Annotated in this window: 189 protein-coding genes, 3 tRNA genes and 2 pseudogenes (1 of these 194 cut by a window edge); 107 read left to right on the top strand and 87 right to left on the bottom strand. The window is 66.6% G+C overall.

Going from position 1 to position 197,581, the window contains the following annotated elements; translation table 11 throughout:
- Nucleotides 1–355: 355 nt before the first annotated feature.
- From IFT55_RS05060 to IFT55_RS05040, 5 genes are all read right to left on the bottom strand, one after another.
- A complete protein-coding gene (locus IFT55_RS05060; protein WP_192089566.1) occupies nt 356–1,783 on the bottom strand; it encodes a hypothetical protein in 1,428 nt (475 codons plus the stop codon).
- Nucleotides 1,784–2,162: 379 nt separating this feature from the next.
- Nucleotides 2,163–3,464 (bottom strand): ATP-dependent protease ATPase subunit HslU, encoded by a 1,302-nt coding sequence (hslU, locus tag IFT55_RS05055; protein ID WP_192089565.1) that lies wholly within the window; start codon nt 3,462–3,464, stop codon nt 2,163–2,165.
- Nucleotides 3,465–3,522: 58 nt separating this feature from the next.
- Nucleotides 3,523–4,074, bottom strand: a complete 552-nt coding sequence (gene hslV, locus IFT55_RS05050; RefSeq protein ID WP_192089563.1) for an ATP-dependent protease subunit HslV — start codon at nt 4,072–4,074, stop codon at nt 3,523–3,525.
- A 90-nt stretch (nt 4,075–4,164) separates the two neighbouring features.
- Nucleotides 4,165–4,578, bottom strand: coding sequence for a holin family protein (locus IFT55_RS05045; protein WP_192089562.1), 414 nt, complete (start codon nt 4,576–4,578; stop codon nt 4,165–4,167).
- Nucleotides 4,579–4,714: 136 nt separating this feature from the next.
- A complete protein-coding gene (locus IFT55_RS05040) occupies nt 4,715–5,254 on the bottom strand; it encodes a glycoside hydrolase family 108 protein (RefSeq protein WP_192089561.1) in 540 nt (179 codons plus the stop codon).
- Between the two features lie 172 nt (nt 5,255–5,426).
- Between IFT55_RS05040 and IFT55_RS05035 the strand changes: the two genes are divergently transcribed.
- The gene (locus tag IFT55_RS05035) at nt 5,427–5,909 is read left to right on the top strand and encodes a hypothetical protein (RefSeq protein ID WP_192089559.1); all 483 of its coding nucleotides are present in this window, start codon (nt 5,427–5,429) and stop codon (nt 5,907–5,909) included.
- Nucleotides 5,910–6,147: 238 nt separating this feature from the next.
- Here the strand turns inward: IFT55_RS05035 and IFT55_RS05030 are convergent, their stop codons facing one another.
- The 3 genes from IFT55_RS05030 to rpoB all read right to left on the bottom strand — a co-directional run bounded on the left by IFT55_RS05030 (nt 6,148) and on the right by rpoB (nt 16,450).
- A complete protein-coding gene (locus IFT55_RS05030; RefSeq protein ID WP_192089750.1) occupies nt 6,148–7,734 on the bottom strand; it encodes an alpha-N-arabinofuranosidase in 1,587 nt (528 codons plus the stop codon).
- 212 nt (nt 7,735–7,946) lie between these two features.
- The gene (gene rpoC, locus IFT55_RS05025) at nt 7,947–12,227 is read right to left on the bottom strand and encodes a DNA-directed RNA polymerase subunit beta' (protein ID WP_192089558.1); all 4,281 of its coding nucleotides are present in this window, start codon (nt 12,225–12,227) and stop codon (nt 7,947–7,949) included.
- Nucleotides 12,228–12,304: 77 nt separating this feature from the next.
- Nucleotides 12,305–16,450, bottom strand: coding sequence for a DNA-directed RNA polymerase subunit beta (rpoB, locus tag IFT55_RS05020; RefSeq protein WP_192089556.1), 4,146 nt, complete (start codon nt 16,448–16,450; stop codon nt 12,305–12,307).
- Between the two features lie 336 nt (nt 16,451–16,786).
- On the opposite strand from rpoB, the gene IFT55_RS05015 reads away from it, so the two are divergent.
- The 5 genes from IFT55_RS05015 to IFT55_RS04995 all read left to right on the top strand — a co-directional run bounded on the left by IFT55_RS05015 (nt 16,787) and on the right by IFT55_RS04995 (nt 21,774).
- The gene (locus tag IFT55_RS05015; RefSeq protein ID WP_192089554.1) at nt 16,787–17,971 is read left to right on the top strand and encodes a hypothetical protein; all 1,185 of its coding nucleotides are present in this window, start codon (nt 16,787–16,789) and stop codon (nt 17,969–17,971) included.
- 189 nt (nt 17,972–18,160) lie between these two features.
- Nucleotides 18,161–18,682 carry a DUF2975 domain-containing protein gene (locus tag IFT55_RS05010; protein ID WP_192089553.1) on the top strand — a complete coding sequence of 174 codons (522 nt, stop codon included), beginning with the start codon at nt 18,161–18,163 and terminating at the stop codon, nt 18,680–18,682.
- Nucleotides 18,682–18,912 (top strand): helix-turn-helix domain-containing protein, encoded by a 231-nt coding sequence (locus IFT55_RS05005; protein ID WP_192089552.1) that lies wholly within the window; start codon nt 18,682–18,684, stop codon nt 18,910–18,912. The genes IFT55_RS05010 and IFT55_RS05005 overlap by 1 nt, the downstream gene beginning before the upstream one ends.
- Nucleotides 18,909–20,303, top strand: coding sequence for a M16 family metallopeptidase (locus IFT55_RS05000; protein ID WP_192089550.1), 1,395 nt, complete (start codon nt 18,909–18,911; stop codon nt 20,301–20,303). The genes IFT55_RS05005 and IFT55_RS05000 overlap by 4 nt, the downstream gene beginning before the upstream one ends.
- 1 nt (nt 20,304) lies before the next feature.
- On the top strand, nt 20,305–21,774 hold the full coding sequence (locus IFT55_RS04995; protein WP_192089549.1) for a M16 family metallopeptidase: 1,470 nt from the start codon (nt 20,305–20,307) through the stop codon (nt 21,772–21,774).
- Nucleotides 21,775–21,796: 22 nt separating this feature from the next.
- Here IFT55_RS04995 and IFT55_RS04990 read toward each other — a convergent pair whose 3' ends face one another.
- From IFT55_RS04990 to IFT55_RS04975, 4 genes are all read right to left on the bottom strand, one after another.
- Nucleotides 21,797–22,426: a response regulator transcription factor gene (locus IFT55_RS04990; RefSeq protein ID WP_192089548.1), complete on the bottom strand. Its 630-nt coding sequence runs from the start codon at nt 22,424–22,426 to the stop codon at nt 21,797–21,799.
- The gene (acs, locus tag IFT55_RS04985) at nt 22,423–24,360 is read right to left on the bottom strand and encodes an acetate--CoA ligase (RefSeq protein WP_192089547.1); all 1,938 of its coding nucleotides are present in this window, start codon (nt 24,358–24,360) and stop codon (nt 22,423–22,425) included. Before acs ends, IFT55_RS04990 begins: the two co-directional genes overlap by 4 nt.
- Before the next feature lie 623 nt (nt 24,361–24,983).
- Nucleotides 24,984–25,172, bottom strand: a complete 189-nt coding sequence (locus IFT55_RS04980) for a YbdD/YjiX family protein (protein WP_192089545.1) — start codon at nt 25,170–25,172, stop codon at nt 24,984–24,986.
- Entirely contained in the window at nt 25,156–27,237 is a 2,082-nt protein-coding gene (locus IFT55_RS04975; RefSeq protein WP_192089543.1) for a carbon starvation CstA family protein, read from the bottom strand. The genes IFT55_RS04980 and IFT55_RS04975 overlap by 17 nt, the downstream gene beginning before the upstream one ends.
- A 92-nt stretch (nt 27,238–27,329) precedes the next feature.
- On the opposite strand from IFT55_RS04975, the gene IFT55_RS04970 reads away from it, so the two are divergent.
- Nucleotides 27,330–27,791 carry a low molecular weight protein-tyrosine-phosphatase gene (locus IFT55_RS04970; RefSeq protein WP_192089541.1) on the top strand — a complete coding sequence of 154 codons (462 nt, stop codon included), beginning with the start codon at nt 27,330–27,332 and terminating at the stop codon, nt 27,789–27,791.
- Between the two features lie 253 nt (nt 27,792–28,044).
- Here the strand turns inward: IFT55_RS04970 and IFT55_RS04965 are convergent, their stop codons facing one another.
- From IFT55_RS04965 to IFT55_RS04950, 4 genes are read right to left on the bottom strand one after another with little or no spacing between them, the layout of a single operon-like run.
- Complete coding sequence (locus tag IFT55_RS04965; protein ID WP_192089539.1) at nt 28,045–28,674, bottom strand: DUF1190 domain-containing protein; 630 nt, start codon at nt 28,672–28,674, stop codon at nt 28,045–28,047.
- A 13-nt stretch (nt 28,675–28,687) separates the two neighbouring features.
- On the bottom strand, nt 28,688–29,104 hold the full coding sequence (locus IFT55_RS04960; protein WP_192089537.1) for a DUF350 domain-containing protein: 417 nt from the start codon (nt 29,102–29,104) through the stop codon (nt 28,688–28,690).
- 22 nt (nt 29,105–29,126) lie between these two features.
- Nucleotides 29,127–29,768 carry a DUF2491 family protein gene (locus IFT55_RS04955; RefSeq protein ID WP_192089535.1) on the bottom strand — a complete coding sequence of 214 codons (642 nt, stop codon included), beginning with the start codon at nt 29,766–29,768 and terminating at the stop codon, nt 29,127–29,129.
- Nucleotides 29,765–30,769, bottom strand: a complete 1,005-nt coding sequence (locus IFT55_RS04950; RefSeq protein WP_192089533.1) for a potassium channel protein — start codon at nt 30,767–30,769, stop codon at nt 29,765–29,767. The genes IFT55_RS04955 and IFT55_RS04950 overlap by 4 nt, the downstream gene beginning before the upstream one ends.
- A gap of 96 nt (nt 30,770–30,865) precedes the next feature.
- On the opposite strand from IFT55_RS04950, the gene IFT55_RS04945 reads away from it, so the two are divergent.
- From IFT55_RS04945 to IFT55_RS04935, 3 genes are read left to right on the top strand one after another with little or no spacing between them, the layout of a single operon-like run.
- Entirely contained in the window at nt 30,866–31,297 is a 432-nt protein-coding gene (locus IFT55_RS04945) for a YjfI family protein (RefSeq protein ID WP_192089531.1), read from the top strand.
- Between the two features lie 13 nt (nt 31,298–31,310).
- A complete protein-coding gene (locus tag IFT55_RS04940; protein WP_192089529.1) occupies nt 31,311–32,054 on the top strand; it encodes a PspA/IM30 family protein in 744 nt (247 codons plus the stop codon).
- Nucleotides 32,054–33,220 carry a glutathionylspermidine synthase family protein gene (locus tag IFT55_RS04935; RefSeq protein WP_192089527.1) on the top strand — a complete coding sequence of 389 codons (1,167 nt, stop codon included), beginning with the start codon at nt 32,054–32,056 and terminating at the stop codon, nt 33,218–33,220. The genes IFT55_RS04940 and IFT55_RS04935 overlap by 1 nt, the downstream gene beginning before the upstream one ends.
- A gap of 360 nt (nt 33,221–33,580) precedes the next feature.
- Here the strand turns inward: IFT55_RS04935 and IFT55_RS04930 are convergent, their stop codons facing one another.
- Nucleotides 33,581–33,889 (bottom strand): DUF167 domain-containing protein, encoded by a 309-nt coding sequence (locus IFT55_RS04930; RefSeq protein WP_192089525.1) that lies wholly within the window; start codon nt 33,887–33,889, stop codon nt 33,581–33,583.
- Nucleotides 33,890–34,051: 162 nt separating this feature from the next.
- Here IFT55_RS04930 and IFT55_RS04925 point away from each other — a divergent pair, with 162 nt between their 5' ends.
- Together IFT55_RS04925 and IFT55_RS04920 are read left to right on the top strand one after the other, a co-directional pair.
- Nucleotides 34,052–35,635 carry an MFS transporter gene (locus IFT55_RS04925; RefSeq protein ID WP_342029233.1) on the top strand — a complete coding sequence of 528 codons (1,584 nt, stop codon included), beginning with the start codon at nt 34,052–34,054 and terminating at the stop codon, nt 35,633–35,635.
- Between the two features lie 104 nt (nt 35,636–35,739).
- Nucleotides 35,740–39,183 (top strand): acyl-[ACP]--phospholipid O-acyltransferase, encoded by a 3,444-nt coding sequence (locus IFT55_RS04920; RefSeq protein ID WP_192089521.1) that lies wholly within the window; start codon nt 35,740–35,742, stop codon nt 39,181–39,183.
- A gap of 43 nt (nt 39,184–39,226) precedes the next feature.
- On the opposite strand, the gene IFT55_RS04915 is transcribed toward IFT55_RS04920, so the two are convergent.
- The 3 genes from IFT55_RS04915 to IFT55_RS04905 form a co-directional block, all read right to left on the bottom strand.
- Complete coding sequence (locus tag IFT55_RS04915) at nt 39,227–40,288, bottom strand: DUF3616 domain-containing protein (protein WP_192089519.1); 1,062 nt, start codon at nt 40,286–40,288, stop codon at nt 39,227–39,229.
- A gap of 1,065 nt (nt 40,289–41,353) precedes the next feature.
- The gene (locus IFT55_RS04910; RefSeq protein WP_192089517.1) at nt 41,354–43,144 is read right to left on the bottom strand and encodes an IlvD/Edd family dehydratase; all 1,791 of its coding nucleotides are present in this window, start codon (nt 43,142–43,144) and stop codon (nt 41,354–41,356) included.
- Nucleotides 43,145–43,158: 14 nt separating this feature from the next.
- Nucleotides 43,159–44,295, bottom strand: coding sequence for an aldose epimerase family protein (locus tag IFT55_RS04905; protein WP_249403559.1), 1,137 nt, complete (start codon nt 44,293–44,295; stop codon nt 43,159–43,161).
- A gap of 116 nt (nt 44,296–44,411) precedes the next feature.
- Between IFT55_RS04905 and IFT55_RS04900 the strand changes: the two genes are divergently transcribed.
- Both IFT55_RS04900 and araD1 read left to right on the top strand, forming a co-directional pair.
- Nucleotides 44,412–45,731: a sugar MFS transporter gene (locus IFT55_RS04900; RefSeq protein WP_192089515.1), complete on the top strand. Its 1,320-nt coding sequence runs from the start codon at nt 44,412–44,414 to the stop codon at nt 45,729–45,731.
- Between the two features lie 10 nt (nt 45,732–45,741).
- A complete protein-coding gene (gene araD1, locus IFT55_RS04895) occupies nt 45,742–46,728 on the top strand; it encodes an AraD1 family protein (RefSeq protein WP_192089513.1) in 987 nt (328 codons plus the stop codon).
- Between the two features lie 37 nt (nt 46,729–46,765).
- Here the strand turns inward: araD1 and IFT55_RS04890 are convergent, their stop codons facing one another.
- Nucleotides 46,766–47,221, bottom strand: coding sequence for an NUDIX domain-containing protein (locus tag IFT55_RS04890; RefSeq protein ID WP_192089511.1), 456 nt, complete (start codon nt 47,219–47,221; stop codon nt 46,766–46,768).
- Between the two features lie 140 nt (nt 47,222–47,361).
- On the opposite strand from IFT55_RS04890, the gene IFT55_RS04885 reads away from it, so the two are divergent.
- Nucleotides 47,362–47,760, top strand: a complete 399-nt coding sequence (locus IFT55_RS04885) for an HIRAN domain-containing protein (RefSeq protein ID WP_192089510.1) — start codon at nt 47,362–47,364, stop codon at nt 47,758–47,760.
- Nucleotides 47,761–48,142: 382 nt separating this feature from the next.
- Here the strand turns inward: IFT55_RS04885 and galA are convergent, their stop codons facing one another.
- A complete protein-coding gene (gene galA / locus IFT55_RS04880; protein ID WP_192089508.1) occupies nt 48,143–51,043 on the bottom strand; it encodes a beta-galactosidase GalA in 2,901 nt (966 codons plus the stop codon).
- Nucleotides 51,040–51,792, bottom strand: coding sequence for a copper homeostasis protein CutC (locus tag IFT55_RS04875; protein ID WP_192089506.1), 753 nt, complete (start codon nt 51,790–51,792; stop codon nt 51,040–51,042). Before IFT55_RS04875 ends, galA begins: the two co-directional genes overlap by 4 nt.
- 380 nt (nt 51,793–52,172) lie before the next feature.
- Here IFT55_RS04875 and rplJ point away from each other — a divergent pair, with 380 nt between their 5' ends.
- Both rplJ and rplL read left to right on the top strand, forming a co-directional pair.
- Nucleotides 52,173–52,688, top strand: coding sequence for a 50S ribosomal protein L10 (rplJ, locus tag IFT55_RS04870; protein ID WP_192089746.1), 516 nt, complete (start codon nt 52,173–52,175; stop codon nt 52,686–52,688).
- A 51-nt stretch (nt 52,689–52,739) separates the two neighbouring features.
- On the top strand, nt 52,740–53,117 hold the full coding sequence (gene rplL / locus IFT55_RS04865) for a 50S ribosomal protein L7/L12 (protein WP_192089505.1): 378 nt from the start codon (nt 52,740–52,742) through the stop codon (nt 53,115–53,117).
- Between the two features lie 439 nt (nt 53,118–53,556).
- On the opposite strand, the gene pepN is transcribed toward rplL, so the two are convergent.
- Nucleotides 53,557–56,145: an aminopeptidase N gene (gene pepN / locus IFT55_RS04860; RefSeq protein WP_192089504.1), complete on the bottom strand. Its 2,589-nt coding sequence runs from the start codon at nt 56,143–56,145 to the stop codon at nt 53,557–53,559.
- Nucleotides 56,146–56,241: 96 nt separating this feature from the next.
- On the opposite strand from pepN, the gene IFT55_RS04855 reads away from it, so the two are divergent.
- The 3 genes from IFT55_RS04855 to IFT55_RS04845 are packed head-to-tail and all read left to right on the top strand — an operon-like array spanning nt 56,242 to nt 60,334.
- On the top strand, nt 56,242–57,897 hold the full coding sequence (locus IFT55_RS04855) for a M20/M25/M40 family metallo-hydrolase (protein WP_192089503.1): 1,656 nt from the start codon (nt 56,242–56,244) through the stop codon (nt 57,895–57,897).
- Nucleotides 57,894–59,507: a M20/M25/M40 family metallo-hydrolase gene (locus tag IFT55_RS04850; protein ID WP_192089502.1), complete on the top strand. Its 1,614-nt coding sequence runs from the start codon at nt 57,894–57,896 to the stop codon at nt 59,505–59,507. Before IFT55_RS04855 ends, IFT55_RS04850 begins: the two co-directional genes overlap by 4 nt.
- Entirely contained in the window at nt 59,507–60,334 is an 828-nt protein-coding gene (locus tag IFT55_RS04845) for an NAD(P)-dependent oxidoreductase (RefSeq protein ID WP_192089501.1), read from the top strand. The genes IFT55_RS04850 and IFT55_RS04845 overlap by 1 nt, the downstream gene beginning before the upstream one ends.
- On the opposite strand, the gene IFT55_RS04840 is transcribed toward IFT55_RS04845, so the two are convergent.
- The 3 genes from IFT55_RS04840 to IFT55_RS04830 form a co-directional block, all read right to left on the bottom strand.
- Nucleotides 60,244–61,161, bottom strand: a complete 918-nt coding sequence (locus IFT55_RS04840) for a DMT family transporter (RefSeq protein ID WP_342029232.1) — start codon at nt 61,159–61,161, stop codon at nt 60,244–60,246. The genes IFT55_RS04845 and IFT55_RS04840 overlap by 91 nt on opposite strands.
- A complete protein-coding gene (locus IFT55_RS04835) occupies nt 61,158–62,159 on the bottom strand; it encodes a threonine aldolase family protein (protein WP_192089499.1) in 1,002 nt (333 codons plus the stop codon). The genes IFT55_RS04840 and IFT55_RS04835 overlap by 4 nt, the downstream gene beginning before the upstream one ends.
- An 80-nt stretch (nt 62,160–62,239) precedes the next feature.
- Complete coding sequence (locus IFT55_RS04830) at nt 62,240–64,390, bottom strand: transglycosylase domain-containing protein (RefSeq protein WP_192089498.1); 2,151 nt, start codon at nt 64,388–64,390, stop codon at nt 62,240–62,242.
- 119 nt (nt 64,391–64,509) lie between these two features.
- Between IFT55_RS04830 and IFT55_RS04825 the strand changes: the two genes are divergently transcribed.
- The gene (locus tag IFT55_RS04825) at nt 64,510–64,875 is read left to right on the top strand and encodes a DUF4440 domain-containing protein (RefSeq protein WP_249403607.1); all 366 of its coding nucleotides are present in this window, start codon (nt 64,510–64,512) and stop codon (nt 64,873–64,875) included.
- On the top strand, nt 64,872–65,234 hold the full coding sequence (locus IFT55_RS04820) for a hypothetical protein (RefSeq protein WP_192089496.1): 363 nt from the start codon (nt 64,872–64,874) through the stop codon (nt 65,232–65,234). The genes IFT55_RS04825 and IFT55_RS04820 overlap by 4 nt, the downstream gene beginning before the upstream one ends.
- Nucleotides 65,235–65,245: 11 nt before the next feature.
- Here the strand turns inward: IFT55_RS04820 and IFT55_RS04815 are convergent, their stop codons facing one another.
- Nucleotides 65,246–65,812 (bottom strand): HNH endonuclease, encoded by a 567-nt coding sequence (locus IFT55_RS04815; protein WP_192089495.1) that lies wholly within the window; start codon nt 65,810–65,812, stop codon nt 65,246–65,248.
- Nucleotides 65,813–65,868: 56 nt separating this feature from the next.
- Here IFT55_RS04815 and gluQRS point away from each other — a divergent pair, with 56 nt between their 5' ends.
- The 6 genes from gluQRS to IFT55_RS04785 are packed head-to-tail and all read left to right on the top strand — an operon-like array spanning nt 65,869 to nt 70,643.
- Entirely contained in the window at nt 65,869–66,771 is a 903-nt protein-coding gene (gene gluQRS / locus IFT55_RS04810; RefSeq protein WP_192089744.1) for a tRNA glutamyl-Q(34) synthetase GluQRS, read from the top strand.
- A 9-nt stretch (nt 66,772–66,780) separates the two neighbouring features.
- Nucleotides 66,781–67,008, top strand: coding sequence for a twin transmembrane helix small protein (locus IFT55_RS04805; protein ID WP_192089494.1), 228 nt, complete (start codon nt 66,781–66,783; stop codon nt 67,006–67,008).
- Nucleotides 67,009–67,012: 4 nt separating this feature from the next.
- Complete coding sequence (locus IFT55_RS04800; RefSeq protein WP_192089493.1) at nt 67,013–67,579, top strand: cob(I)yrinic acid a,c-diamide adenosyltransferase; 567 nt, start codon at nt 67,013–67,015, stop codon at nt 67,577–67,579.
- Nucleotides 67,580–67,591: 12 nt separating this feature from the next.
- The gene (gene egtB, locus IFT55_RS04795; protein ID WP_192089491.1) at nt 67,592–68,848 is read left to right on the top strand and encodes an ergothioneine biosynthesis protein EgtB; all 1,257 of its coding nucleotides are present in this window, start codon (nt 67,592–67,594) and stop codon (nt 68,846–68,848) included.
- Complete coding sequence (gene egtD, locus IFT55_RS04790) at nt 68,848–69,825, top strand: L-histidine N(alpha)-methyltransferase (RefSeq protein WP_192089490.1); 978 nt, start codon at nt 68,848–68,850, stop codon at nt 69,823–69,825. The genes egtB and egtD overlap by 1 nt, the downstream gene beginning before the upstream one ends.
- Nucleotides 69,822–70,643 carry an endonuclease/exonuclease/phosphatase family protein gene (locus tag IFT55_RS04785; RefSeq protein ID WP_342029231.1) on the top strand — a complete coding sequence of 274 codons (822 nt, stop codon included), beginning with the start codon at nt 69,822–69,824 and terminating at the stop codon, nt 70,641–70,643. Before egtD ends, IFT55_RS04785 begins: the two co-directional genes overlap by 4 nt.
- Before the next feature lie 11 nt (nt 70,644–70,654).
- Here the strand turns inward: IFT55_RS04785 and IFT55_RS04780 are convergent, their stop codons facing one another.
- The gene (locus tag IFT55_RS04780; RefSeq protein WP_192089489.1) at nt 70,655–71,740 is read right to left on the bottom strand and encodes a DUF1176 domain-containing protein; all 1,086 of its coding nucleotides are present in this window, start codon (nt 71,738–71,740) and stop codon (nt 70,655–70,657) included.
- A gap of 94 nt (nt 71,741–71,834) precedes the next feature.
- Here IFT55_RS04780 and IFT55_RS04775 point away from each other — a divergent pair, with 94 nt between their 5' ends.
- The 4 genes from IFT55_RS04775 (at nt 71,835) to IFT55_RS04760 (ending at nt 74,267) form a co-directional block, all read left to right on the top strand.
- Nucleotides 71,835–72,704, top strand: a complete 870-nt coding sequence (locus IFT55_RS04775; protein ID WP_192089487.1) for a 3-hydroxyacyl-CoA dehydrogenase NAD-binding domain-containing protein — start codon at nt 71,835–71,837, stop codon at nt 72,702–72,704.
- A gap of 65 nt (nt 72,705–72,769) precedes the next feature.
- Nucleotides 72,770–73,180 carry a hypothetical protein gene (locus tag IFT55_RS04770; protein ID WP_192089486.1) on the top strand — a complete coding sequence of 137 codons (411 nt, stop codon included), beginning with the start codon at nt 72,770–72,772 and terminating at the stop codon, nt 73,178–73,180.
- A complete protein-coding gene (locus tag IFT55_RS04765; protein ID WP_192089484.1) occupies nt 73,177–73,386 on the top strand; it encodes a helix-turn-helix transcriptional regulator in 210 nt (69 codons plus the stop codon). The genes IFT55_RS04770 and IFT55_RS04765 overlap by 4 nt, the downstream gene beginning before the upstream one ends.
- On the top strand, nt 73,383–74,267 hold the full coding sequence (locus IFT55_RS04760) for an alpha/beta fold hydrolase (RefSeq protein WP_249403558.1): 885 nt from the start codon (nt 73,383–73,385) through the stop codon (nt 74,265–74,267). The genes IFT55_RS04765 and IFT55_RS04760 overlap by 4 nt, the downstream gene beginning before the upstream one ends.
- Here IFT55_RS04760 and IFT55_RS04755 read toward each other — a convergent pair.
- The 3 genes from IFT55_RS04755 to IFT55_RS04745 all read right to left on the bottom strand — a co-directional run bounded on the left by IFT55_RS04755 (nt 74,260) and on the right by IFT55_RS04745 (nt 76,376).
- Nucleotides 74,260–74,562, bottom strand: coding sequence for a YggT family protein (locus IFT55_RS04755; protein WP_192089483.1), 303 nt, complete (start codon nt 74,560–74,562; stop codon nt 74,260–74,262). The two genes, IFT55_RS04760 and IFT55_RS04755, sit on opposite strands and share 8 nt — an antisense overlap.
- Nucleotides 74,563–74,624: 62 nt before the next feature.
- Nucleotides 74,625–75,521 carry an acetylglutamate kinase gene (gene argB / locus IFT55_RS04750; protein WP_192089481.1) on the bottom strand — a complete coding sequence of 299 codons (897 nt, stop codon included), beginning with the start codon at nt 75,519–75,521 and terminating at the stop codon, nt 74,625–74,627.
- 198 nt (nt 75,522–75,719) lie between these two features.
- Nucleotides 75,720–76,376 carry a queuosine precursor transporter gene (locus tag IFT55_RS04745; protein ID WP_192089479.1) on the bottom strand — a complete coding sequence of 219 codons (657 nt, stop codon included), beginning with the start codon at nt 76,374–76,376 and terminating at the stop codon, nt 75,720–75,722.
- 129 nt (nt 76,377–76,505) lie between these two features.
- Here IFT55_RS04745 and IFT55_RS04740 point away from each other — a divergent pair, with 129 nt between their 5' ends.
- Both IFT55_RS04740 and IFT55_RS04735 read left to right on the top strand, forming a co-directional pair.
- Entirely contained in the window at nt 76,506–77,768 is a 1,263-nt protein-coding gene (locus IFT55_RS04740) for a NupC/NupG family nucleoside CNT transporter (protein WP_192089477.1), read from the top strand.
- Between the two features lie 92 nt (nt 77,769–77,860).
- A complete protein-coding gene (locus IFT55_RS04735; RefSeq protein ID WP_192089475.1) occupies nt 77,861–78,271 on the top strand; it encodes an Hpt domain-containing protein in 411 nt (136 codons plus the stop codon).
- 65 nt (nt 78,272–78,336) lie between these two features.
- Here IFT55_RS04735 and bfr read toward each other — a convergent pair whose 3' ends face one another.
- The 10 genes from bfr to aroQ all read right to left on the bottom strand — a co-directional run bounded on the left by bfr (nt 78,337) and on the right by aroQ (nt 87,994).
- Nucleotides 78,337–78,828: a bacterioferritin gene (bfr, locus tag IFT55_RS04730; protein WP_192089472.1), complete on the bottom strand. Its 492-nt coding sequence runs from the start codon at nt 78,826–78,828 to the stop codon at nt 78,337–78,339.
- A 104-nt stretch (nt 78,829–78,932) separates the two neighbouring features.
- On the bottom strand, nt 78,933–79,103 hold the full coding sequence (locus IFT55_RS17350) for a (2Fe-2S)-binding protein (RefSeq protein WP_249403557.1): 171 nt from the start codon (nt 79,101–79,103) through the stop codon (nt 78,933–78,935).
- 82 nt (nt 79,104–79,185) lie between these two features.
- On the bottom strand, nt 79,186–80,439 hold the full coding sequence (locus IFT55_RS04725; RefSeq protein ID WP_192089470.1) for a DUF418 domain-containing protein: 1,254 nt from the start codon (nt 80,437–80,439) through the stop codon (nt 79,186–79,188).
- 57 nt (nt 80,440–80,496) lie between these two features.
- Nucleotides 80,497–82,719: a phosphoribosylformylglycinamidine synthase subunit PurL gene (purL, locus tag IFT55_RS04720; RefSeq protein ID WP_192089468.1), complete on the bottom strand. Its 2,223-nt coding sequence runs from the start codon at nt 82,717–82,719 to the stop codon at nt 80,497–80,499.
- Nucleotides 82,720–82,775: 56 nt separating this feature from the next.
- The gene (locus IFT55_RS04715; RefSeq protein WP_192089466.1) at nt 82,776–83,039 is read right to left on the bottom strand and encodes a hypothetical protein; all 264 of its coding nucleotides are present in this window, start codon (nt 83,037–83,039) and stop codon (nt 82,776–82,778) included.
- Between the two features lie 29 nt (nt 83,040–83,068).
- Nucleotides 83,069–84,652: a phospholipase D-like domain-containing protein gene (locus tag IFT55_RS04710; protein ID WP_192089464.1), complete on the bottom strand. Its 1,584-nt coding sequence runs from the start codon at nt 84,650–84,652 to the stop codon at nt 83,069–83,071.
- 425 nt (nt 84,653–85,077) lie between these two features.
- Nucleotides 85,078–85,413: an arsenate reductase (glutaredoxin) gene (arsC, locus tag IFT55_RS04705; protein WP_192089462.1), complete on the bottom strand. Its 336-nt coding sequence runs from the start codon at nt 85,411–85,413 to the stop codon at nt 85,078–85,080.
- Nucleotides 85,414–85,638: 225 nt separating this feature from the next.
- Nucleotides 85,639–86,988: an acetyl-CoA carboxylase biotin carboxylase subunit gene (gene accC / locus IFT55_RS04700; RefSeq protein WP_192089460.1), complete on the bottom strand. Its 1,350-nt coding sequence runs from the start codon at nt 86,986–86,988 to the stop codon at nt 85,639–85,641.
- A 1-nt stretch (nt 86,989) separates the two neighbouring features.
- The gene (gene accB, locus IFT55_RS04695) at nt 86,990–87,496 is read right to left on the bottom strand and encodes an acetyl-CoA carboxylase biotin carboxyl carrier protein (protein ID WP_192089458.1); all 507 of its coding nucleotides are present in this window, start codon (nt 87,494–87,496) and stop codon (nt 86,990–86,992) included.
- A gap of 63 nt (nt 87,497–87,559) precedes the next feature.
- Nucleotides 87,560–87,994: a type II 3-dehydroquinate dehydratase gene (aroQ, locus tag IFT55_RS04690; RefSeq protein WP_192089739.1), complete on the bottom strand. Its 435-nt coding sequence runs from the start codon at nt 87,992–87,994 to the stop codon at nt 87,560–87,562.
- Between the two features lie 108 nt (nt 87,995–88,102).
- On the opposite strand from aroQ, the gene thiS reads away from it, so the two are divergent.
- Nucleotides 88,103–89,107, top strand: a complete 1,005-nt coding sequence (gene thiS, locus IFT55_RS04685; protein WP_192089456.1) for a sulfur carrier protein ThiS — start codon at nt 88,103–88,105, stop codon at nt 89,105–89,107.
- 90 nt (nt 89,108–89,197) lie between these two features.
- Nucleotides 89,198–89,380 (top strand): CsbD family protein, encoded by a 183-nt coding sequence (locus tag IFT55_RS04680; RefSeq protein ID WP_192089454.1) that lies wholly within the window; start codon nt 89,198–89,200, stop codon nt 89,378–89,380.
- Between the two features lie 83 nt (nt 89,381–89,463).
- Here IFT55_RS04680 and IFT55_RS04675 read toward each other — a convergent pair whose 3' ends face one another.
- Complete coding sequence (locus tag IFT55_RS04675; RefSeq protein ID WP_192089452.1) at nt 89,464–91,116, bottom strand: thiamine pyrophosphate-binding protein; 1,653 nt, start codon at nt 91,114–91,116, stop codon at nt 89,464–89,466.
- A 106-nt stretch (nt 91,117–91,222) separates the two neighbouring features.
- On the opposite strand from IFT55_RS04675, the gene IFT55_RS04670 reads away from it, so the two are divergent.
- From IFT55_RS04670 to grxD, 10 genes are all read left to right on the top strand, one after another.
- Nucleotides 91,223–91,930, top strand: a complete 708-nt coding sequence (locus IFT55_RS04670) for a CoA transferase subunit A (RefSeq protein ID WP_192089450.1) — start codon at nt 91,223–91,225, stop codon at nt 91,928–91,930.
- 8 nt (nt 91,931–91,938) lie between these two features.
- Nucleotides 91,939–92,844 carry a 5'-nucleotidase, lipoprotein e(P4) family gene (locus IFT55_RS04665; protein ID WP_192089448.1) on the top strand — a complete coding sequence of 302 codons (906 nt, stop codon included), beginning with the start codon at nt 91,939–91,941 and terminating at the stop codon, nt 92,842–92,844.
- A 5-nt stretch (nt 92,845–92,849) separates the two neighbouring features.
- Nucleotides 92,850–93,491: a 3-oxoacid CoA-transferase subunit B gene (locus IFT55_RS04660; protein WP_192089446.1), complete on the top strand. Its 642-nt coding sequence runs from the start codon at nt 92,850–92,852 to the stop codon at nt 93,489–93,491.
- 119 nt (nt 93,492–93,610) lie between these two features.
- Nucleotides 93,611–94,840, top strand: coding sequence for a glycoside hydrolase family 5 protein (locus IFT55_RS04655; RefSeq protein ID WP_197976280.1), 1,230 nt, complete (start codon nt 93,611–93,613; stop codon nt 94,838–94,840).
- 74 nt (nt 94,841–94,914) lie between these two features.
- The gene (gene leuC, locus IFT55_RS04650) at nt 94,915–96,360 is read left to right on the top strand and encodes a 3-isopropylmalate dehydratase large subunit (protein WP_192089444.1); all 1,446 of its coding nucleotides are present in this window, start codon (nt 94,915–94,917) and stop codon (nt 96,358–96,360) included.
- Nucleotides 96,361–96,472: 112 nt separating this feature from the next.
- A complete protein-coding gene (locus tag IFT55_RS04645) occupies nt 96,473–97,315 on the top strand; it encodes an N-acyl homoserine lactonase family protein (protein WP_446740704.1) in 843 nt (280 codons plus the stop codon).
- Nucleotides 97,315–97,908, top strand: a complete 594-nt coding sequence (leuD, locus tag IFT55_RS04640; RefSeq protein WP_192089442.1) for a 3-isopropylmalate dehydratase small subunit — start codon at nt 97,315–97,317, stop codon at nt 97,906–97,908. Before IFT55_RS04645 ends, leuD begins: the two co-directional genes overlap by 1 nt.
- A gap of 64 nt (nt 97,909–97,972) precedes the next feature.
- Nucleotides 97,973–98,296 (top strand): DUF1476 domain-containing protein, encoded by a 324-nt coding sequence (locus tag IFT55_RS04635; RefSeq protein ID WP_192089441.1) that lies wholly within the window; start codon nt 97,973–97,975, stop codon nt 98,294–98,296.
- A 3-nt stretch (nt 98,297–98,299) separates the two neighbouring features.
- Entirely contained in the window at nt 98,300–98,545 is a 246-nt protein-coding gene (locus IFT55_RS04630) for a BolA/IbaG family iron-sulfur metabolism protein (RefSeq protein WP_192089440.1), read from the top strand.
- A 29-nt stretch (nt 98,546–98,574) separates the two neighbouring features.
- On the top strand, nt 98,575–98,898 hold the full coding sequence (gene grxD, locus IFT55_RS04625) for a Grx4 family monothiol glutaredoxin (RefSeq protein ID WP_192089439.1): 324 nt from the start codon (nt 98,575–98,577) through the stop codon (nt 98,896–98,898).
- 487 nt (nt 98,899–99,385) lie between these two features.
- On the opposite strand, the gene IFT55_RS04620 is transcribed toward grxD, so the two are convergent.
- From IFT55_RS04620 to IFT55_RS04590, 7 genes are read right to left on the bottom strand one after another with little or no spacing between them, the layout of a single operon-like run.
- Entirely contained in the window at nt 99,386–100,063 is a 678-nt protein-coding gene (locus IFT55_RS04620) for an ATP12 family chaperone protein (protein ID WP_192089437.1), read from the bottom strand.
- Nucleotides 100,060–100,269, bottom strand: coding sequence for a hypothetical protein (locus IFT55_RS04615; protein ID WP_192089435.1), 210 nt, complete (start codon nt 100,267–100,269; stop codon nt 100,060–100,062). The genes IFT55_RS04620 and IFT55_RS04615 overlap by 4 nt, the downstream gene beginning before the upstream one ends.
- Entirely contained in the window at nt 100,266–100,925 is a 660-nt protein-coding gene (locus IFT55_RS04610; RefSeq protein WP_192089433.1) for an HAD-IA family hydrolase, read from the bottom strand. The genes IFT55_RS04615 and IFT55_RS04610 overlap by 4 nt, the downstream gene beginning before the upstream one ends.
- Nucleotides 100,922–101,536 carry an FMN-binding negative transcriptional regulator gene (locus tag IFT55_RS04605; protein WP_192089431.1) on the bottom strand — a complete coding sequence of 205 codons (615 nt, stop codon included), beginning with the start codon at nt 101,534–101,536 and terminating at the stop codon, nt 100,922–100,924. Before IFT55_RS04605 ends, IFT55_RS04610 begins: the two co-directional genes overlap by 4 nt.
- A complete protein-coding gene (locus IFT55_RS04600) occupies nt 101,536–102,630 on the bottom strand; it encodes an RluA family pseudouridine synthase (RefSeq protein ID WP_192089430.1) in 1,095 nt (364 codons plus the stop codon). The genes IFT55_RS04605 and IFT55_RS04600 overlap by 1 nt, the downstream gene beginning before the upstream one ends.
- Nucleotides 102,627–103,001, bottom strand: a complete 375-nt coding sequence (crcB, locus tag IFT55_RS04595) for a fluoride efflux transporter CrcB (RefSeq protein WP_192089429.1) — start codon at nt 102,999–103,001, stop codon at nt 102,627–102,629. The genes IFT55_RS04600 and crcB overlap by 4 nt, the downstream gene beginning before the upstream one ends.
- 13 nt (nt 103,002–103,014) lie before the next feature.
- The gene (locus IFT55_RS04590) at nt 103,015–103,827 is read right to left on the bottom strand and encodes a LytTR family DNA-binding domain-containing protein (RefSeq protein ID WP_249403556.1); all 813 of its coding nucleotides are present in this window, start codon (nt 103,825–103,827) and stop codon (nt 103,015–103,017) included.
- Between the two features lie 170 nt (nt 103,828–103,997).
- Between IFT55_RS04590 and IFT55_RS04585 the strand changes: the two genes are divergently transcribed.
- The 6 genes from IFT55_RS04585 (at nt 103,998) to IFT55_RS04560 (ending at nt 107,965) form a co-directional block, all read left to right on the top strand.
- Complete coding sequence (locus IFT55_RS04585; RefSeq protein ID WP_192089427.1) at nt 103,998–104,522, top strand: DUF2306 domain-containing protein; 525 nt, start codon at nt 103,998–104,000, stop codon at nt 104,520–104,522.
- A gap of 57 nt (nt 104,523–104,579) precedes the next feature.
- Nucleotides 104,580–104,933: a hypothetical protein gene (locus IFT55_RS04580; protein WP_249403555.1), complete on the top strand. Its 354-nt coding sequence runs from the start codon at nt 104,580–104,582 to the stop codon at nt 104,931–104,933.
- A gap of 262 nt (nt 104,934–105,195) precedes the next feature.
- Nucleotides 105,196–105,924: a 4-hydroxy-tetrahydrodipicolinate reductase gene (dapB, locus tag IFT55_RS04575; RefSeq protein WP_192089426.1), complete on the top strand. Its 729-nt coding sequence runs from the start codon at nt 105,196–105,198 to the stop codon at nt 105,922–105,924.
- Nucleotides 105,921–106,583, top strand: a complete 663-nt coding sequence (nth, locus tag IFT55_RS04570) for an endonuclease III (RefSeq protein WP_192089425.1) — start codon at nt 105,921–105,923, stop codon at nt 106,581–106,583. Before dapB ends, nth begins: the two co-directional genes overlap by 4 nt.
- A 55-nt stretch (nt 106,584–106,638) precedes the next feature.
- Nucleotides 106,639–106,715: transfer RNA gene (locus IFT55_RS04565), tRNA-Arg, on the top strand.
- 476 nt (nt 106,716–107,191) lie between these two features.
- Nucleotides 107,192–107,965 carry a phosphatase PAP2 family protein gene (locus tag IFT55_RS04560; protein ID WP_192089424.1) on the top strand — a complete coding sequence of 258 codons (774 nt, stop codon included), beginning with the start codon at nt 107,192–107,194 and terminating at the stop codon, nt 107,963–107,965.
- 288 nt (nt 107,966–108,253) lie between these two features.
- On the opposite strand, the gene rnc is transcribed toward IFT55_RS04560, so the two are convergent.
- From rnc to IFT55_RS04545, 3 genes and pseudogenes are all read right to left on the bottom strand, one after another.
- A complete protein-coding gene (gene rnc / locus IFT55_RS04555; RefSeq protein ID WP_249403554.1) occupies nt 108,254–108,982 on the bottom strand; it encodes a ribonuclease III in 729 nt (242 codons plus the stop codon).
- Nucleotides 108,919–109,752, bottom strand: coding sequence for a signal peptidase I (gene lepB / locus IFT55_RS04550; RefSeq protein ID WP_192089423.1), 834 nt, complete (start codon nt 109,750–109,752; stop codon nt 108,919–108,921). Before lepB ends, rnc begins: the two co-directional genes overlap by 64 nt.
- A gap of 100 nt (nt 109,753–109,852) precedes the next feature.
- Nucleotides 109,853–110,203: pseudogene (locus IFT55_RS04545) on the bottom strand (GIY-YIG nuclease family protein).
- 181 nt (nt 110,204–110,384) lie between these two features.
- On the opposite strand from IFT55_RS04545, the gene pgi reads away from it, so the two are divergent.
- Entirely contained in the window at nt 110,385–111,875 is a 1,491-nt protein-coding gene (gene pgi / locus IFT55_RS04540) for a glucose-6-phosphate isomerase (protein WP_192089736.1), read from the top strand.
- A complete protein-coding gene (gene gorA, locus IFT55_RS04535; protein WP_192089421.1) occupies nt 111,872–113,221 on the top strand; it encodes a glutathione-disulfide reductase in 1,350 nt (449 codons plus the stop codon). Before pgi ends, gorA begins: the two co-directional genes overlap by 4 nt.
- 281 nt (nt 113,222–113,502) lie before the next feature.
- Here gorA and IFT55_RS04530 read toward each other — a convergent pair whose 3' ends face one another.
- Nucleotides 113,503–114,768 carry a dicarboxylate/amino acid:cation symporter gene (locus IFT55_RS04530; RefSeq protein WP_192089420.1) on the bottom strand — a complete coding sequence of 422 codons (1,266 nt, stop codon included), beginning with the start codon at nt 114,766–114,768 and terminating at the stop codon, nt 113,503–113,505.
- 71 nt (nt 114,769–114,839) lie between these two features.
- Between IFT55_RS04530 and glmM the strand changes: the two genes are divergently transcribed.
- The 6 genes from glmM to folP all read left to right on the top strand — a co-directional run bounded on the left by glmM (nt 114,840) and on the right by folP (nt 120,548).
- On the top strand, nt 114,840–116,180 hold the full coding sequence (glmM, locus tag IFT55_RS04525) for a phosphoglucosamine mutase (RefSeq protein ID WP_192089418.1): 1,341 nt from the start codon (nt 114,840–114,842) through the stop codon (nt 116,178–116,180).
- Complete coding sequence (locus tag IFT55_RS04520; RefSeq protein ID WP_192089417.1) at nt 116,180–116,353, top strand: DUF1272 domain-containing protein; 174 nt, start codon at nt 116,180–116,182, stop codon at nt 116,351–116,353. The genes glmM and IFT55_RS04520 overlap by 1 nt, the downstream gene beginning before the upstream one ends.
- A 44-nt stretch (nt 116,354–116,397) precedes the next feature.
- A complete protein-coding gene (gene thiD / locus IFT55_RS04515) occupies nt 116,398–117,552 on the top strand; it encodes a bifunctional hydroxymethylpyrimidine kinase/phosphomethylpyrimidine kinase (RefSeq protein WP_192089416.1) in 1,155 nt (384 codons plus the stop codon).
- Nucleotides 117,545–118,141, top strand: coding sequence for a ribonuclease HII (locus IFT55_RS04510; protein WP_192089414.1), 597 nt, complete (start codon nt 117,545–117,547; stop codon nt 118,139–118,141). The genes thiD and IFT55_RS04510 overlap by 8 nt, the downstream gene beginning before the upstream one ends.
- 212 nt (nt 118,142–118,353) lie before the next feature.
- Nucleotides 118,354–119,469, top strand: a complete 1,116-nt coding sequence (locus tag IFT55_RS04505) for a site-specific DNA-methyltransferase (protein WP_249403553.1) — start codon at nt 118,354–118,356, stop codon at nt 119,467–119,469.
- Nucleotides 119,466–120,548 (top strand): dihydropteroate synthase, encoded by a 1,083-nt coding sequence (gene folP / locus IFT55_RS04500; protein WP_192089413.1) that lies wholly within the window; start codon nt 119,466–119,468, stop codon nt 120,546–120,548. The genes IFT55_RS04505 and folP overlap by 4 nt, the downstream gene beginning before the upstream one ends.
- Before the next feature lie 79 nt (nt 120,549–120,627).
- On the opposite strand, the gene IFT55_RS04495 is transcribed toward folP, so the two are convergent.
- Nucleotides 120,628–120,704 (bottom strand) — tRNA-Pro (locus tag IFT55_RS04495).
- Nucleotides 120,705–120,876: 172 nt separating this feature from the next.
- Between IFT55_RS04495 and yajC the strand changes: the two genes are divergently transcribed.
- Genes yajC through IFT55_RS04475 form a run of 4 tightly spaced genes read left to right on the top strand, consistent with a single transcriptional unit; the run spans nt 120,877 to nt 124,157 of the window.
- Nucleotides 120,877–121,221, top strand: coding sequence for a preprotein translocase subunit YajC (gene yajC / locus IFT55_RS04490; RefSeq protein WP_192089411.1), 345 nt, complete (start codon nt 120,877–120,879; stop codon nt 121,219–121,221).
- Nucleotides 121,221–122,810 (top strand): protein translocase subunit SecD, encoded by a 1,590-nt coding sequence (secD, locus tag IFT55_RS04485; RefSeq protein ID WP_192089410.1) that lies wholly within the window; start codon nt 121,221–121,223, stop codon nt 122,808–122,810. Before yajC ends, secD begins: the two co-directional genes overlap by 1 nt.
- Before the next feature lie 10 nt (nt 122,811–122,820).
- Nucleotides 122,821–123,789 carry a protein translocase subunit SecF gene (gene secF / locus IFT55_RS04480; RefSeq protein ID WP_192089409.1) on the top strand — a complete coding sequence of 323 codons (969 nt, stop codon included), beginning with the start codon at nt 122,821–122,823 and terminating at the stop codon, nt 123,787–123,789.
- The gene (locus IFT55_RS04475) at nt 123,786–124,157 is read left to right on the top strand and encodes an MTH938/NDUFAF3 family protein (protein WP_192089407.1); all 372 of its coding nucleotides are present in this window, start codon (nt 123,786–123,788) and stop codon (nt 124,155–124,157) included. Before secF ends, IFT55_RS04475 begins: the two co-directional genes overlap by 4 nt.
- A gap of 41 nt (nt 124,158–124,198) precedes the next feature.
- Here the strand turns inward: IFT55_RS04475 and IFT55_RS04470 are convergent, their stop codons facing one another.
- From IFT55_RS04470 to thpR, 5 genes are all read right to left on the bottom strand, one after another.
- Complete coding sequence (locus tag IFT55_RS04470; RefSeq protein ID WP_192089405.1) at nt 124,199–124,369, bottom strand: hypothetical protein; 171 nt, start codon at nt 124,367–124,369, stop codon at nt 124,199–124,201.
- Nucleotides 124,370–124,515: 146 nt separating this feature from the next.
- Entirely contained in the window at nt 124,516–125,688 is a 1,173-nt protein-coding gene (locus IFT55_RS04465) for a glycosyltransferase (RefSeq protein ID WP_192089734.1), read from the bottom strand.
- A gap of 397 nt (nt 125,689–126,085) precedes the next feature.
- Nucleotides 126,086–126,511: an OsmC family protein gene (locus IFT55_RS04460; protein WP_192089403.1), complete on the bottom strand. Its 426-nt coding sequence runs from the start codon at nt 126,509–126,511 to the stop codon at nt 126,086–126,088.
- A gap of 76 nt (nt 126,512–126,587) precedes the next feature.
- The gene (locus tag IFT55_RS04455; protein ID WP_192089401.1) at nt 126,588–126,914 is read right to left on the bottom strand and encodes a glycine zipper 2TM domain-containing protein; all 327 of its coding nucleotides are present in this window, start codon (nt 126,912–126,914) and stop codon (nt 126,588–126,590) included.
- A 104-nt stretch (nt 126,915–127,018) separates the two neighbouring features.
- Nucleotides 127,019–127,552 carry an RNA 2',3'-cyclic phosphodiesterase gene (gene thpR / locus IFT55_RS04450; RefSeq protein ID WP_192089399.1) on the bottom strand — a complete coding sequence of 178 codons (534 nt, stop codon included), beginning with the start codon at nt 127,550–127,552 and terminating at the stop codon, nt 127,019–127,021.
- 118 nt (nt 127,553–127,670) lie between these two features.
- On the opposite strand from thpR, the gene IFT55_RS04445 reads away from it, so the two are divergent.
- From IFT55_RS04445 to IFT55_RS04435, 3 genes are all read left to right on the top strand, one after another.
- On the top strand, nt 127,671–128,411 hold the full coding sequence (locus IFT55_RS04445; RefSeq protein ID WP_192089397.1) for a Bax inhibitor-1/YccA family protein: 741 nt from the start codon (nt 127,671–127,673) through the stop codon (nt 128,409–128,411).
- 113 nt (nt 128,412–128,524) lie between these two features.
- A complete protein-coding gene (locus IFT55_RS04440) occupies nt 128,525–128,818 on the top strand; it encodes a hypothetical protein (protein WP_192089395.1) in 294 nt (97 codons plus the stop codon).
- Nucleotides 128,819–128,900: 82 nt separating this feature from the next.
- Nucleotides 128,901–129,524: a hypothetical protein gene (locus IFT55_RS04435; protein WP_192089393.1), complete on the top strand. Its 624-nt coding sequence runs from the start codon at nt 128,901–128,903 to the stop codon at nt 129,522–129,524.
- On the opposite strand, the gene IFT55_RS04430 is transcribed toward IFT55_RS04435, so the two are convergent.
- Complete coding sequence (locus tag IFT55_RS04430; RefSeq protein WP_192089392.1) at nt 129,478–130,785, bottom strand: amidohydrolase; 1,308 nt, start codon at nt 130,783–130,785, stop codon at nt 129,478–129,480. The two genes, IFT55_RS04435 and IFT55_RS04430, sit on opposite strands and share 47 nt — an antisense overlap.
- 153 nt (nt 130,786–130,938) lie before the next feature.
- Here IFT55_RS04430 and IFT55_RS04425 point away from each other — a divergent pair, with 153 nt between their 5' ends.
- Together IFT55_RS04425 and IFT55_RS04420 are read left to right on the top strand one after the other, a co-directional pair.
- The gene (locus tag IFT55_RS04425) at nt 130,939–131,790 is read left to right on the top strand and encodes a fatty acid desaturase (RefSeq protein WP_192089390.1); all 852 of its coding nucleotides are present in this window, start codon (nt 130,939–130,941) and stop codon (nt 131,788–131,790) included.
- A complete protein-coding gene (locus tag IFT55_RS04420; RefSeq protein ID WP_192089388.1) occupies nt 131,783–132,562 on the top strand; it encodes a phosphate/phosphite/phosphonate ABC transporter substrate-binding protein in 780 nt (259 codons plus the stop codon). The genes IFT55_RS04425 and IFT55_RS04420 overlap by 8 nt, the downstream gene beginning before the upstream one ends.
- A 133-nt stretch (nt 132,563–132,695) precedes the next feature.
- Here the strand turns inward: IFT55_RS04420 and epsC are convergent, their stop codons facing one another.
- The 5 genes from epsC to IFT55_RS04395 form a co-directional block, all read right to left on the bottom strand.
- Nucleotides 132,696–133,616 carry a serine O-acetyltransferase EpsC gene (gene epsC / locus IFT55_RS04415; RefSeq protein ID WP_192089386.1) on the bottom strand — a complete coding sequence of 307 codons (921 nt, stop codon included), beginning with the start codon at nt 133,614–133,616 and terminating at the stop codon, nt 132,696–132,698.
- A gap of 118 nt (nt 133,617–133,734) precedes the next feature.
- Nucleotides 133,735–133,989 (bottom strand): circumsporozoite protein, encoded by a 255-nt coding sequence (locus IFT55_RS04410; protein ID WP_192089384.1) that lies wholly within the window; start codon nt 133,987–133,989, stop codon nt 133,735–133,737.
- A 150-nt stretch (nt 133,990–134,139) separates the two neighbouring features.
- A complete protein-coding gene (locus IFT55_RS04405; protein WP_192089383.1) occupies nt 134,140–135,486 on the bottom strand; it encodes an FAD/NAD(P)-binding protein in 1,347 nt (448 codons plus the stop codon).
- A 160-nt stretch (nt 135,487–135,646) separates the two neighbouring features.
- Nucleotides 135,647–137,701: a putative bifunctional diguanylate cyclase/phosphodiesterase gene (locus IFT55_RS04400; protein ID WP_192089381.1), complete on the bottom strand. Its 2,055-nt coding sequence runs from the start codon at nt 137,699–137,701 to the stop codon at nt 135,647–135,649.
- The gene (locus IFT55_RS04395) at nt 137,698–138,204 is read right to left on the bottom strand and encodes a GAF domain-containing protein (protein WP_192089380.1); all 507 of its coding nucleotides are present in this window, start codon (nt 138,202–138,204) and stop codon (nt 137,698–137,700) included. The genes IFT55_RS04400 and IFT55_RS04395 overlap by 4 nt, the downstream gene beginning before the upstream one ends.
- A gap of 259 nt (nt 138,205–138,463) precedes the next feature.
- Between IFT55_RS04395 and IFT55_RS04390 the strand changes: the two genes are divergently transcribed.
- Complete coding sequence (locus IFT55_RS04390) at nt 138,464–139,426, top strand: GGDEF domain-containing protein (protein ID WP_192089379.1); 963 nt, start codon at nt 138,464–138,466, stop codon at nt 139,424–139,426.
- A gap of 61 nt (nt 139,427–139,487) precedes the next feature.
- On the opposite strand, the gene IFT55_RS04385 is transcribed toward IFT55_RS04390, so the two are convergent.
- The gene (locus IFT55_RS04385) at nt 139,488–140,885 is read right to left on the bottom strand and encodes an NAD-dependent succinate-semialdehyde dehydrogenase (protein ID WP_192089377.1); all 1,398 of its coding nucleotides are present in this window, start codon (nt 140,883–140,885) and stop codon (nt 139,488–139,490) included.
- Nucleotides 140,886–141,224: 339 nt separating this feature from the next.
- On the opposite strand from IFT55_RS04385, the gene IFT55_RS04380 reads away from it, so the two are divergent.
- The 12 genes and pseudogenes from IFT55_RS04380 to IFT55_RS04330 all read left to right on the top strand — a co-directional run bounded on the left by IFT55_RS04380 (nt 141,225) and on the right by IFT55_RS04330 (nt 153,523).
- Nucleotides 141,225–141,539, top strand: a complete 315-nt coding sequence (locus IFT55_RS04380; protein WP_192089376.1) for an STAS domain-containing protein — start codon at nt 141,225–141,227, stop codon at nt 141,537–141,539.
- On the top strand, nt 141,536–141,904 hold the full coding sequence (locus IFT55_RS04375; protein ID WP_192089374.1) for a response regulator: 369 nt from the start codon (nt 141,536–141,538) through the stop codon (nt 141,902–141,904). Before IFT55_RS04380 ends, IFT55_RS04375 begins: the two co-directional genes overlap by 4 nt.
- Nucleotides 141,901–143,856, top strand: coding sequence for a chemotaxis protein CheA (locus tag IFT55_RS04370; RefSeq protein ID WP_192089373.1), 1,956 nt, complete (start codon nt 141,901–141,903; stop codon nt 143,854–143,856). The genes IFT55_RS04375 and IFT55_RS04370 overlap by 4 nt, the downstream gene beginning before the upstream one ends.
- Entirely contained in the window at nt 143,843–144,358 is a 516-nt protein-coding gene (locus tag IFT55_RS04365; protein WP_342029230.1) for a chemotaxis protein CheW, read from the top strand. The genes IFT55_RS04370 and IFT55_RS04365 overlap by 14 nt, the downstream gene beginning before the upstream one ends.
- Before the next feature lie 25 nt (nt 144,359–144,383).
- The gene (locus tag IFT55_RS04360) at nt 144,384–146,204 is read left to right on the top strand and encodes a methyl-accepting chemotaxis protein (protein WP_192089371.1); all 1,821 of its coding nucleotides are present in this window, start codon (nt 144,384–144,386) and stop codon (nt 146,202–146,204) included.
- Nucleotides 146,201–146,686: a chemotaxis protein CheW gene (locus tag IFT55_RS04355; protein WP_192089369.1), complete on the top strand. Its 486-nt coding sequence runs from the start codon at nt 146,201–146,203 to the stop codon at nt 146,684–146,686. The genes IFT55_RS04360 and IFT55_RS04355 overlap by 4 nt, the downstream gene beginning before the upstream one ends.
- Before the next feature lie 122 nt (nt 146,687–146,808).
- On the top strand, nt 146,809–148,629 hold the full coding sequence (locus IFT55_RS04350) for a methyl-accepting chemotaxis protein (protein WP_192089367.1): 1,821 nt from the start codon (nt 146,809–146,811) through the stop codon (nt 148,627–148,629).
- Between the two features lie 62 nt (nt 148,630–148,691).
- On the top strand, nt 148,692–149,867 hold the full coding sequence (locus IFT55_RS04345) for a carbohydrate porin (protein WP_192089365.1): 1,176 nt from the start codon (nt 148,692–148,694) through the stop codon (nt 149,865–149,867).
- A complete protein-coding gene (locus IFT55_RS17675) occupies nt 149,864–150,220 on the top strand; it encodes a hypothetical protein (protein ID WP_342029229.1) in 357 nt (118 codons plus the stop codon). The genes IFT55_RS04345 and IFT55_RS17675 overlap by 4 nt, the downstream gene beginning before the upstream one ends.
- Before the next feature lie 12 nt (nt 150,221–150,232).
- A pseudogene (locus tag IFT55_RS17670) lies at nt 150,233–150,718 on the top strand (CheR family methyltransferase); the annotation flags it as partial.
- 5 nt (nt 150,719–150,723) lie between these two features.
- Nucleotides 150,724–151,794, top strand: coding sequence for a protein-glutamate methylesterase/protein-glutamine glutaminase (locus IFT55_RS04335; protein WP_192089363.1), 1,071 nt, complete (start codon nt 150,724–150,726; stop codon nt 151,792–151,794).
- Between the two features lie 22 nt (nt 151,795–151,816).
- The gene (locus IFT55_RS04330) at nt 151,817–153,523 is read left to right on the top strand and encodes a hypothetical protein (protein ID WP_192089361.1); all 1,707 of its coding nucleotides are present in this window, start codon (nt 151,817–151,819) and stop codon (nt 153,521–153,523) included.
- 139 nt (nt 153,524–153,662) lie between these two features.
- Here IFT55_RS04330 and IFT55_RS04325 read toward each other — a convergent pair.
- Nucleotides 153,663–153,738 (bottom strand) — tRNA-Ala (locus tag IFT55_RS04325).
- A 239-nt stretch (nt 153,739–153,977) separates the two neighbouring features.
- Between IFT55_RS04325 and IFT55_RS04320 the strand changes: the two genes are divergently transcribed.
- Nucleotides 153,978–155,129 (top strand): DUF2171 domain-containing protein, encoded by a 1,152-nt coding sequence (locus IFT55_RS04320; protein ID WP_192089359.1) that lies wholly within the window; start codon nt 153,978–153,980, stop codon nt 155,127–155,129.
- A gap of 112 nt (nt 155,130–155,241) precedes the next feature.
- Here the strand turns inward: IFT55_RS04320 and IFT55_RS04315 are convergent, their stop codons facing one another.
- Genes IFT55_RS04315 through ypfJ form a run of 4 tightly spaced genes read right to left on the bottom strand, consistent with a single transcriptional unit; the run spans nt 155,242 to nt 157,220 of the window.
- Complete coding sequence (locus tag IFT55_RS04315) at nt 155,242–155,421, bottom strand: hypothetical protein (RefSeq protein WP_192089357.1); 180 nt, start codon at nt 155,419–155,421, stop codon at nt 155,242–155,244.
- Between the two features lie 10 nt (nt 155,422–155,431).
- Nucleotides 155,432–155,884 (bottom strand): YaiI/YqxD family protein, encoded by a 453-nt coding sequence (locus IFT55_RS04310; RefSeq protein WP_192089355.1) that lies wholly within the window; start codon nt 155,882–155,884, stop codon nt 155,432–155,434.
- Nucleotides 155,881–156,345 carry a GreA/GreB family elongation factor gene (locus tag IFT55_RS04305; RefSeq protein ID WP_192089353.1) on the bottom strand — a complete coding sequence of 155 codons (465 nt, stop codon included), beginning with the start codon at nt 156,343–156,345 and terminating at the stop codon, nt 155,881–155,883. Before IFT55_RS04305 ends, IFT55_RS04310 begins: the two co-directional genes overlap by 4 nt.
- On the bottom strand, nt 156,345–157,220 hold the full coding sequence (gene ypfJ / locus IFT55_RS04300; RefSeq protein ID WP_192089351.1) for a KPN_02809 family neutral zinc metallopeptidase: 876 nt from the start codon (nt 157,218–157,220) through the stop codon (nt 156,345–156,347). The genes IFT55_RS04305 and ypfJ overlap by 1 nt, the downstream gene beginning before the upstream one ends.
- A gap of 128 nt (nt 157,221–157,348) precedes the next feature.
- Between ypfJ and IFT55_RS04295 the strand changes: the two genes are divergently transcribed.
- From IFT55_RS04295 to IFT55_RS04285, 3 genes are read left to right on the top strand one after another with little or no spacing between them, the layout of a single operon-like run.
- Nucleotides 157,349–158,509: a patatin-like phospholipase family protein gene (locus tag IFT55_RS04295; RefSeq protein ID WP_192089349.1), complete on the top strand. Its 1,161-nt coding sequence runs from the start codon at nt 157,349–157,351 to the stop codon at nt 158,507–158,509.
- Nucleotides 158,510–158,512: 3 nt separating this feature from the next.
- Nucleotides 158,513–159,298: a 3-hydroxybutyrate dehydrogenase gene (locus IFT55_RS04290; RefSeq protein ID WP_192089347.1), complete on the top strand. Its 786-nt coding sequence runs from the start codon at nt 158,513–158,515 to the stop codon at nt 159,296–159,298.
- Nucleotides 159,299–159,332: 34 nt separating this feature from the next.
- Nucleotides 159,333–159,953: a DUF4893 domain-containing protein gene (locus IFT55_RS04285; protein ID WP_249403552.1), complete on the top strand. Its 621-nt coding sequence runs from the start codon at nt 159,333–159,335 to the stop codon at nt 159,951–159,953.
- Nucleotides 159,954–159,996: 43 nt separating this feature from the next.
- On the opposite strand, the gene IFT55_RS04280 is transcribed toward IFT55_RS04285, so the two are convergent.
- Nucleotides 159,997–160,527, bottom strand: coding sequence for a hypothetical protein (locus IFT55_RS04280; RefSeq protein WP_192089345.1), 531 nt, complete (start codon nt 160,525–160,527; stop codon nt 159,997–159,999).
- A gap of 111 nt (nt 160,528–160,638) precedes the next feature.
- On the opposite strand from IFT55_RS04280, the gene IFT55_RS04275 reads away from it, so the two are divergent.
- Together IFT55_RS04275 and IFT55_RS04270 are read left to right on the top strand one after the other, a co-directional pair.
- Nucleotides 160,639–161,298: a response regulator gene (locus IFT55_RS04275; protein WP_192089343.1), complete on the top strand. Its 660-nt coding sequence runs from the start codon at nt 160,639–160,641 to the stop codon at nt 161,296–161,298.
- Nucleotides 161,299–161,300: 2 nt separating this feature from the next.
- Nucleotides 161,301–162,653 (top strand): sensor histidine kinase, encoded by a 1,353-nt coding sequence (locus IFT55_RS04270; RefSeq protein WP_192089341.1) that lies wholly within the window; start codon nt 161,301–161,303, stop codon nt 162,651–162,653.
- Here IFT55_RS04270 and IFT55_RS04265 read toward each other — a convergent pair.
- Nucleotides 162,645–164,591 carry an energy transducer TonB gene (locus IFT55_RS04265; protein WP_192089339.1) on the bottom strand — a complete coding sequence of 649 codons (1,947 nt, stop codon included), beginning with the start codon at nt 164,589–164,591 and terminating at the stop codon, nt 162,645–162,647. The genes IFT55_RS04270 and IFT55_RS04265 overlap by 9 nt on opposite strands.
- A gap of 17 nt (nt 164,592–164,608) precedes the next feature.
- Between IFT55_RS04265 and IFT55_RS04260 the strand changes: the two genes are divergently transcribed.
- The gene (locus IFT55_RS04260) at nt 164,609–165,076 is read left to right on the top strand and encodes a hypothetical protein (protein ID WP_192089337.1); all 468 of its coding nucleotides are present in this window, start codon (nt 164,609–164,611) and stop codon (nt 165,074–165,076) included.
- 42 nt (nt 165,077–165,118) lie between these two features.
- Here the strand turns inward: IFT55_RS04260 and IFT55_RS04255 are convergent, their stop codons facing one another.
- Nucleotides 165,119–165,589 carry a DUF6702 family protein gene (locus tag IFT55_RS04255; protein ID WP_192089335.1) on the bottom strand — a complete coding sequence of 157 codons (471 nt, stop codon included), beginning with the start codon at nt 165,587–165,589 and terminating at the stop codon, nt 165,119–165,121.
- An 8-nt stretch (nt 165,590–165,597) separates the two neighbouring features.
- Nucleotides 165,598–167,985, bottom strand: coding sequence for a M1 family metallopeptidase (locus tag IFT55_RS04250; protein WP_249403551.1), 2,388 nt, complete (start codon nt 167,983–167,985; stop codon nt 165,598–165,600).
- 127 nt (nt 167,986–168,112) lie between these two features.
- Between IFT55_RS04250 and IFT55_RS04245 the strand changes: the two genes are divergently transcribed.
- Nucleotides 168,113–169,093 carry a glycoside hydrolase family 43 protein gene (locus tag IFT55_RS04245; protein ID WP_192089332.1) on the top strand — a complete coding sequence of 327 codons (981 nt, stop codon included), beginning with the start codon at nt 168,113–168,115 and terminating at the stop codon, nt 169,091–169,093.
- Between the two features lie 9 nt (nt 169,094–169,102).
- Here the strand turns inward: IFT55_RS04245 and IFT55_RS04240 are convergent, their stop codons facing one another.
- From IFT55_RS04240 to IFT55_RS04215, 6 genes are all read right to left on the bottom strand, one after another.
- Nucleotides 169,103–170,233, bottom strand: a complete 1,131-nt coding sequence (locus IFT55_RS04240) for a Gfo/Idh/MocA family protein (RefSeq protein ID WP_192089330.1) — start codon at nt 170,231–170,233, stop codon at nt 169,103–169,105.
- 253 nt (nt 170,234–170,486) lie between these two features.
- A complete protein-coding gene (locus IFT55_RS04235; protein ID WP_192089329.1) occupies nt 170,487–171,122 on the bottom strand; it encodes a carbonic anhydrase in 636 nt (211 codons plus the stop codon).
- On the bottom strand, nt 171,119–172,696 hold the full coding sequence (locus tag IFT55_RS04230) for a SulP family inorganic anion transporter (protein ID WP_192089327.1): 1,578 nt from the start codon (nt 172,694–172,696) through the stop codon (nt 171,119–171,121). The genes IFT55_RS04235 and IFT55_RS04230 overlap by 4 nt, the downstream gene beginning before the upstream one ends.
- 139 nt (nt 172,697–172,835) lie before the next feature.
- Nucleotides 172,836–173,537 carry a carbonic anhydrase gene (locus IFT55_RS04225; RefSeq protein WP_192089326.1) on the bottom strand — a complete coding sequence of 234 codons (702 nt, stop codon included), beginning with the start codon at nt 173,535–173,537 and terminating at the stop codon, nt 172,836–172,838.
- A gap of 97 nt (nt 173,538–173,634) precedes the next feature.
- Complete coding sequence (locus IFT55_RS04220; protein ID WP_342029227.1) at nt 173,635–174,972, bottom strand: ATP-binding protein; 1,338 nt, start codon at nt 174,970–174,972, stop codon at nt 173,635–173,637.
- A complete protein-coding gene (locus IFT55_RS04215) occupies nt 174,969–175,679 on the bottom strand; it encodes a response regulator (protein ID WP_192089324.1) in 711 nt (236 codons plus the stop codon). Before IFT55_RS04215 ends, IFT55_RS04220 begins: the two co-directional genes overlap by 4 nt.
- A 288-nt stretch (nt 175,680–175,967) precedes the next feature.
- On the opposite strand from IFT55_RS04215, the gene IFT55_RS04210 reads away from it, so the two are divergent.
- Genes IFT55_RS04210 through IFT55_RS04195 form a run of 4 tightly spaced genes read left to right on the top strand, consistent with a single transcriptional unit; the run spans nt 175,968 to nt 180,614 of the window.
- A complete protein-coding gene (locus IFT55_RS04210; RefSeq protein ID WP_249403550.1) occupies nt 175,968–177,524 on the top strand; it encodes an MFS transporter in 1,557 nt (518 codons plus the stop codon).
- Entirely contained in the window at nt 177,521–178,660 is a 1,140-nt protein-coding gene (locus IFT55_RS04205; RefSeq protein ID WP_192089323.1) for an HlyD family secretion protein, read from the top strand. Before IFT55_RS04210 ends, IFT55_RS04205 begins: the two co-directional genes overlap by 4 nt.
- The gene (locus tag IFT55_RS04200; RefSeq protein WP_192089321.1) at nt 178,657–180,072 is read left to right on the top strand and encodes an efflux transporter outer membrane subunit; all 1,416 of its coding nucleotides are present in this window, start codon (nt 178,657–178,659) and stop codon (nt 180,070–180,072) included. Before IFT55_RS04205 ends, IFT55_RS04200 begins: the two co-directional genes overlap by 4 nt.
- Nucleotides 180,057–180,614 (top strand): GNAT family N-acetyltransferase, encoded by a 558-nt coding sequence (locus tag IFT55_RS04195; RefSeq protein ID WP_192089320.1) that lies wholly within the window; start codon nt 180,057–180,059, stop codon nt 180,612–180,614. The genes IFT55_RS04200 and IFT55_RS04195 overlap by 16 nt, the downstream gene beginning before the upstream one ends.
- Nucleotides 180,615–180,691: 77 nt before the next feature.
- On the opposite strand, the gene IFT55_RS04190 is transcribed toward IFT55_RS04195, so the two are convergent.
- Complete coding sequence (locus IFT55_RS04190) at nt 180,692–181,318, bottom strand: TetR family transcriptional regulator (protein WP_192089318.1); 627 nt, start codon at nt 181,316–181,318, stop codon at nt 180,692–180,694.
- A 108-nt stretch (nt 181,319–181,426) separates the two neighbouring features.
- On the opposite strand from IFT55_RS04190, the gene IFT55_RS04185 reads away from it, so the two are divergent.
- The 6 genes from IFT55_RS04185 to IFT55_RS04160 all read left to right on the top strand — a co-directional run bounded on the left by IFT55_RS04185 (nt 181,427) and on the right by IFT55_RS04160 (nt 188,561).
- Nucleotides 181,427–182,611 carry an efflux RND transporter periplasmic adaptor subunit gene (locus IFT55_RS04185; protein ID WP_192089317.1) on the top strand — a complete coding sequence of 395 codons (1,185 nt, stop codon included), beginning with the start codon at nt 181,427–181,429 and terminating at the stop codon, nt 182,609–182,611.
- A 6-nt stretch (nt 182,612–182,617) separates the two neighbouring features.
- Nucleotides 182,618–185,818, top strand: coding sequence for an efflux RND transporter permease subunit (locus IFT55_RS04180; protein ID WP_192089316.1), 3,201 nt, complete (start codon nt 182,618–182,620; stop codon nt 185,816–185,818).
- A gap of 17 nt (nt 185,819–185,835) precedes the next feature.
- The gene (locus IFT55_RS04175) at nt 185,836–187,341 is read left to right on the top strand and encodes an efflux transporter outer membrane subunit (protein WP_249403549.1); all 1,506 of its coding nucleotides are present in this window, start codon (nt 185,836–185,838) and stop codon (nt 187,339–187,341) included.
- A 68-nt stretch (nt 187,342–187,409) separates the two neighbouring features.
- On the top strand, nt 187,410–187,676 hold the full coding sequence (locus IFT55_RS04170; RefSeq protein ID WP_249403548.1) for a hypothetical protein: 267 nt from the start codon (nt 187,410–187,412) through the stop codon (nt 187,674–187,676).
- A gap of 167 nt (nt 187,677–187,843) precedes the next feature.
- Nucleotides 187,844–188,056 (top strand): hypothetical protein, encoded by a 213-nt coding sequence (locus IFT55_RS04165; protein ID WP_192089313.1) that lies wholly within the window; start codon nt 187,844–187,846, stop codon nt 188,054–188,056.
- 94 nt (nt 188,057–188,150) lie between these two features.
- Complete coding sequence (locus tag IFT55_RS04160) at nt 188,151–188,561, top strand: DUF2147 domain-containing protein (protein ID WP_192089312.1); 411 nt, start codon at nt 188,151–188,153, stop codon at nt 188,559–188,561.
- Nucleotides 188,562–188,648: 87 nt separating this feature from the next.
- Here IFT55_RS04160 and IFT55_RS04155 read toward each other — a convergent pair whose 3' ends face one another.
- From IFT55_RS04155 to IFT55_RS04145, 3 genes are all read right to left on the bottom strand, one after another.
- Nucleotides 188,649–189,245, bottom strand: coding sequence for a hypothetical protein (locus IFT55_RS04155; protein ID WP_192089310.1), 597 nt, complete (start codon nt 189,243–189,245; stop codon nt 188,649–188,651).
- Nucleotides 189,246–189,334: 89 nt separating this feature from the next.
- Nucleotides 189,335–190,153: a ferredoxin--NADP reductase gene (locus IFT55_RS04150; RefSeq protein ID WP_192089309.1), complete on the bottom strand. Its 819-nt coding sequence runs from the start codon at nt 190,151–190,153 to the stop codon at nt 189,335–189,337.
- A gap of 9 nt (nt 190,154–190,162) precedes the next feature.
- A complete protein-coding gene (locus tag IFT55_RS04145) occupies nt 190,163–190,591 on the bottom strand; it encodes a hypothetical protein (RefSeq protein WP_192089307.1) in 429 nt (142 codons plus the stop codon).
- A gap of 480 nt (nt 190,592–191,071) precedes the next feature.
- Here IFT55_RS04145 and IFT55_RS04140 point away from each other — a divergent pair, with 480 nt between their 5' ends.
- From IFT55_RS04140 to IFT55_RS04110, 7 genes are all read left to right on the top strand, one after another.
- Nucleotides 191,072–191,416 carry an ArsC family reductase gene (locus tag IFT55_RS04140; protein WP_192089306.1) on the top strand — a complete coding sequence of 115 codons (345 nt, stop codon included), beginning with the start codon at nt 191,072–191,074 and terminating at the stop codon, nt 191,414–191,416.
- Nucleotides 191,417–191,493: 77 nt separating this feature from the next.
- On the top strand, nt 191,494–191,940 hold the full coding sequence (locus IFT55_RS04135; RefSeq protein ID WP_192089304.1) for a hypothetical protein: 447 nt from the start codon (nt 191,494–191,496) through the stop codon (nt 191,938–191,940).
- A 45-nt stretch (nt 191,941–191,985) separates the two neighbouring features.
- Nucleotides 191,986–192,846, top strand: a complete 861-nt coding sequence (panB, locus tag IFT55_RS04130; RefSeq protein ID WP_192089302.1) for a 3-methyl-2-oxobutanoate hydroxymethyltransferase — start codon at nt 191,986–191,988, stop codon at nt 192,844–192,846.
- Nucleotides 192,847–192,925: 79 nt separating this feature from the next.
- Nucleotides 192,926–193,636: a tetratricopeptide repeat protein gene (locus IFT55_RS04125; RefSeq protein ID WP_192089301.1), complete on the top strand. Its 711-nt coding sequence runs from the start codon at nt 192,926–192,928 to the stop codon at nt 193,634–193,636.
- A 26-nt stretch (nt 193,637–193,662) separates the two neighbouring features.
- On the top strand, nt 193,663–194,994 hold the full coding sequence (locus IFT55_RS04120; protein WP_192089299.1) for an outer membrane protein assembly factor BamB family protein: 1,332 nt from the start codon (nt 193,663–193,665) through the stop codon (nt 194,992–194,994).
- A 521-nt stretch (nt 194,995–195,515) separates the two neighbouring features.
- The gene (gene der / locus IFT55_RS04115) at nt 195,516–196,883 is read left to right on the top strand and encodes a ribosome biogenesis GTPase Der (protein ID WP_192089297.1); all 1,368 of its coding nucleotides are present in this window, start codon (nt 195,516–195,518) and stop codon (nt 196,881–196,883) included.
- Nucleotides 196,880–197,077 carry a sulfurtransferase TusA family protein gene (locus tag IFT55_RS04110; RefSeq protein WP_342029226.1) on the top strand — a complete coding sequence of 66 codons (198 nt, stop codon included), beginning with the start codon at nt 196,880–196,882 and terminating at the stop codon, nt 197,075–197,077. The genes der and IFT55_RS04110 overlap by 4 nt, the downstream gene beginning before the upstream one ends.
- Nucleotides 197,078–197,081: 4 nt before the next feature.
- On the opposite strand, the gene IFT55_RS04105 is transcribed toward IFT55_RS04110, so the two are convergent.
- Nucleotides 197,082–197,581: the 3' portion of a glycosyltransferase family 2 protein gene (locus IFT55_RS04105; protein ID WP_192089295.1), read on the bottom strand. The gene runs 271 nt beyond the window's last position; only the last 500 of its 771 coding nucleotides appear in the window; its start codon lies beyond the right edge, outside the window — the gene reads right to left on this strand; its stop codon occupies nt 197,082–197,084.

Below are 197,581 nucleotides of genomic sequence, written 5' to 3'. Positions count from 1 at the left end.
CGTGAATCAGAAAACCGTCACCGTGTGAATCCCTGATGATTCAGCTCGGCTGAAAAACGCTCTAGCCGGCCCTGGCCGACCGGGCGTGATACGCCCGCGCTTTATGCTGTGACGCTATGCGATGGCTCCGTACCGCATTCCCCCGATCCCGATCCCGATCCCGATCCCGATCCCGATCCCGATCCCGATCCCGATCCCGATCCCGACCGAGGCGGCCGGCCGGCCGGGCGTTCGATGGGGAAGAACATGGTCCCGGCATGTTGTACGGCATCGATCACAAGGGTGGGACGATGCCGGAAGCGCATGTTCGTACGCCGTGGCTTCGACGGACCGCCAACCCCATACCCGATGATCCTCAACGGGCCGGGGCGTGCCGGGTCCACAGCGTAATGGACTCGACCTTGGCGGTCGGGCGATAGACGGCCATCGCCGCCGCGAGTGCGGGATGCGCCCTGATGAAGGCGAGGCCGGGATGCTCGTCGACCAGCACGATGTCCGGTGCGCGGGCCACGATGTCGGCGGCGAGCAGCCCGGCGTCGTCCGCCTCCACTTGCCGCAAGGCTGCTTGCCGTTCGGGCGAGAGCGAACGTTCCTCAAGCTGCTGACGCGCGCCGCCGGTTGCCCACAGGCTTCCGCGACGGCCTATCCATCGGCCATCGACCCAGCGCGTCAACGGATGGCCGAGCGCGATGTCGAACGACACGCCGATCAACCGTGGATGCGGCGGCCCGGCACGGACGACTGCGTCCCGCAGCGCATGAGGTTCGGGCACGCGCGCGTAGCCATAGGCCGACGTCAGCGCGATCATCCAGGCGCACAACCACCCCAATGCGCGCGCCTTGCCCGGTCGCGCCAGTTCCAGCGCGACCGCGAGCAGCGCCATCGCTACCCCCGGATAGCCGTGATTGAGATAGCCCTTACCCTGCACCAGCGCGGCCAGCACGAACCCGCCGGTCGCGAGTAGTGCGACCGTTGTCGGCTTCGACGGGGTTCCGCGCGAAAGCCAGAGCGTGAGGACTGCGACCGCCGCAGGAACGACGACGACCGGTCCTGTCATCAGGTTCTCCCATGCGTCGCGCGCCGGCAGATAGACGAGCCGCAGCAGTGGCAGCATATGCTGGAGATAGTGCGGAAAGGCCACGATCACGACCGCCGCGTACCCGACACCTGTCAGCACGACCGCAGCCCATTCGACGTCCAGCGCGTTTCTGAACGAACGTCGCCGAACAACCAGCCAGGCTGCAACCCCCAGCAGGGCGAGCGCGAGGTGCGGTTTGATGACGATCATCAGGCCCGCGCCGCAACCCGCCGTGCAGGCGTCGGCACAGGTGACGGATCGCCCTTCCGCCCGCGCGACCATCAGCGCCAACATCGGCAGGCCCGCGACCAGCGCGAGATGCTCGCGCTGCGCGAACAGGTCGGCCGGGAGAATGAGAAGCACAAACGCCGCAGCGGCGACAAGTCCGCTGCTGATTCTCACCGAACGGTCGAGCAGCCGCCCGACCTGGATCAGCGATAGCGCCGCGAGGACGATGCACAGCCCGACGGTAACCGGTTCGACCCGCATCCCTGCTGCACGCGCCACCGCGACGAACGGCATGTAGAGCAGGACAGAGGCAGGCGGGTTCACTTCTTCGACGTCGCGATAGAGCAGCGCGCCATCGATCACGCGCTCGGCGACACTGATCAGCCACGACACATCGCAATCCAGCGACGACATGGACTGCAACAGGATCGCAAGCGCCGCGACCGGTACGATCCACCCGGCCCGATATACCCGCAAGGACAACGCGACGTTTGCGGATGCGGCGACCATGTCGGCGAGGTTAGCGGGGATCGGTTGCGATGCGCTTAATGCGCCATGGCGTCCGGCGCACTGCGCGCCATAGCCATTCCGGCCACGTCGCCAAGGCTGACGGCATCGGTCTGCCCACGTTGCGGCAGAGTTATCAGGCGACGGCGGATCACGCTGGTGCCCTCTGGATCAGCCGGGGTGCCGGCGACACGCAACGGGTCCGGCCTGACCGCCCGTACCCGCTCCTCAGTGCCACATGGACGGCGTTGAACCAGCGTCCAGTCCGGTCGGGAATCGCGAACGTCGCTTCTCGTAGCCCGTCGAGAACGCATCCGCCGCGGATCGCGTTCTCGACACGTGCGCTACGTCACAGCACGTAGCGACTGAGGTCGGTGTTGCGCGCGATGCTGGCCAGTTGCTTGTCCACATAGGCTGCATCGATCGTCACCGCCGTGCCGCGACGGTCCTCCGCGTCGAAGCTGACTTCCTCCAACAGCTTTTCCATCACCGTCTGCAACCGGCGTGCGCCGATGTTTTCGATCTCCGCATTCACCTCTGCCGCGATGCGCGCGATCGCCGCGATGCCGTCGTCGGTGAAGTCGATGCCGACGCCTTCGGTGGCCAGCAGTGCGCGATACTGCGCGGGCAACGATGCCTTGGTATCCGACAGGATCGCGACGAAATCCGCTTCGGTCAGCCCCTTCAGCTCGACCCGGATCGGTAACCGACCCTGTAGCTCGGGGAGCAGGTCGCTGGGCTTGGCGACGTGGAACGCGCCGCTGGCGATGAACAGCACATGGTCGGTCTTCATCGGTCCGTATTTGGTGGCGACAGTCGTCCCCTCGATCAGCGGCAACAGGTCGCGCTGCACGCCTTCGCGGCTGATCGATCCGCCGCCGCGCCCGTCGCTGACCGCGATCTTGTCGATCTCGTCGAGGAAGACGATGCCGTTCGCCTCCGCATCGGCCAGCGCGACCCGGCTGACCTCGTCCTGATCGAGCCGCTTGTCGGCCTCCTCCTCGACCAGCTTGTCCCATGCCGCGCGGACGGTCAGCTTGCGGCGCTTCTGCTGTCCGCCGCCGCCGAACGCCTTGCCCATCATTTCGGACAGGTTGATCATCTGTGGCGCGCCGCCGGGAATCTCGAACGGCATCTGCGGCTGCGCTTCCAGCTCGATCTCGATTTCCTTGTCGTCGAGATGGCCGTCGGCGAAGCGCTGGCGGAACGCTTCGCGCGTTGCTTCGCTGGCGCCCTTGCCGGTCAGCGCGTCGAGCAGGCGCGTCATCGCCGCGCCCTCCGCCTTGTCCTTCACCGCCACGCGGCGGCGTTCGCGTTCCAGCCGGATCGCTTCCTCGACAAGGTCGCGCGCGATCTGTTCGACGTCGCGACCGACATAGCCGACTTCGGTGAATTTGGTCGCCTCGACCTTCACGAACGGCGCGTCGGCCAGCTTCGCCAGACGGCGGCTGATCTCGGTCTTGCCGCAGCCGGTGGGCCCGATCATCAGGATGTTCTTCGGGCTGACCTCGTCGCGCAGGTCGGGGGCAAGCTGTTGCCGGCGCCAGCGGTTGCGTAGCGCCACCGATACCGCGCGCTTCGCGTCGGCCTGTCCGATGATGTGCGCGTCGAGCGCGGCGACGATCGCCTTGGGCGTCAGAGTTTCGGTCATGATGTTCCTGTGGGAACGTCGCCCGGCGTCTGCGCCGGGACGACGGAATGGAGAAGCGTCAGGCAGCGCTGTCGAGTGCTTCCAGCGTCACGCGGTCGTTGGTGAAGACGCAGAGTTCGGCGGCGATCCCCAGCGCCTTGCGCGCCACCTTTTCGGCGTCCGATTCATATTCGGTCAGCGCGCGGGCGGCGGCGAGGGCGAAGTTGCCGCCGGACCCGATCGCGGCGACGCCGGCTTCTGGTTCGAGCACGTCGCCGTTACCGGTGACGACCAAGGTCACGTCCTTGTCGGCGACGATCAGCATCGCTTCGAGATTGCGCAGGAACTTGTCGGTCCGCCAGTCCTTCGCCAGCTCGACCGCCGCGCGGAGCAATTGCCCCTGATGGCGTTCCAGCTTGGCCTCCAGCCGTTCGAACAGCGTGAAGGCATCGGCGGTCGCACCTGCGAACCCCGCGATGACCTTGCCGTCGCCCAGCGGGCGGACTTTCCGGGCATTGGGCTTCATCACCGTATTGCCGGCGGAAACCTGTCCATCGCCGGCAATGACCACGCGACCGTTGCGGCGCACGGAGACAATCGTGGTGCCGTGCCACACCGTATCTTTGCTCATGAGCGCGATATGGGGGCAGGGGGGCGCAACCTTCAAGATACGGCCTTGGGGAGGGGCGTCGGTTGAAGGCCCCCCCCGCCGTGGACCGTCCTAGCGTTCGTTCCCCTTCGCCTTGCCCCACGCCCGTGCCGCGGTGTAGCCGAGATAGCCGGTGCCGAAGAGCGCGTAGAGTTCCTCCGGGATACCGCGCAGATAGGCGGTCATGCCCTTTGCGATCGCTTCCGCCATGCCGGGCTGGACCGCCGAGATCAGGCCCATCGGGATCGCCCATAGCAGCAGCGCGTACATCACGTAGAGGAACCCCGGCCGCGCGCGCGACGTCCATGGGTCGGGCGACTGCGCCTCCGCCACAATCGCCGCCATCTGCGCGCGCACCTGATCGAGGTCGCGCGTGGCATCGAGTTTGAGCAGTTCCAGCTTGGCCGCGTCGCGGGCGCGGGGGTCGGGGATCAGCTTGTCGAGCAGTCCCGCGATCGGGGCGATCAGTCCGTCGAGAATCGGCATGGTCGAAGTCCTTTCATCGGAGCGAAATCGGTATGCAAACGGCGTTGCGCCCGGGTCGGCGGGCTACGGACCCGGAGGGTGGCCAGGACGCGGCGGGGCCAAAGGTCACGAAAGTCACACTCGCACGCGTTTTGTGTCACCCGATGCGATGCGCCAGCCAGCCATAGAGAAACGCCTCGTTCGCCGGGCGGCTTTCGGCCAGTGCGAGGTAGCGTTCGCCCTGCAACGCCTCGACCGCCTTCACCAGCACCGCCTCGCCATGCGTGCCGCGTGTCGCCAGCATCGCGTCGAGCGCGGCGAGCGTGGCGGGACCGACGCGGCCGTCGCACGCGATGTCCGGCCAGTCGCGCGCGTTGCGATTCAATGCGTTGAGCGTGCGCTGGAGAAAGCCGCCGGCGACCACCGGTCCCATATTGACGGCGGTGTCGAACAGTTCGGCCGCCAGCACCGGTGCGCGCGTCGCAACGCGATCGAAGCCGGGCTGCCGCCAGTAGCGGTCGCGATAGAGGCGGACGGCATGGGCGCGGGGGAAGTCGCGCATTTCTCCGCGATAGCCATCGGCGCGCGCGACGGCTTCGGTGACGCCGAACCGGGTCGGGCCGCCACGGTCGGCGGGGTGATCGACATAGCCGCCTTCGCGCTCGATCAGGTCGTCGATAAGTCGGTCGATGTCCATATGGTCCTCCTGTTGGAGGTGGAACATAACCGGAACGGTTCGTTGTAGGAAAGCGTCGGTCGCGGGGACGACGAATATGCCGGCCGGGCCGGACGATTGAGCGCCGGTAGGCGTGTGCGCCATCCAAGCCAAAGGGCGTGGCGGGCGGCCATTGCATTCGGTATCGTACCGTATGCTGTTACGGGTCCTTATCTGCATCGGTGTCGTTGCGGCTTTCGCAGCGCCTGCTCACGCCCTCTGCATCTACCATGGCGTCGACAACGCAAAGACGAGTATCGAACAGGAGTTCAGGGACGCGCAGTGGGTCGTTCGCGCCCATGTAGTTTCCGCGGAATACCACTGGTCGGATGAGGACGGGTCCTGGACCCTCTACCGACTGAAAATCGTCCAGAGCTTCAAGGGTAATCTGCCGCAAAGGTTCACGTTCTTCACCGAGCGGAACAGCGGCGGATTCTACATGGATGGCGAAGGGGGAGCGCCCGATCTGGACGGCGACTACCTCCTCTTTCTAACGCCCCGTCCTTCGCCACGCACCGACCCACCGGCAGCCAAGGGAGCGTTGTGGATTAACTACAACTGCGGTCAGTCTAAAGCATGGTCGAACGTGACGCAGACACAAGCCGCCCGGCTTCGAGCGCTTGCGGTTCGCCGCTAAGCCTTGCCGCCGCGCAGTCACGCCGACGTCGGTACGATCGCGGGATATCTCCGGGCAGTCGCAAAAATTCGCCGCTCGATGACGGGGCGGCGGAAGGTATTTTCCGGTCTGTTCCAAAACGCGGGAAGATCATTTTTTGCCGTTTCGGCCCGCTACCCACCATCCAGCGATGGCTGTGATCGGCAGCGGACCGGTTCCGTCCGAAGGTCCGCCGTACCGCGGACCTTCGGACGAACGGTCACTTCAGGTCGAGCATCACCACCGATTTGGCCGGCAGCGTGACGTTCAGCGTCCCGCCTTGCAACTGCGCGCCAGTGAAGGCGGTCGGGACCACCTCGTTCGGCGCGTCGAAGCGGTTATGCGCGTTCATCGTCGGTGCGGTCAGGATGCGGCCGGTCAGCGTGGTTCCCGCCACGCCGGTCAACTGTACCGCCACCGTCTGCGCGCGGTTCGGATCGGCGTTCGACAGCGCGACATGCACCGCGCCGTCCTTGCCGCGTACCGCCGATGCGGAGACGGCGGGCAGCGTCCACTGATCCTTGTTGTACCATGGGGACTTCACGTCGATCGGCAGCACGGTGCCGTCCATGTACGGCTTGTACATCTCGAACACGTGATAGGTCGGGGTCAGCACCATCTTCGGACCGTCGGTCAGGATCATCGCCTGGAGCACGTTCACCATCTGCGCGATCGCGGTCATCTTCACCCGATCGGCGTGTTTGGCGAAGATGTTCAGGTTGATCGCGGCGACCAGCGCGTCGCGCATCGTATTCTGCTGACGCAGGAACCCCGGATGCGTGCCGGGGTCCTGCCCGTACCACGTCCCCCATTCGTCGACCGCCAGCCACACGCGCTTCTTGGGATCGTACTTGTCCATGATCGCGGAGTGCTTCGCGATCAGTTCCTCCATCTTCCACGTCCCCGCCAGCGTTTCCGCCCAGCCGGCCTCGTCGAAATCGACCGGCGACGCCTTGGGCGCCCACCCGCCGGGAACGGTGTAGTAATGCAGCGACACCGCGTCTATCTGGCCGATCGCCTCGCGCAACATCACTTCCGTCCAGTTGTAATCGTCCGAATTCGCGCCCGACGCGATTTTCAGGACGCGGCTGCCCTGTGGCGATTTGATGAAGGTCGAATAACGGCGGGTGACGTCCGCCGCATATTCCGGGCGCATGTTGCCGCCGCAGCCCCATAATTCGTTGCCGATGCCGAAATACGGCACCTTCCACGGTTCCTTGCGGCCGTTGCGGGCGCGTTCGTCGGCCAGCGTGCCGGCCTGCTGGGTCATGTATTCGACCCATTCCGCCATTTCCTGCGGGCTGCCATTGCCGACATTGCCCGAGATATAGGCTTCGGCCCCGACCTGTTCGGTCAGGTCCATGAATTCATGCGTACCGACCGCATTGTCCTCGGTCACGCCGCCCCAATGGGTGTTGATCTTGACCGGGCGCTTGTTCTTCGGCCCGATCCCTTCCCGCCAGTGATATTCGTCGGCGAAGCAGCCGCCGGGCCAGCGGATCGCGGGTACGCCCAGCCGCTTGAGCGCGGCGACGACGTCGTTGCGGAAACCGCGCGTGTTGGGGATGGTGCGGCTGTTGCCGACCCACAGCCCGCCATAGATGCCGGTGCCAAGATGCTCGGCGAACTGGGTGAAGATGCGCCGGTCATAGGTCGGGCCGGGCTGATCGCCACGCACCGCGATGCGGGCGGGTTCGGGCGGCGGGGCGGATGCGGTCTGCGCGGTCGCGGTGACGGCGCAGAACAGCGCGGCGGTGCCGGTGAACAATGTGCGGGCGTGGTGCCCCCACGGGCGGCGGCGAGTCATGGTTCGCACGATTATCCCTTCCTGTACTTGTCTGATTATTGGGTATCGGAACCCACGCAGGAAGGCAATCGGCGGCGGCGGTTATTGTGGCGCGGGCAGGGTGCGCATGCCGCCACCCGGCGTCGGCGGACGCGGCGTCCACGTACGAACGAAAACCGCCGCCCGGTTGCCCGGACGGCGGTTTCCTTACTTCACGATGCGAACCCGAACGATCAGTCGTTCAGATACTCACCGGCATCGGCGTCAGTGCCATGCCCCGAGGGGACGACATCGGCCAGCGGATCCGACGCGCCCTGTCCGTCGCGCGGGCTGCGCGCGAGTTCGGCGGCATGCTCTTCTTCCGCCGAAGTCGGGGCGATGAAGCCCTGCAACGCCTTTTGCTGGGCGCGCAGTGCCGCGTCGCGCGACGTGGCCGCCACACGCAGGCGGTTCACGCCCGCACCGGTCCCCGCCGGGATCAGGCGACCGACGATGACGTTCTCCTTCAGGCCGTTCAGGCTGTCGATCTTGCCCTGCACCGACGCTTCGGTGAGGACGCGGGTCGTTTCCTGGAACGACGCGGCGGAGATGAACGACCGGGTCTGGAGCGAAGCCTTGGTGATCCCGAGCAGGATCGGCTTGCCCTGTGCCGGCGACTGGCCGGGGGCCAGACGCGCATTGGCCTCGTCCATTTCGTCACGGTCGAGCTGTTCGCCCGCCAGCAACGTGGTTTCGCCGCCGTCGGTGATCTCGACCTTCTGCAGCATCTGACGAACGATCGTTTCGATGTGCTTGTCGTTGATCTTCACGCCCTGGAGCCGGTAGACGCCCTGGATTTCGCTGACGAGATATTCGGCCAGCGGCTCGATCCCCATCGTTTCCAGAATGTCGTGCGGGTTGGGCGATCCGCCGATCAGGTTGTCGCCACGCTTGACGTAGTCGCCTTCCTGAACGTCGATCACCTTCGACTTGGGCACCAGATACTCGACGACCTCGCCGCCATCCTCGGGCTGGATGCCGATCTTGCGCTTCGCCTTGTAATCCTTGCCGAACACGACCCGACCGGAAACCTTGGCGATGATCGCCGCTTCCTTGGGGATACGTGCCTCGAACAATTCGGCGACGCGCGGCAGACCGCCGGTGATGTCGCGGGTCTTGGCCGATTCACGGGCGACGCGGGCAAGAACGTCACCCGCCTGTACCTGTGCACCGTCCTCGACCGACAACACCGCGCCCGGCGCCAGCATATAGCGTGCCGCCTCGCCCGAATTGTCGTCGAGCAGGGTCATGCGCGGACGCAGATCCTCCTTCGACTTGGTCGTCACGCGATATTCGATGATCTCGCGCTGGGCGATACCGGTCGCTTCGTCGACACGCTCGGTAACGGTCTTGTTCTCGATCAGATCGATGAACTTCACCGTACCGCCGGTTTCGGTAATGACCGGTGCGGTGAACGGGTCCCATTCGGCCATCCGGTCGCCCTGTGAAACGATGTGGCCATCGTCGAACAGGACATACGCGCCGTACGGAATACGGTGCACCGACAGGTCGCGACCGTCCATGTCGACGATCGCGATCTCGCCCGACCGGCTGAGCACCACGCGGCGGCCGCGCTGGTCCTCGATCAGGCGCAGGTCGCGGAACTCGACGGTGCCGTCGACCGGCGCCTCGAGGTTCGACTGCTCGTTCAGCTGCGCCGCGCCGCCGATGTGGAAGGTCCGCATCGTCAGCTGGGTGCCCGGCTCACCGATCGACTGTGCTGCGATGACGCCGACGGCCTCACCGATGTTCACCGGCGTACCACGGGCCAGATCGCGTCCGTAGCAGGTGCCGCACACGCCGACCTTGGCTTCGCAGACCAGCGGCGAACGGATCTTCATCGCCTGAAGCCCGATGCCCTCGATCCGCGTGATCATCGCCTCGTCCAGCAACGTGCCGGTCGGGAAGACGACCTCACCGGTCTTCGGATCGACCACGTCCTCGGCCGTGGTGCGGCCGAGAATACGTTCGCCGAGCGACGCGATCGTTGCGCCACCTTCGATGATCGACCGCATTTCCAGCGCGCGCTGGGTACCGCAATCTTCCATGATGATGACGCAGTCCTGCGACACGTCGACCAGACGGCGGGTCAGATAGCCCGAGTTCGCCGTCTTGAGCGCCGTATCCGCCAGACCCTTGCGCGCGCCGTGGGTCGAGTTGAAGTATTCAAGGACGGTCAGACCTTCCTTGAAGTTCGAGATGATCGGCGTTTCGATGATCTCACCCGACGGCTTGGCCATCAGGCCGCGCATGCCGGCGAGTTGCTTGATCTGTGCCTGCGAACCGCGGGCACCCGAGTGTGCCATCATGTAGATGGAGTTGATCGGCTTTTCGCGGCCGGCCATCGGGCCGTCCTCGTACCGCCGGACCGCCTTGATCTCGTCCATCATCGACGTCGCCACCTGATCACCGCAACGGCTCCAGGCGTCGATCACCTTGTTGTACTTCTCCTGCTGCGTGATCAGGCCGTCCTGATACTGCTGCTCGAAGTCCTTCACCTGGTCGCGGGTCTCGTCGACCAGCTTGTCCTTGTCCGGCGCGATCAGCATGTCGTCCTTGCCGAACGAAATGCCGGCCTTGAACGCGTGGCGGAAGCCCAGCGCCATGATCGCATCGGCGAACAGCACGGTCTCCTTCTGACCGGTGTGACGATACACCTCGTCGATGACGTCGCCGACGTCTTTCTTGGTCAGCAGGCGGTTGACCGTTTCGAACGGCACCTTGTGGCTGTGCGGCAGCGTTTCGCCCAGCAGCATACGGCCCGGCGTCGTTTCGTACCGCTTCAGATACTGGTTGCCGGCCTCGTCGGTCTGCGGAACGCGGCTGACGATCTTGGTATGCAGCGTGACGGCACCGGCATGCAGTGCCTGATGCACCTCCGCCATGTCGCCCAGCAGCATGCCTTCGCCCGGCTCGTTCGTCTTTTCCATCGACAGGTAATACAGGCCCAGCACCATGTCCTGCGACGGCACGATGATCGGCTTGCCGTTCGCGGGCGACAGGATGTTGTTGGTCGACATCATCAGGACGCGCGCTTCCAGCTGCGCTTCAAGCGACAGCGGCACGTGCACGGCCATCTGATCGCCGTCGAAGTCGGCGTTGAACGCGGAACAGACCAGCGGGTGAAGCTGGATCGCCTTGCCCTCGATCAACACCGGCTCGAACGCCTGGATGCCCAGACGGTGCAGCGTCGGTGCGCGGTTCAGCATCACCGGATGCTCGCGGATCACCTCGTCAAGGATGTCCCAGACTTCCTTGCGCTCCTTCTCGACCCACTTCTTCGCCTGCTTGAGCGTCATGCTCAAACCCTTGGCGTCGAGGCGTGCGTAGATGAACGGCTTGAACAGCTCGAGCGCCATCTTCTTCGGCAGGCCGCACTGATGCAGCTTGAGTTCCGGACCGGTCACGATGACCGAACGACCCGAATAGTCGACGCGCTTGCCCAGAAGGTTCTGGCGGAAGCGGCCCTGCTTGCCCTTGAGCATGTCGGACAGCGACTTGAGCGGACGCTTGTTGGCACCGGTAATCGTACGGCCGCGACGGCCGTTGTCGAACAGCGCGTCGACCGCTTCCTGCAACATGCGCTTTTCGTTGCGGACGATGATGTCCGGCGCGCGCAGTTCCATCAGACGCTTCAACCGGTTGTTGCGGTTGATGACGCGGCGGTACAGGTCGTTCAGATCCGACGTGGCGAAGCGGCCACCGTCCAGCGGCACCAGCGGACGCAGTTCGGGCGGAATAACCGGCACGACGTCGAGGATCATCCATTCGGGACGGTTGCCCGAATCGATGAAGCTCTCGACGACCTTCAGCCGCTTGATGATCTTCTTGGGCTTCAGTTCCGACTTGGTGACGGCCAGCTCGTCGAGCAGCTCCTTGCGCTCGCCCTCGAGGTCGAGGTCGATCAGCATCTGCTTGACCGCTTCGGCACCGATTCCGGCCGAGAACGCGTCCTCGCCATACTGGTCCTGCGCGTCGAGCAGTTCATCCTCGGTGAGAAGCTGATACTTCTCCAGCGCGGTCAGGCCCGGCTCGATCACGATGTACGATTCGAAATACAGCACGCGCTCTAGCTGCTTGAGCTGCATGTCGAGCAACAGGCCGATGCGCGACGGCAGCGACTTGAGGAACCAGATGTGCGCGACGGGGGCAGCGAGTTCGATATGGCCCATCCGCTCACGACGGACCTTCGACACCGTGACCTCGACGCCGCACTTTTCGCAGACGATGCCCTTGTACTTCATGCGCTTGTACTTGCCGCACAGGCACTCGTAATCCTTGATCGGACCGAAGATGCGCGCGCAGAACAGGCCGTCACGCTCGGGCTTGAACGTGCGATAGTTGATCGTCTCGGGCTTCTTGATCTCGCCGAACGACCACGAGCGGATACGCTCGGGCGAAGCGATCCCGATCTGGATCTGGTCGAAGGTCTCCGGCTTGGCCACCGGGTTCGCGAAATTGGTCAGTTCGTTCATTTTGCTTTCCTCACAGGGAGGGAAAATTCGTCAGGCGAGGGGGAAGGGCGTCGCATTCGTCATGCGACGCCCCATCCTCATTCCGCCGCGTCGGCGAGGTCGCCGGTCTTCTCGGCATTGCCCAGCTCGATGTTCAGGCCGAGCGAGCGCATTTCCTTGACCAGCACGTTGAAGCTTTCGGGAATGCCGGCCTCGAACGTGTCGTCACCCTTGACGATCGCCTCATAGACCTTGGTGCGGCCGACCACGTCGTCGGACTTCACCGTCAGCATTTCCTGCAACGTGTAGGCGGCGCCGTACGCCTGAAGCGCCCAGACCTCCATCTCGCCGAAGCGCTGTCCGCCGAACTGCGCCTTGCCGCCCAGCGGCTGCTGGGTAACCAGGCTGTACGGCCCGATCGAGCGGGCGTGGATCTTGTCGTCCACGAGATGGTGCAGCTTGAGCATGTAGATGATGCCCACGGTGACCATCCGGTCGAACTGGTCGCCGGTACGTCCGTCGAACAGGATCGACTGGCCCGACGTGTCGAGACCCGCCAGCTCCAGCATCGCCGTCACGTCGCTTTCGCGTGCGCCGTCGAACACCGGGGTGCCCATCGGAATGCCGGTGCTGATGTTCTGGACCAGTTCCGACACCTGCTCGTTGGTCCGGCCCTCGATATCGTCGGCATAGTGACCGCCGTAGATCTCCTTGAGCCGGTCCTTGACCGCCGACGGCATGCCGCCGGCGACCGCGTTCGGGTTGGCTTCGCGCCAGTCGCGCAGCGACCGGGCGACTTCCATGCCGAGGTTGCGGGCAGCCCAGCCGAGATGCGTCTCGAAGATCTGACCGACGTTCATGCGGGACGGCACGCCCAGCGGGTTGAGCACCAGATCGACCGGCGTCCCGTCGGCGAGGAACGGCATGTCCTCCGCCGGCAGGATGCGGCTGATGACGCCCTTGTTGCCGTGACGGCCGGCCATCTTGTCGCCCGGTTGCAGCTTGCGCTTCACCGCGACGAACACCTTGACCATCTTCAGCACGCCCGGCGGCAGCTCGTCGCCCCGCTCCAGCTTCTCACGGCGATCGTGGAACTTGTCGGTGATACGCTTCACCGCTTCGTCATACTGCGCCTTGACCGCTTCAAGATTGCCTTGCGCCGTATCGTCAGCGACGGCGAACCGCCACCATTCGTGCTTGTCGACGCTGTCGAGCAGATCCTGATCGATGACCGATCCCTTGCGGATGCCCTTGGGCGCAGCCGTTGCGGTCTGCCCCTCGAGCATTTCGCGCAGGCGGCTCCACGTCGCACGGTTGAGGATGCCGCGCTCGTCGTCCGAGTCCTTCTTGAGGCGCTCGATCTCCTCGCGCTCGATCGCCATCGCGCGCTCGTCCTTGTCGATGCCGTGACGGTTGAAGACGCGGACGTCGACGACCGTACCCGACACGCCCGGCGGCAGGCGAAGCGAGGTGTCACGCACGTCGCTGGCCTTTTCACCGAAGATCGCGCGCAGGAGCTTTTCCTCCGGCGTCATCGGCGATTCGCCCTTCGGCGTGATCTTGCCGGCGAGGATGTCGCCCGGTTCGACCTCTGCCCCGACATAGACGATGCCCGCCTCGTCGAGGTTGCGCAGCGCTTCCTCACCCACGTTCGGAATGTCGCGGGTGATATCTTCCGGCCCCAGCTTGGTGTCGCGGGCCATCACTTCGAACTCGTCGATGTGGATCGACGTGAACACGTCGTCCTTCACGATCCGTTCGCTGATGAGGATCGAATCCTCGTAGTTGTACCCGTTCCACGGCATGAACGCGACGAGCGCGTTGCGGCCCAGCGCCAACTCGCCGAACTCGGTCGACGGGCCGTCGGCGATCACTTCGCCGGCTTCGATCACGTCGCCCACCTTCACCAGCGGACGCTGGTTGATGCAGGTCGACTGGTTCGAACGCTGGAACTTCATCAGCGTATAGATGTCGACGCCGCTTTCGGCCGCGTCGACTTCGCCGGTCGCGCGGATCACGATGCGCGCGGCATCGACCTGATCCACCACGCCCGCACGCTTGGCCGAAATCGCCGCGCCCGAATCGCGCGCCACGGTTTCTTCCATGCCGGTGCCGACGAACGGTGCCTCGGCCTTGACCAGCGGCACTGCCTGCCGCTGCATGTTCGATCCCATCAGCGCGCGGTTGGCGTCATCGTTTTCGAGGAACGGAATGAGCGATGCGGCGACCGACACCAGCTGCTTGGGCGAAACGTCCATCAGCGTGACGTTTTCGGGCAGCGCCATCAGGAACTCGCCCGCCTGCCGTGCCGACACGAGGTCCTCGGCGAAGCTGCTGTCCTCGTTCAGCGTGGCCGACGCCTGGGCGACGGTGTGCTTCTGCTCTTCCATCGCCGACAGATAGACGACGTCGTTCGTGACCTTGCCGTCGACGATGCGACGATAGGGGGTCTCGATGAAGCCGTACTTGTTGACGCGGCTGAACGTCGCAAGGCTGTTGATGAGACCGATGTTCGGGCCTTCCGGCGTTTCGATCGGGCAGATACGGCCATAATGCGTCGGATGGACGTCGCGGACTTCGAAGCCCGCGCGCTCACGCGTCAGACCGCCCGGCCCGAGCGCCGAAACGCGACGCTTGTGCGTCACTTCGGACAGCGGGTTGGTCTGATCCATGAACTGCGACAGCTGCGACGAGCCGAAGAATTCACGCACCGCGGCGACCGCCGGCTTGGCGTTGATCAGGTCGTTCGGCATGACGGTCGACACGTCGACCGACGACATGCGCTCCTTGACCGCACGCTCCATCCGCAACAGCCCGACGCGATACTGGTTTTCCAGCAGCTCGCCGACCGACCGCACGCGACGGTTGCCGAGGTTGTCGATATCGTCGACTTCGCCCTTGCCGTCCTTCAGGTCGACCAGCGTCTTGACCACCGCGAGGATATCCTCGCTGCGCAGCGTCGTCACCGTATCCTCGGCATCGAGGTCGAGGCGCATGTTCAGCTTCACGCGGCCCACGGCCGACAGGTCGTAGCGCTCGGGATCGAAGAACAGGCCGGCGAACAGCGATTCCGCCGTTTCCAGCGTCGGTGGCTCGCCGGGGCGCATGACGCGGTAGATGTCGGACAGCGCCTGTTCGCGCTCTTCCGCCTTGTCCACCTTCAACGTGTTGCGGATCCACGGACCGGTCGACACATGATCGATGTCGAGCAGTTCGATCCGCTCGATTCCTGCCTGATCCAGCAGTTCGAGATTCTCGGCCGACACTTCGTCGCCCGCCTCGATATAGATCTGGCCGGTGGTTTCGTTGATGAGGTCATAGGCCGAATAGCGGCCATAGATTTCCTCGGTCGGGATCAACAGTTCGGCAAGACCGTCCTTACCCGCCTTGTTGGCGAGGCGCGGGCTGATCTTGGTGCCGGCCGGGAACACGACCTCGCCGGTGTTCGCGTCGACGATGTCGAACGACGGCTTCTGGCCGCGCCAGTTCTCTGCCGCATACGGGATGCGCCAGCCGCCTTCGCCGCGTACGAAGGTCACGCGGTTGTAGAAATGGTTGAGGATGTCCTCGCCCGTCATGCCCAGTGCATAGAGCAGCGACGTGACCGGCAGCTTGCGCTTACGATCGATGCGGACGTTGACGATGTCCTTGGCGTCGAATTCGAAATCCAGCCACGAACCGCGATACGGGATGACCCGCGCGGCGAACAGATACTTGCCCGACGCGTGGGTCTTGCCGCGATCGTGATCGAACAGCACGCCCGGCGAACGGTGCATCTGCGACACGATGACGCGTTCGGTGCCGTTGATGAAGAACGTGCCGTTGCCGGTCATGAGCGGCATGTCGCCCATGTACACGTCCTGCTCCTTGATATCGAGCACCGAGCGGGCTTCGGTATCCTGGTCCACCTCGAACACGATCAGGCGCAGCGTGACGCGCATCGGCGCGGCATAGGTGATGCCGCGCTGACGGCATTCCTCGACGTCGAACTTGGGATCTTCCAGCTCGTAGGTGACGAAGTCCAGCTCGGCGGTGCCGGCGAAGTCGCGGATCGGGAAGACGCTGCGCAGCGTCTTTTCCAGACCGGACACATAGCCGATCGACGGATCGGAACGCAGGAACTGTTCATAGCTCTCGCGTTGCACCTCGATCAGGTTCGGCATCTGCACCACTTCGTGGATGTCGCCGAATACCTTGCGGATGCGGCGCTTGTTCGTGCCGCTCGTGCTTGCCTTGGTCGCCATGGAGTCGTTGGCCTCGTGCTGTATCGAATTCTGCACCCGGTGCCGGCCGGGCTGGCGTGCGATCAGGACGACGAAAGCCGCGCACCCCGCATGGGGTCGCAGCTGTTCGAGCGTCCTGCAATGGCATCAGGCCCATACATGCAATGCGTTGCGCGACGACGCATTCTTTCCCGGTCCTGAAGCAAGTCTGCGATATAGAAGCAGGGCAGGGATGTGTCAACGCGGGTCACGCGTCGAACGTGGACCCGATCGGTTGGCCGCGACATGGGGGCGGTTCGTCGCAACTGGCGGCCAGGGTGGCTGACGCGAGGCGTAAAAGCCCGGTTGAGAACGGCAATGCAGTCCCTTCTCCCGCTCGCGGTCACCGCCGCCATCGCCGTCCCATCCGCACCGGCCGCTGCGCAGGTCACGCAGACCGACGGTACGGTGCCGATCTACGACATCACGCCGCAACCGGTGCCGACGCCGGTGCCCGTACCGACGTCCACACCGACCGCTACGCCAACGCCGCGTCCGCTGGTCGTGCCGACCGTCCGAGCTACCGCGACGCCGGTGCCGACGCCGCGTGCCACGCCCGTGCCGCGTCCAACGCCCGCGCCGACGTCGCGTGCGAATCCTGTTCCCAACGTAGCTGCACCGGTGGCGACGGCGGAGTCTGCGCCGGTTCCCGATCCGGTGGAGCAGGTCGGTACGGTCGAGGATACGCCGGCGTCAGCCACCGTCGATACGCCATCGGCAGGTGCGGAGCAGGCGGCCCCGGCCGACCCGGCATCGGGCATTCCGGGATGGTTGTGGTTCGTTGCGGGGCTGGCCGTTGCCGGTCTGATCGCGCTGGTCCTTGGCAAGCGTCGGCGCGGTGATGTGGCCTTCGAGGTCGCCCAACCGGTCGACGTACCCGTCCCGGCCACCGCTCCGCCTGCGCCGGTCGCCGTGCCGACCCCGCCCGTGCCTGCGACACCGCCAACGCCCCAGACCCCGCCGACATCAAGCACACCGCCAGTTCCGCCAGTGCCGGCTCCTCTGCCGCCGCGCGCGCTGGAGTTCCAACTCGCGCCGTTGCGCGTCGGCTTGCAGGGCGAACAGGCGCTGCTCGATTTCGACCTAAGCGTCGGCAACGCGACCGACATTCCGGTCGAGGAAGTGCGGATCGCGACGTTGCTGCTGACCGCCAATGCCCGGCAGGACGAACAGATCGCGGCGTTCCTTGCGGACGATGCCGCAGCGGCGCTCGATCCGTTCCCGGTCGCGCCGGGGGAGCGCCGCCGGCTGGAGGCGACGATGTCGTTGCCGAAGGGTGCGCTGACTATCGTCACTGCGAACGAACGGCCGTTCTTCGTGCCGGTGATGGCGATCGACGCCCGGTATCGCTGGGCCGACGGACGTGAATCGAGGACCAGCGCGGCGTTCGTCGTCGGCCCCGTGCTGCCCAACGGCAAGCTGTCCCCGGTGTTCGTCGATCGCGGCGACCGGATGGTCGACCGGCTGGAAGCCCGGCTGCATGGCGAAGTGCGGCGATCCTGACCGGACGGAACGGCACGACGTTCCGCTTTCCCCCTTTCCACCGCCGCCCGGACCCGTCCGGGGGCGGCCCGCGCACGCGCATGCGCTTCCCGATGATACCGGACACACCCCTTGACCCTTTCCCCACCGCGACCCTTGCCGATATTCGATATCGGGGTTAGCCTTCGATCGACGCAGCAGGGGGCGGCGATGATGCGACGCGACAGGGTACTGCGATTCACCGTGCTGCTGCTGCGGATATTGCTGGTGCTCAACATCGTCTTGGCGATCGGCTTCGTGGCGGGCGCGATCGCCAGCGTGCCGTTGCACGACTGGATCGCTACGCGGATCGCGGCCGCGCATCCGGCGGCAGACGCCGCGCGCGTCGCGGGCGGCATCCGGTTGCTGCTGTTGCTGGGGGCCGTCGCGGCCGTCCCGGCGCACTGGATCTTCTCGCGTCTTGCCGCCGTGATCGGGACGGTGCGCGCCGGGGAGACGTTCGTCGCCCCGAATGCCGCGCGGGTGCGCCAGATCGGCTGGGCCCTGCTGGCGATCCAGCTGCTCGATTTCCCGCTGCTGCTGATCGTGCGACGCTTCGAAGGGTTGGGCATCGGACCCGACGGGTCGATGATCTCGATCGGCGGATGGTTGTCGGTGCTGGTCGCGTTCGTGCTGGCGCGGGTGTTCGCCGAAGGTGCGGTGCTGCGCGAAGATCTTGAGGGCACGGTCTGATGGGCGTGCACGTCCGTCTCGACGAAGTGCTGCTGGCGCGGCGCATGACGCTGACCGAACTGGCGCAGTCGGTCGATATCACGCTGGCCAACCTGTCGATCCTGAAGACCGGCAAGGCGCGCGCGATCCGCTTCACCACGCTCGATGCGATCTGTCGCGTGCTGGAATGCCAGCCGGGCGATATCCTGACGCACACCACCGACGACGACCGACAGGGGGAAACGATATGATGCGACGGACGACCATCGGGTTGCTGGCGACGGCATTGGCCGCGCTGCCCATTGCGGGGGCTGCCGCACAGACGTCCGCCGCCGCGACCACGACCGCGCCCGCGCGGCTGGCGATCGACATGCGCTACGTCACCTTGCCCAACGGGCTGAAAGTGGTGCTGTCGCGCGACACGCTGGCCCCGACCGTTACGGTCGGCGTCTATTACGGCATCGGTTTCCGGGTCGAGCCGCGCGCGCGCACCGGATTTGCGCATCTGTTCGAACATCTGATGTTCCAGGGATCGCAGAACGCGCCGAAGGGCGTGTTCATCAACACCGTCACCAGCGCGGGCGGCATCATGAACGGGTCGACCCGGTTCGATTTCACGAATTATTTCGAAATCGTGCCGTCGAACGCGCTGGAACGCATCCTGTGGCTGGAAGCGGACCGGATGGCGCGTCCGGTCATCGACGACGCGGTGCTGAAGAACCAGCAGGGCGTGGTCGGCAACGAGGTGAAGGTCAACGTCCTCAACCAGCCCTATGGCACATGGCCGTGGATCGACCTGCCGATGCTGGCCAACACCAACTGGCACAACAGCCATAATTTCTACGGCGAATTGAAGGAGATCGAGGCGGCGACCGTCGACGATGCCAAACAGTTCTTCGACGCCTTCTATCGCCCGAACAACGCCGTGCTCGTGGTCGCGGGCGACATCGATTATGCGCAGGCGGAGGCGATGGTCCGCAAATATTTCGGGTCGCTGCAAAAGGGGCAGCCGGTGGTGCTGCCCGACCTGACCGAACCGCGCCAGACCGCCGAAAAGACGCGCAGCCGCATCGACGCACTGGCCCCGAAACCCGGCTGGGCGGCGGGATATCACATGCCGCCGCGCGGCACGCCCGAATGGTATGCGATGGGCCTGATCGACCAGTTGCTGTTGCAGGGCGACGACAGCCGCCTGCAACGCGCGCTGGTCCGGGAAAAGGAGATTACGGGCGACCTGTCGGGCGGAATCAACGCCGATCTGGGCAACATGTACAATTACAACGGCCCCATGCTGTGGCGGTTCAATTTCACCCATGACGCGCAACTGACCGATGCGCAGATCCGCGCGGCGGTCGACCCGGTCATCGCCGGTCTTTCGACCACCCCGGTCCCGCAGGCGGAACTCGACCGCGCCCGCACCAAGTTGCGATCCGATCTTTATTCGTCGGTGGATGGCGGCACGCGCGTCGGTTTGATCGACCTGCTCTCGGTCTATGCGTTGTTCGACAATGATCCGCAGGCGGTGAACCGGATCGAGGCGGGGTTCGCCAGCGTGACGCCCGCGCTGATCCAGAAGACGGCGCGCGAATATCTGCGCCCGACCAACCGGTCGGTTTATACCATCGTCGCGGGAGCCAAGTGAGATGAAGCGTTCGTTCCTGTTCGCCGGCATCGCGCTGATCTCCGGCCCCGTAATGGCCCAGACCGCGCCTGCCCAGACCGCGCCTGCTCAGACCGCGCCGGCCCAGACCGCGCCTGCCCAGACCCCGCCTGCCTTGCCTGCCCCGCCGATCGGCTCGCCCAAGGCGTTCACCGTCCCGGCCAGCGAAACCTATACCCTGCCCAACGGGATGCAGGTCACGCTGGTCCCCTATGGCAACGCGCCCAAGGTGGTCGTGGCGTTGCAGGTCTATGCCGGCAATCTTGAGGAAGGCCGCGACGTGTGGCTGGCCGACCTGACCGGTGACATGCTCAAGGAAGGTGCCGGCACCCGCGATGCCAGCGCGCTGGCAACGGCGGCGGCGGGGATCGGCGGCAACCTGAACGTCGGCGTTTCGCCGATCGGCACGTCGATCACGCTCGGGGCACTCAGCGAGTTCACCCCCGCTGCCGTGGCGCTGGTCGGCGACGTCGCGCGTCGCCCGGCCTTCGCCGCCGATGCGTTCGATCGGGTGAAGGCCAATCGCGCGCGGTCGCTGACGCAGGCGCTGGCCCAACCCGGCACGCTGGCCGATTATGCGCTGGCCCGTGCGACCTATGGCGATCACCCCTATGGCCGGCAATTGCCGACCCCGGCGCAACTGGGCGGATACACGCTGGCGCAAGCCAAGGCGTTCCACGCCGCCAATTTCGGCGCGCGCCGGTCGCGGCTGTACATCGCCGGACGGTTCGATGCGGCGGCGGTGAAGGCGGCGGTGGCGCGGGCGTTCGGCGACTGGGCGGCGGGGCCGGAACGGCTGTCGCAGGTGCCGACGATCGCCGCCGGACCGCGCGTGCTGCTGATCGACCGGCCCGGCGCGCCGCAATCGACGCTGCGCCTCGCATGGCCGTCGCCGCTGGCGGGCAGCGCGGGGGACATTCCACTGCGCGTCGCCAACGCCCTGCTCGGCGGAAGTTTTTCGTCGCGGATCACGCGCAACATCCGTGAAGACAAGGGCTATACCTATTCGCCCGGTTCGGGGATCGGGCAACTGCCCGGCACCGCGCAATGGGCGTTCGAGGCCGATGTGACGACGACGGTGACCGGTGCGTCGCTGAAAGAAGTGTTCGGGGAGATCCGCCGGTTGCAGACGACGCCGCCGACGCCCGAGGAAGCGGCGGGGATGCGCAGCTACAATGCCGGACTGTTCGTGCTGCGCAATTCGGACAGCGGTTCGCTCATCAACCAGCTTGCCACGCGCGACGCGCTGGGCCTGCCCAAGGACTGGCTCGACCGCTATGTCCCGGCCACGCTGGCCGTCAGCGACGCGCAGTTCAGCAGCGCGGTGACGCAGGCGCTACCGCTCGACCGGTTCACGCTGGTGGTGGTCGGTGATCTGGCGACGGTCCGGCCGCAGCTCGACGCACTGCCCGAGTTGAAGGGCGTGCCGATACAGGTCGTGACGGTGCCCTGACGGGCGGGGCGGGGCGGGGAACCTACCCCGCCACTTCCAACCCCAGCGCACGTGCCGCCAGTGCCGCCTGAGTCCGGTTGCCGACGTCCAGCTTGCGCAGCACGGCGGTCATGTGCGCCTTCACCGTGGCTTCGGCGATGCCCAGATCGTGCGCGATCTGTTTGTTGAGCCGTCCGGCCAGCACGCCCAGCAGGACACGCAACTGCATCGGCGTCAGCGCGGCGACGCGCGCGGCCATGTCGCTTTCGTCATCCCCGGCGGCTGGGGCACCCGCCATCCGGTCGCCCGCCAGCGCCGCAGCGATCGCCGCCTCGATGTCGTGCAGCGTCGAATCCTTACTGACGAAGCCCACTGCGCCGAACCGCGCGACCTGATCGAACGCCGCCGCCCGATCCGCGCCCGACACGACGAGGATCGGGACGTCCGGCACCTCGGCATGGAGCAGCGCGACCCCGCTATAGCCGACTGCGCCCGGCATGTTCAGGTCGAGCAGCACCAGCGCCAGCCCATCGGTTGCTGCCGCCGCCGCGACGGCGCGTTCCAGCGTTCCGGCCTCCACGATCCGCGCGTCGGGCAACACCTGCGTCACCGCCAGCATCAGCGCCTGCCGGAACAGCGGATGATCGTCGGCAACGAGGACGGCGCGGCTCATCCCTCCGGCCGGATACGCTCGGCGACCAGCGTGTCGACGACGCCCGGATCGGCAAGCGTCGAAATATCGCCCAGATTGGACGTGTCGTTCTCCGCGATCTTGCGCAGGATGCGGCGCATGATCTTGCCCGATCGCGTCTTGGGCAGACCCGGCGCGAATTGCAGCGCGTCGGGCGTTGCGACCGGTCCGATCTCCTTGCGGACCCATTGCCGCAATTCGGCGCGCAGCGCGTCGCTCGGTTCGTCATGCGCGTTCAGCGTCACATAGGCATAGATGCCCTGACCCTTGATATCGTGCGGCATCCCCACGACCGCCGCCTCGGCGACCTTGGGATGTGCGACCAGCGCGCTTTCGACCTCGGCGGTGCCCATGCGGTGGCCGCTGACGTTGATGACGTCGTCGACCCGGCCGGTGATCCAGTAATAGCCGTCGGCATCGCGGCGGCATCCGTCCCCGGTGAAGTACTTGCCGGGATAGGTCGAGAAATACGTCTGGAAGAAGCGGTCGTGATCGCCCCACACCGTCCGCATCTGTCCCGGCCAGCTATCGGCGATGCACAGATTGCCCTCGGTCGCACCGTTCAGCACCTTGCCTTCCGCATCGACCAGTTGCGGCTGCACGCCGGGCAACGGCATCGTCGCGCTACCGGGTTTCAGGTCGGTGGCATAGGGCAGGGGGCTGATGAGGATGCCGCCGGTTTCGGTCTGCCACCACGTATCGACGATCGGGCAGCGGCGATCGCCGACGACCCGGTGATACCAGTCCCACGCCTCCGGGTTGATCGGTTCCCCGACCGAGCCGAGGATGCGCAGTGATTTGCGGCTGGCCTTCGTCACCCAGCCATCGCCTTCGCGCATCAACGCACGGATCGCCGTGGGGGCGGTGTAGAAGATGTTGACGCCCAGCCGGTCGATCGTTTCCCAGAAGCGACCGTGATCGGGATAGTTCGGCACGCCGTCGAACATCACCGTGGTCGCGCCGTTGCTCAACGGGCCATAGACGACATAGCTGTGCCCGGTGACCCACCCGATATCGGCGGTGCACCAGAATATTTCGCCGTCGCGGTAATCGAACACATCGCGGAAGGTGGTGTGCGCCCAGACCAGATAGCCGCCGGTGCTGTGCAACACGCCCTTGGGCTTACCGGTCGATCCGCTGGTGTACAGGATGAACAGCGGGTCTTCGGCATCCATCGGTTCGGGCGCGCAGTCGTCGGACACCCCGTCCAGCAGGTCGTGGAGCCAGTGATCGCGTCCTTCGGTCATCGCCACGTCGCCGCCGCTGCGTTTGATGACCACGACATTCGCGACCGCCGGTGCGTTCGCCAGCGCGGCATCGACATTGGCCTTCAGCGGAATGCGCTTGCCCCCGCGACACCCTTCGTCGGCGGTGATGACCAGCTTGCTGTCGCAATCATGGATGCGGTTGGCGAGGCTGTCGGGCGAAAAGCCGCCGAACACGATCGAATGGATTGCCCCGATCCGGGTGCAGGCCAGCATCGCCGCCGCCGCCTCCGGGATCATCGGCAGGTACAAAGTGACCCGGTCGCCCTTGTGAACGTCCAGCGATTTCAGGACATTGGCGAACCGGCAGACCTGCGCGTGCAGTTCGCGATAGGTGACGCGGCGCGTTTCGCCGGGTTCGTCCCCTTCCCAGATGATCGCGACCTGATCGCCACGATCGGCCAGATGCCGGTCGAGGCAATTGGCCGACACGTTGGTCTGGCCATCGGCGAACCAGCGGATGCGGAAATCGGCTTCGTCGAACGACGTGTCCTTGACCTGTTCGTACGGTCGCGACCAATCGATGCAGCGTCCGGCCTCGCGCCAATAGGCTGCGGGATCGTCGATCGATGCGGCATATTGCGTGGCATAGCTGTCGCGATCGACACGCGCGGCGGGGTCTGTCGGTGCCGGATGGACGGTCTGGGTCATTAATCTCTCCTGTCCCCCTGATCTGCGCACGCGGGGGCGTGCGTCAAGTCGGGGGCGTTACGACGATGGTCGTACTGGCCCGGTCGCGTCGCGACGATGACAGTGGGTGTCGACAGGCGTGGCGGGAATGTCGTGCGCGATGGGGAGAGGATGCCGCCGTCCGCAGTGGCGACGTCGCCAGCGGGTGCGCGCCGCGTACGGAACGCGACGCGGGGCGCGGATGCAATGGTTGGCGGTTGCGGTTGTGCTGGAGGTGGCGCGATCCCCTTCCCCCATCGTCATCCCAGCGCATGCTGGGATCGCCCCGTTGCTGGCGGAACGCTCCACTAAAGAGCGACCCCGGCCTTCGCCGGGGTGACGTATGCGGAGCGGATCGCATGATTGAACGTCGCCATCACCATGGAGCGGAGGGGTCGCCGGGCCGCGCGCCTTTGCGCAGTCGCCTGTTTATTGCCCGGCACTGCAGCCGGGTCAGTGAGCCGATCCGGCGGGGCACGCCAAGCGGGCGGACGGTGCCGTCGCCGCACGACGATCGGCCGTTCTTCGGTGTCAGCGGACCGAACCCGCTGTCGGAGTGACGGGGCCGTTCATCCCGCGCCCGCTGACCCGCCAAGCCGCGCGCGTCAGCAGCAGCGCGGCGGCTGGCCCTTGCCGACGCCATAGCGCCGCTCGATCCGGTTGCGGTGGAACGCGTCCAGCGTCATCACCGGCTCGCCCGGGTGGACCCGCGCCCGGTGCGCGACATAGCGGTCGTAATCGGGCACGCCGACCATCAGCCGCGCGCCCTCCGCCAGCCTATGCCACCACGGCATCGCCGACCTCCTGCACCGTCGGCACCGGCGATGCCTTTGCCCGGCGGATCGAGCTTATCCCGTAGAACAGGATCGCCAGCACCACCGCGATGAACAGCACGCACAGCGCGGCGTCGATCCGGTCGTTCAGGATGATGCGGTGCATCTCGCCGACCGTCTTGGCGGGGGCGAGCAGTTCGCCACGCGCCAGCGCATCGGAAAACACCTGTGCATGCGATAGGAAACCGATCTTCGGATTGGCGTCGAACAGTTTCTGCCACCCGGCGGTCAACGTGCAGATCAACAGCCAGATCGTCGGCACGATCGTCACCCACGCATAGCGTTCGCGCTTCATCTTGAAGAGCAGCACCGTCGACAGCGTCAGCGCGATCGCCGCCAGCATCTGGTTGGAGATACCGAACAGCGGCCACAGCGTGTTGATCCCGCCCAGCGGATCGGTGACGCCGCTGTACAGGAAATACCCCCACGCCGCGACCGCCAGCGCAGTGCCGATCAGGTTCGGCCCCAGCTTCTGCGTTTCCTTCATCGCCGGGATGAAGCTGCCCAGCAGATCCTGAATCATGAACCGGGCCACACGGGTGCCGGCATCGACCGTGGTCAGGATGAACAGCGCTTCGAACAGGATCGCGAAGTGATACCAGAACGCCATCATCGCCTGTCCGCCGATCACCTGGCTCAGGATATGCGCCATCCCCACCGCCAGCGTCGGTGCGCCACCCGCCCGCGACAGGATGGTGCTTTCGCCGACGTCGCGCGCCAACTGGTCCAGCATGTCGGGGGTGATGACGAAGCCCCATTGCGCGATCGCCTGCGCCGCTTCGATGCTGGTCGTGCCGATCAGCGCGGCGGGTGCGTTCATCGCGAAATAGACGGCCGGGTCGAGCACGCACGCGGCGATCAGCGCCATGATCGCGACGAAGCTTTCGGTCAGCATCGCGCCGTATCCGATGAATTGCAGGTCGGCCTCGCTCGCGATCATCTTGGGCGTGGTGCCGCTGGCGATCAGCGCGTGGAAGCCCGACACCGCGCCGCACGCGATGGTGATGAACAGGAACGGGAACAGCTTGCCCGAAAAGGCGGGGCCGGTGCCGTCGATGAAGTGCGTCACCGCCGGCATCTGAAGGTCGGGGCGGACATAGAGGATGCCGATGGCGAGGCCCGCGATCACCCCGATCTTGAGGAACGTCGACAGATAGTCGCGCGGGGCGAGCAGCAGCCATACCGGCACGACCGACGCGATGAAGCCATACGCCATCAGGATGACGGCCAGCGCCGGACCGCCATAGGTGAACAGCGGGGCCAGCGTTTCCGACCGCGCGACCGGTTCGCCGCCGACGATCGCCGCCATCAACAGGACGAAGCCGATCACCGACATCTCGGCGATCTTTCCCGGTCGGACGAAGCGGCCGTACAGCCCCATCAGCAGCGCGATCGGGATCGTCGCGAACACCGTGAACGTACCCCACGGGCTGCCGGTCAGCGCCTTGACCACCACCAGCGCGAGCACCGCCAGCAGGATGACCATGATCATCAGCACGCCGACCAGTGCGATCGTGCCGGGCACCACGCCCATTTCGGTACGGATCATGTCGCCCAGCGACCGCGCATCGCGCCGGGTCGAGAAATACAGGATCAGGAAATCCTGCACCGCGCCCGCGAACACGACACCCGCCAGTAGCCACAGCGTGCCGGGCAGATAGCCCATCTGCGCCGCCAGCACCGGCCCGACCAGCGGCCCAGCGCCCGCGATCGCGGCGAAGTGATGGCCGAACAGCACGCCCTTGTGCGTGGGAACGTAGTCCAGTCCGTCGTCACGCCGTACCGCCGGGGTCGGCCGCGCCGGATCGACGCGCAGCACGCGCCGCGCGATGAACCGCCCGTAAAAGCGATAGGCGATCGCATAGACGCACAGCGCCGCGACCACGATCCACAACGCGTTGACCGGTTCGCCGCGCATCAGCGCGATCCAGCCCAGCGCCACCGCGCCGCCGATCGCCACTATCGCCCATCCGGCCCAGCCACCGATCGTCGTCGGCGCGATCCGGGCCGCTGCTGCATTCGCCATTGTCCGCTCCCCTTTTGCCGGGATTGTGGACCAGTGCGCGCGGCGCGGCCAGCCCTTCCGTGGGGGCGGCGGCGATGTTAGCGGTGTCACCGATGACCGTTCCCCGTATCCTGCTCGTCTGCCTCGGCAATATTTGTCGCTCTCCACTGGCGGAGGCGGCGTTGCGCGCGGCGGCGGCGCGGGAAGGGGTCGAGATCGAGGTCGACTCGGCGGGCACCGGGGCATGGCATGTCGGCAAGGCTCCCGATCCGCGCGCGCAGGCGACGGCGCGAGCGCACGGCATCGATATCGCACACTATCGCGGGCGACAGGTGACGGCGGCGGACTTCCGGTGCTTCACCCACATACTGGCATTGGATGACGACAATCTTCGCGACCTGCGCCGGATCGCACCGGCAGACGCGACGGCGCGCCTTTGGTTGCTGATGGATCATGCCCCGGGCCGCGAAGGGCAGGCTGTGGCCGATCCCTATTACGGCAATGCCGCCGGGTTCGAGACGACATGGGCGGACGTATCGGCTGCGGCGGCGGGGCTGGTGAACTCGCTGCGATAGGTGCGCGATCGTCGTTGCGGCTCCGCTATCGTTCACGGTTGAGCTGTCGGGAATGCCGGAGAAAAGAAGGGGGTCCACGCGAAGGCGCGAAGACGCGAAGAGGTTGTGTCCGTCGCAACCGTACCCGCGTCAGCGGCCTGATCCAGCGCCTCTGCCATGGATGAGGTCTGCCGTCTGCGCCCGCTTCACCTATCCTCGAACGTCTTCGCGCCCTCGCGTGGACCCACCTCTGCTCCGCTGGGGAAAGTTCGTCCTACCCCCCGAACGACCGTCCGCCGCCCCATCCGCCGCTGGATCGCGCACTGACCCGGCCGCCAAAGCCACCGCGCGAAACGACCGAGCTACGTGTCTGGATACGCTGGGTCGTGACCGGCGTGGTGATCGCGCGGCTGCCGACCTGATAGCGATAGTTGCGTCCGCCGTTGCCACCTGACAGATACGCGCCCGACGGCGTGTACCAGCCATTGTCTCGACCGCTGCGATACAGCCCGCCATAGGAATAGCGCGATCCGCCGCCGCCGTTGAGCAGCTGGCCGATCAGGAACCCGGTGAGCAGCGGGGTGAAAAAGCTTTGTCCGCCCTCCGATCGCTGGAAGCATTGCGCGGCACCGAACTGTTCCTCACACAATTTCTGGCTGTCGTAACGCGGCGCGGCCTTCTGGTCCTCGTTGAACGCCTTCTGCTGTGCGGCAGTGCAGGTGTCGCGGTCGTATTCGCCGCTGTCGACGCATTGCTGCACCGTCTGGAACGCGGCGACTTCGGTCGGCGGGCCGAACTTCGCGGTCTGGTCGTCCGCGCCGTCGCAGCCCGACAGCATCGCAACCGCACCGGCGGCGGTCAGACCGGCCGCGACCGACCGCTTGCGGCGAAGGGGAGTGGTCATGACGGTCGCTCCCTCAATAGGTCATCGAGGCGGCGTTGAGCAGCCCGATGCCGATCGACGTGGCGGCAAGGTAGATCGCGCTGGCGATATTGCCGCTTTCGATCCGTTCGACCAGATCGCGCACCACGAAACGACGTACGACCAGCGAGGCGACGATCTGGATCACGCCGGCCAGCACGCCCCATGCGACGAATTCGACCGGATCGGCGGTCACGCTGAGCGCCGACGCCAATGGCAGCGCGAAACCGATGATCGCGCCGCCCAGAGCGATCGCTGCGGCCGGGTTGCCCGCCGCAATCAGCGCGCGTTCGTTATACGGCGTCGATATCTGGTACAGCCGCTTGAACGCCGCCAACAGGATGCACGCCAGCCCGAACGCCACGACGAAATGCACCGCACCGTCTAGAAAATAGCCGAAATCCAACGTCATCCGTACGTCCCCCTGATATCGTTTATGCGCTGAATTCGGCCGGCAGCAATGGCAGGCCGACCATGATCTCGTGCGTCAGGTCGCCACCCTCCGGCTCCATCGCCAGCGCGAGCAACAGTTCCTGCCCCTCGGGCATCAGGTCGCGTGCGTACAGCATGCAGGCCTGTTTGATCCGGCGCACTGGACGTCCGGTGCGTTCGTGATAGACCGCTTCCCACAGTTCGACGGGCGGCTGGACGCGATCATCGTCAGCATACCAGAAGCGCCGGAATTGCGGCAGGCCGGGTTCGTCCCACACCGGCTGCGACAGCCGGTTGCGGAACGCGCCGGTATCGGTCCAGTCGACCGGATAGGTCGACGACCATGGCTTGAACAGCGTGAAGTCGTCGGCATCCGATCCGTCGGCCGACTGGCTGACCGCCTGCAACATCAGTTCGTCGTCGGTATAGAATCGGTGGACGTGGCTGCCGTCGTCCAGCCGGATCACCCCCTGCGCCGTGATCTCCAGCGTGTCGCGGTCGAGCGAGAAGCCCGATCCGGTCAGCCGCCGCCATGCCAGCGCGTCGAGCCGCACCATCCGCCCGATCGTGATGTCGCGCACCACCGCGACGGCCGGCGTCGCGTCGCGGGCCGAACCGCCGCCGAACAGGCCGCCGAAAATCATGCCGCGATCCTTCTGCGCGCGATGTAGAATAGCCGGTCGCCCGGCGCGACCGTGGCGTCGGGGTCGAATACCGGGCTGTTGCCGCCCTTGCCACAGGTGGCGACGAGGATGCCGCCATGTTCGCGCACGGCGCGCGCGGCGTCGTCGAAGCTGCCGCCGATCCGCGCGGTGGTGGCGTACAGCGTGCCGCCGTCATCGGTATGGCTGGCCAGTTGCGCGATCAGCCGGCTCGATCCCGGATCGCTCAGCGCCTTGACCACCAGTTCGACCGTCGGGGTCAGCACGACCTCGACCTGCGGGCAATGCGCGTTGAGCAGCCGGGCGGTGTCGGGATCGCGCAGGAAACACACCACATGACCGCGATCGTTCAATGCGGTCGCCGCCAGCGTCGCCGCGAGCGTTTCCGCGTCCGACGGGCCATAGACGACGATCCGTTCGGCCTGCGCCACGCCGGCGCGCGCCAGATCGGCGGGGGCGGTCAGCGATGCGGCGCGCACGAAGCGGTGCGTGGTCCAGTCACCCGCCAGATCCTCCGTCGCGACCAGCACCAGTTCGTGGCCCTGTCCGTCCGCCACGATCTCCGCGATCATGCGCGGCGTGCGTTCGGGGTCGTGACCGATCAGGACGATATGACCGCGCATCCCCCTATAATCTCCCAACCCCATGCGCCGTCGCCGCCACCGCGCCGATACGCCGGCAAAGGCGCGCGCGACCGACACGGTGAACAGCGCGATCGCGCCGGGCATCACGAACAGTGCGACCGCGATCCGCCCCGCATCCGATTTGGGCGACAGGTCGCCATAGCCGACCGTCGATGCGGTGGTGGCGTACCAGTAGAGGAAGGACGGTACGGACAGCAGGTCGGACTCGCCCGCCCAGGTCAGCAGCGTGTAGCTCAGCACCATGTGCAGCACGAGCAGCGTCAGCAGCACGCCGCGATGCAGTTCGCTGGCCGCGAGGTAGAGTCGCCGCAGATACCTGCCGATCGAGAATGACGTCATCCTTCGCAATGCCCCCGCACCTTGCTTTTTGGTCGCGCCTTATGCTTGGGGTGTCAAGCACGGCCAACACACCGGGCCGGTTTTTCGGAGGGACGGATGGACGAAGCACCCCGCGGCTGGACGACTGGAACCCTTGCCGACGCGCTGTCGGACGCGACGCTGGCGGACGAGTTGAGCGTCGAGCGGATCGAACAGGCCGAACCCGTCCTGAAACTCACCATGCATGATTTCGGCGACCTTGCCGTGTTCGCATCGGTCGGCGGCGACCAGATCGTCGTGTCGACGCTGTTGTGGCCGGTCGACGAGCAGGAGGACCAGACCGCGTTCAACCGGTTCCTGTTGAAAACACAGAAGCTCGTACCCCTTTCGAATTTTGCGATCGCCGAAGTCGACGGCCGCGAATATTATGAATTGATCGGGGAATTGTCGGTCGAATCGAGGCTGTCGACGATCCTGATCGAATTGCGTGTGCTTGCGCAGAACGCGATCGACGCCGCGTCCGACCTGCGTACCGAATTCGCCGCGTAACGGAGACCATGTGATGTCGATGTGGAAGAACCTGGTCGCGCTGATGCGCGGCACCGCCCATGAAACCGGCCAGTCGATCGTCGACGCCAAGGCGCTGACGATCCTCGACCAGCAGATCCGCGATGCGGGCGCGGCGCAGGCGAAGGCGCGCGACGACCTCGCCACGCTGACCGCCAAGCGGCGGATGATCGAGAAGGAACTGGAGGCGCTGACGTCGCAGCGCGGCAAGTACGAGGCGTCGGCCCGCGCTGCGATGCAGCGCGGCGACATGGACCTGGCGCGGGAGGTCGCGCAGCGGCTGGCGACGATCGAAAGCGAACAGGCGGCCAAGACGCCGCAGATCGCCGACATGCGCGCCGCCGAGGATCGCATCCGCGGCATCATCAAGACCGGCGACGGCAAGATCGACGCGCTGCGTCGCGACGTCGACGTGGTCCGCGCGAACGAGAGCGTGCAGAAGGCGCAGGCAGCGGTCGCCAGCAGCTATGGCGGCACCGTGTCGTCGCTGGGGTCGGCGGCGGACAGCCTCGCGCGGCTAAAGGAACGGCAGGCGGTGCGCGACGAAAAGTTCCGCGCCTCCGCCGAACTGGAGGACATGCGCACCGGTGCCGATCTCGACGCGAAACTGGCGGCGGCGGGCCTGTTGCCCGGTGCGTCGAGCGCGGACGACATCCTTGCACGGCTGTCCGCACCGCAGGGCGAACCGGCACGGCTGGGCGACGCGACGCGCGACGGCGGCACGATCCGGCGCGACTGATGCAGCGTATCGCGGTCGCCGAACGTCCCGACTGGCTGGCGACGGCCGACCGGATGGGGTTCACGTTCCACCATCAAGACGGACAGAAATACTGGGAAGAGCAGGCGTGGTATCGCTTCTCGCTCGACGAGGTCGAACGCGGGATCGAGGAACCGAGCGCCGAACTGCACGCGATGTGCCGCGATCTGGTGGATGCGGTGGTGCGCAGCGACACGTTGATGCACCGCCTGGCCATCCCCGACGACATGCGCGACGTGGTGGCGGCGTCGTGGGCCGCGCATGCGCCGTCGCTCTATGGCCGGTTCGATTTCGCGTTCGACGGGACGGGGCCGGCGAAACTGCTGGAATATAACGCCGACACACCGACCAGCATCTTCGAGACCGCGCTGTTCCAGTGGCAGTGGCTGGAAGACCGCATCGCCGACGGCACGCTGCCGGCGGATGCCGACCAGTATAACCGGCTGCACGATGCGCTCAAACGGCGCTTCGCCACGATCTTTGCGCCCGGCAGCACGGTGCATTTCGCGTCGGTCGACGATTCGGTCGAGGATCGCCAGACTGTCCGGTATCTGGAGGATGTCGCGCGGCAGGCCGGGCTGGACCCGGCGTTCGTCGCGATCGACCGGATCGGGGTCGATGGCGACGGCGCGTTCGTCGATGGCGAGGACGTTCTGATCGCAGCGCTGTTCAAGCTGTATCCGTGGGAAGACATGCTGCGCGAACCCTATGCGCGCGAACTGGCGGCGACGAAGACGCTGTTCCTCGAACCCGCGTGGAAGGCGGTGCTGTCGAACAAGGGCATCCTGCCGTTGCTGTGGCAACGTCATCGCGGTCACCCCAACCTGTTGCCCGCCGCATTCGCCGACGACCCCGCCGCGCTGGCGGAGATCGGTGCGGCGCATGTCCGCAAGCCGTTGTTCTCCCGCGAGGGATGGGACATCGAACTGGTCGACGGCACCACGACCGCAAAGGGGCCGGAAGGCGGATATGGCGAGGAAGGCCATATCGTGCAGGCGTTGGCGCCGTTGCCGGTGTTCGACGGCGCGCATGCCGTGATCGGATCGTGGATCGTCGGGGACGAGGCCGTTGCGCTGTCGGTGCGCGAGGATGACGGGCCGATCACGCGCGATCTGGCGCGGTTCGTGCCGCATGCGATTCTGGACTGACAGGCGGGCGGATCGGAGCCGGCATCAGCGTAAAGAAGCAAGTTTTGTTCACGCGAAGGCGCGAAGGCGCGGAGAGAAGAAGTAGAGAGGATGTCTGCTGCGGTCAGCGGCTTCCGTGGTGGGATGGCACCAGATAGAGCTTTAATCCTGACTGCCGCAGTGCTTCGATACGCGCCTTCGACTTCGCTCAGTCGCTACTCAGCATGAGCGGACGGAGGTGGTTTCATCATACTCCGGCCGCCCTGCCGACAGCACCAAGGTCTGCCGAACGCAACCGGCCGCCATGCTCGCACCCCTTTGCGCCTCCGCGCCTTCGCGTGAACCAATCCTTCTTTTGTTCTCCCAGAATAACCCAGCGCGTCACGGCGTCCCGATCAACGCCAGCAACGTCGCCTCCGTCACCCCCGACACCCGCACCCGCTTCACCCGCGACGTCTGCGCGGCCACCAGCGTCAGCGCCGTCCGTCCGACGCCCAGCCGCTTCGCCAGAAATCGAAGCAACTCGTCGTTCGCCGCGCCATCGACCGGCGGGGCGGCGATGCGGACGGACAGCGCGGTGGCATTGCCCTCGATCGGGACCGTCCCACGTGCCTCGGTCCGCGACGCCTTCGGCGTCACGCGGATCGTCAGCGTCGCGCCATCGGCATCGATCGTGAAGGGGCGGGGCATCGAACGGTCCTGCGACCGTCGCGTGGTCGACGCAAGCCATGGCACAAACCGGCCGGGTGCGGCATTCAACCGGTCATGCCTTCTTCTCCCGCGACGCCCGGCCCCCCGACACCCGGTTCTCCCCTGTCGATCCCGATCTTCCGCGCGATCTGGATCGCGTCGATGACGTCGAATTTCGGCGGGCTGATCCAGTCGGTCGGCGCGTCGTGGATGATGACGTCGCTGGCATCGTCGCCGCAGATGATCGCGCTGGTACAGGCGTCGACGACGCTGCCGATCATGCTGTTGTCGCTATGGGCCGGCGCCGTCGCCGACAATCTCGACCGGCGGCGAGTGATGCTGGCCGCGCAGGGATTCATGCTGGCGGTGTCGATCGCGCTGGCGGTGTGTGCGTGGCGCGGGCTGTTGTCGCCATGGCTGTTGCTCAGCTTCACCTTCCTGATCGGGTGCGGCACCGCGATCAACGGGCCGGCATGGCAGGCGTCGGTCGGCGACATGGTGCCGCGCACCGTGCTGCCCAGCGCGGTCGCGCTCAATTCGATGGGGTTCAACATCGCGCGCAGCATGGGGCCGGCGATCGGCGGCGCGATCGTCGCGGCGGCGGGTGCGGCGGCGGCGTTCCTGACCAACGCGCTCAGCTATGTCGGGCTGATCGCGGTGCTGGCGCGGTGGCGACCCGAACGGCCGCCGCGCCTGTTGCCGCGCGAAACGCTGGGCCTCGCGATGGCGGCGGGGCTGCGCTATGTCCGCATGTCGCCCAGCATCCGCACCGTGCTGATCCGCGCCGCGCTGTTCGGCGTGGCGGCAAGTGCGGTGCCGGCGATGATGCCGCTGATCGCGCGCGACCTGGTGACCGGCGGGCCGCTGACCTATGGCGCGTTGCTGGGCGCGTTCGGCATGGGAGCGGTCGCGGGCGCGGTGGGCAGCGTGCGGTTGCGGCGGCGCTGGCCGACCGAGCGCGTGGTGCGCGTGGCGGCGGCCGCGCTGGCGACCGGTGCGGCGGTGGCGGCGATCAGCCCGTTCCTGCCGCTGACGCTGATCGCGCTGTTGCTCGCGGGGGCGGGCTGGGTGCTGGCGCTCAGCACGTTCAACGTCACGGTCCAGATGGCCGCGCCGCGCTGGGTCGTGGCGCGGGCGCTGGCGCTGTACCAGATGGCGGCGTTCGGCGGCATGACGATCGGAAGCTGGCTGTTCGGATCGATCGCCGACGATCACGGCGTCGCCACCGCGCTGTTCGTGGCGGCGGGGGTCCAGTTGTCGAGCATCGTCGCCGGGTTCCGGCTGCCACTGCCCGACATCGAAACCGCCAATCTCGATCCGCGGGGATGGGAGACGCCCGATACCAGCGTGCCGGTGGAGCCGCGATCGGGACCGGTGGTGGTGACGATCGACTATCGCATCGCGCCCGCCGATATCGTCGCGTTCCTGAACGTCATGGCGGAGCGTCGGCGCATCCGGCGGCGCGACGGCGCGCATCACTGGGCGTTGCTGCGCGACCTGAACGATCCCGATCTGTGGATCGAACGCTATCACGTGTCGACATGGCTGGATTACATCCGCCACAATCAACGGCGGACGCTGGCCGATCATGCGAACAGCGAGGCGTTGCTGGCGCTGCACCGGGGCGATGGACCGCCGCGCGTCCATCGCATGATCGAACGGCAGACCGGATCGTTGCCGGTTACCCGCCTGCCCAGCTCGCGCGAGATGGCCGATCCGATGACCGATCCGACACGGTCGAGCTGACGATATCGACCGTATGATAATGGGTCGATGGCACGCCCGGCGGCCCGTCGGGATGGTTCCGTAACGCTTGCCGTGCCAAGGTTCCCGTTCCGAAGGGGGAAACCATGTCCGCACCAGACCTGTCGCTGCTGGCGAAACGCCGATACGGGCCGTTGTTCGTCGTCCAGTTCCTTGGCGCGATGAACGACAATCTGCTGAAGTTCGCGCTGTTGTTCCTCGCGAATTTCACGCTGTATCGCGCCGATCCGGGGCGGGCGGAGCAGTTGGCGACGATTTCGACCGGGCTGTTCATTCTGCCCTATTTCCTGTTGTCCGGCCTTGCGGGGCAGATGGCGGATGCGTGGGACAAGGCGTGGCTGGTCCGCGCGGTCAAGGGTGCGGAAGTCGGCATCATGGCGCTGGCGCTGGTCGGGTTCTGGTTCGAATCGGTGCCGGTGCTGCTCGCCTGCCTGTTCCTGATGGGCGTCCATTCGACGATCTTCGGGCCGGTCAAATATTCGATCCTGCCGCAGCATCTGCGCCCGCACGAATTGATGGGCGGCACCGGGCTGGTCGAAGCGGGAACGTTCATCGCCATCCTGCTGGGGCAGTTGCTGGGGGGGATCATTCCCCCGTGGGAAGCGGCGATCGTCGCGCTGTGCGTCGCGGGACTTGGCTTCGTTGCCAGCCTTGCGGTGCCGTCCGCACCGTCGATGGCGCGCGCGATGCGGATCGACCTGAACCCGGTTCGCAGCACATGGGCGATCCTGAACGCGGCGCATGGCGGGCGCGGCGTATGGCTGGCGATCCTCGGCATCAGCTGGTTCTTTTCGGTCGGCGCGGTGGTGCTGTCCGAATTCGCGCCGCTGGTGGCCAACCGGCTGAATGCCGGGCCATCGGTCGTCACGCTGTTCCTCGCGGTGTTCAGCGTGTCGGTCGCCGCCGGGTCGCTGCTGGTCAACCGGTTGCTGGCGGGCGAGGTATCGGCAAAGTTCGTCCCCGCCGCCGCGATCGGGCTGGCCGTGTTCCTGATCTATCTGTGGCAGGCGTCGGACCGGTTCGTGGCGGTGACGCCGGCGGCGGATGTCGCGCAGTTCGTCGCGACGCCGGGCAGCTGGCATTTGCTGGTCGCGCTGGCCGGCATCGCGTTGTCGGGCGGCGTGTTCGTCGTGCCGCTGTACGCGATCCTCCAGACGTGGAGCGCCCCCGAAAAACGGTCGCAGATCATCGCCGCCAACAACATCGTCAACGCGGTCGTCACGGTGGCGATGGTCGCGGTGGTCAGCGTGATGCTGGCCAACGGCACCGGCGTGCCGGGCGTGTTCGGCGCGCTGGGCTTCGCAACGCTGACCATCGCGCTGATTTCGTGCTGGTTGCTGCCCGAAACGCTGTTCAAGGCGCTGGTGCGCGGCGCGTTGCGGCTCGCGTACCGCGTGCGGGTGCAGGGCGTGCAGCATATGCCGCAGGCGGGCGAGCGGGCGGTGGTCGTCGTCAACCACGTGTCGTTCCTCGACGGCCTGCTGCTTGCCGCGTTCCTGCCGGGCAAGCCGACCTTCGCGATCCACACGCGGATCGCGCGATCATGGTGGCTGCGCCCGTTCCTTGGCATGTTCGATGCGTTCCCGGTCGATCCGACCAATCCGCTGTCGGCCAAGTCGATGGTGAAGGCGGTGCGCGAGGGGCGGACGCTGGTGATCTTCCCCGAAGGACGCATCACCGTGACCGGCGCGCTGATGAAAATCTTCGACGGTCCCGGCATGGTCGCGGACAAGGCGGAGGCGCCGATCGTGCCGGTACGGATCGACGGCGCGCAGTTCACGCGCTTTTCCCGGTTGAAGGGCAAGGCGCGGCTACGCTGGTTCCCGCAGATCACGCTGACCGTGCTGCCGCCGCGCCGCTTCGCGATCGACGGCGCGGACAGTGCGCGGGAGCGTCGCGCGATGGCGGGCCGCCAGTTGTACGACGTGATGAGCGACATGATCCTCGCGACGTCCGACGTCGACGGCACGCTGTATCAGGCGCTGGTCGACGCCCGGCACATCCATGGTGCGGACATGCCGGTGGTCGAGGACGTGCAGCGCGCACCGCTGACCTATGACCGGCTGATCGTCGCGACGCAGGCGCTTGCCGGTCCACTGGCGCAAAATACCCGCATGGGGGAGGCGGTGGGCGTGCTGTTGCCCAACGTCAACGGGGTCGTCGTCGCGTTCTTCGCGTTGCAGGCGAGCGGCCGGGTGCCGGCGATGCTGAACTATACCGCCGGGCTGGCGGGCCTGCGCGCGGCGTGCGTCGCGGCGCAGGTGCGGACGATCGTCACCGCGCGTGCCTTCGTCGAACAGGCGAAGCTGGGTGATACCGTCGCGGCGCTGGCGGCGGACGGGACCGTCGTGCGGTATCTGGAGGATATTCGCGCCGGGATCGGCGGCTTCGCCCGGCTGCGCGCGCTGTTCGCGTCGCGGATGGCGGGGCGGCTGCACCGGCGGCACCGCGTGTCGCCCGACGCGGCGGCAGTCATCCTGTTCACCAGCGGGTCGGAAGGGTTGCCGAAGGGCGTGGTGCTGACGCACCGCAACCTGTTGAGCAATTGCCGGCAATTGTCGGCGCGGATCGATTTCAACCGTGCCGACGTGGTGCTGAACGCGCTGCCGGTCTTCCACAGCTTCGGACTGACCGGCGGCACGCTGCTGCCGATCCTGTCGGGCGTGCGGACGTTGCTGTACCCCAGCCCGCTGCATTACCGGATCGTGCCCGCGCTGGCGTACGACGCCAATGCGACGATCCTGTTCGGCACCGACACGTTCCTGTCGGGCTATGCGCGGATGGCGCATGGCTACGACTTCTATTCGCTGCGCTATATCTTCGCGGGCGCGGAGCGGGTTCGGCCGGAAACACGGGCGACCTATGCCGATAAATTCGGGCTGCGCATCCTCGAAGGCTATGGCGCGACCGAAGCGGGACCGGTGATCGCGGTCAACACGCCGATGCATTATCGCGCGGGCAGCGTCGGCCGGCTGCTGCCGGGCGTCGAGGCGCAGCTGGACCCCGTGCCGGGGATCGTCGACGGCGCGCGGCTGTCGATCCGCGGACCGAACGTCATGGCGGGGTATCTGAAAGTCGATGCACCGGGCGTGCTGCAACCGCCCGAAGGCGGCTGGCACGACACCGGCGATATCGTGGCGATCGACGCGGCGGGCTTCGTCACGATCCGGGGCCGCGCGAAGCGGTTCGCCAAGATCGGTGGAGAGATGGTGTCGTTGCCGGCGGTCGAGGGCTATGCCGCGACCTTGTGGCCCGCCGCCGACCATGCCGTCGTCACCCGGCCCGATGCGCGCAAGGGCGAGCAACTGGTGCTGTTCACGACGCAGACGGACGCGACTGGGAGCGCCCTGTCGGCATGGGGGCGGGCGAACGGCGTGGTCGAACTGGCGCTGCCGCGCGACGTGCGCGTGGTCGCGGCGCTGCCGGTGCTGGGGACCGGCAAGCTGGATTACGTCACGATGACGGCGTTGGCGGGAGCGGGGGCGGGAGTGGAGGCGCAAGCCGGGTCCGGCATCGGCGAGGACGCCTGACCCCGACTTTGCCGGCCCTTTCCGGTTGAGGGAGGCGGGCGCATCAGGCGATTCGGAAGCGGTCGCACTTCAGCGTGCGGCCATCGACGCGCCAAGCCGCCGGGCCGTCGGGAATGACGACCACGTCATGGCCCCCCGCATCGTTGTCGATCAGCAGCAGTCCTTCGGGGTGATCGTCACCCCGTCCGAACGGCAGGTCGACGATCCGTTCGGGCCGGTGGAGCCGGACGATCAGGTCGTCCTGCGGCGTGTCGTCGCGCCAGCCCGCCCAGCGATAGATCGCGCATGGTCCGTCAAGGGCGGTGGTCGGGCCGGCGAGGATCAGCAGGTCATCACCGGCCAGTTTCAGGTCGCGGATTCCGAGGCCGTCGAGCGCGAGCAGGCGCTTGTACAACGGTCCCTTCAGCTTTAGCCCGCCGCGTTTGGTCGTGGCGATGGTCGTTTCCAGCAGCACGGCATGCCCCTGGATCACCGGACCGCGCATGCCGATCGCAATACGATCGCCCAGCACGGCCAGTCCCTCCAGATCGATGCCGCCTTCTTTCGACGCGATGCGCGCGAACGGACCGATCAACGGATCGGCGGTCATCGCGCGGGCCAGCGCATTGCCCTTCGCCGTCTGTTTCAGCATCGCCGCCGTCCGGTCGCCGATCGCCGCGACGGGAGCCATGCGGTCGCTGTCGGGATCGCGCGCCAGCGGCAGGCGGGCGAGCAGGCAGCGCGGACGCGTATCCTTGAGCGCCGCGAACGCCGACAGGTCGATCCGGTCCTTGCCGTCCTTCGCAACCTTTGGCCGGGTGCGTGCGTGGCTGCCGATCATCCACAGCCAGTCGCCATCGACGGCCAGTCCCTCGATATCGGCTTCCTCCGCGTCGTCGATCGGCAGCAGCCCGGCCAGCGCGATCCGGTCGTGCCGGCCCCAATGCTCGCCCGTCCACACCAGCCGTTCGATGCTGGCCCCTTCGTCGCTGCCAAGGAACAGCGTCGTGTCCGCCCGTGCGGCGGCGGACAGATCGGACAACGGATCGTCCCGCCCGCCATCGGCGTCGAGAACCAGCGTTTCGTGCGCGTCGGGCGGTGTCGTCGCGGGCCAGGGTGAGGGCATGGCGGCTCCTGTGTGGGAAGGATGAGCGTAGCATGGTGACGACGGATCGTCCGGCACGCAACCGTAACGAATCGGAACGAGGGTATTCGTGTCGGGTGTCGGGGGAGGCGGTCCCGTCGGCACCGAACCACGCGACGTTCGTAAGGCAGGGTCGCTCGCCCGGTGTATTGCGTCAGCGTGTCGCGAAGGCTCCGCCGTCGTGGACGCTACGGACCGGTACGCGGCGTCGCGAACCCTGTGCGCCGATCGTGGGGGCCGCGAGAGGTCCGCGCGGTGGTGCGGGATGGCAGCAATCGGTTCGGGCGTGCGTGTCGATCGGGTGCACGACGATGGCGGCACGCGATGGCATGATGCGTGCAGGCCCAGCCGGTCATAATCGAGGCATCCGGGTCAGTCCTACGGTCCGCCATTTCGACAAGCGCGATGGCAGTTGGGATATGCGGCCACACCTTACATGATCGCGCTTGAACGATGGGACTGTCGATACTGACGGTGGCGGAGCGACGCTGGTCGATCCGGTCGAAACGCTTCCGGCCGGGCATCGCATCTCGGGTCATGCGGCGCGCTCTGCCGCCGGAGGCCCCAGCCTGCGCTGGGGCGACGTGTCGTGGGAGGCTCGCCAGCTACTGCCGCTGCGTAGGTCTTTGATTGTTGGCGCGGTCGGCGTGCCGGGCGATCGGTCGCGCGTCGATCGACCCGCCGTCGGTATCGGTGCTTCGCTGGCGGCGAAGCGAGGCTGGCCGATGCGGGTCGAAACGTTTCCTGACCGGGCATGGCATCCCGGGTCACGCGGTGCGCTTTGCCGTTGGCGGCCCCAGCCTGCGCTGGGGCGACGTGTCGTTGGAGGCTCGCCAGCGACTGGCGTTGCGTATGTCTTTGATTGTTGGCGCGGGCAGCGTGCAGAGGGACCGGTCGCGGGTCGATCGTACTTGCCGTCGGTATCGGTGCCCGGTGCCTCGACCCGCTCGGCCGAGCATGTCGTGCGATCCCGGCGGATGGCGGAACGGTGCTTTGCGACGGCACGATGGCGGAGGACGTCCCCCGCCACCGTGCCGGACCGGATCGTCAGTGGTTGTCGCGTGGCAGTCCCTGTGTCTGGGCGATCCGCTGGAACTGTTCCGCGCCTTCGAGGATCGCGCCTGTCGCCATCTGTCCGACGACCGCGCGTTGCAGCACCTGCCACGGCGTCTGCGATGCCGGATACTGATACCCGCCGGCCGCTTCGAGCGCGCGGCGGCGTTCGGCTAGATCCTCATCGGACAACAGCACGTCGGCCGTGCCCTTGCCCAGATCGATCCGCACCCGGTCGCCGGTCCTGAGCAGCGCCAGACCGCCGCCTGCCGCCGCTTCGGGCGACGCGTTGAGGATCGAGGGCGATCCGCTGGTTCCCGACTGACGGCCATCGCCGATGCACGGCAGCGCGTGGACGCCTTCGGTGATGAGATAGGCCGGCGGGCGCATGTTCACGACCTCCGCCGCGCCGGGATAGCCGATCGGCCCCGCGCCGCGCATGAACATCAGCGTTTCGGGGGTGATGCCCAGCGACGGATCGTCGATCCGGTGATGGTAATCCTCCGGCCCGTCGAACACGACCGCCGGCCCTTCGAACGCTTCGGGATCGGCGGGGTTGGACAGATAGCGTTCGCGGAATTCGGGGCCGATGACGCTGGTCTTCATCACCGCCGCGTCGAACAGGTTGCCCTTGAGCACGATGAAGCCGGCGTCGGTCTTGAGCGGCTGGTCGAACGGGCGGATGACCTTTTCATCCTCGATCACCGTCGTCCGGCAATTCTCGCCGATCGTCCTGCCGTTCACGGTCAGCGCGTCCTCGGCGATCATGCCCTGTGCCATCAACTGGTTCACCACCGCCGGGACACCGCCCGCGCGATAGAAATCCTCGCCCAGATATTCGCCCGCCGGTTGCAGGTTCACCAGCAACGGCACCTTGTGACCCTGTTCCTGCCAATCCTCGATCGGCAGGTCGACGCCGATATGGCGCGCGATCGCGGCCAGATGGATCGGCGCGTTGGTCGATCCGCCGATCGCCGAATTGACCTTGATCGCGTTGTGGAACGCGTCCCTAGTGAGGATGTCCGAAGGTTTCAGATCCTCGCGCACCATGTCGACGATGCGCTTGCCGGTGCGCCATGCGATCTCCTGCCGATCGCGATATGGCGCGGGGATCGCGGCCGATCCGGGCAACTGCATGCCCAGCGCCTCGGCCAGCGAGTTCATCGTGGTCGCGGTGCCCATGGTGTTGCAATAGCCGGTCGACGGCGCGGAGGACGAAACGAGGCGGATGAACTCCTTCTCGTCGATCTCGCCCGCCGCCAGCAACTGGCGCGCCTTCCACACGATCGTGCCCGATCCGGTGCGCTCGCCCTTGTGCCAGCCGTTGAGCATCGGTCCGACCGACAGCGCGATGGCGGGCAGATTGACCGTCGCGGCGGCCATCAGGCACGCCGGCGTCGTCTTGTCGCAGCCGATCGTCAGCACCACCCCGTCGAGCGGATAGCCGTACAGCACCTCGACCAGCCCCAGATAGGCAAGGTTGCGGTCGAGGCCGGCCGTCGGACGCTTGCCGGTTTCCTGAATCGGATGGACCGGGAATTCCAGCACGATGCCGCCCGCTTCGCGAATCCCTTCGCGCAGCCGTTCGGCAAGGACCAGATGATGGCGGTTGCACGGCGACAGGTCGCTGCCGGTCTGGGCGATGCCGATGATCGGCTTGCCGGACTGCAATTCTTCCTGCGACAGACCGAAGTTCAGATAACGCTCGATATACAGCGCGGTCATGTCGATATTGTCGGGGTTGTCGAACCATGCGCGGCTGCGCAGCGGGGGAAAATCGGTCATCACAGGCTTTCGGATCAGCGGGTCGTGGACAGGCGATAGATCATGACGTGCCGGTACGGCTTGCCCGGATCGACACGCGCGGTGGCGAAGGACGGCTGGTTGGGCGCGTCGGGAAACTTCTGTGGCTCCAGTGCGATACCATCACCCATCCGGTACAGATGTCCCTGCTTGCCGACATAGGTGCCGTCGAGGAAGTTGCCGGTATAGAACTGGATACCCGGTTCGGTCGAGAGGACTTCCAGCACGCGGCCGGTCGCCCCGTCCTCCAGCCGGGCGGCCAGTTGCGGCGTCGCGGTCAGCCCCTTGTCGAGCGCGAAATTATGGTCGTACCCCTGACCGAAGCGAATCTGCTGGTCGCGCCCGTCGCGGATGCCGGCATCGATCAGCCGCGCGCGGCGGAAGTCGAAGACCGTGCCGTCGACCGGGCGAAGCTCGCCGGTCGGGATCAGCTTGTCGTTCACCGGCGTGTAGGCGCGGGCGGGGACGGTCAGCCGGTGCTGCGCGGTGCCGCCCGGCGCGCCTTCGCCGGCAAGGTTGAAGATCGCATGGTTGGTCATGTTGACGATCGTCGGCTTGTCGGTCGCCGCGTCGAACGCGATCGTCAGGCTGCCGGCGTCGTCCAGCGAATAGGTCACGCTGGTCTGGAGCGTGCCGGGATAGCCCTGATCGCCATCGGGGCTGGTCAGCGCCAGTTTCACGCTCGCGCTACGGCCCGATCCGACCGACACGACCCGCCACACGCGCTTGTCGAAGCCGGCGGTGCCGCCGTGCAGCGAATTGGTCTTGTCGTTCTGCGTCAGCTGATAGGATTTGCCGTCGAGCGTGAATCGTCCGCCCGCGACGCGGTTGGCATAGCGGCCGACGGTGACGCCGAAATAGTTCGGCACCGATTCATACTGCGCGACGTCGTCATAGCCCAGCACGACGTCCGCCCGTTTGCCGGCGCGATCGGGAGCGACCAATGATTGCAGCGTCGCGCCATAGGTCAGGATGCGCGCCGACACGCCCTTCGCATTCGACAGGGTGATCGCCTCGATCGCGGTGCCGTCCTTCAGCCGGCCCGCCGCCTCGCGCTTCGCATCGGCGGCCTGCGCCGCGCTCGCCGTCATCGCGACGATCGTCATCGCCATGCCCAATCGTATCATCGTCATCCTCCGCCGCTGGCACCGTTGACGCACCGTGCAGCGCCATATAGTCAGACAAAAACGGATAGGGCAAGCGATGCGACGGGGCAACCGTCGCGCCGGCCCGCACAGGAGGACGAGGGATGCCGGCACCGATCACTTCCACCACGCGGGCACATGCCGCGTCGCCGCCGGGGGCCAGCTATGGTGCGGCGCTGACGCTGCTGAGCAGCCTGTTCTTCATGTGGGGGTTCATCACCGTCATCAACGGCACGCTGCTGCCGCATCTGCGCAGCGTGTTCGAGCTGAGCTACTTCCAGACGACGCTGATCGAAAGCGTGTGGTTCATCGCCTATTTCTTCGCGTCGATCCCGTCCGCCAAGCTGATCGAGCGCGTCGGATATCAGCGCGCGATGGTGATCGGGCTGGCGATGATGGCCGGCGGCGCGCTGCTGATGGTGCCCGCCGCGAAGATCCCGTCGTACGGCGTCACGCTGTTCGCACTGTTCGTCATCGCCAGCGGCATCACCTTGTTACAGGTCGCGGCCAACCCCTATGTCGCGGTCGTTGGCAGCCCCGAAACGGCATCGTCGCGACTGAACCTCGTACAGGCGTTCAATTCGGCGGGCGCGACGCTGGCACCGTTGTTCGGCGGCTATCTGATCCTTGGTCGCACCACGTCGGGGACGGCGGCGGCGGGGGTCACGCTGACCCCGGCCGAACGGCTGGCCGATGCCCAGTCGGTGGTGCTGCCCTATCTGATCGTCGCGGCGGTGCTGGCGGTGCTGGCGATCGTCATCGCCCGCTTCCCGCTGCCCGCCATGGGCGCCGCGACGCAGCGTTCGGCCAAGGCGGACCGCAAGGGCCATTCGCTGTGGGCGCATCGCAACCTCGTCCTCGGCATCCCGGCCATCTTCATCTATCTGATTGCCGAGATCGGCGTCGGTAACCTGTTCATCAACTTCGTGTCGCAGCCTGACATCGGCAACCTGACGCATCAGCAGGCGTCGAACTATCTGTTCCTGCTGTGGGGCGGGATGATGGTCGGCCGGCTGGTCGGTGCGTTCGCGATGCAGAAGATGGACGCCGGCCACGCACTGGCGATCGCCAGCGTCGGCGCGTTCGTCGTGATGATCGTCGCGACCTTCGCCACCGGGCAAGCGGCGATGTGGGCGCTGATCGCCGTCGGGCTGTTCCATTCGATCATGTTCCCGACGATCTTCACACTGGGGATCAAGGGGCTTGGCCCGTTGACCGAGGAAGGGTCGGGGCTGCTAATCATGGCGATCGCGGGCGGCGCGCTGGTCGCGGTGCAGGGCGTGCTGGCCGACGCCTATGGCCTGCAATGGTCGTTCCTGCTGACCGCCGTCTGCGAACTGTACATCCTGTTCTACGCGCTGTGGGGTTCGAAGGTGACGAACCCGATCGCCGACGTTCCCACCGACACCGACGTCTTCAAGTAAAGGAAATCCGATGACCCTGCGCCTGTTGCAGCGCGTCGCCCCGTCGCGCGCGGTTATCGCCGCGACCGATGCGGCCGCCCATATCGTCCCCGGCAGCGATACCGTGCGTGCGCTGGCGCTTGCCGCGATCGAAGCGGGCCGTTCGCTCGCCGACGAGGTCGCGGCGCGCGGGCAGGGCGAGGCGGTCGATATCGCCGCGCTGTTCGATGCGGGCGTGATCGGATCGCCGATCGATCATGAAGACCCGGCGCATGTCGTGATGACCGGCACCGGGCTGACGCATCTCGGTTCCGCCGAGGGGCGCGACAAGATGCACCGCGCGGCGGCCGAGGCGGCGACGCAGACCGATTCGATGCGGATGTTCCTTGAGGGGGTCGAGGGCGGCAAGCCCGCTGCGGGCGAGGTCGGGCAGCAGCCCGAATGGTTCTACAAAGGCGATGGCGGTCAGCTCGTCGCGCCCGGCGGCGACTTTGCCATGCCGGCCTTTGCGCAGGACGGCGGCGAGGAACCGGAACTGGCGGGCATCTACCTGATTGGTCCCGACGGCACGCCGCACCGTATCGGGCTGTGCCTGGCCAACGAGTTTTCGGACCATGTCACCGAACGCCATAATTACCTATGGCTTGCGCATTCCAAGCTGCGGCAGGCGTCGATCGGCCCCGAACTGCTGGTCGGTCCGCCGCCGTCGCATATCGAAGGGACCAGCCGCATCGTCCGCGACGGCGCGACGTTGTGGGAAAAGCCGTTCCTGTCAGGTGAGGCGAACATGTCGCACAGCCTGTCCAACCTCGAACACCATCATTTCAAATACGCGCTGTTCCGCCGGCCGGGCGATATCCACATCCATTTCTTTGGCACGGCGACGCTGTCGTTCTCCGACGGCGTTCGGACCGAGATCGGCGACACGTTCGAGATCGAGGCGGCACCGTTCACGCTGCCGCTGCGCAACGGGCTGACCCGCGCCGCCGCCGAGGACGTCACCGTCCGGGCGCTGTGACGCGACCGCTCCCCGGTGCGAACCGGGGAGCGAGACGTCATTCCAACAGCGGTTCGATCCGATCGAGCAGCGGCAACTGGCTTTTCAGCATCATCGCGCGCGCTTCTGCGACCGGCATCCAGCGGGCGGCATCGACTTCGGGATAGTTGCGCACGCGTCCGCTGCGCGGCGGCCATTCGAGTTCGAAGGTCATGCTGGTGATCGCGGCGGTGTCGACATCCTGTTCGGCGGCGAAGGCGGACACCGCCTTGCCGCCCGACTGTCGCACCGTGCCCAGCGGGACCAGCGGCGCGGACACGGTGACGCCCAGCTCTTCCGCCACCTCGCGCAGTGCGGCGGCCTCTACCGCTTCGTCCTGTTCGACATGGCCCTTGGGGATCTGCCACGCGCCTTCCTGTCGCTTGGCCCAGAACGGTCCCCCCGGATGGACCAGCAGCACGGCAGGCGACGGCGTTCGGCGATAGAGCAGGATTCCCGCGCTGTGTTGCGGCATGGTGGCGACCCCTTGTCGGGCGCTCGTCGTCGCCCCTGTTGATGGGGAGACGCTGCCGACCCATGTTGCGTTCCACCGATGCCGCAACTCGCCCCTTTCGTCGCCCGTACCGGACCGACCACGATGCCGGGAGCCACGCAATGCGCGAGATGAGCCTGCACGTCGTCGGGGCGGATCATCCCAATCGCGACGGCGGCAATCGTCGGTTCGAGATATTGTTGTGCCGTCCGGGCGAGCTGGTGACGCTGTCGCCCGAGCCACGCAACCCGGTCGATCCCAATGCGGTGCGTGTATTCAGCGTGCGCGGCGTGCAGATCGGGTATCTGACGGCCGACCGCGCAGCATGGATCGCGGCGATGCTGCGCGGCGGACGCGAGGTGACGGCGATCTTTCAACAGGCGACGCCAGCGGGCGCGGCGGTGCGGATCGCGCTGGACGGCACGGTGCCGCGACTGCCCGCATTGCCGGAGACCACGGGTGCTGCGGACGCGGATGCAGACGCGGGTTTCTGGCCGGATGAGGTGCCGCCCGACGATTGAGGCGGCTGGTGATCCGTCCGCCACGCATACGGCGCAAACGTAGGTGGGGACAGCACCGGGTCGGATCGACATTGGTTGAACAATCGGCCGCATGCCGTCACCCCGGACCTGTGCCGGGGTCCACCTGACCGCGAGCGATGCGGAAAGAGACTCGACCGCCTACGATTGCCGCACGGTGGACCCCGGAACAGGTCCGGGGTGACAGTCTTCAAGGCAGCCGAGGCACCGCATCACACCGGATGTCGGCACGACGCTTCCAATCCGCATTCCGCCCTTCCGCCAGCCGTGCCGCCCGTTCAGCCTGTGCGGTTCGACGCCCGGTCACGCCGGATCGGCCTTGGAGCCTGCACCTGATACCGCCCGCAGGCAGGCGGAGCAGGCGCTATTCCCGCGCGGCTACCCGTACGGTGCCGGTGATGCCCGATCGCTGGCCTGCCGCCGCCTCGACCAGTACCGCAACCGCCTTCGCACCCGCCGGGATCGGCGCGGTCAGCGTTCCCGCCGCCTCGCCGTTCTTCGTCGCGACGGGTTTGCCGTCGATATAGACCGTCGCGCGTCCCTCGATACTGGCAAACGCGATCGTACCGCCTTCGGCGACGATGCGGCGGCGGACCGGCAATGGCGCGCGATACAGGCGGAACGAGCGTGCCGGTTCGGGTGGGGTGGCGACGCCGCTGCGGCTGAACGCCCAGCTGTTGTTGTCGCCGTCCGACGGCGCGAGCGTGGGATCGGGTGCGGCCGGGAAGGCGGGGGAGCGTCGCCAGCCGGTGACGAACGAGCCGCCCGGCGTCGCCGCTACCCGTGGGCGTGGAGCCGCGGCGGTGCGATCGATCGTCAGCCGTGCGGGCCGCAGCCCGTCCGCCGTCGCGGTTACGCTGACGCGCCCACGGCCTTCCCCGGCCTGCAACAGCATCTGCGCAAGGCCGTTGAACAGCGACCGTTGCGGGGCCTTTTCGCTTTCGTGGCTGTTGGGATCGCCGTTGCCGACGCCGATCAGCGTCGCACCGTCGACCGTGAAGCGCGCCATGCGGTTTTCGGTCGGGACGTGCCGCCCCTTCGCATCGACGGCGTCGATCGTCACCGGCACCACATCCTCGCCATCGCCCAGCATCGCGGTGCGTGCGGGGGTCAGGCGCAGCGCGACCGGCGGTCCCGCCGTTTCGTGCGTTGCGCGCGCCACTTCCCGCCCGCCGCGCAGCGCCACCGCTTCGAGGCGGCCGGGCGCGTAGGGCAGGGTGAAGGCGTTGCCCATGATCCGGTCGACCGCCTGTTCGCCGATCATCCGCCCGTTCAGCACGATGCGGACGCGTTCGGCATTGCTGGTCACCAGCAGCTCGATCGGTTGTCCCTCACGGCCCGGCCATGTCCAGTGCGGCGCGATGCCGACCACCGCCCGGTCGTCGATCCAGTGGGCGCGATGGATGTCGTACGCGGTCTTGGGAAAGCCGCACAGGTCGAGAATGCCGAAGAAGCTGGCGATGCTGGGCCATGTGAAGGGCGTGGGTTCGCCATGATAGTCGAAGCCGGTCCACACGAACCCGCCCGCCACGAACGGGCGTTTGGCGATTTCGGCCCACGCGTTGCGGTGGGTCGCGCCCCATGGCGCGGCTTCGGTATCCATCGACGACATGACGTTGCGTGCCCGGTCGGTCGCATAGGCGCCGCGCGTCATATAGGCGCTGGTATCTTCCGACGAACTGCTGGGCTTGGTCGGGTTCAGCGCATGGAACTTGTCATAGTCGCCCTGATAATAGTTGAACCCCATGACGTCGACGACGCTGGAGACGTTCTGCGGATCGTAGAACGATCCGTTCATCGCGGCGGTCACCGGGCGGCTGTCGTCCAGCGCATGGACGGCGGCAGACATGCGGCGGACCATTTCGACCCCCGCCTCGGTGCCCTGCATCGGTTCTTCGTTGAACACCGACCACACGATGATGCTGGGATGGTTGCGGTGGCTGCGCACAAGCCATTCTAGCTGCGCCATGTTTTCGGGCGCGGGGTTGAATATACGGTTCTCGTCCATGACGACAAACCCCATCCGATCACAAAGCTGATAGAATTCAGCGGCCTGCGCGTTGTGCGAACACCGGATCGCGTTGACGCCGGTGTCCTTCATCCGTTGCAGCCGCCACGCGAGCAACGCATCGGGCACCGCCACGCCGACCCCGGCATGATCCTGATGCAGGCACACGCCCTTCAGCTTCACCGCCGTTTCGTTCAGGAAGAAGCCGCGATCGGCGTCGAACCGGATCGTGCGGAAGCCGATGGCGATGCTGCGTTCATCGTCGCCGCCCGGCGCGGTGCTGACGACGCGGACGGTGTAGAGCGTCGGCGTTTCGATCGACCACAGGGCGGGACCGGCGATGTCGAGCGACAGTCGCGCGGTCGCTTCGCCCAGCGGGGCGAGCGTGGACTGGACCGATCCGGTCGCCACGATGCGCCCGGCGGGATCGAGCAGTTCCGCGCGCGTGGTGGCCGTCGCCGGTTCGCGCGCAATGCTTTCCAGCGACACCGTCACCAGTACGCGCCAGCGACCATCGTCGCCTCGGCGCGGATCGCAATGCACGCCGTCGGTCGCGATCGAGACCGGCGCGCGCTTCGCGAGCCAGACATGGCGGTACAGGCCGGCGCCCTCGTACCACCATCCCTCCATCTGCGTCGCATCGACGCGGACGACGATGACGTTCAGTTCGTCGCCGAACCGCGCGAACGGCGTCAGGTCGACCGATACGGCATTGTAGCCGGAGAAGTTGCGCGCCGCGACGCTGCCGTTGATCCAGATCGTCGCAGCGGTGGCGATGGCACCGAAATGCAGTTCCAGCCGCTTGCCGCGATCGGCGGGGTCGAGGCGCAGCGTCCGGCGATACCAGCCGATGCCACGTGGACGATAGCCCTGCGATACGTTGGCCGTTTCGACGAAGGGCTGTGCCGATGCCCAGTCGTGCGGCAGCGTGACCGATGCCCAGTCGCTGTCGTCATATTCCATCGCCGCCGCGCCGCGCGCATTGCCGGCCTTGGCATTCAGATAGGTCGCTTCGTGCGTCAGCGGCGGCGGCGTTTCGATATCGCCGTCGTGGAACAGCCAGCCGTGCGACAGCAACAGCCGCGAAGGGTCTTCGACCGGCAGCCGATCGGGCAGGCCACCACGCGGGGCAAGGCCATCGGGGAGGCCCGCCGGCGCGGCGCCACGCGGGGCACTCCATGCCGGGGCGGGCAGGGCGGCCACCGCCAACGTTCCTGCGGTTCCGCTCAACAAACCGCGCCGGCCGATCGTCGTCATGCCGCTTCTCCCGTGTCGTAAAGGTCGATGGCGGTGCGCAACGCGCGCACGGTCGCCGGATCGGTGCGGGCAAGCCCGGCACCGGCAAAGCCAAGGTCGCGCACCCGCGCGTCGCGTTCCGCGATCGGGGCGCCGGCCGATGCATGGATCTCACCCGCCCCGGTCGCGGTCAGGATCGCGGCGGCATTGGTGGGGCGCACGCCCGATCCGGGCAGGATCGCGATCCGCCCCGCCGCATGCCGGACCATCGCGCGGATCACATCCGCCCCATCCGCCGCCTTCACCGCGCCGCCCGACGTCAGGATGCGTGCGAAACCCAGCGCCACCGCCGGATCGATCGCCGCGGCCGGATCGGGCAACAGATCGACCGCGCGGTGCAGCGTCCGGTCGACGGAAGTGGGCAGCGTGGCGGTCCATGCCGACAGCACATCGAGGTCGAGCGCGCCATCCCGCACCGCGCCGAAGACGAGGCCATCGACCCCGGCGGCGATCAGCGCGCGGGCATCGGCGATCGCGGTATCGAGTTCGCCCGCGTCATAGGCAAAGTCGCCGGCGCGGGGCCGCACCATCGCATGGACCTTCAGCCCCGCCGCCTGGGCACGTGGCACGACCAGCGCGACCAGCCCCGGCGACGGCGTAAGGCCACCGACCGACAGCGCGCCGCACAGTTCGATCCGGTCCGCGCCACCCGCGATCGCAGCGTCGCATCCGGCAATAGTGTCGATGCAGATTTCGAGTGTCGTCCGCATCTTGCCCGTCCCTTGGTTTATCGGACTAATGAAGCGCGGGCGCGACAGGTCAACCCTCTTCGCGCGATTGACTCTCGCGGCAATTCCCCCTAAGCGCGCGGCCAAGCGTCGTGCCCGGTTCGCCGGCATGCGACGTCCGTCCGAGACAGCAGGTGCGGGTTTCCCGCTTAATGTCCTGCCGAGACGGGGAATGCGTTCATCGCCCGATCGTGCCGAGGCACGTCCGGGTCAGCCAACGACCGCGATACCGCCCGGCGGATCGCGCCGCCGTAGCGACCATGCCCCATCACGGACCTTCGCCCCGCCCCCGCGACAGCGGCGGGCGGATTTCATGCGGGCGCGTGCCGGGTTCGGCGTGCGCCCTGGTTAAGGAGAACGGCATGGATCGCACTCAGAAGAGTGAAGCCGTCGCCGAGCTGAACCGCACCTTCAACGAGGTCGGCGTGGTGGTAGTCACCCGCAACCTCGGCATGTCCGTCGCGCAATCGACGAACCTGCGCAACAAGATGCGCGAAGCCGGCGCGAGCTACAAGGTCTCGAAGAACCGTCTTGCCCGGATCGCAGCCGAAGGAACGCCGTACGCGGTCGTTTCCGACCTGCTGACCGGCCCGACGGCGCTGGCCACGTCGACCGATCCCGTCGCTGCGGCACGGGTCATCAACGACTTCGCCAAGACGAACGACAAGATCGAGATCGTCGGCGGCGCAATGGGCGGGCAGCTGCTCGACGCGGAAGGCATCAAGGCACTCGCCTCGCTGCCGTCGCTCGACGAACTGCGCGCGAAGATCGTCGGCCTCATCGTTGCCCCGGCAACGAAGCTGGCGACCATCACCCAAGCTCCCGCGGCGCAGATCGCCCGCGTGCTGTCGGCATATGCGGAGAAGGAAGCAGCCTGATCGCTGCCCTTCTTTCACGAACACAACCCATTCTGATTTACGGAGAATATCATGGCTGACCTCAACGCGCTCGTCGACCAGCTGAGCGAACTGACCGTCCTCGAAGCAGCCGAGCTGTCGAAGCTGCTCGAAGAGAAGTGGGGCGTTTCGGCTGCCGCTGCCGTTGCAGCAGCACCTGCCGCCGGCGGTGGCGCCGCTGCTCCGGCTGCTGAAGAGCAGACCGAATTCGACGTCATCCTGACCGGCGACGGCGGCAAGAAGATCAACGTCATTAAGGAAGTCCGTGCGATCACCGCGCTCGGCCTGACCGAAGCCAAGGCGCTGGTCGAAGGCGCTCCGAAGGCGGTCAAGGAAGGCGTGTCGAAGGACGAAGCCGCCAAGATCAAGGCACAGCTGGAAGCAGCCGGCGCGACCGTCGAAGTCAAGTAAGCCGCAGGTGGAGGTAGCGGACCAATGGTCCGCTACCTCCACCAAGGCCGGCCGGCGGGCGCATGGCCCGACTGACGTCGTGGGATTCATTCCCGTGACGGCACGCCAAGCGGAGGGGGCGGTCCAGCGATGGGCCGCCCCTTTTGCGTGTGCCGCAGGTGGGGCAGCGGACCGATGGTCCGCTACCTCCACCAAGGCCGGCCGGCGGGCCGCATGGCCCGACCGACGTCGTGGGATTCACTCCCATGACGGCACGCCAAGAAAGGGGAGCGGTCCAGCGATGGCCGCCCCTTTGCCTGGCGTGCGCGGCGTCTAAGCGTGATGATTGAAGATGTGACCGCGTATTACGCGTGCCGATCAACTTCGCTCAGTCGCACCCGGCACGAACGGCTGTACCTGCACTCACGCTATAGTCCCGCCATCCGGCAAGCCGTCTCACTCACGCCAGCGACTTGCCGACCTGTTCAAGCATATCCTTCGACAGGCCCGGCACAGACAGGATGCGTTCCAGCTCGGCACGCATCCGTTCGGCACGCGCCGCGTCGAACCGGCGCCAGCGGCCCAGTGGCGGAAGCATCTTGGCGGCGGTCTGTGGATTGATGCGATCGAGTGCGATCAACTGGTCGGCGAGGAAGCGATAGCCGGCACCGTCGACGCGGTGGAACGCACGCTGGTTCATGCTGAACGCGCCGACCAGCGCGCGGGCGCGATTGGGGTTGGCCAGCGTGAAATCGCGGTGACCGGACAGGTCGACGACCATGTCGAACGTGTCGTCCCGTGTCGATAAAGCCTGTGTTGTGAACCACTTATCAAGCACAAGCGGGTTGTGGTGGTAGCGGTTGTAGAAGATGTCCAGTGCGGCGATACGCTCATCGGCGTCCGAATTCACCAATGCCATCAACGCGCCCTGCCGATCGGTCATATTGTCGGCAGCGTCAAATTGCGCCCATGCGAGCGCGGCGGCGTCCACCGTGCCCGATGCGGCGATATAGCCGAGTGCGACGGTGCGGATGCGGCGCTTGCCCTTTGCATCGGGGGTGTAGTCGAACCGATCGGCGTACGCATCGGCATAGGCCCGTCGCCAGTCGCCCGCCAGCGCGTGGCCGATATCGGCGCGCAACGCTTCGCGCGCGGCGAAGATCGCCTGCGGATCGACCACCGCCATCTGGTCGCCGACGAAGCTGTCGGACGGGAGCAGCACCGCTTCGGCGACGAAGGCGCGGTCGAGCCGGTCGTCGCGCAGCGTGCCCGCCACCGCATCGACCACCGCGCGATGATCGCCGCGCCCGCTGGCGACCGAGGCGACCAGCGTGTCGAGCATCAGTTGCTGCATCGCTTCGTACCGGGCGAACGGATCGTCGTCATGCGCGCTGAGGAACGCCAGATCTGCCGAACTGCGGTCGGTTTCCACGATCACCGGCGCGGAAAAGCCGCGATTGATCGACAACACCGGTCGTTCGGTGACGGCTTCGAACGTGATCGACGCGCTGTCGTCGGACAGGAGCACGAGTTGTTCGTCGCTGACCGGCTGACCGGTTTCCGAACCGAACAGCTTGATCCGCAGCGGCAGGACCATCGGTTCCTTGTCGGGCTGGCCCGGCGTCGGCGGCATGGTCTGATGCAGCGACAGCGTGGCGCGACCGCCCCCGGCCTCGTGCGACAGGGTGGCGGACACGCGCGGCGTACCCGCCTGCGCATACCAGCGGCGAAAGGCGGTCAGGTCGATACCCGACGCATCCTCCATGCTCGCCACGAAATCCTCGCAGGTGGCGGCAGTGCCGTCGAACCGGTCGAAATACAGGTCGGTGCCGGCACGGAACGCCTGTGGTCCAAGGATCGTCGACAGCATGCGGACGACTTCCGCACCCTTGTTATAGATGGTCGCGGTGTAGAAGTTGCTGATTTCCTGATAGGCGTCGGGCCGGATCGAATGCGCCAGCGGGCCGGCATCCTCCGGGAATTGCGACGCGCGCAGCGAACGGACGTCCTCGATCCGCTTGACCGCCGGCGAACCCTGATCGGCCGAGAAGCCCTGATCGCGAAAGACGGTGAAGCCTTCCTTCAGCGACAGCTGGAACCAGTCGCGGCAGGTGATGCGGTTGCCCGACCAGTTGTGGAAATATTCGTGGGCGACGACCGCCGCGACCGCGTCGTAATCATAATCGGTGGCGGTATCGGGATCGGCGAGAATGTAGCGGCTGTTGAAGATGTTCAGCCCCTTGTTCTCCATCGCGCCAAAGTTGAAATCGTCGACGGCGACGATGTTGAACACGTCGAGATCATATTCGCGACCATAGACACGCTCGTCCCATGCCATCGCGGTCTTGAGCGCGTGCATCGCATGGTCGGTCTTGGCGAGGTCGGCGGGGCGGACCCAGATGCCCAGTTGCACTTCACGGCCCGATGCGGTGACGAAATGCGAGCGGTTGGCGACCAGATCGCCCGCGACCAGCGCGAACAGATAGGACGGCTTGGGAAACGGATCGTGCCATTCGGCCCAGTGCCGCCCGTCGTCCAGATCGCCCGATGCCATGGGATCGCCGTTCGACAGCAGGACCGGGAACCGCGCTTTGTCCGCCGTCATCCGCACGCGGTAGCGCGCCAGCACGTCGGGACGATCGGGGAAGAAGGTGATCCGGCGAAACCCTTCCGCCTCGCACTGGGTGCACAGATTGCCGCCCGAGGCATACAGTCCCATCAACTGGGTATTGGCCTGCGGTTCGATCACCACTTCGGTCGACACGTCATGGGCATCGCCGGGTAGGTCGATCAGCAGCGCGCCGTCCTCCAGCCGCCAGTCGTCGGTCATCCGTCCGTCGATCGCGACCGATGCCGGCGTCAGGCCGTCGCCGTCGAGGCGCAGCGGACCGTCGGCGGACCGAGTCACCGACAGGGTCGCGCACACCACGGTGCGGCGCGGATCGAGGTCGAAATCGAGCGCGACGTCGGTGACGGCCCACGAAGGTGCGCGATAGTCCGCACGCCGGATGACGGGGGGAACCGAGGGGGAACGCATCGCGTCAACCATATGCGTAACATCTTCCATTTGGCCGCTCGCCACGCGTTGCGCATGGTCGCGGCAGGCACTACGCCTTCCTCTATGGTCGCTTTTCGAAGGATTCCAATGTTCCGTCCAGTTTTGTCGGTCGCTCTCCTGTTCGGCACCAGCGCGATGGCGCAGCAGGTGCCGCCCGCGCCATCGGAAACGGCCCGCAATACCGAGGTCAACGCGCCGCTTCCCCCCGCACAGGCGGCGATGAAGGCGCATGTCATGTTCCTTGCCAGCGACGCGATGCGCGGGCGCGATGCGGGGTCGGCAGAGTTCGCCATCGCCGCGAATTACGTGGCGTCGCAATTCTATGCGGCGGGGCTGCGTCCGGCGGGCGACGAGGGCGGCTATCTGCAGAAAGTGCCGCTGATCGAAGTGCGGGCGGCGGACAAGGGTGCGGTGACGCTGGGCGGACAGGCGCTGACGTTCGGTGAAGAATATCTGCCCGGCATCAACCCGGCGGCGGCGGAAACGACGCTTCGCGGCAAGGTCGTCTATGTCGGCTATGGCGTGGTGTCGCCGACCGCGAAGCGCGACGATTATGCCGGGGTCGACGTGCGCGGCAAGATCGTCGCGGTCGTGCGCGGCGCGCCGTCCGGGCTGGACAGCGAGGAAGCGGCCCATTTCGGCGGGCTTGCGACCAAGGCGGCGATCGCGAAGGCGCGCGGTGCGATCGGCGTGATCGCGCTGCAGACTCCGGAAGGCGCGGCGCGGTTGCCGCTGTCGCAAATGGCCAGGAACTATGACAGCGCCAGCGTGAGCTGGGCCGAACCGGACGGAACCGGGCATGTGATGGGCGGCGGCGTGCCGGTAGTGGCGACGATCGGCGCGGCGGGCGCGGAGAAACTGTTCGCCGGATCGAGCACAAGCTGGGCCAAGGCGGCGACCGCGTTGTCAGGCAAGGGGCGGTTCCGCGCGGTCGCGTTGAAGCCCGACATGTCGGTGACCCTGAAGACCGCGATCAAGCCGCTGCCGAGCTTCAACGTCGCCGGCATCCTGCCGGGCAGCGACCCGACCGTCGCGGCGGAAACCGTCGTCCTGTCGGCGCATCTCGACCATGTCGGCGTCGGCAGCCCGAATGCGAAGGGCGACACGATCTATAACGGCGCGATGGACAATGCGGTCGGCATCGCATCGCTGATCGAGGAAGCGAAGAAGTTCAAGGCGTCGGGCAAGGCACCGCGCCGTTCGATCCTGTTCCTGGCGGTGACGGCGGAGGAAAAGGGGCTGGTCGGGTCCGATTACTTCGCGAACCATCCGACGATCGAAAAGGCGAACATGGTCGCCGACGTCAATCTCGACATGCCGATTATCACGTACAAGTTCACCGACGTGATCGCGTTCGGCGCGGCGCGGTCGACGCTGGGCGATATCGTCAAGCGCGCGGCGGGGGAGGCGGGTGCCAGCTTCTCGCCCGATCCGATGCCCGACATGGCGCTGTTCGTGCGATCGGATCATTACCGGTTCGTCCAGCAGGGCGTGCCGTCGGTGTTCCTGTGGCCGGGCACGGCGGGGCCGGGCAAGGCGGCGGTCGATGCGTTCTTCGCCAACAACTATCACAAGCCATCGGACGAGGTGGTGCAGGGACCGCCGATCGATTGGGAATCGGGCGAACGCTTCATCGACGTCAACTACCGTATCGCGCGGGAAATCGCCGACGCGGCGCAGCGGCCGGCATGGAACAAGGGCGATTTCTTCGGCACGCTGTACAAGGGATATGGCGCACGGTGAGCGCCTTTCGCCGGGCATGGCTGCCGCTGCCGATGCTGCTGACGATCGCGGTCCCGTCGGCCGCGCAATCGGTTGACGGGGCGGCCGAACGGCTGAAGGCAGATGTCGTCTTCCTCGCGTCCGACGCGATGAAGGGGCGTCAACTCGGTTCCGAGCAATATGCCGCCGCCGCGACGCATGTCGAACGCGCAATGGCGGCGGCGGGGCTGCGCCCGGCGGGCGAGGGCGGCGGCTGGACCCAGCCGGTCGGCGTCGTGCTGACGCAATCGACGGCGGGGCAGACGATGCGACTGACCCGTGGCGCGCGCACGTCGTCGCTGGCCTTCGGTCGGGACTGGACGCACAGTGCGCAGACACGCCCGGACGCGACGACCGTGTCGGCACCGGTCGTCTTTGCCGGGTTCGGGATCGTCGATCCCGTCAGCGGGCGAGACGATTTCGCCGGACTGGACGTGCGCGGCGCGATCGTCGCCGTGTTGGCCGGTGGGCCGGCGGCGCTGGACCCATCGCGCGCCGATTTCCTGCGCGACCGCGATTACCGTGCGCGCATGGCAGAGGCGCGGGGCGCGGTCGGCCTGATCGTCGTCGAAGGTGCGGCCGGCGAAGGGCGACCGTCGTTCGCGCGGGCGGCAAAACGTGCCGACGGGCTGGCAATCGGCTGGCGTACGCCCGACCGATCGGTTTGGTCGATCGAAGGTGCGCCGTATCTGGGATTTCTCAGCCGGCGCGGCGCGGCGCGGCTGTTCGCCGGATCGCCGGTCCAATGGAACAAGGTGCTGGCAGCCGATCGGGCGGGCGGCGCGATTCCCGGCGGGGCGCTGGGCGCAACGCTGGCGGTCGGCCTGCGCAACAAGGCGATCGAACTGCCGACGGTGAACGTCGTCGGTCGGCTGGACGGCAGCGACCCGACGTTGAAGGCCGAGCATGTCGTGCTGACCGCGCATCTGGACCACATCGCGGACGGCGGCGCGGTGAAGGGCGATGCGATCTATAACGGCGCGATGGACAATGCCGTGGGTGTCGCCGCGATGATGGAGGTCGCACGGCGGCTGAACGCCGGGCCGCGTCCCAAACGGTCGATCCTGTTCGTCGTCGTCGGCGCGGAAGAGGTCGGGCTGATCGGATCGGACTATTTCGCGCGCAACCCCACGGTGCCGCGCGGATCGATCGTGGCCGACGTCAATCTCGACATGCCGATCCTGACCTATCGGTTCGAGGACGTCGTTGCGATCGGCGCGGAGCGATCGAGCGTCGGCCCGGTCGTGGCGCGGGTGGCGAAGGCGCATGGCGTGGCGATGGTGCCCGACCCGATGCCCGAGGAGCATAATTTCGTCCGGTCGGACAATTACAGCTTCGTCCGACAGGGGATACCGGCGGTATCGCTGGAACTGGGGCCGGGCGGACCGGGGCTGGCGGCAACGAAGGCGTTTCTGAAGGATCATTATCACCAGCCATCGGACCAGCCCGAACTGATCGACTGGACGTCGGCGGTGCGCTTCGTGGCGATCAATACCGATATCGTGCGCGAACTGGCGGATGCGGCGGAGCGGCCACGGTGGAATTCGGGCGATTTTTTCGGGCTGGCCTATGGCGGGGCGGCCACGCGCTGATGCGGTTGCTGGTGTTCGGCATGGGCTATGCTGCGCGCGCGATCGAGCGGCGGCTGGTGCCGCATGGCTGGCGCGTAATGGGTACGACGCGCGACGGGCGCGACGATACGCTGTGCTTCGACGATGCCGATCGCGTGCGGTTCGAAGCGCGGCAGGCGACGGCGATCGTGTCGAGCGTGCCGCCCGGCGCGGACGGCGATCCGGTGCTCACGACCTATCGCGACGTGCTGGACCGTGCGACGCTAGGCTATCTGTCGTCCACGGGCGTGTATGGCGATGCCGGCGGTGGATGGGTCGACGAATCCGCGCCGCTGCTGGGACGACGTGAAACGCGCAACGCGGCGGATCTGGAATGGCTGGCGCTCGGTGCGCGGGTGTTCCGGTTGCCGGGCATCTACGGCCCGGGGCGGTCGGCGCTGGACAAGGTGGCGGCGGGTGACGCGCATCAGGTGGATCGGCCGGGACAGGTGTTCAGTCGGGTGCATGTCGACGACATCGCCGATGGGGTCGCACGCGGGTTGAACGCACCGGGCGGCGCGTACAACCTGTCCGACGATCTGCCCGCGCCGCAGAACGACGTCGTCGCCTATGCCGCCGAACTGCTGGGGATGCCGCCGCCGCCGTTCGTCGCGCTGGAAACGCTCAGCCCGATGGCACGGGCATTCTGGGCCGAGAACCGTCGCGTGGCGAACGGGCGGGCGAAGCGGGTGCTGGGGTGGCGACCCGCCTATCCCGATTACCGGTTGGGCCTGCGCGCCCTCAATGCCACCGCCAGTCCGGCCAGCGCCAGTGCGGCGCCGGCCCCGGCCAGCAACGACCAGCGATAGCCTTCGAACAGGGTCGACAGCAGCATCGCGATCACCGGCACCAGCACGCCGTTATACGCCGCCTTGGCCGGGCCGATCGTGCGGATCAGGCCGAAATACAGGGTGAACGCCACCGCCGACGCGACGATGCCCAGATAGAGCAGCCCGGCGACATAGCCGATGCGCCAGTCGAACACCGGCGCGCCGGTCGTCGCCAGCGCATAGCCCGCGTCGATCGCCGCGCCGATCAGCATCGCGGTGCCGAGCACCGGCACCATCGGATAGCGTTTGGCGATAGGGGTCGCCTGCATCACGTTGGCGACCGATGCGGACAGTACGCCCGCCAGCGCGAGGGCGAGGCCGATTAGCACCGCCGGTCCGGCTTCGGGATGGACGCGCGCCTCGTGCACGAACAGGAGCGCGACGCCCGCCAGCGCGATGGCCGATCCGACCAGCAGTTGCCGGCCCATCCGCTGGCCAAGGAAGACGCGCGCAAGGACGGCGTTGGGCACGACCAGCAACGCATACATCAACGCGACCAGCCCAGAGGTGACATGTTCCTCGGCCCGGTACACGAAGTTGAAGTTGAGGCAGAATTGCGCGAACCCCAGCGCAGCGGCGAAGGCCATCCCGCGTGCGTCCAGCCAAAGTCGGTCGCCGCGCCACGCCCCCCATGCAAGCATCGCGACGCCGCCGATCAGGAAGCGATAGGTCACCGACCATGACGGCGGGACGATGCCGAGTTGATCGCGGATCACGATCCACGTCGATCCCCAGATCAGCGTGACGATCCCGAACGGAATCAATACCGCCAGCGTGGCGGAACGTGGCGGCGGCAGGTCGCTCACAGTGCGGCGATCGCCTGCGCCAGCGGCTGCACGACGTCGGCATGTTGATCCCATGCGACCACCAGCCGCGCCTGTCCGGCCCCCCAGTCGTAGAAGTCGAACCCCTGCGCCCGTAGCGTCGCGGCCTCGGTCGCGGTGACGCGGAGGAACACCTCGTTCGCCTCGACCGGATGGACCAGCCGCGCGCCTGCCGCCTGCGCCAGCAGTTGCGCCCCGGCATTGGCGGTACGGGCGTTGGCCAGCCATACATCGTCGTCCAGCATCGCCAGCAGTTGCGCGGCAAGAAACCTCCCCTTCGACGCGAGCAGCCCGGCGCGCTTGCGGCGATACCGCGCGACCTTCGCCAGATCGGGGCGAAAGAACACCAGTGCCTCCGCCGACATGCCGCCATTCTTGATGAAGCCGAAGCTGAGCGCATCGACCCCGGCACGCCACGTCACCTCCGCCGGGGTGCAGCCCAAATGCGCGACGGCGTTGGCGAACCGCGCCCCGTCCATGTGCAGGCCAAGGCTGCGTGTCCTAGCGACAGCACCGATCGCGGCGACCTGATCCGGGGTATAGACGCGTCCGGCTTCGGTCGCCTGCGTGATAGATATCGCGTGCGGCTGCACCTGATGCACGTCGTCGCGAAGGGTTCCGAGGAACGCATCGATCGTGTCGGGCGACAGTTTCGCGCCTTCGCCGTCGATCAGCATCAGCTTGGCACCATGGGTATAGAATTCGGGCGCGCCGCCTTCGTCGTTCTGGATGTGCGCATCGCGGTGGCACACGATCCCGCCATGCGGCGGGCACATCGCGGCGAGCGCGATACAGTTGGCGGCGGTGCCAGACGGCATCCACAGCACCGCGACCTCGCAGCCGAACAATTCACCGAAGCGCGCGTCGAGCCGGGCGCTCAGCCGGTCGCCGCCATAGGCGGTATCCTGCGCATTGGCGGCGACGATCGCGTCGAGCACGGCGGGGCAGGCGGGGGCGGCGTTGTCGGAAAAGAAGCGCATGGCGGTGCATTGGGCGCACGCGCGAAGGCGGTCAACCGGGCGCGCGAGCGACAACTTCCCCGCCGCGTTCGGACCGGAGGCTATTGCTCCTCTTCGGGCGGGCGGCGGTCTTCGGGCGGCGGGGGTTCATCCTCGCGCCGGCGACCTTCGCGCGGGGCGAGGCGCACTTCGCCGTTGCGGTCGAGCGAGACGTCGAAGCCCGGACCCTCAACCGTCAGCGGTCCTTCGTCGGGGATGCCCAGCACCTCCTGTACCGCATCGATCGCATTGTCGATCGGTTCGGGCGGGGCGGCGACCGGTTCAGGTGCGCGCAGGTCGAGCGCGTTGCGCATGAAATCGCGCCAGATCCGCGCGGGCAGGCCACCGCCCGCCAGCCCCGGATTGGGCGTGTTGTCGTCATTGCCCAGCCACACGCCGGTCACGATCCCGCCGGCATAGCCGATGAACAATGCGTCGCGATTGTCCTGCGTCGTGCCGGTCTTGCCGAACGCATCGACCGGCAGATTGGCGGCGATGCCCGTTCCCTGCCGGATCGATGCCGCCAGCAGCGTACGCATCCCTTCCAGATCATGGCGCGACAGCGGATGACGGTTGGACCGCAGCCGGTCGAGCCAGCTGGGTTCGTCCTGTTCGGCCAGCCCGCGCGGCACGACCGGCGTTTCCCCGGCGGCGATCGCGGCATAGGCGCTGGTCAGTTCGAGCAACGATACGGTGGAGGTGCCGAGCGCGATCGATGCCTCGTTCGCGATCGGGGTCGAAATGCCCAGATCGCGTGCGGCACGGATGACGTTCTTGACGCCGACTTCCTTGGTCAGACGCGCGGCGGCGACGTTGCTCGATTTCTGGAAGGCGCGGGTCAGGCTGATCGCGCCGGCATAGCGGCCGTCGCTGTTCTTCGGGCTCCATTCGCCGATCGTCACCGGTTCGTCGAGCACCTGGCTATCGGGGTCGAGACCGGAGCGCAGCGCGGCCAGATAGACGAACAGTTTGAACGTCGAACCGGGCTGGCGCCGCGCCTGTACCGCGCGGTTGAACGGGCTGGTGCGATAATCCTTGCCGCCGACCATCGCGATCACCCGGCCGTCGGGACGCATCGCGACGATCGCGACCTGGGTTTGACGCAGTCCAGCGCCGCGTACGGCCCGTTCGGCGGCGCGCTGCATGCGCACTTCCAGTGTCGTCGTGACCTTGCGGTCCGCGCCGATGCCGCCCGCGCGGTCGCGCGCCTGCGGCAGGACCCAATCGGCGAAATAGGTGCCCGAGGGTAGCGTGCCATTGTCCTTCACGCGCAGCACGGCGGGCTTGACGCGATCGGCTTCCCGCGACGTCAGATACCCTGCCGCCTCCATCGCGCCGACGACGACCTGCTGCCGCGCGCGCGCACCCTTCAGGTTGCCGGTGGGCGCGAGGCGTGAGGGTGCCTTGACCAGTCCGGCCAGCATCGCCGCCTGCCCGACCGTCAGATCCTTTGGCGCACGGCTGAAATAATGATGCGCCGCTGCGTCCAGTCCATAGGCGTTGTCGCCGAAATAGGCGTTGGACAGATAGCGCGACAGGATCTCGTCCTTGGTCAGCCACGCTTCGAGCCAGAACGCGATCATCATCTCGCGCAGCTTGCGCGTCGCGGTCCGATCCGAATCGAGGAACGCGTTCTTGGCGAGCTGCTGCGTGATCGTGCTGGCCCCCTGCCGCACGCCGCCCGCCGCCGTGTTGGTCCACATCGCGCGGGCTATGCCGCGCGGATCGATGCCCCAATGGGTGCGGAACCGCCGGTCCTCGATCGCCATGAACGCTTCGGCGACATGCGCGGGCAATTTGGTCGCGTCGACCGGCTTGCCGATATTCGCGCCGCGTTCGGCGATCGGCTTGCCTTCCGCCGACAACAGGGTGATCGATGGCGGCGCGGGCGGTTCGAGCGATTTCGACAGCGGCGCGGTGAACGCCAGCCATGCGATGGCGATCACCAGCAGCACGATCAGCGCTGCCAGCCCGCGCAACGCCCAGCGCAGCCACCACCGGAACGGCTTTCGCCGGCGGGGCGTGGGGGGCGGGCCGTCGCCACTGTCGCCGGAACCGCCGGGCACCGAGCGGTCGTACTCCGCCAGTGCCTCGTCGAACTGCGCAAGGCGGCGGCGGCGTTCCAGCGCCTCTCCGCTCAGCGGCGTGGACAGCCGTCCGATCCGGCTGGGGTCGACGGGTCCGGCGGACGGGAACGGGGAGTCGTTGGCCATGATATCCGCCGTGTATTACCGGCGTAGAACAGCAGGTGCAAGCGCCTCACGGGAATACGCAGCGGACGGGAACCCACATCGCCCCCCGAACGCTGGGGCGCGACATGATTGGGAGAATGATGGTGGACGACGATCGTATCTGGAGCTTCGAGGAAAGCCTGTGGACCGCCGATGCCGCGCATTACGAAGAATCGGTCGACGACGAATGCCTGATGGTCCTGCCGACGCCGCCATTCGTGTTTACGGGGCAGCAGGCGATCGAAGCGGTCAAGGACACGCCGCGCTGGGATCGGGTCACGCTGTCCGACCGGCAGGTCGCCCGCCCGCAGGAAGGGCTGATCGTCGTAGCGTACAAGGCGGAAGCGCATAAGGGCGGCGAAGCATATCTGGCCTATTGCACGTCGACCTATCGCTGGATCGAACATGGCGTGTGGACGGTGGTCCAGCATCAGCAGACGCCGCCGCTGACGTCGAAGGGCGAATGATCAGGGTGCGGATCGGCGCGGCGGCCATGATGGCATGCCCGGTGCTGCTGTCCGCACCTGCTCTTGCGAATGACCTCGGTTCCGCTCCGCCCGCGATCGACTCGCGGGTGGAGCGGGTGGCGGTCGCGCCGCGGCGGTTGCCCGACCTTCGAGTGCAGCGACTGTTGCCGCAGATGCGGCGGAACCGGTCCCATCGGCTGTCCGGTGCGGCGACGGTAGTACCCGATGTGGATCGGCCGCTGCGTGCGCGGCTGCGCGGCGTGCCGCTATGGGAAAAGACCGGCGACGATGCTGCGTTCGCGCTGGGCGTGTCGCCGGTCGGCGGGCGGTTGATGGGCGCGCTGCGAATCGTCCGCTGACCGGCGTCGTGTTACGCTTCGAGTTCGACGTCCCAGTATAGCCAGTCGTGCCATGTTTCGTGCAGGTGCCCCGGCGGAAACCGGCGGCCCTGTTCCTGCAATTGCCAGCTGGTCGGCCGGATCGGGATCAGGTGCAGCGGCATCGCGGCCTGTTGCGGGGTACGCCCACCCTTGCGCAGATTGCATGGTGCGCACGCGGTGGCGACGTTTTCCCACGTCGTCCGCCCGCCCTGCGCACGCGGAACGACGTGATCGAAGGTCAGGTCGTGGGTCGCGCCGCAATATTGGCAACTGAACCGGTCGCGCAGGAACAGGTTGAATCGGGTAAAGGCCGGAAAGGCGGAAGGACGGACATATTGCTTCAGCGCGATCACCGACGGCAGCTTGATTCGCGCCGACGCGCTGCGCACTTCGCGGTCATATTGGGCGACGATGTCGACCCGGTCCAGAAACACGGCCTTTACCGCCGTCTGCCACGGCCATACGCTGAGCGGGTAATAGCTCAACGGCGTATAGTCCGCGTTGAGCACCAGCGCGGGGCAGCCATCGGGATGGCGGAGGCGATCGGGATGGTACATGAAGTCCCCCTCGCGTAAACGACGTCGCCGATATGATCGGCATGCGTGACGCGCACATGACAGCACGACGGACTATCGGGGGTCAAGCCGGGCGGGACGTCGTCACGCGCTTCGCGCCCAGCCCGACCGGGCGGCTGCACCCCGGCCATGCGTTTTCCGCGATCCAGGCGCACGATCGCGCGCTGGCGGCGGACGGGCGTTTCCTGCTGCGGATCGAAGATATCGATACCGGGCGCAGCCGGCCCGAGCATGTCGCGGGAATCATGGACGATCTGCGCTGGCTGGGGCTGACATGGGACGGCGAGGTGGTGTTCCAGTCGCAGCGGATGGCGCGTTATGCCGCCGCGCTCGAATCGCTGAAGTCGCGCGGGCTGGTCTATCCGTGTTTCTGCACCCGCGCAGATATCGCGCGCGAACTGGCGGCCAGCGCGTCTGCCCCGCATGGCAGCGACGGGCCGCTCTATCCGGGCACCTGCCGCGCGATCCCGGCGGATCGCGCGGCGGGAAGGCTGGGCGAACCGCATGCCTGGCGGATGGATGCGGCACGCGCCGCCGCGCTTGCCGGGCCGCTGGACTGGATCGACGAGATCACCGGCACGGTCGTGGCCGATCCTTTGACGCATGGCGACGTGGTACTGGCGCGCAAGGATGCCGGAACCAGCTATCACCTCGCGGTGACGGTCGACGACGCGGCGCAGGGGGTCAGCCATGTGGTACGCGGCGTCGATCTGTTCGCGGCAACGCATGTTCACCGGTTGCTGCAGGCGCTGCTCGACCTGCCGGTGCCGACATGGCGGCACCACGCGCTGCTGACCGGGCCGGATGGTACGCGGCTGGCCAAGCGGCATGGTGCGCCGACGCTGGCGGCGTTGCGCGACGAGGGAGTCGACGGGCGCGCGTTCGCCTACGATCTGCGCAGCGGGCGGCTACCGCTTGGATTCGGGGTAGCGAGCGCCTAGCTTCGGGATATGAACACTTTTCTGGTCCTGTTGCTGATCGCGGCGATGATCGCGGTCGTCGTCGCGCTGGTGCGCGGCATCGTGTCGTTCCTTGCGCAGGGAACCGCCGACGTGCGCGGCGAGGGGCCGAGCGAGCATGCGGTCCGGTCGAACAAGATGATGCAGGCGCGCGTGCTGTTCCAGGCGATCGCGATCCTCATCGTCGTCGTGCTGCTGTTCGTCGCGGGACGCACCTGACGCCATGGTCAAGCTGACGAAAATCTACACCCGCACCGGCGATGCGGGAACGACCGGGCTTGTCGACGGATCGCGCGTGGCAAAGGATGCCGCGATCGTGCAGGCGATGGGCGACGTCGACGAGGCGAATTCAGCGCTGGGCGTCGCGATCGTGGCACTGGGCGACGGGGCCGATGCCGCGACGTTGCGGACGATCCAGAACGACTTGTTCGACGTCGGGGCGGACCTCGCCACGCCTGAATCGATCGACGGCGCGTTGCGGATCGTTCCCGAACAGGTTGCGCGGATCGAGGCGGCGATCGATCGGGTCAATGATGGCCTGTCGCCGCTGACCAGTTTCGTACTGCCGGGCGGCAGCGGCGCGGCGGCGGCGCTGCATCTGGCGCGTGCGATCGTGCGTCGCGCGGAGCGTTCCAGCGTCGCTGCGTCGCACGCAGCGGGGCTTAACCCACATTTACTGTCCTATTTGAACCGATTGTCCGATTTTCTGTTCGTCCTTGCCCGCGCGATGAACCAAAATGGGCGTGATGACGTTCTGTGGGTTCCGGGAGGCGAACGCCCGATACCGTAAAGGAACGGGTTTATGCGGGTGAATACGGCCACTTCATCCGCCGATCGGCTGGATGCGCGGTTCCGCTCGGTTCGGGCGCTGACCGACTCCCTGACCGCGCCATTGTCCGATGCCGACGCGACCGTACAGTCGATCGACGATGCGTCGCCCGCCAAGTGGCATCTGGCGCACACGACATGGTTTTTCGAAACCTTCGTGCTGCGCGACCATGTCGCGGACTACACGCTGCACGACGCGCGGTTCCCGTTCCTGTTCAACAGTTACTACGAAGCCGAAGGCAGGCGGCACGCGCGGGGACGGCGTGGCATGGTGACGCGTCCCAGCCTTGACGAAGTACGCGCGTATCGCGCGGCGGTGGATGATGCGCTGCTCGCTGCCCTGCCGGAGCTGGGCGACGATGCGCGGACGCTGGTGGCGCTGGGCTGCAATCACGAAGAGCAGCATCAGGAATTACTGCTGACTGACATTCTGCATCATTTCAGCGAAAATCCGATCGAACCGGCGATGTTCGCGCCTGCCGCCAAGGTGCCGGTGGCAATGCCCGCCCCGATCGGCTGGATCGAACATCCGGGCGGAATCGTACGGATCGGACATGGCGGTGCCGAATTCGCGTTCGATTGCGAAGGACCGCGCCACGACGCGCTGCTGCACCCGCACGCCATCGCGGATCGGACCGTCACCAATGGCGAGTGGGCGGCGTTCATCGATGATGGCGGGTATCGCCAGTCCCGGCTGTGGCTGGCCGATGGGTGGACGTGGGTTCAGGCGAACGCGATCGACGCGCCACTCTATTGGGAGCGCCGCGACGGCGTCTGGACGCGGTTCGGCCTCGACGGGCGGCGCGCGATCGATCCTGCCGCGCCGGTAACCCATGTCAGCCTGTTCGAGGCGGACGCCTATGCCGCATGGGCCGGTGCACGGCTGCCGACCGAGTTCGAATGGGAGGCGGCGGCCGCCGCGTATGATCCGGCCGGTGGCAATCAGCTCGATCGCGCCGGTCCGGTCGAACCGCGCCCGTCGAACGACGGTCCCGCCTTCTTCGGCGACGTATGGCAATGGACCGGCAGCGCGTACCGCCCCTATCCCGGTTTTCGCGCGATCGAAGGCGCGGTCGGCGAATATAACGGCAAGTTCATGAGCGGTCAGTTCGTGCTGCGCGGCGGTTCCTGCGCGACACCACGCGGGCATTCGCGCGCGACGTACCGCAATTTTTTCTACCCTCATCAACGCTGGCAGTTCACGGGCGTCCGGCTGGCCAAGGATCTCTGATGCTGCGTACCGACGACGACTTGCCGGCAGCGGCGACGCACACCGATCCCGCGTTTCGCGCCGATGTAATGGCGGGCCTGTCGCTGCGGCACAAGGCGATCCCGGCGCGGTGGTTCTATGACCGGCGCGGATCGGAACTGTTCGAAGCGATCACGGCGCTGCCCGAATATTATCCGACCCGCGCGGAAACCGCGATCCTGCGCACGATCTGTCCCGAATTGGCGGGCATGACGGGGGAAGGGGTGGCGTTGGTCGAGTTCGGATCGGGCTCGTCGATCAAGACGCCGATCGTGCTCAACTGTATCGAGCCCGCCGCCTATGTCCCGATCGACATCTCGGGCGATTTCCTGCGCAGTTCGGCGGCAACGCTGGCCGCGCGGTTTCCCGGATTGCCGGTGCTGCCGGTTGAGGCGGATTTCATGTACCCGGTGCCGTTGCCGGCGCAGGTCGCCGACATGCCCAAACTGGGATTTTTCCCCGGATCGACGATCGGCAACATGGAGCCGTTGGCGGCGGGCACGTTGTTGCGGGCGATGCGCGACTGGCTGGGCGACGGTGCGATGCTACTGATCGGGATCGACCGGATCAAGGACCGGGAGACACTGGTCGCCGCTTATGACGATGCGGCGGGGGTGACGGCGGCGTTCAATCTGAACCTGCTGACGCGGATCAATCGCGAGCTGGCGGGCACGATCCCGATCGACGCGTTCGCGCACGAAGCACGGTGGAACGACGACGCCGCACGGATCGAGATGCATCTGCGCGCGACGCGGGATATCGCGTTCGCGGTGGAGGATCGCGATTTCACGATGCGCGCGGACGAGACGATCCATACCGAGAACAGCCATAAATATGGCGAGCGCGACGCACGGCTGCTACTGCGCGGAGGGGGCTGGACTCCCGTCCACGAATGGAGCGGCAACGGTGATTTCTGCGTAATTCTGGCCGAAGCGAGGCCGTTGCCAATCGCGCCGTGATCCGCTGGCTGCTGGCGCTGATCCTGCTGGCGGGCGCAGGGCCGCTGGCGGCGCGCGACCTGCGCGTGATGAGCTTCAACATTCGCCTGCCGATCGACGGCGATGGCGCGAACCGCTGGGAAGCGCGAGCCGATCTGGCGGCGGCGGTAATCCGCAGCGCTGCGCCCGACGTGATCGGAACGCAGGAACTGTTCCGGCGACAGGGCGACGATCTGGTCGCGCGACTGCCACGCTATCGCTGGATCGGGATCGACCGGCGCGGCGGCAGCGGCGACGAGCATATGGGCGTGTTCTATCGCACCGACCGGTTGCGCGTCGAACGCCATGGCAATTTCTGGCTGTCGGACACGCCCGAGGTGCCGGGCAGCATCAGTTGGGGACACCCATATCCCCGCATGGTGACATGGGCGATCTTTCGCGAACGGGACGGTCGCCGGTTCGCGCTGTTCAACACGCACCTGCCGTATCGGGCGGAGGACGAAGCAGCGCGCGAACGCGGCGCGAGGCTGTTGTCGGAACGGATACCGGGCATCGCAGGTGACCTGCCGGTCGTCGTGACCGGCGATTTCAACACCGTGCCCGACAGCCCGACCCATCGCCGGATGGCCGACGGGCTGCGCGACATGTGGCTGGCCGCGAACACCCGTCATGGGCCAGCGGCGACGTTCCACGGGTTCACCGGCACGCCCGACCGCCGGATCGACTGGATTTTCGCGCGCGGGTTCGCGGCCACCCTGGCGGAGACGATCACGACGCATCGGGGAAAGGTCTATCCGTCCGATCACTTTCCCGTCGTCGCGCGGTTGCGCCGCGAGTAGCCGACGCCGGTCTATCGCACCGTTCGTGCGGTCCAGGTGCGGATGTAATCAATGCTGCCACGGCACTCCGTCATCTCGTCCTGTCGGACCAGCCGGAACCGGGTGCCGTCCCACGCGAAACGCTGATGAATGCCGCAGTCGCCCAGCCCGCGCCCCTTGGCGTCGGCGACCAGCATGCCGTCCGCGACCTCCGCGTTGACGACCTGCGCGATGCCCGGCACCTCGCTCTCCATGCCGGTCGAAGCATCGAACGCGGCGGGCGTCGCGTTGCCGCCGTCGATCACGAACGCCGCCGACACCAGATTATAGGCGCCCATCAGACAGGGGACGAGCGCCAGCGTGCGTCCGCCGCCCAGCGACCGCCCGATCGTATCGGGCAGTTCGCCGTCCGCTTCGCAACCCGCCGTCCGGCGCATCGTCGCCGTCAATGCGGGGTCGACCGTCGTCGCGGCACCGATCGCAACCGATCGTACGGCCGGCAACGCGGGGGCAGGGCGGGTATCGGGACCGTTGCCGCGGGCGACGATCGCACCGGTCGTGCCGGCCCGTCCTTGCTGCACGTCCATCCAGCGCAACGCCGCCGACGCGCCGGTCAGCGAGATCGTGCCCACCGGCTGCCCCGCCGCGCCGTCGATCCGCAACGTCCGGCCATCGACCAGCGCCGCGACCAGTGTGGCCGCCGCCGCTCCGGTCAGTCCGATGCTGTCCCCGGTCCGGCCGCTGACCCGTACGACCGGGCGGTCATCAATGCCGACAGTCAGTGGCAGCGCGACGGGGGGATCGCTGTCGATCTGGAACCGGACCGTCATTGCGCCCGCCGGGCCGGCGGCACGTTGGATTGCCATCAGGACTGGTGGAGCGTCCGCATCCTCGTCCAGCAACGCGCCGGCCTGACACGATGCGGCGTTGTCGCAGCCCGCAGTCCAGTTGCCGAACGTCTTCAGGCTCGCAGGGGCAGGTTTCGTGTTCGTATCCGCTGCCGGTTCGGGGGTCGACGCCGCCGGGGTAGCGACGGCGGTGTCGTTCGACGGCACTTCGTCCGACGAACCGCACGCGGCGAGGGCAAGGGCGGGGGCAAGCAGCAGGATACGGGTCATTGAGCGCGATTACCGCGCTGCACCGATTGCCGAAACCCGCTATCGACAGCGCGGAAATGTTTCGCCGGACGGCGGCCGACCAGAGGAGTAGAGCATGAACGTCATCGGAGTGATCGGCGCGGGCCAGATGGGCGCAGGCATCGCGCAGGTATCGGCAAAGGCGGGGTATCGTGTGCTGTTGTCCGACATGTCGGTCGAACGCGCGCAGTCCGGCAAGGACGGTATCGCACGACAGCTTGCCCGCGCGGTCGAGAAGGAAAAGATCACCGCCGATGCCGCGAAGGCCGCGCTCGACGCGATCGAACCCGTCGGCGACCTTGCCGCAATGACGCCGTGCGATCTGGTGATCGAAGCGGCGACCGAGCGCGAAAGCGTGAAGCGCCAGATCTTCGAGACGGTTGCCAAGGGACTGTCGGACAGCGCGATCCTTGCCAGCAACACCTCGTCGATCCCGATCACGCGGCTGGCGCAGGCGGCGCATGATCCCGCACGGTTCATGGGGGTGCATTTCTTCAACCCGGTGCCGGTGATGGGGCTGATCGAACTGATCCGCGGGCTGGCGACCAGCGACGCGACGGTCGCGGCGGTCGAGGCGTTCGGGCAGAGCCTGAACAAGCGGATCGTCCATGCCAACGATGCGCCGGGCTTCATCGTCAACCGCGTGCTGATGCCGATGCTCAACGAAGCCTGTTTCGCGCTGGGCGAAGGCGTGGCGACGATCGCGGATATCGATGCGGCGTGCCAGTTGGGGCTGAACCATCCGATGGGACCGTTCACGCTGGCGGATTTCATCGGGCTGGACACCTGCCTCGAAATCACTCGCGTGCTGTTCGAAGGGACGGGCGATCCCAAATTCCGTCCCGCGCCGCTGCTGGTCAAATATGTCGAGGCGGGCTGGTACGGTCGGAAGGTCAAGCGCGGCTTCTATGACTATTCGGGCGCGGAGCCGGTGCCGACCCGGTAAAGGACGCTTGACGTAAAGCGACCTTGTCATGTAAAGCGTCCTTCACAATCGTGGAGGACGCCACCATGCCCATACCGCCAGAGATGAAACGCTACACGATACGCCTGTTCAGTACGATGACGGTGTACGCGATCACGCTGGTCGGCGTGAACCTGTGGTTCCGTCATGCACCGCCATCGGGTGCGCTGGCCTATGTCGCCGCGATATTGCCGGCATTGCCGATCGCGTTCGTGTTCGTCGTGATCGGGCGGCTGCTGGTCGAAATGCGCGACGAATATCTGCGCGCCCAGATGGTCCATGATCTGCTGGTCGCCACCGGAGCGACGCTGTCGATTACGACCGCCTGGGGCTTCCTCGAAGGATTCGGGCTGACGCAGGGGATGAAGGGCTATCACGTCGCCATGCTGTGGTTCGGGGCACAGGGGGTGGCCGCCATGGTTCGCGCCGCGCTGCGCATGCGCGAAAGATTCGCATGAACAATCATCTGCGTGCCCTGCGTGCCGAGCGTGGCTGGTCGCAACAGCATCTGGCCGAACGGCTCGACGTATCGCGCCAGAGCGTGAACGCCATCGAGACCGGCCGCTACGACCCTTCGCTTCCGCTCGCCTTCCGTATCGCCGAACTGTTCGATCTAGCGATCGAACAGGTGTTCGTCAGCCCTTCGCAGGAGAAAGCGTTATGATCCGCACGTTCCTTGCCATATCCACCCTGATCGCCGCCGCGCCCGCTGCCATGGCCCAGACCGCGCCGACACCGGTTGTCGCCGCGCCGATGGTTCAGCTTCCGCATGTGTCGGTCACCGCGATCGGGGCGGGGCCGCCCGTGATCCTGATCCCCGGCCTCGCCACGCCGCGTGCGGTGTGGGACGGGATTGCCCCGGCGCTGGCGAAAACGCATCGCGTGTATCTGGTGCAGGTCAACGGCTTCGGCGGTGACGATCCGCGCGCGAACCTGTCCGACGGCGTGCTCGACGGGATCGTCGGCGACCTGAACGACTTTATCGTTACGCAGAAGCTGGAACGGCCAGCGGTGATCGGCCACTCGCTGGGTGGGCTGGCGGGGATGCTGCTCGCCGCACGCCATCCCGACGCCGTCGGGCGACTGATGGTGGTCGATGCGCTGCCCTTCATCGGTGCGATCATCGCGCCGGGCCGGACGGCAGCGGAGATCGGCCCGCAGGCGGCGACGATGCGCGACGCGATCGCGGCGACGCACGGCACCCCGCGTCCGCCGGTGACCACCGATCCCGGCGGCATCTGGTCGAACCACCCGGCGGGACGGATACGGGTCGCCAACTGGAGCAACGCCGCCGATCAGCGCGTCGTGGCGCGCGCGATGTACGACGACATGACGACCGATGCGACGCCCGATCTGACCAGCATCCGCGCAAGGCCGTTTACGGTGCTCTATGCGACGGGGGCGGGGCCGATCGCTACCACGATCTGGGGCAAGGCGTATGCGGGCAGCCCGGCGACGCTGGAACCCGTCGCCGACAGCTATCACTTCATCATGCTGGACCAGCCCGCCGCCTTTGCGGCGGCGGTCGACCGGTTCCTCAAATGAACGTTGCGGTGGTGTTGCGTTCGATGGCGGGAATGATGATCCGTTCGAGGATCTGGATGCCGATCAGCACCACGAACGGCGCGAAGTCGAGCGCGCCGAAGTCGGGCAGGACGCGGCGCACCGGCCGATAGATCGGTTCGGTCACGGTCAACAGCCCGCTGTAGAGCTGACGGACCAGATCATTCTGGGTGTTGATGACGTTGAACGAAATGAGGATCGACAGGATCGCCTGAATGATGATGATCCACCATAGAACGTTCAGCAGCACCTGGATGATATCGAGCAGGACGTTCAAGGCATGGGCCTCCGTTACGGACAGGATATGATTATAGGAACCGGAAGCGTCCGGTGAAAGGCTCAGGCGCGAACGAGCGTGCCCGCACCTTGTTCGGTGAAGATTTCCAGCAGCATGCCATGTGGCACCCGGCCGTCGAGGATCACCGCCGCATCGACCCCCTGCGCCACCGCATTGACGCAGGTCTCGACCTTTGGAATCATGCCGCCCTTGATCGTGCCGTCGGCCTTCAGTTCGGCGATGCGCGCCGGATCGAGATCGGTCAGCAGTTCGCCGGTTTTGTCCAGCACGCCAGCGACGTCGGTCAGCAGGAAGAAGCGCGACGCGCCCATCGCCCCGGCGATCGCGCCGGCCATGGTGTCGGCATTGATGTTGTAGGTGTGGCCATCGGCGCCCAGCGCGACCGGCGCGACCACCGGGATGAACCCGTCGCGGGCAAGGCTGTGCAGGATCGTCGGATCGACTGCCACCGGTTCGCCGACGAAGCCCAGATCGACGTGACGCTCGATCCCCTGCGTCCGGTCGGGTTCGCTGCGGCTGACCTTTTCGGCGATGACGAGCCGCGCGTCCTTGCCGGAGATGCCGACCGCCTTGCCGCCCGCCTGCGCGATCCACGCGACGATTTCCTTGTTGATCTTGCCCGCCAGCACCATTTCCGCGACTTCCGCCGTCTGTGCGTCGGTCACGCGCAGCCCATCGACGAAGCGCGATTCGACGCCCAGCCGCTTGAGCATCGCGCCAATCTGCGGTCCGCCGCCATGGACGACGACGGGGTTGATCCCGACCGCCTTGAGCAGCACCACGTCCTCGGCAAAGTCGCGCGCGAGTTCGGGGTCGCCCATCGCATGGCCGCCATATTTCACGACGAAGGTGCGCCCGGCATAGCGTTGCAGATACGGCAGCGCCTCGGTCAGCGTTTCCGCCTTGGCGAGCATCCGGGGATCGGGAGCATGGGTCATGCGCGGGCCTTTAGCCGGGTAGGGGGCAAGAGGAAAGAATTGGGTTCACGCGAAGGCGCGAAGGCGCGGAGGCGTCGCGTTCCTTGCGGGCCGTTCTTACGGCGGGTACGAATGGCGATACAGCCGCTGACGCGGCAAGCCTGTGCCGCAGACGCAACCCCTTCGCGCCTCCGCGCCTTCGCGTGAACCAGCCTTCTTCTACATCGCCCCCCGATCCAGCCGCCGTCCCAGTCCGACGAACGCATAGATCAGCGGCGGAACCAGCACGATCGACAGGATCACCTTGGTCAGCATCTGCCCCACGACCAACTGGCCGATCGGGAACACGCCGTAGAACGCGACCGAGATGAAGATCAGCGTGTCGACCACCTGCGACAACACGCTCGCAATGGCCGCGCGCAGCCACAACAGCTTGCCTTCGCCGCGTTTCAGCCAGCCGAAGATCGTTACGTTCAGCGTTTGCGACACGCCATATGCGATGATCCCTGCCATCCAGATGCGCAGGTTGGACCGCATGATCAGGTCGAATGCCGTCAGCCGTTCCGCCTCCATGCTGTCGGCGGCGGGCAGTTCCAGCACGATCGCGACCAGCGCGATCGATGCGAGCAGTGGCAGGAAACCGAACCACACCAGTTGTTTGGCCAGACGCGGACCATAAAGTTCGGCGACCGCGCTGGACACCACCACCAATAGCAGGAAGGCGAAGATCCCCGCCTCCACCGCCAGCGGGCCGAGCGCGACCTGCTTGTTGCCCAGCACGCCCGCGATGCAGACCATGCCGCCATAGAAGATCGACAGCACGAACAGCGCGCGGGGGATCGGCGGCGCGGCCGAAGGGGGAGCGAGGTTGGTCATCGCCCCTAGCTAACGTCCAATACACGTGGTGGCAAAAGCGTTTGTGCCGCTGGCGTCGCACCGATCCGCGTGGCATGTCGCAGGGGTTTGGGCCGTCCGGGGCGGGCGGCGGGTTGGGCGAATGCGTTTATGACTCAGTTTCTCATCGGCATTGCCGGGATCGTCGTGATCCTTGCAATCGCAGTGGCATTGTCGACCAACCGCCGGGCGATCCGCCTGCGCGTGGTCGCGGCGGCATTCGCGTTGCAGGCGGGCATCGCCGTGCTGGTGCTGTACACGCCATGGGGCAAGGGCGTGTTGGGGTTCCTGTCGGGCGGGGTCGCCAACCTGCTGGGCTATGCCAATGCGGGCACGTCGTTCCTGTTCGGGCCGCTCGCCCGGCCCGAGATCGGCGGCAACAGCTTCGCCATCGCCGCGCTGCCGGTCATCATCTTTTTCGCGTCGCTGGTGTCGATCCTCTATTACCTTGGCATCATGCAACTGGTGGTCCGCTGGATCGGCGGCGGCATCGAACGGGTGATCGGCGTCAGCAAGGTCGAATCCCTGTGCGCCGCCGCCAACATCTTCGTCGGACAAAGCGAATCACCGCTGGTCATCCGCCCCTATCTGGCCGGCCTTACCCCCGCGCAGTTGTTCACGGTGATGACCAGCGGGATGGCGGGTGTGGCGGGAACGATCCTCGCGGCCTATGCATCGATGGGCATTCGCATCGATTTCCTATTAGCGGCCAGCTTCATGGCGGCGCCGGGCGGCATCCTGATGGCGAAGATCATCATGCCCGACACACCCGAACCGGCTGCCGGTGAACTACCGCTGGGCGACGATCGCGAGGCCGAAGCGATCGCGCTGGCCGAGGCGACGCACGACGAGGAACGCCCGGCGAACCTGATCATGGCGGCGGCGCAGGGTGCGCAGACCGGCGTGAAGCTGGCCGTGGCGGTTGGTGCGATGGTGCTGGCGTTCGTTGCGCTGGTCGCATTGGCGAACGGCCTTTTGGGCGGTGTGGGCAACTGGTTCGGGATCGCGGATCTCAGCTTCCAGCGGTTGCTGGGATATGTGTTCGCCCCGGTGATGGTGCTGCTGAACGTGCCGTGGAACGAGGCGGGGATCGCCGGCGGACTGTTCGGGCAGAAAGTCGTGCTGAACGAATTCGTCGCCTATATCTCGCTGGGCGAAGCGGGGACGGCGCTGTCGGCGCGGACGATCGCGGTCATCACCTTCGCCCTGTGCGGCTTCGCCAATTTTTCGTCGATCGCGATCCAGATGGCGGTGACCGGCAGCCTTGCTCCCAACCAGCGCCCGATGATCGCGAAGCTGGGCATCCGTGCGCTGGTGGCGGGCAGCCTCGCCAATCTGATGTCGGCGGCGCTGGCAGGATTGCTGATCGCCTGACGCGGGTTTCGCGTGTCGCCGAAACGTCTCGTTTACCCCATTCGCGCTATCGGTGCGGTACGGACCCTCGCGCGGGGGCCGGGGAGGCGAACATGGCGACCGACGACCAACTGATTGATCCGCTGGCGCTTTCGCGTGCGCGCGCCGAACTGGGTGCGAATTTCGTCCGCATCCTCGGCTATTTCCGCGAAGACGGCATCAAGTCGGTAGCCGGGATCGAACGGGCGATGCGCGACCAGAATGCGGCGGCGATGGTACTGCCCGCGCATACGCTGAAAGGCGAAGCGCGCCAGTTCGGTGCGGAGCCGCTGTCCGATATCGCGGAGGGGATCGAAGCGATCGCGCGCGACTGTATCGAACGCCACGACGTCCCGACCGAGGCGATCGAGCATGTCGCCCGGCTGCGCCCGGTATTCGACGCGACGCTGGCGATCCTCGATCGCGAGGCCAACCCGCTGGTGACGCGGCGGCCGGCCGGGTTCGGGCGGCGCGCGCTGGGCTGACGATCGGGTGAGTAGATGCTGCTACGTCCGCTACCCCCAATTAGGGGCAGCGGACGCGGCGGTCTTCATCCCTCCACGATGTCGTATTGCGACTTCGAGTTGAGCTGGATGTAGTTGTGGATGCCCATCCGTTCGATCATCTCGAACTGGGTTTCCAGCGTGTCGACATGCTCTTCCTCGTTCATGAGGATTTCAGCGAACAGGTCGCGGCTGACGAAGTCGCGTACGGTTTCGCAATAGGCGACCGCTTCACGCAGCTGCGCCACCGCTTCGATCTCGATCGCCAGATCGGACTTCAGCACTTCCTCGACCGTCTCACCGACTCGCAGTCTACCCAGCTTCTGGAAATTGGGCAGCCCGTCGAGGAACAGGATACGCTCGGCCAGACGGTCGGCGTGCTTCATCTCGTCGATCGATTCGTGCCGTTCGAACTGCGCCAGCTTGTAGACGCCCCAATGGTCGAGCAGGCGGTAATGCAGCCAGTATTGATTGACCGCAGTCAGCTCGTTTTCGAGCGCCTGGTTCAGATATTCGATGACTTTGGCGTCGCCCTTCACGTGTCCGTTCCCTGTATAGTCGATGACCGCGCTTGTACGCGGATCATCGGCGTTGGGACAGCCCGAAAATGGCGGAAAACTGCGGTTTGTTGCAGTTGCGAACGCTACGCAGCCGCGCGCTCGTCCTCGATAATGGCTCGCGCGAACGCTACGCACTGGCCGCATTTCGCCTGGCATCCAAGCTGGCGATAGGCCTGGCAGGTGGTGTTCGCCCCGCACCGTGCGGCCTGTCGCACGTCCCGTTCCCGTATGGCATTGCAAACACAAACGACCATGTTCGACCCTTCGTTTCGACATGGCTCGTGTAGCGCTAGTGCAAATCGTTCGCAATGCGTATTGCGTGTCACTCGCAATATTTCATCGTGTCGTAGCGGTCGGCTCGACGCGCATCGGCTGCCATTCCCATCGCGCGAGCGACCGCCACGCCCATTCGAACGGGCCGAAGCGGAATCGTTCGAGCCACGGGCGCGACCAAAACAGGATCAACGCCCACATCGCCGCGACCACGAAATATAGGCCGGCGCGCGACAGGTGCCCGAACATTCCCAGCCCATAGCCGTTGAAGAACGTCGAACACAGGATGCTGGTCATCAGATAGTTGGTGAATGCCATCCGCCCCGCCGCGGCGATCCGGCCGGTCAGCCATCCGCCGGGCCGCATCGTGAGGTTGAGCAGGCATGCCCATCCGACGACCATGAATGGTCGAAGCGGCGTGGTCAGCATCAGCCAGTCGCGTACCATCGTCTGCAATGCGAAACCGTGGCGCACCATGTCGATCGCCAGCAGCGTATAGCCGGTCAGCCCGATCGTGAGGCTGATCGCGAGCCATCGGACATAGCGCACGCGCAGCCAGTCGCCGGTCAGCAGCCCCGAACGGAAGGCCGCCATGCCGAACAGCATATATCCCAATGTTTCCAGCCCGACCTGTAACAGGCTCCACATCGGGGTGGACCAGGATGTAGCGAACCGGCCCGCGACGACGTCCGCATAGCCCCCTCGGTACAGCGCCAGTTCGGCGGCGGGCGAAGGGGTGCCGAAGCCATGCGCCATTTCGGCGAGGAATTGCGCGCCCGACGCAGCCGCCTTCGGATCGTTGCCTGCCACATCGTGCGTCGCGCTGGCGATCACGAGCACCAGCGAGCCGATGTTCAGCGTCTGGAGCACGATCAGCGCGATGCCCCATCCTACCAGCCGGGCGACCGACGCCCGGCGGAACAGGACCGCGATCATGCCGACGATGGCATAATGATGCAGGATGTCGCCGCGCCAGATCAGCAACAGATGGGCGATGCCGACGCAGAACAGGACCAGCATCCGCCGCGTATGGATCGCCACCGGGTCGAGACCCGCCGCCGCTGCACGATCGAGCACCAGCAGCATCGACGCGCCGAACAGGAATGAGAACAGCCCGCGCATCTTGCCGTCGAACAGCACGAAATTCGTCAGATAGACCGCGAGATCGATCCCGTCCGCCCCGCCATAGGCCAGCGGATTGACATAGGCCGCGATCGGCATGCCGAACGAAACGATGTTAAGCAGCAGGATGCCCATCACGGCAACCCCCCGCACGAAATCGAGCGTGCCGATCCGGCCGGTCGAAGCTGTCGCCATCGTCGTTTCCCCCAACCGGCCTGTCGATACCCGATCGCCGGACGGTAGGAAAGCAACTCAGGCCAGCGCGGCGTCCGCACCCATCAGTGCCGGGAAGAACCCTTCATGCGCCCGCCGCAGGTCGTCGAGCGACACCGCGAAGTCGCCGTCGGTCAGCTCGAAGATGATCCGGCTGCCAATGGTGCGGCCGATCGGTTCGGCATCGACCCCGGCCTTCTCCGCGCCTTGCAGGAACGCCAGCAGCGCATGGTCGTGGACCGTGACGATGTACACGCCCTGATCCTCGGCGAACAGCGAGCGGGCGATGTCGTCGAACGGCAGCTTGCGGTCGAGGATCGCGCCGACCTTGCCCGCCAGCGCCATCTCCGCCACCGTCACCGCGACGCCGCCGTCGGACACGTCGTGGCAGGCGGTGACCTGTCCCGACAGGATCGCGCGGCGGACATAGCCGCCGGTGCGCCGTTCGCCGTCCAGATCGACCGGCGGCGGCGGGCCTTCCTCGCGTCCATGCAGTTCGCGCAGCCAAAGCGACTGGCCGAGCGGCCCGGTGCGGTCGCCGACGCGCAGGATGATGTCGCCGGTCTGCTTGAACGCGATCGTCGCGGACTTTTCCCAGTCGGCCAGCAGTCCGACGCCACCGATCGCCGGGGTCGGCAGGATCGCGGAGCCACCGCCGGTCGCCTTGGATTCATTGTACAGCGACACGTTGCCCGACACGATCGGGAAGTCGAGCGCGCGACACGCTTCGCTCATCCCGTCCAGGCAACCGACGATCTGGCCCATGATTTCCGGGCGTTGCGGGTTGGCAAAGTTCAGGCAGTTGGTCACTGCCAGCGGCGTGGCCCCCACTGCGGTCAGGTTGCGGTACGCTTCGGCAATCGCCTGTTTCCCGCCTTCGACCGGGTCGGCGAAGCAATAGCGCGGGGTGCAATCGGTGGTCATGGCCAGCGCCTTGCGCGTACCGTGGACCCGCACCACCGCCGCGTCGCCGCCGGGGCGCTGCACCGTGTCCGCGCCGACCATGTGGTCATATTGTTCCCAGATCCACCGGCGCGAGGCGATGTCGGGCGATCCCATCAGCGCCAGCAGATCGGCGGCGGGATCGGTGCAGACCGGCACGTCGGTCAGCTCGGCCGGCTTCGGCGTGGGGACGTGCGGCCGATCATACAGCGGGGCGTCGTCGGCGAGCGGTCCCAGCGGGATGTCGGCGACCGTCTCCCCCTGCCATTTCAGCACCATCCGGCCGGTGTCGGTAACATGACCGATCACGGCGAAGTCCAGTTCCCACTTCTCAAAGATCGCGCGAGCGAAGTCTTCGCGGCCGGGCTTGAGCACCATGAGCATCCGCTCCTGGCTTTCCGACAGCATCATTTCGTACGGGGTCATGCCCGTTTCGCGCTGTGGCACGTCGTCCATGACCAGTTCGATGCCGACGCCGCCCTTCGACGCCATTTCGACGCTGGACGAAGTCAGGCCGGCGGCACCCATGTCCTGGATCGCGACGATCGCGTCCGACGCCATCAGTTCGAGGCACGCTTCGATCAGCAGCTTTTCGGTGAATGGATCGCCGACCTGCACCGTCGGGCGCTTTGCATCGGCATCGTCGCCGAAATCGGCCGACGCCATGGTCGCGCCGTGGATGCCGTCGCGGCCCGTCTTCGACCCGACATAGACGATCGGGTTGCCGATGCCGGACGCGGCGGAATAGAAGATCTTGTCGGTATCGGCGATGCCGACGGTCATCGCGTTGACGAGGATGTTGCCGTCATAGGCGGGGTGGAAATTGACCTCGCCGCCCACGGTCGGCACGCCGACGCAGTTGCCGTAGCCGCCGATGCCATGGATCACGCCCGCGATCAGATGGCGCATCTTCGGATGATCGGGCCGGCCGAAGCGCAGCGCGTTCAGGTTGGCGATCGGCCGCGCACCCATCGTGAACACGTCGCGCAGGATGCCGCCGACGCCGGTCGCCGCCCCCTGATAAGGTTCGATGTACGACGGATGGTTGTGGCTCTCCATCTTGAAGATCGCCGCCTGTCCGTCGCCTATATCGATCACGCCGGCATTCTCGCCCGGACCGCAGATCACCTGCCGACCGGTCGTCGGCAGTTTCTTGAGGTGGAGGCGGCTGGACTTGTAGCTGCAATGTTCCGACCACATGACCGAGAAGATGCCGAGTTCGGTGAGGTTCGGTTCGCGACCCATCGCGTGCAGGACGCGCTCATATTCCTCGGGGGACAGGCCGTGTTCGGCTACGATCTCGGGCGTGATCTGGGTCATGGGGCCGCCTTTAGCGGGCGCGCGCGACGGGTGCCAGCCGGATTGTGGCACAGATGTCAGGTCGCGGTGACGTCGCGCGCCGGCCAAGTCGCCCAGGCAATGACGACGCTTTGAACGAACATGCCGCCCATCCATACATACCATGCGACGCTGCCGGTGACGAACGGGTCGCCGTCGAACAGCAACGCGATGACCGCCACCAACGCGAAGACACCGAAGACACGGCGCAGGTGTGGACCCACCCGGCGTTGTACGACAGGCAGGGAAAGCGGTACGCTCAACCACGCGATCGCCGCCATGATCCATAATATCGTCGTCATCGTTCCCCCCGAGAGAGAGGCAACCTACTTCATTGCCCCCGCTGCTTCCACGCCCGCCACAGCATCATGCCGACCAGCGTGCCGCCTGCCACCGCGCCGCCCACCGCGACCGCCGTCACCACCGGCGACAGCGTATTGTCGGCGCGGTGGAGGTGGGGGCGGTGCTTCGCCAGTCGTTTGAGCAGCGGGGTGCGGGCGGCGAAGCCTTCGAACATCTCGCCCGGACCTTCGGGGTCGAGCACCTTGTTGTCGGCCAGCCATTCGGTGACGCCGTTCAGATCGGGGATCTCATACGGGCGCAGCGAGCGGCCGGGGCCGCGCAGTTCCTCGACCGTCGCGATCAGCGATCCGGTGCGGGTCAGCGTCGCCTGAACTACTTCGCACGAAACATCGAGATGCTCGGCGAGCAGCGAATCGCGGATGCCCGCGATGGTGCGGCGTTCGTCGGCATTGGCGTGGCGGGTGGCGTCGATCGTCACGTCGCATTCGGTGTCGAGCCGCAGCGAACGGTTGTTGAAGTTGGACGATCCCACGCGCAGGATCTGGTCGTCGATCACCGTGACCTTGGCATGGACATAGATCGCCGTGCCGCCGGTGGTGAAGGGATGGTAGAGCCGCAGCCGGTCGTGGCGGTCGCGTTCCTTCAGCGCCTGGAACAGTCGCGCACGGGCCGAATCCATCGCGATCGGTTCCAGCCAGCCCTCCGCCGTGGTCGGGTTGACGATTACGATCTCCGGGCCGTCAGGTTCGTCGAGCCGCTTCGCGATCGCTTCCGCCACCTTGCGCGACGCGAAATACTGGCTTTCCGCATAGATGAACCGTTCGGCGCGGGCGACGAGGTCGAGATACAGCGTCTCAATCTCGTGCGTCGGTTCCTGATCGGCCATTTCGGGAATAGTGCGCGCGATGGCGACGTTGATGTCGTTGAAATCGGCGTCCAGCCCGTCGGGCCAGCAGTCCGCGCCATCGGTCGGCGCGGGCAGGGCATCGCCGCCGGACACCTGCCAGCGGTGACGGCACATGTCACCGAGCGCGGCGGCGACCGGTCCCTCCAGCGCGGTGGTGACGTCGTGCCACGGCTGGTACGGGGTGCCGTCGGGTTCGATCCGGCGGGGATCGGCATCCAGATGCTCGCGCGTGTCCCAGCGATCGACGGTCATGTCGATCCCGCCGCAGAACGCCACGGCGTCGTCGATCACCACGACCTTCTGGTGATGCGACCCCGCGATCGGATGATGGCCGTCGAGCCGCAGATGGACCTGCGGGTCCTTGATCCATTTGGCGAGGCGCAGCAGCGTGCGACCGTGGAACAGCGTCTTGATCGCGCCGGTATCCCAGCGCAGGATATGCACCTGCAACCCCGGCGTGCGGCGCACCAGCCACGTGATGAATTCGCCCACCTTTTCCGGCCCTTCGGACGCGGGATCGGTCTTGAAGCGGATGCGCGCGTCGAAGTCCCAGCCGATCAGCATGATCTGTTTGCGCGCTTTCAGCATCGCGGAACGCGCGGCGGTGAAATAATTATCGGCATCGACCAGCACGGTGGCGCGCGTGGCACGCTCCATCCGCCAGCAATTGCGACCGGGTTCGAGCGGGGGAGTGTGCTTTGCCATTACATCCGCCAATGGCAGGCAATCGTTACGGTTCCAAGCCGGACGTTATCCGCCCGGTTCGACACGTGATTTCAGCGGGTAGCGGCCAAAGGTCACGAAAGTCACACTCGCGGCGGTTTCCGGCGCATGGTCGAACGGGGGTCGCGATGGAGTCGCGTTCAGCGTCGGGAAGCGTCGAGCCCGGGCGGGATCGGCATTCGCAGCGAGCGTGCCCCGGCGGCCAGCACGTCCGTGGGTCCGCCGCGTGACAATCGTTGGCCGTCGGGCCTGTTTTCGAATCACTCGCGGTCTGGTGGACCTTGGAACAGGTCCGGGGTGACGACAGGTCGCCGATTTTTGCAGAGTGCCGATGCGGCCTGAGAAAGAGCGGCGGCGACCATGATCGATCCGGCGCGTGTAGGACAGCGGTTCGCTCGATCGACGCGTCAGAGAATGTCGGCGACCCGTTCGGGCGGGCGCGCCAGCACGACGCCGCGTGCGGTCGCGACCAGCGGACGTTCCATCAGGATGGGGTCGGCAAGCATCGCATCGAGGATCGCGGCATCGTCGGCCCCGGTCAGCGCCGCCGCGCCGGGTTCGGTGCGGCGCAGGACGTCGCGGGGGCCGAGGCCGCCCCGTGCGAGCAGCGCTGCGAGCGTTGTACGGTCGGGCGGGGTCTTGAGATATTCGACGATGGTGACGTCGGCGTCTGCCGCCCGGAGCAGGGCGAGCGCGGCGCGGGACTTGGAGCAGCGCGGGTTGTGGTAGATCGTGGCCTGCATGGTGTGTCTTCAAGTGTCTTTCGGAGCCCGATGCCCGGATACATGCCGTTCATCCGGGACACCCCGTGGCGTTGCCGGAACGACGGATCGGAGGCCGGTTGGCGATGCTTCGATACGCGCCTTCGGCTCCGCTCGGTCGCTACTCCGCATGGACGGATAGAGAGTTGGTCCGGCAGGAGCGGCGGAAAAGACGACCCGCCTTTCCACCGCCCCGCCGGTTGCCGGTCAGTCGTTGCTGGCCAGCCACTCCTCCAGCCATTTGATCGTATAGTCGCCCGCCTGGAACTCGGGATCGTCGAGCAGCGCCTGATGCAGCGGGATGGTGGTCTTCATCCCCTCGATCACGAATTCCTCCAACGCGCGGCGCAGGCGCATCAGGCAGCGTTCGCGGGTCGAGCCATAGACGATCAGCTTGGCGATCATGCTGTCGTAATAGGGCGGCACGCGGTATCCGGCGTACAGGCCGCTGTCGACGCGGACGTGCATTCCGCCGGGGGCGTGGAACTGCTTCACCGTGCCGGGCGACGGCGCGAAGGTGCGCGGGTCTTCGGCATTGATCCGACATTCGATCGCGTGGCCCTGAAAACGGATCTGGTCCTGCGGACAGCTGAGGCCGTGACCCTCCGCGACGCGGATCTGTTCGCGGACGAGGTCGATGCCGGTGATCATCTCGGTCACCGGATGTTCGACCTGAAGCCGCGTGTTCATTTCGATGAAATAGAACTCGCCGTCTTCCCACAGGAACTCGATCGTCCCCGCGCCGCGATAGCCCATATCGGCCATCGCCTTCGCACAGATGCTGCCCATCCGTTCGCGATCCGCCGCGCCCAGCACGGGGGAGGGCGCTTCCTCCAACACCTTTTGATGGCGACGTTGCAGCGAACAGTCGCGTTCGCCCAGATGGATGGCATTCCCGTTGCCGTCGCCGAACACCTGAAATTCGATGTGGCGCGGGTTGCCGAGATATTTTTCCATGTAGACGGTGGCGTCGCCGAACGCGGCCTTCGCCTCGCTGCCCGCCTGTTGCATCAGCGTTTCGAGGCTGTCTTCGCCGGTGCAGACCTTCATCCCGCGCCCGCCGCCACCCGACGCCGCCTTGATGATGACCGGATAGCCGATCGACGCCGCGATCGCCTTCGCCTCGTCCACGTCGGCGATCGGGCCGTCGGAACCGGGCACCAGCGGCAGGCCGAGCCGGCCGGCAGTGCGCTTGGCCTCCACCTTGTCGCCCATGGTGCGGATATGTTCGGGTTTCGGCCCGACGAAGATCAGATTGTGCAGCTCGACGATCTCGGCGAACTTGGCGTTTTCCGACAGGAAGCCATAGCCCGGATGGATCGCGTCCGCGCCGCTGATCTCGGCAGCGGAAATGATGTTCGGGATGTTGAGATAGCTGTCGGTCGCGGCCGGCGGCCCGATGCAGATCGCCTCGTCCGCCAGCCGCACATGCATCGCATCGGCATCGGCAGTGGAATGCACCGCGACGGTCCGAATCCCCATTTCGTGGCACGCGCGATGGATGCGCAACGCGATCTCGCCGCGATTGGCGATCAGCAGCTTCTTGATGTCGGGCATGTTATTCCACGACCACCAGCGGCTGGTCGAATTCGACCGGCTGGCCGTTCGATACCAGGATCGACGTGACGGTGCCGGCGGCGGGCGCGACGATCGGGTTCATGACCTTCATCGCCTCCACGATCACCAGCGTATCGCCGGCCGCGACCTTGTGTCCCACCGTGATGAACGGTTTGGCTTCGGGATTGGCGGCGAGATAGACGGTGCCGACCATCGGCGACGTCACCGGGGGGACGCCGGCGGCCGGGGCCATCGCACCGGCTTCGGCGACGGGCGCGGCAAGCTGCGGCGCGAGCGCTGTCGGGGCATAGGCGGGCGCGGGGGCATAGGTGGCGGCGGCGGGCGGTGCCTTGCGCGCCACGCGGACCTTGCGCGCGCCGTCCTCGACCTCGACCTCGGTCAGCTGGGTCTCGTCGAGCACCTGTGCCAGCGCGCGGACGAGGTCGATGTCGACCCGCATCGCGTGGCTGGTGAACGGTGTCCCTTCGCCCTGGTTGTCGTCTGCCATGCTACCCCTTAGACTTGTTGGACCGGATCGAACCGGACTCGATCGAAAAAAACCGCGCCTCTGTCAGATGCGCGCGGCCGCTTCAAGCGCGACCAGATACGAGACCGCGCCGAAGCCGGCAACGGTGCCGCGCGCGGCGCGTGCCACGAAGCTGGTGTGGCGAAATTCCTCCCGCGCATGCGGGTTCGACAGATGGACTTCGATGACCGGGGTCTTCACCGCCTTGATCGCGTCGTGGATCGCGATCGAGGTGTGGGTGAACCCGCCGGCGTTGAGCAGCACGGCCCTTGCCCCCACCGCCTGCGCTTCGTGCAGCCAGTCGACCAAATGCCCTTCGTGATTCGACTGCCGCATGTCGATCGACAAGTTCAGGTCGCGTGCGCGATCCTCCAGCATGCCCGCGATATCGTCGAGCGTGGCCGAGCCATAGATTTCGGGTTCGCGCAGGCCGAGCAGGTTGAGGTTCGGGCCGTTCAGGACGAAGACTGTATCGGTCAGCGGACGGGCTTTCAGTTGCGGCGGCACGGCACGGCCCCCTATATGCGGTGCACCATACCCGGACCGGGCACGCCAAGTCGAGACGCTGGCGCGCCGACAGGAGATTGCATGCACACCGACGGCACCATCAGCATCGTGGTCAACGGCGAACACAAGCGGATCCGCGACGGAATCACGCTGGCTGAACTGGCCGCGCAGATCGGGCTGGTGCCCGAAAAGGTCGCGGTCGAACGCAATCTGGAAGTCGTGCCGCGCTCCACGCTGGCCGACGTGAAGGTGGAGGATGGCGACGAGCTGGAAATCGTCCATTTCGTCGGCGGGGGCGATCATGTCGGGGCGGTGGCGGGCGACCAGTGGACCGTCGCGGGGCATACGTTCACGTCGCGGCTGATCGTCGGAACCGGCAAGTACAAGGATTTCGCGCAGAATGCCGCCGCCGTCGCCGCATCGGGCGCGGAGATCGTGACCGTGGCGGTGCGACGGGTGAACGTCAGCGATCCGAACGCGCCGATGCTGACCGACTATATCGATCCGAAGAAGGTCACGTACCTGCCCAACACCGCCGGGTGTTTCGACGCCGAAAGCGCGATCCGCACGTTGCGGCTGGCGCGCGAGGCGGGCGGCTGGGATCTGGTGAAGCTGGAAGTGCTGGGCGAGGCGCGGACGCTGTACCCCGACATGGTCGAGACGCTGCGCGCGACCGAGGTGCTGGCGAACGAGGGCTTCAAGCCGATGGTGTACTGCGTCGACGATCCGATCGCGGCCAAGCGGCTGGAAAATGCCGGTGCGGTCGCGATCATGCCGCTGGGCGCGCCGATCGGGTCCGGGCTGGGCATCCAGAATCAGGTGACGATCCGGCTGATCGTCGAGGGTGCGAACGTGCCGGTGCTGGTCGATGCCGGCGTCGGACAGGCGTCGGACGCCGCCGTCGCGATGGAGTTGGGCTGCGACGGCGTGCTGATGAACACCGCCATCGCCGAGGCGAAGGACCCCGTTTTGATGGCCGCCGCGATGAAGGCGGCGGTCGAGGCGGGGCGGATGGGATATCTGGCCGGGCGGATGGGCCGGCGGCGCTATGCCGATCCGTCCAGCCCGCTGGCAGGTTTGATCTGAGTTTATTTTTTTGGAACCGGGTGGGCTGCAAACGGTTCTATCCCTGCAATCCAGCGGGTGGCAACGCCCGCATAACGCAGGAGATTTGGCATGGGTGAGTTCACCGACAAGCTGGCCGCAGCCGGCAACAAGATCGCCGGCAACGTCAAGGAAGCGATCGGCGATGCGACGGATAACGAGCGTCTGGCAGCCGAGGGCGAGGCCCAGCAGGCCAAGGGTACCGGTCAGGACGTCAAGGGCAGCGTCAAGGGCGCGCTCGGCGACAAGATCTGATCTGACCGCCGCGACCCGCCGGTGTAGGGCGGGTGGCTGACAAGGGCCGCTTCGGGAAACCGGAGCGGCCCTTTTGCGTGGAGTCAGCGCGCCCGGATCGCGCCGATGGTCGTGCTGTTGGTAATGATTTCGATATCCGTCCGCAGATGCAGCAGGCGGACCCCGTCGCGGCCCAGCGCACGGCCGAGTGCGGGCGCGAAGTCCGCCGTCGTCTCGACGGTTTCGGCCCATGCGCCATAGGCGCGACCGAGGGCGGCGAAATCGGGATTGGTCAGCGCCGTACCGCTGATCCGCGCGGGATATTCGCGTTCCTGATGCATACGGATCGTGCCGTATCCGCCATTGTCCACGACGATCACCAGCAGGTTCGCGCCATGCTGGACGGCGGTCGCCAGTTCCTGTCCGTTCATCAGGAAATCGCCATCGCCGGCCAGCGCGACCGCCAGCCGGTCGGAGCAACGCAGCGCGGCGGCAACGGCGGCGGGCGGGCCATAGCCCATCGCGCCACAGGTCGGGGCAAGCTGCGTACCCGACCAGCCGTAATGCCAGTAGCGATGCCACCAACCCGAAAAATTTCCCGCGCCGTTGCAGATGATCGCGTCGTGCCCCGACAGCCGGTCGCGCATCGCCGCGACGCAGGGGCCGAGATCGAGCGCCACGTCGCGCGGTGTCGGGGTCGACCAGCGCAGCCAGTCGGCATGCGCCTCTGCCGCGTCGGCGCGCGGTTCGGCGGGCGGTTCGGCCCGCGCCAGCATCGCCGCGAAGGCAAGGGGCGGTGCCGCGATCGCCAAATCGGCGCGGTGGACGCGATCGAGTTCGGTCGGGTCGGGATGGACGTGGATCAGCGTCTGGCCGGGATGATCGGGCGTCACCAGCGTATAGCCGTCGGTGGTCGCTTCGCCCAGTCGGGGACCGACGACCAGCAGCACGTCCGCCGCCTTGATCCGCGCGACGAGTGCGGGCGAGGGACCATAGCCGAGATTGCCGGCCCATGCGGGCGTATCGTTGGCGATCGCGTCCTGTCGGCGGAACGCGCCCGCCACCGGGATGCCCCATGCCGTGACAAAGGCGGAGAAGGCTGCGCCCGCCGCCTTGTCCCAGCCGGCACCGCCGACGATCGCGACCGGACGCTCGGCGGTGCGCAGCCGGTCGAGCACGTCCGCGAAGTCCGCCGGGTGCAGCACCGGTTCGACCGGGGCCAGCGGCGGACGATCGATCGCAACGGCGGTTTCGACCAGCATGTCTTCGGGCAATGCGATCACCACCGGGCCTGGGCGACCAGACGTGGCCGTGCGCCACGCGCGCGCGACATATTCGGGGATGCGCGCCGGATCGTCGATGCGCAGCGCCAGCTTGGCCAGCGGGGTGAACATCGCGACGAAATCGACTTCCTGAAAGCCTTCGCGGTCGCGCATGCCGCGATCGACGTCGCCGATGAACAGCAGCATCGGGATCGAATCCTGCATCGCGACATGGACGCCGATCGACGCGTTGGTCGCCCCCGGACCACGCGTCACGAACGCCACGCCGGGGCGGCCGGTCAGCACGCCGTCGGCACACGCCATGAAACCGACGCCGCCTTCCTGCCGGCAGGTGACCAGATCGATCGCGGGCGTATCGTGCAGCGCATCCAGCACGGCAAGGAAACTTTCGCCCGGGACGTGGAAGATACGGTCGCAGCCATGGGTGCGAAGGGCGTCGACGAGGATGCGCCCGCCGGTACGTGGTTCTGTCATGGCGTCCACGCTATCCGGCAACGCCGGACGACACCAGAGGCGCGAACCGCCGATTGACCACGGGTCGCCGACCCGCGTAATCGCCGTGCGAGCAGGGAGAGATGCGATGAAGAAGCTGTACCCGGATGCCGCCGCCGCGCTGGAGGGGCTGCTGCACGACGATATGACGATCTGTGCCGGCGGGTTCGGACTGTGCGGCATTCCCGAACGGCTGATCGACGCGATCGAGGCGTCGGGCGTGCGCGGGCTGACCATCGCGTCGAACAATGCCGGGATCGACGGGCAGGGGCTGGGCAAGCTGCTGCGGTCGCGTCAGGTGAAGAAGATGATCTCAAGCTATGTCGGCGAGAACAAGGAGTTCGAGCGCCAATATCTGTCGGGCGAGCTTGAGGTCGAATTCTGTCCGCAGGGTACGCTGGCCGAACGCTGCCGCGCAGGCGGCGCGGGCATCCCCGGCTTCTATACCAAGACCGGCGTCGGCACGCTGGTGGCCGATGGCAAGGAAGTGAAGTCGTTCGACGGCGAGGACTATATCCTCGAACGCGGCATCCGCGCCGACGTGTCGATCATCAAGGGGTGGAAGGCGGACGAGGCGGGAAACCTGATCTTTCGCAAGACCGCGCGCAACTTCAACCAGCCGATGGCGACGGCGGGCCGCATCTGCGTCGCCGAGGTCGAGGAAGTGGTGCCGGTGGGCAGCATCGACCCCGATCACGTCCATCTGCCCGGCATTTATGTGAAACGGATGATCGTCGGCAGCCCGTACGACAAGAAGATCGAGTTCCGCACGGTCCGCGAACGGGCGTCAGCATGAATTGGGGCATGAACCGGGGTCTGATCCGCGTCGCGCTGGCAGGCGGCGCGGCCTTCGCCCTGTCGGGTTGCGTGGTGGCGGTCGGCAATACGCAGGCGCCGACGGCGGCTCCGGCGACCGTCGGCGGCGTGCCGACGGGGATGCAGTATCTGTACGGGTCGGGCGAGGCGGCGGCGGCGAGCCGGCAGGCCTATGCCGGGCTGGTCCGCTATACGAAACAATATCTGCGCGACCGTACGACGTTGCGGCGGATGCCGTTGCAGGCGGTGCTGACGCCCGGCGCGACGCTGGCGTCGCCGGGGCAGTTGCCCTGCACGGGACAGCCGGCGGTGGTGCTGGACGTGGACGAAACCGCGCTGCTGAACACCGGATATGAATATTCCGACGCGCGCGGCAACCTGACCTATGACAGCGCGCGCTGGGAACGGTGGGAACAGTCGGACGGACGCGCCACCCGGGCGGTGCCCGGCGCCCGCGAGGCGCTGAACGAACTGCGCGCGGCGGGCGTGAAGATCGTGTTCAACAGCAACCGGTCGTCCACCAACGCGCTGTATACCCAGCGGACGCTGGAAGCGGCGGGGTTGGGGCCGGCGGTGCATGGCGACACGCTGTTCCTAAAAGGCGATGCGCCGGGCGGATCGGCGAAGGATGCGCGCCGTGCGATCATCGCATCGCGCCATTGCGTCGTCGCGCTGGTCGGCGATCAGCTGGGCGACTTTACCGACCTGTTCAATGCTGGCCTGACCCCCGCCCAACGCCGCGCCGCCGCCGATTCGGATGCGTTCGCGACGATGTGGGGCAATGGCTGGTTCGTATTGCCGAACCCCGTTTACGGCACCGCGCTGGCCGGTGGCTTCGACGAGGTGTTTCCCAACGACCTGCGCTGGAGCGATCCCGGCGCGCGCAAGGAGTAATCGCGATGGCATGGACCCGCGACGAGATGGCGGCACGCGCCGCGCGCGAATTGAAGGACGGTTTCTACGTCAATCTGGGCATCGGCATACCCACGCTGGTGGCGAACCATATTCCGGCGGGCGTCGAGGTGACGTTGCAGTCGGAAAACGGGATGCTGGGCATCGGGCCGTTCCCCTATGACGATCAGGTCGATCCCGACCTGATCAACGCCGGCAAGCAGACGATCAGCGAGCTGCCGCAATCGGCCTATTTCTCGTCCGCCGACAGTTTCGCGATGATCCGCGGCGGGCATATCGACCTGACCGTATTGGGGGCGATGGAGGTCGCGGAGAACGGCGACATCGCCAACTGGATGATCCCCGGCAAGATGATCAAGGGGATGGGCGGGGCGATGGATCTGGTCGCGGGGGTGAAGAAGATCATCGTCGTGATGGAGCATGTGTCCAAGAACGGCGACGCGAAGTTCATTCCCGAATGCACGCTGCCGATCACCGGCAAGAACGTGGTCGACATGATCGTCACCGATCTGGCGGTGTTCGCACGTCCCGACCACGACAGTGCATTCCGGCTGATCGAATGTGCACCCGGCGTCGACGCGGCGGAAGTCGCGGCGAAGACGACGGCGCGGTACGAAACGGCGGGCTGACCCGGCGCTGGCGGTGCGGTGTCCGGCGACGGGCATTGCGCCGTACCGCGTCCTCCTGCATCGAGCGGCGCGAGACAGACGGATGCGGGCATCGACCCGGCATCCCGTGGGAGAGTGACATGCGGAAGATGACAGCGGTGTCGGGTTCGTGGCGCGCGGTGATGGCGGTCGCACTGACCGGGTGCGGGGCGGGCGGCAGCGGGGCGGTCGCCGGTCCGGCACCGACGCCGGTTCCGACACCCACGCCGACGCCGACCGCCACCGCATCGCCCGCCGCCGATACCGCCATGACCTTTGCCGTGACGATAGCGCCGGGATGGAATCTGGGCAATTCGCTGGAAGCGATCGGCAGCGCCGCCAAACCGACCGCGACGTCGCAGGAGACGGCATGGGGCAATGCGCGGGTGACGCAGGCGATGCTGACCGCGGTGGCCGCCGCCGGATTCAGGAGCGTGCGGATTCCGATCGCATGGAATCAATATGCCGCCGCCGACGACACGATCGGTGCGGCATGGATGGCGCGGGTCGTCGAAGTCGTCGGCTATGCCCGCAATGCCGGGCTGAAAGTCGTCATCAACGTGCATTGGGACGGCGGCTGGCAACAGCCGACCTATGCCGCGCAGGCGATGGCCAATGCGCGGCTGGCCAAATTCTGGACGCAGATCGCGACGACGTTCCGCGATCAGGACGACACGCTGCTGTTCGCGGGCACCAACGAAGTGATGGTGACCGACGTCTATAGCGCGCCGACACCGGAAAACTGCGCGGTCCAGAACGGGTTCAACCAGAAATTCGTCGATACCGTCCGTGCGACCGGGGGCCGCAACGCCACCCGGTTCCTCGTGGTGCAGGCGTACAACACGAATATCGACCATGCCGTGTCGTGCAACGCGACCATGCCGCGCGATCCGGCGACGGGCCGGATGATGATGGAGGTCCATTATTACGACCCCTACGACTTCGCGCTGAATGAAAAGAGCGACATCTGGCAATGGGGCGCTACCGCGACCGATCCGGCGCGGACACAGGCATGGGCCAACGAAGCCTATACCGACGCGCAGTTCCAGAAGATGAAGGTCGCGTTCGTCGACAAGGGCGTGCCGGTGCTGCTGGGCGAATATTCGGCGATCGCGAAGACCGAATACGACCCGGCCGGGACGTATCGCACGCGATGGGACCGCTATATTACGGCATCGGCAGTGAAACATGGCATGGTCCCGATGTATTGGGACAACGGCGTCACCGCCAATCACGGGTCGGGGCTGTTCGATCGCGCGACCGCGACCCGCGCCCATTCCGGCGTGATCGACGCGATCGTCGCGGGCGCAAAAGAGGGCGCGCAACGCTGATCGGCTGCCCGTCCGCCGCGACCGATCGTGTCTCGGCGGCTTGTCTTCGCGCAAGAAAGGGCTAGATCGCGACGATGACCACCCGCCCGCAAACGTTATACGAGAAAATCTGGGCCGACCATGTCGTCGAACGTCGCGACGACGGCACCTGCCTGATCTATATCGACCGCCATCTGGTTCACGAAGTCACCAGTCCGCAGGCTTTCGCCGGGCTGCGTGCCGCCGGGCGCGGGGTGCGTCGCCCCGATCTGACGCTGGCGGTGCCTGACCATAATCTGCCCACCACGGCGCGGCGCGACGCGGCGGGCAACCGGTTGCCGATCGCCGATCCGGCCAGCGCGCAACAGCTGGCCGCGCTGGAAAAGAACGCACCGGACTTCGGCATCCGCTATATCGATGCGACGGCGGCGCAGCAGGGCATCGTCCATGTCGTGGGGCCGGAGCAGGGCTTTACGCTGCCGGGGACGACGCTGGTGTGCGGCGACAGCCATACCAGCGCCCATGGTGCCCTGGGCGCGCTGGCGTTCGGAATCGGCACCAGCGAGGTCGAGCATGTGCTGGCGACGCAGACGCTGCTGCTGCAACAGTCGAAGACGATGGAGATCCGCGTCGACGGAACGCTTGGCTATGGCGTGTCGGCCAAGGACGTGGTGCTGGCGATCATCGGTCGCATCGGCGCGGCGGGCGGCACCGGATATGTCGTCGAATATACCGGCGAGGTGATTCGCGGCCTGTCGGTCGAAGGACGCCTGACGGTCAGCAACATGTCGATCGAGGGCGGCGCACGCGCCGGGCTGATCGCGCCCGACGACACGACCTTCGCCTATCTGAAAGGGCGGCCGATGGCGCCGTCGGGCGACGACTGGGCGCGGGCGGTCGACTATTGGCGGACGCTGCCGACCGATGCGCAGGCGACGTACGACCGGGTGGTGAAGCTGGACGCGACCGATATCGCGCCGTCGCTGACATGGGGCACCAGCCCGGAAGACGTGGTGTCGATCACCGGCGTGGTGCCGTCGCCCGACAGCTTCGCCGATCCGTCGAAGCGGGTCGCGGCACAGAAGTCGCTCGATTACATGGGGTTGACCCCCGGCACGCGGATGCAGGACGTGCCCGTGAGCTATATCTTCATCGGCAGCTGCACCAACAGCCGGATCGAGGATCTGCGCGCCGCCGCCGCCGTGGTGAAGGGCCGCCGGATCGCGGGCGGGGTCAAGCAGGCGCTGGTCGTGCCCGGATCGGGGCTGGTCAAATTGCAGGCCGAGTCCGAAGGGCTGGACCGCATCTTCACCGAAGCCGGGTTCGAATGGCGCGAACCGGGCTGTTCGATGTGCCTCGCCATGAACCCGGACAAGGTGCCGCCGGGCGAACGCTGTGCTTCCACCAGCAACCGCAATTTCGTAGGGCGGCAGGGACCGGGTGCGCGTACCCACCTGCTGTCGCCTGCCATGGCGGCGGCGGCGGCGGTGACGGGGCGGCTGGCCGATGTGCGCGAACTGGTGACGGAGCAGGACCGATGAAACGGGTATTGATGATGCTGATCGCCGGTGCGGTGCTGAGCGGCGTGGCGGCGGCCTATGCGTCGAGCGTCAAGCCGTTGAAGCCACGCGCGACGATGGACCGGGCCGCATGATGTCGTTGCGGATTGCCGCCATCGCCGCGCTGGCGCTGGCGGCGCCCGTCGCGGCGCAGACCGCCCCGGCCCCCGGCCCGGCGGATGTCGAGCTGTGGCGGCTGGATTGCGGCGGGGTGCAGGTCAACGATCTCAACGCCTTTTCCGACACGCTGGCCTATACCGGGCGGACGAAGCGGCTGGTCGCGAGCTGCTATCTGATCCGGCACGGCGGCGATTACATGCTGTGGGATGCCGGACTGCCCGAAGCGACGATTGGCGCGCCGGTCAGCAAGACCGATGCGATGTCGCCGGTGCTGACCACGACGATCAAGCGGCAGTTGGCGCAGATCGGCGTTGCCCCCGAAAAGATCGGGCGCATCGGCATCAGCCATTATCATTTCGACCACACCGGACAGGCAACAGGCTTTCCGGGCGCTACGCTGCTGATCGGCAAGGGGGATTTCGACGCGCTGAAGGCCGGTAAACCGGGCACCAGCACCGAACCGTTGCGGCCATGGTTCGGCGGCGCGGGGAAGAGCGAGCCGGTCGAAGGCGACAAGGACGTGTTCGGCGACGGCAGCGTGACGATGCTGACCATGCCCGGCCATACGCCGGGACACCATGCGTTGCTGGTGCGGCTGAAAGGTCGTGGGCCGGTGCTGCTGTCGGGTGACACCGCGCATTTCCGCGAGAATTACGACAGCAACGGCGTGCCCCCGTTCAACGTCGATCGTGCGCAGTCGCTGGCGTCGCTCGCGCGGTTCAAGGCGTTGGCGGGCAATGCGAAGGCGACCGTGATCCTGCAACACGAGGCCGCCGACGTCGCGAAGCTGCCGGCATTCCCGGCATCGGCGCGCTGATGGAACCCGTCGTCCATGTCGAAGGACGCGCCTATCCTTGGGGCGCCAAGAATATCGATACCGATATCATCATCCCGGCGCACTGGCTGAAGACCACGACGCGCGAAGGGCTGGGCAAGGGCGCGTTCGAAAGCGTGCGCGCGGAACCCGGCAATATCTTCGACGATCCGCGCTATGCCGGCAGCCCGGTGCTGATCGCAGGCGAGAATTTCGGATGCGGGTCGAGCCGCGAACATGCCGCATGGGCGCTGGGCGACATGGGCGTGAAGGCGGTGATCGCGCCGAGTTTCTCCGACATCTTTTCGGGCAACGCGATCAAGAACGGCATCGTCACCGTCGTGCTGCCGCAGGCGGCGGTCGACCGGCTGGTCGAGGTGGCGCGCGATCATCCGGTGACGATCGATCTGGAAACGATGACGGTCACCACGCCGTTTCAGGACCGGTTCGCGTTCGAACTGGACCCGTTCCGCCGCCGGTGCCTGATGGAAGGGCTGGACGAAATCGGCATGACGCTGGCGCAGGACGCCGCGATCGGGACGTATGAATCGGGCGTGGCGGCGGCACGGCCGTGGCTGAACGCGGCGCGCGGCTGACGCGGCACCGTTGCAGGGGCAGGCGGGGGTGCCTATCTCTGCCGATGAGCAGGAAGGGGACTCTATGACGACGTTCGACGACCGGGAGCGAGCATTCGAGGCGAAATTCGCGCTCGATGGGGAAATGGCGTTCCGCATCGTGGCGCGCCGCAACAAGTTGCTGGGCCACTGGGCGGCGGAGCGCATGCGCCTGACCCCGGCGGAAACCGACTCCTATGCCACCGCCGTCGTGCAGGCCGAGTTCGAGGAGCATGGCGACGAGGACGTGATCCGCAAGCTGGTGTCCGACCTGACGGCCGCCAACGTGACGTTCGACGAAGCGGAGGTTCGCGTCGCGATGAAGGATGCCGGGGTCGAGGCACGTCGTCAGTTGCTGGAAAGCATGTAACCCATGCCGATGGCCGCAACCGAAATCGAAGCGTTGATCGTCGCCGCCATTCCCGATGCGACGGTCGAGATCACCGACCTGGCCGGGGACGGGGACCATTATGCGGCACGGGTCGTGTCGGAAAGTTTTCGGGGCAAGCCGCGCATCGCGCAGCAACGCGCGGTCTATGCCGCGTTGGGCGACCGGATGGGTGGCGTGCTCCACGCACTGCAACTGACCACCGGAGTGCCGGTGGCGGGAAACGGATGACCGGCATGGCCGGGCAAGAGGACGATATGATGACCGACGATAGCAATGCCCGCATCGACGCGGTGGTGAAGAACAATGCGGTGGTGCTGTTCATGAAGGGCAGCCCGCTGTTCCCGCAGTGCGGCTTTTCCAGCCGGGCGGTGGCGATCCTGAACCACCTGAACACCGAATTCGAAAGCGTCGACGTGTTGCAGGATCAAGGCATCCGACAGGGCATCAAGGCCTATTCGGACTGGCCGACCATTCCGCAGCTCTATGTCGGCGGCGAGTTCGTCGGCGGATCGGACATCATGATGGAAATGTACGAGAGCGGCGAGTTGGCCGAGTTGCTGGGCAAGCCCGCAGCCGCCTGATCGTTCACTATTCTGACGAACCGGAAGCCCGGCGGTGCGACAGCGCCGTCGGGCTTTTGCATGGTGGCGGCGGTGGAAACGCCGGGTGGGCGGACCGATCGAAACCGGTCCGCCCGTTGAAGCGCGAACGCATCGGAGTACGTGGTAACAGGATGCAGGGCATGTGCCAATGTGCCGGATCGGCGGTTTCGCTGCCGGACGATGGTTAACGGTATCGGCGCCGTCCGCGCAGTGTAAGTTTTTCCGACAGGTTGATGGCATGATGCGTTCAGGAATCGCCGTTTGCGCTGGGCAGCGACTGAGCGAAGCAGAAGGATGATCGAGTCGCGTCGTCCCGCGTACGATCCTGACCCATACGGCGCATGAGTCATCCGGTGAGTATCGAAGCGTCGTGGCGGTCCTTCGATACGCCATTTCGACAAGCTCGATGGCACTCAGGATAAGCGGTCAAGCCTTACAGCATCACGCTTGTCTTAGGCTAACGGTTCTATCGAAGGGTCAGGAAGCGGATGGCGGCGCGATAGTCTGCCTCGCGTGCCTGGCGCGTCTCGATCGCCAGTTCGTCCTCGCCCCATTGTTCGATCTGCCAGTCCTCGTCGACATGCGCCGCCGTCCACGCCGTGTCGGCATCGATCGCGCGTTCGACCAGTGCCAGACCGAGGATCAGTGATCCGGTAATACCGACGATCGGCGACAATGGGGCGAAATCCCAAGGCGATAGCGCCATCACTGCCTCGCGCAGCCGGGCGAGCGTACGCGGCGGCTGTTCGACCGGCATGACCCCGGAGGTCAGGACGAAGTCGGTATCGTAGCGCGTGCGTGCCCAGTCGAGAACGGGGTCCCAGCGGGTCGCCTGCAACGCTGCCAGCGGGTCGCTGTCGGCGCGGTAGCAGAGCAGATCGCTGCCGCCATAGACCGCCAGTCCGGCGGCGAAAGCGGCGGGATCGGCGGCGACCCGTTCGATCGCGGCATTGGCGAGGCCGGTGAGCGGCATCGTCCGCGGGTCGATCGTATCGCCGACCGCGCGCCATTCGTCGGCGATCGCGTCGGCCAGCGGCGCGAACGGAACGACCAGCGGCAGGCGTCCTGGCGTCCGCACCGGGCGACCGTCCAGCGCGATGCCGCCGTCCGCCGTCACCGCGACATCGGTCCAAAAACGCTTCATCGACTGCGCCAGCGATGCGCCAGCGATCGTGGCACGACCGCCATGACATAGAGAGCGGACAGGATGATCGCCGCGCCCAGAACGCGCATCGGCGTCGCGGTGGCGCGTGCCATCAGCACCAGACCGAACACCGCGCCGAACGCGGTGACGATGCGGATCGCGACGAGCGCGAACCAGCGCAGGCGGACGGTGTCGTCAGGGGTCATGGCAGGTCCAGCAGGGCGGGAAGGTCGGCGGCATCGTCGCACAGCGCATCGGCCCCGGCGGCGGCTAGTTCGGCGGGCGGATGATAGCCCCATGCCACCCCGATCGCGCGCACCCCGGCGGCGGTCGCCATCACCATGTCGAAACTGGTGTCGCCGATCATCACCGTCGCCTGCGCCTCCGCGCCGGCCTCCGCCATCGCCGCATGCAGCATCGCCGGGTGCGGTTTGGACGGGTGGCGGTCGGCGGTCTGGAGCGTGACGAAATGACGGGCGATGTCGTGATGCGCCAGCAGCAGCGCGAGGCCGCGATCGGACTTGCCGGTGGCGACGCCGAGCCGCCAGCCGCGATCCAGCAATGCCGTCAACGTGTCGGCGATACCGGGAAACAGCGGTTCGTCGACCAGCCCGCCATTGGTGCGCATCGCGCGGAAGTGACGTTTGTAACCATCCGCGACCGCATCGTGCAGCGCGAGGTCGCTGTCCGGCACCAGCCGCGCCACCGCCTGCGGCAGGCTCAGCCCGACGATCCGGCGCACCGCGCGCGGATCGGGCGCGGGCAGGGCGGCGTCGGCGAATGCCAGCGCCATCGCCTGACAGATATTCGCCTGCCCATCGGCCAGCGTCCCGTCGCAATCGAACACGGCAAGCCGGATCATGCCGGCGGCCGCGACGGTTGCGCCGGGGCGGGGGGCGTGGCGCCGATGCCGGATCGTAGGAGCGGATGATCGCCCAACGCCGCCGCGACACGCTCGCGGATCGCCGGCGACTTGTTCTGGCCCAGTTTCGCGGTGCCGCGCCACGCGGTGGGCACCAGTTCGAAGCCGACGATGGCGTCGAACATCGCTTCCGCCTTGATGGGGTCCATCGCGTCGACCGACCATTGCGGTTCGGGTTCATAGGCCAGTGCCAGCGAGTCGATCTGTTCGCGCAAGGCGGCGCGATCGATCGGGTGGACGATACCTTCCACCTCGACCGCGACGTAATTCCACGTCGGCACCTGATCCGGCCCGTCGGCATACCATTGCGGGCTGATATAGGCGTGCGGCCCTTGCACGACGAACAGCGCGGTCGCACCCACCAGATGCGCGGTCAGCGCATTTGCGCGCGCGATGTGAAAGCGCAGACCCCCGTACGCGCTGGCCACTACCGGGACATGCGCGACGCGCGGGCCGTCGGGCGTGGTGGCGAACAGCGCGCCGAACCCCTCGGCCGCCACGAATGCCCGCGCCTGCGCCTCGTCCCAGCGAAAGGCCGGGTCGGGATGCATCAGTCGCGGCTCCCGCGCGACCGCCGTTCGCCACGGCGTTCCTTGCGCACCGACTTGGCATGCGCCTTCGCCTTGGCCTTCAGGTCGGCACGGGTGACCGGCGGCGGGCCGTCCTCGATCATCGCATTGCCCAGCGACAGGTCAAAGCCCATCAGCTTGATGCTTTCGGCGAAATGCGGCGGCAGGTCGGCGGTGACGTCGATCTTGCCGCCGTCGGGATGATCGATCTGGATACGGCGGGCGTGCAGGTGCATCTTGCGGCTAACCCCGCCGGTCAGGAACGCGGCCTGTCCGCCATATTTGCCGTCGCCGACGATCGGATGGCCGATCGCCGCCATGTGCACGCGCAACTGGTGCGTGCGGCCGGTAAAGGGTTGCAGTTCGACCCACGCCGCGCGGTTGCCGGCGCGTTCGATCACGCGGTAGCGCGAGCGGGCGGGCTGACCCTCTTCCTCGTCCACATGCATCTTTTCGCCGCCGGTGCCCGGTTGCTTGGCCAGCGGCAGGTCGACCATGCCGTCGGTGATGTCGGGCACGCCGACGACCAGCGCCCAGTACACTTTCTTCGCGGTACGCCCCGAAAAGGACTTCGCGAAGAATGCCGCCGCACGCGACGTGCGCGCGATCAGCAGCGCGCCCGACGTGTCCTTGTCGAGCCGGTGGACCAGCTTGGGCCGGCTTTCGCCGTCGAATTGCAGCGCGTCGAGCAGCCCGTCGACATGGTCGTGCGTCTTGGTCCCGCCCTGCGTCGCAAGGCCGGGCGGCTTGTTCAGCACGATCGCCTGCGCATCGCGGTGGATCACCATTTCCTGCGCCAGTTCGATCTGGTCTGGGGACAGCGGCACGCGTTCGGCCTTTGGCTTGGGGGCCGCGACCACCGCCGATTCGGGCGGCGGCACACGCAGCGTCTGACCGGCGGCCAGGCGGTCGCCGGGCTGGACCCGCGCGCCATCGACCCGCAACTGGCCGGTGCGCGCCCAGCGCGACACGACGTTGAAGCTGGCGTCGGGCAGATGGCGTTTGAACCAGCGGTCGAGGCGGATGCCGTCGTCGTCGGGGCCGACGGTGAACTGGCGGACGTCGTTGTCGCTCATGCCGTGCCCCGTGTCAGTTGAAGGCCGATCGCCAGCGCGGCGAACGCGCCGGCGATCGACACTGCGACATAGCCGAGCGCCGCGACCATCTGGCCGCGTTCGATCAGCGTCACCGTATCGAGCGAGAATGCCGAGAAGGTGGTAAAGCCGCCCAGTACCCCGACGCCGAGCAGCAGGCGCGTCGCCTCACCCCCGCCACCGCGCGCGAGGACACCGGCCAGCAGTCCCATCGCCAGCCCCCCGATCAGGTTGACGCCCAGCGTCCCCCATGGAAATCCGGGGCCGAACACGGTCAGTGCCGCACGGCCGAACAGGTGGCGCAGGCCGGAGCCGATAGCGCCGCCGGCCATTACTAGAAAAAGATGCTTCATGATCGCCCCGCCGTTACCCGATCGCGGCGCGTTTAGGAACCGTCGCGTTGCGTTGCAGCCATCCGGCGTCGTGCAGCGGTTCCGCCTGTCCCCGCGCGACCGGTGCCGTGATGCCGTTGGACAGGGAAAGGCGCAGGTTGCGACCGTCGCGCAGCACCCCCGTCACATGATCCCGCGCGACCCACCAGCTGCGATGCACCAGCCGTCCGTCGATCCCCTCCAGCTCCGCCACGGCGTCGCGCATCCGCATCAGGATCAGCGTCGATCCGGCGGCGGTATGCGCGCGTACATAGTGATCCTCCATCGCCAGCGCGACCAGATCGCGGCCCAGATGCAGCGGCAGCCGGTCGAGGAACGGCGCGGGGGCGACGGGTGCGGTGTCGGTGGACGGAGTGTCTGCGGGAATATCGTCGTCGGGCGAACCGCGGACGGGGCCACCACGTCGGAACCAGAAGACGGTGGTGACCGCCGACCCGAGGACGAGGATATTGCCATAGGCAGCCAGCGCATCCGCCATGTCGGGCAATGCGATCGGCCGGAACACGGCCTCCGCCGCCCAGACGATCACGGTCAGCGGCACGGTCGCGACCAGGCAGGCACCGGCCCATAGCGCGATACGCGGCAGGTTGAGCCGATCGGCCAGTCGCGACGCGGCGACCGTCGCGGGCATGTAGCAGGCATAGCCCGCGACCACGACGCCGACCCAGAACACCATTCGTCGCGCGAACGGTGCGGCGAAGCTGCCGAACGGGCCGAGCACCGCCAACAGCATGCCGATCCCGCACAGGATCGCCACGTCGATCAACAGGCAGCGGGCATTCGGCATCGGTGGCATCGTCTCCATCGCGGGGCGCGCAACCCGAATAGCGTGCCCGTTGACGCTTCGTGAAGGGGCGTTCGCGCCAAATCGCGCACGCTGCGGCACGATCCGCGCAGCGATGCTTGCCGGGTCGTGGCGGTGCGGCAAGCACAAGGCGACCGACCACCGGGGAGCCGATGATGACTGCGCCAGCCAATGCCACCGCCACTGCCAACGATCTCACCCCGCCGCTGCGCATCGCGATGATCGGCAGCGCCGTCGTACTGGGCCTGTTGAGCCTGCTCGCCTTGTCGCGGGCGGCGATCGGGGTGGCCCCTACCGCGCCGGGCGTGGGCGAAATCGCCGTGACGCTGCATCTGGTGAGCGTCCTGCCCGCGATCCCGTTGGGCATCTATGTCCTGCTGACCCGCAAGGGCGGGGGCCGGCACCGGATATTGGGGCGGATCTGGATGGCGCTGATGGGGTCGACCGCGATCACCGCGCTGTTCATCCGGCAGATCAACCATGGCGGCTTTTCGTGGATCCATATCTTCGTGCCCGCGACGCTGATCATGGCGTGGAAGGCGATCGAATCGGCACGGGCAGGGCGGATCGCGCAGCATCGTCGCCGATTGGCCAGCATGTTCTTGGGCGCAATGGTCATTCCCGGGCTGTTCGCCTTCGCACCGGGGCGGGTGATGGCGATATGGGCTTTTGGATGAACGCCTACCCCTTGCCGGAAAAACTGCCATTCGCTATATTATGTTGCGATGCACAATATGACCGCCCCCGCCCAAGATGGTGCTGCCGCCGCCGCTGAAGAAGCGCGGGCGACGATCAGCGACATCATCCGTTTCGCGTTGATGCAGCGGATCTGCCTGTCGGTACGCTACAACAACATGGACATGGTGCTGGCACCGCACATGTTGTGGACCCGGCACGGCGACCTGCACGTCGATGCGGTGACGGTCGAACGCGCGGGCAGCGCGCCGAAGGTTTTCAAGATCGGCACGTTCAAGCTGGCGGGTCTGGGCAATGTCGCACTGACGTCACGTACCTTCGTGCCGCAGCCCGACTTCAACCCTTCCGACCCGAAATATGCCGAAGCGCCGATCGGATCGGTCGCGCGATAGCACAGGCGGGGGTGGCGAACCGCCCCGGCCCGGTGCTTTTCCCATTTCCGCCGGTCGCCGATCGTGACCGCCGCTGCGTCCGGGACCGTCCGTGCGGCGCGTGGCGTTCGGGCGTCGGCCGGAGCGACCGGGGCGTGCCGGACGACGGAGTGCGTACCGCCGCGCCGACCCCGCCGCAATCGCTTGCACCTTGCCCGGCTTGCGGCCATGGAACCGCGACGCCCGGGTCGACGGACGGTCCGGGCATAGCGGGCGAGAAGCAGTGACCAGCATCGGCATCTTCGGACGGCAGGGGCGCATGGGCCGCGCGATCGAACAGGAAATCGACCGGATCGGCGGTGCCTGCGCGGGCGGCACCGATCAGGGCGGGGACGCGCTGGCGCTGGCCGAACGCGCCGACGTTCTGGTCGACTTTTCGTCGCCGCTGGCGCTGGAAGGCAACGTCGCCGCCGCGCGGGCGGCGCGTACGCCGATCGTGATCGGCACCACCGGTCTGGACGAAACGCATCAGGGGATCATCGACGCGGCGGCGGCGGAGATTGCGGTGTTGCAGACGGGCAATACCTCGCTCGGCATCGCGCTGCTCGGCCGGCTGGTGCGCGACGCGGCGGCGCGGCTGGGCGCGGACTGGGATATCGAGATCGTCGAGACGCATCACCGGCTGAAGGTCGATGCCCCGTCGGGCACCGCGTTGATGCTGGGCGATGCGGCGGCGCGTGGGCTTGGCACCACGCTCGAGGAAAGCGGCGTGATCGGCCGCGCCGGGCTGGTCGGCGCGCGGGCGGGGGGCACGATCGGCTTCGCCTCGCTGCGCGGCGGCAGCGTGATCGGCGATCATCAGGTCGTGTTCGCGGGCGAGGGCGAGCGGATCGAACTGGGCCACCGCGCCGACGATCGCGCGCTGTTCGCGCGCGGTGCGGTACGCGCGGCGCTGTGGCTGGCGATGGCGGCACCGGGCCGGTATACGATGGATGCGGTGCTCGACGCTTGAAGCGGGCCGACGTCTTCGATTTCTTTCGACGGCTGGCGGAGGATAATCCGCATCCCGAAACCGAACTCGAATCGGTCAACGATTATACGCTGCTGGTCGCGGTGGTGCTGTCGGCACAGGCGACCGATGCCGGCGTGAACAAGGCGACGCGCTCGCTGTTCGCGCAGGTCGATACGCCCGAAAAGATGGTCGCGCTGGGGCTGGACGCGCTCAAACAGCATATCCGCACGATCGGGCTGTTCAACACCAAGGCGAAGAACGTGATCGCGCTCAGCGAGGCGCTGGTCGCGAATCACGGCGGCGCGGTGCCGCCGGACCGTGCCGCGCTCGAAGCGTTGCCGGGGGTCGGGCGCAAGACCGCCAACGTCGTGATGAACGTCGCGTTCGGCGCGGAGACCTTTGCGGTCGACACGCATATCTTCCGCGTCGGCAACCGCACCGGCCTTGCGCGCGGCAAGACCCCGAATGCGGTGGAGGCGGTGCTGGAACGCGTGGTGCCCGCACCGTTCCGGCTGCACGCGCATCACTGGTTGATCCTGCACGGCCGCTATGTCTGCAAGGCGCGGCGACCCGAATGCTGGCGCTGTCCCGTCGCCGATCTGTGCGCATTCCGCCCGAAAACCCCGGCTCCGCCCGCGAAGATCGCAACGGACGCGTGAATCGGCTGGCGTCGCGCAAAAACCTTTGCTAGGCGCACGGCCTGAACGGCAACAGGCACCCGTAGCTCAGCTGGATAGAGCGCTGCCCTCCGAAGGCAGAGGCCACTGGTTCGAATCCAGTCGGGTGCACCAGTTCACAATGATTTCGCTACATTTTGCAGGTTTCTTCGGGTTCGGGTCCTGTCCGGGCAACGTTGCGATTGCCGTGGTCCGTCCATGCCGCATGCCTGGTTTCGTTGTACGACCGGGCAATCTCATTGCGACCGTCCTGACGACCGTCCAGCAGGCGAGGCGCGTAGCGCGGTGTGCGGACCGGATGCCAGACGGTCGACGCCCGCCTGTGCCAGCTATGGCGGTATGTCCGCGACGGGACCAGCGACCGTCCGGCGCGCGCCGATGCCAGCCGACGCTGTCATTGGGTGCATCATCGATATCCCTTACGCGTTGTAGGCGATCAGGGATCAGGCTGCCGTCCGGCGCCCGCGCGTCGCGACGGTAGCGTTCGAATTTTGCGTGCTGGTCCGTTAGGGCGTTTGTTGACGTTGTCCGCGCATCGATCGGTTCTGACGACGGAAACCGGCCGCAGCGCATTTGGCGGGTGGGAAACGATGACGATGGACGATGCTGCTCCCCTGATCGAATCCCGTGCTGCGCGGCGTTTTCCGTGGAGCGTCGCATGGATCGCCATGGCGTTGGCGGCGGTCATGGTGCTGCTGTTTCTTGCGTCGCGAGTGGTGGGCGGCGATGCGTTCGCGTTCGATGCACGTATCCTGTTGATGCTGCGTCAGGCCGACGATGTCGCGGTGCCCGTCGGGTCGGCGCGGCTGGCGTCCGCCGTGCGCGACGTGACGGCGTTGGGCAGCACGACGGTGCTGACGCTGATCGTCGTGATCGCCGCGCTGTTGCTGACGGCAAGCGGCCGGTGGCGCACAGGGGCGCTGGTCGCTGCGGCGACCGCGCTGGGCGGATGGACCAACACCGTCATCAAGGACGTCGTGTCGCGCGCGCGCCCCGATCTGGTGCCGCATCTGATGGACGAAACGTCGCGCAGCTTTCCCAGCGGGCATGCCGCCAATTCGGCCATCGTGTATCTGACACTGGCGACGCTGGTGCTGCCGATGGTGCGGGGGCGGGCGGTTCGCGGTACGATCGTCGGCGCGGCGACGCTGCTGGTCGCGGCGATCGGGGCGAGCCGGGTGTATATGGGCGTCCACTGGCCGAGCGACGTGCTGGCGGGGTGGCTGTTCGGGACGCTGTGGGCGCTGGGGAGCTGGCAGGTCGAGTTGCGGATGCTGCGACCGCGATCGGCTTTTGCGTCTCGATCGAAGGGGCGGTCGGGGCGGGATGATCCGGCGGACGCGTCAGGTCGTACCGTTCAGTGATGTCCCGAATCCGTTCTGCGGCTATCTGAACGGTTCTGGACCACGGCATTTGGTGGTTCCAGTGGCGCGCCCATCAGCCCGCCCGGTGCAACCTTGCCCGGCCCATGGGACCGACAGCCCGCATGACGGGACGGCAAGATACGCCGGAGCGGTTTGCGACCCGCCTGCACCAGCTTCATCAAACGTCCTGCGACCGCACACACGGCAGGGTGTTTTCGGCGCGGCGCAGCGTGGGTTCCGCCGCCTAGCAGCGGATTGAAAATCCGCGCCGCACCGATCTCGCAGGCGCTAGCCGCCGAGTTGCGCCAGCAGCGCCAATGCCGCCGCCGTTTCGGCTTCCTGCTTCGACGTGCCGGTCGCTTCCGCGCTGGCGAGCCGGCCGATCGTCGCGCGCACCGTGAAGCGGGGGGCGTGGCCGGGACCGGATTTGTCGACGATGCTGTATTCGGGCGGGCGGCGGTTGTTGGCGGCGGCCCATTCCTGCAACGCGGATTTGGGGTGGCGCGGCACCCGCACCTGCGCGTCGATCCGCGTACCCCACAGCCGGCGGACAAGGTCGCGCGCGGCGTCGTGGCCGTGATCGAGATAGAAGGCACCGATCAGCGCCTCCATCACGTCGCCCAGCACATTGTCGCTGTCGCCCGCGCCGTCGTCGCGCGCCTGTTTGCCGAGCCTGAGATGCGGTACCACGCCGATCGCGCGCGCGACGTCGGCGCATACCGCGCCGGTCACCAGCGCGTTGAACCGTTTCGACAGCGCGCCTTCGCTTTCGGCCGGGAAGCGCTCGTACAGCCATTCGGCCATCGCCAGCCCGAGCACCCGGTCCCCGAGAAATTCGAGCCGTTCGTAGGTCGCGTGCGCCGTGCTGCCATGCGTCAGCGCGCGGGCATAATCGTCGGGGCGGATCGGCGCGCGGCCCAGCGCGTCCGCGACCCAGCGGGCGATCGCGTCGTTCAGAAGCCTTCCCCAATCCGGCTCCACCGCGCGGCGCTGAACCATGTCCACGGCAGCAGCCATTGCGCCGATCCGTCGGTCGACCAGAAGGTGACGACCGCCTTGCCCTCGATATTCTCCAAGGGCACGATGCCGATCCCGCCGCCTTCGCGCGCGGGGAAACGGCTGTCGGCGCTGTCGTCGCGATTGTCGCCCATCAGGAACGCATGGCCTGCCGGCACGGTGAACACCCCGGTATCGTCGGCCTCGGTCGGGCCTAGGTCGAGGACGTTGTACGATTTACCGTTCGGCAGCGTCTCGCGGAACTGCGGATAGCGGCAGACGACGGCTCCCGCGACCGTATCCTGAAATTCGTACGCACAGCCGCTGTTGGGTGACACCGGTACGATCAGGTCGGGCACGCGCTGCTTCGCGATCGCGGTGCCGTTCAGGAACAATTGTCCGGCGCGCATCTGGATATTGTCGCCGGGGATGCCGATTACGCGCTTGATATAATCCTGTCGCGCGGCCGGCGGCGCTTTGAACACCACCACATCGCCGCGCGCCGGGGTGCGGGGCAGGATGCGGCCGGGGATCAGCGGCATGCTCCACGGCAGCGAGTGCCGGGAATAGCCGTAATTCCATTTGGTGATGAACAGATAGTCGCCGATCAGCAGCCGCGGCTGCATCGACCCCGACGGGATCGAGAAGGGCGAGAACAGGAACGACCGGATCACGAACACCGCGATCGCCAGCTTCAGCAGGAAGACCAGCAGATCCGCCGCCTCCGACCGTTTCGGCTTGGCGGGCGTTGCGGCGGGCGCGGCAGTCGCGGGGACGGGATCGGGAACCATGGTTTTGCATTGCTTGGCGCAGGCCGGGGCGTCAAGCGGGATGGGGGAAGTAGCGCCCGGACGCCCGCCCTTCGATCCTGACCGACCGCCCGCCGTGCCGTCACCCCGGACCTGTTCCGGGGTCCACCGCGCCACGTAGCATTGGCGGAAGTGGCGGAAGGCCGAAGCCGACCGCAAGGTCGTTCCACGCGGGGTTCGTCCGTTCGATCAGGTTGCGCTTCCAGTCCCTGCGCTACCGTTTCAGCTGCTTTTCGCGCAGGATGGCGGCTTCCATCGTTTCGAACAATTCCCAGTAGACGAGCCGCTTTATCTGTTGTCGTGCGGTGAATCCGCCCAATGTTTCGGCGCGGTGCTGTGCCACGCGGCGGAGCAGATCGGCGGTCACACCGACATAGAGTGTGCCGTTATAGGCGGTCGACAGAATATAGACGCAGGGCTGGCGGTCGATCATCGACGACGGTATCTGCCCGAACCGTGGACCCCGGAACAGGTCCGGGGTGACGAACGACGGGGCTGCTGCACCCGTCGGTCCGACACTGCGTTCGTCCACCCCGCATCGCCACTGGACCTGCCCCCGTCATCCGCCCTAGGGCAGACCCGAGATTCCAGACGAAACGAGGCACGATATGGCGATGCAGGACTGGTCCGCGATCGAGGGGCTGGAGCGTACGACGCTCACCGAATTGTTCGCGAACGATCCCGACCGGCTGGGCAAGCTGACGCTCGACGTGGGCGGCATTCATTTCGACTGGGCCAAGACGCATCTGGACGATGCCGCGATCACGGCGTTCACCGGGCTGTGCACGACGATGGAACTGGCCGCGAAGCGCGAGGCGCTGTTCGACGGCGCGGCAATCAACACGACCGAGGGCCGCGCCGCGACGCATACCGCCGAGCGCGGCGTCGGCAATGAGGACGATGTCGCCCGCGCGCGCGGGTTCCAGGCGCGGATGCGCGCGGTGATCGACGCGATCGAGGCGGATGCGTTCGGCCCGGTGCGGCACATCCTGCACGTCGGCATCGGCGGGTCCGCGCTCGGCCCCGACCTGATCTTCGACGCGCTGGGCCGTGACGAGGACCGGTACGACGTCGCGATCGTGTCGAACGTCGACGGCGTAGCGATGGAGGAAGCAGTGAAGCGCTTCGATCCGCAGGCGACGCTGCTGGTCGTCGCATCGAAGACCTTCACGACGACCGAAACGATGCTGAACGCCGCGTCGGCGATGGCGTGGATGGCGGAGGGCGGGGTCGAAGATCCCTATGGCCGCGTGATCGCGCTGACCGCCGCGCCCGACAAGGCGGTGGAATGGGGCGTGGACGAAACGCGCGTGCTGCCGTTCAGCGATTCGGTCGGTGGGCGCTATTCGCTATGGTCGTCGATCGGATTTCCCTTCGCGCTGGCGCTGGGCTTCGATGCCTATGCCGAACTGCTCGAAGGCGCGGCGATCATGGACCGCCATTTCCGCGACGCGGAGCCGGCCGCCAATGCGCCGGTGCTGGCCGCGTTCGCCGACCTGTATTATTCGCAGGTCGTCGGGTGCGAGACACGCGCGACCTTCGCCTATGACGAACGGCTGCGGCTGCTGCCGTCGTACCTGCAACAGCTTGAGATGGAATCGAACGGCAAGTCGGTGACGGCGGCGGGCGAACCGCTGTCGCGCAACTCGGCCCCGATCACCTGGGGCGGTGTCGGCACCGACGCGCAGCACGCGGTGTTCCAGCTGCTGCATCAGGGCACGCGCATCGTGCCGCTGGAATTCGTCGCCGTGATCGAAGCGGGCGATACGCTCGACCCCGGTCATCATCGTCAGCTGCTGCTGAACGCCTTCGCACAGGGCGCTGCCTTGATGGCGGGCAAGGCGAATGCCGATCCGGCGCGTGCCTATGCCGGCGACCGGCCGTCGTCGACGCTGTTGCTGAACGATCTGGACGCCCGGACGCTGGGCGCGCTGATCGCGTTCTACGAACAGCGGACGTTCGTGAACGCGGTGCTGATCGGCATCAACCCGTTCGACCAGTTCGGCGTCGAGCTGGGCAAGGAAATGGCGAAGGCAGCCGATGCGGGCGGTCAGACGTTCGATGCGTCGACCAACGATCTTCTGACACGGGCAGGGCTTGCATGAGCGATTACGACTACGACCTTTTCGTCATCGGTGCCGGATCGGGCGGCACGCGCGCGGCGCGGGTATCGGCCGCCTATGGCGCCAAAGTCGCGGTGGCGGAGGAATATCGCGTCGGCGGCACCTGCGTCATCCGCGGCTGCGTGCCCAAGAAGCTGTTGGTCTATGGCGCGCATTTCGCCGAGGATCTGCGCGATGCGGCGGCGTTCGGATGGGACGTGCCGCCGCAATGCGATTTCAGCTGGGTCCGGCTACGCGACAATGTGCTGGCGGAGGTCGACCGGATCAACGCGGCGTATACCAGCACGCTGACCAACCACGGCGTCGAGATCATCGGCGAACGCGCGGTCGTGACCGGCCCGCATTCGGTGCGGCTGGCATCGGGACGCGAGGTGACCGCCGAACGCATCCTGATCGCGGTCGGGGCGACGCCGGCGGTGCCGTCCTGCTCGGGTGCGGAGCATGGCATCACGTCGAACGAGGTGTTCCACATCGACGCGATCCCGAAGCGCGTGCTGATCGCAGGCGCGGGCTATATCGCCAACGAATTCGCCGGGGTGTTCCACCAGTTCGGCGCGCACGTCACGCTCATCAATCGCACCGACGTGATCCTGCGCGGCTATGACGAATCGATCCGCGACCGGCTGCTCCAGATTTCGATGACCAAGGGGATCGAGTTCCGCTTCCATGCAGAGTTCGAGGGGATCGAGAAGGGCGACGACGGCTGCCTGACCGTCAAGATGTCGAACCACGAACCGCTGACGGTCGACATGGTGCTGTTCGCCACCGGCCGCGTGCCCAACACCGCCGGACTGGGCCTCGACAGCGCAGGCGTCACGCTCGACGCCAAGGGCGCGGTACAGGTCAACGATCAGGCGCAGTCGTCCTGTCCGTCGATCTATGCCGTCGGCGACGTCACCAACCGCGTGCAGCTTACCCCGGTCGCGATCCGCGAGGGACAGGCGTTCGCCGACCGGACCTATGGCGGGAAGGACGTGATGCTGGATTACGAGAATATTCCGGCGGCGGTGTTCAGCCATCCGCCGATGGCGGGCGTCGGCATGACCGAGGGCGAGGCCAAGGGCAAGCTGGGGTCGGTCAAGGTGTATTTGTCCGACTTCCGCCCGATGAAGAACGTGCTGGCCGGGCGCAACGAACGCGCGCTGTACAAGATGATCTGCGACGACGTGACGGGGCGGATCGTCGGGCTGCACATGATCGGGCCGGACGCGCCGGAGATCTTGCAGGCGGCGGCGATCGCGGTGAAGGCCGGGCTGACCAAGGACCAGTTCGACCAGACCGTCGCGCTGCACCCGACGATGGCCGAGGAACTGGTGCTGATGAAGTAGGGGCCGACCCGACGATCACTACGTCATCCCGGCGAAGGCCGGGATCTCCCGGTAACAGGGCGGCACGTCAGCCGCGGGAGACCCCGGCCTTCGCCGGGGTGACGCGTGGGGCTTGATGAATTTGAGTACACCCGTTCGTGCAGAGTAGCGACTGAGCGAAGTCGAAGGCGCGTATCGAAGCACCGGTAGCTGTCCTTCGATGCACCTTCCCGGCGAGCGCAACAGCACTCACGATGAAGGGTCATCGCTTGAACCGTCACCGTCTGCGCCGGCGGCGAAGATCACTGCTCCGCCAGAATAGCGTCCGCCTCGCCCATCGCATCCCCGCCGACCCGTTCGCCGACGGTCGCGGTCACCGCGACGTTCATCGTGACGTTGCCCAGCGTACGGACGATGTCGGGCAGCGTCTCGACCGCGACCAGCAGCGCCAGCGGTTCGATCGGCACGCCCATCGCCACCGCGATCGGCGCGATCGAGGATACGAAACTGATCTGGCCGGGCAGGCTGGCCGCGCCCATGGTGGTGATCGCGCCCGCCGCGATCCCCGCCGCGATCTGCCCCGCGCCAAGCTGCATGCCGAAGACATGCGCGACATACAGCGCCACGCCGATGTTCATCGCTGGGCCGGTCGCGCGGAACAGCGCCACCGCCATCGGCAGCGCGACGCCCGACGTGGCGACCGGCACGCCCAGATCGGCCGACCCCTTCAGCATCGCGGGCAGCGACGCCAGCGACGACTGGGTCGAGATCGCGACCGCCTGTGCCGGGGCGGTGGCCTTCAGGAACCGCCCGATCGGCACGCGCCCGCCGAAGCGTGCCAGTGGATAGGCGAGCAGCCAGATCACCAGCCCGACCGCCATCAGCACCAGCACGTAATGGATCAGCGCGCCCAGCGCCGCCGTGCCCGCGCGCGCGCCGACGACATAGCCCAGCGCGAACACGCCGATCGGCCCCAGCCACAATACCCATCCGATGACGATCAGCATCGTGTCCGCGATCGCCTGGAACAGGCGGACGAGGAAGGATCGCGGATCGGCGGGCAGGCGGGTGAGGGCGAAGGCAAAGACCAGCGTGAACAGGATCAGCGGCAGGAACTGGTCGTTGGCCGCCGCCGATACCGGGTTGGTCGGGACGATCGCGACGAGGAAGTCGGTGAACGGCGGCACCTTGTCGACCGGCGCGGCGGTGCCGAACGTGGCGCGCAGCGCCTGTGCGGCGGTGTCGCCGAGCGGGAACAGGTCGAGCAGCGACAGCGTGACCAGCGCGCCAATCGCCGACGACGTCCACAGGATGACGATGAACAGCAACAGCGACCGTGTGGCGATGCGCCCGGCGCGGGCCGCCTCCGCCGTCTGCGCCACGCCGGTGACCAGCAGCGCCACGACCAGCGGCACGATCGTCATCCGCAGCCCGTTGAGCCATGCGGTGCCGACCGGTTCGGCGACGGCGATCCCCGAAACCGCCGCGTCCGGTGCCTGCGCCGCCAACGCGATTCCCAGCGCCAGCCCCGCGCCCAGCCCGATCAAAATCCGTGTCGCCTGCGACATGCTCGCCCTTTTAACAAAGTGGCGGTATCAGCGTCGCCACGCAAAGACTTACCCTGAAGGCAGCGGTCACGATGGCAAGAAAATATTTCGGTACGGACGGCATTCGCGGGCTGACCAACACCAGCCCGATGACCGCGGCGATGGCGATGCGGATCGGCATGGCGGCGGGCGCGCACTTCCGGCGCGGCGACCATCGCCACCGGGTGGTGATCGGCAAGGATACGCGGCTGTCGGGCTACATGCTTGAGAACGCGCTGGTCGCGGGCTTCACCTCGGTCGGCATGGACGTCGTGCTGGTGGGACCGATGCCGACGCCGGCGGTGGCGATGCTGACGCAGTCGATGCGCGCCGACATGGGCGTGATGATCTCCGCCAGCCACAATCCCTATTACGACAACGGCATCAAGCTGTTCGGGCCCGACGGGTTCAAACTGTCCGACGCCGCCGAACTGGCGATCGAGGCGCTGATCGAGCAGGAGATCGAACTGTCGTCCCCCGCCGATATCGGCCGGGCCAAGCGGATCGAGGATGCGCGCGGGCGCTACATCCACTTCGCCAAGTCGACCTTTCCCGAAGAATTGCGCCTCGACGGGATGAAGCTGGTGATCGATTGCGCAAACGGCGCGGCCTATAACGTCGCGCCGTCCGCGCTGTGGGAACTGGGCGCGGAGGTGATCGCGATCGGCGTCAGCCCCGACGGCAAGAATATCAACGACCGCGTCGGATCGACCGCGCCGCAGACCCTTTCCGAAACCGTGGTGGCATCGGGCGCGCATATCGGCATCGCGCTGGACGGCGACGCCGACCGGCTGATCGTGGTGGACGAAACGGGCAAGGTCATCGACGGCGACCAGTTGATGGCGGTGATCGCCGCCAGTTGGGCGCGCGCCGGGCGGCTGAAGGGCGGCGGGCTGGTCGCGACGGTCATGTCGAACCTCGGCCTCGAACGGCATCTGTCGGCGCAGGGGCTGGGGCTGGTCCGCACGGCGGTGGGCGACCGGCACGTACTCGAAAAGATGCGGTCGTCCGGCTACAATGTCGGCGGCGAACAGTCGGGGCACATCATCCTGTCCGACTATGCGACGACCGGCGACGGTCTGGTCGCGGCGTTGCAGGTGCTGGCCGAGGTGAAGCGGGCGGGCGCGCCGGCCAGCGAAGTGCTGCACCGGTTCGATCCGTTGCCGCAGTTGCTGAAAAACGTGCGCTTCGCCGGTGGAAAGCCGCTGGACGATCTGCGCGTGCAGGACGTGATCGCGGCGGCGGAGGCCGAACTGGCCGGACGCGGACGGCTGGTCATCCGGCCGTCGGGCACCGAACCGGTGATCCGGGTAATGGCCGAGGGCGACGACCGGGGACAGGTCGAGGCGGTGGTCGACCGGATCTGCGACGCCGTGCGGCAGGCGGCGGGCTGATGCTGGCGATGAAGCCCGCGTGCGAGCGTTGCGCCGCCGACCTGCCCGCCGCCGCGCACGGCGCGTTCATCTGTTCGCGCGAGGATACGTTCTGCGCCGACTGCGCGGACGAACTGGACGAGGTCTGCCCGACCTGTCGCGGTGAACTGGTCGACCGTCCGACCCGCCGGTAAGGGCGGAACTGGCACCGCCATCTACTCCCTGCTAGGTCGCCCGCATGACCATACCCCGCATCCTTATCGTCGCCGGTTCCGATTCAGGTGGCGGGGCCGGTATCCAGGCGGATATCAAGACCGCGACGATGCTCGGCTGTCACGCGATGACCGCGATCACCGCGATCACCGCACAGAACACGCTGGGCGTGGATGCGGTCCACCCCGTGCCGGTCGACATGGTGCTGGCGCAGATCGATGCGGTCGTGCGCGATATCGGCGTCGATGCGATCAAGATCGGGATGATCGGATCGCCGCGCACCGCGATGGCGCTGGCCGACCGGTTGCGTGACCTGCCCGGCGTTCCGGTCGTGTTCGATCCGGTCATGATTTCGACCAGCGGATCGCGGCTGGCGGACGATGCGACCGTCGCCGCGTTCGACCGGCTGATGGCGGTGGCGACCGTCACCACCCCCAACCTGCCCGAAACGGAAGCGCTGGGCGGCGTCGAGGCGATGCTGAAACATGGTGGCGCGGTGCTCGAAAAGGGCGGGCATGGTGAGGGTGAGGTGGTGATCGACCGGCTGCACCAGCGTGACGCGGGCCTGCCGCCGATGGTCGAATGGTCCGATCCGCGCATCGACGGCATGGCGACGCACGGCACCGGTTGTACGCTGTCGACCGCGATCGCGTGCGAACTGGCCAAGGAATGGACGCTGGGCGAAGCCTGCGCGCGCGCCCGCACCTTCGTCCGCATCGCGATGGCGGGGGCGGGCGAACTGGGTCGCGGCGCCGGACCGATGGCGCAACAAGGTGTGCGGCTGGACCTGAACCAGTCGCGCTGGTCGCCGATGCTGAACCAGGTGACGGTGCCCGCGACCGACATCGCCGCAAGCGAGCATTTTTATCGCCTGCTCGGACTGAAACAGATCGTGCGGTCCAGCCGCCGCTATGCCCGGTTCGAGAGCGAGGGCGGCGCGACCTTCTCGATCGAGATGACCGGCGATCGTCAGCGTCCGGCGGTGTATTTCGAGGTCGGCGACCTCGATATCGTCGTCCCGTATCTGAAGGGGCAGGGGGTGGCGTTCGCGCAGGAACCGGTCGACCGGGCATGGGGTTGGCGCGAGGCACGGCTGCTTGACCCGGCGGGGAACGAGGTCTGTCTGTATCAGGCGGGCGAGATGCGGCGGTTTCCGCCATGGCGCATCGCCGATGCCTGATTACGCGCACGAGGCACGCCATGTCGGGCCGGTGGCGGGGGTGGACGAGGCCGGTCGCGGGCCGCTGGCGGGGCCGGTGGTCGCCGCCGCCGTCGTGCTCGACCGCGATTGCATTCCCGACGGGCTGAACGATTCGAAACAGTTGAGCGCGGCCAGACGCGCGGTGCTCCACGCGCGGCTGATCGAATGCGCGACGGTCGGCGTCGGCATCGCGACGGTCGAGGAGATCGACCGGCTCAACATCCTGTGGGCGACGATGCTGGCGATGCACCGCGCGGTCGATGCGCTGGGCGTGGCGTGCGGCATGGTGCTGGTCGACGGCAATCGCTGTCCCGACTGGACCCATCCCAGCGTCGCGATCGTCGGCGGCGACGCGGCATCGCTGTCGATCGCGGCGGCGTCGATCGTGGCGAAACAGACACGCGACGCGATGATGATCGAGGCCGACGCACTGCACCCCGGCTATGGCTGGGCATCGAACAAGGGATATGGCGCGAAGGTGCACCTGGAGGCGCTGCGGACGCTAGGGCCGACGCCAATGCATCGCCGGAGCTTCGCCCCGGTGCGACAGGCGTGTCTTTCGCTGTAATCCCATGTCGCCATCGCGCGGACGGCAGCTTTGCGACGAGTTGAGTCGCTACCATCGGTAGTAGGTCCGTCGCCGTACCGGACTCCATATCTGGTTCGCCCAGACTCGATTCGTCGTGATCGGGAATCGAGATGTCGCCGGGAGTCAATCCCCGCCCCTTGACCAGGACTCGTGGATTCGCCGAAATGGCGGGCGCAAGGGGAAGAAATACGATGGTCGCGACGAAAATCCGGGCGGCGGCGCCCATGACGGTCAGCCTGCCGCTCGATCGCATTCTGATGGACGATTGCGTCGCGGCGATGCAGTCGCTGCCGACCGCGTCGATCGACTGTATCTTCGCCGATCCGCCCTACAACCTTCAGCTCGGCGGCGACCTGTTGCGGCCCGATGGCAGCCAGGTCGACGCGGTCGACGACGATTGGGACAAATTCGACAGCTTCGCGACCTATGACCGGTTCACCCGCGCATGGCTGACCGAAGCGCGCCGCATCCTGAAGCCCGAAGGATCGCTGTGGGTGATCGGCAGCTATCACAACATCTTCCGCGTCGGTGCGGCGGTGCAGGATCTGGGCTTCTGGATTCTCAACGACATCGTGTGGCGCAAATCGAACCCGATGCCCAATTTCAAGGGCACGCGATTCACCAACGCGCATGAAACGATGATTTGGGCATCGACCGGTGAAAAGGCGCGCTACACCTTCAATTATCGTCAGATGAAGACGTTGAACGACGAACTCCAGATGCGGTCGGACTGGGAATTTCCGATCTGCGGCGGCCCCGAACGGCTGCGTCGCGACGGGGTGAAGGTGCATCCGACGCAGAAGCCCGAAGCATTGCTGTACCGCGTGCTGCTGGCATCGACCAAACCCGGCGACGTCGTGCTGGACCCGTTCTTCGGCACCGGCACCACCGGCGCGGTCGCCCGGCGGCTGGGGCGGCGGTTCATCGGGATCGAGCGCGACGCATCCTATGTCGAGGCGGCGACCGCGCGGATCGAGGCGGCGTTGCCGCTGGACGAATCCGCGATCCGGGCGATGCGCGCACCGGTCAAGCCGCCGCGCGTGGCGTTCGGCGTGCTGGTCGAAAACGGGCTGCTCCCGCCGGGCAGCGTCGTGACCGACGCGAAGCGACGCTTCCGTGCGACGGTGATGGCCGATGGTTCGCTGTTGTCCGCGTGTGGCGCGGCGGGATCGATCCACAAGCTGGGGTCGATCGTACAGGGTGCGCCGACCTGCAATGGCTGGACGTTTTGGCATGTCGAGACGCCGGACGGGTTGCGACCAGTCGATAGCCTTCGCCAGCAATGGCTGCTCGCCACCCAGCCATGACGCTGTACCTGCGGCCGGTCCGTTTCGTCGATACGCCGGTCGGTCTGCCGGATGGATCGGTGGCGCGGCTGGCGGGCGGAATGCTGTGGTTCCCCGCCTATGAGGCGCGGCGCAGGGATGGCCCGCGCGAGGTCGTGGACGTGGTACGGTTCGACGCATGGGTCGCGATGCTGTCCCCTGCCGATGCGGAGCGTGCATGGACGCTGCACCGGCGGATCACTGCACCGCGCGCGCCGCTGACGCTGGGCGAACGGGTGCTGCGGTTCGATCAGCCGCAGGTGATGGGCATTTTGAACGTCACCCCCGACAGTTTTTCCGACGGCGCGGCGTATCTGGACGATCCGGCGGGCGCGGCGGCGGCGGGGATCGACATGGCGGCCGCCGGGGCTGCGCTGATCGATCTGGGCGGCGAATCGACCCGGCCCGGTGCGGCGACGGTGTGGGAAGGCGACGAGATTGCGCGCGTCGTGCCGGTGGTGGCGCGGCTGGCGGCGGCAGGTGCTGCGATATCGATCGACACGCGCAAGGCGGCGGTGATGGAGGCCGCGCTGGCGGCGGGCGCACACATCGTCAACGACGTTGCAGCACTGGCGTTCGACCCACGCGCGCTGTCGGTCGTAGCCGCCGCCGGGTGCCCGGTCGTGCTGATGCATTCGCCCGCGCCTGCGCAGGGACCGCATGGCGGCGACGGCTATGCCGACCCGCTGCTGGACGTCTTCGACTGGCTGGAGCGGCGGATCGAAGCGGTGGTCGCGGGCGGCGTCGACCGCACGCGGATACTAGTCGATCCGGGGATCGGGTTCGGCAAGTCGCTGGGCGACAATCTGGCGCTGATCAACGGACTGGCGCTGTTCCATGGACTGGGGTGCGCGGTGCTGCTGGGGGCAAGCCGCAAACGGATCATCGGCGCGCTGTCGAACGAAGCGGCGGCGGACCGCCGGCTGGGCGGATCGGTCGCGCTGGCGCTGGCCGGCGTCGATCGCGGCGCGCAGATCGTCCGGGTGCATGACGTCGCGGAAACGGTGCAGGCGATCCGGGTATGGCGCGGACTGCGCGATGCGGCGCTGACCGGTCGCTGAACCGGCGACCCCGTACCGGCCCGATCCGACCCGCGGCAGGCGCAGCGATCGATTCGGCCATTGGTTGGGGAAAATTCTCTGGTCGGGGCGACAGGATTCGAACCTGCGACCCCCACACCCCCAGTGTGATGCGCTACCAGGCTGCGCTACGCCCCGATCAGAGAGCGCGTGCCTTTAGGCCCGGTTGGCGCGGCATGCAAGCACGAACCGATCCGGCGTCGTCGACGGGGCATATGGTTGCGCCGGGCGCGGGCAGGTGATAGCTGCCCGCACCTGACAGGGTGCCGGTTCCGCGCGCCCGCTTTCATACCGGAATTTCAGGCTCGCGATGCTCGTATCCTCTGCCTTTGCCCAATCCGCCACCACCGCCGCCGGATCGGGCGGTATCACGGGAACCATCATCGGCGTCGCACCGCTGCTGCTGATCTTCGTGGCGTTCTATTTCCTGCTGATCCGTCCGCAATCGAAGCGGATGAAGACGTTGCAGGCCACGATCGCTGCGGTGAAGCGCGGTGACAGCGTCGTTACCGCTGGCGGGATCATCGGTCGCGTGACCAAGGTCGAGGACGCGTTCGTCGAGGTCGAGATCGCCGCCAACACCCGCGTGCGCGTGGTCAAGGCGACGATCGCCGAAGTGACGTCGCCCACCGGCACCAAGCCCGCGAACGACTGATGCTGGACTTTCCGCGCTGGAAGCAGATCGCGATCTGGGGCTTCGTCGCCCTGATGGCGTTGTTCGCCATTCCCAGCATGATGCCCGAAGCCACCCGGGCGAAGCTGCCGGCATGGCTGCCGACGCCCGCGATCAATCTGGGTCTCGATCTGGCCGGTGGCAGTTATATCCTGCTAGAAGCGAAGACCGAAGACGTCGCCGCGACCCGGATCGAAGCGATGCGCGAGATGATCGCTACCGAAATGCGTCGGACGCCACGCGTGGCGATCGGCGATATCTCGACGCGCGGACAACAGATCAGCTTCATGGTGCGCGACGCGACGCAGGTCGATGCCGCACGTGAAAAGCTGTTGGGTCTTACCGGCGGTGGCGCCGGCATGACCGGGCAACGCGAATGGGACGTCGAGGTGCGGGATACCACGCGCTTCGTCCTGACGCCGACCAGCGCCGGGCTGAACCTCGCCGTCGAGAACGCGATGAACGACGCGACCGAGGTCGTCCGCCGCCGCATCGACGAACTCGGCACGCGCGAACCGACGATCATCCGTCAGGGCAGCAACCGCATCGTCGTGCAGGTGCCCGGTCTTTCCGATCCGAAGGCGCTGAAGAACCTGCTCGGCCGTACCGCGAAGCTCGAATTCAAACTGGTCGACACCACCGCCGATCCGGCTGCGGTAGCGCAGGGGCGTGCCCCGGCGGGAAGCCAGATCCTTCCCTATCCGGGGCAGGGACCGATCGCGGTGAAGCGCGCGACCATCATTTCCGGCGATCAGTTGACCGACGCGCGTCAGAGCTATGACGAGAATCAGGCACCAGCGGTGTCGTTCAGTTTTAATTCCGAGGGCGGACGACGCTTTGCGCGCGTGACCCAGGAAAATATCGGCAAGCCGTTCGCGATCATCGTCGACAACCAGGTTATTTCCGCACCCAATATTCAGACGGCAATTCTTGGCGGTTCTGGCGTCATCAACGGCGGCTTCACCGTGGACAGCGCGAACCAGCTCGCGATTGCGTTGCGGTCTGGCAAATTGCCGGTTGATCTGGCGGTGGTCCAGGAAAGCACCGTCAGCCCCGAACTCGGTGCCGATTCGATCAAGGCAGGCGTGACGGCGGCGATCATCGCGGCGGTCGCGGTGATCCTGTTCATGATTATGACCTATGGCCGGTTCGGGATCTATTCGACGCTGGCAGTCATCATCAACGTCCTCGTCATCCTCGCGGTGATGGCGATGCTGAACGCGACGCTGACCTTGCCCGGGATCGCCGGCTTCGTGCTGACGATCGGTACGGCGGTCGACGCCAACGTGCTCATCAACGAACGCATCCGCGAGGAACGGCGACGCGGGCGCAGCGTGCTGCAATCGCTCGAATTGGGTTATAAGGAAGCGAGCCGGACGATCTTCGAAGCGAACGTGACGCATGCGATCGCGGGCGGGATCATGCTGATCCTCGGGTCGGGGCCGATCCGTGGTTTCGCGGTCGTGCTGCTGATCGGCATCGCCAGCTCGGTCTTCACCGCCGTTACCTTCACCCGCATGCTGGTCGCCGGATGGATGCGTCGCAACCGTCCGACCGACATTCATATCTAGGCCGATCGACATGCGTCTCATCAAACTTGTCCCGGACAATACCAACATCCGGTTCGTCGCGGTCCGCAAGGTCGCGTTCGCGATCACGATCGTGCTCAGCCTGTTGTCGGTCGCGTTGGTCGCCGCACGGGGTCTGAACTTCGGCGTTGATTTCATGGGCGGAGTCGCGATCGAAGAGAAATTCGCATCGCCCCCGGAGATTGACCGGGTGAGGGCCACTATCGAGCGGCTGGGCGTCGGCGAACCGGCGATCCAGCAATTCGGTGATCCGAGACTAGTGTCGATCCGGCTGCCCGCCCCCGAAAGTAGCGACGACGGTGCGACCGACCGTCTTGTCGAACGGGTGAAGACGTCGCTCGCGACTGAGTTTCCCGGCGCTACTTTCTCCAACTATTCTACCGTGTCAGGCAAGGTGTCGGACGAACTGGTGACGAACGGCATCCTTGCTGTTGTCTTGGCGATCGTCGGAATTGCCGTGTTTTCGTGGTTCCGCTACGAATGGCAGTTCGGTGTGTCTACAGCGGTCGCGATCATTCACGACGTGCTGATGACTTTAGGATTTTTTGCGCTGACCGGCATGGCGTTTGATTTGACGATCGTGGCGGCGGTGCTGACCATCATCGGATATTCCATCAACGACAAGATGGTGATCGATGATCGAATCCGCGAAAACATGCGCAAATTCCGTAAGATGGAGATGCGCGAGCTGATCGATCTGTCGGTCAACGAGACGCTGCCTCGCACCGTCATGACGTCGTTGACGATCCTGTTGGCGCTGACCGCGCTGATCGTGTTCGGCGGACATGTGCTGCGTGGTTTCACGGCGGCGATGATTCTGGGCGTAATCGTCGGCACCTATTCGTCGATCTATGTTTCGTCGTCGCTGCTCATCACGCTGGGACTGAAGCCCGGTGCGCCGGTGGGTGAGGGGACCGTCAAGGACCTGCCGCCCGCCGCACGCACCGGCAAGGGACGATGAAACTCGACCGGACGCGCAAGGGTGACGGGCCGATCGTATCGGGTCTGAGCGCCAGCGGGTTCCGGGTCGACGACGGCATCTACCCCGCGCTGCTGCTGACGCCGAAGCGTGCCGATGGCTGGTCGCCGCCCGCGTTCGAAACGCTCGACGTGGCGGCACTGACCGACATTCTGGATATCGAGCCGGGGCCGGAGTTCCTGCTGCTGGGCACGGGCGCATCGCTGCGTCAGCCGGCGCGGGCGCTGGTCCGGGCGCTCGACGCACGCGGGCTGGGGATCGAGGCGATGGACAGCCGCGCCGCAGCACGAGCGTGGGGCGTGTTGCGCGACGAAGGCCGCTGGATCGTCGGCGCCTTCTACCCGCTGTAATCCGCGACCAAACTGGCGAGATGCGCGCGCAGTTTACGTGCCTAGCGACCCCCGCTGAACGGTTCCACCGCCGCCACGGTTGCTACTGGTTCGGGAGGACCCGACAGGATCGTGACGATCGCCTGCATCAAGGCGGGCGGATCGCGCGCGGCAATGTGGCGTTCGGCGGGCGATCGATCAGCTCCCGCCATGCAATGCGGCAGCATCGGCACGATCGATCACGTTCGGCGCACCACCGGCATCAGGAGTTGGGACGGAGGTGCTCTCGCCGACGCTCCGACCCACGCATTGGCGACGCCTTCGGCTGTAGACGCTAACGTCACCCCGTGGACGAAGGCCGCTGGATCGTCGGCGCTTTCTACCCTTTGTAATCCGCGACCAGCCCGGCGAGATGCGCCCGCAATTCGCGCGCGTTGCGATCCCAGCTGAACGGTTCTGCTGCCGCCATGGTCGCAGCCGGATCGGGAGGGCGCGATAGGATCGTGGCGATCGCCTGCGCAAATGCGGTGGGGTCGCGTGCGGCGATGCGGCCGGCGGCGCGGCGATCGACCACTTCCCGCGCGGCACCGGCATCGGTGGTGACGACCGGCGTGCCGCTGGCGAGCGCCTCGACCCATGCATTGGCGAGACCTTCGGACGCTGACGCGAGCGCCATCACGTCGGCGGCGGCGAGCAGCGTCGGCAATTCGCGATGCGGCATCGCGCCGGTCAGGCGGACGCGATCGGCGATGCCCAGTTCAGTGACGCGCGCATTCAGTGCGTCTCGATCGGGACCGGAACCCACGATCCATAAAGCGACGCCGGGCAATGCCGCGACGGCATCGAGAACGATCCGGTGGCCCTTGCGTGGGATCAGCGTGCCAAGCGACACGACCAGCGGCCCGTTCACACCCAGTGCGGCGCGCGCCGATGCGCGGTCGATCGCGCCGAACCGGTCGCGGTCGATGCCGGTGCGATGGACCCGGACCGGGCGAGCGATGCCGGCGGCGGCGATATCGTCGGCCATCGATTGCGATACCGCCAGTACACCGTCCGCCGCGTCACCCGCCGCGCGAACCTGCGCGGCGGTGGCGGGGGCGTGCCCCCAATGGTGGATATCCGCGCCGCGCGCCTTGATCGACACCGGCACGCCGAAATGCCGTCCGAGATCGATGGCGGCCGGTCCGTCGGGAAAGAAGAATTCGGCATCGATCACGTCGAACGGAAAGTCGACCCGCAGTTCGGCCAGCAGGGGCCGCAGGCGACGTGCTAGCAGCGAAGCGTGCCATCGCCCCTGCGTCGCGGGCAGGTTGAGAAAGCGGGGGCGGTGAACGTCGCACCCTTGCCAGTGTTCGAAACGCGGCACGGCGGCAAAGCGGCGGTAGCGCGACAACAGCGATAGCGGAGCGGGGGGCAGGCCGATCGGCGCCACCACCTGCACCAGCGTATCAGGCAGCGCGGCCAGCCCCCGCGTCTGACGCGCGACGAACCCGCCGAAATCGGGTCGCGTACCGTCTGGAAACAGCGTGGACAGGGTCAGGACGCGGAGCATGCCGCTGCGATACTGGCGAAAGGTGAAGGCTTCGTCGCGCGCTTTTCGGTTCGGAAGCGTCGAGCGCGGGAACCGGCGCATCGTTGGGTCGGATCGACATGCACTCGATGGTATTCCTGCGGACTGACCGACCGTAATCACGGACTGGTTCCAGCGTCCGTCGTTCGGCCATCGTTGGCGGCCGAGCCTCATTCCGCATCGGCTATGGTCAGTCGACTCTGGCACAAGTCCGGGTGACGCCGTGCCGCCAGCGTTAGCCTGATGTTCATCCGGTCGGGACGAACCGGAGCGTCATCGGCGTCGCAACGACGCCGCACCCGGGCGACGACCGTCCACCCCGCGCCGTACCGGATCTGGTCCGGGGCGGCGCGGTCGCAGACGATCGTCGTCGGAGTTGTCAGCCGTTGAGCGTGTGGTCGAGCGTGATGTCGGCGTTCAGCAGCTTCGAGATGGGGCAACCCGCCTTCGCGCCCGCTGCGATCTCGGCGAACTTCGCCTCGTCGATGCCCGGTACGGTCGCGGTCAGCGTCAGCGCCGACTTGCTGACCTTGAACCCGTCGCCGTCCTTGTCGAGCGTGACCTTCGCGGTGGTTTCCAGCGTGCCGTCGGAATAGCCGGCACCGGCCAGCGCAAAGCTCAACGCCATGGTAAAACAGCTGGCATGGGCCGCCGCGATCAACTCTTCGGGATTGGTGCCCTTGCCGTCCTCGAACCGGGTGTTGAACCCGTATTGCTGGTCGGACAGTACGCCCGACTGCGTCGAAACATGGCCCTTGCCGTCCTTGCCCAGACCTTCATAGCGTGCCGATGCGCTGCGGATCATACGAATATCCTTGATACGAGATTAGGCCGGCCCGTTGCCGGACCCGCCCATTGAAATGCTTTGCAACGTCAATCGTTCAACGGCAGCTCTTGCCGCTACGCTCGACTTCGCGACCGGCAACGGCACCCGCCGCCGCGCCCAGCAGCGTACCGACCGTGCGGTCGCCGCGCGTATCGATCGTCCGCCCGACCAGTGCGCCCGCCACGCCGCCGACGACCAGACCGGTCGTGCCATTGGGCTTGCGGCAATACCGACGGCCATCCTTGCCGCGCCATTCGCGGTATTTGTGGCGACGCTGTGCCTCTGCCGTCGTTTTGCCGACCGACCATCCGTCCTTGGTCACGACCGCGCCCATCGGGGCCATCAACGATGCGGCGGCAAGCGCCAGCATGATATTGCGCATGGAAAGTTCCTTCGTGTTCGATCAATTCTAACCTGATAAACGCAGCCTTCGCCTGACGGTTTCATGAACGAAACGACAGGACCGGGCCGGCGTCCCATCATGGCTCAGTCGAGCGCGTAGCGCGCCACCGCTTCGTACCAGGCGCCATCTTGGCCCAGATGGCTTTCGTACAACAGGAACCCGTCGATCCGCGTGGGTGGCGATGTCAGCCCGCCATGCGCGGCAAGGAAGCCGCCGACCGGTCCCGCCGCGGCATTCAGCCGCGCGAGCGTGATATGCGGTCGATACGCGCGCCCTTCGGCGGGCAGGCCGATCCGCACGAGCGCATGGTCGATCTTGCGGTGCAGTGCCGTCAGTGGTTCGACCGGCGCGACCCCGGCCCACAGCGCGGTCGGTCGGCCGCGCCGGTCGAACATGCCGATCCCGGCCAGCGACAGGTCGAGTGCGGGGGCATGGACCGATCGCAGGATCGTCGCGATATCTTCGGCGACGGGACGCTCGACTTCGCCGACATAGCGCAGTGTCACGTGCAGCTGATCGTCGTCCTGCCAACGCGCGGCCTCTACTCCGTCCATGATCGCAAGCAGTTGGCGGCGCATCGCGACCGGCGGACGCAGCCCTATGAACAGACGATGCATCGCGCTATTCTCCCTACCACCGTAACAAAGTGTTGCTGCCCGCGTTTGGCTTGAAATTGCCATGGTCGCGGACGATATTTCCATCATCCGGCGTACCTGCCGGCGAGAGGAGTTTCCAATGGCGAACTGGTCCGACCCCCGGACGACGGCCGCACCGATTACCCGGACGCCCACCCGTGACATGGCGCGTGATGCGGGGCTGCGGTCCTACATGCTGTCTGTCTACAACTACATGGCATCGGGCGTGATGCTGACGGGCATCGTCGCGCTGCTGTTCTCGTGGGGCGGCGACAGCTCGCCTGCCGCCACGGTATTCTACCAGCCCGGATTGCTTAAATTCGCAATCATGTTCTCGCCGCTGATCTTCGTGATGGTGATGAGCTTCGGAATCAACCGGCTGTCGACCGCGGCGGCGCAGGGCCTGTTCTGGGCGTTCGCGGCAGTGATGGGTCTGTCGATGTCGACGATTTTCCTGACCTATACCGGTCCGTCGATCGCGCTGACGTTCTTTGCGACCACGGCGGCGTTCCTGTCGCTCAGCCTGTATGGCTACACGACCAAGAAGGATCTGACCGGGTTCGGTACGTTCCTGATCATGGGTCTGGTCGGGCTGATCGTGGCGTCGGTGCTGAACCTGTTCTTCCAGTCGAGCGTGATGAGCATGGTCATCAGCGCGATCGGCGTGCTGCTGTTCGCGGGCCTCACCGCCTATGATACGCAGCGCATCAAGGGCATGTACTATCAGGTCGCGGGCACCGATTTCGTCGGCAAGGCCGTGATCCTCGGCGCGCTGTCGCTGTACCTCGATTTCGTGAACATGTTCCAGTTCCTGCTGTCGTTCCTCGGCAACCGCGACTGATCGATCGTTCAATCGATGACGGCGAAGGCCCGGCGGGAAACCGTCGGGCCTTTTCCGTTGGGGGGAACGCGGGCGTGGCACCTTTCGTTGAGGCCAGCGAAGGAGTTACGCACATGACCAACGACACGAACGGTATCGACGACACCGCGCTGGATTCGCTTTCGGTCGCACCCGACGGCAAGGAAAGCGACGGTCATCCCGGACGCGGTGATGCCGGCCGCGATGGCGGGATCACCGATCGGCTCGGCGATGCGGACGACGTGGATGCACGGCTCGATCGCGGGCTCGACGAATCGATGGACGCATCCGATCCGCCCTCGGTGACGCAGCCGGACCGCAGCACCGATCCTGCGCCGTCGTCGGGCTTCGATGCCGATGCCGAAGCGCGGCGTACGCAGGGCGAGTGACGATCGTACGACGCGCCGGCTGGTTCCGGCGCGTCGTTTCCGTTAAATCGGGCGGATGACGACCGATCGATGGATGCGAACGATGGGGCGGGGGCTAGCGGCCCTGTTGCTTGCCATCGGCAGTATCGTGCCGGCGCACGCCGCCGTCACGATCACCTTTTGGTCACAGGAACTAGGCCAAAGCTTTCCCCACGCTTTCTTCACGCTGGCGGGCACGCCCGATGCCGGCGGACCGGCGGTGTCGGCCAGCTATGGCTTTACTGCAAAGGCCGTGACCCCAGCGTTGCTGGCCGGTTCGGTGCCCGGAATGATCGACCGGCCCAAACCCGGCTATATCGCGCGCAGCAACGCGCATTTTTCGGTCGTGCTGACCGATGCGCAATATGCTCATGTGCTGGCCCTGGTCGGCGAATGGGGGCCGGTGGGCGATTCCCACTATAATCTCAATCGGCGCAACTGCGTTCATTTCGTCGCCGAGGCCGGGCGGCGATCGGGGCTGACGGTGACCGAACCGAAGCGCCTGATGAAGAAGCCCCGGTCGTTTACCCGATCGATGGCGCAGGCGAATGTCGGGCGGGTAACGGTGATCGAGCTGCCGGCCAAGGCGTATCTGGCGACGATGACGCAACCGCCACCGCCGCCGGTCGAGGCCGCACCTGCTACCGTTTCAGGATATCCAGCGCCGCTGCCGTCAGCGCCTCGGTAGCGGTCGCGATCGTCGGGCCGGGGTCGGGTGCCCATGTCGGGCTGTGCAACGACGGCAGCGGCGCGCCACCCGACTGGCCGACGTCCCATTTCGCCTGCCGGACGCCGCCGACCCAGAAGATCGCGCTCTGAATCGATCGGTCGGCGAGGTAGTAGCGTCCGAAATCCTCGCCACCCATCGTGGCGGGCAGGTCGCGTACCCGGTCCTTGCCGAACCGTTCGGTGAACAGCGTGCCCAGCCGGCCGGTCAGCGGCGCGGTGTTGAACGTGGCGGGCGTATATTCGTCCTTCACCGTCACGGTCGGCATCCGCGTTTCGGGTACGCCCGCCGCGATCGCCTCGCCCCGTGCGATCCGGGCGATCCCGTCGAGCAGCAGCTTGCGACTGGCATCGGTATAGCTGCGGACGGTCAGCAGCAGGACGGCCTCGTCGGGGACGATATTGTGCTTGGTCCCAGCGCGGAAGCTGCCGACCGTGACCACGCCCGGCGTCTGCGGATCGAGTTCGCGCGACACCAGCGTCTGAAGCGCCCCGACGATGCGCGACGCCAGCACGATCGGGTCCTTCACGCTGGCGGGATAGGCGCCGTGCCCGCCGACGCCCTTCACCACGATATCGACCGAATCGACATTGGCGAAGGTGAACCCGTCATGCGTCGCGATCGTGCCGGCGGGCAGCGCCGCGCTGTCGTGGAACGCGATGGCGTGGGTCGGTTTGGGAAAGCGCGTGTAGAGGCCGTCGGCCAGCATCGCTTTCGCGCCCTTGCCGACCTCCTCGGCCGGTTGCGCGATCATCACCAGCGTACCCGACCAGTCGCGCTTCATCGCCGACAGGTTGCGCAAGGTGCCGACCCAGCTGGCCATGTGCAGGTCGTGGCCGCACGCGTGCATCACGCCGCTTTCGATCCCTTCCGCCGTCGTGGCGCGGACGGTGGAGGCATAGGGCAGGCCGGTCGCCTCAGTCACCGGCAGCCCGTCCATGTCGGTACGGATCAGCAGCACCGGCCCCGCGCCGTTCTTCAGCACCGCGACTACGCCAGTCCCGCCGACGCGTTCGGTAACGGTGAAGCCCGCCGCCCGCGCCGCGCCGGCAAGGGTCGCGGCGGTCTTCGTCTCCTGAAGGCTCAGTTCCGGGCGGGCATGCAGGTCGCGGTACAGCGTCAGCAGCGTCGGCAACGCGGCGGTCGTAGCGTCGCGCACCGGTTCGGCGGCGGCGGGAAGGGCGAGCGCGGTCGAGAGCGCGAGCAGCAGGGTGAAACGCATCGTCGTCTCCCGAAGGTGAAGTTGCGGGCATGGTGCGGTGCCCGACCCGTCCGCGCAAGTCCGGTGGCAGGAAGCAGGAGCGCCAGCACCGACAAGCCCCGCTTGGTTGACCTTATTCATACTGGATGAGTAGGAATAGCGCCGGAGGTTCGAATGAAACGTGCGATCGAAGCGCCGACGACGATATTGGCGGTCGCCATCCATGGCGGCTGGCTGATGCTGACCGCATGGCATGCGCTGGTGCCGACGCCGTTGCTGGTGCTGCTGGGCGGATGGTTCGTCGCGTGGCACGGATCGTTGCAGCATGAGACGATCCACGGTCATCCGACGCGGTGGCCATGGGTCAATGCGCTGGTCGGATCGGTGCCGCTGTCGCTGTGGCTGCCGTATCGCAGCTATCGCCGGACCCATATCGCGCATCATCGATCGCATGCGCCGACGCATCCGGCGCATGATCCCGAATCGCGCTATGTCGCCGCCGCGCACGGACTGCGCGGCATGATCGCCCGCGCGCGGCAGACGCTCGCCGGACAGATACTGATCGGCCCGCCGGTCGCGATCGTCGCGTTCCTGTATGCCGAGGCTCGGCGCTGGGTGCGCGATCCCCGGGCGGCGGCGCAGGAATGGTGGCCGCATCTGATCGGCATCGTGCTGGTCGTCGCATGGCTGCGCGCGGTCGACCTGTCGCTGCTGCGCTATGCGCTGTGCTTCGTGCTGCCGGGACAGGCATTGTCGCTGGTGCGCAGCTTCGCCGAACATCGGGCCGATGCCGCCGGGCCGTCGCGCGCGGCGACGGTGGTGTCGCGCGGGCCGCTGGCGCTGCTGTTCCTGAACAACAACCTTCACGCCGCGCACCATGCCGCGCCGGGGGCGGCGTGGTACACCCTGCCCGAGGTCGAACGGCAACGCGGGGCGGGGGGCGAGCCGCGCTATGCCGGATATCGCGACGTGGCCGCCCGCTTCGCGTTTCGCGCGCACGACCGGCCGGACCATCCGCATGGCTGAGCGGACCGCATGGCTGGGTATGTACGACCATCCGGGGCAGCGCGCGGCGAACGACCGCTGGTGGCTGGCGATCGCCGAAGGGCTACGCGCGCACGGCATTCGCGCACCGACGCTTTTGGCACGGCATCTGACGCCCGATCAGGCATGGTCGCATCCGGGGCTGCTGTTCGCCCAGATCTGCACCCGGCCGCTGGCGCTGCACCATGCCGGGTTGCGCGTGCTGGCGCACCCCGCCTATCGCGGAGCGACCGCGCCGGGGCTTCACCGTAGCCGGATCGTGGTGCGTGCCGATGATCCGGCGGCAACGCTGGCCGATCTGCGCGGACGGCGTGCGGCGATCAACGATGCCGGTTCGAACACCGGCATGGCGCTGTTGCGGGATGCCGTCGGCGGAACCGGATTCTTCGGCGAGGTGATCGCGACCGGATCGCACCGCGACAGTGCGCGCGCGGTCGCGGCGGGGCAGGCTGACGTGGCCGCGCTGGACGAGGTGAGCGCGGCGGCGTTCGAGCGGTTCGAGCCGGGATCGCTGGCGACGCTGCGCACGATCGCGTGGAGCACACCCGTCGCGACCCCCGCGTTCGTCGCCGGGCAAGGCGTTCCGATCGCGGAGGTCGCGGCGCTGCGCATCGCGCTGGAGGCGGCGATGGCGGATCCGGGGCTGACGGCCGTGCGCGACGTGCTGGGCATCGAGGCGCTGGTGCCACCGTCGCCGGGACTAATCGAGCGGATCGTGGCGGCGGAGCGGGCGACGACGGTGCGGCTGGTCTGATCGGGCAACGCGCTGGTTGGACGGAGCCGGGCTGCCATCCGCCGTCGTACCGTCGAGGTCTTCGCACCGGTTCGACAACGACGTTCCGACCGACCGCTGCCGTCTGACGCTAGCACCGGTGGCGGTGCCACCGTCAGTCGGCGGCGAGCACCGCTTCGGGTTGCAGGACGATGCTGCGCGCTGGCACGTCCTTCAGTAACCACACGTTGCCGCCGATCACGCTGCGGTCGCCGATCGTTACCCGGCCGAGGATCGTCGCCCCGGCATAGACGACCACATCGTCGCCGAGGATCGGATGGCGGGCCACCCGTTCTGCGAAGGGGCCGGCGTCGCCGCGCGGTTGCGAGCGACGCGGGGTGCGTGCGCCGAGCGTGACATGCTGGTACAGCCGCACGCGGGCACCGATCACGGCGGTCTCGCCGATCACCACGCCGGTGCCATGATCGATGAAGAATCCCGGCCCGATCGTCGCGCCGGGATGGATGTCGATCCCCGTGCGCTCATTGGCGATCTCCGACAGGATGCGCGCCACGATCGGCGCACCCAGCGCGTCGAGTTCGTGCGCCAGTCGGTGGTGCAGGATCGCTGTCGCGCCGGGATAGCAGATCAGGATCTCGTCCACGCTGCGGGCCGCCGGATCGCCGCGAAAGATCGCGGCCACGTCGGTATCGACCAGCGACCGGACGCGCGACAGCGTGCCGGCGAACAGGCGCACGATTTCCGCGACGCGACCGGCGGGAAACCCGATCGCCGATACGTCCTGCCAATAGGCGAATTCGTCGGCAATCGCGCCCTCCAGCAGCGCCAGCGCAGCCGAAAGGCGTTCGGACACGAACGCATCCTCTGCCGCTGCATCGCCGCGGAACGATCCGATCCGGCCGGGGAACAGCGCCTGCGCCAGCAAGGTGACGGCCTGCGCCAGATCGTCGCGCGACGGAAAGGCGACGGGCGGGCGGCGATTCGGCTGCGCCTGCCGCCAAGCCAGTCGTGCGGTCGCCAGCGCACGCGTGGCATGGTCGATCGCGCGGCGGCGATCCTCGTCGGGCACGGACATCGTACGGCTCCACCGGAACAAAAGGGCCGGACGACACGGATGCCGCCCGGCCGAGGCTACGCTTAGGGAGCTACCAAAGCGTCACGGATGCCACGGGCGCGTCGCCCGCAGCGAAAACTCAAAGCGCCGAGGCGTTGTCGCTGGCGTTCAGCGCCGGATCGGCGGCGTTCAGACCGGCGTCGTTCAGACCGGCGTCATTCAGCAGCGCGGCATCGTTGGCGAGCAGCGCGTCGTTCGCCAGATAGCTGTCGTCGATCGCGGTCAGGTTCGATTCGGCGGCAAGGCTGTCGTTCGCGGTGACATTCTCGGTCGGCGTGGTGCCCGAGCATGCGGCGAGACCCAGCGTCGCGACGGCCACCAGCGGTAATAGCATGATCTTCTTCAAACCCGGTCTCCCCAAAAAAACGATGCGGGAGCTACAGGCCCGCCCGATCCGCCCCGATTGGCGGGTGAGGTCGATCCTACGCAGAGCGACGGGCGGCAGTATATTCCCATTACTTTAGTGGGGTATCGTTCTGCTTTACTACAGCCCTTCGCCGCCGACCCAGTGCGCGTTGGTGAGGGCGCGGGCGAGGCGCCATGCCTGTACGCGCAGGTCGGGGACCGCGACGACTTCCCACCATGCGCCACGCGTCATCGGACCGATCGCGTGGATGCGCGGCTGCGCGGTTCCGTCACGCCCGATCAATTGCGTCGCGGCATCGACGTCCAGTCCGAGGCGCAGAGGATCGGGCCGGGCGAGGCCGCGCGCCACCAGATCGCGCAGCAGCGGTTCGTTGCTGCGCAACAGGTCGCCCTGCGGTCCGGTGCAGTTGACGATGCGCGAGGCAGGGGGGCGATCGATCCGGTCGATGCCGCGTGCGCGCCACGCGACCGTGCCTTCGGGATCGATAGCGACCAGCTTGCCCGCCGCGAAGCGCAATTGCCCGCGATCCACCATCGTCGCGATACGTCCGGCGACCTGCGGCGACAGCCGGTGGCGGTGCACGTCCCACCATGGGCGCAGATGGCGCAGAAAGCGTGCGCGGGTCGCGGCATCCGCACCCGACCACAGCAATTGCGTGACCGGCCGCAATCCGTCGACCGCACCGCGCCACCCGCCGTCCGCCGCCGTGTTGCGTACCGCGCGCACCATCGCCGACAAAGCGCGTGCCGGTTTTTCGTCGCGCGGATGGGCAGGGGGCTGTCCATCGGCATGCGCGCGGGGCGACAGGCCGCGTCGCGACAACGCGACGATCGGCCCGCGATGCCCGGTCTGGTCCAGCGTCAGCGCAACGTCGATCGCGGTCAGTCCGGTGCCGAGCAGCACGACCGGCGCGTCGGCGGCAAGGCCCGTGGTCCAATCGCCCGACCACGGATCGGCAACATATTGCTCCTGCGACAGGGCGGCGGCATCGATCCCGGGTGGCGCATGCGGGGGCAGGTTACCAAGCGCCAGCACCACGCGATCGGCATCGATCGACCCACCGGCGAGTTTGATCGTAACGGCACTGGGACCAGGCCGGACGGCGACCACGTCGCCCGTACGGATCGCCAGCCGCGCCCCCGCCGTCTCGCGCGCGTCGTCCAGCAGGTCGCCGAGGTAGCGGCCATAGACCGCCCGTGCGACGAAACTGCCACCATCGCCCAGATCGCGCGCCGTCAGCCACCGGACGAAATGCTGCGGATCGTCCGGCAGCGCGCTCATATTGGCGGCGCGGACGTTCAGCAGGTGGCATTGACCGGCCGCCGAATAGGCAACGCCCCGTGCCAGCCGTTCGGGGACCCGCTCGATCAGCGTCACGCGCACGGCATCGTGGCGGACGAGGTTGATCGCCAGCAGGCTTCCCGAAAAGCCCCCGCCGACGATCACGACATGTTCCAAACGCATTGCCAGCCCCTTCGCGCGATAGACGCGATCGACCTAGCCGGTTGCGGACCGGCTGGGCAGGGCTTTGCGGTGGAGCGGATGCCGGCGATGCCGGTTCGTCGCGGGCGCATCGCCGCCGCCGGACACGGCTTCGCTGCGCCGGACGCGGCGGGAACGCCGGTCAGGCGGCCGAGGTGATTGCCGGGACCGAACGTGGCTTCGGCATCATGGTCCGCCGTACGCGTTCCGGGTCCATCAGCGTGCGCGAGGGGCGCCCGATCAGATATCCCTGGATGGCGGCGCATCCTTCGCGTGCGGCGATCGCCAGCTGTCCCGGTTCCTCGACCCCCTCCGCCAGCACGCGCATGTTCAGCGTGCGCCCCAGCGCGGCCACCGACCGCAGGATGGAAACCGCCTGTTCGTCATGTTCGATCTCCGCGACGAACGACGCATCCAGCTTGATGCAGTCGAACGGCACGGATCGCAGGACGTCGAGCGAGGAATAGCCGACACCGAAATCGTCGAGGGCGATGCCGATGCCCATTGCCTTCAGCGCCTGCAGTTGTTCCAGCGCGAAGCGGCGATCGTGGATGATCGCGCTTTCGGTCAGTTCCAGCGTCAGGCGTTCGGGGGACAGCCCGCTATTCTCCAGCGCCGTCCGGACGGTATCGACCAGTCCGGGGTCACCCAGATGTTTCGGCGACAGGTTGACCGAGATAACGTGCCGGTTCGGCCACAGTGCGGCTTCGAAACACGCCTGTTGCAGGATCCAGCGGCTGAGCGGGACGATCTCGCCGCTTTCTTCCGCCAGCGGGATGAAGGCGGTGGGCGGGATCATTCCCTTGGTCGGGTGTTTCCAGCGGACCAGCGCTTCGTAGCCGGTGATCTCGCCGGTCGCGACTGCCGCCTGTACCTGAAAATGAAGTTCGAACGCCTCGGTCTCGATCGCATCGCGCAGTTCGGCGACGAGCTCGCGGCGGTCGCGGGCGGCATCGTCCATCTGCGCATCGTAGAAGCACGGCTCGGGCGAATGCACCGATTTCGCCCGGTACATCGCAAGGTCGGCCTTGGCGAGCAGGGCGTCGGCATCGAACCCGTCATGCACCGCCAGCGCGACGCCCGTGTTGGCGCCGATCGCGGCGGTGAAGCGGTCGAACACGAACGGGGTGGCGAACACCGCGCGCAGCCGGTCAAGGAAGTCGGTAAGTTCCTCTGGCCGGTCGTAGGAGACTACTGCGGCGAATTCGTCGCCGCCCAGCCGCGCCACGCACTCCGCCGGTTTCACGATTGCCGCCAGCCGGGTGGCGAGCGCGATCAGCAACTGGTCGCCGGCATGATGGCCATAGGTGTCGTTGACGACCTTGAACCTCGACAGGTCCATCATGACGACCGCCATGCAGGCGCGACCGTCCTTCATCAGGAAACGCCGTTCCAGTTCTTCGTGGAAGCTCATCCGGTTCGGCAGGTCGGTCAACCCGTCGTGCAGCGCCATACGGCGCAAGCGGCGATAGGATTCGCCCTGCGTATGGCCGTCGATCAGCGCGCTGATCGCGGCACAGCCGACGATGATGAGCGACGCCATGGCGGTCGCGATGGCAAGTCCCGCCATCGTGAGGTCCGACAGTCCGTCGCCCAGCTTGACCACGGCGATATCCATGGCGGTCATGCCGGTGAAATGCAGCGCGGCGACGGCGAGGCTGAGTACCGACACCGCCTGCGTCCTGCGCCACGCGCGGGGGGTGGTCAGCAGATAGAAGGCGACGCCGCCGAGCGTGACCGAAAGCAATACGGACGCCGCGACATATCCCCATGCCCAGGTGACGATGCCGTCGACCCGATAGGCGGACATGCCGAAATAATGCATCAGCGCGATCGCCACGCCGACGATGGCACCACCCGCAAGGCCGCAACCGGTCCGCCGGTGCGCCGCGATGGCGAGACCGGGTGCCGCCAGCGCGATGGCGATCATCAGCGACAACAGCGTCATCAGCGGATCGAGCACGACCGGCGCCTGGGTACGGAACGCCATCATCGCCACGAAATGCGTCGCCCACACCGTCGTGCCGGTCGCGACCGCCGCCAGCATGATCCAGCCGAGGCGGATCTGGCCGCTGGCGGAGCGGATGCGCCCGAACAGCTGGATCGTCGCCGACGATCCGATGAGGCACACCAGCAGCGCCAGCGCGACGAGGCGCAGGTCGTGTTCCTGCGTGATGCACATCGCCACGCGCATCATGCGGCGTGTCCCCACAGATCGAGACGGTGTTCCAGTGCCATCGCCGCCTGACGGGCAAGGCCCAGCAGATACGCCTTCTGGTCGTGCGAGGCAGGCTGTCGCAGGACCGTATCGGCCACGCAGAGCGCGCCGACGTCGATCCCGTTCGACAGGCGCAGCGGCGCACCGATGTAATAGCGGATGTGCGGTTCTCCGACGACGCCGGGCAGCGCGGCGAAGCGCGGATCGTTCTGCGGATCGCAGCATTCGAGAACGCCGGGACGATCGAGCGCGAACCGGCAGAAGCCCTCGTCGCGGGGAAGACAGCCGGTGGGAAGCCCGTGACCGGCCTTCACCGTCTGTTCGCGCGCATGAATCAGCGACGCTGCCGCCATCGGCGCGACGAACGCGGCGGCGGCGGTATCGACGAAGCGTTCGAGGAACGGTGCGACCGACGGGCCGGGGGACGTCATCTGACGGATCGCCAGCGTGCGGCGACGTTCCCTGAACAGATTTCCGAACATCGGCTTCCCGTATCGTTCCAGCAAGGCTCCCGTCATGCACGCCGTATGCTAACGACTGCCTAACGCCTTGCGATCGTACGTCTTCGCCCAAAGTCTGCGTCCGCTGTGCGATGCGTCGTCCCTGACGGACGCCGCCCGACGACGGTACGGGTTTGCAGACCGGACGGTGCCGCGCGCGCATGAATGCGCAGGGTATCGTGGTAGCCGGCTGTTAAGGGGTGGATGCTAGACCTTGCCCGAACATGGGTGAGTACGGCCAATGACCAACGAAGATAGTATCGGCGTTCGGGCCATCCGGTTCCTCGACGCGCAAAAGCTGGACCATAGTCCCGAACATTATGCGTTCGCCCATCAATATCTTTCGGGCAGCGACCGGGCATTTTCGGATGCGGTCGATCGCGAGATCGAAGGTGGCGTACGACTGCGTCAGGCGGTGGTGCAGGCGTTGATGCCGCAGACCACATCGCCGGTCGTCGATGGCACGTTCGACCGGTTGACGACGCAGTTGCTCGACCTGCTGACGAAAGTCACACTGGCGACAGGCGGGTTGAACAAGGATCTGACGCGAACCGCCGCCGCGCTGGTATCGGGAGAGCCGCAAGAGGTGCGCAAGCTGGTCCTGTTCATGATCCGGCGCACCGCCGAGGCCGAAACGTCGCTGTCGGCGGCACTGCAACAGGCGCAGACGTTTCGCGATACGCTGAACGGCGTGCGGGAAGAAATCGGCCGCGATCCGCTGACGGGTCTGCCGGGAACCGAGTCGATGGCGCAGCGACTGGAGGCGAGCTTCAGGGCGGTCGGCAACTGCTCGATCGCGATCATCGAACTCGATCAGCTCGACGGGTTCGTCGCTATGCACGGACGGGCGATCGGCGACCGTGTGCTGAAGGCGGCGGCGCTGACGCTCAAGGACGCGTGCTCCCCCTATCAGGTCGGGCGGTGGGGCGAGGCTTCGTTCATGACGCTGATCGACGAACCCGATTTTGCGACGGGAGTCGCCAAACTCGAACTGGCCCGCGCCGACATGGCGGCACGGCAGCTCAGGCTGCGCGAAAACGACCTGCCGCTCGGGCGGATCACGCTGTCGGTCGGCGTGGCGACCACGCGCGGGCGATCGGCGAAGGATGTGACGAAGGCCGCCGCGCGGCTGTCGCGCAAGGCACAGCGGCAGGGCGGCAACCAGGTGCTGGCGGAAGCGCAACTGATCGGCATTCCGTCATAGTCATCCGCATCGCGGGTGGGCGGGCGGGCGCGGTCGACTTCGCGATCGCGGCGTGGCGACGCTACTCCACCGGTTCGCTCCCTGCGTTCGCCGTTTCCTTCCGCAGGACCGTCTTCAGGTTCATGAATTCGTGAAGGCCGAACGGTCCCAGTTCGCGCCCATGGCCGGAGCGTTTGATGCCGCCGAACGGCGCTTCGGGCGATGATGCGAGCATCTGGTTGATCGCGGTCATGCCGGCGGCGATGTCGCGGATGAAACGGCGCTGTTCCTGCGCATCATCGGTCCACACCGACGACCCCAGCCCGAACGGGATGTCGTTGGCGATGCGTATCGCGTCGTCGATGTCGGCGGCCCGGAACAGCATCGCGATCGGTCCGAAAATCTCCTCGTGCATCAACGGGCTGTCGAGTGGCACATCGGTCAGGATGCCGGCGGTAAGATACGCGCCGGGCAGGTCGGGCTTCTCCCCGCCGAACAGCAACGTCGCGCCCTGATGCCGTGCTTGATCGATCTGGTCGAGCACGGTGTCGCGCTGCGCGAAGCTGGACAACGGTCCCATGTCGGTGTCCGGGTCCATCGGGTCGCCTGCCTTCACCGCCTTCATCGCTGCCGAGAATTTCGTCAGGAAGGCGTCGTGGATGTCGGCATGGACGATCATCCGCTTCGCACAGATGCACGATTGCCCGCTATTCTGGATACGCGCCTGAACGGCGGCCTTCACCGCGGCGTCCAGATCGGCCGACGGCATCACGATGAACGGGTCGGAGCCGCCGAGTTCCAGCACGACCTTCTTCAGGTGGCGACCGGCCTGTTCCGCGACCGCGATGCCGGCACCTTCGCTGCCCGTCAGCGTGACCGCGACGACGCGGTCGTCGGCGATGATGTCCGCCACCGCGTCCGATTTGATCGCAAGGTTCTGGAACAGGCCCGCCGGTCCGCCCGCTTCCAGCACCATGTCCTCCATCAGGCCGGCCACGCCCTGCACGATGCTGGCATGTTTCAGCAGCGCGACGTTGCCGGCAAGGATCGCCGGGGCGAGGAACCGCACCGCCTGCCAATAGGGGAAGTTCCACGGCATGATCGCCAGCACCGGGCCCAGCGGCAACCAGTGCACCTCCGCCGTGCCCCCGCCGCCAAGCGTCTGCGACTGCGGTTCCAGCATCGCCGGTCCGTGTTCGGCATAGTGACGGAACGCAGCGATGCATTTGTCGACCTCCGCAATCGAGGAAGCATAGGTCTTGCCCATTTCCTCGGTCGCGACGCGGGCCAGCCGATCGCGGTTCGCGGCATAGCGATCGGCGATCCGGTCCAGCAATGCGGTACGATCCGCGATGTCCGTCGTGCGCCAATGGCCGAACGCGCCGACCGCCGCGTCCAGTCGCGCGTCGACCTGTGCCTTCGTCAGTTCGGGATAGGTCGCGATTTGTTGTCCCGTTGCCGGGTTGACGCTTTTGAACATGGCGGTCCTCGATATGGTGATCCGGGGTTCTGCAACGAAGCGGTGCCGGGTCGTCCTGCGTAGAACGCAACCGGTTCACTCGGGTTGCGGTTCACGCGGCCTGTCGATCGGCGCGCGTCGGGAAGGGGGCGCGCCGCAGTGGGATTCACCTTGGCCAACGATCGCGCCTGTCAGTGCCATCGCAAGTCAAGCTGTTGGTTCCGAGTTAGATTCGATCGGCACGACTGCGAAGAGTACGGAAAGACGTCGGGTTTCCAAAACGTATACGTCGGGTTGACCGGGTTATTAGGATGTTTCGTTTAGGAAACGAGCCACCGGAAACACAAGGTGTGCGTCTCCATGATGACCGACCCTATAGTACGCATCGACGATGGTGTCGACGAAGGACCGCTCGAACGGCTGTCCCGGTTCCGCGATGCGCTGAACACTTCGTTGTCACAATACCCATCCGTCGCGATTGATCTTTCAGAAGTACGCGATCCGGACATCCGCTTCGTGCAGATCATCGAAGCCGCGCGCATCCATGCGGCCGCGACCGGTGCCGACATCGCACTGGCCGGCCCGATCGATGCGGGCTTCGCACGGCTTCTCGAACGCGCCGGATTCATGACCGGCGCGCATCCATTCTGGTCGCAGGGAGCCACCATCCAATGACCGCATCCATTCTTACCGTCGACGACAGTGCCAGTCTGCGCATGGCGATCCGCATCGCGCTGACCGGCGCGGGCTATGCCGTGACCGAGGCCGGCGACGGCGTCGAAGGGCTGGCCAAGGCGGCCGCGACCCGGTTCGACATGATCGTCACCGATCTCAACATGCCCAACATGGACGGGCTGACGATGATCCGCGAACTGCGCAGCCAGCCCGCGCAGGCGGGTATCCCGATCATCTTCCTGACCACCGAATCCGACGCCGACATGAAGGCGCAGGCCAAGGCGGCGGGCGCGACCGGATGGCTGGTCAAGCCGTTCGTGCCCGACCAGCTGGTCAAGGTCGCACGCAAGGTGCTGGGCCGATGACCGCGAACGATCCGATCGCAGCCTTCCGCGTCGAAGCGGACGAACTGCTCGACCAGGTGGAGCAGGGGCTGCTCGATCTGGGGCATCGGCTGGACGACATGGACGTCGTCAACGCGGTGTTCCGGGGGCTGCACACGCTGAAAGGCTCGGGCGCGATGTTCGGCTTCGACGCGCTGGCCGGCTTCACCCATCATTGCGAAAGCGCCTTCGACCAGGTCCGCAAGGGCACCGTCCCCGCGACCGAGGAAATGGTGGCCGTCATCCTGTCGGCGGGCGATCACATGCGCGCGCTGGTCGCGGGCGATGCCCCCGCAGCGGTCGGCGACGAGATCCTCGTGCGGCTGGCACGGGCAGTCGATGCGGCCCGTGGCGGGCCGGTCGGACAAGCCGCCCCAACGGGCAGCGCGCGAGGATGGCAGCTGTCGTTCCGCCTGCCCGCCGACGCGATGGTCAACGGCACCAACCCGTTGATGCTGCTCGACGAACTGCGTGAGTTGGGCGATTGCACGATCGTCGCGCGGACCGACACGGTGCCGCCGCTCGACGACCTTGCCGTCGCCGAAATCCACCTTGGCTGGGATGTGACGCTGATCGGCGACATTTCGCGCGGGGATATCGAGGACGTCTTCATCTTCGTCATGGACGATATGACGCTGTCGATCGAGCCGATCGATGCGGCCGGCGCCGACGCGGTCGCCGACGCGCCTGCTCCCGTAGCGGAGGCGCCCGCCGCGGCGGTCGACGATCCGGTCGTTGCCCGCGGTGCGACGAAGCCGGCGGGCGAAAGCGTCCGCGTGCCCGCCGAGCGGCTCGATGCGCTGATGGACCGGGTCGGCGAACTGGTCATCGCGCAGAGTCGCCTGTCGCAATTGGCGCAGCAGGATGGCGGCGTGGCGATGCGCTCCATTTCCGAAGAGATCGAACGGCTTGCGGGCGAACTGCGCGATACGATGATGGTGCTGCGCATGGTGCCCGTATCCCAGTTGTTCGGTCGGTTCCGCCGGCTGATCCACGATCTGTCGCGCGACACTGGCAAGGCGATCGAACTGGTCACCGAAGGCGAGCATACCGAACTGGACAAGACCGTGATCGAACGGCTGTTCGATCCGCTGGTCCACCTGATCCGCAACAGTTGCGATCATGGTCTGGAGCCGGGCGAGCAACGGCTGGCCGGCGGCAAGCCCGAGGCCGGCACGGTGCTCCTGTCCGCGCATCAGGCCGGGGGCGAAGTGGTCATCACCATCCGCGACGACGGCCGGGGCATCGATCGGGCGCGGGTGGGCGCCAAGGCGGAGGCCAGCGGACTGATCGAGCCGGGGCAGCCGCTTGCCGATGGCGAACTGCTCCAGTTGATCTTCGCGCCGGGTTTCTCGACCGCTTCGGCGGTGACCAACCTGTCCGGGCGCGGCGTCGGCATGGACGTGGTCAAGCGTACGATCGAAAGCCTGCGCGGCACGATCGACATCGCCAGCGTCGAAGGCGCGGGATCGACGATCACGCTGCGTATTCCGCTGACGCTGGCGATCATCGAGGGGCTGCTGGTCCGGGTCGGCGAGGAAAGCTACGTCCTGCCGCTGACGGCGGTCGAGGAATGTCTCGAACTGACGACCGAGGACGACCAGCGATCGCGCGGGCAGAACCTCATCACGCTGCGCGACCGGCTGATTCCGTTCGTGCGGTTGCGTGAGATGTTCGCGACCGGCACCCCGCCCGATCCGTACCAGAAGATCGTCGTCATCTCGGTCGGGCAGGAACGGGTCGGCCTCGTCGTCGACCAGATCATCGGCAATCACCAGACGGTCATCAAGTCGCTGACCGCCCTGCACCGGAGCGTCACGTCCTTTGCGGGCGCGACCATTCTCGGCGACGGCAGCGTCGCCCTGATCCTCGACATCGGCCAGCTCGTCGCGGCGGCCCAACCCCGGGAGGAGCGGCCCCGTGCCGCTGCATGATATGACCGATCCCAACCCGTCACTCCCCCCGGCCGATACCGCGCTGGAAGTCCTGACCTTCGGCATGGGCGGCGAAACCTTCGCGCTCGATGCCGTGCTGGTCCGCGAGATCCTCGACATGGTGCCGCGCACCCCGGTTCCCGGCGCCGACGCGCTGGTCGGCCATGTCATCAACTTTCGCGGACGCGTCATCCCGCTGGCCGATCTGCGCCCGGCGTTCGGGATGGAGCGACAGGACGCGACGCCGGACAGCCGTATCATCGTGGTCGAACTGACGATCGACGACGAGCCGACGCTGATCGGCCTGACCACCGACAGCGTCGAGGAAGTCGCGACGTTCGACACCGCCACCTGCGAAGCGCCGCCGGCGATCGGAATGCGCTGGCCACGCGAACATGTCCGCGGCCTTTTCAAGCGGGACAACGGCATCGTCGTGCTGCCCGACCTGCATGCCTTGTTCCAAATGCTGGCCGCACGGGCCGGCGTTTCCACCATTCACTGATTTCCGAAGCCAGGGGGGCTTTTCAATGCGTGCAACGATCAAGATGAAACTGGGCGCGACGTTCGCGATCCTCGTATTGATGCTGGTCGCCGTCGTCGGCCTTAGCGTCAGCCGGATGGGCAGCCTGAACGCGGCGCTGACCGGCGTCGTCGAGGGTCCGGCTAGGCGGCTTAACATCGCCCAGACACTCGATGGCGATGCGGGCCGTGTGGTTCGCAACGAAAAGAACATCCTGATGACAGACGATCCCGTCCAGAATGCCGAGTTCAAGGCGCGGATGAGCAAGCAGCGCGCCAACGTGGATGCCAAGCTGGCCGAAGGTGCGAAGCTGGCCGTATCTCCCGAAGACAAGCAGTTGTGGGTCGACGCTCAGGCGAACTGGAACGCGTACAAGGTTCTGAACGAACGGGTCGTAGCGCTCGGCGAGCAGAACAAGAATGCGGAGGGCGTCGCGCTGTCGACCGGCGAGGCCCGGGACAAGGTGATGATGCTCAGCGCCACGATCGAAAAGCTCATTACCTTCTCTCAGGAGCAGATGGCGATCGCTTCGGCCGAGGCAACTGAGACGTACGATATGGCCCGGACGCTGCTGCTGGTCGTCGCTGGCATCGCAATGCTACTTGCCGTTGCCGGTGCGACGTGGGTTTCGCGGGTCGTCTCGGGCGGTCTTCGGCGGGTCGGTGCCGCGATCGACGCGGTGTCGATCGGCGATCTCGACAATCAGGTGATGGTCACCAGCAACGACGAGATCAAGGATCTGGTCGACACGGTCAACCGCATGACGGTGAACCTGCGCAAGTCGGCAGCGCTGGCGGAGACGATCGCGCGGGGTGACCTGAGCGTCGATTACCAGCCGTTGTCGGACAAGGACTCATTGGGCCACGCGCTGGTCAGCATGACCAATCGCCTGCGCAGCGTGATCGGCGACGCCACCCAGGCCGCACAGAATGTCGCGTCGGGCACGCAGCAACTGTCGTCGACGGCGGACCAGATGTCGCAGGGCGCGACCGAACAGGCCGCCGCCGCCGAGGAAGCGTCGGCGTCGATGGAACAGATGACCGCCAACATCAAACAGAATGCCGACAATGCGGCACAGACCGAAAAGATCGCGCGCCAGTCGTCGAAGGACGCCGAGGCCAGCGGCATCGCGGTCGACCGGGCCGTGGGCGCGATGCGCACCATCGCGCAGAAGATCGGCATCGTGCAGGAAATCGCCCGCCAGACCGATCTGCTCGCGCTGAACGCGGCGGTCGAGGCGGCACGGGCCGGCGAGCATGGCAAGGGCTTTGCGGTGGTCGCATCCGAAGTGCGCAAGCTGGCCGAACGCAGCCAGACGGCAGCCGCCGAGATCAGCGCGGTGTCGTCGGATACGGTGACCGCCGCGACCGAGGCGGGCGAGATGCTGTCCAAGCTGGTGCCCGACATTCGCCGCACGGCGGAACTGGTCAGCGAGATCAGCTCTGCGTGCCGCGAGCAGGACATCGGGTCGAGCCAGATCAACGAGGCGATCCAGCAGCTCGACAAGGTGACGCAGCAGAACGCATCGGCCTCCGAACAGATTTCCTCGACGTCCGAGGAACTGGCGGGGCAGGCGGAGGAACTGCAGGAAAACATCGCCTTCTTCCAGATCGAGGCGACCGACACCCGTGCCAAACCCGCCGCACGTCCGGCCGCACCGGTCGCGCGCAAGCCGGCACCGGCGAAGAAGGCGGTGACCAAGGCAGCCAAGCCGAAGGCGAAGGCCGGTTCGGTCGCCGACCAGCAGTCGCGGGCGCGTGGTTTCGCCATGGACCTGACGCAGGGCGGCCCGGACGCCGAAGACGCCGAATTCGGGCGCGCGGCATGACCCCGGCGGCCAATATCGAAGCGGTCGTGTTCAACCTGGGGGGCGAGACCTTCGCCCTCCCGGTGGGCACGGTCCGGGAAATCCTCGACTATCGCGAAGCTTTCCAGATGCCGCAGGGGCCGCGCTGGCTCGCCGGTCTGATCGACGTGCGTGGCGATGCCATTCCGATGATCGACCTGCGCGTCCGCCTCGGTCTGCCTGCCGCGACCGTCGGTCCCATGACCCGTATTCTGGTGGTGAGCGTCCAGTGCGACGAGCGCCTGCTGACGCTGGGCGTGATCGTCGACCGCGTGCTGGATGTCGCGACCTTCACAGCCGATGCGATCGAGACGACACCCGACATCGGGGTGCGCTGGCGATCGGATTACATCGACGGGATCGTGCGCAGCGGCGGCGGCTTCGTCGTCCTGCTCTCCCCCGCCCGCATCTTCGAAGCCGAAGACGGGGCGATCGATTTCTCCGCGCTCACGGCCGCCGCCTGACGGGCGGCGTGCCCGCGATATCAGCGCGCGCCCGACGTTGCGATCAACCTGTCCGCGCCACGCGCATGGGCACCGTCGTCACCTTATCTGCTGATTTTCTAAGTCTAGAGAGCCTTTATCCGATGCGTGCAACGATCAAAATGAAACTCGGGGCGACGTTTGCAGTCGTCCTGCTCCTTCTCGCAGTCGTCGTCGGCATAGGCGTGACTCGCCTTGCAACGTTGAACGGTGCGATGAGCGACCTGATCGATGGTCCCGTTACCGATATTGCCCGAGCGACCACGTTCAATGATGCGGTGACCTCGGCGATCGTCGGCGAGAAGAATCTCGCGATCACGAACGACCGACAGCAGATGGACCAGATACTCGCGGAGATGAAAAGCCAGCGCGCGCGCGGAGACGCGACGATCGACGAGGCGATCAAGAACACGACGGACCCCGAGGATCGGACGTCGTACGAGACGGCAAAGCAATATTGGGAAGACTATAAGGTCGTCAGCGATCGTGCCGTGGCGTTGGGGTTGCAGAACAAGACCGAAGAGGCCGGCGTCATCTCGCTGGGCGCAGCACGGCAGGCCAACCAGAAGGTAGGCGACCTGCTCGACAAGATCATCACCAAGCAGCAGGGCGAACTGAAGAAGGGCGATCAGGCCGGCGACGCGCTGTACGCCGAAGCGCGCATGACGCTTCTCGTCACGGCCGGTCTGGCGCTGCTGATCGCCGTGGGCGGTGCGATCTGGGTTTCGCGGATCGTCTCGCTCGGCCTGCGCCGGGTCGGCACCGCGATCGATGCCGTCGCGATCGGCGATCTCGACAACGAGATCACGGTCACCAGCAACGACGAGATCAAGGATCTGGTCGATACCGTCAACCGGATGACCGTCAACCTGCGCAAATCGGCGGCGCTGGCCGACACGATCGCGCAGGGCGACCTGACCGTCGACTACAAGCCGCTGTCGGACAGGGACAAGCTGGGCCACTCGTTCGTCTCGATGGTCAGCCGCCTGCGCGGCGTGCTGGGCGATGCCGGTGTCGCGGCACAGAATGTCGCGGCGGGCACACAGCAGCTGTCGTCGACCGCCGACCAGATGGCACAGGGCGCAACCGAGCAGGCCGCAGCCGCCGAGGAAGCATCGGCGTCGATGGAACAGATGACCGCCAACATCAAACAGAATGCCGACAACGCGGCGCAGACCGAAAAGATCGCGCGCCAGTCGTCGAAGGACGCCGAGGCCAGCGGCATCGCGGTCGACCGGGCCGTGGGCGCGATGCGCACCATCGCGCAGAAGATCGGCATCGTGCAGGAAATCGCCCGCCAGACCGATCTGCTCGCGCTGAACGCGGCGGTCGAGGCGGCACGGGCCGGCGAGCATGGCAAGGGCTTTGCGGTGGTCGCATCCGAAGTGCGCAAGCTGGCCGAACGCAGCCAGACGGCAGCCGCCGAGATCAGCGCGGTGTCGTCCGACACCGTGACGGCCGCGACCGAGGCGGGCGAGATGCTGTCCAAGCTGGTGCCCGACATTCGCCGCACGGCGGAACTGGTCAGCGAGATCAGCGCCGCGTGCCGCGAGCAGGATATCGGGTCGAGCCAGATCAATGAGGCGATCCAGCAGCTCGACAAGGTGACGCAGCAGAACGCATCGGCCTCCGAACAGATCTCCTCGACGTCCGAGGAACTGGCGGGGCAGGCGGAGGAACTGCAGGAAAACATCGCCTTCTTTCAGATCGAGGCGAGCGAAGCGCGGGTGAAACCGGCCGCACGTCCGGCAGCACCGGTCGCGCGCAAGCCGGCACCGGCGAAGAAGGCGGTGGCCAAGGCACCCAGACCGAAGGCGAAGGCCGGTTCGGTTGCCGACCAGCAGTCGCGGGCGCGTGGCTTCGCCATGGACCTGACGCAGGGCGGGCCGGATGCCGAAGACGCCGAATTCGGGCGCGCGGCATAGATCATGCCGTCCCGGGGAGGGCGAGACGCTCGCCCTCCCACCCATTTCCGAAGGGCGTTCCCATGAAATTGCAACAGGCGATCACGCTTGCGGCCTGCACCACCGCGATGGGTTCGGCGACTGCTGCCGTTGCGCAATCGACGGACGAAGTCCGGTCGCGACCGTTCGAAGTCGGCATCGTCTATAAAGGCGATGTCATGGGCGTCGATGCGGGGCGGGGCGGCCGCGATGTCACCTATCTCGACAATGTCGACCTGACTGTCGCGGCGGATATGGAACAAGCCATCGGCTGGGGCGGGGCGACGGCGTTTGTCGATCTGCTGAACAATTTCGGCGGTCGCCCCAATGATACGGCCGGGACGTTGCAGGGCGTGAACAATATCGAGGTCGGGGCACCGAACCTCTATCTGTATCAGGCATGGGTCCAGCAAGGCTTTGCCGATGGACGACTGACGGTGCTGGCCGGACGCTACGATATCAACAGCGAATTCTATTCCAACCCGGCCGCCGGGCAACTGATCGGTCCGGCGTTCGGCATGGGTTCGGAGCTTGCGTCGACCGGTCCGAACGGGCCGTCGATCTTTCCCCGTACCGAGCTTGCGGTGCGGGTGCGCTATGCCGGGACCCGCAACTATGGCCAATTCGCCGTCGTACGCGCGCCGCGCGGAACGGTCGACCAAGGCGGCAGGCGTACCGCGCTGTTCATCGCCGAAGCGGGGCGCCGGGGGCCGACCACCGTGTCGATCGGCGCATGGGCCTATTCACGCCACCAGCCTGAAATCGTTCCGCCAGGCGTTTCTGCCGGAACCGGCGAGGCCGTGTCGCGCGGTGCCTATGTGCTGATGGAACGGGATCTGTCCGGCGCACCCGATCGCCCAGGTTACTGGCGGGCGTTCGTGCGGGCCGGGGTGTCGGACGGTGCGACCACCCCGTTCGGGAACGGCGTGCAGCTGGGAATCTCTGGTCGGGGCATCATCCCGTCGCGTCCCGACAGCGGGATATCGATCGGCTACGCGATGGCGGGCCTCAGTCGCCGGTATCGCCGCGCGAACCCGGTGGGCGCGCCTGTGTTGGCTGCGTCGGAAAACGTCCTGGAATTGACCTATAATGACCGGGTGCTCCCGTTCCTGACCCTGCAACCGGATATCCAGTACGTCGCCCGACCGTCGGGGCTGCGGGATGCGAAGGGTGTCGTCGTCATGGGGTTGCGCGCTATTATCAACTGGGAAATGCCATGATCGCCCCCGTATCGCGCCTGTCCGAAGAACCGGACCGACTGGGCAAGGGTGATTTCGTCCGCCTTGCCGCGTTCATCTACGACATCGCCGGCATCAAGATGCCCGACGGCAAGCGCACGATGCTGGAGGGCCGGTTGCGCCGTCGTGTCCGCGCGACGGGTACGGGGACGATCGCGGAGTATTGCGAATGGTTTTTCGAAGACGGTCATCGGGACGGTGAACTGGTCCACCTGTTGAACGCGGTAACCACGAACAAGACCGATTTCTTTCGCGAACCGCGCCATTTCGACTATCTGCGGGACGCTGTCCTGCCGACCGTGCGCGACGGGGGACGACGCAAGATCCGCGCATAGAGCGCGGCGTGTTCGACCGGTGCCGAACCCTATACGATGGCGATGGTCATCGACGGCTTCGCCGCGCAACATGGCGGGCCGGACTATACGATCCTTGCCACCGATCTGGACACCGAAGTGCTGGAGGTGGCGCAGCGTGGCATCTATCCCGCCGAAATGGTCGCACCCGTACCGCCCGTGATACGCCAGCGTTATGTGCTGGCGGCGAAGGCGGCGAAACGCAACGACGTTCGCATCGTACCGGCGTTGCAGGCGGCGGTCAGCTTTGCCCGGCATAACCTGATCGACGACCGCTATGACATCGGGGAACCGATGGACCTGATCTTCTGCCGTAACGTGCTGATCTATTTCGACCGGCCGACACAGGAACAGGTCGTTCGCCGGCTGGTCGATTGCCTGCAGCCCGGCGGATACCTGTTCCTCGGCCATTCGGAATCGATCGCCGGTATCGATCTTCCTCTCACATCGGTGGCCAACACCGTGTTCCAGCGGACATAGTGCCCATGAAGAAAGTCCGCGTTCTCATCATCGACGACAGCGCCAGCGTGCGGCAGGCGATGACCGCCATCCTGTCCGCCGATCCGGGGATCGAGGTCATCGCCGCCGCGGCGGACCCGTTCGCCGCCGCCCGCTATATCCAGAACGAATTGCCCGACGTCATCACGCTGGATGTGGAAATGCCCCGGATGGACGGCATCACATTCCTGCGCCGGCTGATGGTCCAGTGCCCGGTGCCGGTCGTGATGTGTTCCTCGCTGGTCGAGGACGGATCGGAAACCCTGCTCCAGGCGCTGGAAGCCGGTGCCGTCGACATCATCCTGAAACCGAAGATGGGTGTCGCGAGCCATCTGGCCGACGCGCATCTGCACATCTGTGAAACGGTGAAGGGTGCGGCGCAGGCCCGGCTGGGCGCGCGGCGATCGGCGGCGAACGACCCGCCCAAAAAGCTGACGGCCGATGCAGTACTGCCCCCGCCCACCGGCAGGGCAATGAGCCGCACCACCGAAATGGTGGTGTGCATCGGCGCGTCGACCGGCGGGACCGAGGCATTGCGCGAGGTGCTGGTGGCGCTGCCCGCCAATTCGCCGGGGATCGTCATCGTCCAGCACATGCCGGAAAGCTTCACCAAGGCGTTCGCCAAGCGGCTGAACACGTTGTGCGAGGTCGACGTGAAGGAAGCGGAGGACGGCGACACCGTGATGCGCGGCCACGTCCTGATCGCCCCCGGCGGGCTGCGCCACACGATGCTGGAGCGGCAGGGCGCACGCTATGTCGTCGCGGTGAAGGAGGGGCCGCTGGTGTCGCGCCATCGCCCGTCGGTCGACGTGCTGTTCCGGTCGGCGGCGCGCAACGCCGGTGCCAACGCGGTCGGTATCATCATGACCGGCATGGGGGATGACGGCGCCCGGGGGCTGCTGGAGATGAAGCAGGCCGGCGCGCGGACGATTGCCCAGGACGAAGCCACGTCGGTGGTCTTCGGCATGCCCAAGGAAGCCATCGCCCGTGGTGCGGCGGATCGCATCGCGCCGCTCGACGCCATCGCACGCGAACTGCTCCACGCGGCGGCCAGATAATCAGAACAGACGGGACGGACCGATGTTTTTAGAAAAAGTCGACACGACCAACGCGACCGTCGCGACCGAATGTCCGGTTCGCGGGGAACTCGCGCCGCTCGCTTCCAGCCTGGATGCCCGTTTCCTGCGCGCCGGCACCACGCTGGCAAGCGCGGTGGAGATGATCGGCCGGGTCATCGGCGGGCTGGACGGGGTCGCGGCGGCACTGGACGAGAAGACCGCCGGGGTCGCGGTGGCCGATCTTCGCCACGTTGCGCAGGAATTGATGGCCCTGCCGATCCGGCAATCCGAACGCGCCGAACGCATGGCGAGCGTCGTTTCGATCGCCCAGGCGCTGAACGAACATGTCATGCAGATGTATCGGGCGCTGCGCTTTCTCAACATCTACAGCATGAACATCAAGATCGCGGCCCCCGGCGAGGATCAGTTCGTCGGGTTCGTCGAGGACATGACGATCAAGCTGAATTCCGCCGAGCAGCAGCTGAACGGCTTCCTTGCCCAGTTGAAGACGTTGACCGCGTCGGTCGCCGAAGTGCGGCAGGCCGACCGGTCGCTGGCCGCCGAAGGTGCGAAGGTGGTTTCGGTCGTTCCCGCCCAACTGGCGAAGGATGCCGGCGAACTGTCCGGCTATCTCGCGAAGGTCGCCACGCTCGCCGGCAAGGTGGCCGCCATCGCGCGGAGCGTGCAGGGTAAGGTCGCCGTGGTACTCGGCGCGCTGCAGGTGGGGGACAGCACCCGGCAGCGGCTGGAACATGTCGTCACCGCACTGGATCTGGTCGACGCCCATTTTGAAGACGGCGTGCCCGACCCCGCGGTGTGCGGTCACATCGACCGGCTTCTGGCGGCGCAGCTCGCCGCGACCGCCGATGATTTCGGGCGTGAAGCCGGCGCGATGCTGAAGTCGCTTTCGGACCTTACGCCCGATATCGACATGCTTCGCGAACTGATCGTCGAGCAGGACGATGGCGGGGGCGGCGTGTTCCTGACCCGGCTGGATCAGGGGGTCAGCGATATCGAGCGTGTCACAGGGACGCTGCGCGACGCGAACCGCCGTTCGGAAGCCATGGTCGGGGTCATCGCCGACACGGCGGCGGCGTTGTCCGCACGGTTGGTCAACATCCGTAAGATCCGCGCCAACGTACAGGTCATCGCGACCAACACCGGCGTGCTGTCATGGCGGATGGGGCCGCAGGGCAAAGCGGTGTCGGTGATCGCGGCGGAAGTCGACGGCTGTGCATCGCGGCTGGCTGCCATCACCGGCAGCGTGGCGGAAACCATCGGCGACCTTACCGGTATCGAAACCGAGTTGCGCGGGAACGCGACCGGCGACGACGAGGGCCGCCGCGACATGGGCGAAACCCTGGCCGGAGCGCTGACCATCATCCGTCAGGCGTGCCAGCGGACCGAACAGGTCAACGTGGAGGGTGGCGACGATGTACGGAACCTCGCCGATATGCTGATCCAGACGGGGAACCAGTTGCAGGCCGAACTCGCGATCGTCGCCGTCCTGCGGGCCATGGCGGAAACGTTGGAACATCGCCTTCCCGAGGCGGAGCCCGATGACGCCGCGACGGAATCGCTCATCGTACTGCTGGCCCGGATCGCCAGCCTTTATACGATGGCGCAGGAGCGCACTGTCCATGCCCGGTTCCTGCTTCCGTCCATGATTGCTGCTGCAGCGATGACAGCCGTCGTGGAAGAGGAAGAAGATGACGACGGTCTGTTCTGACGCCGGTGTGACGATCCGGCATCGCACAGCATGCGTCTCGCGGTGCCGCTGACGACGTACGATCCGTTCCGGTGCGGTCGATCAAGCGGGAGGAACGCGCGCGGCCGGATCGAAGGTTGCGTCCGGGAAAGTGGCGGGGTGGTGGAGCTGAGGGGAATCGAACCCCTGACCTCTGCAGTGCGATTGCAGCGCTCTCCCATCTGAGCTACAGCCCCGCCCCTCGTCCCGGCACGGCCGGGGCCGTCGCTGTAGCGACCCTCAAACACGGATGCAACGGGGTCCATTACCCTCCGTTCGTGAAAAATCGGCGCCGCTGCCTGTCCCCGGCTTGATGCAGTTTATCGCAAGTCGGTCACCCCGCTGGAACCAACCGCCCCTGCATCGTTTTCAGTGGTACGACGTCGCAAGTAAATTGCTGCGCCGCAACCATGATGTTGAAATGCAGGAGACTCCGATGGGGTATGATCGCTACGGACGGCCCGACCAATCCTCGCGCGATACCGAGTATCGCGACCGGGATCGCAGCCGGACCAATGACTATCGTTCCGACCGCGACTATGGCAACAGCAGTGGAAGTGGCGAGTCGCGGCGTTACGGTGTAAATTCTTCGCGTGACGACGATCGCGGCGGACGTGAATATTATGGCGGTGCGCGCGGCGGGTACGGTAACGACCGGTCGGAATATGGCGCGGATCGCAACCGGTCCGATTATGGCGACCGGAACGATCGCGGTGGTCGCGGCTATGGGCGGGAAGAGAACCGCTTTGGTCGCGATGAAGGCAGCTATGGGCGCGGCGCACCGTATCGCGGCAGCTATGCCAGCGACGGTCACCGCTTTACCGAACATAACGACCGTGAACAGCGGCGCGATACGCGATCGGACGAGCGGTACGACGCCGATGATCGTGGCTTCCTTGCCCGTGCGGGCGACGAGGTCCGGTCGTGGTTCGGCGACGATGAGGCAGAGCGTCGTCGCGAACGCGATCAGCGCTATGACGAGCAGATGGCACGCTATGACGAACGGTCTAGCGATCATGCCTATCGGTCGTGGCGCGATACGCAGGTCGGCGCGTTCGACCGCGATTATGACGAGTACCGGCAGGAAAATGCGAGCAAGTTCCAGAACGAGTTCGCAGCCTTTCGTACCGAGCGGCAGGGGCAGCGCGACAGCCTGACCCGCGTATCCGAACATATGGAAGTCTTGGGTTCGGACGGCGAGCATGTCGGTACGGTCGACAAGGTGCGTGGTGATCGCATCATCCTGACCAAGAACGACGTCGATGCCGGTGGCCACCATCATTCGATCCCGTCACGCTGGGTCGATTCGGTCGATGACAAGGTCAAGCTGCGCAAGACTGCCGCCGAAGCGCAGCAGGCATGGCGCGACGAGGATCAGGGTCAGGCGATGTTCGGCAACCAGCAGGGCAACCGCCAGAACCAATATGGTCAGGACCGGTTCGGCCAGCAGGACCGCACGTCGCAGGGTTCGTCGACCACGACCGGTCAGGCACTGAATGCCGGCACGTCGACCACGGCCGGAACCGGCGTGAGCGGCACTGGCGAGAACAGCACGAACCTCAACCGGAGCTTTCCGGGAACCTATTGATCGGTTCTGATGATCGTAATGCGAAAGGCCCGGGTTTCCCGGGCCTTTCTGCTATTCGGACCAAGCAAGCGCTGCCGTATTACGACGGAATCTTGACGGACCCGAAGCGCTGCTACCGCAACTTGGCGATTTTCAGTCCGTCTTCCTTGGCGCGGTCCTTGATCGATTCCTCGCTGCGGGTCAGCGCTTTCGCCAACGCCTTCAACGCCATGCCCTTGGCGGCGAGCTGATGCAGCTTCTGGATTTCGTCCTGTCGCCACGGCTGGCGATGACGTTCGAATTTTTCGGCCATGATGAACTCCTTACGCGGTACGTTTCAGCCGTACCAGCGCCGCGTCGAGCGACTGGAGGAAGCGCGATCGATCGGCCTTCGTGAACGGGGCAGGGCCGCCAAGCTGTTCGCCACCTGCGCGCAGATCGGCCATGATCGCCCGTGTGGCGATCGCGCCGCCGATCGAGGCACCGGTAAACAGCTTGCCGGTCGGCGCGATCACGCTCGCCCCCGATTTGATGCAGCGATCGGCCAGCAGGATATCGGCGGTCACGACGACGCTGCGTGCATCGGCGGCTTCCGCGATCCAATCGTCGGCGGCGTCGAACCCGTCCGACACGACGATCCGTTCGATCCATGCCAGCGGCGGTACGCGCAGGTGACTGTTGCTGACGATTGCGACCGACGCTCCATGGCGTTCGGCGACGCGGTAAACCTCATCCTTTACCGGGCAGGCATCGGCGTCGACGAGGACACGGATCATGCTTCGATCGCGCGGGTGTCGATCACCTCGATCGCGTCGCGCTTGCTCGCGAAATCGCCGGTTTCGCCCGCCATCAATCCGGTCAGGGCGACGGCGAGCGGCGCGGTGAAGGCTACGCGCCCCGCGGCCGGATCAGCCTCGTCGCTGCCGACCAGTTCGATCGTCCGTTCCTGTCCGTTGAGACGATAGGTAACGCGCGATCCGAACGCGACCTCGTCGGTCGGCACCGGCGCGATCTCGGCGGTGGAATGCCGAGTCCGCCAATAGCGCAGGTCGCGTTTCAGCGCGACCTGACGTTCGGCATCGCGCTCCGCCGCCAGTTCGGCTTCCAGCCGTTCGACTTCGGCCGCCATCGCCGCCAGCCCGCGGTGTGTCACCAGATTGGGGCCGGGCGGCAGCGGCAGTTCGAACCGGGGCTCCTTGTGTTCGTCGTCATCCTCGCGACGGAAGGCGACGCTCATCAGATCGCGCCCGAAAACGTGTCGCAAGCGGTCGGATTGCCCGACTCCAGCCCGCGCCGCAGCCACGCCATGCGCTGGGCCGACGTGCCGTGGGTAAAGCTTTCGGGCGAGGCATTGTTGCCCTGCAACGTGTCGTCGCCGATCGCTTCCGCTGCGCGCAGACCTTCTTCCAGATCGCCGGGTTCGAGCCGGTTGCGATTGCGTGCCGCCCAGACGCCGGCATAGCAATCGGCCTGCAATTCCAGACGGACCGACTGCGCATTGCCTTCGGCCTTCGATCCCGTCTGCTGCGCGCGGCTGACGCGGTCGGTCGCACCGGTCAGCTTCTGGATATGATGACCCACTTCATGAGCGATGACATAGGCCTGCGCGAAATCGCCAGCCGCGCCGAAACGCTGCGACAGTTCACGGAAGAAGGTGGTGTCGAGATACACGCCCTGATCCGACGGGCAATAGAACGGCCCCATCGCCGACTGCGCCGCGCCGCAGCCCGACTGCGCGCCGCCCTGATAGAAGCTGAGCGTCGGCGCGGGATAGGTCTGTCCCTGTTCGCGGAAGATCGTGCCCCATGTCTGTTCGGTGGACGCCAGCACGCGGCACGAGAACAGTTCCTCCGCCGTATCGCAGGGTACGTTGCCCTTTGCCGATCCCTGCTGGCTGGTCGGTGCCTGACTGCCGCCGCCGAACATGCCGCCACCGCCCGAGAACATCAGGAACGCTACCGCGACGATCGCAAGGATGCCGATGGTCCCGCAGCCCAGCCCGCGCCCGAGAAGCAATGGCAGGAACCCCAGCAGGTTCAGGCCGCCGCCACCGCCGCCGCCCGAACCAAGGTCGCGCACGTTGCTGGATGGATCGAGATCGTCGAGGCGCATGGGCGGCGGTCCGTTCGTTAGAGATGCGTATTGAAATGCGCGAGCTAAGCGGTCCGTTGCAACCCAACTGCATGAAATCGGTTGTACGGCCGTTGAACCCGATCCCGAGAACGCGCAAGGTGCCGACGATGGCCGAAGCCGACCCCCGTCCGCCCCGTATGTCCCCGCCCGGACTGCCCCTTCCCGATTGTGTCGCGCTGGTCCTGCAGGGCGGTGGTGCGCTGGGCAGTTATCAGGCCGGGGTGGTCGAGCGACTGGCCGAATCGGGTATCGAGGTCGACTGGGTAGCGGGTATCTCGATCGGTGCGATCAATGCCGCAATCTTCGCCGGCAACCCGCCCGAACGCCGCGTGGAACGGTTGCGGACGTTCTGGGAATCGGCGGCGGCCGGGTTGCCGTGGTTCCCGATCCTGCCCGACGACCAGATTCGCGAATGGGTGCATGAATGGTCCGCCAGTGTCGTGTTGGCGACCGGCGTACCCGGTTTCTTCCGTCCGCGTTTCACGCCGCCGCAATTCGCCACCCCGGGCAGCGCCGCAGCACTTAGCTATTACGATACGACTCCGTTGCGCGAGACGCTGGACGCGCTGGTCGACTGGGATCTGGTCAATGACGGACCGGTGCGGCTTTCGGTCGGCGCGGTCGATATCGAAAGCGGCAATTTCGTCTATTTCGACACCGCACGCGAACGGATCGACGCGCGGCATATCATGGCATCGGGTGCCTTGCCGCCGGGCCTGCCGCCGGTCGAGATCGACGGGCGCTGGTATTGGGACGGCGGGCTGGTGTCGAACACCCCGCTGACGCACATCCTCGATCATCAGCGCTGCCCGATGCTGGTGTTCCAGGTCGATCTGTTCCCGGCGGAAGCGACGATGCCGCGTACCATCGGCGACGTGGTGGCGCGCGAAAAGGAAATCCGCTTCTCCAGCCGTACGCGGCAAGTGACGGCGGAGCGGTTGCGGCTGCGGCAGGAGCGCGAACTGATCCGGCGGCTGGTGGCGCGTCTTCCCGAAGAATTGCGCGACGATGCCGACGTCCGTGCGCTGGAGGTGCTGGCCGACGAATATCCGTTGAGCGTGGTCCACCTGATCTACCGCGCCAATGCGTGGGAAGGCGGCGCGCGCGATTACGAATTCTCCGCGCGGACGATGGCCGAACATTGGCACGCCGGGCGCACCGCGATCGCGGAGACGATGGCGAACGCGCAGGTCGTTGCCGCCAACATCATCGACGGTCGTTCCGCCGCGTTCGATCTGACCCCGCACCCCCGTAAACGCGAAGGATAAGCGATGTTCCTGAAGGGCAAGACCGCGATCGTCACCGGCTCCACCTCCGGCATCGGCCTCGCCTATGCCAAGGCGTTCGCCGCCGAGGGCGCGACCGTAGTCATCAACGGTTTCGGCGACCGGGATGCGATCGAAACCGAACGTGCCGCGCTGGCCGCGACCAGCGGCGCCGAGGCACGCTACGATGCCGCCGACATGACGAAGCCCGACCAGATCGCGGCGATGGTCGATCGGACGGCGGCGGAGTTCGGATCGGTCGACATCATCGTCAACAATGCGGGTATCCAGCATGTCGCGAAGATCGAGGAATTCCCGATCGAAAAGTGGGATGCCATCATCGCGATCAACCTGTCGTCGGCATTTCACATGATCCGTGCCGCCGTCCCGCATATGAAGCGCGCGAACTGGGGCCGGATCATCAACACCGCTTCGGCGCACAGTCTGGTCGCCAGTCCCAACAAATCGGCCTATGTTACCGCCAAGCACGGGCTGGCCGGGCTGACCAAGACCGTCGCGCTGGAAACCGCGACGTTCGGCATCACCGCCAACTGCATCTCGCCCGGCTATGTCTGGACGCCGCTGGTCGAAAGCCAGATCCCCGATACGATGGCGTCGCGCGGCCTGACCCGCGATCAGGTCATCAACGACGTGCTGCTGGATGCGCAGCCGACCAAGGAATTCGTGACCGCCGAACAGGTCGCATCGCTGGCGCTGTATCTGTGCCGGGACGAGGCGAAGGCGATTACCGGTGCGAACCTTTCGATCGATGGCGGCTGGACTGCGGCGTGACACATCAGATCGCGATGACCGGCGTGGCAGCAAGATGAAGATCGGGGCAGCGATCGTCGCGATGGCCATGGCCGGGTGCGCCGGAACGCCGTCGGCCACATCGTTCGCATCGGCGGCGCCCCGCGCGGCGGACGACTGGCGCCGGGTGGCGACCCCGGCGGATCGCGACCGGTTGCGGCGTTGGCGCGACGCTTGGGTCGCCGCCTTGCCGCGTGCGCGCGCGGCCGACCCGGCCGGGGTGGCGGCAGAGGGTGCGTTGTTCGATTCCGATCGCACGCTGCCCGGCGCGCCGCCATCGGGCCGCTATCGCTGTCGAGTGTTCAAACTGGGGGCCAAAGGCACGGCGACAGGCGAGTTCACGTCCTATCCTGCGTTCGATTGCCGTATCGACGACGAGGGACGGGTGCGCAGCTTCTACAAGCTGACCGGATCGCAGCGTCCGGTGGGCCTGTTGTTCCCCGATGGCGAGCGCGAGGTATTCCTAGGCACGCTCACGCTGGGCGACGAGCGCACGGCGTTGCAATACGGGCAGGACGGCGAACGCGACATGGTGGGCATGATGGAGCGGGTCGGCGACCGCCGATGGCGGCTGGTGCTGCCTTGGCCCCGTTTCGAATCGCTGCTGGACGTGGTCGAATTGGTGCCCGCCGAATGAAGCGTCCCGCCCCCTTCCCGACAAGGAAGGGGGCGGGACCGTTTCACCGCGCCGGGGCGGCGGCCGGAACCGCTGCCGGAGCCGGCGCTGCACCGGGGACCGGCGCCGGCGCGCACGGTGCGCCCGCACGTGGCCCGCGCGGACCGTCCGGTCCTTCGCGGCCGGGGCCGCCCGGTCCGCGCTTGTCATGGCGCGGCCCACGGCCGACCGGCGTTACCTTGCCCGCCGGATCGATCAGATACGACGCGCGCAACTGCCCGTCGTCGAAGCGGCCCTGTACGGCCAGTGTCGCGCCCTTGGTCGGCACGGCATCGCGCCCTGCGTCGACCATCGTCCGCCCGCTGGCATCCTGCAACACGAAGCGGTCGCCATAGACTTCGGCGACGCGGCCCTTCACCGTGACCACGCCGTCGCCCGCTGCCAGCCGCGCGACCGGGGTCGCCACCGTCGGGGCCAGTTCGACCGCCGGCCGCGTCAGCGACACCGCGCCCGCGCCGCCTGCTGCGCCCAGCGCCAGACCCAGCGCGGTGCCGAGGCCGACCTTGCCCATTCCCGAAAATCCGAATTTCGCCATGGTAGTTGCTCCTTCTTGGTTCGATGACGAGGCTTTAGACCGGGCCGGCCCGCTGCCCGCTGAACCCGCCGGTTCAGTTTCGGTTTAGGCGCGGGCGATAGCGGAGGGTTCATGCGTATCCTGCTCGTCGAGGACGATCCCGACCTCGGCCCCGCCATTGCCCGCGCGCTGCGTGCAGAACATTGCGCGGTCGACTTGATCGCCAGCGGGATCGACGCGCAGCATCTGGGCGACACCGAACGCTATGATGCCGCCGTGCTCGACCTAGGGCTGCCCGATCGCGAAGGCGCGGCGGTCCTGCGCGGATGGCGCGATGCCGGCCGTACGTTGCCCGTACTGATCCTGACCGCACGCGACGGATGGTCGGACAAGGTGGCGGGGTTCAAGGCGGGCGCGGACGATTTCCTGACCAAGCCGTTCCGTATCGAGGAACTGACGATGCGGTTGCGCGCGCTGGTCCGTCGCGCCGCCGGCCATGGCGCGACGCGGCTGACCTGTGGTCCGCTGGCGTTCGAAAGCCAGACCGGCGTGTTCGAACTCGACGGACTGCCGTTGCGACTGACCGCGCTGGAATGGCGGGTGCTGTCGGCGCTGATGCTGGCGAAGGAGGTCGTGATCGAGCGGCTCGACCTGATGGAACGTGTCTATGAAGGGGACGCCGACGTCGATTCGAACAGTCTCGAAGTCATCATCGGCCGGTTGCGCAAAAAAGTCGGCGCGACGCTGATCGAAACCGTGCGCGGGCGGGGATACCGGCTGACCGGCGCATGAGGATGCCGCGATCGATCCATGGGCGGATGCTGGCGCTGTCGGCGGTGACGACCCTGGTCGCGCTGATCGTCGCGTTCATGGTGTTGGGCGGGGTACTGGGCCGGTTCGCCACCGATAATGTCGACCGGCGACTGAACGACCGGTTGCGGCTGATGGGCGCGCTGGTCCGCACCGACGGGACGATCGATCGCGCGCTGCTCGACCGGCCGAACGTGGAAACCGCGTTCGCCGCCGATGCCGCGTGGCGGATCGATGCGCCGGGTGGTTCGATCGAGGGCGCGGCGTTGCCTGGACTAGCCGTCCGGGGCGACGGGCGCGCGAACCTGCCGTTTGGCCCGATCGGGCGATCGCGGCACCGGCGGGGTCCGGCGTTACGGGACGGGCCGACACCGTTCGAGGCGCAGTTGCGCGATGGCACCCGCGTCCATGGTCTCAGCGAAACGATCCGAAGCGAGGCCGGACCGGTGCGGATCGCGGTCGCGGTGCCGCGATGGCAGATCGATGCGCCGCTGCGCGGTGCGATGTGGCCGTTGATCGCGATGCTGGCCGCCGTTGCCGCGCTTCTCACGACGGCGACGCTGGTCCAGTTGCGGATCGGCCTGCGCCCGTTGCGCGCGCTGCGCGACCGGACGGCGGACATCCGCACCGGCCGGGCGCGCGACGTGCCCGAGGGCCAGCCCGACGAACTGCGTCCGCTGGCGATCGAACTCAACGCGCTGGTTCGGGACAATAACGCAGCGCTGGCGACTGCGCGCGCATCGGCGGCCAATCTGGCGCATGCGCTCAAGACGCCGGTGGCGACGCTGGCGCTGGATCTTGCGGGCGATCCGCGTGCGCGACAGGTGGCACGGATCGACGCGACGATCCGGCATCACCTGTCGCGTGCCCGCAATGCGACGGTCGACCGGCGCAGTTTCACGCCGCTGCGCCCCGCGATCGACGATCTCGTCGCGACGGTCGGGGCACTGCATCGCGGATCGGGAATCGCGATCGTCGCCGCCGACCTGCCCGATATGGCCGTGGCGATCGACGCGGCGGACCTGACCGAGCTTGCCGGCAATCTGATCGACAACGCCGCGCGCCACGCGCGTTCGATCGTACGCGTTTCGGCGGAGCGGGCCGACGGAACCGTCACGCTGTCGATCTCCGACGACGGCCCCGGTATTCCGCTGGTCGATCGCGCGCGTGCGACCGCGCCGGGCGTCCGGCTGGACGAACGCGGCGACGGCCACGGCTTCGGGCTTTCCATCGCCCGCGATCTGGCTGCGCTGTACGGCAGCGCGCTGACGCTGGACGAAGCCCCCGGTGGCGGACTGCTCGCCAGCGTCACGCTGCCGGTCGCCGCGTCAGGGTAGCTGGAACGCGATCGTCAATTTGTTGGCGATGCACGCGACGTTGCCGTCGGGGCGATAGCTGCTCTGGAACCGGACGTCCTTCGCCATGCGGCTGGCAGCATCGCCGAACACGAACGGCGGGTAGGCGGCGATCGTCCGCGGCGCTACCGTCCGACCATCGGGCGCGATGTCGAACTCGGTCTGTGCCCAGCCTTCGAAGCCCATCTGCAACGCTTCCTGCGGAAAGTCGCTGGACGACGCGCCGAGCCGCTTCACCACCGGCTTCGGTGCGATCAGCGCGCATTGATCGCCGGTCAGCCCCGTACGATCGAAACTGGCACGTGCCGCATCGACCTGTCCCTGCGCCGCAAGCAGGTCGGCACGCCGCAACAGTGCAGCGATTTTCAGCGGGTGCCGGTCGGGCAGCGGGGAATCGATCACTTTCGTCAGCAGCGCTTCGGTTTCAGCGGGCTTGTCCAAGGGCGCGTTGGCGACGATCATCATCCGTAGGGTCGCGGCGGACAGGGGATCGGCGGCTACGGCGGGCATCGCTAGCAGCGATTCCCGGTCGCGATCCCACCTGTCGCGCCGGTCCCAGTCGGTGCCGGTACTTTCGAACGCGAACCAGGTCTGCACCGAGACCGGTGCACCGGCTGCGACCGCCAATTGCCGCGCTTCGACCAGCGCCGCCGCGCGTTCCGGTCCGGTAATCAGACTGGACCGGCCGAGCCAGATCAGCGCAGCGATCAGCGCCGGACGATCCCCCGCCGTGCGTGCCCGCACGACCTCCGCCTGAACCAGCGGCAGCGCGCGGGCGGACGCTTCGTTCGCCCACGATGGCGTGGCTCCCTGCAGCGACGCCAGCCATGCCGCCACCGCTTCCTCGATCGGTGCGGTGATCGACGGACGCTCCCCGGCGACGGTGCAACGCAGTTCGACCCGCACCGCCTGTCGGCTGAACGCCGGGATCGCTGCCGCACTGGCTGGCGTCCACGACCAGTCGGCGACCGCGCGGGCGAACGCCAACGCGACCTCGCGCCCCCCGGTGGTGTAGATCGGGGTCGGGTTGGCGACCACACCGTCCTCGCCAAGGGCGAATTCCACGACCGCCACATCCTCACGCTTCAGGCCGCTGGTCGCGCCGCAGACCGGCGGAGCCATGTCGCTTGCGCGGGCGAAGGGCGAGTCCTTCATCCGGCCCGCGCCGGTATAGGCAAGATAGGTCCGGGCCTGATCGCGGTCGCCGGTCAGCAGGGCGGCCAGCGCCAGATCGCTGCGCGTCGCCACGTCGGACGCTGATACGCTCAGGTCGAGTCCGCCCTGCTTGCGCAGCGAGTCCTTCAACTCGGCATAGGCTTCCTTGTGACGCCCTTCGTTCAACAGCACCCGGGCATATCGCGTCTGGACCAGCGCTACGTTGGCCTTGACCAGCGTCGGATCGGCAAGTGCCAGCGTCCGCGCTTCGGCGGCATAGGCCAGCGCCTTTCCATCGCGGTCGAATGCCAGCACGCGGGAAAGACCGAGCAGCGGGGACAGCCGGTCCTGTCCCTTCGACACGGCCAGTGCGTCGGCATAAGCAGCCGCCGCCGGATCATAATCGAACCGCAACGAAGCGGAATTGCCCATCGCCAGATACGCCTCGCGCAGATCGGTCGCGAATTCGTCGCGCTTCGTCGTCAGCATCGGCACGCCGCGTCGCATGGCGATCACCCCGTCGTCCGGCTTACCGGTTCGTGTCAGGCATATTCCCTTGCGCACCGCGATCGCACCAGCGAACAGCCTGTTGCGGCTGGCGGCAGGGTTGCGCTCAAGCGCTTCGTACAGCGGGATCGCGGCGGTGCAGTCGCTGGCGCCGAACGCGGCGTTCGCGGCGTCGAATCTGGCTTGCAGCGTCTGCGCGGGGGCCGGCGCGGCTGCCTGCGCCATGCCAGCCATTGCGTATAAAAAGGTCGCGATCATGTGGTCCCCCCGGTATCGTGACGATCAAAGCATGGCTGGGGAGCGTGGTCGAGTTGGAAAAAGCAGCGATCCGACCATGGGCTTGCGCGGCGGTCGCATCGCTGCTGATCGCCGCCGCGCCCGCTCCAGCGGGAGAGCGGTATCCGCCGCGCAGCGTGCTGTTGTTCGTCGCATCATGGTGCGCGCCCTGCCATGCGGAGATCGGACGGATCGATGCGATCGCCACGGCGGCGGCACCGTATCGCGTGATGGTCGTGCCGATCGACGCCGGTCGCGCGACCGATGCGATGATGCGCCGCGTTCCGGTCGGCCAGCGATGGACACCGGGCGCAGTACGGATAGCGGAGATCCGTGCCGACCTGTTCGGCGATACCGCCGGATTGCCGTTCAGCGTGGCGATCGGCCGCGATGGGCGACGTTGCGCCGCGACCCATGGCGGGCTGGGTCCGGCGCGGGCGGCGGCGATGGTGGCTGGCTGCGAGTAGGGCAGGCGGACGGGTCGTCGGATCGATGCCCTCGCGCGGGCTTCAGCCGAGCGTCACGCTCCCCTGCGCCGCCCCGCGCAATGTCAGCGACTGGACGCGGTTGCCCGTGCGGACGTTCACCTGATTGACCTGTCCGCGATACACGTCGGTCAGCACCGTCGATCGCACCGCGACCGTCTTTGCCCGGCGCGACGTGCGTCCGGTATAGTCGATCCGCACTTCGGCATGCGACAGGTCGGTCCTGACGTGGCGCAGCGCCACCGGCCTGCCGTCGACCGTCAGCACGAAGCGCCGCGCGACATAGGCTTCCAGCGCGGCCAGCGCGGCGGGGTCGTCTAGGCTGGCTTGTGCGGCAGGCGCGATCTTCGCCAGCGCGGGTTCGATGTCATGCGCCTCGAACCGGTGCGACACGGTGACCACCCCGCCGTTCAGCGTGACGACGCTCAGCGAGTCATGGCCGCGATGCGCCCCGGCGGGGACGGCAACGACCATCGCCGCCGCCAGCGCGAGCATGCCGACCCTCATTTCGCGACCGGCGCGGGATAGGTACGCAGCGACCCAGGCTTCACCTGTACGTCGAAGTCCTTCATCCGGTCTTCCAGATCGTCGATATCCTCGATTTCCAGCACGGCCGGACGGATCGTGCCGCGAACGATGTTGTTCGAACGATCGGCATCGGCGATTTCCAGCAACGGATCGACTTCCGCGCCGGTGATCGTCTTGTCCGTGACATATTGCCACACTGCGACCTTCGGATCGTAGCGCCAGACTTCGGCCGGAATACGGACCATCTCGTTCGACCCGTCGGCGAACGTCAGTCGCAGCGGCACCGGCATCACCAGCCCGCCGACGTTGCGGAACGTGAACCGATAGAATTTGTCGGTCACGCGGAACGCCTTGCGATCGTCGGGCGACAGTTTTTCGAGCGTTTCGGCAAGGTCGCGGCGGTCCTGCGGCGATACCGCCAGCCGGTCCTGCGTGTCGTAGAAGTCGCGCGTCGCGGGGTCGCGTTCGACTACGGTGCGCTGTCCGGCATTGTTGCGCACGGTAAGCGACGTGCTTTCCGCATCGCGGATCGCACGGCGGTCGCGCGACGCGGCCTCCAGATCGGCTCCGGCGATGCGGCCCTCCACGACCTTGTCGAGCGCGATGTCGACATGGTCAGTCGAATAGAACCAGCCGCGCCAGAACCAGTCGAGATCGACGCCCGAGCTTTCCTCCATCGTGCGGAAGAAATCGTACGGCGTCGGCCGCTTGAACCGCCAGCGCGTGGCATATTCGCGGAACGCCCGGTCGAACAGGTCGCGACCCAGCACCGTTTCGCGCAGGATCGTCAGTGCGGTGGCCGGCTTGCCATATCCGTTCGCGCCGAATTGCAGCACCGAATCCGACTGCGTCATCAGCGGCACCTGATTGTCGGAGAGCATGTACTCCGCAATGTCCTTCGGCTCACCGCGACGTGACGGGAAGTCCTTGTCCCACAGCTTTTCCGCCTGGAACTGGAGGAAGGTGTTCAGCCCTTCGTCCATCCACGTCCATTGCCGTTCGTCGCTGTTGACGATCATCGGGAACCAGTCGTGCCCGACCTCGTGGATCACCACGCCGATCAGCCCGGTCTTGGCGCGTTCGGTGTAGGTCAGCTGGCCGGTCTTCGCGTCCTTGACAGGGCGGGGGCCGTTGAAGGTGATCATGGGATATTCCATGCCGCCGACCGGCCCGTTGACCGACTGCGCCACCGGATAGGGATAGGGAAAGGCGAACTTGCCATAGACGTCGATGGTGTGCGCGATCGCCTTGGTCGAATAGGCGTCCCAGAGCGGACGGGCTTCCTTCGGATAGAAGGACATCGCCATCACCAGCGGCGCGGCGGCATAGTCCTGCCGCACGCCCATCGCGTCCCACGCGAACTTACGCGACGATGCCCAGCCGAAATCGCGGACGTTCTGCGCCGCGAAGGTCCAGGTGCGCGTGCCCGATGCGCGCCCGCGCTCCGCCGCGACGGCTTCGTCGGGCGTGACGATATAGACCGGTGCCGCAGCGCCCTTCGCCTGTTCCAGCCGCTGGCGCTGCGCCGCGGTCAGCACCTCACCGGGGTTCTGGAGCACGCCGGTCGCCGAGACGACATGGTCGGCGGGCACGGTCAGCGCGACGCGATAGTCGCCGAACTCCAGCGTGAACTCGCCCGAGCTCAGAAACGCCTTGTTATGCCAGCCCTCATAATCGGAATAGACCGCAAGCCGCGGAAACCATTGCGCGCCTTCGAAGATGCAGTTGCCGTCCTCTCCGGGCGCGGTGAAGCATTCATAGCCCGACCGGCCATCGACTACCTTCTGCTCCGCCATCGGGAACGACCAGTCGATCGACAGCACGACTTCGCCGCCGTTGCCCGCGACCGGGGCGGGCAGCTCGATCCGCATCAGCGTATCGGTGACGCGGTGCGCCAGCGGCTGCCCGTCCGCGCCACGCACGGCGGCGATGGTGAAGCCGCCTTCCCATTCGCGCATCGCCGTCGCGCGGCGGATTTCGGCGATGCTGATCGAACCGCTGTCGGGAACCGTCTGGCTCAACTGCGCGATCGACGACCGTTTATATTCGTTCTGGTCGAGCAGCAGCCACAGATACGGCAGCGCGTCGGGGGAATTGTTGCGATAGCGGATCGTCTCGGTCCCGCGCACGACCTTGGTCGTTTCGTCCAGCGCGACCTTGACGTCGTAATCGACCTTCTGCTGCCAGTAGCGATGGCCCGGCGCCCCCGACGCATTCCGATAGTCGGTGGGCGTCGGCCAGTCCTCGCCCTCAAGCTGGCGGAACTTGTCCTGCCAGTCGCCCTTCTGCCGGATCGGATCGGCCAGCGCGGGCAGGGGGGCGAGCAAAAGGGCAGCAAGGACGAGGCGGGAAACGGCGGACAAGGCGGGCGACCTTTCGGAACGGAACGACGCGATGATGCGCGATAGTTGCCGACGATACCAGATGCGATGATGCAGGACCATCGCCGGACGTCTTGCCGTACCGCCGCGCAGCTTCCATCACCACGCGATGACCTTCACCCGCCGCACCGCGATCGCCGCCCTGACCCTGCCGCTGCTGACGCCGCGCGCGCTGGCGGTGACGCGCGCTCTCGATCCGCTCGTCTTCGCGTATTTCGGTACGGGCAAGGGCGAGGCGGCGGGGCTGAAACTCGCGATTAGCGACGACGGCTTCACCTTTCGCGAACAGGCCGGTGGACACAGCTTCCTGCAACCGCAGGTCGGGGAGTCGCGGCTGATGCGCGATCCCTTCCTGTTCCGGGGGCAGGGACGCGACGCCCCGTGGCATATGCTGTGGACGACGGCGTGGGAGGGGGTGACGATCGGTCACGCGACCAGCCATGACCTGCGCCACTGGTCGCCGCAGCGCGCATTGCCGGTCATGGCGGGCGTGGCGGGAACGCGCAATTGCTGGGCGCCCGAAGCGATCTGGGATGCCCGCCGCCGCCGGTTCGTCCTGTTCTGGTCCAGTACGGTTGCCGGTCGTTTCGCCGAGACGGCGGGCACATCGGAATCAGGCTATAATCACCGGCTCTGGTACGTCACGACGCGCGACTTCGTGACGTTCGACCCGCCGGCCGTGCTGTACGATCCGGGGTTCAGCGTGATCGACGGCACCTTCGCACCGGCCCCCGACGGCAGCCTGCACCTGATCGTCAAGGACGAAACGGTGCAGCCGCCACGCAAATATCTCCAGACCGCATCGGCGGTGGCGCCTACCGGTCCGTTCGGCATGCTGTCGGCACCGTTCACGCCGCCATGGGTCGAAGGACCGATGACGGCGCAGGTGGACGGCGAAACGATCTGCTACTGGGACGTCTATCGCGACGGCCGCTGGGGTGCCGCCGCCACGCGCGATTTCCGCACGTGGCGCGACGTCGGCGACCGGCTGTCGATGCCGACGGGCGCGCGGCACGGCTCGTTGATCCGCGTGCCGCGCCGGGTGGCCGAGGGACTGGCGCAGGGACCAGTCCCGACCTCCGGTCGCTGATCCCGCCGGTCAGTTCCCCGCCGGGCTTTTCGCCTTCACCGTTTCGGGCGGCGTCACTGTGGACAGCGTCTGCTTCTGCGTCGCGGTGTTGATCCGCCGAGCCCGATCGAACGGCGGCAGGTCGACGCGCCGACCGGTGCGGAGTGCCTCGACGATCCCTTCGATGACGCGAAGGTCGGCCAGCCCCTCCTGCGCGTCGGGTTCGGGGTCTTCGCCGTTCAGGATGCAATCCGAAAAATACTTCATCTCGCCGCCGAACTGGTCGGTCGGCTTGAAGCGTTCGACGGTCTTGTCCGTCCCGGTGGTGATCGTCTGCTGCATCGTGTCGCCATAGCCGAAGGCGGGGTCGATATGGATGCTGCCCTTGCTGCCGCAGATCGTCATGTGATCGACGTTGCCGGCGTAATAGCTGACCGTGAAGCTGGCCAGCCGGTCGCCCGGCATGCGCAGCACGACGGCGACGGTATCGTCGATGTCGCCCAGACCAGCCTTCGCCTGCCGCGTCGCCACCGCCGATTCGACCGCGACCGGCTCGTCGCCGAACAGATACCGGATCGCGTTGATCGGATACGGCCCCATGTCGAACAGCGGACCCGCCTCGATACCGTGCTTGGCGCGATGGTTGTCGGGGTCGAGCGACTGGCTGAAACACGCGGTGAAGGTGACCAGATCGCCCAGCTTCCCGTCGCGTACCCGGTCGATCGCCGACAGCGTGCCGGGTTCGAAATGCAGTCGATAGGCGGTCATGAACTTCGCCGACGACGCCCGCTGCGCCGCTTCGATCGCGCGACCCTGTTCGCTCGATATCTCCAGCGGCTTTTCGCACAGCACGTGAATGCCCGCCGCCAATGCCGGAACGGCGAATTCGGCATGCCGCCAGTTGGGTGTGCCGATGTAAATCGCGTCGATCGTGCCCGATGCCAGCAATTCGTGGAACCGGTCGTACGAATAGGTCGCGTCGACGCCGTACAACTCGGCGAGTGCCCTGGCCTTTTCGGGATCGCCGGTCACGATCGCGACCAGTTTGGAATTGCCGGTATGCTTGATGCCGGGCAGCATCGCCCGCTGGGTGATGTCGCCGGCACCGATGACGGCGTAGCGGACCTTCTTCGTCAGGCCGAGGGCGGACGCGATGCTCATACGGCGATACTCCGGTGATATTAGGAAGGAAGCGCAACGCGCGTTCGCCCCGGTATCTCCGTCCATCGTCAGATTTCGCGTGGGCCTTTGCCGTGCGCCCGGACCGGGGGACGCTGCTCGCGGCTGTTGGAACACCCGCGAACGAGCAAGTCGTGGGCGGCACCAGCCCGCTTCCCCACTCGGTACACGCGTCGCGCGGTCGGGCGGGAGCACGGGCCGGTGCCGCGAAATGCGCTCCCACGCATACGGGCCGCTACAGCAGCACCTTCTCCGGCGTCGGCACGTCGCCCAGCGGTGTGGCGGCGTCGATTTCCATCAGCGGCTTGAGCAGCCCGTCGCGCAGGTCATACACCCAACCATGGAGTTCGAGCGGATGGCCCGCCGCGAACGCCGCCTGCACCACATCGGTCCGGGCAAGCTGCACCAGCTGATCGCGGACGTTCAGTTCGACCAAGCGGTTGGCGCGCTGTTCCTCCGGCAAGGCGTCCAGTTCGTCGGCATGCGCCTTCACCACGTCGCGTGCGATCGCCAGCCAGTCGTGGACATGGCCATGCACCCCGCCGCCCAGCGCTGCGTCGATCCCGCCACAGGCATAATGACCGCAGACGATGATGTGCCGGACCTTCAGCACTTCTACGGCGAACTGCACGACCGACATCAGGTTCTGGTCGTTCGGATTGACCAGATTGGCGATGTTGCGATGGATGAACATCCCGCCGGGTTCGGTATTCGTCAGCTGATCGGGCGCGACCCGGCTGTCCGAACATCCGATCCACAGGAATTCGGGCTTCTGCCCCAAAACCTGCCGCGAGAAATAGGCGTCGCTTTCCTCCAGCCGCTCGGCGGCCCATGCCTTGTTGGCGAGGAGGAGGTGCTTATAGTCCCTCATGCGTATGCGACCCCTTTGGTCGGTGCCTTGATCAGCGGCGCGGTCTTTTCACCGATGTCTCCGCGAATGACCACGTTGACGCCGCGATAGCCCGCGTTCTTGATGAAGCCGTTGATGATGTCGATGTTGTCGAGGTCGACATAGGTCGTCGCCGACAGATCGATCACGACGTTGGTGTCGTCGGGCACGCGGTCCAGCTCCTTCTGCAACTCCACCTTGTGGATGAAGTACAGGTTGCGCTTGGCGCGGACCATGCAATCGTTGCCGTCCTGCACGAACGTCACCGCCGGGCGGAAATTGCGCGCGATGACGAACACGAAGCCGACGACCAGCCCGATGACGATGCCGATCAGCAGATCGGTAAACAGGATGGCGGCGATCGTGACGACGAACGGCACGAACTGGGTATAGCCCTGTTTCCACCGCTTGCGGAACAGGTCGGGCTTGGTCAGCTTGTACCCCGTCGCGATCAGCACGGCGGCCAGCGCCGACAGCGGGATCAGGTTGAGCAGCGCCGGGATCAGCAGCACGCTGAGCAACAGCCACGTGCCGTGCAGGATGGTCGACACCTTCGACGCGGCATTGGCGTCGACATTGGCCGACGAACGCACGATCACCGACGTGACCGGCAGGCCGCCGATCAGCCCTGAAATGATGTTGCCGCCGCCCTGTGCCAGCAATTCATGGTTCTTGTCGGTGACGCGGCGCTTGGGATCGATCTCGTCCACCGCCTTGACCGACAGCAGCGATTCGAGGCTGGCGACGATCGCCAGCGTCAGTGCCGTCGTCCACACCGCGGCATTGCCGATCTGACCGAAGTCGGGAAGGCTGAACAGCTTGACGAACCCGCCGATGCCGTCGGCGATCGGCACGCTGACCAGATGCGTCGACTGGACTTCGATGTTCGGCGCGAACATGCCGAACAGCGCGTTCATCGCCACCGATCCGAACACGACGACCAGCGGACCCGGCACGAAGCGCAGCGGACCGTCCTTGGGCTTGGCCTTGTCCCACCAGAACAGGAAGGCGAGGCTGATCGCGGCGATGATCGCGGCGCCCCACACGATCTGGTTCTGCAACACCAGCAGGATGGTGTTGAACGTGTTCCGGCCGTCTTCCTGCCAGAACGAGAAGCTGCCTTCGGGTGCGCCGTCATAGCCGACCGCGTGCGGCACCTGTTTCAGGATCAGGATCAGCCCGATCGCGGCCAGCATGCCGGTGATGACCGACGACGGCACGAATTCGCCCAGCACGCCCGATCGCGAAAAGGACAGCGCGACCTGCAGGAACCCCGCCAGCATCACCGCCAGCAGGAACGCTTCGAAGCTGGGCAGCTTCGCGATCGCGTCGAACACGATCACGGTCAGCCCGGCGGCGGGGCCGCTGACCGACAGGGGCGATTTGCTGAGCGACCCGACGACGATTCCGCCGACGATGCCGGCGATGACCCCGGCGAACAGCGGCGCACCCGATGCCAGCGCGACGCCGAGGCACAGCGGCAGGGCGACCAGCGCCACCACGATCGAGGCCGGTATGTCGGCCCGCAGGTTGGCGATCAGCGATGGTTTGGTCATGGGCGTGTGGTTGCTTTCCGATGAAACGGGGAAAACGGGATGCGCCGGACGCTCTTCGGGGGGAAGAGCGCCCGGCGCGGTGCCCGCGGCAGACGGAGACGGGGGAGGGGAGGTCGCCCCCGCCGGCGCGCGGGAACGGCTATTCGGCGGCGACGGCCTCGACGAAATCGAAATCGGCGGCGCGCCGCTGTTCGGGCATCAGCGCGACCGGCAACGGGCTGTTCTCACGGATCGGCGCGAACCGGCCGGTTTTGCCGTCCAGCGCGAGGATCGATCCGGCGTGAATGTCGACGAACCAGCCGTGCAGCGTCAGTTCGCCCTTCGCGATGCGCGACGCGACGGCCGGATGCGTGCGCAGATGCGCGATCTGGACCACCACGTTCTCAAGGCTGACGGCACGGATGGCGGCCGTATCCTCCATGTCGGGATAGCTGTGCTTGACCACCGAATGTGCGGCATGGCTGTGGCGGAGCCACGCCTTGACGCTGGGCAGGCCGTCCAGCGAATCCTGGTTCATCAGCGCGCCCATCGCGCCGCAGCCCGAATGGCCGCAGATGATGATATCGGTGACGCCCAGCACCGCGACGGCATATTCGACCGTGGAGGTGGTGCCACCGTTCTGCTGCGTGAACGGCGGTACGATGTTGCCCGCGTTGCGGCATACGAACAGGTCGCCGGGGCGTGCCTGCACGATATGTTCGGGCACGACGCGCGAATCGGAGCACGAGATCATCAGCGCCTTCGGGCTTTGCCCGTCGGTAGCCAGCTTCGAATAAAGATCGGCTTCGTTGGCGAAGACGCTCTTTTCGAAACCGAATACGCGTCCGACTACGTCGTTCATGTTGCTGCTCCTGCCATTCGGGGCGACGCCGGGGCGCCGTTGATGGATCAGGATATAGCCGGCCGTTCCTTGCTGCGTTCGACGGGTGTGTAACGATTTATTGCCGGGCGCCGAGCCGTGCCGGCAGCACGATGGCGGCGCACAACCCGCCGCCCGCGCGGTTGCGCAGTTCCAGCCGCCCGGCCTCCGCCTCCACCGCGCGCGCGACGATCGACAGCCCCAGTCCGAAGCCGACCGTGTCGCGCTTGCGCGCGCTGTCGAGCCGGACGAAGGGTTCGAGCACCAGCGCCAGCGATTCCTCGGGAATGCCTGGTCCGTCGTCCTCGACCCGCACGACGGTATCGCCGTCCTCGATCGCCAGCGTCAGCGTTGCGCCCCCGCCATAATGGATCGCGTTTTCGACGAGGTTGACCAATGCGCGCTTGAAACTGGATCGCCGTACCGCGCGCTCGAAATGATCGGGGCCGGTATAGGTCGCGCTATGGCCATGGTCGTTCGCGTCGTCGATCACGCTGGCGCACAACACCGCCAGATCGACCAGCGTCGCGCGTTCCGGCTCCCCCTCGCCGCCGAGGAACGCCAGCAGCGACAGCACCATCGCCTCCATTTCGGCCAGATCGTTCTGCACGCTGGTCCGCACGTCGCGATCGGCGATGGCGTCGGTGCGCAGCCGCAACCGTGCCAGCGGGGTGCGCAGATCGTGTCCGACGGCGGCCAGCGCACGGGTGCGCTCGTCGATCAGCCGATGGATGCGCGCCTGCAACCCGTTGAACGCCACCACCAGCCGCCGCACCTCGCCCGGTCCCGCTTCCTCGACCGGGGGCAGCGCGGGGTCGCTGCCGGGACCGAACCGGTCGACCGCGTCGGCCAGTTGCCGCATCGGACGCAGCGTCCGCCGGATCAGCAGCCCGCCCGCGACCATCAGCGCGATGGCGGGGATCAGCGCGAGCAGGATGCGCCCCAGCGCAAGGTCGAACGCGCGCAACGGCTCCAGCGTGCGGAAGTACAGCCAGCTGCCGTCGTCGAGTCGCAAGATGCCGAGCACCACCGATCGCTGTCCCGGCGACGCCAGCGCCAGATGCACGTCGGACCGCGCCAGCGACGGCTCCCACGCCAGCACCTGCTGTTCCATCTCACGCAGACCGGCCGCGCGCCGGGGCAGGTCGGGCCGGGCGGGACGCCATTGGACGGCATAGCGATCGGTGGTCAGCTCGGCCGCCGTTACCGCCCGTTCGTCGCGTGGCCGTTCGTCGACGATGCGGCGCGCGATGACCAGATGTTCGGCCAGCCGCCGCGCTTCGTCGTCGCGCACCGAAAATTCGCTGGCCCGTTCGTACAGCAGTACCGACACGCCGAATTCGATGACGATGGTCAGCAACAGGATCGCGACGATCCGCCCGATCAACCCGGTCGGAAACGACGGAAGTCGGTTCACTGGCGGTCGACCGGCACGTTCAGCATGTATCCGACGCCGCGGATGGTCACGATCGGCGGCGTCCCGCCCGCTGTCGACAGCTTGCGCCGCAGCCGGCTGATGAGCACGTCGATGCTGCGATCCGACGAATCGCCCAGCCGCGTTCGCGACAGTTCGATCAGCCGTTCGCGCGCGATCACCCGTTGCGCATGGTCGAGCAATACGACCAGCAGGTCGAATTCGGCTCCCGTCAGGTCGATCGATGCACCGGTCGGCGACGTCAGTTCGCGCCGCGGCAGGTTGGCGGTCCACCCTTCGAAGCGATAGATGCCCTGTTCGCGCTGCGCCGTTTGCGCGTTCAGTTCGCCCCGGCGCAACACCGCGCGGACCCGCGCGATCAGTTCGCGCGTCCCGAACGGTTTGGGCAGGTAATCGTCCGCGCCCAGTTCCAGCCCGATGACGCGGTCGACCTCGCTGCCCTTCGCACTGATGAAGATGATCGGGACCGGATTGGTCTGGCGGATCTGGCGGCACAGGTCGATGCCGCTGGTGCCCGGCAGCATGATGTCGAGCAGGATCAGGTCGACCGGTCCCTGGTCGAGCGCCAGCCACATTTCGGGCGCGGCGGAACAGGTGCGGACGATATACCCGTTTTCCTGCAACGCGCGCGCGGTCAGCGTGCGCAGGGCGGGGTCATCTTCCACGACGATGATCGAAGGCGCGGTCATGGCAGGGTTCCGTGCATCGCGTCGCGCTAGGCTTCCGCAGGCCGATGGTCAAATCCGCAGCGTTGGGCGGGAAGGACTCTCGTCCGATACCAAGACCAGCCAGACGGCAACCGGGCAGGATGGTATTCGGAACGATCGTTCGTCGGCAAGCATTGTTGCCATTGCAACAGCGTCAGTGGAGCCCGGGCCATCGCCACGGCCTATCAATTCAAGCCGCACGAGCGGCCGTTCCTGCCCGGATCTGCCGCCACGCCCGATCATCCGTTCGGGCGGCGCGTCGGCTATTTCATGATCGGTATCCTGTTGGGGCTGACCGGGGGGTTCAGCAATTCGCTGCTGCTCGCCAACCTGCCACAGATACAGGGATCGCTGGGGCTGACGCCGGTCGAGGGCGGATGGCTGACCGCGATTTCGTCGATGACCAGCGTGTGCATGAGCATGTTGCTCATCAAGTTCCGCCAGCAATTCGGGTTGCAGCGCTTTACCCGCGTCTTCCTCGTCGCGTTCCTGATCCTCAACGTGCTGCAACTGTTCGTCCATTCCTATGGCGTGCAGTTGGTGGTGCGCGGCGCGGCGGGGATCGTGGCCAGTGCGCTGACGACGCTGTGCTTCATGTACATCATGCAGGCGCTGCCCGCCGCCGCACGGCTGTCGGGCATGATCATCGGTTTCGGCGCGTCGCAGATCGCGCTGCCGCTGGCGCGTACGCTGTCGCCGCTGCTGCTGGCGGACGGCCGGATCGAGGCGCTGTTCGTGTTCGAACTGGGGCTGACGCTGATGTGCCTCGGGTCGGTCGCGCTGTTGCGGCTGCCGCCGTCGGAACGGACGCAGGCGTTCGAGCGGATCGACTTCCTGACCTTCGCGCTGTTCGCGCCGGGTGTCGCGCTGTTGTGCGCGGTGCTGGTGCAGGGACGCATCCAGTGGTGGTCGACCCCGTGGCTGGGATACGCCACCGCCGCCGCGATCCCGCTGATCGGTGTCGCGCTGCTGATCGAACATAACCGCGCCAATCCGCTGCTGAACACGCGATGGATGCTGGGGCGCAATATCGTGCGGTTCGCGGTCGTCGCCGCGTCGCTGCGTATCCTGTTGTCCGAACAGACCTATGGCACGATCGGATTGCTGACCGTCGTCGGCATGGGCAACGACCAGCTGGTGACGCTCAACCTCGTCATGACGCTGGCGTCGGTGGCGGGGCTGATCGTCAGCCTGATGACGCTCGACATGAAGGATTTGTACAAGCCGGTCCTGATCGCCGTCGCGCTGATCGGCATCGGCGCGTGGCTCGATTCGGATTCGACCAACCTGACGCGTCCGTCCAGCCTGTATGTCAGTCAGGGGATCATCGCCTTCGCCGCGCTTTATTTCCTCGGTCCGATGGTCATGATCGGCATCTTTCGCGCGCTGGCGCGCGGACCGAACCACATCGTCAGCTTCTCCGCGATCTTCGGCATCACCCAGACGCTGGGTGGACTGGCCGGCACCGCGCTGCTCGGATCGTTCCAGATCGTGCGCGAGAAATATCACGGCTTCGAACTGGTACAGAGCCTGACCGCCACCGACCCGCAGGTGGTGCAGCGCATCCAGCAACTCGGCGGCGCCTATGCCCGCGTACAGGGCGATGCGGTGCTGCGGCAGGCGTCGGGTGCGGGGCTGCTGGGGCAACAGGTGACACGGGAAGCGAATATCCTCGCCTATAACGATGTGTTTCTGGGCGTGGCCATCCTGTCGGGCTTCGTCCTGCTGTGGCTGGGCGCATTGTGGCTGCGATTTCGCATCCGGGGCGTCAATCCGCTGGCCGCCGATCTGGCGGCGGTGCAGCGGATGCGGCAACAGCAATCATGACCGACGCATCCCCCCCCGAACGACTCGCCGATCCGGTCGAGACTCCCGTCGAGCCGGCCCGCGCGCGTGGCTGGGCACCGCCGCGCGGCAGCCTGAAATCCACGATCGGCTTCGTCGCGCTGTTGCTGGGCGGCGTATTCCTGTCGCTCTATGCATGGGGGCTGTGGCCGTTCGGCAGCGTGGTGCAGGCGACCGACAACGCTTATGTCCGCGGTCAGACCACGGTGATCGCGCCGCAGGTCAACGGGTATGTGACACAGGTGCTGGTGCGCGATTTCGAAACCGTGCGCGCGGGTCAGGTGCTGGCGCGGATCGACGACCGCATCTATCGCCAGCGCGTCGAACAGGCGCTGGCGCAATTGTCGGCGCAGCAGGCGAATCTCGCCAATTCGCGCCAGAGCAGCCGATCGAGCGAGGCGACGCTGGGCGGACAGGCGGCGGCGGTCGCGAATGCCCGTGCACAGCTGGTGCGGGCGCAGGCCGACATGGCGCGCGTCGACGATCTGGTACGCGAAGGATCGGTATCGTTTCGCGAACGCGACCAGACGCTGGCGGCCCTGCGCGCGGCAGAGGCAGGTGTCGCACAGGCGCAGGCGCAACGCAGCGTGGCACAGGAACAGGTCCGCACGGTCGAGGTCGGTCGCGGCGGGCTGGAGGCCGGCGTGGCCAACGCCCGCGCGGCGGTTCGCCTTGCGCAGATCGATCTTGCCAACACCGTCATCCGCGCACCGCAGGACGGGCGGCTGGGCGAGGTCGGGGTACGGCTGGGTCAGTATGTGACGGCGGGGACGCAGTTGATGTTCCTCGTTCCCGCGAGCGTATGGGTGACGGCGAACTTCAAGGAAGCTCAGACCGCGCGCATGGCGGCGGGGCAGCCGGCGACGATTCGCGTCGACGCGCTCGACCGCGCCGAACTGCGCGGTCGCGTGGAACGCATCGCGCCCGCCGCAGCGAACGAATTCGCGGTGATCCGCGCGGACAATGCCACCGGCAATTTCGTGAAGGTGGCGCAGCGTATTCCGGTGCGGATCGCGATCGATCCCAAAGACCCGCTGTTCTCACGGCTGCGCCCCGGAATGTCGGTGGAGGCAAGGGTCGATACGCGCGGCGGCGTATCGCCGGCGGCACGGCGATGAAGCACTTCGCTCGGCGGATCGGATCGGCGCGTCGGACCGGTGGCAGGGGGGCAAAGGCGGGCGTCCTGCTCGCGCTCGTGACCCTCGCCGGCTGCACGCCGCCCGACCGTCCCCGTCCACAGGCCGCCGCCGTGGTGGCGCCGCCGTCGTGGCGCACGACGATTCCCGGCACCGCTGCGATCGACGCCGGATGGTGGGACCGGTTCGGCGACCCCGAACTGTCGCGGCTGGTGACGGCGGCGCTGGCCAACAATCCCGACATCGCGATCGCCGCCGCGCGGATCGCGGAGGCGCGCGCGCAGGAATCGCTGGTTCGCGCCGCGCGCTATCCAACGCTCGATGCCGGGGCCGGATTGATCGAACAGCGCGCGCTCAATGCGTTCGGCAGCGCGAGCACCGGTACGTCGCTGCAACCCGTGTTCCAGTCGGCCTATGAAGTCGACCTGTTCGGTCGCGTCTCCAGCCAGATCGCCGCCGCGCGCCTGTCGGGCGATGCCGCCGTCGCTGCCGCCGATGCGACCCGCCTGTCGGTCGCCGCCGCCACCGCCAGCGGCTATATCACGCTGCGCGGTCTGGACGCGCGAATCGACACCGTCCGCCGCACGATCGCGTCGCGTGCCGAGGCACTGCGCATCGCCCGGTCGCGCGCCGAGGCCGGCTATACCTCGCAACTCGAATTGCGACAGGCGCAGGCCGAATATGCCGGCGTGACTCAGACGCTTCCACAATTGGAACTGCTGGCCCGGCGACAGGAGAACGCGATCGCGCTGCTGACCGGCACCGCGCCGCGCGATATCGATCGGGGGGCGTCGATCGATCGGCTGGTCCCGCCGCCGATCCCCGCCGGGTTGCCGTCGGAATTGTTGCGCCGCCGGCCCGACATCGCGCAAGCCGAGTCGACTTTGGCGGCGAGCGACGCGACGCTGGCGGCGGCACGCTCGCAATTCCTGCCGTCGCTGCGCCTGACCGGATCGACCGGCGAAGTCCTGTCGAGTTCCTTGCCTAACCCGGTCGGCATCTGGTCGGTCGGGGCCAGCATTCTCGCGCCCCTGTTCCGGGGTGGCCAATTGCGTGCCGGACTGGACACCGCCGCCGCGCGGCGCGACCAGGCGGCGTTCGCGTACCAGCGTACCGCACTGACCGCGTTCCGCGAGGTCGAGGACGCGCTGGCCGCGATCGACCGGCTTGCCGAACAACGCCGCGCACTGGAGGATCAACGCGCCGCGCTGGCGGAAACCCTGCGCCATGCCACCAACCGTTACCGCGCCGGATACAGCCCCTATCTCGAACAACTCGATGCGCAACGCGCGCTGTTCAACGCCGAACTGGCGCTCGAACAGGTGCGTGCCGACCAATTGACCGCGCGTGTCGCCCTGTATCAGGCTATGGGCGGGGGATGGAGCCGCCCCTGATCCGCCCGGCCACGATTGCCGACGTACCGTCCCTGCATGCGCTGGTCGAAAGCGCCTATCGCGGAGACTCGGCGCGGGGCGGCTGGACGCACGAAGCCGATCTGCTGGGCGGACAGCGAACCGACGCGGAACTGCTGTCCGCCGTCCTGTCCGATCCCGCCTGCCGCATCCTGATCGCCGGCGACGGGGCCGGATGCGTGCAGGTCACGCGGGTCGACGGCGGGCGTTGTGCGCTGGGATTGCTGGCGGTACGGCCCGACGGACAGGCGCTGGGGCTGGGCCGGCGATTGATCGCAGCGGCGGAACGGGTTGCACGCGATGATTACGCGTCAAAGACAATGGAGATGACGGTCATCCGTCGGCGCGCCGAATTGATCGCATGGTACGAACGGCGTGGCTATCGCCGCACCGGAGAAGAACGGGCGTTCCCACTCGACGACCGGCGATTCGGCGTACCGAAAACGCTCGACCTTGATTTTATCGTTCTGGAACGGGCGCTTACCGGTCAAGGCTCGCCGGAGATCGAGTCCGTCAAACCTTGACCGATACGACGCAAGGGAGCGCCTCTTTCAAATACGCTCAAGTAGCTGGATTTCAATAGTCTCTTGCGGACAGAGTCCTATTCTGACGCGATCAGCAGATCGTCGATCAGGCGATCGATCAGGGTCAGCATGCGGATGCGGGTCGCATCCTCGTCGAAATCGGGATCTGCGATGCGACGGTGCATCATACCGGCGCCTACGGTCAGGATCAGGTCGGCAAGCTGCGCCCTGCGCTCTGCCTGTTCGGGGCGGGGGGCCAGCGCCTCGATCGCGATGTTCAGCGCGGTCTTCACCCGATGATGGATCGCATGGGAGATACACGCGATCCGCGCGTTGCGCGCCGATTCGGCGATGATTTCGGGCATCAGGGTGCGCGCATCGCGGCTTCCCTCGCACTGGACGAACAACTGGATCCACTTACGGATCGCCGGCACGTCGCCCGACTCGACCGCAGCGGACAGTTCGGCTTCGTGCAGGAACGTCGACAGGTCGCTTTCGACGATCTCGGCGACGATCGCTTCCTTGTCGTCGAAGTCGCGATAAATCTGCCCGACCTTGATCCCCGACACGGCGGCCAACTGCGCCACGCCGGTGCCTTGAAACCCATGATCCGCAAACAGTTTCCGCGCGACCGATACCAGCTTTTCACGCCGGGCCACCGCGCGGCTGGCCCGGCATGCGTCGCCGCAATGCAACAAATTCACGTTAGATTCACCCGTAAGCCCTTGCCACTTTATATCGGACGGCGTACGCGCCGCCAATGTGTGAGTGATCGATCACTCACGGTGTTAGCACATCCTTCGGGGACGTTCATGAAAAATCGCGTTGCACCTCTGGCCGTGGCGCTCCTTCTGTCGGCCTGTGGCGGCGGCCAGCCGCAACAGGCGGCGCCGCAGGGTCCGCCGCAGGTCGGTTTCGTGACCGTCCAGCCGCAAGCCGTCACGCTGACCACCGAACTGCCCGGGCGGACGTCCGCGTTCGAGACGTCCGACGTCCGGCCGCAGGTCAACGGCCTCGTCCTCGCCCGGCTGTTCCAGGAAGGCGACTTCGTCCGCAAGGGCCAGCCGCTCTATCGCATCGACCCGTCGCCGTATCAGGCGTCGGTCGCCAGTGCGCGCGCCGCGCTGTCCCGGGCGCAGGCGGCGATCGCCTCGACCCGCAACCTCGCACGGCGATACGGCGAACTGGTGCGGATCAACGCGATCTCGAAACAGGAATACGAGAATGCGACGACCGGCGCGCAGCAGGCCGAGGCGGATATCGCCGCACAGCGTGCCGCGCTGAATCAGGCGCAGATCGATCTGGCGCGTACCACGATCACCGCACCCATTTCGGGTCGGATCGGACGTTCGGTGTTCACCACCGGCGCACTGGTATCGGCTGCCCAGGCCGACCCGCTGACGACCATCTCGCGAATCGATCCGGTGTTTGTGGATATCCAGCAGTCGAGCGCCGATCTTCTCAAGCTGCGTCAGCAGATCATGGGCGGCGGCGTTTCGCGCGGTGCGGGCGCGGCCCGTGTCCGGCTGAAGCTGGAGGATGGCAGCACCTATCCGATCGAGGGGACGCTGAAGTTCACCGACGTCACGGTCGATCCGGCGACGGGGACGCAGGCGATCCGCGCCGTGTTCGCCAATCCGCGCGGATTGTTGCTGCCGGGCATGTATGTCCGCGCCGAACTGGTCGAAGGAACGCAGTCCGCCGCGATCCTCGCACCCCAGCGCGGCGTGACGCGCGATCCCAAGGGGAACGCGACGGTCATGGTGATCGGCGCCGACGGCAAGCTGACGCCGCGTCCGATCCAGACCAGCCGTACGATCGGCGACGCATGGCTGGTGACCGGCGGGCTGAAGGCCGGCGACCGGATCGTGGTCGAAGGCGCGCAGAACCTCCAGCCCGGGACCCCGGTCAAGGGCTATCAATGGACGCCGCAGACGGCGGGGCAGGGACCACAGGGTGCCGCCCCGGCCGGCGCGCCCCAGGCACAGGCGAAGTAAGCCAGCATGTCACGCTATTTCATCGACCGTCCCATCTTCGCATGGGTCATCGCGGTCGGGCTGATGCTGTTCGGCATCCTCGCCATCCGTTCGCTGCCGATCGCGCAGTTCCCCGAAATCGCGCCGCCTGCGGTGTCCATTTCCGCGACCTATCCGGGTGCGGATGCGACCACGCTTGAAAACACGACGACGCAGATCATCGAACAGCAGCTGAAGGGCATCGACAACCTTCGCTATTTTTCGTCCTCGTCCTCGTCGGCGGGCACGGTGACCATCACCCTGACGTTCGAACAGGGCACCGATCCCGACATCGCGCAGGTGCAGGTCCAGAACAAGCTGCAGGCCGCGACGCCGCTGTTGCCGCAGGAAGTCCAGCAACAGGGTATCCGCGTCGCGAAATCGTCCGCCAGCTTCCTGCTGGTCGTCGGCATGGTGTCGCAGGACGGTTCGAAGAGCGCGTCCGACCTTGCCGACATCATCTCGTCGCAGATCCAGGACCCGATCAGCCGTGTGTCGGGCGTCGGTGAACTTCAGGTGTTCGGATCGCAATATGCGATGCGCATCTGGCTCGATCCGCTCAAGCTGAACAACTATGCGCTGACCGTCGCCGACGTGACGCAGGCGTTGCAGGCGCAGAACGCACAGGTTTCCGCCGGACAATTGGGTGCGCAGCCCGCGCCCAAGGACCAGATGCTCAATGCCACCGTTTCGGTGCAGTCGCGGCTCCAGACGCCCGAGCAGTTCGCCGCGATCCGGTTGAAGACCAATGCGGGCGGCGCGGTCGTGCGCCTGTCCGACGTCGCGCGCGTCGAGCTGGGTGCCGAGAATTACGGCTTCTCGACCTTGTGGAACGGCAAGCCGGCGGCGGGCTTCGGCGTCCGGCTGGCGCCGGGTGCCAACGCGCTCGGCACGGTCGATGCCGTCAAGGAACAGATGACCGAAATCGCCAAGGGGTTCCCGGCGGGCATCGACATCATCTATCCGCTCGACACCACGCCGTTCGTGCGCCTGTCGATCAAGCAGGTGATCGAAACGCTTGTCGAGGCCGTCGTACTCGTCTTCCTCGTGATGTTCCTGTTCCTTCAGAACTGGCGCGCCACGTTGATCCCGACGATCGCGGTTCCGGTCGTGCTGCTCGGAACGTTCGGCATCATGGCGCTGGCCGGGTTCACCATCAACACGCTGACGTTGTTCGGCATGGTGCTGGCGATCGGTCTATTGGTCGATGACGCGATCGTGGTGGTCGAGAACGTCGAACGCCTGATCCAGACCGAGGGGCTGTCCCCGCGCGAAGCCGCACGCAAGTCGATGGACGAGATCACCGGCGCGCTGGTCGGCATCGGCCTTGTCCTGTCGGCGGTGTTCCTGCCGATGGCGTTTTTTGGCGGATCGACCGGCGTGATCTATCGCCAGTTCTCGATCACGATCGTGTCGGCGATGGTGTTGTCGGTCATCGTCGCACTGGTGCTGACGCCCGCGTTGTGCGCCACGATCCTGAAGCCGCACGACCCCGAAAAGCACGGTCAGGGTAACGGGTTGCTCGCGCGCTTCTTCCGCTGGTTCAACGACAAGTTCGATCGCGGCACGCAGAAGTACGAACGCGGCGTGAAGCGCACCGCGCGCGGATGGAAATGGTCGCTGCTGATCTATGCCGGCATCGTCGCGCTGATGGTGCTGCTGTTCGTCCGGTTGCCTTCGGGCTTCCTGCCGGACGAGGATCAGGGCGGCGTGGTCGTGCTGGTCCAGGGGCCGTCGGGTGCCACGTCGGCGCGGACCGAACTGGCACTGACCCGGGTGCGCGAGCATATCCTGAAGAACGAGGCGGCGAACGTCACCGGCGTGTTCACGATCAATGGCTTCTCGTTCGCGGGACAGGGGCAGAATGCCGGTCTGGCGTTCGTCCGGTTGAAGGACTGGGAAGAACGGCCCGGCGCCGAGAACAGCGCGCAGTCGATCGCCGGTCGCGCAATGGGCGCGCTGTCGGGCTTCAAGGACGCGATGATCTTTGCGATCGTGCCGCCCGCCGTGCAGGAACTGGGCAACGCGACCGGGTTCGACCTTCAGCTGGTCGATACCGGTGGCATCGGTCACGAACGGCTGCTCGCCGCGCGTAACATGATGCTGGGCATGTCGATGCAGGATGCCAGCGTCGCGCAGGTCCGTCCGCTGAGCCTCGACGACGCACCGCAGCTTCGGGTCGATATCGATCAGGACAAGGCACGCGCGTTGGGTCTCGATCTTGCGCAGGTCAACTCGACCATCGCGACGGCGTGGGGTGGTGCCTATGTCAACGACTTCATCGATCGCGGTCGCGTGAAGCGCGTCTATGTCCAGGCCGACGAACCCTATCGTCAGCGGCCGGAGGATATCGGCGACTTCTTCATCCGCGGCGATAGCGGACAGATGGCCCCCTATACCGCCTTCTCGACGCTGACCTGGACGCAGGCACCCGCGCAGCTCACCCGCTATAACGGACAGCCCGCGATGCAGCTTCAGGGGGCGCCGAAGCCGGGCGTAAGCACGGGTGCGGCGATGAAGGCGATGGAGGCGATCCATGCCAAGCTGCCACCGGGCACGTCACTCGAATGGACCGGCCTCAGCTATGAGGAGCGGTTGTCCGGGGGGCAGGCGCCCGCGCTGTACGGCCTGTCGCTGTTGATCGTGTTCCTGTGTCTTGCCGCACTGTACGAAAGCTGGTCGGTGCCGATCTCGGTCATGCTGGTCGTGCCGCTCGGTATCGTCGGCGCACTGCTTGCCGCGCTGCTGACGAAGCTGAACAACGACATCTATCTCCAGGTCGGTCTGATCACCACGATCGGCGTGTCGGCGAAGAACGCGATCCTGATCGTGGAGTTCGCCGAGGAACGGATGGGTGACGGCATGAACGCGTTCGATGCGGCGGTGGAGGCAGCGAAGCTGCGGCTTCGTCCGATCCTGATGACCAGTCTTGCGTTCATCTTCGGCGTGATGCCGCTGGCATTGACCACCGGGGCCGGTGCGGGCGGACAGAACGCGATCGGTCGCGCGGTCGTGGGCGGCATGTTGTCGGCCACCGTGCTGGCGATCTTCTTCGTGCCGATGTTCTTCGTCGTCGTCCTGCGCCTGTTCGGCCATCACGGCGAGGACAAGCCGACCGCCAATCGCGATATCGAACCCGATGGCGGCAACCGGTCCTCCGATGGCGGCACCGCGCCGCAGGGGGCATGACCATGAGCAGGAATCCGATGACCGTGCGTACCATCCTCCTCCTCGCCGCGACGACGGCGCTGGCGGGATGCAACCTCGCGCCCGCCAACGTTCGCCCCGAAGGCGCGATCCCGCTGACCCTGCCGCAGGGCGGTGCCTATCCGCCGCTCGGGCCGGAACAGGTCGATGTTACCCGCATCGGGTATCGCGATTTCTTCGTCGATCCCCGGTTGCAGGCGGTGATATCGACCGCGCTGGAAAACAACCGCGACCTGCGCGTCACCGCCGCCAACGTCCTCGAGGCGCGGGCGCAGTACCGGGTGACGCGCGCCGACCGGGTGCCGACGACGTCGGTCAATGGCGGCCTGATCTATACCAACAACCCGTTCGGCGCGGCGGGCGGTGCGGCCGGCGGCGCGGCGGGGGGCGCAGGTGGTGCGACCGGCGGCACCGGCGGCGGTGCCGGGGCCGGTGGTGTCGGCGGCGGCGCCGCAGCCACGACATCCGCGGGCAATCTGGAAATCTATCAGGCATCGGTCGGCTTCTCGGCGTTCGAACTCGATCTGTTCGGTCGGGTCCGCAACCTGTCGCAGGCGGCGCTCCAGCAATATTTCGCGACCGAAGAGGCCCAACGCGCCGCGCGGATCGCGCTGGTCGGTGAAATCGCGACGGCGTGGCTGACGCTGGCGGCGGATCAGGACCTGCTGCGCATTTCGCGCGATACGTTGGGCAGCTTCGGGCGCTCGCTCGAACTGACCCGCGCGCAATTCCGTGTCGGCGTGATCTCCGAACTGGAAGTGCAGCAGGCGGAGACGAACTATCAGCAGGCGCGCAACGACATTGCCGCGCTGACGGCGCAGATCGCGCAGGATCAGAATGCGGTCAATCTGCTGGCCGGCACCACCGTGCCGATCGAGCAACTGCCGACGACGGGACTGGGCACCGCCGATCCGGTGCTGTCGGACCTGCCGACCGGGGTCCAGTCGACCGTGCTGCTGCGCCGTCCCGACGTGTTGCAGTCCGAACGTCGGCTGTTCGCCGCCAACGCCAATATCGGCGCGGCGCGCGCGGCGATGTTCCCGACCATCTCGCTGACCGCGACGCTGGGAACGATCAGCACCGCGCTGGGCGGACTGTTCGGGGCGGGGACCGACAATTTCTCGATCGGCCCGGCCGTCGCGCTGCCGCTGTTCGACGGCGGACGCCGGCAGGCGAATGTCGAGGTTGCCCGTGCGCAGCAACTGGCGGCGGTCGCGACCTATGAGGATACGCTCCAGACCGCGTTCCGCGAGGTCGCCGACGCGTTGGCGACGCGCGGCACGATCGGCGAACAGCTTGCGGCGCAGACGGCGCGTGCCCGTGCCGCGGAAACGGCCGCGCGCCTGTCCGACGCACGGTATCGCGCCGGAGTCGACTCGTTCCTGACCACGCTGGATGCCCAGCGGACCAGCTATGCCGCGCGGCAGACGCTGGTCCAGACGCGGCTGACGCGGGCGACGAACCTCGTCACGCTGTATCGTACGCTGGGCGGGGGGCTGAACTGACCGCCGTGCGGCTTGCATCGATTGCGCAAAGGGATATCCTCTCCGTATAAGCATAATGGAGAGGACCGATGGGTAACATGGAACCGCTCGACCTGACGGGCAACGAGAAGAGCCTCGTCATCCTGCAAAGCCTGCTGTGCCTGCTGCGCGAAAAGAACCTGCTGTCGCGTGCCGATATCGAAGATCTAGCGGACAAGGTCGCCGCCCGCGCGGCGGATCAGGCGCATGATCCGATGCCGTGCCCGAACAATGCCGCGCTTGCCGCCAAGTCCGAAATGGACCGGATCGGCAGCTATATCGGGACGCGCTACGGCGGGAAGCATCGGCGGGTCTGACCGGTCTGTCCGCGTCGGCATCGGTGCCGCGCGGACACGTCCGGTGGTGTCATCATAGCGTCGGAATTATCGGCCACAGGCATCCCTGGCGCGCATCGCGCGTTCATGCTCTGTCCGGTTTTACCGGGTGGCATCACAGCGGGCGGTAGCGCCCTTTAGGGGTTGACGTGTCCTCGAACCTGCCGGACGAACAGTCCTATTTCGTACGCCGTGCTGAACAGCAGCTCGAACTGGCGCAACAGGCCGACCATGAACAGGTCGTCCACGCGCACTACGAACTGGCGAACCTGTATCTCGACAAAGCCTATGCCGATGGCGAGCAGCCGGACGAGACACCGGATGACGCTGGGGAGCAGGCGGCACCGGGTTACGGTCATTGACCTGCGACGGTACGCCTGCGTCGCATCGAACCGCTATCGCGCCCGGTCCTGCGTCCTGTAGCATGTCACGACGATCACAGGCGGAACCTCACCGATGAAGATAGTTGCGGCGTTTGCGCTGACGTTGCTCGCGGCTTCCCCTGCATGGAGTGCGGAACCGATCACCGGACGCTGGATCACGCAGGATCGTGCGGCGGTGATCGAGATCGCACGTTGCGGACCGGCGCTGTGCGGCCGGATCGCACGCGTGCTGATCGCCAAGCCTGGCACGCCGACCACCGACATCTCCAATCCCGATGCGTCGCTGCGCCAGCGTCCGATCGCGGGGCTACCGATTCTCACCGCGTTCACTGACCAGGGCAGCGACTGGCGCGGCCGCATCTACGATCCGCGTCGTGGCAAGACCTACAAGTCGATCGTCAGCCGCCAGCCCGACGGCACACTGAAGGTGCAGGGGTGCATCGCCGTGTTCTGCCAGACGCAGGTGTGGCGGCGGGCAGGGTAGTGAAGCATAGGCGATGCCGACGGGAGGATCATGACCGTCGATATACGTCGGACGGGGGTCGGACGGATAATCGGCTGTTCGGAACCGTCATGCGGTTGCCGTTTTGGGGATCAGGTCCCGAACCGGTTGCGACGATGAGTCCCTCGGCTCGTGGTCCAGCGTCCGGTCGGGTGGAATGAGTCTTTTCCGATCCGCATACGCACACCAGAGCGGCCAGATCGCTTCCACGGCGGCAAGGCCGGCCGGAGTCGCGACAAGCTGATATGCCTGTTCTTTCGCGCTCCGATACGCCGGGTCATCTGCGGGCGTCACGACCACCGGCGCGTGGCCGAACTGGTCGGCGGTAACGTCGATTACGAAGTTTTCCGCTTCGACCCATGCATGGCTGACCCGGCCATCGACGGTCAGCAGGCCATGGCAAGCGTGGGCGTTGCCCATCCGCGCATGGCGCGGTCGTCCGCTGCGCAGCGTCGCGGGAATGCCGTCACGATCGAACGCCCGGGCAAGCAGCATGCTCGATCGCACGCAGGTCCATTGGGATGGCGTGACCGGATCGGGCGGACCCCATGCCTGATGCCAGCATTGCCAATGAGGAAGCAGGAACGCCCGGACGGTCGTCGCGGCGGCGAACAGCGTTACACGAACCTTCGCCCGCTCGGTAGCTGGCGGATCATCCACTGCCATTCCCTGCCGCTCCGGCTCTGCGTCGACGACCGGGTACAACGCCCGGCAGTCCCGAACCCCGGCTCCGGCAAAGGGGCCGGGGTTCGGCGTCATCCCACGAAAGCGCGTTCGATCACGTAATCGCCCGGCTTGGCGTTCGAACCTTCCTCGAACCCCTGCGCTTCCAGCATGGCGGAGAAGTCGCGGATCATCTCGGTCGATCCGCACAGCATGATGCGGTCGGTTTCGGGGTCGAACGCCTGTGCGCCGCCGATGCGCGACGAAAAGAGCGTGCCGTTGTCGACCAGCGCGTCGATGCGGCCGGTGGTGTGGAACGGCTCGCGCGTCACGGTGGGGACATAGGTGAACTGCGCTGCCGCCTGATCCTCGACCAGCGGATCGCCGGCAAGGTTGGCCTCCAGCGTGGTGCGGAACGCGAGGTCGCTGACGCGACGTACCGAATGGACCACGACGATCGCCGAATACATCTCGTACACGTCGGGATCGCGGATCAGGCTGAGGAACGGCGCAAGGCCGGTGCCGGTCGACAGCATGAACAGCCGCGTGCCGGGCTTCAGCGCATCGGTGACCAGCGTGCCGGTCGGCTTCTTGCCGAGGAACAGCTCGTCGCCCGGCACGATCTGTTGCAGCTTCGACGTCAGCGGCCCGTCGGGCACCTTGATCGACAGAAATTCCAGTTCCTCGGCATAGGCCGGGCTGGCGATCGAATAGGCGCGCAACAGCGGTTTGCCGTTTTCGCCGGGCAGGCCGATCATCACGAATTCGCCCGACCGGAACCGGAAGCTGGGCGGACGGGTGATGGTGAAGCTGAACAGATGTTCGTTCCAGTGACGCACCGAACGCACACGCTCTACGGTCAGGGCGTTGGTGGGTTCGAGGCCGTGGACGACGGCGGTGCGATCGCTCATTCGATATCCTTACGTCTTGACGCTGGTGCCCGGTGGCAGCCCGACATGGCCGAGCATCGCCGCCGTCCGGGCCAGCGCGCAGAAAGTGGGTGCGATCGCCGCATCGGCGACCAGCAGCGAAAGCGTGGTCCGCGCCTTTGCATCGCGTCCCGTTACGAGATCGCGGGCCAAGGTCAAGAGAACCGATTCATCGTCGGTCACAAGCCCGCATTTACAATTGATCTGGATCGGTACGCGCGCATGGTTCGATAGGTGCTCCATCCACAGGTCGAAATCGTCGAGCGCGTCGAGCGCGCCCGCTTGTGCGAAGCGTGCCGCCAGCAGGCTGGCAGGGCATTGGCATGCCGTCCGCGCTGCGACCCATAGCCGGATCGCATCGACCAGAAATCGGTCGCCGGGGCCGAGCGCATCAAGCGGCCGGTCGATCAGATCGTACATCGGAAAGCCTCGCTATTGAAACTCATTCTCAAGTTCTATCGTGAGGTTTTGGGAGCGTCAATGGCGTTCGGTCGATATCGCGACACGGTTGGACCGACGCCGGTGAACCGACTTTCCGGTTCGTTCGCCGATAGATGCGGCCGCGACCCTGCCGACGAGTGCGGACCGACGCTGGACCGTCGGTTCGACATGCACGGGCACTGCGAAGCCGCCGTCTGCATTGAAGGTTCCCGACGACACGCGCCTCCGGGAGCGGCCAGATCGACTCTGAAGGCTTGGAACGACGTCTACGGAACGCGCAGGAGCACCAACGCCATCGAACGCCCTTCGACCGTCGTCGGATCGGCCGTTCCAGCCGTCCCGTTCGCGACAGGTATCCGACTTCCGCGACGTGCAAACTACGCCGCTCGCCACGGATGACGGCAGCGTCGCGCCGAGCTAACGATCCCGTCCCCGCGACGCGACGAAGGACCGATCCGCATGACGACCCTGTACGGCATCCGCAATTGCGACACGGTGCGCAAGGCGCGGGCGTGGCTCGACGCGCATGGCGTCGCCTATCGTTTCCACGACTACAAGACTGCCGGCATCGACGCGGTGACGCTGAACGGCTGGATCGATGCGCTGGGTTGGGAAGCGCTGCTCAACCGCAGCGGAACGACCTTTCGTACACTGCCCGACGATCAGCGCGCGGACCTTGACCGGGATCGTGCCGCCGCATTGATGCTCGCCCAGCCGTCGATGATCCGCCGCCCGGTACTGGTCGATGCCGACGGGTTCGAAATCGGATTCAAAACCGAACGCTACACTGCGCGTTTCGGTTAATATGGATATAAGAAACGATTGCCAGCCGATCCCGTCCGCCATTACGCTCCAGTAACGAGTCGACCCCGGGGAGCCGCATGCCACCAACCTTTGCCCGCACCCGAACCCCGCCGCCATGGTTCCGGGCGATCGGCGTGCTGTTTCTGGTGTGGGGGATGGCCGGGGTCTATGCGTTCTATTCGCATGCCACGCTGGGACCGGCCGGGCTCGCGGCGTTGCCGGACTATGATCGCCGTTTCTGGCTGGCGCGTCCCGGCTGGTTCGACTGGGTCTATGCCGCCGCAACATGGGGCGGATTGCTCGGCTCGGCGCTGATGCTTGCCGGACGACGGTGGAGCGCGGTCCTGTTCGGCGTGTCGTTGATGGCGGTGGCGGTGCAGTTCGGCTGGGTGTTCGCCGCGACCGATCTGATCGCGGCAAAGGGGGCGTTGGCGACCGTGCCGTTCCCGCTGGTGATCTTCATTATCGCGCTGCTGCAACTGGCGATCGCTCGGCGCGGCGTTGGGCGTCACTGGCTGCGCTGAACCCCGGCGTTGCCGTTCGCGTGGCCCCGGCCTAAACCGTCGCGCATGTCCACGACCTTCACGATCGACACCGCCACCAGCCGCGCGACGCCGACCCCGGCACCCATGAAGCGCCTGACCATTCCCGCGATCCGTGCGGCGAAGGGCGGGACGCCGCTGGTCATGCTCACCGCCTATACCGTGCGGATGGCGCAACTGCTCGACCCGCATTGCGACATGCTGCTGGTCGGAGACAGCCTGGGCCAGGTGATCTATGGCCTGCCGTCGACCGTGCCGGTCACGCTCGACATGATGGCCGCCCACGGTGCGGCGGTGGTGCGGGGCAGCTACCATGCGGTAGTGGTGATCGACATGCCGTTCGGCAGCTATGAAGCGAGCCCGGCACAAGCGTTCGAAAGCGCGGCGATGCTGATGAAGGCGACCGGCGCGGCGGCGGTAAAGCTGGAAGGCGGCACCGCGATGGCGGAAACGGTCGCATTCCTGTCGGCGCGCGGTATTCCCGTGATGGGCCATGTCGGTCTGACGCCACAGGCGGTGAACCAGCTTGGCGGCTATGGCGCGCGGGGACGGACGCCGGAGGAAGCGGCGAAGATCGTGGCGGATGCCACCGCCATCGCCGATGCGGGCGCGTTTTCGATCGTGATCGAAGGCGTGGTCGAACCGATCGCGATCGACATCACCCGCGCCGTCGCCTGTCCCACGATCGGGATCGGCGCGTCGGCGCAATGCGACGGACAGGTGCTGGTGGCGGAAGACATGCTGGGCATGTTCGAACGCACCGCGCGCTTCGTGAAGCGGTTCGACGACCTGTCCGGCCATATTTCCGGCGCGGTGGCGACCTATGCCGACGATGTGCGGTCGCGCGCCTTTCCCGGCGCGGAACAGCTCTATCCGCCACGGCCCTGACCGGCCGTACCATTCGCTTCCGTTTCGCGCGCCATCCGGCTAAAGGAGCGCGCTTGCCCAACCCCGTGGAGCCGACCCCTTGGCGCTGACCCCGCAGAATAACGACGCCTTCCTGCGCGAAGTGGACGACGAACTCCGTCGTGAGAAGGTGAGCGATATCGGCCGCCGCTATGGCCTGTGGATCATCGGCGCGGTCATCGCCGCGCTGGTCGCGTTCGGCGCATGGACGTTCTGGCAACACCGCCAGACGCAACAGGCGGGCGAACAGGGCGAGCAGCTTGCCACCGCGCTCGACGATATCGCCGCCGGCCGTGCGGCGCAGGCCGATGCCGCCGTGGCGAAATTGACGACGTCGGATCGCGACGCGGTGCGGGCCACCGCTTTGTTGACGCAGGCCGACATGCTGTTGTCGCGCAAGGATCTGAAGGGTGCGGCCGCCGCATTCGCAAAGGTCGCCGCCGACGAATCGCTGGCGCAGCCGTTCCGCGATCTCGCACTGGTCCGGCAGACGTCGGTCGAATATGATTCGCTGCAGCCGCAACAGGTCATCGACCGGCTGCGCGGTCTGGCGGACAAGGGCAGCCCGTGGCTGGGCAGCGCGGGCGAGATGGTCGCGGTCGCCTATATCCGCCAGAACAAGCTGCCGGAGGCCGGACGCCTTTATGGCCTGATCGCACAGACCGAAGGCGTGCCCCAAAGCCTGCGCGGGCGGGCGGTGCAGATGGCCGGATCGCTGGGCGTCGACGCCGTCGACCAGTCCGGCCCGGCCAACCAGACCGCGGCCCAGTAACTCTCGCTACCGGAAGTATCGTTCCCATGAAGACGCATCTGAAACTTTCGGCGGCATTCGCTGCGATGGCGCTGTTGAGCGGCTGCGGCATCTTCAAGGGCGGTGGCCCGTCGAAGACGCCGGTGGTCGGACAGCGCGTGTCGATCCTCGCGTCCGAAGATCTGGCGATCGCCGATCCCACGCTGGCCGAAGTGCAGGTGGTGCTGCCGATCGCGACGACCAACGGCGACTGGAACCAGCCGGGCGGCAACGCATCCAAATCCATGGGGCATCTGGCGATCGGCGATACGCTGACCCAGGCATGGTCGGTACGGATCGCGGGCGGCAACACGCGCACGCGGCTTGCCGCGGCGCCGGTCGTGGCGGGCGGGCGGTTGTATGTTATCGACGTCGACGGCGTCGTCACCGCGATGGCGGCCGATACCGGTGCGACCGTGTGGACCGCGCCGACCGTCAAGGGGAAAGAGAACCAGCCGGCACGCTTCGGTGGCGGGGTCAGCGTCGATGGAGCGCGCGCGTTCGCCACCAACGGGCTGGGCGATGTCGTCGCGTTCAACGTGGCTGACGGCACCGAAATCTGGCGGGTGAAGCCGGGCGGTCCGCTGCGCGGTGCGCCGACCGTCGAGGAAGGCCAGTTGTACGTCGTGAGCCAGGACAACCAGATGTTCGCGCTCAGCCAGGCCGATGGCCGCGTGGTGTGGACCCAGTCGGGCAGTCTCGAATCGCAGGGCGTGTTCGGCGTCGCCGCGCCCGCGCTGGCACAGGGGACGGTCGTCGCCGGTTTCTCCTCGGGCGAACTCAACGCCTATCGGTATGAAAACGGCCGTTCGGTGTGGGCCGACAGCCTGTCACGCACGTCGGCATCCACGTCGGTGTCCGCGCTGGCTGATATCGATGCCGAACCGGTGATCGACAATGGCCGCGTCTATGCCGTGGGGCAGGGTGGACGCATGGTTGCGCTCGAACTGACTTCGGGCCAGCGGCTGTGGGAACAGAATCTGGCGGGCATCACCACGCCATGGGTCGCGGGCGAATGGATCTTCGTCGTCACCGACGACGCGCGCCTGCTGTGCATTTCGCGCGGCAGCGGCAAGCTGCGCTGGGTTCAGCAACTGCCCGGTTTCCGCAACATGAAGAAGAAGCGCAACCCGATCGGCTGGGTCGGTCCGGTGCTTGCGGGCAACCGCCTGCTGCTCGCTAACTCGCTCGGCGAACTGGTTTCCGCATCCACCACCGACGGCAGCATCACCTCGACCGTCGATACCCGGTCGAAGGGCGGCTACACCCTCTCGCCGGTCGTCGCGAACGGGATGCTGTACCTGCTCGACGATGCCGGAACGCTGACCGCCTGGAAGTGACGGGGCGGGGGCGGCGATCCATGCCGCTCCCGGTTCTTTCCCGGTCGCTTCGAAGCGTGATTATGTAAGGTGTGACCGCTTATCCTGAGTGCCATTGAGCTTGTCGAAATGGCGTATCGAAGGACTGCCGCGGATGCTTCGATAATGACCGGGTGAACCATGCCCCGCATGGTTCAGGATCGTCCGGGGGACGATCCGACCCGATCATCCTTCGACTTCGCTCAGTCGCTACTCAGCACGAACGGGTGCACCTGAACTCATCATGCTATAGAGGAGCGTCGCCGCACGCGATGTCCATCGCCTGTTGCGTTTTTCCAACCAGCGCATCTTGCGCGCCTGTCGAAACTGCTTCCGGTCATCTTCGCCGGAGTCGTAATAGCGAGTATCCGCGTCGGCCACGACGATGCGCGATCGGGTCGATAACAGGCCAGTAATGTCACAAATTCCGGTTTGCGCCAAAACTCGACCGGACGCCCATTTACCCGTACAGGACGGGCAACCACCGTTCCCCAGGAAATTACATGCCTCTCCCCGTCGTCGCGATCATCGGCCGCCCCAATGTCGGCAAGTCGACGCTGTTCAACCGCCTTGTCGGCAAGCGGCTGGCGTTGGTCGACGACCAGCCCGGCGTGACGCGTGACCGGCGCGAGGGCGACGCGCATCTGCTCGGACTCGACTTCACCATCGTCGACACCGCCGGGTTCGAGGAAGACGACGCCGCCACGCTGCCCGGCCGGATGCGGATGCAGACGCAGGCAGCGGTCGAAATGGCCGATGTCGCGCTGTTCATGATCGATGCACGCGCGGGCATCACGCCGCTGGACGAGGAAATCGCCCGCTGGCTGCGCTCGGCCGACGGCACCGTCATCCTCGTCGCCAACAAGGCGGAAGGTCGCGCTGGCGAAAACGGCGTGCTCGAATCGCTCGCGCTGGGCTTCGGCGATCCGGTGCAGATGTCCGCCGAACATGGCGAAGGCGTCGCCGACCTGTTCGACGCGCTGCGTCCGTTCGTGGAACGCGAACCGGAGCCGGTCGAGGACGAAGAGGAGTACGACCCCGAGAACGCGGTCCTCAAGCTGGCGATCGTCGGCCGACCGAACGCGGGCAAATCGACGCTCATCAATCGCTTCCTCGGGCAGGACCGGCTCATCACCGGGCCGGAAGCGGGTATCACGCGCGATTCGATCGCGGTCGACTGGCAATGGACCGATGCAGAGGGCCGCGTTCGCGACGTCCGGCTGATCGACACCGCCGGCATGCGCAAAAAGGCGCGGGTGCAGGAAAAGCTGGAAAAGCTGTCGGTCGCCGACGCGCTGCACGCGATCGATTTCGCTGAGGTCGTCGTGCTCCTTCTGGACGGAACGCGCGGGCTGGAGCTTCAGGACATCAAGATCGCCGACCGCGTGTTGCAGGAAGGCCGCGCGCTGGTGATCGCGCTGAACAAATGGGACATCGCCGAACATGCGTCGTCGCTGTTCAACGGGGTCAAGGGCGCGCTGGACGAAGGGCTGGCACAGGCCAAGGGTGTGCCGCTGCTCACCGTGTCGGGCGCGACCGGCAAGGGGCTGGACGTGCTGATCCAGGCGGCGTTCGAATCGCGCGAGGCATGGAGCCGTCGCGTGTCGACCGGCCAGCTCAACCGGTGGTTCGAACGCGCGCTGGAAGCCAATCCGCCGCCCGCGCCCGGCGGCAAGCGCGTCAAGATGCGCTACATCACGCAGAACAAGACCCGTCCGCCCAGCTTCGTCCTGTTCGGCACGCGCGTCGACGACCTGCCCGAAAGCTACAAGCGCTATCTGGTCAACGGCCTGCGCAAGGAATTCGGGTTCGGTGCGGTGCCGGTGCGGATCAACATGCGCGCGCCCAAGAACCCTTTCCACACCAAGTGATCCGCATCGACGCGCGCGGGATGCGGTGCCCATGGCCCGCCATTCGTCTCGCGCGCGCGCTGCGCGATCATGCCGGGCCGGTCGAGATCGCGGCGGACGATCCACGCGCGCCGGCCGAACTGGCCAGCGCGGCAGCGGCGATCGGCGCGGGGTTGCAGGTCGTGAGCGACGGGCTGTTCCGCGTCGATCGGTAGCCGGCTAGCCCTTCGTTTCCCAAGGTTGATCGCGCAGGTTGAGATGCGTGATGCCCCGCGCTTTCAGCCGGGGGCCGAGGAAACGGTAGAAATACCAGTCCTTCAGCGCGAACGGCGTCGCGTGGTACAGCAGCCGTTCGGCCAGCGTCCACCGCACTCGCCGTCGGTCGGTCCGCCGAGGCGACGGGATCGCCCAGAAATTACGCGGATAGACGACCCGTCCCAGCTTCGCGACGCGTTGGATGATCTCATGGTCGAGCAGGACATAGGGCCAGTGCGCCTCCGAAAAGCCGCCTGCCGCGACCAGCGCCGCCGTGCGGAACGTCTGGCCATAGCCGCCGGTATGCGTCTGTTTCGATAGCAGTCGCGTCACGCCGTCCGAATAGAGCCGCCGTCGCAGTGGTTGAGTCGATTGGTCCACGCCCAGCGCCATGACCGCGACGATGCCGGGATCAGCATCGAACGCATGCGTTGCTTCGGTCATGTAATGCGGCGGATAGAAGG

Origin of the sequence: Sphingomonas sp. CFBP 13720, from assembly GCF_014842075.1 — a bacterium.
Taxonomy (GTDB): domain Bacteria; phylum Pseudomonadota; class Alphaproteobacteria; order Sphingomonadales; family Sphingomonadaceae; genus Sphingomonas.
Note: the sequence above shows the minus strand (reverse complement) of the source record. Positions and strands in the feature narration are given on the sequence as shown.

Bases quoted from the DNA above. Each gene is read 5' to 3' on its own strand.
- IFT55_RS04770 (WP_192089486.1), top strand. From the start codon at position 72,770: ATGCCCATACCGCCAGAGATGAAACGCTACACGATACGCCTGTTCAGT.
- hslV (WP_192089563.1), bottom strand. From the start codon at position 4,074: ATGAGCAAAGATACGGTGTGGCACGGCACCACGATTGTCTCCGTGCGC.
- IFT55_RS04180 (WP_192089316.1), top strand. From the start codon at position 182,618: ATGTCACGCTATTTCATCGACCGTCCCATCTTCGCATGGGTCATCGCG.
- IFT55_RS04230 (WP_192089327.1), bottom strand. From the start codon at position 172,696: ATGACCAAACCATCGCTGATCGCCAACCTGCGGGCCGACATACCGGCC.
- IFT55_RS04655 (WP_197976280.1), top strand. From the start codon at position 93,611: ATGCGGAAGATGACAGCGGTGTCGGGTTCGTGGCGCGCGGTGATGGCG.
- IFT55_RS04855 (WP_192089503.1), top strand. From the start codon at position 56,242: ATGTTCCGTCCAGTTTTGTCGGTCGCTCTCCTGTTCGGCACCAGCGCG.
- IFT55_RS04400 (WP_192089381.1), bottom strand. From the start codon at position 137,701: ATGATGCGCGTGGCGATGTGCATCACGCAGGAACACGACCTGCGCCTC.
- IFT55_RS04155 (WP_192089310.1), bottom strand. From the start codon at position 189,245: ATGGCAGTGGATGATCCGCCAGCTACCGAGCGGGCGAAGGTTCGTGTA.
- accB (WP_192089458.1), bottom strand. From the start codon at position 87,496: ATGGCAGACGACAACCAGGGCGAAGGGACACCGTTCACCAGCCACGCG.
- IFT55_RS05015 (WP_192089554.1), top strand. From the start codon at position 16,787: ATGCAGTCCCTTCTCCCGCTCGCGGTCACCGCCGCCATCGCCGTCCCA.
- IFT55_RS17350 (WP_249403557.1), bottom strand. From the start codon at position 79,103: ATGGTCGTTTGTGTTTGCAATGCCATACGGGAACGGGACGTGCGACAG.
- acs (WP_192089547.1), bottom strand. From the start codon at position 24,360: ATGACCCAGACCGTCCATCCGGCACCGACAGACCCCGCCGCGCGTGTC.
- IFT55_RS05045 (WP_192089562.1), bottom strand. From the start codon at position 4,578: ATGCCGATTCTCGACGGACTGATCGCCCCGATCGCGGGACTGCTCGAC.
- IFT55_RS04645 (WP_446740704.1), top strand. From the start codon at position 96,473: ATGTCGTTGCGGATTGCCGCCATCGCCGCGCTGGCGCTGGCGGCGCCC.
- IFT55_RS04205 (WP_192089323.1), top strand. From the start codon at position 177,521: ATGACCGACGCATCCCCCCCCGAACGACTCGCCGATCCGGTCGAGACT.
- IFT55_RS04295 (WP_192089349.1), top strand. From the start codon at position 157,349: ATGGCCGAAGCCGACCCCCGTCCGCCCCGTATGTCCCCGCCCGGACTG.
- IFT55_RS04885 (WP_192089510.1), top strand. From the start codon at position 47,362: ATGCGCGAGATGAGCCTGCACGTCGTCGGGGCGGATCATCCCAATCGC.
- IFT55_RS04975 (WP_192089543.1), bottom strand. From the start codon at position 27,237: ATGGCGAATGCAGCAGCGGCCCGGATCGCGCCGACGACGATCGGTGGC.
- IFT55_RS04360 (WP_192089371.1), top strand. From the start codon at position 144,384: ATGCGTGCAACGATCAAGATGAAACTGGGCGCGACGTTCGCGATCCTC.
- IFT55_RS04935 (WP_192089527.1), top strand. From the start codon at position 32,054: ATGCAGCGTATCGCGGTCGCCGAACGTCCCGACTGGCTGGCGACGGCC.
- IFT55_RS05040 (WP_192089561.1), bottom strand. From the start codon at position 5,254: ATGGACATCGACCGACTTATCGACGACCTGATCGAGCGCGAAGGCGGC.
- IFT55_RS04960 (WP_192089537.1), bottom strand. From the start codon at position 29,104: ATGACGTTGGATTTCGGCTATTTTCTAGACGGTGCGGTGCATTTCGTC.
- IFT55_RS04580 (WP_249403555.1), top strand. From the start codon at position 104,580: ATGACCGCCCCCGCCCAAGATGGTGCTGCCGCCGCCGCTGAAGAAGCG.
- thpR (WP_192089399.1), bottom strand. From the start codon at position 127,552: ATGCATCGTCTGTTCATAGGGCTGCGTCCGCCGGTCGCGATGCGCCGC.
- egtD (WP_192089490.1), top strand. From the start codon at position 68,848: ATGCTGCGTACCGACGACGACTTGCCGGCAGCGGCGACGCACACCGAT.
- IFT55_RS04275 (WP_192089343.1), top strand. From the start codon at position 160,639: ATGCGTATCCTGCTCGTCGAGGACGATCCCGACCTCGGCCCCGCCATT.
- IFT55_RS04980 (WP_192089545.1), bottom strand. From the start codon at position 25,172: ATGCCGTGGTGGCATAGGCTGGCGGAGGGCGCGCGGCTGATGGTCGGC.
- IFT55_RS04710 (WP_192089464.1), bottom strand. From the start codon at position 84,652: ATGGCAAAGCACACTCCCCCGCTCGAACCCGGTCGCAATTGCTGGCGG.
- IFT55_RS05005 (WP_192089552.1), top strand. From the start codon at position 18,682: ATGGGCGTGCACGTCCGTCTCGACGAAGTGCTGCTGGCGCGGCGCATG.
- IFT55_RS04875 (WP_192089506.1), bottom strand. From the start codon at position 51,792: ATGCGGACGACACTCGAAATCTGCATCGACACTATTGCCGGATGCGAC.
- IFT55_RS04185 (WP_192089317.1), top strand. From the start codon at position 181,427: ATGAAAAATCGCGTTGCACCTCTGGCCGTGGCGCTCCTTCTGTCGGCC.
- IFT55_RS04660 (WP_192089446.1), top strand. From the start codon at position 92,850: ATGGCATGGACCCGCGACGAGATGGCGGCACGCGCCGCGCGCGAATTG.
- IFT55_RS04950 (WP_192089533.1), bottom strand. From the start codon at position 30,769: ATGACGTCATTCTCGATCGGCAGGTATCTGCGGCGACTCTACCTCGCG.
- IFT55_RS04665 (WP_192089448.1), top strand. From the start codon at position 91,939: ATGAACCGGGGTCTGATCCGCGTCGCGCTGGCAGGCGGCGCGGCCTTC.
- lepB (WP_192089423.1), bottom strand. From the start codon at position 109,752: ATGGTTCCCGATCCCGTCCCCGCGACTGCCGCGCCCGCCGCAACGCCC.
- galA (WP_192089508.1), bottom strand. From the start codon at position 51,043: ATGACGACGATCGGCCGGCGCGGTTTGTTGAGCGGAACCGCAGGAACG.
- IFT55_RS04210 (WP_249403550.1), top strand. From the start codon at position 175,968: ATGATCGGTATCCTGTTGGGGCTGACCGGGGGGTTCAGCAATTCGCTG.
- IFT55_RS04170 (WP_249403548.1), top strand. From the start codon at position 187,410: ATGGGTAACATGGAACCGCTCGACCTGACGGGCAACGAGAAGAGCCTC.
- IFT55_RS04615 (WP_192089435.1), bottom strand. From the start codon at position 100,269: ATGACCCCTGACGACACCGTCCGCCTGCGCTGGTTCGCGCTCGTCGCG.
- IFT55_RS04815 (WP_192089495.1), bottom strand. From the start codon at position 65,812: ATGTACCATCCCGATCGCCTCCGCCATCCCGATGGCTGCCCCGCGCTG.
- panB (WP_192089302.1), top strand. From the start codon at position 191,986: ATGTCCACGACCTTCACGATCGACACCGCCACCAGCCGCGCGACGCCG.
- IFT55_RS04445 (WP_192089397.1), top strand. From the start codon at position 127,671: ATGGCGAACTGGTCCGACCCCCGGACGACGGCCGCACCGATTACCCGG.
- gluQRS (WP_192089744.1), top strand. From the start codon at position 65,869: ATGACAGCACGACGGACTATCGGGGGTCAAGCCGGGCGGGACGTCGTC.
- IFT55_RS04925 (WP_342029233.1), top strand. From the start codon at position 34,052: ATGACGTCGAATTTCGGCGGGCTGATCCAGTCGGTCGGCGCGTCGTGG.
- IFT55_RS04135 (WP_192089304.1), top strand. From the start codon at position 191,494: ATGCCACCAACCTTTGCCCGCACCCGAACCCCGCCGCCATGGTTCCGG.
- secF (WP_192089409.1), top strand. From the start codon at position 122,821: ATGCGTCTCATCAAACTTGTCCCGGACAATACCAACATCCGGTTCGTC.
- IFT55_RS04335 (WP_192089363.1), top strand. From the start codon at position 150,724: ATGAAGAAAGTCCGCGTTCTCATCATCGACGACAGCGCCAGCGTGCGG.
- IFT55_RS04675 (WP_192089452.1), bottom strand. From the start codon at position 91,116: ATGACAGAACCACGTACCGGCGGGCGCATCCTCGTCGACGCCCTTCGC.
- IFT55_RS04585 (WP_192089427.1), top strand. From the start codon at position 103,998: ATGATGACTGCGCCAGCCAATGCCACCGCCACTGCCAACGATCTCACC.
- IFT55_RS04455 (WP_192089401.1), bottom strand. From the start codon at position 126,914: ATGCGCAATATCATGCTGGCGCTTGCCGCCGCATCGTTGATGGCCCCG.
- IFT55_RS05030 (WP_192089750.1), bottom strand. From the start codon at position 7,734: ATGACTCGCCGCCGCCCGTGGGGGCACCACGCCCGCACATTGTTCACC.
- IFT55_RS04370 (WP_192089373.1), top strand. From the start codon at position 141,901: ATGACCGCGAACGATCCGATCGCAGCCTTCCGCGTCGAAGCGGACGAA.
- purL (WP_192089468.1), bottom strand. From the start codon at position 82,719: ATGACCCAGATCACGCCCGAGATCGTAGCCGAACACGGCCTGTCCCCC.
- IFT55_RS04765 (WP_192089484.1), top strand. From the start codon at position 73,177: ATGAACAATCATCTGCGTGCCCTGCGTGCCGAGCGTGGCTGGTCGCAA.
- thiS (WP_192089456.1), top strand. From the start codon at position 88,103: ATGCACACCGACGGCACCATCAGCATCGTGGTCAACGGCGAACACAAG.
- secD (WP_192089410.1), top strand. From the start codon at position 121,221: ATGCTGGACTTTCCGCGCTGGAAGCAGATCGCGATCTGGGGCTTCGTC.
- IFT55_RS04670 (WP_192089450.1), top strand. From the start codon at position 91,223: ATGAAGAAGCTGTACCCGGATGCCGCCGCCGCGCTGGAGGGGCTGCTG.
- rnc (WP_249403554.1), bottom strand. From the start codon at position 108,982: ATGGCTGCTGCCGTGGACATGGTTCAGCGCCGCGCGGTGGAGCCGGAT.
- IFT55_RS04940 (WP_192089529.1), top strand. From the start codon at position 31,311: ATGTCGATGTGGAAGAACCTGGTCGCGCTGATGCGCGGCACCGCCCAT.
- IFT55_RS04910 (WP_192089517.1), bottom strand. From the start codon at position 43,144: ATGACCGATTTTCCCCCGCTGCGCAGCCGCGCATGGTTCGACAACCCC.
- leuD (WP_192089442.1), top strand. From the start codon at position 97,315: ATGGAACCCGTCGTCCATGTCGAAGGACGCGCCTATCCTTGGGGCGCC.
- IFT55_RS04215 (WP_192089324.1), bottom strand. From the start codon at position 175,679: ATGACCGCGCCTTCGATCATCGTCGTGGAAGATGACCCCGCCCTGCGC.
- IFT55_RS04435 (WP_192089393.1), top strand. From the start codon at position 128,901: ATGGGGCGGGGGCTAGCGGCCCTGTTGCTTGCCATCGGCAGTATCGTG.
- IFT55_RS04305 (WP_192089353.1), bottom strand. From the start codon at position 156,345: ATGAGCGTCGCCTTCCGTCGCGAGGATGACGACGAACACAAGGAGCCC.
- IFT55_RS04330 (WP_192089361.1), top strand. From the start codon at position 151,817: ATGTTTTTAGAAAAAGTCGACACGACCAACGCGACCGTCGCGACCGAA.
- IFT55_RS04395 (WP_192089380.1), bottom strand. From the start codon at position 138,204: ATGTTCGGAAATCTGTTCAGGGAACGTCGCCGCACGCTGGCGATCCGT.
- IFT55_RS04600 (WP_192089430.1), bottom strand. From the start codon at position 102,630: ATGAGCGACAACGACGTCCGCCAGTTCACCGTCGGCCCCGACGACGAC.
- thiD (WP_192089416.1), top strand. From the start codon at position 116,398: ATGACCATACCCCGCATCCTTATCGTCGCCGGTTCCGATTCAGGTGGC.
- accC (WP_192089460.1), bottom strand. From the start codon at position 86,988: ATGCCCGACATCAAGAAGCTGCTGATCGCCAATCGCGGCGAGATCGCG.
- IFT55_RS04900 (WP_192089515.1), top strand. From the start codon at position 44,412: ATGCCGGCACCGATCACTTCCACCACGCGGGCACATGCCGCGTCGCCG.
- IFT55_RS04505 (WP_249403553.1), top strand. From the start codon at position 118,354: ATGGTCGCGACGAAAATCCGGGCGGCGGCGCCCATGACGGTCAGCCTG.
- IFT55_RS04235 (WP_192089329.1), bottom strand. From the start codon at position 171,122: ATGAGGGACTATAAGCACCTCCTCCTCGCCAACAAGGCATGGGCCGCC.
- IFT55_RS04195 (WP_192089320.1), top strand. From the start codon at position 180,057: ATGGAGCCGCCCCTGATCCGCCCGGCCACGATTGCCGACGTACCGTCC.
- glmM (WP_192089418.1), top strand. From the start codon at position 114,840: ATGGCAAGAAAATATTTCGGTACGGACGGCATTCGCGGGCTGACCAAC.
- IFT55_RS04890 (WP_192089511.1), bottom strand. From the start codon at position 47,221: ATGCCGCAACACAGCGCGGGAATCCTGCTCTATCGCCGAACGCCGTCG.
- IFT55_RS05010 (WP_192089553.1), top strand. From the start codon at position 18,161: ATGATGCGACGCGACAGGGTACTGCGATTCACCGTGCTGCTGCTGCGG.
- pgi (WP_192089736.1), top strand. From the start codon at position 110,385: ATGCAGGACTGGTCCGCGATCGAGGGGCTGGAGCGTACGACGCTCACC.
- IFT55_RS04245 (WP_192089332.1), top strand. From the start codon at position 168,113: ATGACCTTCACCCGCCGCACCGCGATCGCCGCCCTGACCCTGCCGCTG.
- IFT55_RS04955 (WP_192089535.1), bottom strand. From the start codon at position 29,768: ATGATTTTCGGCGGCCTGTTCGGCGGCGGTTCGGCCCGCGACGCGACG.
- ypfJ (WP_192089351.1), bottom strand. From the start codon at position 157,220: ATGCGCCTCGACGATCTCGATCCATCCAGCAACGTGCGCGACCTTGGT.
- IFT55_RS04460 (WP_192089403.1), bottom strand. From the start codon at position 126,511: ATGATCCGCAGCGCATCGGCACGCTATGAAGGTCTGGGCAAGGACGGC.
- IFT55_RS04265 (WP_192089339.1), bottom strand. From the start codon at position 164,591: ATGATCGCGACCTTTTTATACGCAATGGCTGGCATGGCGCAGGCAGCC.
- IFT55_RS05035 (WP_192089559.1), top strand. From the start codon at position 5,427: ATGCTGTTACGGGTCCTTATCTGCATCGGTGTCGTTGCGGCTTTCGCA.
- gorA (WP_192089421.1), top strand. From the start codon at position 111,872: ATGAGCGATTACGACTACGACCTTTTCGTCATCGGTGCCGGATCGGGC.
- IFT55_RS04920 (WP_192089521.1), top strand. From the start codon at position 35,740: ATGTCCGCACCAGACCTGTCGCTGCTGGCGAAACGCCGATACGGGCCG.
- IFT55_RS04635 (WP_192089441.1), top strand. From the start codon at position 97,973: ATGACGACGTTCGACGACCGGGAGCGAGCATTCGAGGCGAAATTCGCG.
- IFT55_RS04225 (WP_192089326.1), bottom strand. From the start codon at position 173,537: ATGAACGACGTAGTCGGACGCGTATTCGGTTTCGAAAAGAGCGTCTTC.
- IFT55_RS04160 (WP_192089312.1), top strand. From the start codon at position 188,151: ATGAAGATAGTTGCGGCGTTTGCGCTGACGTTGCTCGCGGCTTCCCCT.
- crcB (WP_192089429.1), bottom strand. From the start codon at position 103,001: ATGAAGCATCTTTTTCTAGTAATGGCCGGCGGCGCTATCGGCTCCGGC.
- IFT55_RS04930 (WP_192089525.1), bottom strand. From the start codon at position 33,889: ATGCCCCGCCCCTTCACGATCGATGCCGATGGCGCGACGCTGACGATC.
- IFT55_RS04905 (WP_249403559.1), bottom strand. From the start codon at position 44,295: ATGACGATGATACGATTGGGCATGGCGATGACGATCGTCGCGATGACG.
- IFT55_RS04345 (WP_192089365.1), top strand. From the start codon at position 148,692: ATGAAATTGCAACAGGCGATCACGCTTGCGGCCTGCACCACCGCGATG.
- IFT55_RS04715 (WP_192089466.1), bottom strand. From the start codon at position 83,039: ATGACGACGATATTATGGATCATGGCGGCGATCGCGTGGTTGAGCGTA.
- IFT55_RS04620 (WP_192089437.1), bottom strand. From the start codon at position 100,063: ATGAAGCGTTTTTGGACCGATGTCGCGGTGACGGCGGACGGCGGCATC.
- IFT55_RS04830 (WP_192089498.1), bottom strand. From the start codon at position 64,390: ATGGCCAACGACTCCCCGTTCCCGTCCGCCGGACCCGTCGACCCCAGC.
- folP (WP_192089413.1), top strand. From the start codon at position 119,466: ATGACGCTGTACCTGCGGCCGGTCCGTTTCGTCGATACGCCGGTCGGT.
- IFT55_RS04420 (WP_192089388.1), top strand. From the start codon at position 131,783: ATGGCTGAGCGGACCGCATGGCTGGGTATGTACGACCATCCGGGGCAG.
- IFT55_RS04410 (WP_192089384.1), bottom strand. From the start codon at position 133,989: ATGCTATTACCGCTGGTGGCCGTCGCGACGCTGGGTCTCGCCGCATGC.
- IFT55_RS05000 (WP_192089550.1), top strand. From the start codon at position 18,909: ATGATGCGACGGACGACCATCGGGTTGCTGGCGACGGCATTGGCCGCG.
- IFT55_RS04510 (WP_192089414.1), top strand. From the start codon at position 117,545: ATGCCTGATTACGCGCACGAGGCACGCCATGTCGGGCCGGTGGCGGGG.
- pepN (WP_192089504.1), bottom strand. From the start codon at position 56,145: ATGGTTGACGCGATGCGTTCCCCCTCGGTTCCCCCCGTCATCCGGCGT.
- IFT55_RS04775 (WP_192089487.1), top strand. From the start codon at position 71,835: ATGAACGTCATCGGAGTGATCGGCGCGGGCCAGATGGGCGCAGGCATC.
- IFT55_RS04175 (WP_249403549.1), top strand. From the start codon at position 185,836: ATGACCGTGCGTACCATCCTCCTCCTCGCCGCGACGACGGCGCTGGCG.
- IFT55_RS04200 (WP_192089321.1), top strand. From the start codon at position 178,657: ATGAAGCACTTCGCTCGGCGGATCGGATCGGCGCGTCGGACCGGTGGC.
- IFT55_RS04430 (WP_192089392.1), bottom strand. From the start codon at position 130,785: ATGCGTTTCACCCTGCTGCTCGCGCTCTCGACCGCGCTCGCCCTTCCC.
- IFT55_RS04280 (WP_192089345.1), bottom strand. From the start codon at position 160,527: ATGGCGAAATTCGGATTTTCGGGAATGGGCAAGGTCGGCCTCGGCACC.
- rpoC (WP_192089558.1), bottom strand. From the start codon at position 12,227: ATGAACGAACTGACCAATTTCGCGAACCCGGTGGCCAAGCCGGAGACC.
- IFT55_RS04320 (WP_192089359.1), top strand. From the start codon at position 153,978: ATGGGGTATGATCGCTACGGACGGCCCGACCAATCCTCGCGCGATACC.
- IFT55_RS04145 (WP_192089307.1), bottom strand. From the start codon at position 190,591: ATGTACGATCTGATCGACCGGCCGCTTGATGCGCTCGGCCCCGGCGAC.
- IFT55_RS17675 (WP_342029229.1), top strand. From the start codon at position 149,864: ATGATCGCCCCCGTATCGCGCCTGTCCGAAGAACCGGACCGACTGGGC.
- IFT55_RS04970 (WP_192089541.1), top strand. From the start codon at position 27,330: ATGACCGTTCCCCGTATCCTGCTCGTCTGCCTCGGCAATATTTGTCGC.
- IFT55_RS04845 (WP_192089501.1), top strand. From the start codon at position 59,507: ATGCGGTTGCTGGTGTTCGGCATGGGCTATGCTGCGCGCGCGATCGAG.
- IFT55_RS04805 (WP_192089494.1), top strand. From the start codon at position 66,781: ATGAACACTTTTCTGGTCCTGTTGCTGATCGCGGCGATGATCGCGGTC.
- IFT55_RS04520 (WP_192089417.1), top strand. From the start codon at position 116,180: ATGCTGGCGATGAAGCCCGCGTGCGAGCGTTGCGCCGCCGACCTGCCC.
- IFT55_RS04380 (WP_192089376.1), top strand. From the start codon at position 141,225: ATGATGACCGACCCTATAGTACGCATCGACGATGGTGTCGACGAAGGA.
- egtB (WP_192089491.1), top strand. From the start codon at position 67,592: ATGCGGGTGAATACGGCCACTTCATCCGCCGATCGGCTGGATGCGCGG.
- IFT55_RS04120 (WP_192089299.1), top strand. From the start codon at position 193,663: ATGAAGACGCATCTGAAACTTTCGGCGGCATTCGCTGCGATGGCGCTG.
- IFT55_RS04465 (WP_192089734.1), bottom strand. From the start codon at position 125,688: ATGCTCCGCGTCCTGACCCTGTCCACGCTGTTTCCAGACGGTACGCGA.
- araD1 (WP_192089513.1), top strand. From the start codon at position 45,742: ATGACCCTGCGCCTGTTGCAGCGCGTCGCCCCGTCGCGCGCGGTTATC.
- IFT55_RS04835 (WP_192089499.1), bottom strand. From the start codon at position 62,159: ATGCGCTTCTTTTCCGACAACGCCGCCCCCGCCTGCCCCGCCGTGCTC.
- IFT55_RS04590 (WP_249403556.1), bottom strand. From the start codon at position 103,827: ATGCCGAATGCCCGCTGCCTGTTGATCGACGTGGCGATCCTGTGCGGG.
- grxD (WP_192089439.1), top strand. From the start codon at position 98,575: ATGACCGACGATAGCAATGCCCGCATCGACGCGGTGGTGAAGAACAAT.
- yajC (WP_192089411.1), top strand. From the start codon at position 120,877: ATGCTCGTATCCTCTGCCTTTGCCCAATCCGCCACCACCGCCGCCGGA.
- IFT55_RS04560 (WP_192089424.1), top strand. From the start codon at position 107,192: ATGACGATGGACGATGCTGCTCCCCTGATCGAATCCCGTGCTGCGCGG.
- IFT55_RS04440 (WP_192089395.1), top strand. From the start codon at position 128,525: ATGACCAACGACACGAACGGTATCGACGACACCGCGCTGGATTCGCTT.
- IFT55_RS04945 (WP_192089531.1), top strand. From the start codon at position 30,866: ATGGACGAAGCACCCCGCGGCTGGACGACTGGAACCCTTGCCGACGCG.
- IFT55_RS04140 (WP_192089306.1), top strand. From the start codon at position 191,072: ATGACGACCCTGTACGGCATCCGCAATTGCGACACGGTGCGCAAGGCG.
- IFT55_RS04350 (WP_192089367.1), top strand. From the start codon at position 146,809: ATGCGTGCAACGATCAAAATGAAACTCGGGGCGACGTTTGCAGTCGTC.
- IFT55_RS04240 (WP_192089330.1), bottom strand. From the start codon at position 170,233: ATGAGCATCGCGTCCGCCCTCGGCCTGACGAAGAAGGTCCGCTACGCC.
- IFT55_RS04310 (WP_192089355.1), bottom strand. From the start codon at position 155,884: ATGATCCGTGTCCTCGTCGACGCCGATGCCTGCCCGGTAAAGGATGAG.
- IFT55_RS04355 (WP_192089369.1), top strand. From the start codon at position 146,201: ATGACCCCGGCGGCCAATATCGAAGCGGTCGTGTTCAACCTGGGGGGC.
- IFT55_RS04385 (WP_192089377.1), bottom strand. From the start codon at position 140,885: ATGTTCAAAAGCGTCAACCCGGCAACGGGACAACAAATCGCGACCTAT.
- IFT55_RS04255 (WP_192089335.1), bottom strand. From the start codon at position 165,589: ATGCTCGCGCTGGCGGCGGCGATGGTCGTTGCCGTCCCCGCCGGGGCG.
- IFT55_RS04740 (WP_192089477.1), top strand. From the start codon at position 76,506: ATGACTCAGTTTCTCATCGGCATTGCCGGGATCGTCGTGATCCTTGCA.
- IFT55_RS04745 (WP_192089479.1), bottom strand. From the start codon at position 76,376: ATGACCAACCTCGCTCCCCCTTCGGCCGCGCCGCCGATCCCCCGCGCG.
- IFT55_RS04630 (WP_192089440.1), top strand. From the start codon at position 98,300: ATGCCGATGGCCGCAACCGAAATCGAAGCGTTGATCGTCGCCGCCATT.
- IFT55_RS04735 (WP_192089475.1), top strand. From the start codon at position 77,861: ATGGCGACCGACGACCAACTGATTGATCCGCTGGCGCTTTCGCGTGCG.
- IFT55_RS04680 (WP_192089454.1), top strand. From the start codon at position 89,198: ATGGGTGAGTTCACCGACAAGCTGGCCGCAGCCGGCAACAAGATCGCC.
- IFT55_RS04725 (WP_192089470.1), bottom strand. From the start codon at position 80,439: ATGGCGACAGCTTCGACCGGCCGGATCGGCACGCTCGATTTCGTGCGG.
- arsC (WP_192089462.1), bottom strand. From the start codon at position 85,413: ATGCAGGCCACGATCTACCACAACCCGCGCTGCTCCAAGTCCCGCGCC.
- IFT55_RS04390 (WP_192089379.1), top strand. From the start codon at position 138,464: ATGACCAACGAAGATAGTATCGGCGTTCGGGCCATCCGGTTCCTCGAC.
- der (WP_192089297.1), top strand. From the start codon at position 195,516: ATGCCTCTCCCCGTCGTCGCGATCATCGGCCGCCCCAATGTCGGCAAG.
- IFT55_RS04605 (WP_192089431.1), bottom strand. From the start codon at position 101,536: ATGCATCCCGACCCGGCCTTTCGCTGGGACGAGGCGCAGGCGCGGGCA.
- IFT55_RS04990 (WP_192089548.1), bottom strand. From the start codon at position 22,426: ATGAGCCGCGCCGTCCTCGTTGCCGACGATCATCCGCTGTTCCGGCAG.
- IFT55_RS04780 (WP_192089489.1), bottom strand. From the start codon at position 71,740: ATGACCCGTATCCTGCTGCTTGCCCCCGCCCTTGCCCTCGCCGCGTGC.
- IFT55_RS04425 (WP_192089390.1), top strand. From the start codon at position 130,939: ATGAAACGTGCGATCGAAGCGCCGACGACGATATTGGCGGTCGCCATC.
- IFT55_RS04290 (WP_192089347.1), top strand. From the start codon at position 158,513: ATGTTCCTGAAGGGCAAGACCGCGATCGTCACCGGCTCCACCTCCGGC.
- IFT55_RS04965 (WP_192089539.1), bottom strand. From the start codon at position 28,674: ATGACCACTCCCCTTCGCCGCAAGCGGTCGGTCGCGGCCGGTCTGACC.
- IFT55_RS04915 (WP_192089519.1), bottom strand. From the start codon at position 40,288: ATGCCCTCACCCTGGCCCGCGACGACACCGCCCGACGCGCACGAAACG.
- IFT55_RS04270 (WP_192089341.1), top strand. From the start codon at position 161,301: ATGCCGCGATCGATCCATGGGCGGATGCTGGCGCTGTCGGCGGTGACG.
- IFT55_RS04530 (WP_192089420.1), bottom strand. From the start codon at position 114,768: ATGTCGCAGGCGACACGGATTTTGATCGGGCTGGGCGCGGGGCTGGCG.
- rplL (WP_192089505.1), top strand. From the start codon at position 52,740: ATGGCTGACCTCAACGCGCTCGTCGACCAGCTGAGCGAACTGACCGTC.
- rpoB (WP_192089556.1), bottom strand. From the start codon at position 16,450: ATGGCGACCAAGGCAAGCACGAGCGGCACGAACAAGCGCCGCATCCGC.
- argB (WP_192089481.1), bottom strand. From the start codon at position 75,521: ATGACCCATGCTCCCGATCCCCGGATGCTCGCCAAGGCGGAAACGCTG.
- leuC (WP_192089444.1), top strand. From the start codon at position 94,915: ATGACCACCCGCCCGCAAACGTTATACGAGAAAATCTGGGCCGACCAT.
- IFT55_RS04150 (WP_192089309.1), bottom strand. From the start codon at position 190,153: ATGAGCGATCGCACCGCCGTCGTCCACGGCCTCGAACCCACCAACGCC.
- hslU (WP_192089565.1), bottom strand. From the start codon at position 3,464: ATGACCGAAACTCTGACGCCCAAGGCGATCGTCGCCGCGCTCGACGCG.
- IFT55_RS04760 (WP_249403558.1), top strand. From the start codon at position 73,383: ATGATCCGCACGTTCCTTGCCATATCCACCCTGATCGCCGCCGCGCCC.
- IFT55_RS04995 (WP_192089549.1), top strand. From the start codon at position 20,305: ATGAAGCGTTCGTTCCTGTTCGCCGGCATCGCGCTGATCTCCGGCCCC.
- rplJ (WP_192089746.1), top strand. From the start codon at position 52,173: ATGGATCGCACTCAGAAGAGTGAAGCCGTCGCCGAGCTGAACCGCACC.
- IFT55_RS04285 (WP_249403552.1), top strand. From the start codon at position 159,333: ATGAAGATCGGGGCAGCGATCGTCGCGATGGCCATGGCCGGGTGCGCC.
- IFT55_RS04475 (WP_192089407.1), top strand. From the start codon at position 123,786: ATGAAACTCGACCGGACGCGCAAGGGTGACGGGCCGATCGTATCGGGT.
- IFT55_RS04405 (WP_192089383.1), bottom strand. From the start codon at position 135,486: ATGCGTTTGGAACATGTCGTGATCGTCGGCGGGGGCTTTTCGGGAAGC.
- IFT55_RS04800 (WP_192089493.1), top strand. From the start codon at position 67,013: ATGGTCAAGCTGACGAAAATCTACACCCGCACCGGCGATGCGGGAACG.
- IFT55_RS04820 (WP_192089496.1), top strand. From the start codon at position 64,872: ATGATCAGGGTGCGGATCGGCGCGGCGGCCATGATGGCATGCCCGGTG.
- IFT55_RS04315 (WP_192089357.1), bottom strand. From the start codon at position 155,421: ATGGCCGAAAAATTCGAACGTCATCGCCAGCCGTGGCGACAGGACGAA.
- IFT55_RS04610 (WP_192089433.1), bottom strand. From the start codon at position 100,925: ATGATCCGGCTTGCCGTGTTCGATTGCGACGGGACGCTGGCCGATGGG.
- epsC (WP_192089386.1), bottom strand. From the start codon at position 133,616: ATGTCCGTGCCCGACGAGGATCGCCGCCGCGCGATCGACCATGCCACG.
- IFT55_RS04825 (WP_249403607.1), top strand. From the start codon at position 64,510: ATGGTGGACGACGATCGTATCTGGAGCTTCGAGGAAAGCCTGTGGACC.
- IFT55_RS04375 (WP_192089374.1), top strand. From the start codon at position 141,536: ATGACCGCATCCATTCTTACCGTCGACGACAGTGCCAGTCTGCGCATG.